Genomic DNA, 224,504 nt, shown 5'->3' on the forward strand with positions numbered 1-224,504 from the left:
GGCGAACTTCATATTGACATCTCCCTCCCCGCGCACAGGCGCGGGCTGAAAAGCCTATTAATCTGCCGTTCAGCAACAAGATAGGCTGCAGACGAAACAATTTGCAATCGTGCCATATCGGCGCGTTAACCGCCGCTACTTCGCGCAAGCGTCTGCCGCGCCCCAACGGATAATTCGCGGCATACCGACCGCTGCTTGCCCGGCCTAATCTCGCGGGAGCGGACCTTCCAGCCGCTCAATGTGAATGGTCAATAGGTTCTTGGTGCGGCGCTCGAATATCGCCTCATCATAATTGCTCGTGCAGAGACGTTATGGAGCCTCAGCGCCTCACCAGATCGGGACATGGATGCGGCTCGTCGACACCCCAGACGCCATGTCTGGGCGAAAGCGGCGAGCCGCACATGCTCGGCCGCAGGATGACCGTCTCGCTCTCGGGCGAGCCCATGATCCGCCGCACCAGGTCATCCACGATCTCCTCGCGCACGTGCTCGATGTTGATGCCCGTCGCGCGCTGCTTGTACGGCGTAGTGACCGACAGCGCGACGGAGATCGTCATGCGCAGATCGTCCCGCGTGACCAGTCTCACGATGCGCGAGCCCAAAGATTGCGTACGCCAAGCGCGCGCTCGTCCAACCCGAAGAAGTCAGCAAGGCGCCGATGCTCGTCAGGCTGGATCGCGCGCGGGACGCCGTCGACCACGAAACGGCGCAGATACCCGCCTGGCCGGCCCAGCATACGCGAGAGAGCCGAATAGCTCTCGCCGCTCCTGCCGATCGCCGCGGCGAGCGCTGCACGCGGGTCGGCCTCCCGCTTGTCGATGCGGGGCCGCGTTGCGGGGCGCGGGCGCCCCCTCGCCTCGATCCGGGCGCGCTCCTCGAGATACCATCGATCGTAGACGACCGTCCTGGCTGATCCGGCCGTCATCAGTAGCAGAGCCAGTCGAGCTCGGCGTCGTCCACCGCCTCGAACATCTCGCCTGCTGCCTGCATCTCGTTGAGGTGCTTGCGGACGTCCCGCGGCGTGCCGGCGCGCGGAAATCGCCGGTCGGCCTTCGCGGCCTTCACCAGCTCGCCTACCGGGCCTTCCCGATCAACCTGTTGCAGCACCCATGCGCCAAACGCTGGGCGCGCTTCTCCGTAGCGATCCAGACCAAGCTGCACCGTTCATCCTCCGACTCAATGTGATGACGGAGGTTATTACGTTCCCTTTATGTTCTCAACCCTGCCGCGCTTCGTAAGCTGGATCGGCCCACATGCCGGTAGCGTCGAGGGATCTCTGCTCAGCTGAAATACTCACCACCTGCAGGCTGCGATGACATGAGAACGATGCGGAAGACGATCACGGCCACCCAGAAAAAGACGAACAGTGCGAACGCCCATTTGAGGGCGATCCTCTCACGGCGATGTAGCTTGCGCATGGACATTCCCTCGTGACTGCAACCGGATACACGCATTGATCGAGGTCAATGGAACCGCATCGGCTCAATAACGAGGGTCTCACGCGTTGTTTCCCGCAATGGCGGTGCGCCTTCCCACCTTTCTTCGTGAGCCGGTCACCAGTGACTGCTCACTCGTCTTCCGCGAAGATTGCGCTCATGTCCTGCAGCGTGGTCGGGCTTAGGCGAAGGAAAGACGAGCGGCGATCCTGCCCCTTGGTACGAGCCAGTCGTCCCGATCTTTCTAGCTGAGAGATGAATCGTAGGGCGGTGGTCCGCGGCGCGGCGGCGGCCGCACAAGCTTGGCCGACGGTAACGTCAGCACCATGGCTGACGAAAAGATGCAGGAGGATTTCCCACGCCGGATCCGCAAATCCTGCGTCAGGGATAACTTGATCGCGGAGCCGACGAAGCCGAACGGCCCGCCGCGCTCGATCGAGCACCTCCGGGGGAGGCATTTGTGAGTCATCAGGTCCCATACGGACCAATTAAAATAATTACATCCGATCCGGTCAAGTCTGATTGGTGGTTAACCCGACCCGCCACGAACGGCGAGTCGGGCGTTAGATCACATGGGTTTGGCGCCAGCGGTCCCGCACTTGGCGAACTGCCCTTTCGCGTTCTTGCAGCGCACGACCTTCGGCGGAGCCTTGGCCGCGCACTTGATGAACTTGCCGGTCTTCGGATCCTTGCACGGTGCGGCGATCGCGGGCGCGCTGGCGACCAGGCCGATCGCAGCCGCGGCGAGAATAAGCGTACGCATGTCAGATATCCTCCTGCCCAAGAGTCGGGCTGACTTGGGTGCGCCGAGAGGCATCTCACGTCAATACCCTAGGCCCGCTACCCACATGTTACCAAAACATTAAAGTACCATAATGAAGCTATTTTAGCAGTAACTTTGCTGACGCTATTATTGCAGACTGCTGCTTGACAGTTAAAACCGCCCATGTCAGCGTACGAGAACCTTAAGCCACGGTCCGAAGGAGCTCTTTATGAAGCTTTTCACTTTTGTTGCATCGGTCGCCGTATTTCTGGTGCCTTCCGCTGCTCTTGCCCAGCGCGAGGTTACCTGTAGCGACAATTGTTACAACCGTTACGTTGATGCAATGAATAACTGCGAAGCCATTTTTCAGCAGGAAAGCTTTGGTGGTTACAACACAGCGGCAGGCTTTGATCGAGACAACTGCCAAGCTGCCGCTCAGGCCGATTACAATCAATGCCAGGATTACTGCGCGTACAACGGGTAATTTAGCAGCGGATTGACATATTGAAAACTGGCGCAACATGAAATTGCTGCGCCAGTTTTCTAGGCTGAAAGAAATAGACTCATCGCATCTGATCGAACCTTTGCACAACTTCCCAAACCTTGTCGTGAGGGCACGCTGACAGCCCGTTGGGACGCTTTAACCGCGTTCTGGCTGTTCGGCGGCCGTGACCAGAGATTGTCACGTACATGCTGCGGAAGGCGCCTTAAGCACCGGCAGTCCGACGCCGAACGCGGCGCCAAAGGACGCCCCCTTCGCCTTCATTGAGAAGGCTCTTTCTGATTTTCGATGTGCTTCACCCGCTCCAGCGCCTGAAGGATCACGTTCAGGTCGATCGCGGAGAGCTTGCTCTCCTCGTCCACCAGATCCTCCGGATTGAAGGTCGCTGCGAAGGCGTGAAGGTGGTTCAGCGCGACCGTGAGTCGCGTCGACTTTTCGTCGTCAGTCATGACGGTAGCTTACGATGAGAATGCGCCCCGCACCAAACGGTCAGATATCGAGATTGCGAGGCTCAGTCTCGGCAAGCAACGGTCCGACTTCCCGGATCGCCGAACCGTCCTGATGAACGCTGATACACGGCGATCAACTCATTGTCCGTCCCCGTTGATGAGGTTGGCAGGATCGGTTGCAGGCCAGCTGATCATCCGAACCTTCGAGGTGGCGCGGCGTCATTCGCGAGCCCCTCAGATTTTGCCGAGCAGCCGCGGCTCTCATTGCTCCCTGCCTCAATTACTCCTTATATCGGCGCAATCTCTCGGTGTAGAGCAGCAAGCGGCCATGTTCCGCTGGCCCCCCATTCAATGCAGCCATCGCCGTGGCAGGAACCCCTTCGCACAACAATCGGCTGGTGCGGCTCTAAGTCTGAATTCGGCAGCAAATTAGGTGTGCTATCGAGCTTTACCAACCAAGCCTCGAATGGCGCAAAATCTTCCATGGCTGTATCAACCGGGGCAGCGATATTGACGCCGCGATATCCAGCTTGAACTGTAGGATAATAGAAACCTCGAACCTCATCTAACTGCAGAAGTGCCTCCGCCAGTATATTGGATAGATTATAATGCCCGGTCACACCGGCGGGAGCCATCCTCAGTGCAATTTCAGAAAGGCCAAAATCTTGGGCACGCCATTGTTCATACGTCCCACGCTTCTGCAGAAATTTTCGGATTGTAGACTCAGCCGGCAATCCGCCGCGCGCATTCGTCATGCGATCGGCAATCGTCCCAAATTGAGGTAAGCGCTGAAGGCCGACCTGCGCGTACACGCAACTTTCTCGCTTTCGATATTTTAACACAAGCACCACAGCGTGGCTGTCGGGTCTCGCTCGTATCTCTGCCAGCGAAATGAACGGCGAGCTCGACACATACAACATTGATTGACCAGCCCTATTAAAACGCCCTATCGAGCAATATTGTGCAGGCTTCGCAAGTAATTGTGATACATGCGACCATGGTGCCGCGGGATCAAGACTTTCATCAGATCGAGCCCTAAAGCTCGTCATCGGGACACCGCTAAGCCGTCGCGTCACATATCCGACGGCAAACCGGTCGAATAAATCTTTCAGCTCACTATCTGGCACATTAGATTTATCAGCCTTTATTAAATCACGCCATTGTTCGTGCAATTTTTTATAGTCGGCAATCGATCTTAGGCGGTCGATTACGTAAAGGTGACGATCGACAATTTTAAGTTCCGACATATTTTTGGCTTACTTCCGTCACAATATTAGATGACTACCCCATACGCATTCAGAACGATGATGACCCGCCCCACCTTGGCCTAGACAGCTTTACTTCTCGTAACTCACCCGCCCTCAGCGCCACAGCTAAGGCACCTCGGTTGCAAATGATCGATTAGCGATCCCACGACTCACACCTGAGGTCAGCAGGTGAACGTAACCTCACTGCCAAAAATTCACAAAGCCACTACCGCTCATACATATAGCTAAAGGGAGAGTCGTTTTGATGGCTGGCGCCCAAAGGGCGGCGATACCGAAGCACCTGCCGCTGGCGCCACCGCGATTCGTCCGCGTAAGCTTCGCGCTCGATCTGCTCTAGGTCAGCCGCGGACATCTCCCGGCCCGCCGAGCAGCAACATGCGGGTACCCCCGGTCTCGTATTCCTGGGCGACAGGAGCGGCGATCCGATCATAGACAGTGGCGCCGTCGGCCATCACGACGTTGGCAAGGAACGCCTGTTCGAACGTCTCAACCTCGCTGGCCACGCTCTCCAGCTTCGCCTTGATGACGAGCAGCAGCGCCCGCGCCCGCTGGCGTGCCGCTTGGGCCGCGCGATCCAGCCGCTGTTGGCGGGTCAGCGCGCGCCCGCGGCCGTCCTGTTTCGGCATCGCCTCCATGGCGGGGATCGCCACCCTGAACCGGACCATGCGGCCAGCCATGGTGAACTGGACCGTGAAGCGCTCCGGCTCGTCGTACTGCGCGATGCGCTCTGCGCCGGCGCGCTTTACCAGCGCGACGATCTCGGCGATCGACTTCTCGACCGGCACGGTGGTGCTGTCAGCGTAGGCCACGAGCGTCTCCCACGAGACGAACGCGTCCGGTGCAACTCCGGTGCAAGTTGGCGATGTTCTCTCGATGTTCTACGCCTGTTCCGCTTTTCCTGCCTCGCTTACGAGCCAAAAACCACGCAAATCTCAGCAATCGCCTGCCTTCGGGAGGCAGGGGCCGGAGGTTCGAATCCTCTCTTCCCGACCACTTTCCTTGCGACGCGATAGCGAACTCCCCTTCCGGGGAGCATGATCCCCGAAGCGGGACCGAAGCGACCATGGACTCGCGTCCAGGCGGCCGCCGCTGCCCTTCGGCGGCCGGCGCGCGGATCACCGCCATGGTCCCGGCCGCTTGCCCAAACCTTTTGCATATGGCCTCGCCGACGCGGAGCGCGGGCATTCCCGCGCGACGCCCCCGACCCCCTCAATAGGGCTGGCCGCTTGCGGCACGGCGGTTTGACCGCGCCGTCGTGATCGCCGGTTCAGTGCGCCGGCGGCGTAAGCTTCAGGACGCAGTCGACGGCGATCTTTTCCACGGCCGGCGGCACCTGAGTGTCCGCCGGACCAACGACGATCGTCTGAACCTTGTCGCGCGTGACCGTCAGGCGGGTGGAACCGGCCTGGCCCGGAACGTCGACGGCGAATGCGCCATCCCCGCCCGCCGTCGCCGTCGTCCCCGCCGTCTGCGCGATGCATTCCGCGACCTGCTGCGGGCCCACCTGCGTCATGACGAAGGCGCCGTCGACGGCCCGGCTGTGCGACGCTTCCAGGGCGCAGCCGCCCGTGAAGAAGAGCGGGGTGAGAACCAGCGCCGAAATCCGTTTCATGGGTGTCAGCCGTCTTTCCGTTATAGGCACGAAGGGGCGCCACGCCCCACGGTCGAGATGCCAAACTCGCATGCATCGCCTTGGCTCCGGCTATCGCCAGCCGATTTGCGCGTCGTCAGGCCTTAAGGATTGGGCTCGTCGATATCCTTCGGTGCTTTGGTATCGCCAGCCTTTGACCAACCCGCCCATCCGCAATCGATCCTACCTCGCCGATCAGCGCTGCCCCAAAACGGATTACCGCGGCCGATGATCACAGTCACTTGGATAGCATTTTCACGACCGGCTCCAGGGGTAGGGCCGGCGGGGCGAGACCACTCGAAGCGGCAGCCTGTTCTACCATCGATTTAAGGTGGCGGCGCCAAAGTGCCGCTCGCTGCGCCTTAGGCACAGCGGCGATGTCTTGCGGCCAAAGCGAATAAATGATCGAGCCACAGGCCTGTCCTGCCTTACATACCTCGACCTGCATCAGCAGAGAGAAGGTGCGATCACTTGCGTCGTCGAACCTCTCGACCTGAATATGGAAGGGCTCCGCGTTGAACGTGATCCCATGATGTCGCGAGTCGGGCCACGCGGGCATTTCTAGCCAACGCCCTTTCGGCGTATTGGCAATTGAGAGGTTTACGGGCGGCGGCGGTTCTACTCGTCTGCCCGGGGGATCCCCCGCTTGAGCAGCGGCAACGGTCATGAGCATAAGCGCCAGATTGATCGTCATGCAAAGAAGCTGATCCGCCCCCTTCTCATTGTCAACGCGACGTCAACCGACCGCGTTTGCAATATCAGGCTCAGACCGGTTCTCCAGGATGGGAACCCGGCGTCCGGCCCGCTGTCTCGTTCCCCATTGCCGCGCCGCCGGCGGCGGCACAGTCCGCCGATCACGCTCGCAGTAGGGTCGTCGAGCCATGACGCCACATAGCACCCTACCCTTCATCTCGCCCGAATAAGGACCAGCGTCCATTCAGCACCAGCATTGTTTTTTTACTGTACCATGCTAACTGGGAGCCAATCCGATGCCACGGCGGTCGGTATCTAGATGGTACATCAACCCATCGGGCGGCGCGCAAGCGCCGCCTTTTGTGTTTCAGGCTGGCAGATGCTTGAAGCCATAGCCCATTATGCGACCGTTCCAAGGGGACCGATCATATTTGGTGTCCCTTAGGATATTACAAACTTGCGTTGCAAAAGGCCCCAGCGTCACGTCGTGTCCCATCCTCTCTCGCACAAATATGTGGCTAGGATGTGCCAATAGGTCGCATAGCTGCAATCCGGCAATATTGTCTTTCTTAGTACGAAATTTTAATGTTTTACCGCGCAACGAAGATTCTATTGCTGCGGGGTTGCGATAACGGGTGCCTTCGACTCTGATCTTATTGTACTCGGCTTGAAGTACGCCATCTTTTCCCTGCCTACTCTCAGGCATGATGTCGCCTATCGTGCCGGCACGCTCGAGGAACTGCACATATTTCTCTACGATAATCTGTAGAAGATAATGATACGGATGAGTCTGCTGCCAATGCTATTGATCAGCCATCCACGACTTGTCGATCAAGGCCGTGATGACGACATACGGCGTCGTCTGGAATATGTCCAGGATTGCAGCATTGTAGGCCACGCGTGTGAGCGCATTTGTTCGCAGCGCTTGATACGGCCCCTTTCCACCCATGATCTCTTTCCTGTGCAGGATAAGGGGCGCATCTGGGTCATGATCAAAGATCGTCGCCTTTAAGGCATTCAGCGCTGGCTCGAGGACATCCCGAGCGTCGGTGATCTTCATCGCAACACCGGTGAGGCTGAGATATCGGTGATTGTCTTCGTCCAGCCGAGACATCGTGTCTGTGCCGACTTCATCCACGTATAGCCTGTACATCGAATCCCCTTAACTGCGATTGAGCGCAGAAGGGAAGGCATCATGTATTCGACCATCCAAGGTGCGCCCCGCCGAACGCTTGCCCACTCGAGCTGCATAATGAACGCGATGACCATGGAAGCCCATTCCGCCGGCGAAGTTTTCGGTGGCTTCTTCTCTTTCCGACAAATTCCCCCTCGCTCAGGGGGGCTACGGGAAACAGAGGGAGGATTTGTCAGAAAATCACGAGAGCAGGCCGCTGTTTCTTAATCAGCAGAAGCCCTCGCCTACTGCCGTCCCATCCCCCGGCCCGAAACGGCCGCAGGCAATCAACGCGTCGCGACCTCGAGGACGCCGCGGCGGTGCTCGATGAAGACGCCCTCCTGCGCCCAGGCCGACTTCCCGCGACAGGTCATGCCGCGGACGTTCGGTCGCGGGTCGGCGGCCTGTCCGTCGCTGTAGAGGCGCAGGCAGTAGACGTCGCGCCCCGGCTTGTACGACGCATCGTAGAAGCGCGGCGGCGCGGTCTGCGCTGCGGCCGGCGCGGCGGCGCTCGTCATCGCGAGCACAACGGCGGTGCACATGGTAAGGCGCATGATCGTTCTCCCTTGTCGCCACCGCCCCATCCGGGCGGCACGTCAGAGCCCATGCGAGAAGTGTGCCATTCGCATAATACACCTGCGGGGCCGGGCATGCCGGCCTTGGCGGCGACGCTATCCGGCGAAAGGCACCGGATATTGGCGCGATGCGCCGATGCGATGGGATGGGTTAGGATGGGATGGGATGGGTTGGGATGCGATCGGATCGCCCGCGCGCGCTCAGTCGCCGCGCGCCAGCCACTCGGCGAGCGTCAGCTCGCTGGTCGGCCGCGTCTCCGCGCCCATGCTGTTGCGCATGATCTCCAGCGCCCAGCGCGTGCGTTCGCCATGCTCGCCGGCCACGGCATCGGCTGGCACCCACAGGTCGTACTGGCGCATGTGCGCGTCCGCCGCCGTGAACAGCACGCAGATATCCGCGGCGATGCCCGCGAGCACGAGGCGGCTGACCCCCAGCTGCGGCAGGAGCACCGGCAGGTTCGTCGCGTAGAAGCCGGAGAATTGGGGCTTGATGATGAAATAATCGTCCTGGCGGGGGCACAGCGCCCGCGTCAGCCGATGCCCCGGCGCATCCTCCTGCGCGAGGGCCGATTCAATCAGGCGGCTGCGTTCGGAATGCCACGCGCCGTTGTTGTCGTTGACGTAGATGACGGGCACGCCCGCCGCATCCGCGCCGTCGCGCAGCGCCAACAGGGGGGCGATCGCCGCCTCCGCAGACGCGCGCAGCTGCTCGCCGCCGTCGAACGCCAGCGCGTTGACCATGTCGATGAGCACGAGTGCGGTGCCGCCGCTTTTGTCCACCATTCCAGAATCCTAGCAGGGTGGCGCCGTGGCGCCTTGATCTGCGCTGCATTTGGAACGAAACGAGATCGCATGGCCGATGACGCCGCCCCGCCCGTTCCAACGCCCGCGCAGCGCAAGATCATCCATGTCGACATGGACGCCTTCTACGCCAGCGTCGAGCAGCGCGACGATCCGGCGCTGCGCGGCAGGCCGGTCGCGGTCGGCGGCTCGCGCGCGCGCGGCGTGGTGGCGGCGGCGAGCTACGAGGCGCGCGTCTTCGGCGTCCGCAGCGCGATGCCCTCGGCGACCGCGGTGCGTCGCTGTCCCGATCTCGTCTTCGTCCGGCCGCGGTTCGAGGTCTACAAGGCGATCTCTCTGCAGATCCGCGCGATCTTCGCCGATTATACCGACCTGATCGAACCGCTGTCGCTCGACGAGGCCTATCTCGACGTCACCGAGGACCGCCATGGCCTGGGCAGCGCGAAGGCGATCGCGGAGCAGATCCGCGCGCGCATCCGGGCGGAGACCGGGCTGACCGCGTCGGCGGGGGTCAGCTACAACAAGTTCATCGCCAAGCTCGCCTCCGACCAGAACAAGCCCGACGGCCTGTGCGTGATCCCGCCGCACAAGGGCGCCGCGTTCGTCGCGAGCCTGCCGGTGAAGCGCTTCCACGGCGTCGGGCCGGTCACCGCGCAGAAGATGGAGCGGCTGGGCATACAGACGGGCGCGGACCTGCGCGATCGCCCGCTCGCCTTCCTGCAGGCGCATTTCGGATCCTATGCCGACTATCTGCATCGCGCGGCGCGCGGCGTGGACGATCGGCCGGTGCGGTCGAACCGCCCGAGCAAGTCGATCGGGGCGGAGCGGACGTTCGAGACCAACCTGTCGGAGCCGGCGGCGCTGCACGCGGCGATGGAGACGATCGCCGACGCCGCCTGGACGCGCGTCGATCGCTCCGGCGCGCGCGGGCGAACCGTCACGCTGAAGCTGCGCCATGCCGATTTCCACACGATCACGCGCGCGCGTTCGCTGTCGCACGCGGTGCCGGACAAGGCGGCGTTCCTGGCGATCGGGCTGGACCTGCTGCAGGCCCAGCTGCCCGTGCCCGGCGGCGTGCGGCTGCTCGGGCTGACCCTGTCGGGCATCCTCCGCGATGAAGCTCCCGACGCGGACGTGACGGCACAGCCGAGCCTCCCGCTGTAGGCGGCTGCGGTCCCGCCGCCCGGGCGATGGCGGCAAACGTCGCGCGGCACGTCGCTGCCCCCTCGACGGAGTCGCCGACCTCGTTTACGATTCGATAACCAGATCCGGGCGGGGGAATGTCGGTCGAACCGTGGTTCATCGTGGCGATGGTGCTGAGCCTGTCGGGCTATGGCATCTATCTGGCCGGGCTGCGGCGGCACCTGGTCGAGCCCAGCCGTGCGTCCTGGCTGATCTGGGCCGTCGCCACCGGGATCGAGGCGGCGACCTACCTCGCGGTCAATCCGGGCCGGCCGCAGGGGCTGGTGTTCGTGGTGTCCGCGCTGTCGTGCATCGTCGTGACGCTCGCGATGTGGCGCCGGTCGCGCTGGTCGCGTCCGTCGACCACCGAAACGGTGTGCATGGCGGCGAGCCTGGCCGCGATCATCCTGTGGCTGCCGCTGCAGGAGACCTTCTGGGCGCACATGCTCGTCGTGGGTGCGGTACCGCTGGGCTTCTGGCCGACCTGGGCGAGCGTCTGGGAGGATCGCGCGCGCGAGCGGTCGCCGGCCTGGGGGCTGTGGACGCTCGGCGACCTCGCCACGCTGTTCGTCGCGGTGCGCAGCCACGGCTTCGGCGTCGGCGAATATGCCTATATCCTGGTCGAGCTGCTCTGCCATGCCAGCGTCTGGCTGATGGTCGGCCTGTCGACGATCAGCCCCTTGCGCGCCTTCGGCGTCCGCAAGGAGGGGCTGCGCATCCTCGACGCCTATGTCCCCGCCAACCCCTTCGCGGTGCGCGAGACGCATCTGGGCAAGGCGGTGTTTGCCGCGCGCGGGTTCGCGCGGGGCGAGACGCTGCTGCGCTTCTCCGGCCCGACGGTGCCCGCCACGCGCGTGCCGGGGCGTCTGAGCGGCGCGGCGGACCGGTTCCTGCGCATCGCGCGCGACCGCTACATGGGACCGTCGGGCCGGATCGACGATCTGATCAACCACAGCTGCGCGCCCAATGCCGGCCTTCGCTTCACCGACGACGGCGTCTTCCTGGTCGCACTGGCGACGATCGAATCCGGCGAGGAAGTCGCCTGGGACTATTCCACCACGCTGGCCGACGGCGACGGGACCATGGCCTGCGCCTGCGGGGCGGCGGCGTGCCGGGGGCGCATCGGCCCCTTCGCCGAGTTGCCGGCCGACACGCAGCGGCGCTATCGCGCGCTCGGCGTGGTCGCCCCCTATCTCGACGACCAGCCCGAGCCCGTCGTGCGGGAGCGCGCGGCCTGATCGATCGCCGGGGCACGGCACGACGACCGATCGCGAGCCCGAGCCCACGCTCCGACGCGGGCTCGATCCCGGCCGCGTCGTACACCGGCGCAGCCGGAGCGGCGGTCAGGCAGCGCGGGCGATGATCGCGGGGTCGGCCGGCTGCAGCGTCAGCACGGCGACGGCGCCGCGTCCCTTGCCCTCGCTCTCCAGCCGCAGCGCGCCGTCCATCGCCGTCATCGAATTCGCGCACCAGTGGAGACCCAGGCCGCCAGACTTGTGCGCGCGCGTCGAGAATCCCCGCTGGAACAAGGTGGCGCCCGTCTCCGCGTCGAACCCCTCGCCATCGTCGCGGATGCGGATAGTGACGTCCCCCTCGCCTTCCGTGACGGTGACGATGATCGTGCCGCTGTCGCGACCGCTGGCGGCGATCGCTTCCGCGGCATTCCCCAACAGATTGCCGATCACCTGGCTCAGGATCACGCGGCTCGCCATGGCGTAATGGGGGTCGGCGGGGAAACTGAAGGCGATCGAGGCATCCTGCGAATAACGGGCGATCGTCGCATTGCGCGCGATGATCTCCGTCAGGTCGCACAGCTCGAGCGTTGGTCGCTCGTGCGCCTGCTTCTGTTGCTGGCCGATGATTTCCAGGACGTGCGCCATCGCCTCGCGGCCGACCTGAAGCTCGCGCCGCATCGTTTCGCGCGCCGCGCCCTCCGCCGCCAGCGCGGCGGCGACGAAGGCGGACAGCTTGGCGCGACGCCCGGCGGGCAATTCATCCGTGGCCAGTTCCGACAGCGCGCGCTCGACCATCGCCCGGTCCACAGGCGGCGTCTGGGCGATGCCCTGGCTGAGAATGGTACTGATCGGATTGAGCGCATTGCGCACGTTGTGCATCACGGCGACCGCGCTTTCGGAGCGGCCGAGCGCGAAGCTCTGTACCTCGATCTGCTCGCGCAGGTCCTTGAGCTGCGACAGCATCGCGTTGAGGCTGCGCCCCAGCGAGCCGAATTCGTCGCGGCGGCCGTCGTCGTCGAGCAGCGCCATCGCGCCCGACGCACGCACGCGCTGCATATGCCGTTCGACGCGCTGCAGCGGCCCCAGCACGAGCCGGGCGATCGCCCGCCGCAGCACCATCAGCACGATCAGCAGCAGCAGCGTCGATCCGGCGACCGCCAGCAGCAGCATGCGCCGTCCGAGCAGCGACACGTCGCGCACGATGCGGAAGCGGGTGGTCGCAACGGCATGGCCATCCGCCCCGCGGATCGGCAGCGCGATCTGTGCCGTCGCGCTGCCCGGGGTAACGATCGGTGCGTCGCCCGCCGTCGCGAGATCGATGCGTGCGTCGAGCTGCAGCAATTTCGACATCTGGCGCGACGTGATCTCCCGCGCCATCAGCACGTAACCGCGCGGGGCGCCGGTGCCGTCCGACCGCCGCACCTGAGCGACGCCGACCGCCGCCACCGCGGACCCGAGCCGGGCATAGAAGTGGCCCGAGTTGTTGCGCCCGACCGCGCGGCGCAGATCGGTGTGCGCTATCGCGCGGATCAATGCCTGGCGCAGGTCGTCGCGCTCCGTGCCCCTGACCGGATCGAGCCAGCGCGCGATCTGGATGCTGCCGTCGGGCCGGACATAGGCCATGCCCTGCACGCCGAGGTTGCTCATCGCGAGCGGCGAGAAACTGTCGCGCTCGAACGCCGCCGTCGGGCGGGCCATATAGTCGTAGCTCTGCGTCCAGTCGCCATAGTCGCGGACGGCATTCTCGACCTTGCTCGCGTAATCCGCCAGCGCGGCGCGCGTACGGTCGACGTGGCCCTCGATCGCCTTCGCCTCGAGCGCGTTGAAATTGGGCGTGATGACGCTCGCGAGAAGCAGCGTGATGCCGAGCGCACCGGCGAGACCGACGACGGTCAGGATCAGGACGAGCTTGGCACCGAGCGAGGCGGGACCGATCGCCCGCCGCCGTCCGGCGAGGCCGGGTCGGTGCCGCCGAACGGCGGCGCGCCTCATCCGTGCGTTCCGCCCGCGATATGCAGGGGCGACGGCGCGCCGGCCGCCTCTTCACCGAGGAAGCGCTGCACGGCCAGCGCCATGGCCTGTTCGGCGGGCACGGGACGCGAGAAGAAATAGCCTTGCAGATGGCTTGCGCCGGCGATGCGGAGCGCCTGCACCTGCGCCTCCGTCTCGACGCCCTCCGCGATCACTTCCAGGCCCAGCGCGCGGCCGAGGTGGATGATCGAATGGACGATCGCCGCGCTTTCGCGCTCACGGCCCATGCCGTCGATGAAGCTGCGATCGATCTTCAGGCTGTCGAGCGCGAACTTGCGGATATTGTAGAGCGAGGAATAGCCCGTGCCGAAGTCGTCCAGCGCGATGCGGAAGCCCATCTGGCGCAGGCGGTACAGCGTCTCCGCGGCCCTTTCCGCATCGTCGAAGATCGCCGTCTCCGTGATCTCGATCTGCACGCGTCCCGGCACCACGCCGGCGCGCTCGACGCTTTCCATGATGTGGCCGACGAAATTGTGGCGGCGGAACTGGCGCGGGCTGAAATTCACCGAAACATACTGGCCCGGAAACACCTTCAGCATCTCCAGCGCCTGATCGAGGATCCAGTCGCCCAGTTCGTGGATGACGTTCGATTCCTCGGCGATCGGGATGAACGTCGCCGGGCTGATCGGCCCGTATTCGGCCGTGTTCCAGCGCACCAGGGCTTCGAAGCCGAGCACCTCCAGCGCGTCCCGGCTGACGATCGGCTGATAGACGAGGCTGAGCTCGCCCTTCTCGATCGCCTGTCCCAGGCCCGCCTCGACGCGGCGGCGGAAGCGTATGCCCTCGTCCATGCTTTCGTCGAACAGCCGGCTGACGCCGCGGCCCTGCCGCTTGGCGTCGTTGAGCGCGAGGTCGGCGCGGCGCAGGGCATCGATCGGATCGCAGCCGTCACCCTCCACCACCACGACGCCCGCCGAGGCGCCGCTCTGGACGGAATTGCCGAATACCTGATGCGTGCCGGTGCATGCCGCGACGATGCGGTCGCAGGCCATCACCGCGGCGTCCTCGCCGGGCGTGTCGAACAGCACGCCGAACTCGTCGCCGCCGAGGCGCGCGACGACGGCGCCCTCCGGCGCGGTGGCGTGCAGGATCGCGCAAATCTCTCTGATCAGGGCATCGCCGGCGAGATGACCCAGCGTGTCGTTCACCAGCTTGAACCGGTCCAGGTCGAACATCGCGGTGGCGAACAGGCCGGGGCGCTTCGCCCGTTCCCCGAGCGCCCGCAGGAACGCGAGACGGTTCGGGGCGTCGGTGAGCGAGTCGTGCGTCGCCATGTGCAGCGCCCTGCTCTCGTTCGCGGCGAGTTCCGCGCCCTGTTCCTCGAGTTGAACGACCTGTTGCGCCAGCAGCGCGCGCGCCGCGGCGAGCTCGCGATCGACCTCCCAACGCCGCGCCAGCGCGGTTGCGGTCTGCACCACCTCCGCGACCTCGAACGGCTTGGCGATGTAGAAGATCTTGTCGGCCGGCCCTGCCGCCTTGCTGATCTCGAGCGGCGAAAAGTCCGAATAGCCCGTGACGATGACGAGGTTGATCTCGGGATCGAGCGCGCGGATGCGGCGCGCAGTCTCACGGCCGTCGATACCCGGCGGCATGCGCACGTCGATGAACGCGACCGAATAGGGCGTGCCCGCGGCCAGCGCGGCCTCGACCGCGGCGACCGCATCGAGACCCTGGTGGCAATGCGTCAGCGCGAATTGCGGCGCGTCGTCTTCGACCGCGCTGGTCGCCTCGTCGCCGAACAGCTCCGCCGCCATGGCGTCCAGCGCCCCATCGGCGCCGGCGGCGGGGGCAAAGCTGCGTGCGTAGCTGTCGTGCATCGCCGGCTCGTCATCGACGATCAGAAGGCGCTTGGCCTCGGCGGGCACGGTAAGGGCGGTCATCCGGAAATTCCCCTCGATCAGGATGACGAGGGGGTAAGCGGATGCGGTTAAAGCGTCGTAAACGACATCCGCTGTTCGGCGAGCGCCTGCTGGCCGAGGATGATCGCGCCGAGGGGCCCGGCGTTGCCGCCGAGCGCGGGCGCGACGACGAAGCCATCCTCGGCGATTTCGGGCAGCGCGATGTAACCCGCGAGACTCTTGACCATCGCCGCGCGGACGCGAGGGAAAAGATGGTCGTTGCCGACCATGACGCCGCCGCCCATCACGATGCGGCGCGGAACGCCGGTGAGGACGAGCGTGTGGCACAATTGGCCCAGCGCATGGGCGACGGGCTCCCAGACCGGATCGTCCGCGCCGATCTCCTCGCCCTTGACCCCGGCGCGTGCGCCGATCGCGGGACCGGCGGCAAGCCCCTCGAGGCAACTGCCGTGGAACGGGCAGACGCCGACCCAATCGTCGCCGGGCAGGCGCGCAGGGCGGATATGACCGAATTCCGAATGGGTCAGGCCGTCCACCGGCCGACCGCCCGCGATGAGACCGACACCGATACCCGTCCCGACGGTGGCATAGGCGATCTCGCCCAGCCCCTTCGCCGCCCCCCAGCGCGCTTCCGCCAAGGCGGCGCCGACGACGTCGGTATGGAACCCGGTCGGCACGGCGTAACGGGTACCCAGCCGCCTCGCGACATCGGTGCCCGCCCAATGCGGCTTGGGCGTCGAGGTGATATGACCGTAATCGGCGGCGGTACGATCGATCGAGATCGGTCCGAAGCTCGCGATGCCCAGCGCGTCGAACCCACCCCAGCCGTCGAGCACCCGCTCGACCGCCGCGAGCGTTTCGTCGGGGTGCAAGGTCGGCAGCTGCACCCGGTCGACGATATCGTCCGGACCGCGCGCGAGCAGGCAGACGATCTTGGTGCCGCCCAATTCGATCCCCGCCACCAGCGGCGTTGCGCTATCCACGGTCCTGCATCCCCCCCAAATCGCAATCGCTTCGAGACCGACCCCGGCGCAGCACCGCGGCGTTGCGAGAGCGCCGTTCGGTTCGCTGAGCCCAGGGAGCCCGTCATACTCCTGCGCCCGCTATCACCTATGCGGCCGATCTCACAACAGCTAGCTGAGTTGCCTCCGTCGAATGCCCGGCCACCCTGGCGGCCCGGCATGTCGTCGGCCGATCAACGGGCCGCGAGGCCAGCCGGCGATGCTCCTGTGCGATCGACCCGGATTGCCGCCGGGGCCGGTGCCTCCGGCGCGCGAAAGGCGACGGTCGCCGCGCGCGCTGTCACGATCTTTCAGGTCCGCACGGCATACAAAGCGTGGTGTGCGAGGATGTACAACGTGCGCCGATCGCTGCCGCCGATCAGCAGTTGGAGCGGGCGTTCGGGTGTGTCGATGCGGCGGATTAGCGTGCCGTCGGGAGCGTAGACGAACACCTGCCCGTTCGCGACGTACAGATTGCCCGAAGAGTCGCGCACGACGCTTTCGCCGCCACGATCCGCGACGACCCGGAGGTCGGTGACACGGCCGCCCTCTCCGACCAGCCCGCTATAGGTGCGGTTCTCCGATTCATTGGTCAGTATCGCCCGCTCGCCTGGCCGTGCCGCGACGAAGCCATACGCGTCGAGCGTATCGGACCAGCGCCAGCCGCGCGCATCGTCCGGACCCTGGTTCCAGACGCGGAACGCGGGCAGCGCCAGCGACCCGTCGGGCGAGAGATAGCGCTGCGGCTTCGCCTCGCCCATCTTGGCCGCGAAATAGTCGGCCATCGTCGGAAAGTCGTAGGTCCTCGGATCGATCCGGTCGGCGAACTCGCCGTTCGCCCAGACGTTGACCGGCAACAGCGTCGCGGCATCGTCGCGCACCGGGGTCGTGACCGGCGTCGGCGCGATCGCGCGCACGTCGGCGGGATGCGCGGGATCGATGCTGTAGACGCTGCCGTCGCGCCCCGCGGACGACAGCACGAGCAACCGGCCCGAGCGATCGACCGCGAGGTTTACCGGGTCGAGCGGTGCGTCGGCGATCGTCGACAGGCCCTCGTCCTCCGACCAGCCATGGATGCGATGGAAGAACCGGTCGATGAAGTAGAGCTTGCCACGCCGATCGACCGCGCCGCCGGCGATCGAGTAGAAGCCGTCCGCCAACTTGCGTAGGCCCGGCGCCACCGGCACCTGCGATACCGACGATGCGGCGGCGGGGGCCGCAGGCACGTCTAAGCGTGCGAATTCGCGCTCGCGGACCTCGCTTCGGCGGGTCATGTCCTTGATCGCGTTCTCGAACGGATATTTGCTTGCGCGCAGAAATGTGCCGCAGCCCTTGGCGTCGCAGCTCGCAAAGCCGCTCTCCGCATTGACGTGGACGTTGCGGAACCGGATGTCGCCCGCGTTGTACAGCCTGACCGCCGCGTCCATGGGCTTGGCGGTGCGCGTCACGCGATAGCCGTGGTAGTTGGCGAACAGGATGTTGCGGCTGTCGCGCATCTCCGTCGACACCGCGTTGACGCCGTCGCGCACCTCCTGTTCGGTCTGCGGCGCGAGGAACTCCCAGTTCGCGACATGGTCGAGGACGATCTCGTGCCGATAATGGTGCTCGGCGGACAATTGATAGACATGGCCGGGCGTCGTGGTGTTCGAGACGTAAAAGCCCGCGGAGGCCAGGGTATTGGGCGACCAGAGCGCGGCGAAGGTGCCGCCGCCGCCGTCCGTCACCCAGATGCTGGGCTGCTGCCCGTCGGGGCGCGCGCGCGGGTCGTTCTGGTTGATCGGACTGCCCTTGGTCAGCAGCGTGCCGCCACCGCCCTGGATCTTGACGTCGTTGACCTCGGACCGCTCGCCCGCGCGCCACAGCAACGCAGTCGCGCGTGGGTTGATCGCACCGGTCCACAGGCCGAGGCCGTGGACGATCGCCGCGCCGCCCTTCGCGCTCTCGACCAGCGCCTTGGGGCCGCCGACGCCGCCAAAGGCCGGCGTCTCGTCGGGCAGGTAGACGTGGGTCAGGCTGGGGTGGAGCGCGATCAGCACGCTGTCCGGACGCAGGCGCAGCGTATCGGTGACGCGGTAGCGGCCCATCGGCAGGTAGAGCACCCGATGCGTGTCGATCGCGCGTTGTAGCGCGACGGTGTCGTCGGTGGTATCGTCGCCCTTCACGCCGAGGTCGCGAACGTTCGCCCAATCCCCGACCGGCGGCAGCGCCGCGATCGCCGGACGGCGGCGGGCCGGCAGGCGGGGGAGCGGCGTCATCGTCACGTCGGTCGCGAAGTCGCCGATGCCGCCCGACGCTGGCAGCTTCAAACCGTGGGAGAAGTCCGCGACGCGATAGCGCGCGCCCTTGCCGGCGATCGTCCGTCCGCTGTCGCGGAAGCGTGCGAAGACGGGTGTCGCGATTCCCACCGCATTGTCGAAGCCGATCTGCGTAAACACGCTCTTTTCCTCGGCGATGAGCACGCCCGCCTGCGCGACATTCTCGAAGCGGACGTCCTTGCCCCACAGCGAATCGGCGTTGCCGCGGTCGATGTCGATGCCCACCGGCGTGTCGCGGATCACGACGTTGACGAGCGTCAGATCGACCTCATGCTCCCGGATCGCCGCATCGCGCTGGCCCTGGAACGCGCTGTCGATCAGCGTGAATTGCCACGCCGGAGAGGTCTTTTCCGAGACGATGCCGTAGCGGCCGCCGAAGAAGCGCAGATCCTCGAATTCGTTGCCCGCCTGATAGACGCCGGCGAAGCCGGACCCGATGTGGAAATCGGCATGGCGGATATAGCCGTGCTGCGCGACGCGGAATCGCACCGCGACCGCGCCCGCATTGCCCGCGCCGATGCGGAAATCGACGTTGGCGATCGCGGAATAGAAGGTGCTCGACGTGGCGTCGAAGATGGTGGGATCGAACGGCACGCTGGTCGGCGGCGGCACCGGCACCTTGCCCGACCGATATTGATCCTCGCCGGTGAAGGCGACCATCGCGCCGATGCCCGATCCGAAACCGGGCGTGGCGTCGCCGAGGATGATCTCCGGCCGGGTCGGCCCGACGCCGAAGACGCGGACCGCCGGGCGGACGAAGATGGTGCGGCTGATCCGGTAGCGGCCCGAGGGCAGGAAGACGATGCCGCCCTGCCCGCCCGCCGCCGCGGCGTCGATCGCCTGCTGGATCGCGGCGCTGTCGTCCGCGCGCCCGTCGCCCGCGCCGCGCACGGTGATCGCGCGCGGGTCCGCCGGCGCGCTGAGATAGACCGAGGTCGTTTCGCCCCATGCCGATGCGGGCAGCAGCGATGCCGCCGCGCCGAGCAGCCAAAATGCCTTCATCGGGCGTCTCCCAGGATGATCGGCCCCGTCTGTGCCGCCGGGCCGGCGCGGTCGTGCGGCGGGATGCGCCGCGATCAGTGAGCGTGGAGGTGCAACGCCTGCGCCGCGATCGCCACCTGCGTGCGGTTGCGCACGTTGAGCTTGCGCATCAGCGCCGTCATATGCGCCTTCACCGTCGCCTCCGCGATGCCGAGGTCATAGGCGATCTGCTTGTTGAGCAGGCCCGAGTGGACACCGCGCAGCACCTTCATCTGCGTCGGCGTCAGGCGATCGAGGCCATGCGCCCCGCCAGCCGCCACGGCGGGCTCCGCATTGGTCTGACGGGCGACAGGGAACGTCCCTTCCATCCTCTTCCTCCTTTGATCGGCATGGCAGCCGAAGGTCGTCCGTCGAGGACGATCGCGCTTGGTCCAGCCGAGTCCATTCTTTGGACTTTGGTCCGACAGGTTCAGTGTATGATCGCGTTACATTCGTCGGATCAAGCGCTTTTTTATTGCTCGACGCCAAAATCTGTCCAACAAGTATCAGTGTGCCAGGCAGATGAAGACATCGCCGCCGCGCAACGGGCACAAGGCAGGAGAGGATGCGATGGGCTGCGGACAGCGGGAGGCCGGGACCGGCGCGATCATGGCGGCACCGCGGTGACCGGCGCCGACATCAGACTTGTCGCCGCGGCGCTCGCCGGCATCCTGCTCGCGGTGCTGATGATCGTCCGGGGACGCCTTCACCCCTTCATCGGCCTGCTGTGCGGCGCGTTCACGGTCGGGCTGCTCGCCGGCCTGCCGCTGCCCGACATCGCGAAGGCCGTGCAGAAAGGCGTCGGCGACATCGTCGGCGGGACCGGCCTCGTCGTCGCGCTCGGCCTGTCGCTCGGGGCGATGCTGCACCTGTCGGGCGGAGCGGCGACTCTCGCCCGCGGCGCGCTGCAGCTGACCGGCGCACGCGCGGCGCGCTGGGCGACGCTGGGCATCGCGATCGTCATCGGTCTGCCGCTGTTCTTCGAGACCGGCCTCGTCCTGCTGCTGCCGATCGTCGTGGCGGCGGCCGAGGCCATGGCGGGGGGCGATCCCGCCGAACGCGACGCGGCGAAGCTCCGCCTCATCATGCCCGCCCTCGCCGGGCTGGGCGTCGTCCACGCGCTGGTGCCGCCCCACCCCGGCCCGCTGCTCGCGGTCGAGGCGCTGGGCGCGAACCTGGGCAAGACGATGCTCTACGGCATCCTGATCGGCATCCCGACCGCCATCCTCGCGGGGCCGGTGCTGGCGCGGTTCGTGACGCCGGGGATTCGGCTCGACGCGCCGGTGCTGCACGATCATCGGCTGGGGATCGCCACGCCGGGTCGCGCCGCCGCGCTGTTCATCGTGCTGCTGCCCGTCGCGCTGATCGCCACCGGCGAACTCGGCCAGATGGTCGCGGGCCTGAAGGGCGCGCCATGGCTGGTCGCGGCGAGCAATCCCGTCGTCGCGTTGCTCGTCGCCAATCTGCTCGCGCTGCCGCTGCTCTTCGGCCGGCGCCTGCGCGAGGCCGCGATCCAGGACGCCGTGTGGCACGAGGTGATGGCGGCAGCGGGCGCGATCCTGCTCGCGATCGGCGCCGGCGGCGCGCTGAAGCAGGTGCTCGTCAGCGCCGGCCTGTCCGACCTCCTGGCGCGGCTCGTGCTGATGTATGCGATCTCACCCCTGCTGCTCGGCTGGCTGGTCGCCGTCGGCATCCGCCTCGCCGCCGGATCGGCGACCGTGGCGACGATCACCGCCGTCGGCATCATGCCCGGCGTCGTCGCGGGATCCGGCGTCGCTCCCGAACTTGTCGTGCTGGCGGTCGGCGCGGGCTCGGTGTTCTTCAGCCACGTCAACGATCCCGGTTTCTGGCTGGTCAAAAGCTATGTCGGCACCAGTACGGCCGACACGTTCAGGACGTGGTCCCTGCTCGAGACCGTGATCTCGGTGGTCGGGCTCGCGCTGGTGGTGGCGCTCAGCTATGTCGTCTGACGCGACGCGGAGGGGGTCGATGAACGAGGGGCGGCTGGCCGATCGTGCCTATAACGCGATCGTGCGGATCATCGCCGATGACGGCCTGACGACCGGCGACCGCCTGCCGTCCGAGGCACGCCTCGCCGAGCTGTTCGGCATGTCGCGGACGATCGTGCGCGAGGCACTGGCGCGGCTCGCTTCGGACGGCATCACCGAGGCGCGACGCGGTGCCGGCTCGTTCGTCAAGCGTCGCCCGTCGGAACGGCTGGGCACGCACGTCGCGATGGATGCGCTCGCCAAGACGCTGGGCACATATGAGGTCCGCTTCGTGCTCGAGGCGGAATCGGCGCGCCTCGCCGCGCTGCGGCGCTCGCAGGACCAGCTCGACGCGATCGAGGCGGCGCTGGCAGCGCTGCGCGCGGCCCTGCTGTCGAACGCGCCGGCGCACGAGGAGGACTGGCTGCTCCACCGCGCGATCGTCGAGGCGACGGGCAATTCCGCTTTCCTCCCCGTCTTCGACCTGTTGCAGAACGAGGTCGTGCAGATCCTGCGCGCCGGCGTCGACATCTCGCGCTCGCGCCCGCCGCACGTGATCGGCGCGATGATGGACGAACATGATGCGATCGTCGATGCGATCCGCGCGCGCGACGCCGATGGCGCGGCGCTGGCGATGCGCTGGCACCTGTCCCAGGGGCGCAAGCGGCTGATGCCGTGAGCGCGCCCGGTTCAGCGCGCCCGGTTCAGCGCGACGCGTCAGGCCGCGTCCGTCGACCGCACAGCCATGCGTCGACCTGCGCGACCAGCGCGTCGATCTGCTGGGCGGCATCCAGCGTCACCGCGCATTCGTCCGCCCCGGGTGGCTCCAGAGTCGCCAGCTGGCTGCCGAGCAGGCTCGTCGGCATGTAATGGCCCGAGCGCGTCGTCATCCGGCGGGCAAGTTCCCCCGCGTCCGTTTCGAGCAGGACGAAACACAGCGGCGCCGCGCTTGCCGCGGCCAGCCGCTCGCGATAGCTGCGCTTCAGCGCGGAACAGGCCGCGACCGCCATGCCGTCGCGCTGAGCCGCCGCGCCCAGCGCCGCGCCGAGCCGGTCGAGCCACGGCCAGCGATCCGCATCGGTCAGCGGATGTCCGGCCTGCATCTTGGCGACATTGGCGGGCGAATGGAACGCGTCGCCCTCGAGGACCGGGCAGAGGCATGCGGCGGCGAGCGCCTGCGTCAGCGTCGTCTTGCCGCTGCCGCTTACCCCCATCACCACCAGACCCAAGGGCCGCTCAAGCGCGCGCCCTGCGGGAACCGCCCCGGCCTGCGCCGACCCTGCCTGCGCCGCCCCCTCCTGCGCCGACCCTGCCTGCGCCGGCCCTACCTGCGTCGTCCCTGCCTGCGCCTTTGGCTGCACCTGCGGCCTCGATCCCTTCCGCCGGCGCACGCCGGCTCGTCGCATATCCGGCGTCAACGCGCGAAAGGCCATTACGACCTTTGTCGCAGTCGATCGGGCTCGTCCCCGCACCTATCCCGGTCGCCCCACGATCCGCCGCGCGCCCATCATCAAGGATATCGATGACATGACCGCCACGCCCGTTCGCCTAGCCGCCGCGCTGCTGCTCGCCGGTGCCGCCGCGCCCGCGCTCGCGGATGCGCCCTCGTGGCTGAGCGTCGCGCCCGCGGATCCCCGCGCGGTGACGGTCGCCGCGCCACGCGACGGCGTGGCAGACGCGGGGCCGGCGATCCAGCGTGCGATCGACGCAGTCGCAGGCCAGGGCGGCGGCGGCCTCGTCTTCCTGCCCTCGGGGCGGTACCGCCTGACGCAAACGCTCTACATCCGGCCCGGCGTGCGGCTGTTCGGCGTCGGCAGGACGCGGCCCGTCTTCGTCCTGGGTCCCCGGACCCCCGGCTTCCAGACCGGTGTCGGCACCATGGTCTTCTTCACCGGTACGCTGCCGGTCAGGCCGGGCGAACCGCCCCTCCCGCCCGTCCCCGTCCCGCCGCCGACCAGCGTGCCGTTCAACGCGGACATCGCCGATGCAAATTCCGGCACCTTCTATTCAGCCATGGCGAACGTCGACTTCGAGATCGGCGAGGGCAATCCGGCCGCCACCGCTGTCCGCTTCCACACCGCGCAGCACAGCTATCTCAGCCACATCGACTTCCGGCTGGGGTCGGCGCTCGCCGGCATCTACCAGGTCGGCAATCTGGGACAGGACCTGCGCTTCTTCGGGGGGCGCTACGGCATCCTCGCCGAGAAGACGTCGCCTGCCTGGCAGTTCACACTGATCGACTCGGTGTTCGACGGGCAGCGCGACGCCGCGATCCGCGAACATGAGGCGGGTCTGACCCTGGTCAACACGGTCTTCCGGAACGTGCCCGTCGGCGTCGACATCGACCGCGGCTATGGCGACTGGCTGTGGGGCAGCCGGGTGCGGTTCGAGAACGTCGCCAGGGCGGGCGTCGTCATCAGCAACGAGGGCAATGCCTATACCCAGATCGGCTTCAGCGACGTCGTCGCCAGCGCCACTCCCGTCTTCGCGCACTTCCGCGACAGCGGCCGCGACGTCGCGGGGCCAGGCCAGCGCTACCACGTGCGGGATTTCAGCTACGGCCTGACGCTCGCCTCCCCCGCCGCGGCCGGCACGTACGAGACGCGTATCGATGCCGCCCCGCTTGCCGCATTGCCCGAGGCGCCAGCCCCCGCGATCCGCGCGCTGCCGCCCGTCGGGAAATGGGTCGACGTGCGCACGCTCGGCGTGCGCGGCGACGGTAGGACCGACGATACCGCGGCGCTCCGCCGGGCGATCGCCAGCCGGCGCGTGCTCTACTTCCCCGCCGGCTTCTACCGCGTCACCGACACGGTGACGCTGCGGCCCGACAGCGTGCTGATCGGCCTGCACCCCAGCCTCACGCAGATCGTGCTCGCCGACGACAGCCCTGCCTTTCGCGGCGTCGGGCCTGCCCGCGCGCTGATCGAAAGCGCGAAGGGCGGCGGCGCGATCGTCTCGGGGCTGGGCCTCGCGACGGGCGGCCGCAACCCGCGGGCGACGGCCCTGTTGTGGAAGGCTGGCGAGACGTCGCTGGTCGACGACGTCAAGTTCCAGGGCGGCCACGGCACGTTCGCCGCCGACGGCAGCCGCACCGAACCCTATAATGCCGACCACAGCGGGGATCCCGACCCGCAGCAGCGCTGGGACGGGCAATATCCCAGCCTGTGGGTGACGGACGGCGGCGGCGGCACCTTCAACGGCCTCTGGTCACCCAATACCTATGCCTCGGCGGGCCTGTACGTGTCCGACACGCACACGCCGGGCCATGTCTACCAGCTGTCCGCCGAACATCACCGCCGGACCGAGATCGTGCTGGACGGCGTCCGCAACTGGGAGTTCCTCGCCCCGCAGACGGAGGAGGAGGCCGGCGAAAGTCGCGCCGCGGTCGCCATCGAGGTGCGCAATACGCGCGACGTCCTGTTCGCCAATCTCCACGCCTATCGCGTCACCCGTTCGCTCGATCCCGCGCCCGCGGCCGTCACGCTCTACAATGCGACCGGACTCCGCTTCCGCAACGTCCATGTGAATGCCGAGAGCGGCTTTGCGACCTGCGACGCGGCGGGCTGCGGCACCTATCTGCGGGCCAGCAAATATCCGTTCGAGAATGCGATCCGCGACGTTACGCGCGGGGTGGACGTGCGCGAGCGCGAATTCGCCTCGCTCGACGTCAACGATGCCGCGGTCGCGCCGGTCCGCAGCCTGGCGGCCGTCGAAAGGCTTGCGGGCGGCTTTCACGCGCTGGGCGGCGGGGCGGTGGACGCGGCGGGCAAGCTCTACTTCGTCGATCGTCCGATGCAGCGCATCCACGTCTGGACGAAGGCCGAGGGACTATCGATCGTCGCCGATGCACCGCTCGACCCCGTGAACCTGGCGGTGGATGCATCGGGTAAGCTGATGGTGCTCTCCTCCGCCGGCCCCGCCGCAACGGTGTACAGTCTCGATCCCAAGGCGCCGGCGGATATCCGCGTGCTGACCGCCCGGGCCGCCGGCCGCACGGGGCGGCTCGCGCTGCCCGGCAGCCTGTGGATCAACGGCGAGTTCCGCGACCAATATGACCCCGCGACCGACCGGTTCACGACCCTGGCCGAGATGTTCGCCCGCGACGTGGCGGTCCCGAAGCCCCAAGGCTATGTCGCGCCCGACGGCAGCCTGTCGCTGCTCGCCTATCGCGTATGGCAGCAGGGACCGGCGGATCATCGCGGCTGGCGCTTTTCGGACACGCTCGACACCTATGGCCTTGTGACCGCGAGGGTCGGCGATCGGCTGTACTTGCCCAACGGATCGGAGGATCGCACCTATACCGGCCTCGTCGGTCCGGGCGGTACGATCACCGACCTCAAACCCTTCGCCGCGCGCGGCGGCGAGAGCGTCGTCGCCGGCCCGGACGGGCGCGTCTACGTCGCGAACGGGCAGATCTACGTCTATGGCGCCGACGGACGCGCGCTCGGGCGGATCGACATGCCCGACCGGCCGCTGCAACTCGTCTTCGGCGGGGCGGACGGGACGACGCTCTTCATCCTCACGCACCACGCGCTCTACGCCGCAAGACCTTGATCCACAGCATAAGCCGATGGTCGCACAGACTTTGGTCGTAGATGCCGCCCGCCCTTCGATCGACTAAACCGGGCGGCAACACGGGGACCAGCCGGGATGACACCGGCGGACGGCCGTGAGCGATTAGGGGATGGATGATGAACCGCACGACGGCGCCGCGCACTCTCGTCAAGCGCAGGGTTGATACCGCTACCAGTCTTGTCGTCCTGGCGAGCGCCATGCTTGCCGCCCCGGCGTTCGCGGCGCCCTCGCCGACGCCGCAGACCGTTGCCGATCCGACCCGATCGGCCGATCCCGCGGCGCCCGACCAGTCGGTCAAGCCTTCCTCCACCACCGACGGCACGACCGACGCGCCGCAGGCCGAAAGCGGCGGCGGCGGCAGCGACATCGTCATCACCGGCACGCGCATCACCGCGAACGGCTACAACGCGCCGACGCCGACCACCGTCATCGGCGAGGACCAGATCCTCAAGAACGCGCAGCCCAACATCTTCAACACGATCGCGCAGCTGCCGTCGCTGCAGGGGTCGACCGGCGCGACGACCGGCACGTTCAGCACGTCGAGCGGCCAGCAAGGTCTCAGCTCCTTCTCGCTGCGCGGGCTGGGCACGATCCGGACGCTGACGCTGCTCGACGGGCAACGCGTCGTCGGCGCCAACGTCACCGGCGTGCCCGACATCAGCCAGTTTCCGCAGTTGCTGATCAAGCGCGTCGACGTCGTAACGGGCGGCGCCTCCGCCTCCTATGGCTCGGATGCGGTCGGCGGCGTCATCAACTTCATCACCGACACCCGCTTCACCGGGTTCAAGGGCAACCTGCAGACCGGCGTCACCACCTATGGCGACGACGGGCAGGTGCTGGCCCAGCTCGCGGTCGGCAAGGCGTTCGCGGGCGACAAGCTCCACGTCATCCTCAGCGGCGAATACGCCAAGGACCAGGGAGTCGGCCCCGGCTTCTTCGGCGAAGACCTCGCCGGCAGCCGCGACTGGTATCGCGCCACGACGCTGATCGACACCGGCAACCGCAACGGCGGCACGCCACAGTTCCTGTACCGCGATCACGGCCAGGCGTATCAATATACGCGCTACGGCCTGATCAGCAGCGGCCCGCTCCAGGGGACGGCCTTCGACGTCAACGGAAACCCCTTCCCGTTCCAATACGGCTCGAACGGCGTGCCGTCGAAGACCGCGGGCGGGAACGTCATCGGCTGCTATGTCGGCTTTTGCGTCGGCGGCGATCAATCGGGCCATGTCGGCTCCGGCACGTCCCTGCAATCGGCGCTGGAGCGGATCAATGGCTTCACCCGCGTGGGCTATGACATCGCGCCGGATACCGAGCTCTACGTCACCGCCAACATCGCGCAGGTGAAGACCAGCAACCAGCCGAACCCCGGTGCCGCCAAGACCGGCCTGACCATCCAGTGTTCCAATCCCTACCTGCCCGCGTCGATCCAGCAGCAGTGCGCCGCCAACGGCATAACCAGCTTCGGCTACGGCCTCAGCAACGCGATCCTGCCCAACATCAAGGTCAATACCGATCGCCGCCAATATCGCTTAGTCGGCGGCCTGAAGGGCAAGGCCGACATGTTCGGGTCCGACTGGACCTATGACGTCTATTACGAGCACGGCATCAACGTCACCGACATCAACGTCGACAACATCAGCCTGAACGGCCGCTACAACCAGGCGATCAACGCGACGACCCTCAACGGCCAGATCGTCTGCGCCGATGCGACGGCGCGTGCCAACGGCTGCCAGCCGATCAACATCTTCGGCGGAGCGACGCCGAGCGCGGCGGCGCTCGCCTATATCGTTCCGAAGAACGGGCCGTTCCAACATACGCGCCAGACGCAGGATGCCGCGGCGGCCAGCATCTCGGGGACGCCCATCGACCTGTGGGCAGGCCCGCTCGCGGTGGCCATGGGCGTCGAATACCGACGTGAAGCCTATCGCGTGAACGCCGACCCCTATGGCGCGGGCGTTTCGGCGATCAGCCCCAATTCGGCGGCCTATCCGGCAGATCCGATCCTCAACTCCACCGTCGGCAGCAATTGGTACGCCGGAAATTACAAGAACGGGTCGGGCAAATACAACGTCTTCGAAAGCTTCCTCGAACTGAACCTGCCGATCCTCGATTCGGGCACGCTGGGCAAGGCCAACGTCAACGTCGCCGGCCGCGCGACGAAATATTCGACGTCGGGCGTCATCTACGCCTGGAAGATCGGCGGCAGCTGGGAAACACCGATCGACGGCCTGCGGCTGCGCGCCGTCACGTCGCGCGACGTGCGCGCGCCGAACCTGTCCGAACTGTTCGCGGCGCCGACGACCACGACCGTCCCCAATTTCACCGATCCGCGCAAGACGGCGGCCAATCCCAACGGTCGCCAGTTGCTCATCATCCAGAACACGATCGGCAATCCCAACCTGCGTCCGGAGACCGCCCGGAGCACCGAAGCGGGCATCGTCTACGCGCGACCGTCGTGGCTGCCGGGGCTGAGCCTGTCGTTCGACTATTACAAGATCAAGGTCAGCGACGTCGTCTCCAGCCTGTCGGCGCAGCAGATCGTCAACCTGTGCTTCATCTCCAACCTGCCCGACACGTGCGGCGCCTTCAACCTCGACATACCGGCAGGCACGAACCAGACGCCGTTCGTCAACGTGCAGTCGTTCAATCTCGCCGCGATCAAGACCGAAGGCTTCGACATCGAGGCGAGCTACCAGTGGCGCAACCCGCTGGGTCTGGGCGGCACCTTCACCGCGCGCGGTCTCGGCACCCATGTCATCAACTTCATCACCGACCCCGGCCTGCCCGGCACGGTGCCGGTCGACAGTGCCGGCGCCAATTCCGGCGCGACGCCCAAATGGAAGTGGCTCGCGATCGAAAGCTACGACAACGACGCCTTCAGCCTGACGCTGCAACAGCGCTGGTTCAGTGACGGCGTGATCGGCAACCAGTATGTCGTTTGCTCGACCAACTGCCCCGTCTCGACCGCGAACAACCCGACGATCGACCGGGCGTTCATGAAGGGTGCCTTCTACTTCGACATCGGCGGCTCGCTCAACGTGACCAAGGCGGTCAGCATGTTCTTCAAGGTCGACAATCTGTTCGACCACGATCCCGAGCCGTCGCCGCAGACCAACACCGGCCTCGACGTCAATCCCGCGCTCTACGACACGCTCGGCCGCTTCTACCGCATCGGCTTGCGGGCCCGCTTCTGATCCCTCCCCCCCTCGCGCCACTCCGGACGAACCGTCCCGGGTGGCGCCTTTGTCTCCGCCGCGCCACAGCACAAAATCCGCGTCGACGGACCAATATTTGGCTTTATTCTGCGCTACTTATCGATGAGCACATCGGCATCGGCCCACCGCCGCAACCCTGAGGACACGCCATGGACATGCTGCGACGCGATTTCCTGATCGGGGCCACCGCGCTCGCCGCCGCGTCCCGGGCGGTGGCGCAGGGGCGCTCGCGGCCGCTCGGCTATGCGATCGTGGGACTCGGCAGTTACGGGCTCGACCGGATCATCCCGGAGTTCAGGAACTGCCGGCACAGTCGCCTCGCCGCCGTGGTCAGCGGCGATCCCGCCAAGGCCCGTCGCGTCGCCGCCGAGCATGGCCTCGGCGAACGCGCGATCTATTCCTATGCCGATTTCGACCGCATCCGCGACAATCCCGACGTCGACATCGTCTATGTCTGCCTGCCCAACGCGATGCATGCCGAATACACGATCCGCGCGGCGCGCGCCGGCAAGCATGTCATGTGCGAGAAACCGATGGCGACGTCGGTCGCGGAGGCCGAAGCGATGATCGCGGCCTGCAAGCGCGCAGGCCGCAAGCTGATGATCGGATATCGCGTGCACTTCGAACCCACCAACCTCGAGGCGATGCGACTGGCGCGCAGCGGCGTGGCGGGCCGGATCCGCTACGTCCGTTCGGAGCACGGCTTCGTCCAGCGCGACCCCAGCAAGTGGCGACTGAAGAAAGCGCTGTCGGGCGGCGGGTCGCTGATGGACATGGGGATCTACAGCCTGCAGGCGGCGCGCTACATGACCGGCGAGGAGCCGATCGCGGTGACCGCGCGCGAGTCCACCGATCGCCGCGACCCGCGATTCGCCGAGGTCGAGGACATCATCGACTGGACGCTCGAATTCCCGTCGGGCGCGGTCGCGAGCTGCCAGTCGATGTACAGCGCCAACCAGAACCATGTCCTGCTGATGGGCGACAAGGGCCGGATCGAGCTGGAGCCGGCGACGCGCTATTCCGACAACAGGATGTGGACGGGCGCGGACGGCCGGGAACAGGCGGTCGTCGTGCCGGCGGGCGCCGCCGCGACGCAGTTCGCGGGGCAGCTCGACCATCTGGCGGACTGTATCGCGACGGGGCGCGAGCCGATCGTCTCGGGCGAGGAGGGCTTGCGCGACATGCGGATCATCGAGGCCATCTATCGCTCCGCGCGCGAAGGCCGCACGATCCGCCTGACACCGGGCGGTCGCGCATGATCCGCGGGATAGCCCTGTGCGGGGCGGCGCTCGCCGGCCTGATCGTTGGGCTCCCCGCGCGCGCACAAAGCGCCGATCCGACGAGCGTCGCGAGCAGCGCCGAGGTCGAGGCGGCGATCGTCGGAATAGAGCGCGACATGAAGCCGGGCCAAGGTTTCCTGTGGCGACCGCTGGTACAGGCCGGCGGATCGGTCGCGGCACTGGAATATTGGCGCAAACCGGGTCGCCCGGCCGTCCACCCCACCGAGACGGAATATGCCATCGTCGTCGCGGGCGAGGGTTCGCTGGTGTCAGGCGGGCAGCTCGCCGATCCCAGCGTGACGCGGCCGGGACTTACCGAGGGCAGCGCGATCAAGCACGGCACCACCCGCGCGCTGCGCAAGGGCGATGTCGTGATGATCCCGGCGGGCGTCCCGCACTGGTTCGGCGTGCGGGGCGGCAAGCTCGTCCTCCTGGGAATCAAGCTCGCCGCCCCCGCAGCCGCCGCGCCGACGCCATGATGTCCCAAGCGACCACCGGCACCTTCGCCCCGAGCCGGCGGTTGGTGCTGGGGGCAGCACTGGCCATGGCCGCGGCGCCGGGTGCGAGCGCGGCGGCTTTCGCCCCGCGCATCCGCCGGCTCGCGCCCCACTTCGACCGTTTCGTGTCGCCGGATGCCAGGATCGAGGTCGTCGCGACGGGAATCCGCTGGGCGGAGGGACCCGTCTGGGTCGATGCCGGCAGTTACCTGCTGTTCTCCGACCCACCGGCGAACGTGGTGCGGCGCTGGCGGCCAGGCGGTCGGGCGACGCCCTTCCTCACTCCGTCGGGCCTCGCGAACCCCGACCCCACCATTACCCGCGAGCCCGGCGCCAACGGCCTGGCGATCGATCGCCGCGGCAGGCTCCTGATCGCGAACAGCGGCGGCCGCTCGATCGACCGGCTCGATCTCGGGACGATGACGCGCGAAGTGCTGGTCGACCGGTTCGAGGGCAAGCGCTTCAACAGCCCGAACGACCTCCACGTCGCCCGGGACGGCACGATCTACTTCACCGACCCGCCTTACGGATTGCAGGATCCTGACAGGTCGGCGGCGAGGGAGATGTCTGTCAACGGCGTCTACCGGCGCGGCGCCGACGGCACGGTGACGCTGATCGACGACAGCCTGACGCGGCCCAACGGTATCGCGCTGTCGCCGGACGAACACCGGCTCTACGTCTCGGTGTCGGACGAAACGGCGCCGCGAATCCTCGTCTACGATCTCGACGAACGGGGGCGCCCGTCCCGGTCGCGCGTGCTGCTCGATGCCAGACCGATGCAGGGCCCGGAGGCACCCGGCCTGCCGGACGGCATGAAGGTCGCGCGGGACGGGGCGCTGGTCTGCTCCGTACCGGGCGGAATGATGTTTCTATCGCCCGACGCGGAACCGCTCGGTCTGATTTCAATCGGCGCGCCTATCGCCAATTGCGCCTTTGGCGAGCACGGTGGCGCCCTGTACCTCGCCGCTTCCGACCGCATATTGCGGTTACCGCTCAAGCACATGGGCTAGGTCTGCATCTGCGGACTGCCCACGGACCCATGCCTGTCCGTCGAACTGGCGCGACGTCGAGGGGTCGATACCTGATGACTGCGCGATTAAAGCTGCACGAATGGTCCGCACCGCGCGCGGGCACGCCAGCTCCGCCGACCCGTCGCCTGAACGCGCATCCGCTTCCTGGCCATCGCCACCGGAGAGAGGACAGGCAAATTCCCTGAAGGGTTTCGGATACCGGCAGGCGTGCGAAATGTTCTGGCATTTCCCGCGCGCGGACCACGGCGCCGAAAGCAAGGCGGTCATGGTCGGCGCCGACGCCGCCGGATCATGCTGTCAGATCCGGAAGCGCCGAACGCCCTCCGCCGTCGCCGCGTCAGGCGGTCGCCGACGACTCGGCAAACTGTGCGACGTCGCGGAGGGTCACTCCACCGTCACGGACTTTGCAAGGTTGCGCGGCTGGTCGACGTCCGTCCCCTTGGCGACGGCGACATGATAGGCGAGCAGCTGCACCGGCACCGCATAGACCAGCGGCGCGATCAGCGGATGCACCTTGGGCATGGTGATCGTCGCGACGCAACCTTCGCCGGCGGCCTGGATGCCGTCATAATCGCTGATCAGGATGACCTTGCCCCCGCGCGCCTGGACTTCCTGCATGTTGCTGACGGTCTTTTCGAACAGCGGACCGGAGGGGGCGATGACGATCACCGGCACATTCTCGTCGATCAGCGCGATCGGACCGTGCTTCATTTCGCCCGCCGCATAGCCTTCGGCATGGATGTAGCTGATCTCCTTGAGCTTCAGCGCACCCTCGAGGGCGAGCGGATAATCCGTGCCGCGGCCGAGATACAGGACGTCCCGCGCCGAAGCGACGACGCCGGCCATGTCCTGGATCGATTCGTCATAGGCGAGCGCAGCGTTGAGGGAGGCCGGCGCCTCGCCCAGGTGGCGGACGATCAGCTTCTCCTCGCCCGGCTTCAGCTGCCCCTTAGCCTGCGCCAGATTGGCGGCAAGCGCGGCGAGTACCGCGAGCTGGCAGGTGAACGCCTTGGTGCTGGCGACGCCGATCTCGGGTCCCGCATGCGTCGGAAGGAGCAGGTCGGCCTCGCGCGCCATCGAGCTGGTCGGCACGTTGACGACCGCGGCGATCTTCTGCCCCTCGCTCTTGGCGTGACGCAGCGCGGCGAGCGTATCCGCGGTCTCGCCCGACTGGCTGATGACGATCATCAGCCCTCCCTGCTCCATCACCGGCGCGCGGTAGCGGAACTCGGACGCGACATCGAGGTCGACGGGCACGCGCGCGAACTGCTCGAACCAGTATTTCGCGACCATGCCGGCGTAGAAGCTGGTGCCGCACGCGACGATGGTGACGCGCTTCACCGCCGAAAGGTCGAAATCCGGGATCGGCAGCGTGACCCGCTCCTCCATCCGCTGGAGGTAGGACCGCAGCGTCTGCGCGACGACGATCGGCTGCTCGTAGATCTCCTTGAGCATGTAGTGGCGGTGGTTGCCCTTGGAGATCAGCTCGCCCGTCACGCCGGAGATGGTGATGGGACGCTCGACCGGATTGTTGTCGCGATCGTAGACCTGTGCGCCATCGTTGGTGCAGACCACCCAGTCGCCTTCGTCGAGATAGGCGATCCGCTGCGTCAGGGGCGCGAGGGCGAGGGCGTCGGAGCCGAGATAGGTTTCGCCGTCGCCATAGCCGACGACGAGCGGCGAGCCGAGCCGCGCGCCGATCAGCATGTCGGGATGCTTGCGGAACAGGATGGCCAGCGCGAAGGCGCCATGCAGGCGCGGCAGCACGTCGCGGACCGCGGCGACGGGATCGAGGCCCGACTCGACCTTCTCGCTGACCAGATGCGCGACGACCTCGGTATCCGTCTCGCTGGTGAACACGCGGCCGCGCGCGATCAGCTCGTCGCGGAGCGCCTTGAAATTCTCGATGATGCCGTTGTGGACGACCGCGACCTCCTCGGTCACATGCGGATGCGCGTTGTTGGTGGTCGGGCCGCCATGCGTCGCCCAGCGGGTGTGCGCGATGCCGGTCGTGCCGGCGAGCGGATGCGCGGCGAGTTCCTTGGCGAGATTGACGAGCTTGCCCGACGCGCGCCGCCGTTCGATCGCGCCATCCACGTCCGTGGCGATGCCCGCCGAGTCGTAGCCGCGATATTCGAGCCGCTTCAGCCCGTCGAGCAGGCGATCCGCGACGTCTTCGTTACCGACGATTCCAACGATACCACACATGGAAGAACCTGCTTTCAGATAAGGTAGGACGCACGGGCCCCGGCCCTGCCTGCCGGGAAATCCCTGAAGTTGCAAAGGTAGGACGTAAATTTGGCTGGCAAGGGGCCGCGCGACCCGCCAGGCCGGGCGGCGCCCCCGTCGGAACGACGGCGATCACGCGACCATGCGTCGGCAGTGACGCCCGCCATATCAGCGAGAGATCGCGCGCGGCTTCACTTGCCGGCCTTGCGCGCCGTCATCTGCGCGCGGAAACGGGCGGCCCAGCCGGGCTTGCTGCGCTGTTCGGGCCGGACGAGCGCGAGCGCATCGGCCTCGACGTCGCGGGTCACGACCGCGCCCGCGCCGACGATGGCGCCCGCGCCGATGCTGACCGGAGCGACCAGCGCGGAGTTGGACCCGATGAAGGCGCCCGCCCCGATCTGCGTCTTGTACTTGAAGAAGCCGTCATAGTTGCAGGTGATCGTGCCCGCGCCGATATTGGCACCGGCGCCGATCTCCGCATCGCCGATATAGCTCAGGTGATTGGCCTTCGCGCCTTCTCCCAGCGTCGCCTTCTTGATCTCGACGAAATTGCCGACCTTCGCCTTGCGCCCCACGACCGCGCCCGGACGCAGTCGCGCATAGGGGCCGATCTCCGCCCCCTCGCCGACGGTCGCGCCCTCGACATGGCTGAAGGCATGGATCGTCGCCCCGTCCGCGATCGTCACGCCGGGCGCGAAAACGACATTGGGCCCGACCACGACGTCCCGCCCGATCACCGTGTCGTGGCTGAACCACACCGTTGCCGGCGCGATCAGCGTCGCGCCCTCCGCCATGGCGCGCGCGCGGCGCTGCGCCTGCCAGCCGGCCTCGACATCCGCCAGTTCCGCCCGGCTGTTGATCCCGGCGACCTCGTCCTCTCCCGTCTCGATGCACACGGCCCGCCCGCCCTCGGCGATGGTCAGCGTGACGATGTCGGGCAGATAATATTCCCCCGCCGCATTGTCGTTGCCGACCGCGTCCAGCAGGCGCCAGAGATCGCCGGTGCGCACCGCGGTGACGCCGGAATTGCACAGGTCGACCGCACGCTCCGCCTCGGTTGCGTCCTTGTATTCCACCATCTTGGCGATCGTGCCGTCCGCGTCGGCAATGATCCGTCCATAGGCCTTCGCGTCGGCGGGCCGGAAACCGAGCACCGCCACGGTCGGCGCGTCCGCCGCCTCCAGCCGCGCCGCGAGGCGCGCAACCGTCTCGGTCGCCAGCAGGGGCGTATCGCCGAAGCACACGATCGCGATGCCGTCGAAATCCGCCAGCGCCTGCTTCGCCTGCAGCGCGGCATGCGCGGTGCCGAGCTGCTCATGCTGCCAGGCGATCTCGACACCGGTCGCAGCCACCGCCGCCTCGACCTGTTCACCCGATGCGCCGACCACGACCACGCGGCGCGTGGCGCCCGCCCGATTGAGACTGTCGATCAGGTGCAGCAGCATCGGCCGCCCGGCGACCGGGTGCAGGACCTTGTGCAGATCGGATTTCATCCGGGTCCCCTTGCCCGCGGCAAGGATGATGACGGCTAGTGGCGTGCTCATGGCGCGCGTCTCTGCCATGGCGGGCTTGTCATTTCCAGCCGCGCGCGTCACGCGGCTTAAGCATGACCGATACCCGATTTCCCTTCGCCATCGTCGGCTTCGATCTCGACGGCACGCTGCTCGACACCAGTGGCGACCTCGCCGCGGCGGTGAACCATGCGCTCGGCTCCATCGGACGGGCGCCGCTGACGGTCGAACAGGTGAAGCCGATGATCGGCGGCGGCGCGCGTCACATGCTCGCGCAGGGCATGGCCGCGACGGGCGGATGCGACGACGCGACGCTGGACGTGCTGCATCGGCGGCTGCTCGACTATTACGCCGCCCATATCGCGGTCCACACGCGCCCCTATCCCGATTGCCTGAGCGCACTGGATGCGCTGGCGGCCAGGGGCGTGCGGCTCGCGGTGGTGACCAACAAGCTCGAAGGACTGGCGCGCACCGTGCTGACCGAGCTCGGCCTGATCGACCGATTCGCGACGCTCATCGGCGGCGACACGATGGGGCCGGGCAACGCCAAGCCCTCGCCCGCGCCGATCGACGAGATGCTGCGCCGCTGCGGTGGCGGTCGCGCGGCGTTCGTCGGCGACTCGATCTTCGACGTCCGGGCCGCGCAGGCGGCGGGGCTGCCGGCGATCGCCTGTTCGTTCGGGTTCCTGATGCAGCCGGTCGAGGAGCTCGGCGCGGACGCGGTGATCGATGGCTATGACGCGCTGGTTCCGACGCTGCAGCGACTGGCATCGGAGCGCGGCTAGGGCCGATCCGCTTCCGTGGCAGCGGTGCCCGCCTGTATCCAGCCGCGCTGGTCCGCATGCTGAAAGCCGGCAGACCTACAGCAGATCGGGCGAATTGATGTTGTAACCGTTCAACGCGGGCCGGCCGCCCAGCTCGCCGAAGGTGAAGGTTTCCCGGGCTCTGCCGTGTTCGTACGTCGTCATCTCCTGCAGCACGGTCGTGGCGCCGCCGGTGCCGATATTGACCGACCAGTTCACCGTCTCCGTGCCGATTTCCCGCCCCAGCTTGCGACGCACCTTACCCATCATCGCGCCGAATTTCTCCGGCCCGCTCACGGCGCGGAACATGGGTGTGGTCATGCCGACGAGCATGTCGAACCGCCCCGCGTTATAGGCGGCATGGAACCGCGCGACCTCGGCGGTCGCCTGCTTCGTATCCGGAGGGGAACAGCCGGCGAGCATCAACGGCGCGAGCCCCATGGCGGCGGAAAAACGAGTCGGCATGGCGCATCCTAGATTTCGATGCAGGTGCGTGGAAGCGGGGCCGGTACCGCGCCGATCCGGCTTTGCTGGATCGCACGCGAGGGCGTGCATCGCCGGCACATCCATCAGGAAGATGCGGGCCGCCGGCGCGCCTTGATCCAGAGATGCCGCACCAGCATCGCGGGCGGCATGCGCAGCGCGTGCGAGCGGACGTAGAACGCGAACCGCGTGACCGGGCGGGTCGGCCGTCCCCAGCCGTCGCGTGCCAGCAGGCGCCGCCGGATCAGACGATCGAGCGCATCGTCCTTTCCCCAGCCTTGCGGCATCGCCGTGCCGAAGAGCGCCCGCGCGTGGCGGCAGGCGCGCCGCACCGGGTCGCCGAGGCCATGATGCCGCGCCCGCGCCTCCAGGCCGTCGACGCCGAATTCCTCGACGAGGCAATGGATGTCCCACAGATTGCGCAAGCCTCCGGCCAGATCGCCATCGGCGAACAGATGCGCGGCGGCATGGCAGATCATGTCGGACGGCGACAGCACGGCAAGACCGTTGCCCAGCGGGCGCGCCGCCGCGATCAGCGCGTCCGGATCGGGCCTGCGGCGCGCCGTCAGCGGCAGGATGGTGTGATGCACGTCGATCATCCGGTCGCGCTCGCGGTGGATCAGCGGCGGCAGCTCGTGCATCCAGCGCCGGTAATAGGCGTCGTCATACGGGTCCGGCTTCACCCATTCCCATCCGGCGGCGATCAGCGCCTGCTCGACGGCATCGAGTCCGTCGCGCGGCACGAGCACATCGAGGTCACCGATATGGCGCCCTTGCCCCGCGGCGAGACCCGCCGCGACATAGGCCGTCCCCTTCAGCAGCACGACCGGCAGCCCGAGCGGCGCCAGCGCGCGGCGCGCCATCTCCGCCTCCCACAGCGCAGTCCGCCGCGCCGCCTCGGCGCCGTCGCGCGCTTCGGCGAGCAGGATCGCGACGGGCTCGGGCACCGGCAGGCCGTGCAGTCGCCAGGCGAGCGATCCGACGAGCTGTTCGGCGCGCGCCGCCGTGATCAGCCCCGTCCAGTCGGTGTCCAGCCGCAGCGCGGTCGGATCGCGGAGCGCGCGGGCCAGCGTCACGGCTCCGGCCATAACGCCTCCACCTGCGCGATCGCGGTCTCGCCGTCGGGATAGTCGACCGCATAGGCGGGAACGCCGCGGATCAGCGCGGTCAGCGCGGCGAACCCTGCCTCTCCCAAAGCGACGTAATTGGTCGAGGCCTGCGTCAACCGGACGAACGCCTCGCCAGGGGGCACGGCGCGCACCGCCGCCGCGGCACCGAATCGCGGAAACAGCAGCACCGCGGGCTGCACGGGCTCGTCCATCGCGGCGATCGCGGTCGCGTCGGGGACGAGATGGCGGATCGTGCCTTTCGGCGTGTCGTGGAGCAGCGGCCCGAAGCGCGCCCCCGGCCAGACGCGCGCCGCCGCCGAGACGCCGTCGTTCTTGAGGCTGATGAGACGCGGCAACGGCCAGGCCAGACCCGTCTCGGGCTCGATCAGCGCGAATTCGTCCCCCATGAACCGCCAGCCGCGTGCCGCCAGCAGCGTCGCCAGCGTCGACTTGCCGGCGCCGGACTCGCCGCTCATCAGCAGCGCCCGGCCGTCGCGCTCGACCGCGCTGGCGTGCAGCAGCAGGAAGCGACGGGCACCGAGCGCCAGTTGCAGGTTCATCCCCATTTCGGCAGCTAGCAGCGCCTGCGCCAGCGGCAGCGGCGCGGCATCCGGCAGCATATAGTCGCCGGAAACGGCCATCGCCGGACGGATCCACCGACGCCAGGGACGCAGGGCTTCGAGCCGCACGGTATAGTCCGGAAGCTCGGGCCGCGGATAATCGGCGTACAGGTCCGCCAGGGTCTCGATGGGCGCGCGCCAGTCGGACCCGATCCGAAAGCCGAACGGACCGATACGCAGCGACAGGGCGTGCCTCACAGTATTTCGACCAATCCGGCCTCGACGAGTTCGTCGAGCCGGGCCGCCAGCGCGCCGGGTTCCGCGTCGAGATCGAAGCTTGCCGCCAGCCGGGCGTGCAAGGCGGCGACGGTCAGCGCGTCCTCGCCCATGGCCGCCAGGATTTCATGAGCTGGGCTGACGAGCAGGTGGGTGATGCCGGACGGCCGATGGAAGACGGCGGTGAACGCGTCGAGCGGCTCGGACACCAGCGCCGCCGGTGACGCCGCGCGAAAGCGCAAGCGCGTCAGCCGCGCGGCATCTGCAGCGAGGCGAAGCAGGTGAAGCCCCCCTGCCCGCGCTGCAGCCGGCGGATATAGGCGACATAGGCACGATTGCTGTCAGGCGTCGTGCCGGGAAGCTGGGCGCCGGCGAGCGCGCGCTTGACGTCTTCTCCCTTGAACGGCCGGCCCGGCGGCGGGAAGGCCCCCTTCGTCCCCGGCGCGACGACGTTGCCGCTCGCATCGATATATTGCCCCGAGCGGGTGATGTCGGGGACGGGTATCTCGCAGTTCAGGACGGACCCCGCCGTCTGCGCGAGCGCGGGGCGGATCGACACGACGGCACCGGCGGACACCGCGCCCAGCGCCAGCACGCGCCGTCGGGTCGCTGCGCCCTTGTCGGGCGATGACGGCGTTCCGTCTCGAGGGGGCGTCTCGTCGCTCATCATGCTCGTCCTGTCCGCCGTGCCTTTCACATTCGCCGATCACTGGCAAGCTGCCCCCTGCGGTCGGCGTCGCCGCCACCGCCAGCCGCCGTATCGTTCCGGGACGCGCGACGATGCGATTCGCCGTGAAATGGGCTAGCGATGCGTCATGCCGCCCAGATTCGCCCGGCGCCTCAGCGGCGCGCTCGTGATCGCCCTCCTCGCCGCCGCTTCCGTGCGCGCGCTTGGCGGCACGCTGGATGCGGTCGTGGTGACGCTCGTCGGCGCGGTGGCCGCAGGACTGGCGGCCATGGGCATTCGCGGCCCGGCGCCCGCCGCCAGCGGACCTGCCGGTCCAGACGTGGGCCAGATCCTCGACGAGGTGCTGGACGGTATCGCCGAACCCGTCCTGCTCGTGCGCGGGAAACGGGTCACCTGCGCCAATGCGGCGGCGCGCGCGCTGCTCGGCAGGCATATCGTCGGCGAGGACGTGCGCGTGGCGATCCGCCATCCCGCCGCGGCCGACCGTCTCGCGGGCGAGGCGCCGCTTCCCGGGCGTCCCGTCGAGCTGGTCGGTCTGGGAGCGCCCGATCAACGCTGGGAGATGCGGATCGGGGAAACCAGCGACGGCGCGCGCATCGTCCATCTCGTCGACCAGAGCGGGCGGCACGCGGCCGAGAAGATGCGGGTCGACTTCGTCGCCAACGCCAGCCACGAGCTGCGCACGCCGCTCGCGTCGATCCTCGGCTTCGTCGAGACGCTCACCGACGGTGCGGGCGACGACCCCGCCCTGCGCGCACGGTTCCTGAAGGTGATGTTCGACGAGGCGCAGCGGATGCAGCGGCTGATCGAGGATCTGATTTCGCTGTCGCGGATCGAAGGCGAGAAATACCGCCTGCCCGCGGAACGCGTCGACATCGGCGAATTGCTGGAGGACGTCTATGCCGAACTCGCCGCCGGCGGCGGCGACCGCGTGGCGGACGTGACCATCGGGTTCGAGGACGACCTCCCCGCCGTCGTCGGCGACGAGGTGCAGCTGTCGCAGCTGATCCACAATCTCGTCGGCAACGCGATGAAATATGGCCGGCCCGGTTCGCCGGTGACTGCCACGGTCGGCCGCGACGGGTCGGGCATGGTCCGCTTCACCGTCACCGACGAGGGCGAAGGCATTCCGGCCCAGCATATTCCCCGCCTGACCGAACGCTTCTATCGCGTCGACGCCGGACGCAGCCGCAGCGTCGGCGGCACGGGCCTGGGCCTGGCGATCGTCAAGCATGTCGTCGAACGGCATCGCGGCCGGCTTGATATCGCCAGCAAGGTCGGCGTCGGCACGACCGTCTCCGTCGCCTTTCCCCCCGCGGAACAAGACCGGCCGACGGTGACTGCCGAAGCCACTGTCATCAAAGGGTAACGCAACCGTCACACAGGGCTGCCGAGGACGGCACCGAGTCGCCTCGCGGGGCGGGGGAATCATGCGTATCGCGATACTCGCTCTCGGGCTTTGCCTCGCGGGCTGTCAGGACCAGGCGAAGGGCGGCGGCGGCGGCTCGCGCGACCAGATCCGCGTCGTCGGCTCGTCCACCGTCTATCCCTTCACGACCATCGTCGCCGAACAGTTCGTCGCCAACGATCCCGACGCCCGCGCGCCGGTCATCGAATCGACCGGCACCGGCGCGGGGCTCAAGCTGTTCTGCGCGGGGCTGGGCGCCGCGCATCCCGATATCGCCGATGCGTCCCGCCGCATGAAGCGGAGCGAATATGCCGAATGCCGGCGCAACGGCGTCGCCGACATCGTCGAAGTGCCGATCGGCATCGACGGCGTCGCCTTCGCCGAGGCGCTGAGCGGACCGGGCATGGCCCTGACCGAGGCGGACCTGTACCGCGCGCTTGCCGCGACGCCGGAGGGCAGGAGCAACACCGCGCGGACCTGGCGTGACGTGAACCCCGCGCTGCCCGCGATTCCCATCCAGGTCTATGGCCCCCCGGCGACGAGCGGGACGCGCGACGCGCTGGCGGAACTGATCCTGACGCGCGGCTGCGAGGCGGTCGATCCGTCCGCGCGCGCGCTCGCCGTTGCCGCGCCCGACACGCACAAGGCCGTGTGCACGCGCATCCGGGAAGACGGCGCCTACATCGATGCGGGCGAGAACGACAATCTGATCGTCCAGAAGCTCGCCGCCAATCCCGGCTCGATCGGCGTGTTCGGGTATAGCTATCTCGACGAAAACGCCGCGACGGTCCGCGGCGTCGCGATCAACGGCGTGGCGCCGACCTATGCGACGATCGCTGACGGCCGCTATCCCGGGTCGCGCCCGCTCTTCCTCTACGTCAAGAAGGCGCATCTGCGCGCGGTGCCCGGGCTCCGGACATTCCTGGGCCTCTACGCCCGCGCATGGGGCCCGGACGGGCCGCTGGTGCGGCGTGGTCTGATCGCCGCGTCCCCGGCGGTGCGCGCGCGGGCCGCCGCCATCGTCGCGCACGAAACGCCGCTCGACCCGGCGGAGCTCGCGCATTGAGCGCGCTGGGCCTCCTGTTCACCGTCGCCGGCCTCGCGCTGATCGGCTGGCTCGTCGCGCGGATGCGGGCGGCGACGTTCCGGCGGCCGCGCGTCGCCCGCTTCAGCGCGCTCCCCGCGCATCACGGCTGGTTCGTCGGCATCTGTACGCTGGCGCCGCCGCTGATCTTTCTTGCCGTCTGGTCCGCGACCGCGCCGGCGCTCGTCACGGATGCCGTACTCGCGACGCCCGCCGCGGCGATGCTGCCGCCACCGGGGTTCGAACGCGCGTCGATCCTGTCGGAAGCCCGCGAGCTCGGCGCCGGTCGCAGCCAGGGCGCGTTCCACGACCTGGCGGAGAAACTGGCGCCCGCCTATGCCCGCGCCCAGCATCGATACGACACAATCGCGACGGCGGCCGCGCTGTTGCTCGCCTTCGCGGGCGGCGCGCTGGCCTTCACCCGCGTCCGGCCCGATTTCGCCGCGCGGACGCAGGTCGAGCGCGGGGTGATGCTGATGCTGCTCGTCGCGTCGCTGATCGCGATCCTGACGACGGTTGGGATCGTCGCGTCGCTGATCTACGAATCGGTGCGTTTCTTCCGCCTGGTGCCGGCGGGCGAGTTCCTGTTCGGCACGCACTGGAGCCCGCAGGTCGTCGACTCCCGGGACCCGGGCGCCAGCCTCGGTGCCTTGCCGCTGTTCTGGGGCACGTTCTTCATCGGCGCGGTCATCGCGATGGCGGTGGCAGTCCCGCTCGGGCTGATGAGCGCCATCTATCTGACCCAATATGCGCGCCCGGTGACCCGCCGCTGGATGAAGCCGACGCTGGAGATGCTCGCGGGCGTTCCGACCGTCGTCTACGGCTATTTCGCCGCCCTGACCGTCGCCCCTGCCGTACGCGAGCTGGGCGTCGCGATCGGCATCCGCTGGGCGTCGTCCGAAAGCGCGCTGGCCGCCGGACTGGTGATGGGCATCATGATCATCCCGTTCGTCTCGTCGATGGCCGACGATTCGATCGCCGCCGTCCCCGCCGCGATGCGCGACGGCAGCCTGGCGATGGGCGCGACGACGTCCGAAACGATCCGCAAGGTCATGCTGCCGGCCGCCCTGCCCGGTGTCGTCGGCGGTATCCTGCTCGCCGTCAGCCGCGCGATCGGCGAGACGATGATCGTCGTCATGGCCGCAAGCGGCGTGGCGACGCTGACCCTCAATCCCTTCGCGAGCACGACGACGGTCACCAAGCAGATCGTCGACCTGCTGACCGGCGAAGCGGAATTCACCAGCGCCAAGACGCTGGCCGCCTTCGCCCTCGGCCTCACCCTGTTCGCGGTGACGCTGGCGCTCAACGTGGTCGCGCTCGTCGTCGTCAAGCGATACCGGGAATCCTATGAATAACGGGCCCGACACCGATACCGTCGGGCGGCCGCCGTCCGAACGGCGACCGACGGACTGGAAGGCGGCGGCGGTACAGCGCCGCACCCGGCGCCGCTACGCGGCGGAACGCCGTTTCCGCCTCATCGGGCTCGCCGCGGTCTGGCTGTCGGCGGGTTTCCTCGCGCTGCTCCTGGCGTCGATGCTGACGCAGGGGATCGGGGGCTTCCGGCAGACGCGCATCGCCTTGCCGATCGATCTGGCGCGCGAGCACCTGCCCGTCACGGGCGACCAGGTACGCGGCCGCGGCGCCGATCTCGCCCTGGCGGGCGCGGGGCTCGAGAATGCGGTCGATCACGCGGCCACCGCCGCCTATGGCGCGGAAGCACCGGACTGGCTTTCCGATGGCGCCTGGCTGGTAGTGCGCGACGCGGTGAAACGCGATCCAAGCCTGCTGCGCCGGCCCGCGACGATCGACGTCCCGGTCACCAGCGCGATCGATATCGCGGCGCGTCGCGACGGACCGGCCGCCGCGGAGGCGGTCGTCGCACGGCTGCAGGCGCGTGGCGTATTGTCCGTCGGCTGGAACCTCGGCTTCCTGACCTCCTCCGATTCCACCGATCCGACCCGCGTCGGCATCTGGGGAGCACTCAAGGGATCGTTGCTGACGATGATGGTGACGCTGCTGCTCGCCTTCCCGGTGGGGGTCTTCGCCGCGCTCTACCTCGAGGAATATGCGCCGCGAAACCGCTGGACCGACATCATCGAGGTATCGATCAACAACCTGGCGGCGGTGCCCTCGATCATCTTCGGCCTGCTCGGTCTCGCCGTGTTCCTCAACACGATGCACCTGCCCCGGTCCGCACCGATCGTCGGCGGACTGACGCTGGCGCTGATGACCATGCCCGTGATCGTCATCGCGGGGCGCAATGCGATCAAGGCCGTGCCGCCATCGATCCGGGATGCTGCGCTCGCGGTCGGCGCCTCGCCGGTCCAGGTGGTGTTCGACCATGTCCTGCCGCTCGCGCTGCCCGGCATCCTCACCGGCACGATCATCGGCATGGCACGCGCGCTGGGCGAGACCGCGCCGCTGCTCATGATCGGCATGCGCGCCTTCATCGCGGCGCCCCCATCCCGGCTCGCGGACCCCGCCACCGTGCTCCCGGTCCAAATCTTCCTATGGTCCGATCAGGTCGACCGCGGCTTCGTCGAAAAGACCAGCGCGGCGATCATCGTCCTGCTCGTCTTCCTGCTCGCGATGAACGGCCTCGCCATCTACCTCCGCAACCGCTTCGAGACACGCTGGTGACCTTTCCCCCCAAGATTCAGGCGCGCGACGTCAGCGTCTTCTACGGCGACACGCGCGCGATCGACCATGTCTCGATCGACGTCGCGCAGGACAATGTCGTCGCCTTCATCGGCCCGTCGGGCTGCGGCAAGTCGACGTTCCTGCGCACGCTCAACCGGATGAACGACACGGTCGCCAGCGCCCGGGTCGACGGGCAGATCCTGCTCGACGGCGAGGATATCTACGCGCCGGACATGGACGTGGTACAGCTGCGCGCCCGCGTCGGCATGGTGTTCCAGAAGCCCAATCCCTTTCCCAAGTCGATCTACGAGAATGTCGCCTATGGACCGCGGATCCACGGGCTCGCCGCGGCGCGCGCCGATCTTGACGAGATGGTCGAACGGTCGCTGCGGCGCGCCGGCCTGTGGGACGAGGTCAAGGACCGGCTGGACGACAGCGGCACCGCGCTGTCGGGCGGCCAGCAGCAGCGCCTGTGCATCGCCCGCGCGATCGCGGTCGATCCGGAGGTGATCCTGATGGACGAGCCGTGCAGCGCGCTCGATCCCATCGCGACCGCGAAGATCGAGGAGCTGATCCACGAGCTCAAGGGCCGCTACGCGATCGTCATCGTCACGCACAACATGCAGCAGGCGGCACGCGTCTCGCAACAGACGGCCTTCTTCCACCTGGGCCAGCTGGTCGAGTTCGCGCCAACCAGCGACATCTTCACCAACCCGCGGGAGGAACGCACCCGCGACTATATCACGGGGCGTTATGGTTGATCACACCGTCAAGGCGTTCGACGCCGATATCGGGCAGCTGCGCGGCCTGATCTCGCAGATGGGCGGACTGGCCGAGGACGCGATCGCGCAGGCGATCCTCGCCCTGCAGCGCCCGGATCCCGTCCTGGCGCGGAAGGTCGACGCCGACGACAAGGCGATCGACGCGATCGAGCGCGAGGTGGAGCGGCTGGCGGTGCGGATCATCGCGCTGCGCGCCCCCATGGCGGTGGACCTGCGCGAGGTGGTCGCGGCGATGAAGATCGCGTCCGTCGTCGAGCGGATCGGCGATTATGCGAAGAACATCGCGCGTCGCGTCCCGATGATCGAGGGCGCAGAAGGTGGCGGCCATCGCATCGAGCCGATCTCGATCCTGCCGTCGATGGCGGCGATGGCGAGCGGCATGGTCCGGCAGGCGCTCGACGCCTTCGCGGCGCGCGACCCCGATGCGGCGGTGCGCGTCGTCGAAAGCGACAAGGCGCTCGACGATTTCTACGACAGCATCTTCCGCACGCTGGTCACCTACATGGTCGAGAATCCGCGCACGATCAGCCAGGTCGCGCACCTGCTCTTCGTCGCCAAGAACCTGGAACGGATCGGCGACCATGCGACCAACGTCGCAGAGATGGTCTATTTCGCCGCTTCCGGCTCGCAGATGGCCGACCATCACCGGGGCGGCACCCTTTCCCAATCCGCAGAGGAGCAACGCTGATGGCCCGCGCACGCATGCTGCTGGTGGAGGACGACGCCGCCCTCGCCGAACTGTTGGTGTTTCACTTCCGGCGCGAGGATTTCGACGTCGCGCACACACCCGACGGCGAGGAGGCGCTGCTGCTCGCCAAGGAAAAGGCACCCGACATCGTGCTGCTCGACTGGATGGTCGAAGGGCTGTCGGGCATCGAGGTGTGCCGTCGTCTGCGCCGCATGCCGGATACGGCGAACGTGCCGATCATCATGCTCACCGCGCGTGGCGAGGAGGAGGATCGCATCCGCGGCCTGGAAACCGGCGCCGACGATTACGTGACCAAGCCCTTTTCGCCGCGCGAGCTCGTCGCGCGCGTCAGCGCGGTGCTGCGCCGCGTCCGACCCGCGCTGGCGGGCGAGCAGCTGACGTATGACGACATCGAGATGGACACGGTCGGGCACAAGGTACGCCGCGGCGGAGAGGTCGTCCCGCTCGGCCCGACCGAATTCCGCCTGCTCAAGCACTTCCTCGAACATCCTGGCTGGGTGTTCAGTCGCGAGCGGCTGCTCGATGCCGTCTGGGGTCATGACAGCGACATCGAAAGCCGCACCGTCGACGTGCATATCCGCCGGCTGCGCAAGGCGATCAACATCGGCAATCGCCCCGACCTGATCCGCACCGTCCGCTCGGCGGGCTATTCGCTCGACTCGGGCGCATGAGATCGCATCGGTAGAACCGGGAGCGAAACAAAGGACCCAAGTGGCACATCGGGCGTTGGGCGGGGGCGCTTACGCAATCTTGCGCAACAGATTAGGGAGATTCGCAATGAAGCTCATTCTGCTGGCCGCAACGGCCCTCGTTGCCGCCCCCGTCATGGCCCAGACCTCGGGCTCGATGGGCACCAATTCGCCGATGACGACCACCGGGACGCAGACCGCCCCGGCCGGAACCGCCGACCAGACGATGACCCCGCCGGCGGCCGACCAGTCGACAATGCCCGCGGGCCAGACGGCGCCGGCTCCCGCCAGCGACATGTCGGCTCCCGCCGGCCAGACGGACGCCCAGGCGCCGATGACGACCGGTTCGACCCCGACCCCGGCGGGCGGCTATCAGCCGACCGGCCCCGCGCTGAGCGGCGGCACGCCCGGATCGAACGTTCCCCCCGTCTTCCGCCCGGCACCGACCCCGGACCAGGCCTATCCGGCCCCGGCGCCGCAGGCCGAATATCCGATCTGCAAGAAGGGGCAGTATGACAGCTGCCGCCAGGTCGAGGGTGGCCACAAGACGATGCACAAGGCCAAGCGTCACGCCCGCCGCTAAGCAAGGCTGAGGCGGGTCAAACGGGCATTGCGCCCGTTCGAACCTTCGGTATGAAAAGGCGCTTCATCCAGTCTGGAAGGAGCGCCTTTTTCATGCCCAGTCCGATCCGCTTCGACGGCCGCGTCGCCATCGTCACCGGAGCCGGGGGCGGCCTGGGCCGCGGCTATGCGCTCGAACTGGCGCGGCGCGGCGCCAAGGTCGTCGTCAACGACCTCGGCGGGACGCGCGACGGCACCGGCCATTCCGACGCGGCGCTTGCGGTGGTCGACGAGATCCGGTCGGCGGGCGGCGAAGCCATGGCCAATGGCGGCAACGTCGCGGACTACGACCAGATGGTCGACATGGTCGCCCGCGCGAAGGACGCCTGGGGCGGCGTTCACATCCTGATCAACAACGCGGGCGTGTTGCGCGACAAGACCTTCGCGAAGATGGATCCCGCCGATTTCGAATTCGTGGTCCGGGTTCACCTGATCGGCTCGGCCTTCGCGACCAAGGCTTGCTGGGACACGTTCCGGGAACAGAATTACGGCCGCGTGCTGATGACGTCGTCGTCGACCGGGCTGTTCGGCAATTTCGGCCAGGCCAATTACGGCGCCGCCAAGCTGGGGCTCGCCGGCCTGACCAAGACGCTCAGCCTCGAAGGCGCCAAGAACGACATCCGCGTCAATACGATCGCGCCGACTGCCGGGACCCGGATGACCGAGGACCTGTTTCCGAAGGAGGCCTTCGATGCCTTCGCGCCCGAAAAGGTCGCGCCGGGCGCATTGTTCCTGGTCAGCGAGGACGCCCCCACCAACGTCATCCTGGGCGCCGGTGCCGGGGCGTTCCAGGCGAGCTACGTCACGCTGACGCCGGGCGCGCTGCTGACGGGCGACGATCTGTCGCCGGAGGGCGTCGCCGCGCACTGGGATCGGATCACCGACCGGGCGGGCGAGATCGTGCCGAAGACCGGCGCGGAACAGGCGATGACGATCGGCCGGTTGCTGCAGCAACCGTGACTCGCGGCGTCCGCAGGGCGCGCCGCTCCGTCACCTTCGCGAGCCTGCGCGACGTGTATTGACAATGTAACACACATGGGTGACCCTTGCGCGTTCCTCAACGAAGGAGAACGGCCATGTACAGCGAGAGCGACATCGACGGCGCGGTGGCGGCGGGGGCGATCTCGCCCGATGCCGCCGCGGCGCTGCGGCGCCACGTCGCCTCGGCGCATGCCGCGCCGGCGGTCGACGAAGAGCATTTCCGACTGCTCACCGGTTTTAACGACATCTTCGTCTCGATCGCGATCGCGCTGCTGCTGGCCGCGCTTGGCCAGATCGGCTTCCGGGTCACCCACGCGCTCGGTGGCGGGCTGGTCGCTGCTGCGGCGTGGATGCTGGCGCTGTATTTCACGGCACGGCGGCGGATGGCGCTCCCGAGCATCCTGCTGCTGCTCGCCTTCGTCGGCGGCGTCGCCGGGGCGCTGATCGGGGGGATCGAGACGATCTTCCCCCATATCGACGGGCGCGCGGGCGGGTTCGCGGCCGCCGGCGTCGGCCTGATCAGCGCCGCCGCGGCCTATCTGCACTGGCGCCGCTTCATGGTGCCGATCACGGTGGCGGCGGGCGCGGCGGCACTGGTCGCCGTCGCAGCCGGTCTGTTGATGGCTGCCGTTCCTGACATCAAGCAGGGCATCTGGCCGCTGGTGCTGCTTTGCGGGATCGCCGTCTTCGCCCTCGCGATGCGCTGGGACATGTCGGATACGCGCCGCGAGACGCGGCGCGCGGACGTCGCCTTCTGGCTGCACCTCGCCGCCGCCCCGATGATCGCGCATCCGGTCTTCCACATGCTCGGCGTGTTCAACGGCGAGGCCAACGGAGAGATCGGCGCCGGCGTCGCGGCGATCGTGCTCGTGCTCTATCTGCTGTTTGCTGGCATCGCGCTGGCGATCGACCGGCGCGCGCTGCTCGTTTCGAGCCTCGTCTACGTGCTGTACGCGCTCTATGCGCTGTTCCGCAGTGCCGGTGCGGTCGAGCTGGGGGCCGCGTTCACCGCCTTCGTGATCGGCTCGGCGCTGCTGACGCTGTCCGCCTTCTGGCAGCCGATGCGATCGATGATCGTCGGATGGCTGTCGCAGCCGCTTCGCCTCAAGCTGCCGCCGGTCCACCAGCCGGCCTGACGCGGATCGCCATCACCTGCCCCCTCCCCCGCACGGGAGGGGGCGTTCAATCGACCAGCTTCATCAGCCGCCGTTCGACGGGGGCCAGCACCGGTCCCAGCTCCTGGCCACGCTTCAGGACGGTGCCATGTTCGCCGATCAGCGCCCACATCCCCTGGCGGTGCCGCAGCGCCGGACGCTTCTCGATGCGGAACTCGGGCCGCTCCGCCGTCCGGCGAAAGGCCGCGAAGACCGCCGCATCCTGCCCCAGTTCGATCGCATAGTCGCGCCAGTGGCCGGCCGCGACCATGCGACCGTACAGGTCGAGGATGCGCGTCAGTTCAAGCCGCTCGAAGCCGATCTGGTTCGGCTTTTGCGCATTGGGGAATGGCGTGACGATGCCCATCAGGCGCGATCGCGTTCCGCCGCCGGATGCTCCTCGAGCAGCGCATCGAGCCGCTTGCGCATCGATTCGAGCTCGCAGCGCATGATCTCCAATCGCTGGGTGGCGGGATCGAACATGTCGCTGCACGGCGTCCCATAAGGGACGAAGCGCGAGGGTGCCTCCGCGACGCCGCCCTCGACCATGGTGGGACGCGCCGGGATACCGACCATCACCGCCCCCGCCGGAACGTCGCGCGTCACCACGGCATTGGCACCGACGCGCGCCCGCGGTCCGACGAGGATCGGGCCGAGCACCTGCGCGCCCGACCCGATGATCACGCCATCGGCCAGCGTCGGATGCCGCTTGCCCGCGACGCCATTGTCCGGGCTGGTCCCGCCAAGCGTCACGCACTGGTAGATGGTCACGTCGTCCCCGATCTCCGCGGTCTCGCCGATCACGACGAATCCGTGGTCGATGAAGAAATTGCGCCCGATCGTCGCGCCGGGATGGATGTCGATCGCGGTCCAGGCGCGGGAGACATGGTTGACCAGCCGTGCCAGCAGGAAAAGCCGGCGGCGGTAGAGCGCATGGGCGACGCGATGCCAGCCCAGCGCCCAGACGCCGGGATAGGTCAGGATCTCGAGGCGCGAATGCGGCGCGGGATCGCGTGCCCTGATCGAATCGAGATAGGCCGCCAAGCGCCCGAACATCCGCGTCCCCTTCATCACCGTTGCCCATCATCTAGGCACGCGCGTCCAGGATTTCCACCGCCAGTCGGGAGGGCGCTTTGCCGGGCAAAACCGGAGCTTTGTTGTCGCCAGGGCCGTTCGCGGCCACGGTGCGTTTCCACCCCCTCAGCCCATCGGCTGCCGGAGAACCCCAAATGCCCGATTTTCTCGCCGCCCTCGACTGGTCGACGATCCTGCCGTTCGTCGCGATCGGCTTCGCGGCGCAGATCGTCGACGGCGCGCTGGGGATGGCGTTCGGTCTGATCACCTCGACGCTGATGGTGACGGTGATGGGTACGCCGCCCGCCCTCGCGTCCGCGAGCGTGCATGCGGTCGAGACGTTCACGACCGCCGCCTCCGGCGTCAGCCACGTCGTCAATCGCAACGTCGATTGGCGCCTGTTCAGACGGCTTGTCATTCCCGGTATGATCGGTGCCGTGCTCGGCGCAACGGTGTTGAGTTCGATCGACGGATCCGTCGCGCGGCCGTTCGTCATGGCCTATCTGGCGCTTATCGGCGGATACCTGATCTTCCGCGCCATTCGCGGCGACGTGGAGCCGCGCAAGGCCCGGGTCGTCGCGCCGCTCGGCCTCGTCGGCGGGTTTCTCGATGCCGCGGGCGGCGGCGGCTGGGGCCCGGTGGTCACCTCCAACCTCCTCGTGCAGGGGACGACGCCGCGCCACACGATCGGCACGGTCAACACCGCCGAATTCTTCCTGACGCTGACTGCCTCGGCAGCCTTCTTCGTGTCGCTGGGCTGGGCAGCCTTCACGCTGCAGACCGTCGGCCTGCTGATCGGCGGACTGGTCGCCGCACCGCTCGGTGGCATCCTCGCCAAGCGGGTCGCCCCGCGCCGTCTCATGGCCTTTGTCGGGGTCCTGCTGGCGGCCACCAGCCTCTGGTCGATCTATACCGCGCTCGCGAAGTGATCCGTTCGCTCTTGCGGTACAGTCGGCTGCTGGATCGTGCGATGGCGACCGCGAAACGACGCGATTGATCGATTGGTTCGATCGCGTATCGAATTCCTCTCCATTTTGCACTGCGGCATGAAATGGCTACATCCGTCGCATCCATTCCAACGCGGAGACCATTCATGTCGCTCATCGGCAGCCAGCTGAAGCCGTTCACCACCCAGGCCTACAAGCAGGGCAAGTTCGTCACCGTCTCCGACAGCGACGTGCTGGGCCAGTGGGCGGTGTTCTTCTTCTATCCGGCCGATTTCACCTTCGTCTGCCCGACGGAACTCGAGGACCTGGCCGACATCTACCCGACGCTGCGCAAGATGGGCGTCGAGGTGTACAGCGTGTCGACCGACACGCACTTCAGCCACAAGGCGTGGCACGACACCTCGCCGGCGATCGGCAAGATCGACTATTTCATGCTGGGCGACCAGAACCACACGATCTCGAACAACTTCGAGATCCTGCGCGCCGGCCAGGGCCTGGCCGATCGCGGCACCTTCGTCGTCGATCCGCAGGGCGTAATCCAGCTGGTCGAGATCACGTCGGAAGGCGTCGGCCGCAATGCCGCCGAGCTGCTGCGCAAGATCAAGGCGGCGCAATATATCGCGGCGCATCCGGGTGAAGTCTGCCCGGCCAAGTGGGAAGAGGGCGAGGAGACGCTCGCGCCCAGCCTCGACCTCGTCGGCAAGATCTGACGCGACGCGCGTGTCGCCGCCTGGGCGGGGACACGATGACGCGGCGCCGGGACGCGGCGCCGCGTCCCGGCGCCGGAGAGTGCGACCGCGGGCCCTCGCGCGCAGGCGCCCGTCAAGGCCCGGGTCGCGGCGCGATCCGGGCCTTTTCTTCCAATACCATGACGGGGATTTCCCATGCTCGACGCCAATCTGACACAGCAGCTCAAGGGCTATCTGGTCAACATCCGCCAGCCGATCGAGCTGGTCGCGAGCCTGGGCGACGATGCCAAGTCGCGCCAGATGGATTCGCTGCTCGATGAGATCGCGGCTCTGTCCGACATGATCACGCGGGCCGACGGCGCCGACGCGCGGCGGCCCAGCTTTCTCATCCGCCGAGCCGGCACCGACATCGGCGTGCGCTTCGCCGGCCTGCCGATGGGTCACGAGTTCACGAGCCTGGTGCTCGCGCTGCTGCAGGTCGGCGGCCACCCGTCCAAGGCCGCGCAGGACCTGATCGCACAGGTACAGGCGCTCGACGGAGACTATGCGTTCGAGACCTATTTCTCCCTCTCCTGCCAAAATTGCCCGGACGTCGTGCAGGCGCTCAACCTGATGGCGGTGCTCAATCCGCGGATCAGCCACGTCGCGATCGACGGCGGCCTGTTCCAGGACGAGGTGACCGCGCGAAAGGTGATGGCGGTGCCCACCGTCTTCCTCAACGGCGAACCCTTCGGCCAGGGCCGCATGGAGCTGGAGCAGATCGTCGCCCGGCTCGACACCGGCAGCAGCGCGCGCGCCGCAGAAAAGCTCGCCGGCAAGGAGGCGTTCGACGTTCTGGTCGTCGGCGGCGGTCCCGCCGGCGCGGCCGCGGCGATCTATGCGGCGCGCAAGGGCATCCGCACCGGCCTGCTTGCCGAACGCTTCGGCGGACAGGTGCTCGACACGATGGGGATCGAGAATTTCCCGTCGGTCCCCTATACCGAAGGTCCGAAGCTCGTCGCGCAGATGGAAAGCCACGTGCGCGACTATGACGTCGACCTGATGACGCTGCAGCGTGCGGCGAAACTGGTCCCGGCGGCCGATGCCGGCGGCCTGCACGAACTGGTGCTGGAGAACGGGTCGTCGCTGCGGGCTCGCGCGGTGATCCTCTCGACCGGCGCGCGCTGGCGGACGATGAACGTGCCGGGCGAGGCGGAATATCGCAACAAGGGCGTGGCCTATTGCCCGCACTGCGATGGCCCGTTGTTCAAAGGGAAGCGCGTTGCGGTGATCGGCGGCGGCAATTCCGGCGTCGAGGCGGCGATCGATCTCGCCGGCATCGTCGCCCATGTGACGCTGATCGAGTATGACGGCGCGCTCAGGGCCGATGCGGTGCTGCAGCGCAAGCTCGCCAGCCTCGGCAACGTCCGCGTCGTCACCAACGCGCTGACCACCGAAGTCCATGGCGACGGTGAGCGGGTGAACGGGCTGACCTACGAGGATCGCGCCGAAGGGTCGCTGCATCGGATCGATCTGGAGGGCGTCTTCGTCCAGATCGGGCTGGTGCCCAATACCGAGTGGCTGAGCGACGCGGTGACCTTGTCCGCCCGGGGCGAGATCGAGGTCGATCATCGCGGCGCGACGTCGCGCAGCGGCCTCTTCGCGGCGGGCGACGCCACGACGACGCCGTTCAAGCAGATCGTGGTGGCCAGCGGCGAAGGCTCCCGCGCCGCCCTCGCGGCCTTCGACTATCTGATCAGGCTCGCCCCTGTGGACGCCGGCGTGCTGGAAGCGGCCTAGTCGAACTGGCGCCCTAAGCGTGCCGCCGCAACGTCACCCCCGCCGATCCGGCGGCGTGACGGTGCGGCCCGCTCACCGCCCCCGCCAGATCTTCAACGCGGCGTCGGGCGACAGCCCGCCCTGATGCGCGGGGCAACGCTGGTATTTGAAGGCCTTGTCCAGGCAGATCCACACCTCGTCCAGCCAACCCTGGCGGCTGGCGGTCACGCGCATCATGTCGGCCGTCATGCCCGGATTGGCCTTTGCCATCGCCTCCGCAAAGCCGCCCGCCGTCAGCGTCTGACGCGAGAGCGCATCCATGTCGGGATATCGCAGCTTGCCGTACAGCCCGGTCGACTTCGCGAAATAGGTCGCAGGCGTGTAGCCGGCCATGCAGGTGCCGTGCTTCGACCATTCGTGCTGCAGCAGTTGCGCCGACGGCGTCGAACAGATGTTGCGCCGGATCACGGCGGGGGGCAGCAGCGCCGTCGCCTTGCAATATTGCGGCCAATCCTTGCCGATTCCGTCCGGCCACAGGCCATGCAGCGTGAAGCCGAAGCGGTTCTGGCGGCCGCACTGGAACGCCGCGCTCGCGTCACGATCGTGGGCGCGGCAATAGCCGGGTGCCCATGTGATCGCGAGCGTGTAACCGCCGATCGGCAGCAACCGCTGCGGCTGCTCCGCATTCGCCACGTCGGGATGCGGCCGCTGCACCTTCGCAGGCACGGTACATTGATAGGCCTGTGCCCCCGCGACGGTAGGCGCGACGAGGGCTGCGGCGGCGGCGAGCAAGCGCAGGATCATACGAGCGGCGCGTCCTCTTCGATATCGCGCCCCTCGCCGAACCATTCCTTCGCATCGGGGCGGAACAGCATGGTGGCGGCGGCGATGTACAGAATGTTCGCAGCCACGCCGATCACGACCGCGAGGACCGAGGGCGCCTTGCCCGTGGCGATCAGATAGACGGCGGAAAGGATACCGAACGCGCCGAAGGCGGCGAAGACGACCTGTATCCACTTGGCGACCACGCTGGCTTTGCGCGCGATGAAGAACCAGAGCGCGACCGCGATCAGAACGCCGACCAGCGTCATGGCAGGGAGGAACCAGCGTGCGTTCGCCAGGAGTGGATTGGCGTCCAGCGCCGCCTGCGACGTCTTCCAGTTGAGCGCGCTGTTGATCCATCCGATCACCAGGCTGCCCCAATAGAATTGCTCAAAACGGGCGATCGACGGCGGCTTGATCATGTTAGCTCCCCCCTCAGAGATGGTACGCCGAGCCTAGCTTTCCCGGCGCCGCGCGCAAGCCGGATCGCGCGTCAGAGCAACGCGAAATCCAGCCCGATGTCCGCCGCCGGCGCGGACTGCGTAAGGCGCCCGACCGAGACATAGGTGACCCCGGTCTCGGCGATGGCGCGGATCGTGTCGAGGCGGACGCCGCCGGAAGCCTCCGTCGGCACGCGTCCCGCCACCAGCGCCACGGCCTCGCGCAGCACCGCGGGCACCATGTTGTCGAGCAGCAGATGCGTCGCCCCCGCCTCCAGCGCCGGCGCGATCTGGTCGATGCGATCGACCTCGACGATCACCTGTTCGATGCCCGCCGCGACCGCGCGCGTCACGGCGGTGCCGATGTCGCCCGCCACCGCCACGTGATTGTCCTTGATCATCGCCGCATCCCACAGGCCCATGCGATGGTTGCGCGCGCCGCCGGTGCGGGTCGCATATTTCTCCAGCCGGCGCAGCCCGGGGATCGTCTTGCGCGTGTCGAGCAGCGTCGCGCCCGTCCCGGCCATCGCGTCGACATAACGCGCGGTCAGCGTGGCGATGCCCGACAGGTGCTGGACCGTATTCAGCGCGGATCGTTCGGCCGTGAGCAGGGCGCGCGCCTGCCCCTCGACACGCATCAGCATGGCGCCCGCCGCGGCGCGCGCACCCTCTTCCGCCAGGATCTCGACGGAGACGGCAGGATCGAGCGCGCGGAAGAAGGCCTGCGCGATAGGCAGGCCGGCGACGACGATGTCCTCGCGCGTCGCCATCGCTCCGGCGAAACGGGCATCCGCCGGGATCACGGCTTCGGCGGTGACATCGCCGCCTTCGCCCAGATCCTCCGCCAGCGTCGCCGCGACGAAGGCGGCGAGGTCGAACCCGTCGATCGCGAAGGCCATCAGTCGCCGGTCACCTTGGCGGGGCCGAGGTCGCCCTGCCCCACCGTGCCGGATGCCATGGCAAGCATCGCGTCGAGGCTCTTTTTCGCCTTGAGGCGAAGGTCGTCGCCGATTTCGATCCGCGGCTCGAGGTCGCGCAGCGCGACGTAGAGCTTTTCCATCGTATTGAGCGCCATATACGGACAGATGTTGCAATTGCAGTTACCATCCGCACCGGGCGCACCGATGAAACGCTTGCCGGGCAACGCCTTTTCCATCTGGTGGATGATGTGCGGCTCGGTCGCCACGATCAGCGTGTCGCCGGGCATCGCCATCGCGAATTCGAGGATGCCCCGCGTCGAGCCGACATAATCGGCATGATCGAGGATCACTGCGGGGCACTCCGGATGCGCCGCGATCGGCGCCGACGGATGCTGGGCGCGGAGCTTCAGCAGTTCGGTCTCGCTGAACGCCTCGTGCACGATGCACACCCCCGGCCACAGCAGCAGGTCGCGCCCCGTCTTGCGGGCGAGATAGCCGCCAAGGTTGCGGTCGGGCCCGAAGATGATCTTCTGGTCGCGCGGCAGCTGCGCGAGGATGGTTTCGGCCGACGACGAGGTGACGATGATGTCGCTGAGCGCCTTCACCTCGGTCGAGCAGTTGATGTAGGTGAGCGCGATGTGATCGGGATGCGCGGCGCGGAACGCGGCGAATTGTTCGGGCGGACAGCTGTCCTCCAGGCTGCATCCGGCGTCCATGTCGGGCAGTACCACGACCTTGTCTGGCGACAGGATCTTCGCCGTCTCCGCCATGAAGCGAACGCCGCAGAAGGCGATCACCTCCGCGTCCGTCGCCTGCGCCTTGCGGCTGAGGTCGAGGCTGTCGCCGACGAAATCGGCGAGATCCTGGAGCTCCGGCTTCTGGTAATAATGCGCCAGGATGACGGCATTGCGCTCGCGGCGCAGGCGTTCGATCTCGGCGCGCAGGTCGACGCCGGAGAGGGGCTTGGACTGGTCCATCGTATCCGCGCCATGGCCCGCGGCGGGATCGGAATCAAGGCTGGTGCGACAGGCATCGACGCGACGGGGCGGGAGCATCCCCGCCCTGCCTATCCCGGGGAAACGATGACGGCAAATTCCCGTCCCCGGCAGTCCCGACGATCAACGGGCGTTCGCCGTCACCTCCTCGAGCGAGCGCGAGACGTCCCAGCGCTCGTCGTTGCTGACGGGTTCGTCCGCGAAGCTGACCCGCACGCTGGCGTCGATACCGGCCGCGCGCAGCGGCATGGCGAAGCTTCGCTCGATCGCGTGCCGCGTCGCGTCGTGCGCAAGCTTCATCGGCATCGCATCACGCGCCTGACGAAGCAGCTCCGCCTGCCCCGCCTTGCGGTTCGCGGTCTCGAGGCGCTGGTCGGCGTCGGTGATGTGCGACAGCAGGCCTCCGGAGCCATATTCCCGGATCGCCGCCAGATCGACCTGCGGTCCGTCGATCTCCAGCCCCGGCAGCTTCACCAGCAGCAGGCGGTGGGCGGCATCCCAGCGAACGTCGCGCTGCGTCAGCTTGCCGAGGTCGACCTCGTAGCGGACCATGCCCGGCATGATCAGCGTCTTTTCGGTTGCCAGGCCCATCTGCGTCTGGCGCGAGGTGACGACGGCGACGTAGCGCGCGGCGAAGGCGGAGAGACGGTTCTGCTCGCGCAGACCCTCCAGGCTGGCGCTCGCGATCGTGGTCGGATCAGGCGACAGGCGCGCGGCGACATAACGCTGCACGACCCACAGGATGAGCAGCGCGGCCAGCGCGAGCAGGACGAGGATCCCGGCCGCCTTGGCCAGGAACCCGCCCAGCGTCCCGCCCCGGTGCGGCGGGATCGTCGTCACTTCGTCCGCCATCCGCCGTCCTCCTGTACGATGATGTCGCGGCGGTGGAGATCGAGCAGATGCGCGAGCGTCGAGCGCTCCGCCGCGCGGACCAGGCGGGGGTCCAGCCCGACGTACATGCTCGCCACCATCGCCGGCAGCGACACGATGGCGCCGTCGCGCAGGAGCCGCAGGATCTGCCCCTCCCGCTGCTTGCGATGGCCGAGCATGCCGCGCACCAGGCGCTGCGGCCGTTCGACCGCCTCGCCGTGACCCGGATAATAGACGCGATCGTCGCGGCCGAGGAGCAGCTCCAGGCTCGCCATGTAATCGCCCATGTCGCCGTCGGGCGGCGACACGACGCTGGTCGCCCAGCCCATGACATGGTCACCGGAAAACAAGGCACCGCTTTCCGGCAGCGCGAAGGCGAGATGGTTCGACGTGTGACCCGGCGTCGCCAGGGCGGTGAGCGTCCAGTCGTGTCCCGATACCGTATCGCCGTCGGCCATCACGCGGTCGGGCGCATAGGCGGCATCGAACGCCTCGTCGTGGCGAGGATCGCCGCCGCTGACGTGCGTCGGCGCCGCGCCGACGATCGGCGCGCCCGTCGCGGCGGCGAGCGGCCTGCTGCCCGGGCTATGATCGCGATGGTGATGCGTGACCAGGATCGCACGGACCGGACGGTCGCCGATGACGCGCAGCAACGCGGCGATATGGGCGGGGTCGTCGGGCCCGGGATCGATGACGGCGACGTCCTCGGTCCCGACCAGATGGGACTGCGTGCCCGTGAAGGTATAGGCCGACCCATTGGGTGCGAGCAGGCGCGTGACCCGCGGCTCGAGCGGGATCGGGATTCCGGTCGGGTGCTCGGCCATTGCAGTCGATGTGGCCCGCGCGGGCCGGGAAGGCAAGGGGCGGGACAAGAGACGCCCCGCCCGCGAGGGAAACGGGCGGGCGGGGCGGCATGCCGACGGGAAGCCGATCGGCATGGCTAAGCCTTGGCGAACGCTCAATCGTCCTTGTCGGGCGACGCCATTTCCTGGCGCAGTTCGGCGATGGCGGAGTCCATTTCGGCCAGGGCCTCTGCGCGATCGCTCTCGGGCATGTCGCGATTGTCGCGGATCGTCGCGCGCGACGCCTCGACGCTCGCGAGCGCGCTGCTCAGCGCCGACCGCCGAATTTCACCGGAGCGCGCGGCCGTTTCGGCACCGGACCGCGACGCCGCCTGGATGCGGTTGGCGCAGACGATCATGACGCGCTTGCCCGCCTTCTGCGTGTTGATGACGAACTGGCGCGGACCGCCGTCGGCGCCGTCGACGCAGGTACGCTGCGTGACCTGCGGCGCATTGGCCATCGCACGGGCGACCATCGCGTCGATCTGCGCCTGGCTGAAGCCCGATCCGCCGACGCCGTCACCGACCACATGGACCTGTCCGTCGCGCGCCACGCGCTGGACGATGACATGGCGGGGCGCGGCGGGCGGCGTCGGCGCGGCGGGCGCTTCCGGCGGGACAGCGGCCGCAGGAGGCGCGGGCGGCGCCGGCGGCGCGGGCGGCGCCGGCGGGACAGCCTGCAGATCGACGCCCACGGCCGCGCCGACCTTGCCGGTGATTGCGGCGGCGGCGCTGGTCCCCGACGCGGTCAGGCCCAGGCCGACGAGCGCGACGATGGAGACGATCGTACCGCCCGCGGCGATGCGGCGGCGAGAGCGTGGCGAGGTGGACAGCATCCGGATTCTCCCTTTCAGATCGTCGATGGTGTGAAGATGACAGGCGGCCGATACGGCACCGCCGTGTGCGGCCTTGACGATGGCGCAGGCATAGGTGTGGCGATCGATCGCGGACCGGCCGGCGAGGACGCGTGCGTCGTTGGCGAGCTCCTGATCGGCGCGAAAGGCGCGAAAGGCCCGCCATGCCACCGGATTGAACCAGTGCAGCGCGAGCACGGCCAGCGCGATCCAGTTGGCGGCGAGGTCGCCGCGCTGGTGGTGGCCGATCTCGTGCTCCAGCGCGAGCGCACGCTCGTCGCTGTCGTAGCGATCCGCAAAATCGAGCGGAAAGGCGACGTAGCGGCGCACGATCCCGAAGGCGAGCGGACCAGGCGCAGCCGCGCTGGCAATGACGCGGACGCCGCGCATATGCTCCACCGCCGCCGCGGTGGCGACCATGCGGCGACAGAAGCGCGCGTGGCGCGTCAGATGCCAGACGAGGAAGGCCCCTGCCCCGACCGCCCAGATCAAGCCTAGGATCAGACCCAGCGACGGCCAGTCGACTCCCCGCGCCGCGGCGACCGGTGCGGCGGCGGCATCGGGGTCGACGATCAGCACGCTGATCGTTTCGCCGGCATGGCTGATGGGGGTCGTCACCGCGCGGTGGAAGGCGGTCGGCAACGGCGGCAGGACCAGTCGCAGCACGGGCAGCGCCCAGAGTGCATAAGCGACCTGCGGCCCGAAGGTGCGTCGCACCTGCCGGCGCAGCGCGAAAACCAACAGCATCAGCAGGGTCGAGGCGATCAAGGCCTCCACCGCCCAGGCGGCGATCGCCGGCGCGGTCACTGCTTCAGGTCCTTCAGCAGCGCCTCGATCTCGGCGATATCCTGCGCGGTGAGCTCGTCGCGCTCGGCAAGATGCGCCACCAGCGGCGTCAGCCTGCCGCCGAACAGCCGGTTGATCAGCCGCCGCGACTCGCCCGACACATAGTCGTCGCGCGCCACCAGTGGCCGGTACAGGTAACGCCGGCCGTCCGCCTCGTGCGAGATGGCGTTCTTGGCCAACAGCCGGCCGAGCAGCGTCTTGACGGTGTTGGCGCTCCAGCCACGGCCCGGATCAACGCGTTCGGCGACGTCCTGCGCCGTCAGCGGGGCATCGTCCCAAAGGACCTCCATCACCGCATGCTCCGCATCGCTGATCCGATCCGCCACAATCACGCTCCCTCATCTGACTACAGCTGTGGTCGCACTGTTTACGGCCGTAGTCAATAGCGATTGGTTCGGCGTCGATCGGTGTCGGAATTTCTTACAAGTCCGGATCAGGCAAACGGCGTGTTAAGCACTGCAGCCCGCCATTTGCGCGCCTTTGCGCAAACGGCACGGCGTCTGCATGGGAAAGTGCAGCCGAGCGTCAAACGCTTCAGCAGGGTGGGAGGCCGTCGACCGGTTTCGATGGCCCCCACCCGCACCCGGCGCTTCACGCCCTCGCGAACACCGGCGCCGCAGCCGGCCGACCGACCCGCATCGAGGCGCGGGCGAGCGCCTGGGGGTAGATCGACCCGAACAGGCGCGCAAAGGTCTGGTTCCAGCTGAAATGCCGTTCGACATGCGCGCGCGCGGCCCGCCCGATCGCGCCATGGTCGCCGTTCCACAGCGCCCGGACGTTGGCGGCCATCGCCGCGACATCGTCGACCGGCCCCAGCAGGCCGAGGCCGGGCGGCACCCGCGCAGGCATCGCGCCGCTCGCCACGCCGACGACGGGAAGGCCGGCCGCCTGCGCCTCGATCACCGAAATCCCGAACGTCTCGTCCGCCATCGCCGACACGTACAGGTCGGCCGAGGCCAGCGCACCTGCCAGGGCGACGCGATCCGTCTCGAACCCGGGGAAGGCGATCGGCAGGTCGGCCGCGTCCCGCATCAGCTGGGGCCGCAGCTTGCCGTCGCCGATCATCACCAACGCGGCGCCAAAGTCCCGTGGCAGGTGACGCATCATCGCAACGAGGCGGTCCGCGCGCTTTTCGTTGTCGATCCGGCCCGCATAGACGAGCAACGGCCCGTTACCAGCGAGGCCGAGGCGCCGGCGATAGTCCGGATCCCGCGCCCGGGGATGGAACAGGTCGGTATCGACCCCGAGCGGCAGCACGGCGGTGCGGCCGATCCCGCGACGGCGGAGCGTCTCGCGCGCCTCCTCGCCGAGCGTGTAGACGGCGTCGAATTCCCGATAGGTGATCTCGGTGTAGCCGAGGCTGAGCCAGTAGAAGAGCTTGCCCGCCGGGCCGAACAGCTTACGCGCGACGCGGTCGACGTGCGCATTGGGAAAATCCGTCCGATAGCCGGCGACCAGAGCCGTATCGGGATAGGCGCGTCGATGCTGGATCGCCGTCCAGGGCAATACCCAGGGGCACAAGGATTCGATGACGTCCGGCCGATATTCGGCGAGCAGGTCGCGGACCGCACGCGTCCTCAGGATGAACCGGTAATTGGGGCTGCCGCGCACCGGATCGGCGGCAATCTCCGCGAAGACATGGCGACCGTTCACGGTCACGCGATCCTCGGCACCCGGCACGATCTGCAGGAGATGGTGGGGCGTGCGCGTGAGGACATAGTCCCGCTTTTCGCGCAGATAGGTGCTGATGCCGCCACCGCCCTTGGGCGAGTAGCTCTGTGTCAGGTCACAGACCAGGAGCGGCCGCGCACCCGGTGCGCGGCGCAATCCTTCGTCCTGAAAGAGCATGATGCAATCTCCCGTTGGCCGGGAGACGCGTCACGCCTTCAACAGTTCCGCCAGCTCGCCGCTCTCGTACATCTCCATCATGATGTCCGAGCCGCCGACGAATTCGCCGTGTACGTAGAGCTGGGGGATGGTCGGCCAGTCGGAATAGCTCTTGATGCCCTGCCGGATCGCCTGGTCCTGCAGCACGTCGACGCTCTCGTACGTGGCGCCCAGATGATCCAGGATCGCCACCGCACGGCTCGAAAAGCCGCATTGCGGGAACAGGGGCGTTCCCTTCATGAACAGGACGACCGGGTTGGCCTTCACCACCGCGTCGATGCGGGCATTCGTATCTTCGGTCATATCTCTCGTCCTCAAGCCGCCGCGGTCTTCAGCTGCAGCGCATGGAGTTCGCCGCCCATGCGATGCCCGAGCGCCGCATAGACAGCCTGATGCTGGCGGCGCAGCGGCAGGCCGGCAAAGCTCGCCGATACCACCCGCGCCGCATAATGGTCGCCATCCCCGGCAAGATCGGTGATCTCCACCTCCGCATCGGGGATCGCCGCCTTGATGAGTGCGGCAATGTCGTCGGCCGCCATGGGCATGATCGTCTTACTCCGGTTGCATCAACTGGCGCCGCGCCTCGACCGTCCGGTCGTCGAGCGCGCGACGGACCGCCGCCTCGTCGACATCGACGCCGGCGGCGGTGAGATCGCCGAGCAGCTTGCGGATCACGTCCTCGTCGCCCGCTTCCTCGAAATCCGCCTGGACCACCGCCTTGGCATAGGCATCGGTCTCGGCGGGGGTCAGCTCCATTTGCGCTGCCGCCCACTGGCCGAGCAGCCGGTTGCGGCGCGCCGTGATGCGAAAGGCCATTTCCTGCTCGCGCGCGAAACCAGCCTCTGCGGCGCGCTCCCGATCATCGAACATGGACATGGCGACCCCCTGTGGCGTGTGAAGCGTCACATAGGAGCGCGGGAGCCGCCACGCAACGGATCGAGTTTTCCGATCACCGTGAACAATTATTACGCAGAAACGAAGGCGGAACCATATAGCATTTCACGCGATCATCGTAATAGACGTGTAGAAAAGCACGCGAGGAGAGAAGACATGGAACGCATAGCCCTGCCACGCGGCCAGGGACGATCCGTGGCAAATCGGATGCCTCCCATGGCCGGCATAGCGATCGGCGCTGGCCTATCCCTCATCCTGTGGGCGGTGATCGCCATTTTGGTCCTGCTGGTCGCCTGATCGCGGTCAGGACTCTATTTCGACGACCAACTTTCCGATGGCGCCGCGCGCGGCCATCGTCGCGATGGCCTCGCCGCCCCGCTCGAACGAAAACCGCTGCGTCACCCGCGGGGCGATCCTGCCGTCTTCCCAGAGACGGAACAGGGTCTCGACGTGGCGCTGGTTGGCATCGGAATCCCGAGCCGCGAACGCCCCCCAGAACACCCCGCACACGTCGCAGCTTTTCAGCAGCGTCAGGTTGAGCGGCAGCTTCGGAATACCGGCCGGGAATCCGACGACGAGATACCGTCCCTCCCAGGCGATCGAGCGCAGCGCAGGTTCGGCATAGTCGCCACCGACCGGATCGTAGATGACGTCGAAGCCACCCCGGCCACCCGCGGCCTTGAATTGTTCGGCCAGAGCCCTGGACTGATCCTTGTCGAAGGGCGCGCGGGCATAGACGATCGTCGCGTCCGCGCCAGCGGCGGTGGCGGCCGCCGCCTTCTCCTCGGACGACACCGCCGCGACGACGCGGGCGCCATAGGCCTTGCCCAGCTCGATCGCCGCCAACCCGACTCCGCCGGCCGCACCGAGCACCAGCAGCGATTGCCCGGCCGACAGGCGGCCGCGATCGAGCAACGCGTGGATCGTCGTCGCATAGGTCAGGATCAGCGCGGCGCCCTCCGCGAAGCTACGCGCGTCGGGCAGACGATACAGGCGATGCGCGTCGACCGCGATCCGGGTCGCAAGCCCGCCATGGCCGATCACGCCCATGACGCGATCGCCGACCTGCCAGCCCTCGACACCTTCGCCGATGCTCTCGATCGTACCGGCGATCTCTCCCCCCGGAGCAAAGGGCCGCTCGGGGCGGAACTGGTATTTGTCCTCGATGATCAGGACGTCGGGATAGTTGATCGCACAGGCCCTGACGGCGACGACGACCTGCCCCTTGCCGGCTGCGGGATCGGGCAGGTCGGCAAGTTCCAGAGTTTCAGGTCCGCCCGGCGCCCTCGACAGCAATGCTCGCATATCCGCTCCTGTTCTCGATCCAGGGGCGATGATCGCGCACCGCCGCTTCGAAATTCGAAATCGCGGTATCTTCTGCCAGCGTCATGCCGATCTCGTCCAGCCCCTCCATGAGGCATCGGCGACGAAAGGGGTCCAGTTCGAAGGCGAAGCGATCCTGGAAGGGCGTGGTGACCGTCATCGTCTCCAGGTCGACGACGATCGGCTGCGCCTCCGCCACCGCGAGCAGGCGATCGACGGCGTCCTGCGGCAGGACGACGGGCACGATGCCGTTCTTGAACGCATTGCCAGAGAAGATATCGGAGAAGCTGGGCGCGATGACCGCCCTTATCCCCATATCGGCAAGCGCCCAGGCCGCATGCTCGCGACTGGAGCCGCACCCGAAATTGTCACCCGCGATCAGGATGGGCGATCCGGCATAGCGCGGATCGTCGAAGACGTTGCCCGGTTGCGCCCGCACCGTCTCGAACGCCCCGCGGCCGAGCCCGGCACGCGTGATCGTCTTCAGCCAATGCGCCGGGATGATGACGTCGGTGTCGATATTCTTGGCACCCCAGGGATAGGCGGTGCCGCTCACGCGGGTGACGGGTTGCAAGGCCTTGTCCGATCAGCGTTGCGTCTTGACGGGGACGACGGGGGTTCGGGCGCCGGCATAATAGGCGGCCGCGCCGCTGAACACCGCGCCGAGTACCAGCATTACCAGAACCTTCTTCACTGTCTGTCTCCCATCAGATCGCGGACGTCGGCCAGTCGACCGGTGACGGCCGCGGCGGCCGCCATCGCTGGCGACAACAGATGGGTACGAGCGCCAGGTCCCTGACGTCCAACGAAATTCCTGTTGGACGTGGAAGCGCAGCGTTCCCCCGCCGGCACCTTGTCCGGATTCATCGCCAGGCACATCGAACACCCCGGCTCGCGCCAGTCGAAACCGGCGGCGGCGAAGATCCGGTCCAGCCCCTCCGCCTCCGCCTGGCGTTTTACCAATCCGGAACCGGGGACGACCATCGCGTGCACGCCGTCCGCGACGCGGCGGCCATTGGCGACCGCCGCAGCCGCGCGCAGATCCTCGATGCGGCTGTTGGTGCAACTGCCGATGAAGACGTGCTGGATCGGAACGTCCTGCATCGCCGTGCCAGGTGCCAGGCCCATATACGTAAGGCTCGCACGCGCCGCCGCCCGCTTCGCCGGATCCGCGAAGCTGTCCGGCTCGGGCACCGTACCGGTGATCGGCACGACATCCTCGGGACTGGTGCCCCAGGTGAGGGCGGGCGCGATCTCGGACGCGTCCAGCCGCACCGACTTGTCGTAGCGCGCGCCCGGATCGGTCGCGAGCGTCCGCCACCACGCCACGGCGCGGTCCCACGCCTCGCCCGCGGGGGCCATCGGCCGCCCCTTGAGATAGGCGAAGGTCGTGTCGTCCGGCGCCACCAGGCCCGCGCGCGCGCCACCCTCGATCGACATGTTGGCGAGCGTCATCCGTCCCTCGACCGACATCGCGCGCACGACCTCGCCGGTATATTCGAAGACGTGGCCGGTCCCGCCAGCCGCGCCGACGCGGCCCATGATCGCGAGGATCACGTCCTTCGGGCTGACGCCAAAGCCCAATGTGCCGTCGACCCGCACCTCCATCGTCCGCGACGGACTGAGCAGGAGCGTCTGCGTCGCGAGCACATGCTCGACCTCGCTGGTGCCGATGCCGAAGGCGAGCGCGCCCAGGGCTCCGTGCGTCGACGTATGGCTGTCGCCGCAGACCAGCGTCGTGCCGGGCAGCGTGAAGCCGAGTTCCGGCCCGACGACATGGACGATCCCCTGCTCCGCCGCCGTGGCATCGATATAGTCGATGCCGAATTCGGCCGTGTTGCGCCGGAGGGCGTCGAGCTGTTGCGCACTTTCCGGATCGGCGATCGGGATCGGTCGCCCCTGCGCGTCCAGTCGCGGCGTCGTCGGCAGGTTGTGGTCGGGCACGGCCAGCGTCAGCTCGGGTCGCCGCACGCGGCGGCCGTTCGCGCGCAGGCCCTCGAATGCCTGGGGACTGGTCACTTCGTGTACCAGATGCCGATCGATATAGATCAGGCACGTGCCGTCGTCGCGCCGCTCCACGACGTGGGCGGCCCAAATCTTCTCGTACAGGGTTTGCGGTCTGAAAGCCATGATGCCGGCGCGTTAACCCAAAAGATGCGCGAACGAAACCCTGGACGACAGATTATTGCGACACGGGCGGCGTGCGGTGATCCTCGACGACCCGCCCGCAGGCGGAGAGTTCCTCCTCATGGCCCGGCTCGCGCCACGGCTCCGCCAGTGCTTCCGCCTCCCAGCGACGGACCGCGGGATGGGCGAGCAACGTGTCGACCCACCGCGAGCCGGCAGGGCCGACGTCGATGCCATAGGTCCGCACCCGAAAGGCAACGGGCGCATAGAACGCATCGACCGCCGAGAAGCGCTCCCCGGCGAGCCAGGGGCCCGCGAAACGGTCCAATCCCTCCGCCCAGAGTTCCGACAGGCGCGCCACGTCGCGCGACAGCGACGGGGAGGACGGTGCGGCGGCGACACGGACGCCGACGTTCATCGTCCGCTCGCGGCGCAGCGCCGAAAAGCCGCCGTGCATCTCCGCCACCGCGCACATCGCCCAGGCGCGCGCCGCTGCGTCCTCCGGCCAGATGCGGTCGTGCCGGTCGGCCAGGTAGAGCGTGATGCCGAGCGAATCCCAGATTACACGGTCGCCATCCAGCAGGACCGGCACCTGCCCGGTGGGCGAAAAGGCGCGAAACGCATCGTAATTGTCGCGCTCGGCGAACGGCTCGATCCGGTCTTCGAACGGAATCCCCAAGGCGGTCATCAGCACCCAGGGGCGCAGCGACCAGCTGGAGTAATTCCGGTTCGCCGTGACGAGCGTATAGCTCATGCTTCGTAGGCCGCGGTCGTCTTCGCCGCCACCTCGTCGGCGGTGACGCCTGGGGCGAGCTCGACCAGCCTGAAGCGGGACTGGTGATCCGGACGCTGGAACACCGCGAGATCGGTGACAATCATGTCGACGACGTTCCTGCCGGTCAGCGGCAGCGTGCAGGACGGGATGAACTTGGGGCTGCCGTCCTTGGCGTTGTGATCCATCACGACGATGATCTTCTTGACCCCGGCGACCAGGTCCATCGCGCCGCCCATGCCCTTGATCATCTTGCCCGGGATCATCCAGTTGGCGATGTCGCCGCCCTCGGACACCTCCATGGCGCCGAGAACGGTCAGGTCGATATGCCCGCCGCGGATCATCGCGAAGCTCTGCTCGCTGCCGAAATAAGCGCTCTGCGGCAGCTCGCTGATCGTCTGCTTGCCCGCGTTGATCAGGTCGGGATCGACCTCGTCGTCATAGGGAAACGGCCCGATGCCGAGCATGCCGTTCTCGCTCTGCAGCGTCACCGTCATGCCGGCGGGGATGTTGTTGGCGACCAGGGTCGGGATGCCGATGCCGAGGTTGACGTAATAGCCGTCGCGCAGTTCCTGTGCCGCGCGCGCCGCCATCTGGTTCCGATCCCAGCTCATCTCATTTCGCTCCTTGGCCGGGATCGACCCAGCGCTTGTCGACGGGAAATACCTCATCATACCCGCCCTTCAGCCCGCTGCCGTAGACGGGATTGGGCAGCACGAACCAGCCGTTGCCCCACATGTCGCCGACCGCGCCCGTGTCGGCGGCATGGCGGCGATCCGCGGACGAAGCGAACGCCCCGAACAGGTCGCTGAAATCGCCGAGCTGATCGCCCGCCATGGCAACGACGCAATAGCGGGCCGCGATCGCTTGCCGGCGCGCGTCCTTGCCGCTGGGGCCATCCCGCAGGAAAAGGTCGGTGCCGACCGTGAAGTCGCCCAGCCCCGCCGCCTTCAGCGTCGCGATGGTGCCCGCTGCCGTCGCGCTCGCGCGATTGGTGTTGACGATCACCGCGATGCCGGCCGCGCGCAACGCGGCGAAGGCCTCGACCGCGCCGGGCACGGGTGCGACCGCGCGGGCGCCGCCGCGCTCCCAGCGCGTCCATTGCGCCGCGTCGAAGGGCGCGTCCGGGCTGTTCGACGCCAGCGCCTCGACACCGACGTTGAGCAGCACCGTCTCGTCTGCGTCGAACACCGCCGCGCGCGGCTTGCCGGCGCAGGGTTCCCACTGCGGGGCGGCCAGCGTCGCGCCCGGCTTCAGGATCACGCTGTCGCCCGCCGCACGGCGATAGCTGGCATAGGCCACGAGCGCGTGGAACGCCTGACGGCTGAGCGCAACCGCCTCGCCCGAGCCGTAGAGGTACTGGAATTGTGGCGGTACGCGCGCGCCCGATGCCGCGATCGGCGCGGCGGCCCGCTGCCCGTCGGGCGGCGGCAGCGCCTTCAGCGCGGTGATCTGCACCGCCTGTCCGTCCGCCGCCCAGGCCTGCCCGGGGCCCTGTCCGGGCGCGGGCAGGCGCGCGACGCGCTGTCCACGCCCGCCGCAGCCGCCGAGCAGCGACGTCGCCAGCAGCGCCAGCGCCAGCGCGCGCCTCATGCCGTCTCGCGCTGGCGGACGGTGCGGAACTCGATCTTCTTGTCGTAGGGCGCGCCGACGATCATCCGCTTCACGTAGATGCCGGGCAGATGGATGTGATCCGGATCCAGGCTGCCCACCGGCACGACCTCCTCCACCTCCGCGACGCAGACGCGCCCCGCCGTCGCCATCGGCTGGTTGAAGTTGCGCGCGGTCTTGCGGAAGATGAGGTTGCCGCTCTCGTCCGCCTTCCAGCCCTTGATGATGCTGAGGTCGGCGCGGATGCCGCGTTCGAGGATATACTCCTCGCCGTCGAAGGTCTTCACCTCCTTGCCCTCCGCCACCAGCGTGCCGACCCCCGTCTTCGTGTAGAAGCCGGGTATGCCTGCACCGCCCGCGCGGCAGCGCTCGGCAAGCGTGCCCTGCGGGCAGAATTCGACCTCGAGCTCGCCCGACAGATACTGGCGCTCGAACTCCTTGTTCTCGCCCACGTAGCTGGAGATCATCTTGCGGACCTGGCGGCTGCGCAGCAGCTTGCCGAGCCCCTCGCCGTCGATGCCGGCGTTGTTGCTGGCGATGGTCAGATCCTTGACGCCCGACGCCTGGATCGCATCGATCAGCCGCTCCGGAATGCCGCACAGACCGAACCCGCCCGCGCAGATCGTCATTCCGTCGTGGAGCAGCCCGTCGAGCGCGGCCGCGGCATCCGGATAGAGCTTCTTCATCGCCCTCGTCTCTCCTGTGATCGGCCCTGCGATTAGCGGGGCGGCGCCGGCCCGGTCAAGCAACCTGAATGGAGATTCAACTTGGCGGCGGGGACCGGTCCTGCAGGACCGCGACCACATCATTGCTTTTGCCGCCGCTTCCCGCTATGCGCGCCGGCTTCCGAGCCATGGTCATCCCTGGAGGCGTGGCGCCGGGAAGAACTGAACTTTTAGCACGTTTCGGAGAATTTGCATGAGCGAGACCATTACGCTCGCAGCCGAGACGCGCGACCGGGTTGGCAAGGGAGCCTCCCGGGCGCTGCGTCGTGACGGCCGCGTCCCCGCCGTGATCTACGGCCTGAACAAGGAACCGACCTCGATCCACCTCGAGGAGAAGGCGCTGACCAAGGCGCTGATGACCGGCCACTTCTTCACCTCCGTCATCATGATCAACGGCGAGCGTACGCTGCCGAAGGACGTAGCGTTCCATCCGGTCACCGACCGTCCGACGCACGCCGACTTCCTGCGCATCAGCGAGCATGCGACCGTCACGGTCGCCGTGCCCGTCGTGTTCACGGACGAGGACGAGAGCCGTGGCCTGAAGCAGGGCGGCGTGCTCAACATCACCCGTCACGAGGTCGAGCTGGTCGTCGACGCCGCCGACATCCCGACCGAGCTGACCATCTCGCTCAAGGGTCGCGAGATCGGCGATTCGATCCACATCAGCGACGTGCAGCTGCCCAAGGGCGCGACGCCGGCGATCGACGACCGCGATTTCGCGATCGCGACGATCGTGCCGCCGACCGTCCCGACCGCCGCTGACGAGGCGCTCGAGGCCGAAGTGGCCGAGGCCCAGTCGGCTGAGGCCGCCGAGGCTGCCGCCGAGGGCGACGAGGAGTCGGCCGAGGGCTGATCGCCCCGTCGACCTCGACTATGATTGCGGGGCAGGGTAGCGGCGACGCTCCCCTGCCCTTCGTCTTTTTGGAGCGTTCGCGATGCAGATCTGGGCCGGGCTCGGCAATCCGGGGCCGCAATATGCGCTGCACCGGCACAACGTCGGCTTCATGGCGCTCGATACGATCGCGGAGATGCACGGCTTCTCCCCGGTCAAGAAGCAGTTCCAGGGCTGGACGCAGGAAGGGCGGATCGGCAGCGACAAGATCGTGCTGCTCAAGCCGGCGACATTCATGAACGAGAGCGGTCGCGCGATCGGCGAGGCGCTGCGCTTCTACAAACTGGGGCCCGATGCATTGACCGTGTTCCACGACGAGCTCGACCTCGCACCGTTCAAGGTCAAGGTGAAGCGCGGCGGCGGGACCGCGGGCCATAACGGACTTCGCTCGACCGACCAGCATCTGGGACCGGATTTTCGCCGCGTGCGGCTGGGCATCGGCCACCCGGGGCACAAGGATCGCGTCACCGGCCATGTGCTGGGCAATTACGCCAAGGCGGAGATGGACGCGCTCGCCGACATGCTGGGCGCGGTCGGGGCGGAGGCGCCCTGGCTCGCCGCGGGCGACGACGTGCGCTTCATGAACGACGTGGCGCTGAGGATGGGACAATGACGATACGGTCTCTGTTCGCGACTCGCTTCTACGACGCCCCGCTCGGCGATGCCGACCTGCTCGCCGAACTCGAAGAGGCGGCACGCGACCTCGCGCGCGAAGATCGCGCCGGTATCGGCTGGTGCAAGGCGCACGGCTATCGCGGCTACACGTCCTATGCCTCGCTGAACGACCTACCGGCCCGCGATCCGCGCTTCGCCGACCTTGTCAGGCTGCTCAACCGGCACGTCGCGACCTTCGCCCAGGCCTGCGCGTTCGACCTCGGCCGCAAGCTCAAGCTCGACAGCCTGTGGGTGAACGTCCTGAAGCCGGGTGGCAGCCATTCCGGGCACATCCATCCGCACAGCGTCGTCTCCGGCACGCTCTACGTCGCGGTGCCACCGGGAGCCGGTGCGCTCAAGCTCGAGGACCCTCGGCTACCGATGATGATGGCGGCGCCGACGCGAACCGACGACGCGCCGGAGGATCTCAGGACGTTCGTCTATGCGGTGCCCGAGCCGGGCAGCGTGTTCCTGTGGGAAAGCTGGCTGCGGCACGAGGTGGTGCCCAACGGCGCCAAGGGCGAACGAATCAGCATCAGCTTCAACTATCGCTGATCCGCCGCGCCGCGCCCGCGATGGCGGGCGGCCTCGACCGCTTGCCCGAAACGCCGGTCCGGTCACGACCGCAAGGCGTCGTTCACCTGTCGGCGCTATGATCGGGGGCCATGGACAAGACGTGGAACAAGGTCGGCCTGGCCGCCGTGGTGTTGCTGGCCCCCGGCGGGTTCCTGCTCGGGGCGACGTTGCTCGCCAACCATTACCGCAAGAAGGTCGCGGCCAAGGACGATGCGGGCGGCGAACCCGCCTCGCGCCCCGACGAGACCGACCTCTGACCGGGCGACCGGATCGGCCCGGTGCGCCTGTCGGCGATGGCACGGGCGGCACTTCGCCCCCCGCTCAGCGTCCGCGCCGCGTGGGCGCATGGAAGTCGGGCGGCTTGTCGGCGATCCATCGGATGAAGCGCGCCATCCCGGGGTGATCGCGCAGCACGGCGGGTTCGGCAAAGTCCTTCGCGAGCGCCGCATTGGGGATCAGCGCATGGACGGTGCGGTGGCAGATCGGATGGACCGCCGCGGTGACGCGGCCGCCCTGTGACTTGGGCACGAGATGATGCCATTCGACCTTGCTGCCGAGCGGCCGTCCGCAGATCGGACAAGGATCGGCAGGCGCGTCGCGCCCCGCGCGCGCCGCAGCTTCGACCAGACCCGCCTTGCGTTTGACCCTACCGCGCATTGCGGCCGATATGGGGGCGCGGATCGATTTGGCGAGGCCCGCCCGCCCCCGCCCCTTGCAGCGACCCAAAACGACAAGGGCGGGCCCGGCTGTCGCCGGACCCGCCCCGCCTGTCGTCCCTGCGTGGGATCAGAAGTGCGCGATCACGCCCGCCATCGGGCGGAAGCTGTGCGCCTTGTCGAAGGTCGTCGCCTCGATGCGGAAGCGCAGACCCGAATTGCCGGTGATGCCGCCCAGACCGATGTCCTTCGGACCGATCTCCGCACCGACGCCATAGACGACGCCGTGATAGTCATACTTGGTGTCGCCCACCACGCCCGGCGCGAAATGGTCGAAGTTGTTCCAGCGATAGCCGACCTTGCCGTAGAACAGGCCGCTGTCGCCGGCGCGGAAGCCCGCGCGGCCATAGGCGCCATACTGCCAGTCGATGTTGCCCGAAACGCCCTTGGCGACACTGCCCTCGGCACCGACGAAGACCGGACCCAGCGGCACGTTGACGCCGACCACGCCCTCGACCAGCGCGCCGTCGAGCTTGTAGCCGCGCGGCTGCGCCGGAATGCCCGCGCCCTGACGCGAGAACTGCTCCCAGCCGCCCATCACGCCGAAATACGGCTCGATGCCGAACGCCCGCGTACCGTCCGGTGCGCGCGGCGCGTCGCTGGGGGCCGTGGCGCTGGTATCGGTCGTCGCGGTGGTCGACATGTCCTGCGCGAAGGCCGGGACAGCGAAGGACACGGCCGCAACGGCGGCCGCGAGGGCGAGCTTACGCATAATGAATTACCTTGTGTTGCCTCAACTCGGGCGGCCGCGACCAGGTCGCTGGCCAGCCCAGGCCCCACCAAACCGATCTACCGGGGCTTTGTTGCAGCGCACGCGTCAAAAACGGGCAATCACCTCGGACATGTGGTATTACGGCAACACTTCCTGTCGCTACCATGAACAAAATACCACACCGACTGGTAGGTCGATGTGGTATTTCTGTCTCGGACGGTGAAATGGGTCAGGGACGCAGCGCAGCATCGTCCCGGTCGTTCAGGTCTTCCTCGTCGACGGCATCGTCGTCGAAATCGTCCTGCGCATCGTCCTCTTCGACGTCTGCCTCGTCCCGGTCTGCGTCGCCGTCGGTCTCGCCAATTTCCTCCGCATCCATATCGATGTCGTCGAGCGGCTCGTCCTCGTCGTCCTCGTTACCCAGATCGGGATCGAGATCGGTCAGCACGACGCCATCGGTCGGCCCGTCCCGCGTCGCCTCGAGGATTTCGGCGCGCTGGCTCTCGTCATATCCTTCTTCGTCGTATCCGTCGTCGCCCGAGCCCATGCCCGGCACCTGATGTCCGCCCATCGCGCCCTCCAGAATCTATGGTGATGGAGCGAACGGCGGGACGCGGCCGGCGGTTCCCGATCCGGCGATCAGAGCGGGCGGTAGAGACGCCCCTTTTCGGTCACCGCGACGCAGACGATGGCGACGAGCCCGGCAAGCAGGAATCCCGCCGCAAGGGGAGCGGTCGTGCCGTCGAACGCCTGTCCGATCACCACGCCGAGCAACGCGCCCATCGTGACGGAGGTGAAGCCCTGGACGCTCGACGCGGTGCCGGCGATCCCCCCCATGTTCTCCATCGCCATCGCCGAGAAGTTCGACGTGGCAAGGCCGAAGCAGCCCATGGTGAACGCCTGCAACAGCACGAAGCTGATCAGGGTATCCCGCCCGCTCCACGCCAGGGCCAGGTGCACCGCGCTGAGCGCGATCAGCACGGTCAGCGCGCTGTGGCTGATCAGCCGCGTGCCCAGCTTGAGGACGAGGCGCGCGTTGGTCAGGTTGGCCACCGCCATCAGCATCGATGTCGCCGCGAACATCACCGCCAGCAGATGGGGGCGGTGGAACGTGTCGAACATGATCTGCTGGATCGAATTGAGATAGCCGTAAAGCGCACCCATCAGCGCCGTCGAGGCGAGCGTATAGCCGAGCGACCAGCGGTCGCCGAGCGTCTGCCGCCAGCCCGCGACGATCCGGAACGGCGACAGCGGCTGCACCGCATCCGGTCGCAGCGTCTCCGGCATGCGCGTGTAGAACCACGTGAACAGCACCATGGTGATGACCGCGATGGTCCAGAAGATACCGCGCCAATTGGCGAACAACAGCACCGTCTGGCCAAAGGTCGGCGCGAGCACGGGCACGATCATGAACACCATGAAGGCGATCGACATGACGCGCGCCATCGGGCGGCCATGGTAGCAGTCGCGCACCAGCGCGACGGTCGCGACGCGGGTGGCGGCGATCATCGCGCCGCCCGCCACACGCGCGCAGAGGAGCAGCACGAAGCTCGCGGATATCGCGCACAGGATGTTGGCGACGGCATAGCCGGCGAGCGCCCAGAGCAGCACCGCGCGTCGACCGAACCGGTCGGCGAGCGGCCCGTGGACGATCTGTGCGACGCCGAAGCCGAGCACGAACGCGGTGATGATGAACTGGCGTTGATTCTCGCCGACGACGTGCAGCGACGCCCCCATGGCGGGCAGTGCGGGCAGCATCGAATCGATACCGAGCGCGGCGAGCGACATCAGCGCCGCGATCAGCGCGACGAATTCGACGAAGCCGATCGGCGCGCCGGGCGGTTCCGCGAGGCTTGCGGCGGCGGTGGCTGGGGAGGATGACGTGGACACGCGAACCCCCTATAGTGGCGACGCCGGGTTCGGAACCCCTCGCCGATCCCAAGCCGCTGCAACGACATGGCGAGAGACAGATGACGAACCGGGCATGGATGGTATCGATGTCGCTCGCGGCGGCGATGCTGGTGACGGCCTGCGACCGATCGGGCGACGGTTCGTCGATCACGATCAACGCCGATGACGGCAATACCGTCGGTGCGATCGACGGTCGGTCGGGCGAGGTGAAGATCGCGCTGCCCGGCTTCAGCGGCCAGTTCAAGATGCCCAAGCTGGATATGGACGCGGGCAACTTTCAGCTTAACGGCGTCCACCTCTATCCCGGCTCGAAGATCGAGGCGGTGGACATGAACGATGGCGGCATGCGCATCCGCTTCAGCAGCCCCGCCCCCGCCGCGGCCGTCCGCGACTATTTCCGGGAACGGCTGGCGAAGGCGGGCTATGCGCTCAAGGCCGAGCCCGAGGGGCTTAGCGGCCGGACGAACGACAATACGTCATTCCGCCTGAACCTGGAGGGCGGTGCGGAAAGGACCAAGGGGACGATCCTGCTGGGCGGGTGAGCTCCCCCCCGACCGGGCGGATGCCGCCCGGCAAAAATCAAAGCGCGTGGACCGCGTCGAGTACCGCCTGGGCGTGGCCGGGCACCTTCACCTTCCGCCACGCCCGGACGAGCCGACCGTCCCGGCCGAACAGGAAGGTGGCGCGCTCGATCCCCATATACGTGCGACCATACATCTGCTTTTCGCCCCAGACGCCGAACGCCTCGCAGGCGGCACCATCCTCATCGGACGCGAGCGTGACCGTCAGCGCATGCTTTGTGGCGAACTTGGCATGGGCGGCCGGCGGATCCTTGCTGATCCCGACCACGGTGGCGCCGGCAGCGGCGAAATCTGCCGACAGCGCGGAGAAATCTTGCGCTTCCCGCGTGCAACCGGCGGTATCGTCCTTGGGGTAGAAATAGATCACGGCAGGCAGCGGCAGGTCGGTCAACCGGATCGGCGAGCCGTCCATGCCCGTCACCGAAACGGCCGGAATAGTCGCGCCGTCATCCATCGTCATCCTCCGTCGTTGCGGCCCAAGCGGCCGCAACGTCCTGCCGCGTCGCAGCCAGCGTCGCAAGCACCTCGGGCCAGTCCGCCATGCCGAGCGCGCGCGCGATCAGCGCGCAGGTGGCGGGCGGCGGCTCCGCCGCATCGGGGGCGACGAGCCGCACGACCACGAGCAGGCGGGCCAGCACGGCATAGGCGGGGCCGAGGCTTGCCGGCAGTCGGCCGAGCGCGATCAGCGTGTCGATCGCGCCGAGCAGCTGAGGGTCGAAGCCGGCACGATACCGCAGTTGCGCGACGTGGACGGTGAATTCCAGGTCGACGAGACCGCCGGGCAACAATTTGACGTCGAGCGGACCTGCCGGCGGCTTGTGCCGTGCCATCTCGCCGCGCATCGCCTCCGCGTCGGCGGCGATGTCGCGCGCGGCACGCGCTCCCCCCAGAACCGCGTCGATCTCCTGCTGGACCGCGGCGCGCGCCGCCGGCGATCCGAAAACGGGCCGCGCCCGCGTCAGTGCCATATGTTCCCAGGTCCAGGCGCCTTCGCGCTGGTAGCGGGCGAAACTGTCGAGGCTGACGACGAGCGGCCCCTGCGTCCCCGACGGCCGCAACCGGGTGTCGACCGGATAGAGGGGTCCCGCAGCGGTCGGCACCGACAGCGCCGCGCCGATCCGCTGCGCGAGACGATTGTAGTAGAGCGTGGCGCCGAGTGGCTTCGCGCCGTCCGACTCGGCGGCATAGTCGCCGGTGAAGAGGTAGACGAGATCGAGATCCGAGGCGTGGGTGAGCGCGCGGCCGCCGAGCCGCCCATAGCCCAGGATGACGAGTTCGCTGTCCGGCACGCGGCCGTGGGTGCGCGCGAAGTCGGCGATCGTCGCGGCGGCAAGAGTCTCCACCGCCGCCTCCGCCAGCCGCGCATAGCCGCCCGCCACGACGAGCGGATCGGCGGCGCCCGCAACGATCTGGCACCCCAGCGCGAACCGCCGTTCCCCGACGATGCGGCGGACCTGATCCAGCAAGGACTGGTAATCCGCGGCATCGCCGCGTCGCATCGCGGCGACCAGCGTATCCACCTCGCCGAGCGGCTCGAAGGCGCTGGCGTCGATCAGGCCGTCGATCAGTTCGGGACGCATCGCCAGCGCGTCCGCGAGCGGCGGCGCATGGCTGAGGATGGCGGCCAGCATCGCGGCAAGTCCGGGACGCGCCTCGAGCAGGCGGAAGATGTTGATCGCGCTCGACAGGCGCTCGAGCATCCGGTCGAGACGCCGCAGCGCTGCGGCGGGATCGGGCGCTTCCGCCAGCGCGGGCATCAGCACCGGCAGCACCGCCTCTAGTGCCTCTCGCGCGGCCGGGCTGCGCAGTGCGGGATACCGGCCGCCGCGCCAGCCCGCGACCGCAGCGGCCGCGGCGGCGCCGTCGGCGAAGCCGGCCTGGTCCAATGTCGCGGCCAGCGCCTCGGCCGTGTGCGGCAGCTGCGCCGGACGGCTGTCGTCGAGCGTGTCGTAAAGCCGCCCGACCGCGGTGATCGACGGGTGCAATCCCGCAAGGAGCGCGTCCGCACCGGGAAGGCCGTCGAGCGCCGCGACGCCCTCCAGCGCGTTGCCCGCGGGCAGGCTGTGCGTCTGCCGATCGTCCACCATCTGCAGGCGGTGCTCGACGGTGCGCAGGCGGACATAGGCATCGGTGAGCATCGCCGCGTCCTCGCGGGTAACGTGGCCCGCCACGGCCAGCGCCGCCAGTGCATCCCGCGTCGCCGGCACACGCAGCGCGGGATCGCGGCCGCCGTGGATCAGCTGATGGATCTGGGCGAAGAACTCGATCTCGCGGATGCCGCCGCGACCGCGCTTCAGATCATATCCCGGTCCGAACGCCTGGCCGCTGGCATAGTGATCGCGGATGCGGCGCGACAGCTCGCGGATCTCGCGCACCGCGCCGAAGTCGAGCCCCCGCCGCCAGACGAAGGGCCGTATCGCCTCGAGGAACTGGCGTCCCAGCGCCAGGTCGCCGGCGGCGGCGCGCGCGCGAATGAAGGCGGCCCGTTCCCACGTCAGCGCCTGCGACTCGTAATGGCTGATCGCACCCAGCAGCGGGATGGCGATCGGCGTCACCTCCGCCGCCGGCCGCAGGCGCAGGTCGACGCGCAGCACATAGCCGTCGCCGTCGCGTGTCTGCAGCAGGTCGACGACGCGGCGCGCGATCCGCACCGCCGCCTCCTCGGGTTCGTCGCGGGCCCGCCGCGGGATGGCGGTAGGATCGAACAGCAAGATGGGGTCGACGTCGGAGGAGTAATTGAGCTCGCGGCTGCCGTGCTTGCCGAGCGCGATGGCGACGAAACCGTGCGGCGGTGCATCCGGCACCCGCTCCGCGATCGCCGCGGCGATCGCTGTATCGAGCGCATGGTCGGCGAACTCGCTCAGCCGGTGCGTGACCTCATTCAGGTCCGCGAGACCGGCGAGATCGTCGACCGCGACCGCGAGCGCGAGCGCGTTGCGCTGCCAGCGCAACCGGCGCGCGACGGGCATGTCGGGCGCAACGACCTGCGGATCGCGCCAATCGAGTGCGCCCTGGCGCACCGCGTCGTGCCAACCGGGGTGACGATCGAGAATGGATGACAGGAAGGGCGAATGCGCGCGAATACGCCCGACGGCATCGGCCCGCACGCTCTCACGGTCCCGGTTTCCCGGCTCGTCCATGAATTTCCCTTTCGTTTCCGTCTGTTCGTCGCAAAACCGCAACGATTCGCACGAACGGTCGTTCAGGATGGCATGTCGATCGCCGGGCATCATTCGGAAAAGCCGCGTCGCGGCGATTATGTCGTGCGGCGTCCGCGTTCGACCGATGCGCTCGGCCATACGCTGCGTGGCGCCTTCAGCGATACCGGTGTGCCGGACGACATGCTCGACTTGCTCGGCAAACTGGACCGGTTGCCAAGCTGAACGGCCCGGGCCTTGTCACCGACCGGCGGTGCGGGTCCGCTTTCCCGAAACACGGATGAACGCCTCGGGCGGCGGCAGATACGGCGGTGCGGCCCGAAGGTCGTTGCCGCCCGCACTATCCCATCAGCGTCCGCGGCTCAGGTGGTCGACTTCGCCCATGATGGTGTCCAGCGCCGTCTTGCTGGTGTCGGTCTCATGCTCCCGGCGCGAGGGCAGCGCGCCCTCCGACAGGATGGTTTCGAGCGCGACCCGGCCGCGCGCCACGCGGCTCTTGATCGTGCCGACCGCCACCTGGCAGATTTCCGCCGCTTCCTCGTAGGCGAAACCGCCGGCACCGACCAGGATCAGCGCCTCCCGCTGCGGCTGGGGCAGGTGCATCAACGCACGCTGCATGTCGCCGAGCTCGACGTGGCGATCCTGGCTGGCGGGCGCGGCAAGAATGCGATCCGCCACCAGATCGTCCCACTCGCCCTTGAAGCGCGCACGGCGCATCTGGGAGAGGTAGAGGTTGCGCAGGATGATGAAGGTCCAGGCGCGCATGTTCGTGCCGGCCTGGAAGCGCTTGCGCGCCGCCCAGGCCTTGAGCAGGGTCTCCTGGACGAGATCGTCCGCGAGGTCGCGACTGCCCGACAGCGAACGGCCGAACGCGCGCAGATGCGGGATGACCTGCGCGAGCTGGGTCTTGAATTCCGGGTCCGACAGCGAGACGTGCTCGACGGGCGCCATCGGCGCCTCGTCGTCTTCATAGTCGTCGCGCGGGGCAGGCTGGGTCATGCAATTCCGTTCAATGCCGGGGACGTGGTTGCCGCCTTCGCGACAGAGATAGGTGCCACGGTCTTCAATTACCAAGATAAATGAGACCGGCTCTAACGCAGGATCAGAAAGGCGAAGATCGCGATCACCAACACCAGCGATATGCCGAGGACGTATCGTGTCACCCCCGGGGTAGCGCCAGCGCGCGCTTCCGTGGTTGTCACATGCACAGGTTCGTTTTGATCCGCCATGATGTCTCAACCCTCGAAAGACGTTTTGGGTCCGTAACCTTCGCCTGCGGACTCAGACCCCGGCCGGTACCGTACTTTGATCGAAGAACAGCGCCTGGCTGATTGCGGCCTTCACGGTCGACCGCTGGAACGGCTTGGTGATGAGGAAGGTCGGCTCCGGCCGTTCGCCGGTCAGCAGACGCTCCGGGAAGGCAGTGATGAAGATCACGGGGACCTCGAATTCGGCGAGGATGTCCTTGACCGCATCGATGCCGGAGCTGTCGTCGGCGAGCTGGATGTCGGCAAGCACGAGGCCGGGACGGTCCTCCATCGCCAAAGCGACCGCCTCGTCGCGCGTGACGGCGACGCCGGTCACCTCGTGGCCCAGGTCACGCACGATCGTCTCGATATCCATCGCGATGATCGGCTCGTCCTCGATGATCAGCACGCGCGCACGCGTCTGCTTCTCGATCTCCTCGAGCGCCTCGGCGACAAGGCTCTCGACCTCGCTCGTGTCGACCTCGATTAGATAGGCGGCGTCCTCCGGCGAAAAGCCCTCCATCGCCGTCAGCAGCAGCGCCTGCCGCGACAGCGGCGTCATCCGCGCGAGGCGCGCGCGCGCCACCGCCTCGCTGCCTTCGATGTCGCTCACCGACGTCTCCTCGGCGCCGTCGGCGTTCGCGGAAGCCCAAATCCCCTGGAACATGCGGTACAGCCCGAGACGCGGATCGACGTCGCGCGGAAACTGGTCTGGCGCGGCGACGATCGCCTCCAGCGTTGCGCGGACATATTTGTCGCCCTGGTTCTGACTCCCGGTCAAGGCCCGGCCGTAGCGCCGCAGGAAAGGAAGATGCGGTGCGAGTTGCTGTCCAAGCGACATGGGTCGGTTTCACTCCCTGAGATGTACTGGCGGCCCCGATAGGTGAGCGGGGGCCCGCGTCTTTGCAACGGTGTTTGTCGAGAAACCCAGCCGCCCCCGTGGACCTGCGGAATTTTCGCGCGGCAATGGAACCATCGAGCATCGATTTGGTTTCCTTGCCCGAACCAAGACCATACAGTCGCCGTCAGCGCGACTGATATGGTCGTGGCATTTCATCGCGTCGATCGCCTGGACTTCCACCGGGCCACCAGGGGGAATTGTTGGACTTGGCCAGCGAGAAGGACCGGAAAACCTCGTCGAAGAAAACGTCTGAGAAAGGCCAGGGCAAGGACCGCGACATGGGTGCGGCGCTACGGTCCGCATATCAGAAGACGGTCGACGAGCACGTGCCGGACGAAATGCTAGACCTGCTGAACAAGCTCGCCTAGCCGAGGGGCATGGCCTCCTCCCTAGATGCTGCTGCCGCCGCCCGTGGTGTCGCTATGACGCCGGTGTCAGCCCTTTCGCGCCTCCCGACCGGTGCGAAGCTTTTCATCACGCTGTCCATTGCCTTGCTGCTGCTGGCATTGATCGCCATCGCCGCGACCCTGCAGACTGGCCGGGTCGCGGACGCGGAGGTGCGCGCGCGACTGAGAATCGCGGCGACCGAAAGCGCCCGCAGTATCGCGATCGAGCTGATCGGCGATACCACCGCACTGAAGGTCGCGGTCGAGGCGCTGCGCGACGATCCTGCCGACGCGCCCAGCTGCGCCCGCGCCCAGGGCGTCTTCGCGCAGCAGGCGGCGATCGGCACACGCTTCTCGATCGTCGATCGCCAGGGTCGCCTGCTGTGCGGTCAGCCGATCGACGCCTCGCTGCCCGCCGCGGACAAGCCGCTGGACATCGCGATCGTTGCGAATCGCGGACTCGTCTTGTCGGTCGCGGCGCCGGGCGGATCGCTGATCGCGCGCGTCCTCTTCCCCACCGCGTTCCTGTCGCGGCTCGCCGGTTCGGGCAGCCGCGCCATGCCGCTCAGCACCGCGCTGATCGATGGGAACGCGTCGCTCGACCTTACCGACATACCGGGCCTCGGGCCGCTGGACCGGACGGAAACGGTGCAGACGCCGCTTGGGCTCGACGGGCTCGTGTTGCGCACCCGCATGCGCAGCGCGCCGATCACCTCGTCGTTCCTGGTTGCGCTGATGCTGCCGCTGCTGATGTGGGCCGCGGCCGCGGGGCTTTCCTGGTTCGTCGTCGATCGCCTGCTGATCCGGCCGCTGCGCCTGCTGCGGGCGAGCGTCGCGGCCTATACCCCCGGCGAAGTGATCGATCCGGGCAAGTTGGGGCCCCTGCCCGCGCAGGAAATCCGCGAGCTCGGCGATACCTTTCGCGCGATCAGCCGCACGGTGGCGCTGCACGAGGCTGGCCTGGCGGATGCGGTCGTACGCCAGACCAAGCTGACCCGAGAGGTGCACCATCGGGTGAAGAACAACCTGCAGGTGATCTCCAGCCTGATCAACTTCCATGCGCGCGGCGCTCCCAGCGCCGATGCGACGGCAGCCTATGCCTCGATCCAGCGGCGGGTCGACGCGCTGGCGGTGGTGCATCGCAACCATTTCGCCGAAATGGAAGAAAACCGTGGCCTCAACCTGCGCTCGGTGATCGGCGAACTGGCCTCCAACATCCGCGCCACCGCGCCGGAGGGCGCGGGCAGCCTGATCATCACGCTCGATGTCGATCCCTTCCTGGTGACCCAGGATGTCGCCGTGGCCGTCGCGTTCCTGGTCACTGAGACGATCGAACTGGCGATGACCAGCGACTCCGCCGCCCAGATCCGCGTGGCTATCAAGTCGGGCGACGCGGAAAAACGCGCCGTGCTGCGGGTCGTGTCGCGCGCCTTCGTCGAAAGCGAGAAGCTGACGCATCTGCTTTCTACCCGCTACGGTCGCGTCATGGAGGGTCTGTCGCGCCAGTTGCGCGCCCCGCTGCATCACGATCCGATGACCGGCGCCTACGAAATCGCCTTCCCCGTCCTCGGTCGCGACTGATCCGAAAAAAAGATTCAAAAAAAGCGATAGGGGGCGGAACCTCCTCGATTGCGCGCCGTTATGCACCTCGGATCGCGACCTTATGCCCCCCCGCTCTCGCGATCCACGACATAGGCCCGGAAGCAGCAACCCTCCCCCCCCGGTGCTGCTTCCGGGCCTTCACCCTTTCAGCCGAACCGACCTCGCCGTATCCCGCCCCGGGACCAGCGCATTCGAGCACCGGCAAGATTAGCGGAAATGGCGTTCCGGGTGCGGAACGAAGCGCCCCCCCGAACATTGGCGACGCACCTATTCCATTCATCGAGGAGATATTCCGATGCGTAAGATTCTCGGCCTCGCCGTCGTCGCCGGTGCACTGATGGTCAGCGCCTGCAACACGGTCGAAGGCGTCGGCAAGGACGTCAGCTCGGCCGGCAAGACCGTCGCGAAGACCGCTGACGACGCGAAGTAATCGGGCCGCCACACGGCCAGGCAAGGCCTCCTGCCCGACGCCGGGCGGGAGGCCTTTTGTCATCTGCGCTGGTCTGGGATCCAGCAAGACTGGATCGGCGCGGTACCTGCACCGCTTCCACGCACGTGGATCACGCTCCGATCATCCGCATCCGGACGGCCGGGACCGGTCCCGCCATGCTGCACGCGGGTCGCCGCGGCGTCAGGCCGCCTGTGCCGCCTCTTCCGCCGCCAGCTTGGCCCGCTTGCGCTCGGTGAACCAGATGCCGACGAGGGCGAGTTCGTAGAGGAGGCAGAGCGGGATCGCGAGCAGCAGCTGCGACCCCACGTCCGGCGGCGTCAGCACCGCCGCGATGGCAAATGCGCCGACGACGGCGTATCGGCGCGCGGACTTGAGCTGCTGCCGGGTCACGATGCCGGCGCGCTCCAGCAGCATCAGCAGCACCGGCAGCAGAAAGGCGATGCCGAATCCGAACAGGAACTGCATGATGAAGGACAGATATTCAGCGATGTCGGGGAGCGCCTGGCGCTTCACGTCGCCGACCATGCCGGAATATCCGAGCAGGAAGTGCAGCGCCATCGGCACCGCGATGAAATAGGCCATGGCGGCGCCGGCGGTGAACAGCACCGGCGTCGCGAGCAGGAACGGCAGCAGCGCCCGCTTTTCCTTGCGGTACAGGCCGGGGGCGATGAACCGCCACGCCTGGTTGGAAATCACCGGGAAGCTGAGCATCATCGCGGTGAAGAAGGCGAGCTTCACCTCCGTGAAGAAGCCGCCGTAGACGGTGGTGAAGATCACCTCCGTCTGCCCTGCCGCACGCAAGGGTTTGAGCAGGAAGGCGAAGATCGTGTTGGCGAAATACATTGCCACGCCAAAACAGACCGCGACGGCTGCGATGCAATAGAGCAGGCGGCGGCGCAGCTCGACGAGATGGTCCAGCAGGGGCGCGCGGCTCGCGTCGATCTCGTCGCGGCCTTCGATCAGCGCTTCGTCGCTCACGAGGCCGCTCCTTCGCGCGGCGCGTCCGGATGATCGGGCGCGGCCGGCTCGACATGCGGATGGTCGACGCTGATCGGCGGCGCCGGTGGTGCGGGTCGATCATGGATCACGGGCGGTTCGACCAGGGCGGGCGCATCATGGTCGACGGTCGTGGCGCCGGACTCGACCGGCGACGGCAGGGCCGCATCCGCAGCGGGCGTCGCGGGATGTTCGGCCATGATCCGCGCGTTCTCCGCCGCCCAGCGCTTCTCCATTTCCTCCAACTCCGCCTCGCGGACCATGTTGTCGAAGCCTTGGCGGAACTGGCGCGCGACACCGCGCGCCTTGCCGACCCAATAGCCGACGATCCGCATCGCCTTGGGAAGATCCTTTGGCCCGATCACCACCAGCGCGACGAAGGCGACCAGCAGGAACTCGGACGGGGCGATATCGAACATGGACTAGAGTACGCTAGCGGACGGTCGTCGGTCAGCGATCGTCGCGGACGCGCTCGCCGTCGCGATCGAACGCGGGCTCGGCAGACTTCTGCGCCTCGATGCGCGGCGCAGGCTTGGCGTGGCTCTCGTCCTCCTCGGCCATGCCCTTCTTGAAATTCTTCACGCCCTTGGCGACGTCGCCCATCAGGTTGGAGAAGCGGCCGCCGCCGAGCAGCAGAATGGCGACGACGGCGAGGACGAGCAGATGGATCGGGCTGAAGCTGCCCATGGCATGTCTCCTGAAACTTCATCGACATCTAGTCACTGTCGTCGTCCTTTTCCACTGCGAAAGCCCCGACGTGCGCGCCTTCCGGCATAAGGTCGACGGGATCGAGCAGACCGGCGGCGCGCAGATCGTCCAAGCCGGGCAGGTCGCGACGGCTCGCGAGGCCGAAATGCGCAAGGAACGCGGGCGTCGTCGCGTACAGGAGCGGTCTCCCCGGCACCTCGCGTCGCCCCGCCGGGCGGACCCAGCCCGCCTCCATCAGCACGTCCAGCGTGCCCTTGGATATCTGAACGCCGCGGATCGCCTCGATCTCCGCGCGCGTCACGGGCTCGTGATAGGCGATGATCGCCAGCGTCTCGACGCCGGCACGCGACAGGCGCCGCGGCTCCTCGCGATCGCGGCGCAGCAGGTGGGCAAGATCGGGCGCGGTCTGGAAATGCCAGCGGTCGCCTCGGCGCACCAGCGCGACGCCGCGTCCGGCATAATCGGCTTCCAGCCGCTCCAGCGCGGCGCGCACGTCGCCGCCACCGACATATGCGCGGAGCGAATCGACCGACAATGGCTCGGCGGACGCGAACAGCAGCGCCTCGACCGCGCGGACGATGTCGTCGGGGGGCGTCACGAGGCGGCGCGCAGGTAGAGCGGGGCGAAGGGCGCCGCCTGGCGCAGTTCCGCCCTGCCCTGCTTTGCCAGTTCCAGCGCGGCGAGAAAGGACGAGGCGAGCGCCGACTTGCGCAGCCGGTCGCTGCCGTCGGGAAGGAAGCTTTCCAGCGTCGTCCAGTCGAGCCGGGTGCCGAGCAACGCGCCGATCCGCGCCAGCGCCGTCTCCAGCGTCATCACCTCGCGATCGGCGACGACGTGCATCACCGGGCGGTTGCGCGCGCTGATCCGGCCATAGGCGGCAATGACGTCGTACAACTCCGCCTGCCAGCGCGCGCGCCGGATCGTCCGCAACCCTTCCGCCCTGCCGCGCGGAAACACGTCGCGGCCGAGCCGATCCCGCGCCATCAGCCGCGCCCCCGCCTCGCGCATCGCGTTGAGCCGCTCGAGCCGCAATTGCAGGCGCAGCGCCAGTTCCTCGGGGTCCGGCTCGACCTCCGGGTCGCGCGGCAGCAGCAGCGCGGATTTGAGATAGGCCAGCCAGGCCGCCATGACGAGATAATCGGCGGCGAGTTCCAGCCGCAGCACCTTCGCCCGGTCGACGAAGCGGAGATATTGCTCGACCAGCGCCAGGATCGATATGGCACGCAGATCGACCTTCTGCGCCCGCGCGAGCGACAACAGCAGGTCGAGCGGCCCCTCCCAGCCGTCAAGGTCGAGTGTCAGCTGTTCGGGTTCGGCCATCAGGCGAGCGCGAGGAAGGCGTCGCGGCGGCCGACGAGCTCGGCGAAGTCTCCCTCCGGCGGCCGGCGCGTCGCCATCGCCCGATCGAGGCGCGCGCGGGCGGCAGGCGCGATATCGCCGAGCCGCCCCGCGATGTCGACCATCTCGTCCATCCGCGCCCAGCAATCGAGCACCAGGTCGCAGCCCGCGGCGATCGCGCCCGCGGCCTTGTCGCCGGCGCTCCCCGACAGCGCCTTCATATCGATGTCGTCGGTCATCAACAGGCCGTCGAAGCCGATCGCACCGCGGATCACCTGCTCGATCACCACCGGCGACAGCGTGGCGGGCCGCTCGGCGTCCCAGGCCTGGAACACGATATGCGAGGTCATCCCCATCGGCGCATGCGCGAGCGTGCGGAACGGCTCCAGGTCCGTCTCCAGCGCCGCCGCATCGGCGGTGACGGTCGGCAGGTCGTAATGCGAATCGACGATGGCGCGGCCATGGCCGGGCATATGCTTGACGACCCCGACGATCCCGCCGGCCGCCAACCCTTCCAGCATCGCCCGGCCGAGCGCGGCGACCTGCATCGGGTCGCCGCCATAGGCGCGGCTGGCGATCGCCGGCGTGGTATCCGGTTGCGCGACGTCGAGTAGCGGCGCGCAATCGACGGTGATGCCCATGTCGCGCAACATCAGGCCGAGCGCCTGGCCGTTGGCCCGCATCGCCTGGATCGCGGACATCGGCGCCCTGTCGTACAACGCGGCGAAGGCCGGGCCGGCGGGAAAGGCGGGCCATTCCGGCGGCCCCATGCGCGCGACGCGGCCGCCCTCCTGGTCGATCAGGATGGCAAGGTCGTCGCGTCCGGCGAGCGCGCGCAGCGAGTCGGTCAGCGCCCGCAATTGACCCCGCGTCTCGACGTTGCGCTTGAACAGGATGTAACCGGCGGGTTCGACATCGGCGAAGAAGGCGCGCTCCTCGACGGTGAGCGCGGGGCCGGACAGGCCGAATATGACGGGCTTCATGCTCACCGGTGTAGCGTGGCGCGCGCGCCCGCGCCATGCCGGCCAGCCACGCGGGCGCCGATCCATCGTACGGGCAGCGCGGTGCGACCGCCTGCGGGTCAGCTTCGCCGGCCGCGCCGCCGGCTACCGCACCGCCGCGATGAGCGTGTCCGCCAGACCCTGGTAAAAGGCGCCGACGCAGGCGAGGTTGCTGGTCGACGGATGCAGACGGTCGCCCATCGCGTAGCGACGCAGAGTCGGCGCGTGCGAATCGGTCCATCCCGCGGTCATCCACTGCGCCGCCGCATCGTCGGGACGGCAGACGCGGCCGCGGCAATAAGAGAGGCAGGCCCGCGTCCGGCCCAGAGCACGCAGGCGGCGCTGGTCCGCGGCCAGGTCGATGCGGTCGGGCGCGACGAGGCCGATCTTGCGGGCGGTATTCCGCTGTCGCTGCAGGGACGGCGAGACATCCCCGACCGCATCGAGCAGAAGGCTGAGGAAGCGATCGATCTCGCCCAGGCAATTGCCCAGATAGCGGGCCCGCGCATAATCCGCACGGTGCGATGCGGAAGAGCCCGGATCGATCTCCGCCAGGAAGCGCGTCGCGCGACTCAGCGTATCATAACGGCCGCCGATCATCGGCGCCGCCGCCAGTATATCCAGCGCAAGGCGTGCGGAACGGCCCGGCAGGCGGGAAAGGCGGCTGCCGCGACGATCGCGGCCCCGGCGGCCAGCGCCGTCGTCGCCGTCGTCATAGCGCCGGCCGAGCGCCCCGTTCGACACGGCGCCGTTCCGTCGCCTCGGAGCGTGTCGCCATCGCCTCCCAGGACACAGCGGCCCGCTCGCATCGTTCACGCACGTTGTCGAGCGTCGCCGCGGATGCCGCCGCGCGCTGGAGTTCGGCCTGCTCACGGAAGAACTGCGCGTCCCTGGACATGGCTCAGGCCTGCCTTTCGCTGGAAGATGAGGGGGGCAGCGGAACGCCTGCCAGCCGGTCGAGCACTGCCGACAACCCGGCCTCGCCGTCGACGGCGAGGTCGAGCGGCCGTCCGCCGAGCACGTCGTCCGCTTCGTTCAGAAAGGCCATCGTCCGATCGCGATCGCCGAACGCCCGCCATGCCGCCGCCATCACGGTGGCCTGCCGCCGCTTCTGGTCGTCGGAAAGGCGCGTCTGCGACGCTGGCCGGAAGCGGCGCGTAGGCCGATCGGGGCGCGGCGGCGCCGTCTCGATCACGCGAGCGAAACCAGCGGGGCCGCCTCGCCGCGAAGGGGCGCGGTCCAATCGGCGATCCGCCGGGCATAGGCCCGCGCTAGCGCCAGATGGCTATGCCGCGCCTCGCGACTCGCGGCGGCGTCGGCCATCATCAGCGAAACCTGATGACGATAGAGGAGGTCGTTCAGGCCCATGTGCCGTACTCCTTGCGTAAGCGGGAGCACACTGGGTCTCTCAGCCGCTGCCGCCTACAGGGGAACTGGCAACGATGCACCGCATATAGGAACGCCATGGGCAAAAGGCCAGCCCGGCGGCCGCGCTCGGACCGCGATCGTGCGGCACAAGCAGGTCACCGACAGTGCCTTACCGCTCGCGATCGCCGCACCGTCAGGCGCGTTGGGCGGCACGTCGCGGGGCCGGTTCCGCCCCCTCCCCGCGAACGACGCCCTCAGCTCGCGACGAAGCAGCTCTCGCCGGCGACGCGCAGGCGACCGCAGATGTCGGCTGCCTGGTTGGCGGAGCCCGCGTTGACGCGCAGACGGTACAGCGTGCGGCCGCCGATCGCGACCGGCTGCACCGCCTTGCCCAGCGGGGCAAGATACGAGAAGCGCTTCGAGAAACCGCTCCAGGCGGCATTGGCCGTAGCCTCGCTCGGATAAGCGCCGAGCTGGACGAGCGAACCGCCGCCGTTACCGCCGCCGCTTGCCGGACGCTGCGCCGTGACCGGCGGGGTGGCGACCAGCTTGCCGCCCGAGGCCGGTACCTGCGCGACGGCGTTGCGACCGCCCTCGCTTTTGGTCTTCGCAGGCAGGCTGCCGGCGCGATGACCCTCGACCGGCTTTTCGGGCACCGCGTTGAGGTCGATCGAGGCGCTGCCGGCCTTGCCCGCGCTGGTGGCGACGGCGGCATCGCCTTCGCCCTTCACCTTCAGCCCGCCGGGGTCGTCGGGACGGACCTTATAGTCGCCCTCCTGCGCCTCGATCAGTTCGCCGTTGCCGCCGCCGTGGCGCGTCTGCAGCTTGTAGATGCCGAAGACGATCGCGGACAGGAATGCCAGGCCGACCACGACCAGCGCGATCATCTTGCCGATGGGCGCGCCGCGGTCCTCATCCGGCTCGACGGTTTCGAGCCACGGCAGGCGGTCTTCCTCCCGCAGGTCCCTCTCGTCAGCCATCACTTCATCTCCGAAACCGCGACCACGCCCATGATGCTGAGCCCGTTACGAATAATCTGCGCGATCGCGTCCGCCAAGAACAGACGCGCCCGCGTCGCATCCTGGTCCTCGGGAACCAGGAAACGCCGGTCGGGCCGGTCATTGCCGACATTCCACGCAGCATGAAAAGCAGCAGCTAAGTCGTACAGATAGAACGCAATTCTGTGAGGTTCGCGCGCTGCCGCGGCCGTTTCGACGACGCGCGGGAATTGCGCCGCCAGCTTCACCAGCGCCAGGTCCTCCGTATCAAGGCGGGACAGGTCGGCCGCACCCTGCGTCACCCCCGCCTCCGCGGCCCTGCGATGGAGCGAGGCGACCCGGGCATGGGCATATTGCACGTAGAACACCGGATTGTCCTTCGACGCCTCGACCACCTTGGCGAAGTCGAAGTCCATCTGCGCATCGGCGCGCCGCGTCAGCATCGTGAAGCGGACGACGTCCTTGCCGACTTCGCGCACCACGTCGGCAAGCGTGACGAAGTTGCCGGCGCGCTTCGACATCTTGACCGGCTCACCCGCCCGCAGCAGGCGCACCATCTGCACCAGCTTGACGTCGAAGCGGGTCTTGCCGCCGGTCAGCGCGGCGACGGCGGCGACGATGCGCTTGACCGTCCCGGCATGATCGGCGCCCCAGATGTCGATCAACTGGTCGGCGGACTGGCTCTTCTGGAAGTGATAGGCGAGATCGGCACCGAAATAGGTCCAGCTGCCGTTCGACTTCTTGATCGGCCGGTCCTGGTCGTCCCCGAAGGCAGTCGAGCGGAACAGCGGAAGCTCGACGGGTTCCCAGTCCTCGGGGGTCTCGCCCTTCGGCGCCTCCAGGAAGCCATCGTAGACGAAGCCATGCTCCCGCAACCACGCCTCCGCCGCCTCCGGCTTGCCGGCGGCCTGCAGTTCGGCCTCGGACGAGAAGACGTCGTGATGGATCCCGAGCAGCGCGAGGTCGTCCTTGATCATGACGAGCATGGCCGCGACCGCGCGGGCGCGGAACAGCGCGAGCCACGCATCCTCCGGCGCGGTCGCATAACGGTCGCCGAATTCCTCTGCGAGCGCCTTGCCGACCGGCACCAGATAGTCGCCGGGATACAGACCTTCGGGGATCGCGCCGACGTCCTCGCCCAGCGCCTCGCGATAGCGCAGATGCGCGGAGCGGGCGAGCACGTCCACCTGACCGCCCGCGTCATTGACGTAATATTCGCGGATCACGTCATGCCCGGCGAATTCGAGCAGGCTGGCGAGCGCGTCGCCGACCACCGCGCCGCGGCAATGGCCCATGTGCATCGGTCCGGTCGGGTTCGCCGAGACATATTCGATGTTGACGCGCGCGCCCCGCCCCATCGTCGAGCGACCGTAGTCGGCACCCGCCGCGGGAATCACGGCCAGCTCGTCGCGCCATGCCGCATCAGTCAGCGTCAGGTTGATGAAGCCAGGCCCCGCGACGCTCGCGCCCGCAACATCGGGCAGCTTGCCCAGTTCGCCGACGATCGCCTCGGCCAGGGCGCGGGGATTGGTCCCCGCGGATTTCGCAAGCACCATCGCCGCGTTGGTCGCGAGATCGCCGTGGCTCGGGTCGCGCGGCGGCTCGACCGTGACGTTGCGGCGGTCGAGCCCCTCGGGCAGCGTGCCGGCGGCGGTGAGGGTGTCGAGGGCCGCGGCGACATGCGCGGCGAAGCGGGTATAGAGCGTCATGATGCGCCGCGATGTACGGGCGCACAGCCTCTGCCGCAATGGCGATCGCCTCCCCGGCGGCGGGGAGGCGATCGCGATTACGCCCGCAGCAATCCCTCGAGCGCCGCGGTGCGGGCACTCGACGGGAACAGCGCCGGCATCGTTCGGGAAGGATCGACCGAGAAATGGCTCGCCACCGCGCCGCCGATGAATGCGTCGAGCGGCGTCGTCGGCTTGAGATCGCGATTCTCGAACAGGCTTGCCTGCGCGAGCCCCGGCCAGTCGGCGAGCACGCGCCCGCCCTTGACCGCCCCGCCCATTAGCATCGCCGCCGTGCCGGTGCCGTGATCGGTCCCGCCCGTCCCGTTCGCCGCGACGGTGCGGCCGAATTCGGTCGCGACGAGGACCAGCGTATCGTTCCAGACCGGGCCCAGCCCCGCGTGCAGTGCGCCGATCATCGCGTCGAGCGCCTTGAGCTGCTGCGTCAGTCGGCCGCGCTGGCCCGCATGCGTGTCCCACCCGCCCGTCTCGATCGTCGCGATGCGCGCGCCGTTGGCGGGCGCCAGCAATCGTGCGGCGAGCGCACCGGTGTTGCGCGCGTCCTTGGCGTTGAGGTCGCCCGTCAACTGGCGCGTCGACAGCGCCTCGTCCCACAGGGCGTGGAGCTGTGCGTCGCCCTGGTACAGCTGCGTCACGCGGGCGAGCATGTCGTCGGACGCGTGCGGCAACGACGAGGGCGCGTAGCTCGCGACCTCGCGCTTGCCGCGCAGCGCCATCGGTACGGTCGCCGCGACCGCGATCGCATGCGCATCCTCCGCCGGGACGAGGCCGAGCAGGCGGTTCATCCAGCCGTCGCGCAGCTGGTAGGCGCTGGCCCCCCCGGTCTCCAGGACGTTCTGGCCATCGAAATGCGACCGGTCGCGATAGGGCGAGGCGATCGCATGCGCGAACAGCGCCTGCCCCTGCGCATACAGGCTAGCCGTCGCGGTCATCGCCGGATGCAGCGCGAACATCGCGTCCAGCTTGGTGCCCTGCGCCACGTCCGCGGCGAGATCGCCGCGCGCGCCGATGAAGGCGGGGTCGCCGACGGGACCGACGATGCCCATGCCATCGGCGGCGCCGCGCTGGATGATGAAGACGAAACGCTTGGCCGTGGCCGCCTTGGCGAAGGCGAGCCGCGGCGCGAAGCCGCCGAGTACGCCCAGCGTACCGGCGCCGCGCAGGAAGGAACGACGATCCATGGCTGTTACCTCCGCATCATTTCGGGCGAGACGAGCAACAGCGCGATCGCCTGATTGGGACTTTCCGCCCGTTGCAGCGCCTGCGCGGTCGCCGGGCTCAGCATGCCGGGAAACATCTGCGCGGCCAGCGCGCGCGCGTCGGTGCCGGCGGGCGCGGCCGCGGCGAAACGCTGCGCCGCCTCGACCCTACGCAGGATGGCGTCGGGGCCGGCCCAGCTCGGCGCGGTGTCGTCATAGCCGATCGGCTGGCCGGGCTTCCACATCGGCTGGCCGAGCTGGTCGAGCAGCCCCTGCACCGCCCCCGGCTGCACCGTGCGCGTTCCGAGCGCGCGCCATGCGGAAACGGACCATTCCCACGGCGTCTTGAACTTGGCCGGCTGCGTCGCCCACGCCTCCGGCGACGCGATCAATGCCCGGTAGACGGTCGGCAGGTCGCCGCCGGACCGAAGGAAGGCGGTCTCCAGCCGGGCGACGGCGGACGGCGGCGGCGCATCCGCGATGAAGTGGCGTGCGAGCTTGGTCGCGAGGTGCCGCGCCGTCGCCGGATGGACCGACAGGTCGCTCAGCACGGCCTCCGCCTGCGCCCGTCCGCCGGCTGCATAGGTCTTGCCCAGGATATGGCGCGGACCGGGCTCGTGGACCTGGTCTACGAACATGAATCCGCCCGGCGTCAGCGGATCGGAGAACCGTCCGCCGGGACCGCCGCCGATGCCGCTGACGGTCCAGCCCGTCATCGCGCGGGCGAATTCGGTGACGTCCGCCTGCGTGTAGCCGGTGCGCACGCCCAGCGTGTGCAATTCCATGATCTCGCGCGCCAGGTTCTCGTTGAGCCCGGCCTTCGCCTTGCCCCGCGCGGCGAGTCGCTGCCCCAGTGGGCTGCCCGGCCCGATCGACACCGACTGGTCGAGATAGAGCAGCATCGCCGGATGCCGCTCGACCGCGAACAGCATGTCGGAAAAGCGGCCCATCACATTTGGCCGGATCGCCTCCATCTCCAGCGTTCCGGCCAGTCCGACCAGTTCGAGCTTGTCGGCCGAAACCGCGAAATGGTTGGACCAGAAATGCACCAGCCGCTCGGCGAACGGCGTATCGCTCGCCAGCGCCAGGTTGGCGCGGGCCGCAGCCAGCGTCGCGTAATCGTCCTTCGCCAGCCGGCGGGCGGCCTGTCGCGCTTCCTGCATCTCCGGTCTGACGGTGGTCGCCGCCGTCGTCGGCGGCTGCATTGCCGGCGGTCCGGCCATAGTCGCCGCAGCAGGCGGGGCGGGATTCGCGGCGGCCATGGTTGCAGCGGGCATCGGCGTCGGCTTCGCCATGCCCTGCATCCGCATCAGGCGCTGCTCCTCGCGATAGTCGCGTATGTCGGCGGCGACGGCGACGCTCGTCGGAACGGATGCGAGAAGCGGAGAGCCAGACTGGTATTGCACGATCTGTTCTTCGAGCCAGCCGCGCGGATCATCCGGAGCGGCGTCGCCCGGACGCGTGCCAAGGCCGAAGCGATTCAGCGCGATTGCGATTTGTGACACGGACACGGACACGCTCCCTTCCCTCTCCCGGAAAAAACAGCGTCTCCGCTTTAGCACGCGATTGTCGCGCAATTATCTCAGCCGGGACATGTGCGCGACGATTGCGCTATTTGCACGCTTAGGTCCGCAATGCGCATTTGTGCCTTATGCTGCACTGCAATATTTCCGAGGCGACATTTCAACGCACTGCGAAACGGGAGTATGACCATGCGCAAGACGATCGCCATCCTGGCCGCCGTGACGGCCGCACTCACCTCCACCATCGGCATGGCTGCCGAGGGTCGCCGTACCTTCACGCAGAACGGCGAGACCTATGTCTACACCAGCCACGACGAGCAGGGCCGCCAGGTGATCACGGGGCGGCAATATCCTTCGGGCACGCCGTTCCGCCTCGTCGTCCGCGGCGATCGCGTGTCCGGCGTCGCGGGTGGCTATCCCGTCTCGTTCCGCACGCAGCAGGCCGTCGGCGCGGCCAGCGACGCGCGCGGCATCGAGACCGCGACCCGCTGAACGCGGCCGTCATCTTCCAGTAAAGCGTATCCGAAGGGGCCGCTCCCGCGAGGGACGGCCCCTTTCGCCTGCACCATTTCCGCCGCCGTCGAGCGGCCGCGATCAGAAGCCTTCGGGCAGGTCGATCGGCCCGACCAGCTCGCGGTAGCGGGCGATCGCATAGCGATCGGTCATGCCCGCGATGAAATCCGCGATATGGCGGCTGCGCCCCGGCTCCGCAGCGGGTACGTCGTCCGACCAGTCTGCGCTCATCGCGCCGGGATCGTCGCGATAGGCGGCGAACAAGCCCGCGACGATGCCATGCGCCGCCTCGGCTGCGGCGAGCTGGCGCGGATGATGGTAGAGATTGGCGTACATGAACCGCTTCAGGTCGCGCTCCGCCTCCCGCATCGCCGGCGAGAAGCCGCATAGCGCGCGACCCACGGTCCGCACCTCGTCGACGGTGACGACGCCCGACGCGGCGATGCGCGCGCGCGTTTCCTCGATCAAGTCGTTGACCATCAGCCCGATCTGGCTGCGGACGAGCTCGTGCGCCAGTCGCTTTTCCGGCACGTCCGGGAAGCGACGGCGGGCCGCATCCCATCCCGAAGCGACCATCGGCACCGCGAGCAGCTGGTCGAGCGTCAGCAGCCCGGCGCGCAGGCCGTCGTCGATATCGTGGTTGTCATAGGCGATGTCGTCCGCGATGGCCGCGACCTGCGCCTCGAGGCTGGCGTGGCTCGACAGGTCGAGCGGGAATTGCGCGTCCGCCGTTTCGAGCGCCCAGCCGGGGTGACGGACCGGCCCATTGTGCTTGGCAAGGCCCTCCAGCGTTTCCCACGTCAGGTTCAGTCCGTTCCACATCGGATACGGCCGTTCGATCTCGGTCAGCGTGCGCAGCGTATGCCCGTTGTGATCGAAGCCGCCGGCATCGCGCAGCGCCGCCTTGAGCGCATCCTCGCCGGCATGGCCGAAGGGCGGATGCCCGATATCGTGCGCCAGGCACAGCGCTTCGGTCAGATCCTCGTTGAGGCCGAGGACGCGGGCGATCGTGCGGCCGATCTGCGCGACCTCCAGGCTGTGCGTCAGCCTGACCCGGAAATGGTCGCCGTCCGGCGCCATGAACACCTGCGTCTTGTGACGGAGCCGACGGAAGCTGATCGAATGGATGATCCGGTCGCGGTCGCGCTGAAAATCGTCGCGCGGGCCGCGCGCCGTCCCCTGCCCCTCGGCATGCAGACGGCCGCGGCTTGCGGCGGGATCGGAAGCCCAGGAGGCGCGAATGCTCATCCGGGGCGCCTTACTTGCTTGAGAGCTTCTCCACCACCTGTCCCGCGTCGCTGGTGAAGGTAAAGGCGCCGACCCCCTCCTTCGTCAGCTTGTTGACGAAGGCGCGCGCCTCCGCGTCGGTCTTGAACGGACCGGTGAGCACGCGGTTGGTCGCGCGCAGCGGTGTCTTCCAGCCGCTCTTGCCCGCCAGCGTCGGTGCTTTCGCCTTTGCCGCTGCCCAGGCCTTGGGCAGATCGTCCTCGTTCGCGCCGCCGGCAACCTGCACCCAGATCCGCGACGGATTGGCGCGGGCCTTGCGCTTCTCCTCCGCCGCTTCCTTCGCCTCGGCCAGCTTCTCGGCCTCGGCCGCCTTCTTGGCGGCAAGCGCCTTCTTGTCGGCAGCGGCCTTCCTGTCCGCGGCACGCTTGTCGGCGAGCGCCTTGGCGGCAAGCGCCTTCTGCGCCTCCGCGTCGCGTTGCTCCTTGGCCTTGGCCTCGGCGAGCACGCGCGCCGCCGTTTCCGCCGGCACCGCCGCAGGAGCGGCAGGCGCGGCGACGACCGCCAACGGCCGCGCCGGCTCGGTCACGCCCAGTTCGGAACCGGGGATGGAAAGGCCCGCGACGATTCGCGCGAGCACCGCGTCGGTCTCGTCCCTGCGCCGTTGCGCGGCGAAGGCCCGCGTCGCCGGTCGGGGCGCCGCGGACGCGGGCGCCGGAGTGGCCGCCGCCGGCGCCGCAGCGACCGTCGCCGGGGTGACGACCGCCGTGGTGGCGACGGGCGCGGGCGCGGCCGGCGACACCGTGCTGCCGGCATTAGCTGCCGATCCCATGCTGCCGGCATAGGCCGGTGAGGCAGGACGCGGGATCGGCTGGACCGTCGCCGTTGCGGGCAACGGTTGCGTGACGCTGGCCGCCGCGAACTGCGTCGGCTGCTGCGGCGCGGACACGACCGGTTGCGCCTGGCGCGGCGACGGCGTCGCGACCACCGTAGACGGCTGCGATACGACCGCGCGGGCCACGCTCGGCTGAACGCTGGCGACGCGGGCCGGGGCCGGCTGCACGACCGGCGCTGGCTGGACCGTGACGGGCTGCGTCGGCGTCGGCGCGCCGCTCGATGATAGCGTGGCGGCGGGAACCGCCGAAACTGGCGCGACCGGAACCGCCGCCGCCGCCAGCGTCACCGCACCTGCCGAAGCCGGGACGGGCTGTACCGATGCCAGCGCGCGCGTCGCCTCGGTGTAGGACGGTGCGACCGGAGCGGGCGTCGCCGCCGCCATCTGAACGCGGCCGGGCCGCTGCCGCTCGCGGCGATTGCCACGCTGCACCGGCGTGCCGACGACGGGCGTCTTCGCGGCAGCCAGCGCGATCGGTGCCGCCGAAGGCTCGGGCGCCAGGTACGGCATGGCTGGCGCCAGGCGCGCGTCGGCGATGCGCTCCGGGGTAGCGCGCACCTCGCCGAAATGGACGGCGAAGGCGCGATCCGCCGCCGGCAGTGTCGGCAGCCGCTGAAAGAACGGCTGCAGACCCTGCGCCATGCCGCCGGGCAGCATCGTTGCGGCGATCTTTTCGGCGCCCGCCTGATCCCCGCCCATCGCGAGCACGAAGGCGCGCGTTCGCCATGCGCTGCGATCCTGCTTGCGCAACAGCGGATCGAGCGTGTCCAGCGCCTCCTGGCGCTTGCCTGAAATGCCGAGCGACAGCGCGTAGCGCCGGACGATCTCGTCGCTGGGCGCGGTCTTCAGCGCGAGCCTGTAGTCGCGCTGCGCACGCTCCTGCTGCCCGACGAGATCATAGGCAAGGCCTCGGTCCGCCGCGAAGGTGCGCGCGTCGAGCCCACCCGCCTCGGCCTGCGCGAAATAGCGCAATGCTTCGCCGGGCCGCTCCGAGCGCACCAGGATCGCGCCCTCCCCGGCCTTGATGCGCGGATCGGCCGGCGCGACCTTCTCCGCCCGCGCGAACAGCGATGCCGCGCCGCTGAGATCGTCGAGCTTGAGCGACAGATCGCCAGCCGCGACCAGGGCGTTCACGTCACGTGGATTGGACGCCAGCGCGCGCATCTGCTCGGCCAGGCGATCGGCATCGGTGGTGCCCGGCAGGGGCTGGACCACCTCTTGCGCGGGGAGCGCGGCCGGCGCGAACGCCAGCGCGAGTATAGCGGGGAGGAAAACGCGCATGAGACGCGACCGACTAGAGCCGAGGCCGGCTGAACCGGCAATGTCCCGCCCGACCGTGCTGCGGCGAAGCGAGCCTTGGCGGCGACGAAGGTAAAGAAGCCGTCAACGGCGGGGTACGGGAGACGAAGAGGATGGGCCCGGCAAACGGAAAGGCACCCCGCCGTGCGAGGCGGAGTGCCCAAGCCCGATCACGTCGCCGGGCGCCGTCAACGAAAACCGCGTTCGGCCGAACGCGCGCGACCGCCTTACTGGTTGTTCTGGCGATGCAGAAAGCGCGGGATGTCGAGCGGCTCCTTGTCGTCGCCGGCCTCTTCGCGCTGTGCGCCCCGTGCCGCGTTGGACATGCGCTCGAACAGCGTGCCGCCCAGCTTGACACGCGGCTGCGGCGCGGCCTCGGGCGTCGCCTCGCTCCCCGGCGCAATCCAGCGACGACGGCCACCGTCGTCCGCCGGCGCGGCGGCGGGTGCGCGCGGCGTCGCATAGGCGTCGTCGCCGTAAGCGCGCGGTGCGGCGGGGGCAGCCGGCGGCACGATCGTCTCCGCACCCAGGACCAGTTCATCGTCCGGCGCGGCGGCCTGCGGCGAGCCAACGGCCTCGTTCTGGGTCAGGTCGAGCGGCTCCGCATCGGCAGCGGGTGCGAAGGACACGCTGGGTGCGGGCGCGGCGACCGGCTGCGCCGGATCGGCCTGCGCGGGCGCCGGCGCGGCGGGCGCCTGCTGCGTCGCGGCGGTCGGGCGGAACGAGGTGGAATCGTCGGTCTTGCGACCCATGCCGAAGCTGAACGACTTGGTCGGCTCCGCCTGCTGCGCCGCGGCCTGCGGCTTGGCGTCGGAATCGATGCCGGTCGCGACGACGGAGACGCGGATCTTGCCCTCGAGGTCGGGGTTGAACGCCGAGCCCCAGATGATGTTGGCATCGGGATCGACCAGGTCGCGGATATGGTTCGCCGCCTCGTCGACCTCGAGCAGGCGCATGTCGTCGCCGCCCGTGATCGAGATGATGACGCCCTTCGCGCCCTGCATCGACACGCCGTCGAGCAGCGGGTTTGCGATCGCCTTCTGCGCCGCCTCCAGCGCGCGGTTGTCGCCGCTCGCCTCGCCGGTGCCCATCATCGCCTTGCCCATCTCCTGCATCACGGAGCGGACGTCGGCGAAGTCGAGGTTGATGAGGCCGGGCATGACCATGAGGTCGGTGATGCCGCGCACGCCCTGCTGCAGCACCTCGTCCGCCATTTCGAACGCTTCCTTGAAGGTCGTGTTCGCATTGGCGATCAGGAACAGGTTCTGGTTCGGGATGACGATCAGCGTATCGACGTACTTCTGCAGTTCCTCGATACCGCCGTCGGCCGCCTTGGCGCGGCGATTACCCTCGAAGCTGAACGGCTTGGTGACGACGCCGACGGTCAGGATGCCCATGTCGCGCGCCGCCTTGGCGATGACCGGCGCCGCGCCCGTGCCCGTGCCGCCGCCCATGCCGGCCGCGATGAAGCACATGTGCGCGCCTTCGAGCCGCTTGGCGAGCTCGTCGATCGTCTCCTCCGCGGCGGCGCGGCCGATCTCCGGCCGGGCGCCCGCGCCCAGGCCCTGCGTGATCTTGGAACCGAGCTGGATGCGATGCGGCGCGACCGACGACTTGAGCGCCTGCGCGTCGGTGTTCGCCACCAGGAAATCGACGCCCTGCACGTCGGCGCGCATCATGTTGGCGATCGCATTGCCGCCCGCGCCGCCGACGCCGATCACGGCGATGCGGGGGGTCAGTTCGTCGACCTCGGGAGTGATGAATTCGATGCTCATGGCCTGTTCTCTCCGCCCCCTACCGGTAAATACTGACCGGGGCACTGATTAACCCTTTTGCCCCAAGGTTACGCACGGTGCCACCGAAAATCGTCACGTAAAATCAATAATTGGCACGCGCCGCCTGAATGAGCTTGCGCACCATGCCCAACCCCTTCTGCCGATGCACCGTCTGCGGCTGCGGCGCCGCGCCGCGCAGGTCGATGGGATCGGAGGCGGCGTAGAAGGCAAGGCCCGCCAGCGTCGCGAAGGCGGGCCCGCCATGCGCATCGGGAAGCGCCGTCAGCCCGCGCGGGCGACCGATGCGCACCGACCGTCCCAACGCCTGCTGCGCATAATCGGCGACGCCCTTCAGCTCCGCACCGCCGCCGGTCAGCACCACCTGGCGCCCGACCGGTCCTTCGAACTTGAGCTGCTGCAGCGCCTTGCGGATCTCGCCCATCTGGTGCTCCAGCCGCTGGCGGACGATCCCGATCAGCTGCGCCTTGGTGATCTGCATCCCGCCATGGACGTCGTCCTCCGCGGCGATCGGCATCACCGGGATCATCTCGTGATTGTCGCGCGGAGAGGCATTGGCGGAGCCGTGGAAGCATTTCATCCGCTCCGCCTGCGCGCGCCGCGTGCCAAAGGCGGAGGCGATATCGTCGGTGATGTCCTGCCCGCCCATCGCCAGCGAACACAGGCCGACCAGCATGCCGCCGGCGAACAGCGAGACGTTGGTGATCCCCGCCCCCATCTCCACCAGCGCGACGCCGAGCTCGCGCTCCTCCTCGCTCAGGCAGGCGAGGCCCGTCGCGACCGGCGCCGCGATGATCGACTTCACCTCCAGATGCGCGGAGCGGACGCACAGGTCGAGGTTGCGGACAGGCGAACCGTCCGCCGCGACGACGTGAATGTGGACGCCCAGCCTGTCGGCATGCAGCCCGAGCGGCTTCTTGACGCCGGTCAGCCCGTCCAGCGTGTACAGTGCCGGCTGCGCGTGCAGCACCATGCGCCCCTGCGGATCGATCGAGTTGCGCCCCGCCGCGAGCAGCGCGTCGATGTCCTGCTGTTCGACGCGATGGCCGCCCAGCTCGAATTCGACCTCGGCCACGTCGCTGACCAGCCCGCCCGCGGAAAAGCCGACCCAGACGTTCTCGATGTTGATGCCGGCGATCCGTTCCGCCTGCTCGACCGCCTCGCGCACCGCCGCCTCGGTCGCGCCCATGTCGGCGATATAGCCGCGCTTGACGCCGCGGCTTTCGCGCTGCCCCGTGCCGAGCACGATCAGCTCGCCGCCGTCGCCCTTCTGCGCGATCATCGCCGACACCTTGGACGAGCCGATGTCGAGCGCGGTGATGAGCCCTTCCGGTGTGACCTTCGCCATTGTCCCTCAGCCCCCCTCAGCCATCGGAAGACGCCGTCGATGCGATCGTACGCGTTTCCGGCGTCTTTGTCTCCGGTGCCGCCTCCGCGCCCTTCGCCGGCAACTCGGCGGGATCGGGCATGGCGTGGACGACGCTCGCATCCGGGCGGCGCACGACCAGCTTGGCCGGATCGCGCATGTCGAACCGGACCCAGCCCTTGCCCAGCAGCGGCCGCGCGCCGTCCATTTCCGCGAACTTGAGCAGCGCGGCGGGCGCACCGTCCTCGGGCAGCGCCAGCGTCTCGCCCGTGTCGAACGTCAGGTCCCAGCGGCGGTTGCCGATCCAGGTCGCCGCCTTGACCCGCGGCTTGAGCGCGGGGGCCGCGGCCATCAGCGCCTGATATTGCGGTTCCTGCCGGTCCGCGCCGGGACCGATCACCAGCGGCAGGTCGGGCATCGCCTCGCTGCGCACGGGCTCCAGCAGCACGCCGTCCTTGTCGATCAGGGTCAGCTGGCCATTGTCCTGCCACACGGCGGCGGGGGCGCGTTCGACGATGTCGATCAGCAACGTATCGGGCAGTCGGCGCGAGACGTGCGCGTCGGCGATCCAGCCGTAGCGCAGCAGTTTCTCGCGTACCGCCTCCAGGTCGACGAGCGGCATCGCCCGGCTCTGCTGGTCGAGCGCGACGGCATAAACGCTCATCCGGTCCATGCGCTTGAGGCCGGTGACCTCGATCTGCTCGACGCGAAAGCCCGCGCGGCCTGCGCCTTCGGCGATCGCGCCGCCGATCATGCCCGGGATGCCGATCCAAGTCAGGATCGCCAGCGCGCCCGCCACGCCGGCGCCGGTGATCGTCCAGGTCGCCGCCCTGCGGATCGTCGTCTCGCTGACCGGCAGCGCGTTGACGGCGCGCTCGAACCGCCCGACCTTGCGGACGGGCTGCTTGCGGCGCGGGGCGGGTCGGCGCGGCGGCGTGCCGCGCTTGATGGTGCGGCTCATCCGTCGCGCACCCGCGCGTCGGCCAGCGCCTCTTCGACGATCGCCTGGACCAATTGTTCGTAGCTCATGCCGATGTGCCGCGCCTGTTCGGGCACCAGGCTGAGCGGGGTCATGCCGGGCTGCGTATTCACTTCCAGCAGGAACAGGCCGTCGACGCCGCGCTCGTCGTCCCAGCGGAAGTCCGATCGGCTTGCGCCCCTGCAGCCGAGCAGGCGGTGCGCCTCAAGCGCCAGCCGCTTGCACGCGTCCGCGATCTCGTCGGGGATGTCGGCGGGGCAGACATGCTCGGTCAGCCCGTCGGTATACTTGGCGTCGAAATCGTACCAGCCGGTCTTGGGCTTCAGCTCCGTCACGCCGAGTGCGCGGTTGTCGAGCACGGCCGTGGTCAGTTCCCGACCGCGGACATAGGGTTCGGCGAGCAGCTCGTCGAATTCCTGCCATGGTCCCTGTACGTCGCGACCGATCGGATTGCCGTAATTGCCGTCGTCGGTGACGATCGCGACCCCGACCGAAGACCCCTCGTTGACCGGCTTCAGCACATAGGGCCGCGCGATCGGATCGCCTTCGAACACGTCGGCGGACCGCACGACGCGTCCGCCCGGCATCGGGATGCCCGCGGGGACGAGCGCCTGCTTGGTCAGCACCTTGTCGATCGCGATCACCGAGGTGGCGAGACCCGAGTGGGTATAGGGAATGCCCATCAGGTCGAGCATGCCCTGCACCGTGCCGTCCTCGCCCGGCGAACCGTGGAGCGCGTTGAAGACGAGATCGGGCTTGGCCTCCGCCAGCCGGGCGGCGACGTCGCGGTTCATGTCGATCCGGGTGACGCGGTGGCCGTTCGCCTCGAGCGCATCGGCGACGCCGGCGCCGGACATCAGCGACACGGGCCGTTCCGCCGACCAGCCGCCCATGAGGACCGCGATGTGGAGGGGCGAAGGCGTAACCAGCTCAGCCACAATATCCTCCGTCATTCCCCCGGAGGCGGGAATCCAGACTTGCTGGCGTCTCGAACACGCGGTGACCACAGAGGTTCTGGATCCCCGCCTTCGCGGGGATGACGAAAGAGTGGTTCATACCGCCACCCCCACCCGCTGGATTTCCCACTCCAATGTCACCCCGGAATACGCCTTTACCCTGTTGCGTACCTCCTCACCCAGCGCCTCGATGTCGGCGCTCGTCGCCGTGCCAAGGTTGAGCAGAAAGTTCGTATGTTTCTCAGATACCTGTGCATCGCCGCGACGCAAGCCGCGACAGCCCGCCGCGTCGACGAGCGCCCAGGCCTTGTGCCCGTCGGGATTCTTGAAGGTCGAGCCGCCGGTCTTCGAACGCAGCGGCTGCGACGCCTCGCGCGCCGCGGCGATCCGGTCCATCTCCGCCTGCACGGCGGCGGGTTCGGCCGGATGGCCGCGGAAGGTGGCGGCGACGACCACCGCGCCCTCGGGCAGCGCGCTGTGGCGATAGGTGTAGTCGAGATCGCCTGGCGACAGGGTCCGCCGCTCGCCTGATCGCAGCACCACCTCTGCCTCGGTCAACACGTCCTTGACCTCGCGGCCATAGGCGCCGCCGTTCATCCGCACGAAGCCGCCGACGGTACCCGGGATCGAGCGCAGGAACTCGACGCCGCCGATGCCCGCGTCGCGCGCGGTCGAGGACACGAGGATGCCGCTCGCGCCGCCACCGCAGCGCAATGTCGTCGCGTCCACCGACTCGACCCGTGCGAATGCCTTACCCAGTCGCACGACCACGCCGGGGACGCCGCCATCGCGGACGATGAGGTTCGAGCCGAGGCCGAGCGCCATCACCGGCACCGAAGGATCGAGGCCGCGCAGGAAGTCGGCGAGGTCGTCGACGTCTGCCGGCTCGAACAGCCATTCCGCCGCCCCGCCGGCCTTGAACCAGACGAGCGGCGCCAGCGGGGCGCCGTGCGTCAGGCGACCACGGACGGCGGGAAGGTCGATCACCACGGCCCCGCCCCCCACAGGCGCATCCACGCCTGGATGGCGGCGAGGTTCGCCTCGGCCGCCTTGCGCGTTGCCTCCTGCACCTGCACCAGCGCCTCGCCGGCACCCACGGCGTGGTTGCCCGCCTCCAGCGTGCGGCGCTGCGCATCGAGCATCTGCTTCTGGAAGCGCAGTCCGGCGTCGAACCAGTCGGTCATCGCCGTGCCTCGATCGCCGCAGCCAGCCCGGCCGCCCATTTGGTGATGTCGCCGGCGCCGAGGCATACGACCATGTCGTCCGCCTGGACCGTGGCCGCAAGTTCCGCGGCGAGCGCATCGGCATCCGCGATGACGGCGGCGGAGCGATGACCGCGCCGCTTCAGCCCCTCGACCAGCGCCTCGGCGTCGACACCGGGCACGGGCGCCTCGCCCGCCGCATAGACGGGCGTCACCAGCACGCGGTCGGCGTCGTTGAACGCGGTCTGGAAGTCCTCCATCAGGTTGCCGAGCCGCGAGTAGCGGTGCGGCTGCACCACCGCGATCACGCGGCCGCGCGCACCCTCGCGCGCCGCGGCCAGCACGGCGCGGATCTCGACCGGATGGTGGCCATAGTCATCGATCACGGTCACCGCGCCGCCGTCCACCGCGACCTCGCCAACCTTGGTGAAGCGGCGTTTGACCCCGCCGAACGCCTCGAAACCCCGGGCGATCGTCGCATCGTCGATGCCAAGCTCCAGCGCCACGCCGATCGCGGCGAGCGCGTTCTGCACATTGTGGCGGCCGGGCATCGGCAGCTCGATATCGGCGATGGTGCGCGCCGAGCCGTCGCGCTGGCGCACGACGCAGGCGAAGCGGTTGCCGCCCGGCACCGGCGTCACGTCGACGCCGCGGATGTCCGCCTGCGCGGAGAAGCCATAGGTCACGACGCGCCGGTCGCGTACGCGCGGCAGCACGTTCTGCACCTCCGGATGGTCGAGGCAGAGCAGCGCCGCACCATAGAAGGGCACGTTCTCGACGAACTCGACGAATGCGTCCTTGACCGCGTCGAAGCTGCCGTAATGGTCGAGATGCTCGGGATCGATGTTGGTGACCACCGCGATCGTGCCGTCGAGGCGCAGGAAGCTGCCGTCGCTCTCGTCCGCCTCCACCACCATCCAGTCGCTCGCGCCGAGGCGCGCATTGGACCCGTAGCTGTTGATGATGCCGCCGTTGATCACGGTCGGGTCGATCCCGCCCGCGTCGAGCAGCGCCGCGACCATCGAGGTCGTCGTCGTCTTGCCATGCGTGCCCGCGACGGCGACCGTCTGCTTCAGGCGCATCAGCTCCGCGAGCATCTCGGCGCGGCGGACGACGGGGATGCGGCGCTCCAGCGCGGCCTCGACCTCGGGGTTGGACCGCGTGATCGCGGTGGAGGTGACGACCACCGCCGCGTCCGCGACGTTTTCGGCGGCATGGCCGATCGTGACCGCGATCCCCTTGTCGCGCAGCCCCTGCACCACATAGCCTTCGGCGACGTCGGAACCCTGTACCGTATAGCCGAGGTTCTTCATGACCTCGGCGATGCCGGACATGCCGATGCCGCCGATGCCGACGAAGTGGATCGGCCCGATGTCGGTATGGACGCCGCGGATCATGCGCCCATCCCCGCCAGCGCCGGCTTGGGCTTTACCGGCTTCCCGACCGGCAAGCGCGCGAGCGGGGCGTCGAGGCTTTCGACCAGGTCGGCGAGGTCGCTGACCGCATGGGGGCGGCCGACGCTCTTCGCGCGGGCGGCGGCGTTTTCGAGCGCCGCGGGGTCGAGGCCCAGCTTCTGCATCTGTTTGGCGAGTTCCTTGGCGGTGAAGTCGGATTGCGGAATGGTGCGCGCGCCCCCCGCTTTCGTCATCTCCCGCGCATTGGCGGTCTGGTGGTCGTCGGTCGCCGACGGCAGCGGCACGAGGATCGCCGGTCGGCCCGCCGCGGTCAGCTCCGCGATGGTCGATGCGCCGGCACGGCCGATCACCAGATGCGCCCAGGCGAGCTGTTCCGGCATGTCGGGCAGGTAGGTGGCGAGTTCCGCCGGGATCTGATGCTCGGCATATTTGGCGCGCACCGCGTCGATATCCTCGATCCGCGCCTGATGCGTCACCTGCAGCCGGCGGCGGAAGGTGACGGGCAGCATTGCCAGGCCGTCGGGCACGACCTGGCTGAGCACGCTCGCGCCCTGGCTGCCGCCGGTGACGAGGACGCGGAAGATCCCGTCCTCCTCCAGCAGCGGATAGGGCCTGGCGCGCAGGGCCAGCACCGCCTCGCGCACCGGATTGCCGACCAGGTGGACCTTGTCCGCAAGCTTGGCGGGCAGGCGCGCGGTCTCGGCATAGGAGGTGGCGATCGCCCCAACGCGCCCCGCGACGACGCGGTTGACCCGGCCGAGCACGGCATTCTGCTCGTGCACCGCCGTCGGGATTTTTTCCGCGAAGGCGGCGAGCAACGCCGGGAAGGCGGGATAGCCGCCGAAGCCGATCACGGCCGCCGGCTTGAAGGTGCGGTACAGTTCGCGCGCCATCGCCCGGCCGCGCAGCATCTCGCGCACCGCACTCGCCCAGCCCTGCGGCTTCTTCAGCTGGAACCTGCCCGCGGGCAGGACGTGAGTCTGGATGCCGTCAAACAGGCCCGGGAAACGCACGCCGCGCGCGTCGCTGACCAGGGCGACGCGATGCCCGCGCTTCGTCAGTTCCGCGGCCAGCGCCGCCGCCGGTACCATGTGCCCCCCCGTGCCGCCGGCGGCGAGGACGTAATGCTTGCTCAATTCGAACCCCATCTCACCACATAGGGACTGCGCGTCAGGAACGGGTTGCGCCGCGTGAAGGCAAGCAGCAGCCCCATGCCGATCGACAGCGCGATCATCGACGACCCGCCATAGCTGATGAACGGCAACGTCATCCCCTTCGACGGCGCCAGCCCCGTGTTCACCGCCATCGACACCAATGCCTGCGCGCCGAATTGCACCGCCAGGCCGCTCGCCGCAAGCAGCTTGAACTCGTCCTGCTCGTCGAGCAGCCGGACGAAGACGCGCACGACGATCGCCAGGAACACGACCGCGATGATCGAACAGGCGATCAGGCCAAACTCCTCGCCGATCACCGAATAGATGTAATCGGTATGCGCCTCCGGCAGCCCGAACTTGGCGGTGCCGCCGCCCGGCCCGGTGCCGGTCCAGCCGCCCGCGGTGATCGTCGCATGCGCGGCGTTGGTCTGGAAATGGTCGCCGGCCCCCTCGCCCTCCACGCCGGGGAAGAGGAAGGCGTCGATGCGCGTGCGCGCCGTGCTGTAGAACATATAGGCGGCGGCGAGACCGACGGGCACCATGCCGATGATCGCGGCGAGGACGCGCATCGGCGTGCCCGCGATCATCAGCAGCGCCAGCCAGACGGTGCAGAAGATCACGGTCTGGCCGAAATCGGGCTGCAGCATCAGCAGCACCGCGACCACCGCCGTCATCGCGCCGGTGATCAGCACCGTCGGCAGGTCCTGGTCCTTGACCTTGAGCGACAGGACCCAGGCGACGGCGACGATGAACACCGGCTTCAGGAATTCCGACGGCTGGAATTCGGCGATGCCGACGCCGATCCAGCGCCGCGCGCCATTATGGACCGCGCCGATGAACGGCGTCACCGCGAGCAGGAACGCGAACAGCGCCGCGCCGATCAGCGCCGCGCGCCGCGCGGTGGCGACGGGCAGCATCGACACGCCGAACAGCACGGGCAGCGACACGCCGACCCACATCAGCTGGCGCCAGAAATAATAGAGCGGCGCGAACTTGTGATGCTCGCCCGAATAGCGGACCGCCGTCGCCGGGCTCGCCGCCGCCACCGCGACCAGCCCGATCGCGATCAGGAACAGCGTCAGCAGCAGCAACATCCGGTCGATGTCCCAGAACCAGGTGCCCAGCGGCGACCGGTCGCCGCGCCCGCCGCGCCGCTTGACCTTGGCGATCAGCGTATCGCGGCCCTGCGCCGGAGCGCCGGTGTTCATCCGTGTCGCCATCAGTCCAATGCCTCCACCGCCGCCCGGAACGCCCGCCCACGATCCTCGTAATCGCGGAACTGGTCGAAGCTAGCACAGGCCGGCGACAACAGCACGGTTTCTCCCGGCCGCGCCGCGGCGGCGGCGTGGCGGACGGCCGTGGCAAGGTCGCCGCTGCGTTCGACGTGCGGGACCTTGGGGGTCAGGATGTCGGCGAACAGTTCGGCCGCCTCGCCGATCGTATAAGCCGCGACGACCCGGTCGAGATAGGGCGCGCAGGCGTCGAGGTCGTCGCCCTTGCGCTTGCCGCCGACGATCCAGTGGATGCGCTCGAACGCGCCGAGCGCGGGCGCGGCGCTTTCGGGGTTGGTCGCCTTGCTGTCGTCGACGAAGGCAACGCCATTGCGCTCGGCGACGCGCTCCATGCGGTGGGGGAGGCCGCTGAAAGTTCGGAGGGCCGCGCTGATATTGGTCTCGTCGACGCCCAGCACACGAGTTACGGCGACCGATACAAGCGCGTTCTGGGCGTTGTGGGGACCTTGCAGCGCTGGCCAATCGGCTTGAGTGCCGAGTTCGGTGGCATCCCGACCGATGCCGTCGGCACCCCATGGGCTCCATATGTCGAATGGGTCCGTCGGCGACAGCCGGTCATCCGGCTCAACCCTTACAGATGTTTCCGACTGCATCGCGAACAGCCGCATCTTGCTCGCCACGTAACCCTCGAACCCGTCATACCGATCGAGATGATCCGGGGTGATATTCAGGAGCACCGCAACGTCGCAGTCGAGCGTCTGCGTCAGGTCGATCTGGTAACTCGACAGTTCGAGTACATAGACCCCATTCTCCGGCAGCGGATCCTGCTCCAGGATCGGCAGGCCGATGTTGCCGCCCATCAGCGTCGGCACGCCCGCGGTCTTCAGGATGTGGTGGACCAGTGCGGTGGTGGTCGACTTGCCGTTGGTACCGGTGATGCCGACCACCTTGTGCGGCGGCAGCTCGGCACGCGCCTGCGCGAACAGCTCTATGTCGCCGATCACCGGAACGCCCGCCGCCCGCGCCTGCGCCACCAGCGGATGCGTGTTGAGCGGCACGCCGGGCGAGACGATCAGCCCCGCCGCGCCCGTCAGGTCGAGCAGCGCCGGATCGTGGACGATCACGCCGTCGACCGCTTCGGCCCGCTCGCGCGCCGCGGGATCGCTGTCCCACGCCACGACATGCGCGCCCGCCGCGGCGAGCGCGCGCACCGTTGCCATGCCCGAACGCGCCAGCCCGAGTACCGCGTAGCGCTGCCCCGCCCAGTGCGCGGCGGTGATCACCGCAGCTTCAACGTCGACAGGCCGGCCAGCGCCAGCACCAGGCTGATGATCCAGAAACGGATCACCACGGTCGGCTCGCTCCAGCCGAGTTGCTCGAAATGATGGTGGATCGGTGCCATCCGGAACACGCGCTTGCCGGTCCGCTTGTAGAAGAAGACCTGGATGATGACGGAGAGCGCCTCGACCACGAACAGGCCGCCGACGATACCCAGCACGATCTCGTGATGCGCCACCACCGCGATCGTGCCCAGCGCGCCGCCCAGCGCGAGGCTGCCGGTGTCGCCCATGAACACCGCCGCCGGGGGCGCGTTGAACCACAGGAAGGCGAGCCCTGCGCCGATCACCGCGCCGCAGAAGATCGCGAGTTCGCCCGCCCCCGGCACGTGCGCGATGCCTAGATATTCGGCGAACTTCACGTTGCCCGCGAGGTAGGTGATGATCGCGAAGGTGACGCTGGCGATGATCACCGGCATCGTCGCCAGCCCGTCCAGCCCGTCGGTCAGGTTCACCGCATTGCCGAAGGCGACGATCGTGAACGCCGCGAACAGCGGATAGGCATAGCCGAGGTCGAGATACAGCCGGTTGGTGAACGGCAGATAGAGGTGCGGCCCGTTCTGCCCCATGATGATCCATGCGGCGATGCCGGCGATGGCGAATTCCAGCAGCAGCCGCGTGCGCCCCGACACGCCCGCGGTGCTCGCCTTGCGCACCTTGTCGTAATCGTCCAGGAATCCGATCGCGCCGAAGCCGAGCGTCACGAACAGGCACGCCCAGACGAAGGGGTTGGCCATATCCATCCAGATCAGGATCGACAGCGACATGGCCGTCAGGATCATCAGCCCGCCCATCGTGGGGGTGCCGCGCTTGGCAAGATGCGTCTGCGGGCCGTCGGCGCGGATCGGCTGCCCCTTGCCCTGGCGGACGCGCAGCCAGCCGATGAAGCGCGGCCCGATGATCAGACCGATGAACAGCGCGGTGGCGATCGCCGCCCCGGTTCGGAAGGACTGGTAGCGGATGAGGTTCAGCAGCCCCGTGAACTTCAGGTGCTCGGCGATCCAGTAAAGCATTTCAGGTAGTTCCGCCCCCCAGGCCCGCGACCAGCCGCGACAGCCCCACGCCGTTCGATCCTTTGACGAGTACCGCGTCGCCGGCGCGGGCCAGATCCCGAAGGCGGCCCAGCGCGGTCGCGGCATCGGCCACATGGACGACATCGACGCGCCCCTCAAGGGCCTTCGCGAGCGGCGTCATCGCTTCACCGACGAGCAGCGCCGTCTCGACGCGCGCCGCGACGACCGGGTCGGCGAGACCGGCGTGGTAATCGGCCGAATCGTCGCCCAGCTCGCGCATCTCGCCCAGCACCGCGAGGTGCCGGCCCGGCTCCTGCGCCAGCACCGCCAGCGTCGCGCGCATCGAGGCGGGATTGGCGTTGTAGCTTTCGTCGATCACCAGCATCTCGCCGCCCGCCGCCGGCGCCATGAAGCGCGCGCCGCGTCCGGCGAGCCCGCCCATCTCCCCGAGCGCGAGGCCCGCCAGGCCGAGGTCCGCGCCCGCCGCATCGACCGCGGCGAGCACCGCCAGCGCGTTCGACACCCAGTGCATGCCGGGCTGCGACAGGGTGAAGGACAGCTCGCGCTGGCCGAGCCGCGCGGACACGAACGTGCCACCGGTCGGCAGGCGCATCGCCTCCGTCGCATGGACATCCGCCGCCTTGTCGAGGCCGAAGGTGACGATCCGCGCAGCATGGGGGCGGGCCGCGGCGATCAGGCGGTCGCGATGCGGGCTGTCGTAGGGGACGATGGCGGTGCCGCCGGGCTCCAACCCCTGGAAGATCTCGCCCTTCGCATCCGCGATCGCGCTCTCGTCTGCGAAGAAGGCGGTGTGCGCGGGCGCGATGGCGGTGATGATCGCGATATGCGGTCGCACCAGCCGGGTCAGCTGCGCGAGCTCGCCCGCGTGGTTCATCCCCATCTCGAACACGCCGACGCGCGTCTCGCGCGGCATGCGCGCGAGGCTGAGCGGCACGCCGGTGTGGTTGTTGTAGCTCTTGACCGACCGATGGACCTCGCCCGGCATCGACCGGTCGAGCGCGGCGAACAGCGCTTCCTTCGCGCTGGTCTTGCCGACCGAGCCCGTCACGCCGATCACCGTGCCGGCCATCCGCGCCCGCGCGGCGCGGCCGAGGTCGTTGAGCGCGGCGAAGGTGTCGGCGACGCGGACGTGCGGATGCGGTGTCTCCTGCGCGACGATCGCCCCGCCCGCCCCTTGCCCGAAGGCCTGCGGCAGGAAACGATGGCCGTCCGTGCTCTCGCCGATCAGCGCGATGAACAGGTCGTCCGTGCTGACCTCGCGGCTGTCGAAGGCGACGCCGTCGACGGCGAAATCGGCCGAGGCGATGCCGGATACGGCGGCGGCGATCTCCGCGGCGGTCCAGAGCCGCGTTCCGCCCGCCCCCGTCATGCCGCGCACTCCCGCGCCACCGTGACGTCGTCGAACGGCAGCACCAGATCGCCGACCACCTGGCCCTGCTCGTGCCCCTTGCCCGCGACGAGCACGATGTCCTCCGGCCCCGCCTCGCGGATCGCGGCGCCGATCGCCTCGCGCCGGTCGCCGATCTCGCGCAGTCCGGGTGCGCCGCGCAGCACCGCGGCGCGGATCGCCGCGGGATCCTCCGTCCGGGGATTGTCGTCGGTGACGATCGCGACATCGGCCTGCGTTCCCGCGACCTGCCCCATCGTCTCGCGCTTGCCCGCATCGCGGTCGCCGCCCGCGCCGAAGACGACGAACAGCCGCCCGCGCGCGTGCGGCTTGAGCGCGGCGATCGCTGCCTCGAGCGCATCGGGCGTGTGCGCGTAATCGACGTAGACGGGCGCGCCGCTCTTCGCGATCGCCGCACGCTCCAGCCGGCCGCGCACCGGCTGCAGCCGCGCCAGGTCGGCGATGGTCCGCGCGACATCGCCGCCCGTTGCGATCACCAGGCCGGCGGCGACCAGCGCATTGGCTGCCTGATAGCCGCCGATCAGCGGCAGCGCGACGCGATGTTCCGCGCCGTCCGCCTCGATCGTCAGCCCCTGGCCGAGCAGGGTCGGGTCGCGCCGCACGAGCCGCAGCGTCGTGCCGCGCTCGCCGACCGTGATCAGCTTGTTGCCCCGCGCCCGCGCCAGGTCCACGACGCGGTCCGCGTGAATGTCGTCCGACCATACGACGGCGGTGCCGGCGGGATCGAGCACCTCGGAGAACAGCCGCAGCTTCGCGGTCAGATAGGCGCCCATGTCGCCATGATAGTCGAGGTGGTCGCGGCTGAGATTGGTGAAGGCGGCCGCCGCGACGCGCAGCCCCTCGGTCCGGTACTGTGTCAGCCCGTGGCTCGACGCCTCGAAGGCGACATGGGTCACGCCTTCGCGGGCCAGGCCGGCGACGTTGGACAGGAAGGTGACGACGTCGGGCGTGGTCAGGCCGGTGGTGACGCGCTCGTCCGCCGTCGTCACGCCGAGCGTGCCGATCGACGCCGCATGATGGCCGGCCATCCGCCACAACTGGCGCGTCATCTCGACCGTCGATGTCTTGCCGTTCGTGCCCGTCACCGCGACCGCGACGTCGGGAAAGGGCGCGAAGAAGGCGGCGGCGAGACGCGCGAAACGCTCGCGCGGGTTCTCGTCGTGGATCGCGACCGCACCCTCGACCGCGACGCCCGGCCGCACCACGACCGCCACCGCGCCGCTGCGCACCGCGTCGGCGATGAAGTCCTCGCCGTTGACGCGGGCGCCCTGGAAGGCGCCGAAGACGGTGCCCGGCGCGACCTTGCGGTGGTCGATGGCGAACCCGGTGACGAGCGCCGCGTCGTCGTTCCCGGTAAGCTGGCCCAGCCTCATGCCGCCCGCCTCAACGGCCGTCGACCGGCGGCGCGCTCGGATCCTGCCACAGCGTCGGCGTGATGTCCGACACGTCGATATCGCGCCGCTCGTCCGGCACGACGCCCAGCATCGCGCCCACCCGTGCGATCGTGCGGCCCACCACGGGCGCCGCGTTCCAGGCTGCGGTCTTCCACCCGCCAGTCTCCTTCGTCCCCTGCGGCGAATCGAGCATCGCCAGCACGACGTAGCGCGGCGCATCCATCGGGAAGGCCGCCGCGAACGTCGCGACGTTGCGCGAGCGGTCGTAGCCGCCCGCCACCGCGGCCTCCGCCGTACCCGTCTTGCCGCCGACGCGATAGCCCGGTGCGTCGCCTTTACGTCCGGTACCGCGCAGAACGATCAGGCGCAGCATCTGTCGCATGCGCGCGCTGGTCGCCTCGCTGATCACCCGGCGCCCGCGCGGCGCCTGTCCGGGCGCGATCTTCATCAGCGTCGCCGGGCGCCAGATGCCACCGTTGACCAGCGCCGCATAGGCGGAGGCGAGATGCAGCGGCGTCACCGCGATGCCATGGCCATATGCGGTGGTCATCGTCGTGGTGCGGGCCCAGAAGCCGGGCCACAGCGGACGCCCCTTCTCGCGCAGTTCGATATCGGGCTTGGTATCGAAACCGAGCTTGCGGAACATCGCCTGCATCCGCTGCGGTCCGACCTCGTCGGCGACGCGCGCGGTCGCGACGTTCGAGGAATAGATCAGCGTCTCCGCCATGTTGAGCCAGCGCTTCGGATCGCCACGCTCGTCATGGATGGTGAAGCGACCGACCTGCAGCGGGTGCGTCGCATCGAAACGCCGGTTCATGCTGGTGACGACGCCATTGTCGATCGCCGCCGCCATGGTGATAGGCTTGAAGGTCGAACCGAGTTCGAACACGCTCTGCGTCGTGATGTTGCGCAGTTCGTCGCTGCCGGACGTACCGACGCGATTGGGATTGAACGTCGGCAGCGACACCATCGAGATGACCTCGCCGGTATGGACGTCGAGGACGATGCCGCCCGCCGCGCGCGCGGAGAAGGTCGTCATGGCACGACCGAGCTCGCTTTCCAGCGCCGCCTGCACACGCGTGTCGATCGACAGCTGGGCCGGCTGTCCCGCCTTGGCGGGATCGAGCAACCGCTCGTCCAGCACGCGCTCCATGCCGCTCATGCCGTGCCCGTCGGTCGACAGGAAGCCCAGCGCATGCGCCGCGAGCGTCGACTGCGGATAAAGACGCTGAGTCTCGCGCGCGAAGACGATCGCCGGCTCGCCGATCGCATTGACCTGCTCGACCAGCGCCGGGCTGGCGCGGCGCTGCAGATAGGTGAAGCTGACGGACTTGGTCAGCTGTGCGTAGAACCACGCCTGGTCGCCGCGATCGGGCATCAGCGCGGCGAGCTTCGCCGCGATCTCCATCTTGTCGCCCAGCACCTTGTTCGGGTGGACCGCGATCGTCCAGGCATCGATCGTCCGCGCCAGCGGCGCGCCGTTGCGATCGACGATGTCGCCCCGCGCGGCGAGCGCCGCCGTGCGCGCCTGCGCCTCCGCGCCCGAGAAGACGCCGAGCATCGCAAGCCGGCCGATCACCACGGTCAGCGCCGCCGCGAAGAGCAGCATCAGCATCATCAGCCGGGTATGGCTGGTCGCGACCAGCGCCTGGCGCTGGCCGGCGCTGCGCCGCGGGGCGGCCGGGCGGGCGACGATGACGGTCACCGTTTGCGGGCTTCCGAGCGGGCGTTCGACAGGATCTCGCCCAGCGTCGTGTCAGACAGCAGCTTCTTGTCGAGCATCGCGACGGCCTGCGGGCGCACCTTCGCGACCGCGGCCGCGCCGCGCGCCGCGTCGTTGAGCTTGGCTATCATCCGCGCGCTCTTCTCGACCGCCGCCGCCTTGATGACGGTGGCGCCGGCGGCGAGCTTGGCGGTCGGGATCACCGCGCGTGCGGCCTTGGGCATGGCTGCCGCGACCTGCACCACCGCCGGCGCCGGAGTCGCGGCCGCCGTCGCGGGCGCGTTGAGCACCGGCATCGACAGCGACGGCACGACGAGCGCGGCGGTGCGGATCGCGCCCTCGCCCTGCCCCGGCGCGGCGGGGCCGCCACCGGCGTCGAGACTGGCGAGCGCCTGCTCGTCGGAGACGAACTGCCCCGCCACGGGGGCGGCGAGCGCCAGCGTCTCGCCGTTCCACTTTTCCAGCTGGGCGAGATTGGCGCGCGTGTCGAATTCGGTCTCCAGCGCGCGGATGTCGCGCTGCGCGGCATCGATCTTGCGATCCATGCCCTCCAGCTTCTTGCGCTCGGCGGCGACCTGCAGCGAGACGAGATAGAAGCCGAGCACGATGGCGACACAGCCACCGAACCAGCCTATTCCCTTCAACCGGTACGCCGCGGTCATATACTCACCTCCTGATTGCTGCCCGCCCCCGGACGCATGCCCTGATCGAAGGACCCGTGCTCCCACGCGGGCGCATCGGTCCGTGTGGCGACCCGGAGCGTCGCGGAACGCGCGCGCGGATTGCGCGCCAGCTCCGCCTCTCCGGCGCGGATCGCCTTGCCGACGTTTGCGAACGTCGGCGCCTTGCCTGACGCGGCCTGCGGCAGGTGACGCGAGCCGCCGGGCACGTTGCCCGAGCGTTCGCGCAGGAACCTCTTCACCAGCCGATCCTCCAGGCTGTGGAAGGTGACGATCGCCAGGCGACCGCCCGGCTTCAGCACGCGCTCCGCGGCGGCGAGCCCGTCGGCAAGCTCGCCCAGCTCGCGGTTCACATGGATGCGGATCGCCTGGAAGGTCCGCGTCGCCGGATCCTTCTTGTCGTGCGGCCGGTGGCCCAGCGCCTTGCGCACCGCCAGCGCGAGTTCGCCGGTACGCGTGAGCGGCCGCGCCGCGACGATCGCGCGCGCGACGCGGCGCGACTTGGGCTCCTCGCCATAATGGTAGAGGACGTCGGCGATCGCCTCCTCGTCGGCGGTGTTGAGGAAGTCGGCCGCGCTCGGCCCCTCCTGGCTCATCCGCATGTCGAGGGGGCCGTCCGACTGGAAGGAGAAGCCGCGCGCCGCCTGGTCGAGCTGCATCGACGATACGCCGATATCCATCGTCAGCCCGTCGACCGGCGACTCGATCGCGGCCTCCAGCGCGGAAAAGTCGCTGTGCACGAGCGTCAGTCCATCGAGCCCCGCGGCGCGGCCCGCGGCGATCGCGTCGGGATCGCGGTCGAACGCGATCACGCGCGCGCCCCGCGCCAGGATCGCGCGCGTGTAGCCGCCCGCGCCGAAGGTCGCGTCGACGATCGTCTCGCCGGGCGCGGGCGCGAGACCGGCGACCACTTCGTCGAGCAGCACGGGGATGTGGGGCGCGTCAGTCAAGCGCGACCCCCTTGTCCTGGCAGTAATAGCGGCAGGCGGCGACCATCTGCGGCGCGATGCCGGGTGTCGACAGCAGCGTCTTGGGGTCCCAGATCTCGATATAGTCGAGCGTGCCCCAGAAGAAGGCATGCGCACCGATATTGGCGTAGAAGCGCGGAAAGCCGGGCATGATGAAACGCCCCGAACCGTCGAAGGGCACCGCCTCGCCGTTCGCGCCGCCGCGCTTGATATTGTGGTCGACCTTGCCGTCGAGTCCGCGCGACAAAGCGACGCGCTCGTTCAGCTCGCGCTTGAGCTCGGCGATATAGGCAGGGTCGTAGGCGATCAGACAGGGCTGATCCTCGTGCGCGGCGATGATGACGGTGCCGCCGTCCTTGCCGTCGGCGCGGGGCGCATTCTCCGCCAGCGTCGAGCGGAGCGCGTTGGGGATGGCAACCCGGCCCTTGTCGTCGACAAGAGCAAGTCCGCTTCCCTGATAATTGCCCCTTTCTGTCACGCCCGTCTCGCACCCTGGCGCGCACGGCATCACCCTCGAAATCCGACCCTCGTCGGACTCCGACCGTCTTTGCGGCCAGCAAAGGTGATACCTGCCCCGTTGTTGGCAATGGATACCAACAGGCAGGCGGGGACGCAACGGGATTTTCGGGGAAAGAGGGGGAAAGCGCCCCCTTTCGTCGCTTATCCTCTGGGTGGACGCTCCATTCGGCGCTGCAGCGAAATCCCTGGCATGTCACGAGAATCGGCCAGCCAGACGCACGCGTGGCGCGCCGTCCCCGATTTTCCCCGGCGGATCACCGGTTGGCTTGGCTGTTGCTGGTCGAGGGGGCGACGCCGAGTTCGGCGAGCGGTTCGCCGGAGGCGTCGGCAGCGGCCTGCGCGCTGCCCGCGTTGGTCAGTGCCATGTTGGCGACGACATCGGCCTGCGCCGATCCGGCCGTGGCGATCGGACGCTCCCGCGTCGCCGACCCCAGGATCGCGCTGGCGATGGCGATGAGCAGGACGACCGCGACCAGGCCGATCAGTCCGACCTTGACCCGCTGCACCGTCTGGGAATGTTCGCGCGCTGGCTTCATCGTGTCGCGCTGTTGTAACGACTTGCCGCGCGATTGTCGATCAGGCGATCAGGCGAGCCCTTTCGCCTGTCGCCATGCCGGGTCGTACAGGGTGGACAGATAGCGGAAGCCGGTGTCGCACAGGATGGTCGCGATCCGCTTGCCCGGGCCAAGATGCCGCGCCAGCCGCACCGCCCCGGCGACGTTGATACCCGACGACAGCCCGAGGCACAGGCCCTCCGCGCCGAGCAGGCGGCGCACCCAGTCCCAGCCTTCCTGGTCGGAGATGCGGAACTGCGTATCGACCGGCGCGCCTTCCAAGTTGGCGGTGATCCGCCCCTGCCCGATCCCCTCAGCGACCGACGACCCCTCGCTACGCAATTCGCCGCAGGCGTAGTAATCGTACAGCGCCGCGCCGTGCGGGTCGCTGAGCGCGATGCACACCGCCTCGTCCTTGGCCTTCAGCCCCAGGCCGACACCGGCGAACGTGCCGCCCGTGCCGACGGCGCAGGTGAAACCGTCGATGCGACCGTCCATCTGCGACCAGATCTCCTCGGCGGTGCCGGTGATGTGCGCGCGACGGTTGGCCACGTTGTCGAACTGGTTGGCCCAGAGCGCATTGTCGCGCTCCTCCGCGATGCGGCGGCTGGTGTGCACGAAGTGACAGGGCGAGGAGTAGGGCGCGGCGGGTACCAGAACGAGTTCGGCACCGAGCGCGCGCAACGTGTCCATCTTCTCGCGGCTCTGCGTCTCGGGCATGACGATGATCGTCCGGTAGCCCTTGGCGTTGGCGACCAGCGCCAGGCCGATCCCGGTATTGCCGGCGGTGCCCTCGACGATCGTGCCGCCCGGCCTCAGCAGGCCCCGCGCTTCCGCGTCCTCGACGATGCCGAGCGCGGCGCGATCCTTGATGCTGGCGCCGGGGTTGGCGAATTCGCATTTGCCGAAGATGTCGCACCCCGTCTCTTCGCTCGGCCCCTTCAGGCGGACGAGCGGCGTGTTGCCGATCAGGGCGAGCGTATCGGGCAGGCTGGACATGGCTCGCTAGATGGCGCGGGTGCAACGCGGGGGCAAGCGGCGCGTGACGACGCGCACCGCCAGTTCCGCTTGGCGGCCATAAAGCTGCGCTTGGCCGATTTTGCAGCGCGACAAAAGCGTGCTTGACGCTGACCCGTCGTATACGCAAAGCACCGCGCCATCATGAAGAGCGCCCTCCTCCCCGCCGCCGCCGCGCTGCTCGCGCTGGCCGCCTGCAACAACAAGCCGGCCCAGCCCGAGGTCGTCGACACCAATCCCGATCCGATGGCGACGCAGCTCGCCAATCGCCCGCCCGTCGAGCTGCCGCCGGCGATCAAGGCGGACAAGACGTTCCGCTGCAAGGACAACAGCCTGCTCTACGTCACCTTCTTCGACGGCGACAAGCTGGCCTTCGTGCGGACCGAGAAGACGGGCGCCCCCAACCGCCTGACCGCCGCCAAGTCCGGCGATCCGCTCACCGCGGACGGCGGCTGGAAGCTGACGGGCACGCCGTCGAACATCACGATCACGCGGCCGGGCAAGGGCACGCTGACCTGCAAGTCGTAACCCGACTGGCTCCCCCGATATAGTCAGAGGCCGGCGGCGCGATCCGCCGGCCTTTTCTTTTGTCCCGAGGCCTGCCGATGCGCGGGCCGCTCGACGGCTGTCGAACGGACCGATACGGTCGCGCCATGGCAACGATCGCGGTCTATAGTGCGAAGGGTGGCGTCGGAAAGACCAGCCTCGCGGTCAACCTCGCCTGGTGCGCGGCGACCGCGTCCCGGCGCCGCACCCTGCTGTGGGACCTCGATCCGCAGGGGGCGGCGACCTGGATCCTCGGCGACGGCCCTTCCGCCCCCGCCGCCGATCGCGCGCAGGCGATCTTCACCCGCGACGTGGGCGCGGCGGCGCAGGTCCGCGCGACCGCCACCGACGGGCTCGACCTGATCGCGGCGGATGCCTCGCTGCGCGATCTGGACGTCGTGCTGCACCGCATCGGCAAGCGCCGCCGCCTCGGCAAGCTGATCGACGACGTGGGCGATTACGATCACGTGCTGCTCGACTGTCCGCCGGGATTGACGGAGACCAGCGAGCAGGTGATCCGCGCCGCCGACCTCATCGTCATGCCCGTCGCGCCCTCGCCGCTTTCGCACCGCACGCATGACGAGGTGGTGCGGCATCTTGGTGGCAAGGTCGCCGTGATGCCCGTCCACGCGATGGTCGATCGGCGTCGCCGGCTGCATGCCGAGGCGCTGGCCGCGCATCCCGATTGGCCGGTCATTCCCATGGCGAGCGCGGTCGAGGCCATGGCGGGACACCGACTCCCGCTCGGCGCCTATGCCCCCCGATCCGCCGCGACGCGCGCCTTCGCCGACGTGTGGATCGCGATCGAGCGCCGGTTGGCCGGCTAGAATCCGGTCCATTCTGGCGGGAGCGGCGCCGCCCCTCACCCCGTGCCTTGCCATCGGCAGCGTGCACCGCCACCTTGGCGGCGATGCAGTGGCTGGACCCAAAGATGGTGCTGGGCGCCTATTCGGTCGGCGTCTTCCCTATGGCCGACCATCGCGACGCCGACAGCGTCTATTGGGTGGAGCCCCGCACGCGCGCGATCCTGCCGCTCGACGGGTTCCGCCTGTCGCGCTCGCTGCGCAAGACCATCGCCCGCGACAGGTTCCGCGTCACCGCCGACACCGCCTTCGAACGCGTCCTCCGCCTGTGCGCCGAAAGCGTCGAGGATCGCCCCGAGACCTGGATCAACGCCGGCATCGAGCGCGTCTTCGTGACGCTGCACGCGCTCGGCTTCGCGCATTCGGTCGAATGCTGGGAGGGCGACGAACTGGTCGGCGGCCTCTACGGCCTGGCCCTCGGCCGCGCCTTCTTCGGCGAATCGATGGTCAGCCGCCGCACCGACGCATCGAAGGTCGCGCTCGCCTGGCTCGTGGCGCGACTGAAGGTCGGCGGCTTCAGCCTGCTCGACTGCCAGTTCCAGACGTCCCACCTCGCCTCGCTGGGCGCGGTGGAAATCGACCGCGACGCTTATTGCGCGTTGCTCGCCGCGGCGCTGGACGGCGGCGCCTGCGTCTCGCCGTCGGCCGCGTCTTCGGGGGCGGCCGGCGATTTCGCCGCGCTGGACCGGCTGGCCCCGCCGCCCGCGCCGGCACCCGCCGACACCGTATCGGGCCCGGTCGCCGGCCATTCCATCGTGCAGCTCTTGGCCCAGACGTCGTAGACCGGATGCTGGACGGCGTTCATCGCCGGACGTTCCTTGTACAGCCAGCCCGAAAAGACGCGGCGCCAATGCGTGTCGCTGCCGCGCACGTCCAGCTGGACGAAGGCGCCGGTCAGCGTGTCCTGTTCCCAGGGCGCGGTCCGCTCGCACGCCCGCAACCGGACGATCGCGTCGCCGACGCGCACGGCTTGGCCTGGCTTCAGCGTCAGGTCGCGCGCGACGCCGTTGCGCTTGTTCAGCAGGCCGACGATCGCGACGCGCTGCGCCATCGGCGTGCCGCCGGTCGGCGCGGCATCGTCCGCGCCCGCGACGGTCTCAATCGCGGCGTCGTCTCCCTTGTCGCGCGGGCTCGGATCGAAATCCTGCGCGGCGACCACCGGCGAGGCCGCCCGGCGCGCGTCATAGGCGCGCCAGCCGATCAGGCCCGCCACCGCCAGCACCACCGCCAGGACGCCGGCGGCGAGCCAGCGCCGGGTCACCCTTCGGGGGTCCAGGCTTCGTAGTCGCCGGTCGCGGCCTGGCGGTGACCGCCCTTTTCCAGCGCGCCGCTCGGCCGATAGGCAAGCGGCGTCCCGGTCATGTTCGGAATCGCCGGCTTCTGCCAGGGGCGCGGCGGCGGCAGCGCGCGATCCGGCGTCTCGTCGATATGGTGATGCAGCCAGCTGAACCATTCGGGCGGCACGCGGCTGGCATCGTTCGCACCCTGATAGATCACCCAGCGGCGAGCGCGGCCGGATGTATCCTTGCCGCCTTCCCAATAGGCGTTGCCGAGGTCGTCGGTGCCGACCTGCTTCATGCCGCGCAGGCCATAGAGGACGGTGCCCCAGGTCGCGCCGTTCCACCACGTGAAGGGATTGAGGTTGATGCCCATGCCACGCGCTTACCCGCCCGCACGCGCCGCTTCAACCGGCATCATGGATATCAGGCGAGCGAGGCGAAGATGTCCCTGTAGTGAGGGAGGGCCAGATTCGGGATCGATGCCGCTATCGCCGGATTGAACCAGCGAAGCTCGCTATGCTCCCTGTCGCGGATGGCCGGCGTGCCCGTCCACATGGTCACAAGGAAAATTTCGAGGTGAAAAGCCGTCCCGGACGAATCCTCGAAATGAATGGAAGCCAAGGGTACGGCATCGTCGGCGGACACGCCGATCTCCTCCTGCAACTCCCGATCAAGCGCATCTCGCGGCGCCTCTCCGGACTCCAAATGCCCGCCGATGATGTCCCAGCAGTGCGGAAAAGACCTGCGATCCGGATGCCGCAGGCCAAGCAGGATCCTACCTCCGGACGACAAGATTGCGCCGACCAGCGCCGTCGCCATGGGTTAACCCCGCATCACTTCGGCCAGGTCACCTTGTCGCCCGCCGCTATGCCCAGTTCGGCGGTGCGGCCGCCGACGAGTTCCAGCACCGCGCCGACCGGCTCGCCGGACGGGATCGGCGTTTCCGAATAGGGCACGGCGTTTTCCGCGATCGTCGCGATCGTGCCGTCGGGGCGGATGAACACGATGTCGAGCGGCGTCGGCGTGTTCTTCATCCAGAAGCTCGCCTCCCGCGGCGCGCCGCCGCCGGCGGGATAGGGCCAGAACAGCATGCCGCCATCGGGGGTCAGGTCGGTGCGGAACATCAGGCCGCGTTCCTGCTGCTGCGCGGTCACGGCGCGTTCGATCACGAACCGGTGCTGGCCGTTCGACGAGGCGATCGTCACGGGAAGACGCGTCTGCTGGTCGCCGGCGGCGGCATCGGACGTCCCGGAAAACACGCCCTGCTGCACCGCGATGCCGGTACCGCCGATCGCGAGCACCGCCACGATCGCGACGATCGCCTTGCTGCCGATCATGCCCCTTCCCCGTCCCCTTCGACCACCACCGCCAGCGGTCCCTTGCGCCCGTCGACGATCCGGGCACGCAGCGGCTGGTCGGGCTCGATCGCAAAGATGCCCGCGCGGCGCAACGTCTCCATATGCACGAAGACGTCCGCGCCATCGCGCAGCCGGATGAGGAAGCCATAGCCTTTCAAGCGATTGAACCACTTCACCTGCGTCGGCTCGAAGGCGCCCGCGACGTCGATCAGCGCCACCGGGTCGACGCGGTCCGCCGGCCGCGCGGGCCGTGGCGGTTCCTCCACCGCCTGGCTGAGGTCGATCGTGACGATCTCGCGCGCCTGCCAGCCGCGGCCGCGCTGTACGGCAAGCGCGGTGACGCGCGCGCCCTCCGGCAAGCTGCGCCGCCCATGCGGCTGCAGCACGGAGAAATGCACGAGCACATCGCCGATAGCCGGATCGCCGGACACCGCGAAGCCGAAGCCACGGGTCACGTCGAACCACTTGATAACACCCTCGACGGCGACCGGTGCAGGCATCGGCGCGGACGCGGCGGGCATATCGCCGCCGCTCCGCACTTCGCCGTGCTCGTCGCCCTCCCGTTGCGGCTCGCTACGCATCACTGCACCCCTGTTGCCGCTACGCTAGCACGCTTCGTCGCGGCCGCAATTCAGGAAAAGGGCGTTTCAGGACATTCCTTCCAATTCTCGGACGATATCGTCGGCATTTTCCGCGGAAAGGATGCGCCGCGCGATCGTCATGGGGTGCCCCGCCCGCAACATCGCGGCCAGCTGCTTCTCGCGGACCGCGCGATCGACCGCGGGCGGCCCGAACGGTCCGAGCCGCCGCCGGCGTGCGAAGCGCAGCGCCGAGTCCGCCTCGCGCGCCGCGATGTCGGGCGCGACCGCCGCCGCGTCGGCCTCCTCGACATGCGCCTCGCGCAGCGCCGCCGACACGCGCCGGGCGCCCAGCCCCCGCCGTGCCAGCGCCGCCGCCTTGCTCTGCGCATACAGGCGATCGTCGATATAGCCTTGCGCGGCCATGCGATCCGCGAGCGCCGCCGGGTCCGCCGCCTCCCCCGTCCACCCGCGTTCGCGGATCTTGCGTGTCAGATAGGCGGTGAGCTTGCCCCGCGTCGTCGCGAAGCGTTCGACGTAGCGCAACGCCAGCCGCTCCAGCGCGGCGGCGTCCAACGGCTTGGGAGAGGCGCGCGATCGGGGCATGGCCTTGTTGTTGCCACAGTGGCGCGAGAAAAAGAACGCTTGTGCTGTCGCATCGGCAGCGTTTCGAGACGATGCGCGCGGTGCGCGACAATACGGGACCCCACGAATGACCGAGCAGATTCAGCCCCAGCCAGCGCCGACGTCGACGCCGACGCCGACGCTGGACGAACTGCCGCGCCGCTTCGCCGATTTCACCACGCTCGGCGAGGCGCTGGACTACGCGGCGCAGGGCCGCCGCGGGCTGAACTTCCACGACGCGCGCGGCACGCTGGCGCGGGCCTATCCCTTCGCCGAACTGCGCGACGACGCCATCGCCATGGCGCATCGCCTGATCGCGGCGGGCGTGCGTCCGGAGGACCGTATCGCGCTGGTCGCGGAAACCGGGCCGGAATTCGCCGCCTTGTTCTTCGGCGCGGTCTATGCCGGGGCCTGGCCCGTGCCGTTGCCGCTGCCGACCAGCTTCGGCGGTCGCGACTCGTATATCGAGCAATTGCGTGTCCAGCTCGCCAGCTGCGAACCGCTCATGCTCGTCTATCCGCCCGAACTCGCCGCCTTCGCGGCCGAGGCGGCGCGACTTGCCGGCACGCAGGGGATCGACTGGGCGGAATTCGCCGGGCGCGAGGCGCCGGCCGTCGACCTTCCGCAGGCCGATGGGCAGGCGATCGCCTATCTGCAATATTCCAGCGGATCGACGCGCTTCCCGCACGGCGTCGCGATCACGCACCACGCCCTCCTGAACAATCTCGCCGCGCACAGCCACGGGATGGAGATCGGCGGGACGGACCGCTGCATCAGCTGGCTGCCCTGGTATCACGACATGGGCCTGGTCGGCTGCTTCCTGTCGCCGATCGCCAATCAGGTGTCGACCGACTATTTGAAGACGGAAGATTTTGCGCGGCGGCCGCTCGCCTGGCTGGACCTCATCAGTCGGCACGATGGCACCGCCCTCTCCTATTCGCCGACCTTCGGCTATGACATCTGCGCGCGCCGCATGTCGTCGCAGACCAAGGCGTCGGACCGGTTCGACCTGTCGCGCTGGCGCGTCGCGGGCAACGGCGCCGACATGATCCGCCCCGACGTCATGCAGGCGTTCGTCGACGCCTTCGCGGACGCCGGGTTCAAGGCCTCGGCCTTCCTGCCCAGCTATGGCCTCGCCGAGGCGACGCTGGCTGTCTCGCTCATGCCGCCCGGCGAGGGGATCCGCGTCGAGCTGGTCGAGGAAACGCAATTGTCCGGCGGCGACTCGCTCGCGGCGAACGACGGGCCGCGCCCGCAGCGGTTCCGCGCCATCGTCAACTGCGGCAAGCCCGTGCGCGACATGGCGGTGGAGATCCGCGAGGAGGACGGCACGCCGCTGCCCGACGGTGCGATCGGCAAATTGTGGTGCAAGGGCCCCAGCGTCATGGTCGGCTATTTCCGCGACGACGCGGCGACGCAGGCGTGCATGGTCGACGGTTGGCTGGATACCGGCGACATGGCCTATATGTCCGACGGCTACATCTACATCGTCGGCCGCGCCAAGGACATGATCATCGTCAACGGCAAGAACCACTGGCCGCAGGACATCGAATGGGCGGTGGAGCAACTGCCCGGATTCAAGGCGGGCGATATCGCCGCCTTCGCGATCACCACGCCCGGTGGCGAGGAGACGCCGGCGGTGCTCGTCCAGTGCCGCAGCAGCGACGAGACCGAGCGCCAGCGCCTGCGCGAGGAGATCCGGGAGCGCGTCCGTTCGGTGACGGGGATGAACTGCGTCATCGAGCTGATCCCGCCGCGCACCCTGCCGCGCACCAGCTCGGGCAAGCTCAGCCGCGCCAAGGCGCGCAACCTGTACCTGTCGGGCGACATCAAGCCCTACGACATCGCCGCCTGATCGCTCGCGCCGGCACGCCCGCGCGACCGGGATGTGCCGGCTGCCGACCATGGGGTTTGGGTTGTGATCCGGCACTGCTGGATCGGCGCGGTACCTGCCCTCGCCGCCACCCGCCCCCCCCCGCTCGGCGTAGCCCGGATGGGCGGCCGGGTTGCGCCTAGGGCCAGTGCCGCTTTCACGCGCGTGGATCGGGGGTCAGCGGCAAAATAATGCCGCGCGCGGCGCCGGCCTCAACCTTGCGTCAACCAACCACCCTATACAGCCGGGATCGTGAGCAACGATCCCGCCCCCGCAGCCAATCCCAAAGCGATCCGCTTTTCCCAGCTGCTCGGGCTCCGCGACGGCGCGGACGCGACCCAATGGGCGCAGATCCGCGCGTCGCAGCTCCATGCCGGGCGGCAATTGTCCCTGTTCCTGCTCGCCGCCAACCTGCTCGGTGCGGCCGCCGCGATCTGGGTGTTCGCGCATGCCGTCGACCATCTCAGGCTGATCGGCTGGGCGGTGTTCGTCGGCGTCGTCGCGGTGACGATCACCGTCCGCCGGCTCGCGACGCATCATCGCGAGGACGGCTATGCGACCACCGCCGACCTGCGCAACACCGTCTACGAAGGCGGCGCGCTCGCGATCGCATGGTCCGTGCCGCCGGTCCTGTTTCTGTCCGGCGGGGCGCCCGGCGCCGCTTATGCGCTCTGGATGATCCTGTCGGTGCTGATGACCGCCGGCGCGGTCGCGATGGCGCCGCTCGCGCTCGCCACGATCGCCTTCGTCGGCGGCCTGGGGTTCATCGTCTTCGTGCAGCTGGCGATCGTCGGCGCCTATGCGCAGGCGGGCGCGACCGCGGCGTTCACGGGGCTGCTGGTGCTCGCCTGTCTCAACCGCGCGCGCTCGCTGGTCATCATCCGCGCCAGCCAGATCGCGCTGGCGGAGCGTGACGAGACGGTCAGCCTGCTGCTGCGGGAATTCGAGGAGGCCGACGCGGACTGGCTGTGGGAGACCGACGCGATGCGCCACATCGTCAAGGCCTCGCCGCGGTTCGCCTTCGCCTGCGGCCTCGACCCGCTGACGATCAACGGCAAACCCTTTCTCCAGGTGCTCGCCGGGCCGAGCTGGGAAACCGGGGCCTTCGCACCGGGCCTGCGCACGCTCGCGGAGAAGCTCAAGGGCCGCGAAAGCTTCCGCGACCTGCGCCTGCCCGTCTATGTCGGCGGCGAGGAGCGCTGGTGGGAACTCGCCGCCTCGCCCCGCTTCGATCCGTCGGGCGCGTTCTGCGGCTTCCGCGGGGTCGGTTCCGACGTCACCGAACAGCGCGCCTCGGCTGACCGCATCGATCGCATGGCGCGGTTCGACACGCTGACCGGCCTGCCCAACCGGCTGCAGGTCAACGAGACGCTGCAGCGCGCGATGAGCGACGCTGAACAATGGGGCGGGCGCTGCGCGTTCATGATGATCGACCTCGACCGGTTCAAGGCGGTCAACGACACTTTGGGCCATCCGATCGGCGACCGCCTGCTCGGCCGCGTGTCGGAACGACTCGCGCACCTGATGGGCAGCGGCGAGATGTGCGGCCGCCTCGGCGGCGACGAATTCGCCGTCGTCGTCCGCGACGGTTCGGACATCACCCGTATCGAGGCACTGGCGCGCCGCATCATCGAGACGCTGTCGCAGCCCTATGAGGTCGACCAGCATACGCTCTACATCGGCGCGTCGGTCGGGCTCGCGGTCGGGCCGCGCGACGGGCGGACGGCGGAGATGCTGATCCGCTCCGCCGACCTCGCGCTGTACCGCGCCAAGGACGCGGGACGCGGCGTCTACCACGCCTATGAGCCCGAGCTGCACGTCCAGGCGGAGGAACGCCGCGTCCTCGAAATGGCGCTCCGCCAGGCGATCGAGAAGGGCGAGATGCACCTGAATTATCAGCCGGTCGTCGACGCTGAATCGGCGCGGCTGAAGGGGTTCGAGGCACTGGTGCGCTGGCAGAGCGCGCAGTTCGGCAATGTCTCGCCCGCCAAGTTCATTCCGCTGGCGGAGGAGGCGCGCCTGATCCAGCCGATCGGCGAATGGGTGTTGCGCACCGCCTGCCACGAGGCGGCGCAATGGCCGTCGGACATCCGCATCGCGGTCAACGTCTCGCCCGACCAGCTGCAGAACCCGAATTTCGTGCAGGTGGTGACCAGCGCGCTCGCCAGCTCCGGCCTTTCGCCCGAGCGGCTCGAGCTCGAGGTCACCGAAAGCGTGTTCATGCACGAAGGCCTGGGCGCGACGAAGGTGCTGGAGAGCATCCTCGACCTGGGCGTGCGGCTCAGCCTCGACGACTTCGGCACCGGCTATTCGTCGCTCGGCTATCTGTCGCGCACGCGATTCTCGTCGATCAAGATCGACCGCAGCTTCGTGCAGGGCGCGTCGCAGGGCGTGAAGGAGGCGATCGCCATCATCCGCGCCGTCGTGGCGCTCGCGCAGAGCCTCGGCATGGCGACCACCGCCGAGGGCGTCGAGACCGAGACGGAGCATCGCATGGTGCAGGACCTCGGCTGCACCAAGGTCCAGGGCTATTATTTCGGCCGGCCGCTTCCGGTCGAGGAAGCACGCGCGCTCGCCTGCCGCGGCTGGGGGGCCGGTTCCGTCGCCGCCTGATCCCCGGCGATCGGCCTCGTCCGCGACCGATCAGGCGCTGCCGACCACCAGGCAGGCAAGGACCATCAACAGGCCCGCGAACCGGTTGCTGCGAAACCGCTGCAACGCGCCGGCACCGTCGTCGGGGCGAAGCGTCGCCACCTGCCACGCCAGATGCCCCGCGACCGGCAGCAACGCGGCGAGCGCCAGCGGATCGGGGCGGACGCTCCACAGCGCCGCGCCCCACAATGCCACCGCGGCGGCATAGAAGGCGGCCGTGCCGCCGCGCACGTGCGTGCCCATCCGCAACGCCGACGAGCGCACGCCGATCAGCGCATCGTCCTCGCGATCCTGCAGCGCATAGATCGTGTCATACCCGATCACCCACGCGATCGAACCGGCATAGAGCAGCCACATCGGCGCCGACAGGTCGCCCGCCACCTCGCTCCACCCGACCAGCGCGGCCCAGGAGAAGACGAGCCCCAGCCACGCCTGCGGCCACCAGGTGATGCGCTTCATGAACGGATAGGCCGCCACGGGGGCGAGGCTGGCGAGCGCGACGCCGATGGCGAGACCGTGCAGCTGCATCAGCACCACCAGCCCGACGAGACACAGCGCGACCAGCCAGCCCCAGGCGAGGCCGATCGACACCTGCCCGCTGGGGATCGGCCGGCTGCGCGTCCGCGCCACCTGCGCATCCAGGTCGCGGTCGACGATGTCGTTGTAGACGCAGCCCGCGCCGCGCATCGCGATGCTGCCGGCGAGGATCCAGAGGATCAGGTCCCAGCGCGCTATCGCCCCGCCCGCCAGCGCCACCGCCCAAGCGCCGGGCCAGAACAACAGCCACCAGCCGATCGGCCGGTCGAACCGCGCAAGCAGCGCGAGCCCGCGCAGCGGCTGCGGCAGCCGACCCACGAGCCCTTTGTGCTCGCTGTCGGGTACGATCTCTTGGCTGGTCGTGGTCATGCCGACCCCTTTCCCCGCCGCCGCGACGACCGCAACCCCTCACCTTCCCGCCGACGGCGCCTCGCACGCGACGACGATCCCGGCCGGCCGGCGAATCCCGCCTCGCGCTTGCCGCAAATGTCGGGCAAGCGGGAAACATGATCGGATTGTCGGTGGCGGTTGGCCGCTTCGTGGAGGCGCTGTTCTGGGCGATCCTGCGCGTTGCGGGCGTGGTGAGCGTGGCGGTGGTCGCCGTCGCGGCCGCGGCGCTGCTTGCCTTCTTCCTCGCCCGCAAGCTCTGGGCCCGACAGGCCCGCCGGAGACGCCTGTGACCGCCACCCCCGCCTGGCCGCCGCAATCGACGCCGCGGCTGTTCGTCGAGACCCCCTTGGCCGCGGGCATGCTGCGCATCGATGGCGCCCCCGCCCATTACCTGGTCTCCGTGATGCGCTTCGCCCCCGGCGATCCGGTCAAGCTGTTCGATGACGCCACCGGCGAATGGCTGGCGGTCGCGCGCGACGTCGGACGGCGCGACCTGACCGTCGAGGTCGTGGAATGCCTGCGCCCACGCGAGCCGGTGCCCGATCTGTGGCTCGTCGCCGCCCCGCTGAAGAAGGGGCGGGTCGACTGGCTGGCGGAAAAGGCGTGCGAGCTCGGCGTCGATCGCCTCGTTCCCGTCCTCACCAGCCGCACCGTTGTCGACAAGCTGAAGCTCGACCGCCTGCGCGCGCACATGATCGAGGCGGCGGAGCAATGCGCGCGCACGGCGCTTCCCTCGCTCGTCGAGCCGGTCAAGCTTGCCGCTTTGCTGCGCGACTGGCCGCAAGAGCGCGCCTTGTTCTTCGCGGACGAGACGGGCGGCGAGCCCGCCTTCGAAGCCATGCGCGCGCGGCGTGGCCCGGCGGCGATCCTGATCGGCCCGGAAGGCGGCTTCACCGAAGAGGAGCGTGCCGCGATCCGCGCGCATCCCGCCGCGGTCGGCGTCGGGCTGGGGCCGCGGATCCTGCGCGCCGACACGGCCGCCGCCGCGGCCATATCGGTGTGGATGGCGGCCGCCGGGGACTGGTCCGAAGCGGGCTAACTTGATCACTGGCGCCCCTGTTCATCCCCGCGTAAGGCGCGGATCATGACGACCAAGACCGCCACGATGAAGGACTCGCCGATCATCGAGTCGCGCGACCAGTTGATCGCCAGCTTCGCGCGCGGCGAAAAGCCCGCGGAGCGCTGGCGGATCGGCACCGAGCACGAGAAGTTCGTCTACCGCACCGCGGATCATCGCGCGCCCGCCTGGGACGAGGCCGGCGGCATCCGCGACCTGCTGGTCGACCTGCAGCGCCACGGCTGGCAACCGGTCGAGGAGAACGGCAACCTCATCGCACTGACCGGGACCGACGGCAGCGTCAGCCTGGAGCCGGCGGGACAGTTCGAGCTGTCGGGCGCCCCGCTCGAAAATCTGCACCAGACCTGTGCGGAGACGGGCCGTCACCTGCGCCAGGTGAAGGAGGCGGGCGAACGGCTGGGCCTCGGCTTCCTCGGCCTCGGCATGTGGCCGGACAAGGCGCGCGCGGAACTGCCGATCATGCCCAAGGGTCGCTATGCGATCATGCTGCGTCACATGCCGCGGGTCGGCACCATGGGGCTCGACATGATGCTGCGCACCTGCACGATCCAGGTGAACCTGGACTATGCCTCGGAAGCGGACATGGCGAAGAAGTTTCGCGTCGGACTCGCGCTGCAGCCGCTCGCGACCGCGCTGTTCGCCAATTCGCCGTTCACGGAGGGCAAGCCCAATGGCTTCCTCTCCTACCGCAGCCACATCTGGTCTGATACCGATCCGGCGCGCACGGGCATGCTGCCCTTCGTGTTCGAGGACGGCTTCGGCTACGAGCGCTATGCCGATTACATGCTCGATGTGCCGATGTACTTCGTCTATCGCGACGGCCGGTACATCGACGCGGCGGGCCTCTCGTTCCGCGACTTCCTGAAGGGCGAACTCAGCGTGCTGCCCGGCGAGAAGCCGACGCTGGACGACTGGAACGACCATCTGTCCACCGCCTTCCCGGAAGTGCGGCTCAAGACCTTCCTGGAGATGCGCGGCGCCGACGGCGGTCCGTGGAACAGGATCTGCGCCCTGCCCGCCTTCTGGGTCGGCCTGCTCTATGACGGTGGCGCGCTCGATGCGGCGTGGGACCTCGTCAAGGACTGGGACATCGTCGATCGCCAGGCGCTTCGCGACGCCGTTCCGAAGCTCGGCCTCGACGCGCCGCTGCCGGGCGGTGGCCGCCTCGCCGATATCGCGGGCCAGGTGCTGGACATCGCCCACGCGGGCCTTTCGGCGCGCGCGCGGACCAATGCCGCCGGCGACGACGAGACCGGCTTCCTCGATCCGCTTCGTGAAGTGGTTCGCAGCGGCAAGGTCCCGGCGCAGCGGCTGCTCGACGCCTATAGTGGCGACTGGCAGGGCGACATCAGCCGCGTCTATGCAGAGGCGAGCTTCTAAACTGGCTTTTGGGCCGGGATTATGCTATAAGAGTTCACGCTCTTTGTAATCGTTGGGAATTCTTCGAAGCGGCGTTGCGAACGCTTTCTGATTACCCTGCTAACCTGTGCGACTTTTGTGACCTTTCGCGCGGAACGATGGCGGCTGCCCGCAAAACCTTGGCGATGCCTGGGCCCGACGCCCACCGGGCGCCTCGTTTCTACCGGCCCGTCAGCCAGCGGAAGAACCGGGGCACGACGCCGTACCGCGTCATCCAGGCGCTATAGGCCTGATACTCTGGGTCCATGCCCAGATGCCGCTCCTCGGTCTTCGCGCGCCAGTAGTAGATGCCGCTGACCACGGCCATCAGCAGCGTGGCGCGGACGGCATCGACGATCCCGCCGGTCGACAGGATCGGCAGGGTCGAGGCCCACCAGAACAGATTCTTCGACAGATAGGCCGGATGGCGTGACAGGGCATAGGGGCCGTGCGTCAGGATGCCGCGGTTGGTCAGGTTGGAAAAGCGCAGGCCGAACGCCACCGTCGCCCAGGCGTAGATGGCGGTGAGCAGCACCAGCAGCCCGCCCCAGCCGGCGAGCAGCCACGGATGCCACTGGAACCAGACGGTCCATTCCTGCGTGCCGGGATGATAGTCGAACGGGCCGCCCGTCTCCATCAGGATGAAGGGCGGGTAGCACATCAGGGCGGCGGTCCAGCCGGCGGCGAACGGATTGGCGCTGCGGATATGCGAATCGAGCGGACGCAGCGTCAGGACATAGCCGACCGTCGCGGTCATCACGTCGACCACGAACATCAGCGCGATCAGCCACTGCCCGAGCGCGGCGGGATCGTGGAGCGCGGCTCTCAGGTCGGTACGGATCAGCGCGCCATAGCCGCCCGGCACGATGGCGAGCATGAACGCCAGGAAGAAGCCCTTGACCGCCCAGGCGCGCAGATGGCCCTGGATGGCGGCTGCCTCCCACCCGGCCTGACCGGTCAGCCAGGCACCGAAATGCCATGCACCGTCCCGTGGCTCGACGAGGCGGCGGTCCAGCCAGAAGACGTAGGGCAGCGCGAGCAGCGCCACGACCGGCACGCTCCACGTCAGGCACCACATGGCAAAGGCGAAATTGCCCTGCCAGTAGAACCGCCCGGTGAAGTAGATGAGCGCGATCGCGCCCCAGGTCGCGAACAGCCCGGCGATCTTGGTCAGGCTGACGTCGACGGCTTCGCGACCGCGGCGGCGCAGGGTCCAGTCGATGCCGGTGCTCGCCCGTCGATGCACTTTGTCGACGGCGAGCGACCAGCCGATCATCGGCACGGCGGTCCAGGCGAGCGCGACGAGCGCGGCATAGGGTCCGTCCATCCCGACATGCCCGGCGATCACGAGCCAGGCGATCAGCCCGATCACCCCCGCGACCCCGACGCCGGTGCTGACGGCCGACGGGGGGCGCGCAGGTGCGGATGGCTGCATGGCTTCGGACATGCGGCCATCTAACCGCGCAGTGGTAAGCAAGCGGTGAACCATGGCTGGACGCTTGCATCGTGCGGCTCAGCCGCTAGAACGGCGCTCCACCGACGGTGGTCGATGCCGCGGGCGGGTATAGCACAATGGTAGTGCAGCAGCCTTCCAAGCTGAATACACGGGTTCGATTCCCGTTACCCGCTCCACGTCCGCTCCACTGACGATCGCCGAAGGGTCGGTCAGTTGGCGACAGCCGCCACGCCTGGAACCCTGCCAACGCCGACGCGCCCGGTCGCGAAAAAAGGCCCGCTCCCGGCGGTGGAGCGCCGGTCGCGGGCCTTGCTGCGCCTTTGCGCGTAGCTGGTGCCTACATCGACTGAAGCGCGGTCAGATGCGTCTGCACGACCGGCGCGATCTCGCCGGCGACCGCCTTCAGTGCCGGTACGCTGCCGTGCGCGGCATAACCCTGGTGCAGCGCCAGCGCCTGCTGGTGCGCCGCCTTTTGCTGCGTAACGTAGAGCCGATCGCGCGCCTCGCCCTTGGCGCCGCGCAACGCCGCGACGTTGCGTGTCCCCACCGCATCCAGATGGGGCGGTGGCACGGTGATACCGGCCCGCTGCGTCGCCGCCTTCACCTTCGCGGTGCTGTTGGTGTGGTCGCGGATCATCATGTTGGCGAAGTCGCGCAGCTTCGCGTTGTGCGTTGTCTGCAGCAGCAGGCGGCTCGACTGGAGCTCATATTGATCCCCCGCGCCCGCCTTGGCGACATAGGCGGGTCCGCTCGTCGGCGCCTGTGCGACGGCGGCGGCGGCGGGCGCGGCGATGACGGCCGCGGCGATGAACATGCGTCTCATGCGTCTTCCTCCTGTGGATACGTCAGTTCTTGGCGGTGCCGGGCTCGGCCATGTTGCGATGCTGTTCCGCCAGCACCGCATTGGGTGTGACGTTGGCGATCGCCGACTGGATCTTGTTCTTCAGGCCTGACGCGACGGCCGCCTTGCCGGCCATCAGCGCGTCCCAGCCGTCCTGCGCGACCTTCGCCGGATCCGCCTTCTTGGGGTCGGTGCCGACATCGGTATCCAGCATGTCCGCCCGCGCGAAGAACTCGGTGTCGGTGGGGCCGGGCATCAGGTTGGTCAGCGTGACGCCGTCCGCGTCCTTGATCTCGTTCTGGATCGCCGCGACGAAACTGTCGATGAACGCCTTGGTCCCGTTGTAGACTGCCTGGAACGCACCGGGGATGTAGCCCGCGATCGACCCCGTCACCAGCACCTTGCCCTCGTTGCGCGCGACCATGTCGCGCAGGACTTTCTGCAACAGATAGGCGGTGCCCGTGATGTTCGTGTCGACGACGAGGCGCCAGTCGCGCACGTCCTGGTCGAGGAAGGCGCGCCCGAGGCCGTGGCCGGCATTGGCGCAGAGCAGGTCGACCTGCCGCCCCTCGGTCGCCGCGAGCAGGGTGTCGACGCCGTCGATCGTCGAAAGGTCCGCCTGCACCGACCGAACCTCGGTGCCGAACTGCTTGAAGTCCTCGGCCGCCGCATCGATCAGCGGTTCGTCCGCGACGACGAGGATGTCGTAACCGTTCTTGGCGGCCAGCGTGGCCAGTTCGAAGCCGATGCCTGTCGAGGCCCCGGTGATGATCGCGAATCCATTGGCCATTGCTGTATTCCTCTCCGCTTTCCTTCTCGTCGTTCCGGTCCCGGCGTGCCGGTTCAGGCCGCTGCCATGCCCGGCTTCAGCACGATCTTGGTCACCTCGTTCTGCTGGTCGTGGAACATCTTGTAGCCCTGGGGCGCGTCCTCGAGCGGTAAGCGGTGCGAGATCAGGAATTCGGTGTCGATCTTGCCTTCCATGATCGCGTTGAGCAGCCCGGGCATGTAATGCTGCACATGGGTCTGACCGGTCTTGAGCGTCAGTCCCTTCTCCATGAACGCGCCGAGCGGAAATTTATCGACGAAGCCGCCATAGACAGCCGGCATCGACACGCGTCCGCCCTTGCGACAGGCGATGATCGCCTGGCGGATGGAATGCGGGCGGTCGGTGCCGAGAAAGGTAGACGCCTTGATCTGGTCGATGACGTTGTCGACGAACAAGCCGTGCGCCTCCAGCCCCACCGCGTCGATGACGGCGTCGGGACCGATGCCGCCGGTCATCTCCATCAGCGCCTCGTAGGTCGCGCTTTCCTCGAAATTGACGACCTCGGCGCCGAACCGCTTGGCCAGCTCGAGCCGGTGGGGGAAATGATCGATCGCGATCACGCGCTCCGCCCCCATCAGGAAGGCGGACTGGACGGCGAACAGGCCGACGGGTCCGCAGCCCCACACGGCGACCGTATCGCCGGGCTCGATCTGCGCATATTCCGCCGCCTGCCATCCGGTGGGCAGGATGTCGGACAGGAACAGCACCTTGTCGTCGTCGACCCCATCGGGAATGACGATGGGGCCGACGTCGCTGAACGGCACGCGGACATATTCCGCCTGTCCGCCCGCATAGCCACCGGTCATGTGGCTGTAGCCGAACAGTCCCGACATCTCCTGCCCGTACAGCGACATCGCGATGTCCTGATTGTCGGCGGGCAGGCCGTTCGGGCACGCCGAATATTGGTGCTTGTTGCAATGATAGCAGCTGCCGCACGAGATCGTGAACGGCACGACGACGCGCTGCCCCTTCTTCAGGGTCGACTTCGCACCGACCTCGACCACCTCGCCCATGAATTCGTGACCGAGAACGTCGCCAGCCTGCATCGTCGGGATGTAGCCGTCGTAGAGATGGAGGTCCGACCCGCAGATTGCCGTCGACGTGACCTTGATGATGCAATCGCGCGGGTTGACGATTTCCGGGTCGTCGACCGTATCCATGCGCACGTCATGCTTGCCGTGCCAGGCCAGAGCTCTCACAGACCCATCTCCTCGAACTGCTTGGGATTCATCGCCGGCGTGGCGATCTCGCCCGTCTCCAGCAGCTGCTTGAACCGCCTGAGATCGCGCCGCGCCTGGATCGCGGGTTCCCGCTGGAACATCTTGGCGATCACCTTGCCGATCAGGCCGCCCGGCGGATCATAGGCGATGGTCGCGGTGACCACCGTGCCGCGAGCACCGGCATCGCGGAACGTGACGCGGCCGCTATTGGCGACATCGGCGCCCGGCTCCGACGTCCAGGCGATGAGGCGGTTCTCCTCTTCGTCGGTGATCCGCGCGTCCCATTCGACCGTCGCACCGCCGGGAGCCTTGACGACCCAATGCGACCGCTGCCGGTCGGCCACGGTGATGGAGACGACGTTCTCCATGAAGTGCGGCAGGTTCGCGAAGTCGCGAAAATAGGCGAAGACCTCCTCGACCGGCCGGTTGATCGTCACCGGACGTCCGGCAACCGAACTGCCCTTGCCCTCCGCCAGCCCCTCCGTGACGGCAGCGGCGGCATCGTGTTTCGAGGAGGCTGCGGGCGCGTCGTCCTGCGCGACGTCTGCGGGGGTCGTCATCGGCATCTCCCATCGGCGATGCGCTCCCAACCCCCGCTATCCTGGCCCGTTCCTGTCGTTTCACCCCTGACTTTATCTAGATAAATGAGAAAGTTGCTTTGGATGAAGGCCGCCTCGCCTCCCCCATCCCGTTAACGCGTGCTTTACCACATCCCGCTAGACCTCGTTCAGGGATCGATCGCCAGACGGTCGCGCACAGGACGAAAGGGGCGCAGATGACGATACAGGGTTCGATCGCGGGCACACTCGCCGCGCTGGACGCGGACCTGCTCGCGACGTTCAAGTTCCAGGGCGCGACGCGCTGGCCGGACGAACAGATCGAGCTCTACGTCGCTCCTGCATTTCTGGACCCCGCGGAGTGCGGCGCCCTCGTATCGCTCATCGATCGCAATCGCGTGCCGTCGACGGTCGTCGAGGGCGACGCTGCGTGGCGGACGAGCGAGACCTGCTCCTTCGATCCCAGCGAGCCCGTCGTCCAGCTGCTCGACCTGCGCCTGTCGATGTTCCTGGGCATCAACCCGGTGAATGGGGAGCCCAATCAGGGCCAGCGCTATGGCGTTGGCCAGGAGTTCAAGCTGCACGCCGATTATTTCGCGGCGCATCACGACGACGCGATCACGCACGTCAGCCGCTGCGGCCAGAGGACGTGGACCGCGATGATCTATCTGAACGAGCCCGAGGAGGGCGGCGAGACGTTCTTCCACCACCTCGACCACGGCTTCACGCCCGAGCTCGGGACGATGCTGTGCTGGAACAATCTCACCCCGGAGGGTCGCCCAAACCCCCGCACGCTGCACCAGGGCAAGCCGGTGCTGCGCGGCGCCAAATATGTCATTACCAAGTGGTTCCGCCAGGGGCCCTGGAACCCGGCCTGAGGAGCCTCGTCGGCTTTACGAATGCCACCTCCCCCGAAGGAGAGGTGGCCGATCGTTGCACCTACTTGCCCGCCTTGGCCGAAGTCCCGACCGTTCCGTCCGCGGGCGCGGTCACGCCGTCGCCAGCGATCCGGGACCCATCGGCGTTGAGGCCCAGATCCTTGAGCAGCGGGCCGACCTGCGGATCGGCGCCGTTGAACGCGCGGAACATCGGCGCATAGTCTTCCGTATGGCCTTTCGACAGGATCATGTCGCGGAAACGCTGTCCGTTCGCGCGGGTCATGCCGCCATGCTGCTCGAACCAGTTGAATGCGTTCGCGCTGAGCATCTTGGTCCAGCTATAGGCGTAATAGCCCGCTGAATAGCCGTTGCCCCAGATGTGCAGGAAATAGCTCGACCGATAGCGCGGCGGAACGTCGGCGACGTCCAGACCGGTCGCGGCGAGCGCCTTGGCTTCGAACGCATCCGCATCCTGCTTGCCGTCGGCCGCCGTCAGCGAATGCCAGCTCATATCCATTTCCGCCGCCGCGAGTGCCTCGCCGAACGAATAGCCCGAGTTGAAGGTGCCGGCGCGCTTGATCTTGTCGACGAGCGCTGCCGGAATCACTGCGCCCGTCCGGTAGTTGACGGCATAATGCGGCAGCACCTTCGGATCGAGCGCCCAATGTTCGTTGAACTGCGACGGAAATTCGACGAAGTCGCGCGCCGTGTTGGTACCCGATACCGACGGATAGACCTGGTTCGCGAACAGCCCGTGCAGCGCATGGCCGAATTCGTGGAACATCGTCGTCACGTCGTCGAAGCTGACCAGCGCGGGCTGGCCGGCTGCCGGCTTGGTGAAGTTGGCGACATTGTAGATCACCGGCTTGGTGCCGAGCAGCTTCGACTGGGTGACGAAGTTCGACATCCAGGCGCCGCCATTCTTGTTGTCGCGCTTCCAATAGTCGAAATACATCAGGCCGACGGACGTGCCATCCGCCTCCGACACTTCGAACACCATCACGTCCGGTTGATAGACCGGGATGTCGGTACGACGCTTGAAGGTCAGCCCGTAAAGTTGGTTGGCGGCGTAGAACACGCCATCGGTGAGGACCTTGTCGATCTCGAAATACGGCTTCAGCTCGTCCTGGTTGAGGTCGTATTTCGCCTTGCGCACCTGTTCCGAATAATGGTCCCAGTCCCAAGGCTTGAGCTGGAAAGTCCCGCCGGTCGCACGGATCTGCGCCTGCAGTTCCGCAGCCTCCCGGCGCTGTTCCGCCGCCACCGGCGTGCCGAGTTGCTGCATGAACCCAAGCGCGGTCTGCGGCGTCTTCGCCATCTGGTCCTGGAGCACGTAATCCGCCCAGGTCCTGAAGCCGAGAAGCTTCGCCTTCTGCGCGCGCAAGAGCGCGATCTGCGCGATCGTGTCGCGCGTGTCGTTGGCGTCCCCCTTCACCGCGCGCGTCCAGCTGGCGTTGAACAGCGCCTCACGCGTCGCGCGATCCGTCATCGTCGCGAGCTCGGGCTGCTGCGTCGTGTTCTGCAGCGTCAGCACGTACTTGCCCGGCAGCCCCCGCGCCTTCGCGGCATCCGCGGCGGCCGCGATTTCGGCATCGGAAAGTCCTGCGAGCTTGGCCCTGTCGTCGATGATCAGCGCACCAGCCTTTGCCGCGGCAAGCAGCTTTTGCTGGAAGGCCGTTTCCAGCGTCGACAGCTGTGCATTGTATTTGCTGAGCGTCACCTTGTCGGCGGGGGACAGTTTCGCGCCCGCGCGCACCATATTCTGGTAGGTGAGCGTCAGCACCTGAAGCTGCTCGGGCGTCAGGCCAAGCGACTGCCGCGTATCGTACAGCGTCTTGACCCGGGCAAAGAGCGCCGGGTCGAGGTTGATGGCGTCCTGATGCGCGGCGAACGCCGGCGCAAGATCGGCCTGGGTCTTTTGCAACGTGTCGTCCGTATTGGCGCCCACCACCCCGTAGAAAGCGAGACTGGCGCGCTCCAGCAGGCGCCCCGATCGTTCCAGTGCGGCGATCGTGTTGTCGAACGTCGGAGCGCTGCGCGCGCGCGTGATCGCCTGTACCTCCGCGCGCTGCTGCGCCATGCCGGCGATCAGCGCCGGTCCATAGTCGCTGCTCCTGATACGGTCGAAGGGCGGCGCCTCGAAGGGCAACGCGCTGGGCCGCGCAAAGGGATTGGACGCGGGCAGCGCGGCCGCCCCGCCCTGTCCGACGGACTTGGCTGTCGGTGCGATACCTTGCGCAAATGCGGAGGAGGACATCATCAGGATCGTGGCGGTCGCGGCGAACAGGCGCATGAATGCTCCATCATCAGGTCGATGACAGTCGCGATGCACCTGCGCGGGGCCGAGATCAATGCCGGCGTGGCCTGATCGACCGACGGCGGGACCAGCCATCGCCATCATGATTCCGGGGGGATCGATCCCGACAATATATACCGGTCCGGCCCATTTCTCGCCGCATACCAGTCAGCTCTATTAATGATTCAAGCACAGCAACTTTCGTGTGCCTTGAAGCTTTGTGACAAGTCGTTCAGGTAAAGTCCGGAACGGGGACACTGCGAATGGCTAGCGTTTGGCACGAGGACGGGCGGCAGCCGCCCTTCGAAGAGGTCGAGTTGCGACGCGTCGCGACGTCGATGCTGATCGCGCGGCGTGCGCTGCACGGTGCCCTGCCCGCCGCGTTGATCCATGATGCCGCGCTGGAATGCCTTCTGGTTCTGTATCTGTCGCCGAATTTCGAGGCGCCATTCGCCAAGCTGGAAATGGAAGTCGCCAGTGCGCCCATCCTGGTGAGACGATGGCTTGCCGCCGTGGCCGCGGAGGGGCTTGTCGAGATCGGAAACGGGCGCGCAGCCCTGAGTCCGGAAGGTCAGGATCGCATGCGCGCGGTCATCACCAACGTCATCAGGTCCCAGCGAGAGTTGAACGGCTGGGGCGATCAGTAGGTCAGTTCAGCAGATACGAGGGGAAAGCCGTCTCGAGCGGCGCTCGCGCCGGCTGCCGCGGGATCGACAGGATCGCCGTTTCCAGATGCGCCGCGACGACCGCAAGGCCCGCCGCATCCGCGTCACCGACGCATTCGGTTATGCGGGCGATCAGGTGGTCGATATCGATCGCGTTGAGCGTCTTCGTCACACGGCATATCCCTGAACAACGCGCTACGATATTCCGAGCGACACCTCGGCGCTACAGCGACTTGGTAAACAGCGTCTAAACAATGGTTCACAAATGCGATCGGTCGCGAGGCACCTCCGGCGCTCGATCGCGGGACGGCGACGCGGGCCGGCGTGGCGTCCATGGCGCGCCGCCGGGGCATTGCCCTCGCGCATCCGGATCAGAAGCCGGTCCGCAGCACGCGAAGCCATCGCTTCAGGCGCTGCCACCAGGTCTGCCGCTGCGGCGGCGCAGGCCGTCGTACGCCGCGGGGCCGCGATCTGGTCGATCTTCTCGCCATGCGCCGCCCTATAGTTCGCAAGGGTGGACGGAAGCTGAATTACATGGCCCCGGCACGGCAGAACGCCTTCGCTATGCGCCGGGCGGAAAACGACGTTTGCAGCTTTATCGGGAACCGCCGGAGCGGAAATTGGTGGAAGGGGCTGGATTCGAACCAGCGTACACTTGCGTGGGCAGATTTACAGTCTGCTGCCTTTAACCACTCGGCCACCCTTCCGGGGTGTCCGCTTCCTCGAAGCGGAGGCGGCCTATTGGCGAAGCGAAACGCGCCTGTCAACGGCCATGCTTGCATCCCCCGCCCCCCGACCGTAGCAACCGCAGATCACGCCGTTCTGGGGAAATTCATGCGTCGCCTTCTGCTCGCCGTCTCCGTCGTTGCTCTTGCCGGGCCGGTCACCGCGCAGGATCGTGGGGCCACCGCCGCGATCATCGACCAGGGGACGAACCACAGCGAGGTCATGCCCATCGCCCAGCATCTGTCGGACGTCATCGGGCCGCGCCTGACCAATTCGCCCGGCATGCGCCGCGCGGAGGAATGGACGCAGGGCAAGTTCCGCGAATGGGGGCTCAGGAACGTCCACAAGGAGGGCTTCGCCTTCGGCCGCGGCTGGTCGATCGAGCGTGCGAGCGTCCGGATGCTGACGCCGCGCGTCGTCCAGCTTACCGCTATTCCCGTGGCATGGACGCCGGGTACCAACGGCACGATCACCGCGCCGGTCGTCGTCGCGCCGATCGCGCGAGAGTCCGACTTCGCGAAATTCCGCGGAAAGCTGGCCGGCAAGATCGTCATGGTCACCCTGCCCCGTGCGGCCGGCGACGCCACCGAGCCGCCGTTCAGACGTCTGTCGGGCGAGGATATCGGCAAGCTCGACCAGTTCCAGCAGCCGAGCTACGATCCCGCCGCGACCGACCGGCGGCTGAAGCGCCTCGACTTCACCAAGAAGCTCGACGCCTTCCTGAAGGGCGAAGGCGCGGTCGCCATCGCCACCATGTCGTATCGCGACGGAAAGCTCGTGTCGGGTGAGGGCTATCTGTTCGGCACGGGGGAAACCGCGTCGCTGCCGAGCGTACAGCTCGCGCAGGAGGATTATCTGCGCCTCGCTCGCCTCGCCCGGACTGGCCCGGCTCCGACGCTGGAGATCGCCAGCGACGTGCGTTTCGACGACTCCGATCCCCAGGCGTACAACGTCTTCGCCGAGATTCCCGGCACCGATCCCAAGGCGGGCTATGTCATGGCCGGCGCGCATCTCGACAGCTGGGTGGCCGGCGACGGATCCGCGGACAATGGCGCGGGCACTGCCGAGGTGATGGAGGCGGCGCGCATCCTCGCGGCGAGCGGCGTCCGACCGAAGCGCACGATCCGCTTCGCGCTCTGGGCGGGCGAGGAGCAGGGCCTGCTGGGTTCGATGGCCTATGTGCAGGCGCATCTGGCCCGCCGTGGCGCGCCCGGCGAAGCGATGCCGGGCGGTATGAAGGGCTTCTACGGCTTTTCCGATCGCTGGCCGATCACACCGCTGCCCGGCTACAACGACCTCGCGGCCTATTTCAACATCGACAACGGGTCGGGCAAGCTGCGCGGCCTGTATGCGGAGAACAATCCGGCGGTGGTTCCAATCTTCCGCGAATGGCTCGCCCCCTTTGCCTCGATGGGCGCGGGCAACGTCGTCGCACGGCAGACGGGCGGGACCGACCACGTGTTCATGCAGCAGGTCGGCGTCCCCGGTTTCCAGTTCATCCAGGACCCGCTCGATTACGGCAGCCGGGTCCACCACAGCTCGATCGATACGTTCGACCACCTGAAGGCGGAGGACATGCGCCAGGGATCGATCGTGCTCGCTGGCGTCTTGCTCTCCGCCGCCAATGCGGACAAGGCGCTGCCACGCCCGCCGCTGCCGACCAGGCCGGTGGCGACCGATCCCTTTGCCTATAGTGACGATGATGACTGATCCGTTTGCTCAAATCTCTCGCCGGAGCGCCCGCTGATGGCGCGCCGGGGCCATCGCCCGTCGACGGGCACCGCCAACCGCCCCCGTTTCTGGGGCCGGCATGCGGTGACCGCCGCGCTCGCCAACCCCAACCGTGTCGTCCGCAAGGTCTGGGGCACGCGCGAGGCGCTCGCCGCGCTCGACCTGCCGCCGGTGTTGCCGGTGACCTTCGCGGACGTCGCCGATCTCGGCAGGCTCGTTCCCGCCGACGCGCCGCACCAGGGGCTCGTCGCAGAGGTCGAGCCGCTCGAGGACATGTGGCTCGGCGACCTGCTGATCGAGGGACAGGACGACCGGCGCCCGCTCGTCGTGCTCGATCAGGTCACCGACCCGCACAACGTCGGCGCGATCCTGCGTTCGGCGGCGGCGTTCGACGCGCTCGGCATCGTCACGCAGGACCGCCACGCGCCGCCGGAAAGCGGCACCGTCGCCCGATCGGCATCGGGTGCGCTCGAGACGGTGCCCTGGGTGCGCGTCGTCAATTTGGCCCGCGCGCTGGAGGAGATCGCGGAGGCCGGCTTCTGGCGGATCGGCCTGACCGGCCATGCCAGTCAGACGCTGGCGCAGGCGATGGGTGACCAGCGCATCTGCATCGTGCTGGGTGCCGAGGGCGAAGGCATGCGCCAGAACACCGAGGCGCATTGCGACGAGCTCGCCAAGCTGCCGATCAGCCACAAGGTCGAGAGCCTGAACGTCTCCAACGCCGCGGCGATCGCGCTCTACGCGGTGGCGGCGCGGTAAGGCACGCCCCCGTCCCGCATACGGGAGGGGGCGCGCCGGGCTTATTCGTCCGCGCCGATCGTGACGCGCATCCCGTCCAGTGCCTCGCCGAAGGGCAATTGGCAGGACAGCCGGCTGGTCTCGTCGCGGTCGTCGACCGAGTCGAGCAGGTCGTTCTCGTCCTCGCTCATCGGCGGCAGCTTGTCTGCAAACGCAGGGTCGACATGGACGTGGCAGGTCGCGCACGAACAGCAACCACCGCACAGGGCCAGAATCTCGTCGATGCCGCCGTCGCGGATCACCTCCATGACCGACAGACCGTCTTCGCCATTGATTGCGCGTTCTTCCCCCGATCGCGTGACGACGATAAGCTTGGCCATGATCTTCTCCAGAAACCGTGCCCGCGCCCTAGCCGTGGCCGACGCCCCGGATCAAGCATGGGGCTGAGCGAGGCACAATTGCGCGCCGGCCTCGACGCGCTCGCCGGCGTCGAACCCGCCTTCGCCGCCGGTCTCGCGCGTGTCGGCTATCCGGCGCCGCGGATCCGCGCACGTGGTTACGACACGCTGCTCCGTACCATCATCGGCCAGCAGGTGAGCGTGCAGTCCGCCAATGCGGTCTATCGCAAGCTGGCGGCGCTGGTCGGCAATCCCAGCGACCCGCACACGATCCTCGCGGCGAGCGACGAGACGCTGCGGGCCGCCGGCCTGTCGCGGCAGAAGGCATCCTATGCCCGCAGCCTCGCGGAGGAGGTCACGAGCGGGCGGCTCGATCTCGACAACCTTCCCGCCGACGACGAGGAGGCGATCGCGCAACTGGTGCGCGTCAAGGGTATCGGACGCTGGTCGGCGGAAATCTATCTGCTGTTCGCGGAGGGTCGACCGGATATCTGGCCCGCCGGCGACCTGGCGGTTCAGATCGAGGTCGGCCGCCTGCTCGGGCACGAAGCGCGCCCGTCGGAGAAGCGGGTCCGCGAGCTGGCGGAGGCATGGCGCCCGCACCGCGGCGCCTTGGCGATCTTCACCTGGCACCATTATGGCGCGGGACCGGACGACAAGGCGCCGGTCTGAGGCGTGGCCCCGCGCGGCATGGCCGCAACGACGAAGGCATCCGCGGCACGGCGTCGACCCGGCCAGGTCCGATCACACGCCGCTCCTGCCTTTTGGTTCCGCGTGCCGCGAAAAAACATTCCCTTTGCCCGTGAGCGGCGCATCGGCCACATCTCCGGGCCGATGCCCCCCGCTTCCACTCCCTCGCTGATCGGCAGCCATCGCAGCGTCGCGCTGCCCGTCGGCGGGACGAAGGGGCGCAGGCTGGCGGCATTCCTGGGGCCGGGATTCCTCGTCGCGGTCGGCTACATGGACCCGGGCAACTGGGCGACGGACATCGCCGGCGGTTCGGCGTTCGGTTACACGTTGCTGTCGGTCATCCTGCTGTCGAACCTGATGGCGATGGTGCTGCAGGCGCTGTCGGCGCGGTTGGGCATTGCGGCGGGACTGGACCTCGCCCAGGCGTGCCGCGCGCATTACAGTCGCCCCGTGGCCATCGCGCTCTGGGCGCTGGCCGAGGTGGCGATCGTCGCCTGCGACCTGGCGGAGGTGCTGGGCACGGCGATCGCGCTCAAACTGCTGTTCGGCGTGCCTCTGGTCTGGGGCGTGCTGGTCACCGCGCTCGACGTGTTCCTGATCCTGGCGCTGCAACGGTACGGCTTCCGTAAGATAGAAGCGTTCATCGTCGCGCTGCTGCTGATCATCGCGGGCTGCTTCGCCTTCGAACTGTTCCACGCGCGGCCGGACGTCAGGGGTTTGCTGGCCGGACTGGTACCGACGCCGGGTATCGTCACCGACCCGTCCAAACTGTATCTGGCGATCGGCATCCTCGGCGCGACGGTGATGCCGCACAATCTGTACCTCCACTCCTCCATCGTCCAGACACGGGCCTTCGCGCACGACGACGCGGGCAAGACGGAGGCGGTGCGGCTGGCGACGATCGACAGCACGCTGGCGCTCGGGCTCGCCTTCTTCATCAACGCCGCGATCCTGATCCTCGCGGCCGCGGTGTTCCACGCCTCGGGCCGCACGGGTGTCGCCGATATCGACGAGGCCTATCGCCTGCTCGCGCCGACCATGGGGGTTGGCGCGGCGAGCATCGTCTTCGGCGTCGCCCTGCTCGCCTCGGGGCAGAATTCGACCGTTACCGGGACGCTCGCCGGCCAGATCGTCATGGAGGGGTTCCTCGACATTCGCCTGCCGGTCTGGCTGCGGCGACTGGTGACGCGGCTTCTCGCCATCGTGCCTGCCGTGCTCGTGGTGGGCGCGATGGGCGATGGCGGCGCGACGCGGCTGCTCGTCCTCAGCCAGGTTATCCTCAGCCTGCAACTGCCGTTCGCGGTGATCCCGCTTGTCGCCTTCACGGGCCGGGCCTCGCTCATGGGACGCTTCGCCAGCCCGGCGTGGCTCCGGGCGCTCGCCTGGATCATCGCAACGGTCATCGTCGTCCTCAATCTTACTTTATTGTGGGGCATGTTTTGATCCGCACCGACGCTTTTGCGGTGACAGACGGGCCGTTCACCCCTCTAGTATACGGCCTGGCATTCAGCAGCATGGGTTTGTCGTGAACGATTCCTCCACGCCCCCCTCCCTCCCCACTTCGCCCAGCGGGCTCGCGGCGACCATTGTCGACACGTTGGTCCACCGCATCGGCAAGGACGCGCAGGCGGCGCGCCCGCATGACTGGCTGGCCGCAACGATCCTGACCTTGCGCAACGAGATCATCGAGCGATGGATGGCGTCCACCAAGGCCGCACATGCCGCCGGGGCCAAACGCGTCTATTACCTCAGCCTCGAATTCTTGATCGGGCGATTGCTGCGCGACGCGCTGTCCAACCTGCGTCACACACAGGACGTGGCGGACGCGCTCGCCTCGCTCGGCGTCGACCTTGCCGAGATCGAAGAGATCGAGCCCGATGCCGCGCTGGGCAACGGCGGCCTCGGACGCCTGGCGGCGTGCTTCATGGAGAGCCTCGCCAGCCTCGATCTGCCCGCATACGGCTATGGCATTCGCTACGTGAACGGCATGTTCCGCCAGCGGATCGACGACGGCTGGCAGGTCGAATTGCCCGAAACCTGGCTGGCGCACGGCAATCCGTGGGAATTCGAACGGCGCGAGAGCGCCTATTTCGTCGGCTTCGGCGGCGAGGTCACGACCAAGGCAAGCGGTCTCGTCCATTGGAGCCCGGCGGAAGCGGTACAGGCCGTCGCCTATGACACGCCGATGGTCGGCTGGCGCGGCAAGCGCGTCAACACGCTGCGGCTGTGGCGCGCACGCGCGTTCGACCCGATCCGCCTCGACCAGTTCAACGCCGGCGATTTCCAGGGTGCGCTCGCTGGCCAGCTGCGCGCGGAGACGCTGACGCGCGTCCTCTATCCCAACGATTCGACGCCGGCCGGCCAGGAGCTGCGCCTACGCCAGGAATATTTCTTCAGCTCCGCCTCGATCCAGGACATCGTCCGCCGCCACGTCCAATATTTCGGCGACGTGCGCACCTTGCCGGACAAGGCGGCGATCCAGCTGAACGACACGCATCCCGCGGTGTCCGTCGCCGAACTGATGCGGCTGCTGGTCGATTTCCACGACATCGGCTTCGACGAGGCGTGGGACATCACCCGCGCGACCTTCGGCTACACCAATCACACCCTGCTGCCGGAGGCGCTCGAAAGCTGGCCGTTGCCGCTGTTCGAGCGGCTGCTGCCGCGGCACATGCAGCTGGTCTACCAGATCAACGCGAAGCTGCTGCGCGACGCGCGCAAGGTGGCCGGCGTCGACGACCGCGCGATCGCCGCGATCAGCCTGATCGACGAGGGTGGCGAACGCCGCGTGCGCATGGCGAACCTGGCATTTGCGGGCAGTCATTCGGTCAACGGCGTCGCGGCGCTGCACACCGAATTGATGAAGCGCACGGTGTTCGCCGACCTGCATCGCCTGTTTCCAGACCGGATCAACAACAAGACCAACGGCATCACCCCGCGCCGCTGGCTGCTGGAATGCAATCCCGGCCTGACGACCCTGATTGCCGAAGCGATCGGCGACGGCTTCCACGACGATGCGCAGGCGCTGACCGCGCTCGTGCCGCATGCCGATGACGCAACCTTCCGGGAGCGCTTCGCCGCGACGAAGCGTTCGAACAAGGTGATGCTGTCCAATTACCTGAAGGAAACAATGGGCTTGAGGGCCGATCCGGACGCAATCTTCGACGTTCAGATCAAGCGCATTCACGAATACAAGCGGCAGCTGCTCAACATCATCGAGACGGTAGCGCTCTATGACCAGATCCGCAGCCATCCGGAGCGTGACTGGACGCCACGCGTGAAGCTGTTCGCGGGCAAGGCGGCATCGAGTTATCACAATGCCAAGCTGGTCATAAAGCTGGCGAATGACGTTGCGAAGCGGATCAACGCCGATCCGGCCGTCGGCGACCTGCTGAAGGTTGCCTTCGTGCCCAACTACAACGTCAGCCTCGCGGAACGAATGATCCCGGCCGCCGATCTGTCGGAACAGATCAGCACTGCCGGCATGGAAGCGTCGGGAACCGGCAACATGAAGTTCGCGCTCAACGGCGCGCTGACCATCGGCACGCTCGACGGCGCCAACATCGAGATCAAGGACCATGTCGGCGACAACAACATCTTCATCTTCGGCCTGACCGCCGACGAAGTCGCGGAGCGGCGCGCGGCCGGCTATGATCCGCGCGCCGCGATCGAAGGGTCGCGCGAATTGGCGCAGGCGGTGAGCGCCATCGCCTCGGGTGTCTTCTCCCCCGACGACCCGGATCGGTACAAGGGGCTGATGGGTGGCCTGTACGACCATGACTGGTTCATGGTCGCCGCTGATTTCGACGCCTATACGGCCGCCCAGCGTGCGGTCGACGCGCGCTGGAGCGATCCGGCCGCATGGGGACGATCCGCGATCCTCAACGTCGCGAACATGGGCTGGTTCTCGTCGGACCGGACGATCGGGGAATATGCGCGTGACATCTGGGGCGTGAGGTGAAGCCGCCGCGCGCCGCGATCGACGCTCTGGTCGAGGGTCGCCACGACGACCCCTTCTCGCTGCTCGGTGTATTCGCCGGACCGCAGGGGAGCTTCGCGCGCGCGCTGGTACCCGGGGCAGAGACTCTCGAGGCGCATGATCTCGCCGGCCACGCGCTCGGCATGCTCGAGCGGGTCGACGATCGCGGGCTTTTCGAAGGCTCCCTACCCGGCGATCCGCAGCCTTTGCGCTACAAGGCGCAGGGCTATGGCGCCGAATGGTGGCTGACCGACCCCTATAGCTTCGGCCCCGTGCTCGGCCCCACCGACGATTATCTGATGGCGGAGGGCACGCACCTGCGCCTGTGGGACAAGGTCGGCGCCCACTGGATCGAGCATGAGGGCGCGCGCGGCACGCACTTCGCGGTCTGGGCGCCCAACGCACGACGTGTATCGGTGGTCGGCGACTTCAACGACTGGAACGGCGCGCGCCACGTCATGCGGCGGCGCGGCGCGGTCGGGGTTTGGGAAATCTTCCTGCCCGACATCGGCCCTGGACGCGCCTACAAGTTCGAGATCGTCGCCGCGGACGGATCGCCGCAGCCATTGAAGGCCGACCCCTTTGCCTTTGCCGCGGAACTGCGGCCGAAGACGGCATCGATCACCACCGCGCCGCCGACGCATGTCTGGCACGATGCGGCGCACCGCGAAGCCTGGACAAAAGTCGACCCGCGTCGCGCGCCCATCAGCATCTACGAGGTCCATGCCGGCTCATGGGATCGGGACAACAACGGCTGGTATCTTAGCTGGGACGCGCTCGCCGATCGCCTGATCCCTTATGTCGTCGACCTGGGCTTCACGCACATCGAGTTCCTGCCGGTCAGCGAACATCCCTACGACCCGTCCTGGGGCTATCAGACGACCGGTCTCTACGCCCCCTCTGCCCGCTTCGGCGATCATGAGGGCTTCGCCCGCTTCGTCGACGGTGCGCACCAGGCCGGCGTCGGCGTGATCCTGGACTGGGTGCCGGCGCATTTTCCGACCGATGCCCACGGGCTCGATCACTTCGACGGAACCGCGCTCTACGAGCACGAGGATCCGCGGCTGGGCTTCCACCCCGACTGGAACACCGCAATCTACAATTTCGGGCGGCGCGAGGTCGAGGCGTTCCTCGTCAACAATGCGCTGTTCTGGGCGGAGCGTTATCATATCGACGGGCTTCGCGTCGACGCGGTCGCCTCGATGCTGTACCGCGACTACAGCCGCAAGCAGGGCGAGTGGATTCCCAATGCCGAGGGTGGTCGCGAGAACTGGGAGGCGGTCGACTTCCTGCGCGCGATGAACCGCGCGATCTACCGCGAGCATCCCGGCATCTTCACCGTCGCCGAGGAGTCCACGAGTTGGCCAGGCGTCTCCGCGCCCGCGCTCGACGAGGCCAGCCGCAGCAACCTAGGCTTCGGGTTCAAGTGGAACATGGGCTGGATGCACGACACGCTCCAGTATTTCGCGCGCGAGCCGATCCATCGGCGCCATCACCATGGCGAGATCAACTTCGGGCTCGTCTACGCCTTCAGCGAGAATTTCGTTCTCCCCCTCAGTCATGACGAGGTCGTGCACGGCAAGGGCACGCTGCTGGAAAAGATGCCCGGCGACGACTGGCAGAAGTTCGCCAACCTGCGCAGCCTCTATGCCTTCATGTGGGGCTATCCGGGCAAGAAGCTGCTGTTCATGGGGCAGGAGTTCGCGCAGAGGCGCGAATGGAGCGAAGATCGCGCGCTCGACTGGGGGCTGCGCTGCGCCCATTCGCACGAAGGCGTGCGCAAGCTGGTCCGCGACTTGAATCGCGTCTACCGCAACACGCCTGCGCTTCACGCGCGCGACTGCGAACAGGACGGCTTTGCATGGCTGATCGCCGACGATGCCGCGAATTCCGTCTTCGCCTGGCTGCGCAAGGCACCGGATGCGAAGCCGGTCGCGGTGATCGCCAACCTGACCCCCGTCGCGCGCGCGCCCTATCGCGTCCCGCTGCCGCACGACGGGCGCTGGCGCGAGATCATCAATTCCGACGCACAGGATTATTGGGGCTCGGGCCTGGGCAACCTAGGCGGGGTCGAGGCGAAGGACGGCGCCGCCTGGGTGACGCTCCCGCCGCTCGCCACGGTGATGCTGGAATTCGAAGGCTGATACAATGACAAGGATGATGGAGAGGGGCCGATGGTAGACCGCATAGGACGCCACCCGCTGTCGCGCGACGCGATGGCTTATGTGCTTGCCGGCGGACGCGGCAGCCGGCTGATGGAACTGACCGACACGCGTGCCAAGCCTGCCGTCTACTTCGGCGGCAAGAGCCGGATCATCGACTTCGCGCTGTCGAACGCGATCAATTCGGGCATTCGCCGGATCGGCGTCGCGACGCAGTACAAGGCACATTCCCTGATCCGCCATCTTCAGCGCGGCTGGAACTTCCTGCGCGACGAACGCAACGAAAGCTTCGACATCCTGCCCGCCAGCCAGCGCGTGTCGGAATTCCAATGGTATGAGGGCACGGCCGACGCCGTCTTCCAGAACATCGACATCATCGAGAGTTACGGTCCCGAGTTCATGGTGATCCTGGCCGGGGATCATATCTACAAGATGGACTATGAAATCATGCTTCAGCAGCATTGCGACAGTGGCGCCGACGTCACCGTCGCCTGCATGGAGGTGCCGCGGATGGAGGCGCGGGCGTTCGGCGTGATGCACGTCGACGAGACCGACCGGATCATCGATTTCGTCGAGAAGCCCGCCGACCCGCCGTCGATCCCCGGCCAGCCCGACGTCGCGCTCGCCAGCCTGGGCATCTACGTCTTCGCGACCAAGTTCCTGTTCGAGGAACTGCGCCGCGACGCGGACACGCCTGGGTCCAGCCGCGATTTCGGCAAGGACATCATCCCCTACCTCGTCCAGCACGGCAAGGCACAGGCGCACCGCTTTTCCGCCAGCTGCGTGCGGTCGAGCGAGGAACCGGCAGCCTATTGGCGCGATGTCGGTACGGTCGATGCCTATTGGGAGGCGAATATCGACCTGACCGACGTCATCCCGCAGCTCGACCTGTATGACAAGGAATGGCCCCTGTGGACCTATTCCGAGATCACCCCGCCGGCGAAGTTTGTCCATGATCTCGACGGGCGGCGCGGGTCTGCGGTGTCCAGCCTCGTATCGGGCAATTGCATCGTTTCGGGATCGACGATCCATCGCAGCCTGCTGTCGACCGGCGTGCGGGCACACAGCTTCTCGATGCTCGATGAGGCCGTCGTACTCCCCTATTGCCATATCGGCCGCGGCGCGCGGCTCAAGAAGGTGGTGCTCGATCGCGGCGTCATCATCCCCGACAATCTCGTCGTCGGCGAGGATCCGGTGAGCGACGGGCACCGCTTCCGCCGCACCGACAAGGGGGTATGTCTGATCACCCAGCCGATGATCGACCGGTTGAAATCGTGATCGATCCGGCTTGCAGCGCGTCCGCGGCGGAGGCTTTCCTGCCCGTTTCCTGGCCTGGGCCTGGGAACGGCGGCTTTTCGCGGGCAATCTGATGCGCGTCCTTTCCCTCGCATCGGAGGCGTTTCCGCTGGTCAAGACGGGTGGGCTCGCCGATGTGGTCGGCGCGCTGCCCGACGCGCTTGCGCCCCACGGGGTCCAGACGACGACGATGATCCCCGGCTACCCCGTCGTCGGAAAGGCGATGAAGGGGGCTAAGGTCGTCCGCCGCTGGACCGATCTGATGGACACCGAGGCGCGGCTCCTGGCGGGGCGGATCGGCGACCACGATCTGATCGTCCTCGATGCGCCGGCCTTGTTCAATCGCGCGGGCGGCCTGTACGGCCATGCCGACGACTGGCGGCGGTTCGCGGCGCTCGCGCGCGCGGCGGCGGACGTCGCGGCGGGCGGCGGCTACGACCTGCTGCATGCCCATGACTGGCAGGCCGCGCTTGCCCCCGCCTATCTGCGCTATGCCGGCACGGCCGTGCGCAGCGTGATGACGGTGCACAACATCGCCTTCCAGGGTCAGTTCGGGGCCGACATCTTCCCGGCGCTGGGCCTGCCGGACGCCGCCTGGGGAATCGACGGCGTCGAATATTACGGGGGCGTAGGCTTCCTGAAGGCGGGACTGGAGGCGGCAGAGGCCATCACGACGGTCAGCCCGACCTATGCCTCGGAAATCCGCGAGAACCGCTTCGGCATGGGGCTCGAGGGGCTGATCGAGGCACGGGGCGCGCGCGTCCACGGCATCGTCAACGGTATCGATCCGGCGGTGTGGAACCCGGAGATCGATACCGCTCTGCCGCAGCGTTACACCGTGCGCGCGCTGGGCCGGCGGCGGGCGAACAAGCGCGCCGTGGAAAAGATGTTCGGCCTGGCGTCCGGCGACGGCCCGCTGTTCACCGTGATCAGCCGGCTGACGTGGCAAAAGGGCATGGATGTGCTGGCGCACTGCCTCGACATGCTGGTCGCGGCGGGCGGACGGCTGGCGCTCCTGGGGTCGGGCGACGCACCGCTGGAACAGGCGTTCCTCGCCGCCGCCGCGCGTCACCCGGGCAAGATCGGCGTCCGCATCGGCTATGACGAACCGCTGTCGCACCTGCTCCAGGGCGGCGCGGACGCGATCCTCATCCCGTCCCGGTTCGAACCATGCGGGCTGACCCAGCTTTACGGTCTCGCCTATGGCTGCGTTCCCGTCGTCGCCCGGACCGGCGGCCTCGCCGACACGGTGATCGACGCCAACGAGGCGGCGCTCGCGGCCGGCGTCGCGACCGGCTTCCAGCATGGCGAGGTCAGCGATCACAGCCTCTCGCACGCGATCATGCGGACGATCCGGGCCTATGCACGACCCGATCTGTGGTGCACCATCCAGCGCAACGGCATGCGCGCGGACTTTTCCTGGACCGAGAGCGGCCGCCGCTATGCCGACCTCTACAAGAGCCTGATCGCATGATCCGTACCGTCACCTCCACCCCCTATGCCGACCAGAAGCCTGGCACGTCCGGCCTGCGCAAGAAGGTCACGGTCTTCCAGCAGCCGAACTATGCCGAAAATTTCGTGCAGGCGGTGTTCGACGCCATCGAGGGGAAGGACGGCGCGACGCTGGTGATCGGCGGCGACGGCCGCTTCCTGAATCGCGAGGTGATCCAGAAGGCGATCCGCATCGCCGCGGCGAACGGCTTCGGTCGCGTCGTCGTCGGCCGGGGCGGTCTTCTGTCGACGCCGGCGGCCAGCAACATGATCCGCATCCGCAAGGCGCTGGGTGGCCTCGTCCTGTCCGCGAGCCATAATCCCGGCGGCCCGACCGAGGATTTTGGGATCAAGTACAATATCGCCAACGGCGGTCCCGCACCCGAGGGCATCACCGACGCGATCTTCGCCCGTACGAAGACGATCGACAGATGGCGGACGATCGACGCCGACGACATCGACCTCGATGCGCTGGGGGAGGTGTCGGTCGGCGACATGACGGTCGAGGTGGTCGATCCCGTCGCCGATTACGCCGCCCTGATGGAAAGTCTGTTCGATTTCCCCGCGATCCGCGGCGCGGGGCTGACGATGGCGTTCGACGCGATGAGCGCGGTGACGGGTCCCTATGCTACCGTGATCCTGGAACGACGACTGGGCTTCGCGCCGGGCACCGTGCGCAACGGCACGCCACTGGAGGATTTCGGTGGCCATCACCCCGATCCCAATCTGGTCCACGCGAAGGATCTGTACGACCTGATGATGGGAGCCGACGCCCCGGATTTCGGCGCGGCGTCGGACGGCGACGGCGACCGCAACCTGATCATCGGTCGGGGCCGGTTCGTGACCCCGTCGGACAGCCTGGCGATGCTCGCCGCCAATGCGCATCTGGCGCCCGGCTATGCCGCCGGGCTGAAGGGCATCGCGCGATCGATGCCCACCAGCGCCGCGGCGGACCGGGTGGCGGACAGGCTGGGCATCCCCGCCTTCGAAACGCCGACCGGATGGAAGTTCTTCGGCAACCTGCTCGATGCCGGCATGGCGACGATCTGCGGCGAGGAAAGCGCCGGCACCGGCAGCGACCATGTCCGCGAGAAGGACGGGCTGTGGGCCGTATTGTTGTGGCTCAACATCCTCGCCGCCAGCGGCAAGTCGGTCGATGCGCTGGCACGCGAACACTGGGCGACCTATGGCCGCAATTACTATGCGCGCCACGATTACGAGGGCGTGGACAGCGCGCGGGCGGATGCGCTGATGGCGGAATTGCGCGCCGGCCTGGCCGATCTGCCGGGCCGCGTCGTGGGGCCGCTGACGATCGCGGGCGCGGACGACTTCGCCTATGAGGACCCGACCGACGGCTCGGTCAGCCGCAACCAGGGCGTGCGCATCCTGTTCGAGGGCGGCAGCCGCGTCGTCTTCCGCCTGTCGGGCACCGGCACCAGCGGCGCGACGCTGCGCGTCTACCTGGAACGCTACGAGCCGGCGGACGGCCGCCTCGACGCCGATACGGGTGCGATGCTGGCGGACATCGTCGCGGCGGCGGACGCCATCGCCGGGATCGCGCGGCACACCGGACGCCATGCGCCCGACGTGGTAACGTGAGCCGCGCCGCTCCTGCCTGCTGACGGTCGCCCATGGCCTTGCACGAACCCGACGGCTCGCGCATCCCGCGTCGACGAGGGTCGGCTCCAGCGCGGTTCCGAAGCCGCCCGCTCGTGATGGGGCGCTCGACAACCGGGCGCGGCAGCTGGACCTGTTGGTGACGGACATGGCGGTCAGTGCCGCATCGCTCGGTGCGGTCGTCGCGGGCGATTGCACCCGTTTTGCCGTGCGCGCCGCCGCGCCGGTGACGCTGTGCCTGTTCGATGGCACGGGCGAACGCCAGGTCCCGATGGTGCCGGACGGCGACGGCATCTGGCGTGCGCGCGTGCCCGGCGTCGGCGCGGGGCAGCGGTACGGCTATCGCTGCGCGTCCGATCCGGCAAAGCTGCTCGTCGATCCTTATGCGATCATCCTCGACCGGCCATTCGTCCATGACCCGCGTCTGGGCCTCCCCGGCGTCGAGACGGGCGCGCTCGTCCCGCGCGCGATCGTGCCGAGTCCCCTGCCACTCCCCGACGAACTAAGTCCGCCGCTCTTCGCCCCCGGCGGATTGATCTACGAACTCAACGTCCGCGGCTTCACCATGCTGCACCCCGACATAGCCGAGGCGCAGCGCGGAACGATCGCCGCGCTGGCGCATCCGGCGATCATCGCGCATCTTCGATCGCTGCGCGTCGACGCCATCGAGTTGATGCCGATCGTCGCTTGGATCGATGAGCGGCATTTGCCCCCGCTCGGCCTTAGCAACGCTTGGGGCTACAATCCCGTCGTCCCGATGGCGCTTGATCCCCGGCTGGCGCCGGGCGGCGTCGCCGAGCTGCGCGAGACGGTCGCGGCGCTGCGAGCGGCGGGGATCGGCGTCATCCTCGACCTCGTCTTCAATCATAATGGCGAGAGCGACGTACACGGTCCGACGCTGGCGCTGCGCGGGCTCGAACCCTCGCTCTATTTCGCGCATGCGCCAGACGGCACGCTGATCAACGACACGGGCACTGGCAACACGCTTGATTGCGCGCGTCCCGAGGTACGGCAGATGATCCTCGACGCGCTGCGACACTTCACCGCGCTCGGCGTCGACGGCTTCCGCTTCGACCTCGCCACCGTCCTCGCGCGCGGTCCGGGCTTTTCGCCGACCGCGCCGATATTCCACGAGATCGCGGCCGACCCTTTGCTGGCGACGCGGGTGATGATCGCGGAGCCGTGGGACATCGGTCCCGGCGGCTATCAGCTCGGCAATTTTCCTCACGGCTGGCTCGAATGGAACGACCGGTTCCGCGACGACGTCCGCCGCTTCTGGCGGGGCGATGTCGGCGCGGGCGTGCTGGCGACGCGGCTCGCCGGGTCGGACGACATCTTCGGCCGGGAGGGCACACGGACCGTCAACTTCGTCGCGGCTCACGACGGTTTCACCCTCGCCGATACCGTCGCCTATGCCGAGCGTCACAACCAGGCGAATGGCGAGGAGAATCGCGACGGCCATGGCGACAATCACAGCTGGAACAACGGCGTCGAGGGACCGAGCGACGATCCGGCGGTGCGCGCCGCGCGCGACGCCGACCGACGCGCGCTGCTCGGCACCCTGTTCGCCTCGCGCGGCACGATCCTGCTGACCGCGGGCGACGAAATCGGGCGGACGCAGCAAGGCAACAACAATGCCTATGCGCAGGATAATCCGATCGGCTGGGTCGACTGGGCCGGGCGCGACCAGGCGCTGGAGGCCCATGTCGCCGCCCTCGCGCAGGCCCGGGCGACAGCCGGCCTGGGCGACCCCGCACCTTATCCCGATCCGCGCTGGTACGACCTGGCGGGCATGCCCATGACGGACGCGGCCTGGGCGGATGCGGACGGCTTCGTGTTGCAGACGCGCGGCGCGGCGGTGCGGGTCGATCGGCGAACCCGCATGGTCCGCATCGATAACACTGGCGGAACATCGGTTTAGCGTCTGATCCACGTGCGTGGAAGCGGCGGCGCCCGTACGATCCGGCCTCGCTGGTTCCTACGAGGGCGCCGCTTATCCAGTATTATTTGAGATGAAAATGCAACAGTCGGTGTTATTGGCCGAACTGTTCTTAATTCCGCCGTCTTTCATGCGCAGGATGAAGCATCTTCCGGCGATGGCATCTGCGTCGGTCGATACGCACGCCCCCGCCCTTTATCGGACCGCTCATTCATGACGCGCACGACTTGCTACCTGCTCGCATGGTCCGCGCTATTGGGCAGTGCGCCCGCGCTTGCGCAACAGGACGGAGGAGCGTCGCCGCCGGCCGAGGGGACTAGCGAAATCGTCGTCCGTGCGCGCCGCGTATCCGGCTCCGCCATCGGCGACGCGGAGCCGATAGCGGTACTCGACGCCGCAGCCATCCGGACGCTCGGCGCGACCACCATCAAGGATCTGATGCAGCGGCTGCAGGGGCTGACGACCGGCGCCAATGGCGGCCCCCCGGTCTTCCTCCTCAACGGTCGCCGCGTCGCCAGCATGGACGATGTCTACGGCTTGCCTCCCGAAGCGATGGAGCGGACCGAAATCCTTACCGAGCAGGATGCTGCCCGTTTCGGCTATCCACCGACCCAGCGGGTCGTGAATTTCATCACCAAGAAGAACTTCCGGTCCATCGTCGCGGAAAATACCGTCAGCGGCGCGACCGATGGCGGCAACGGCACCGACTATCTGTTCCTCAATACCACCCGCCTTTCGGGGTCCCGCCGCCTGACGATCAACACCAGCTACCAGCATCAGGATGCGATACGGCAGAGCCAGCGGAACTTCCTGCCCGATACGACGGCGCTCTACGCGCTAGCTGGCAATGTTGCCGCCATCGGCGGCGGCAGCATCGATGCCGCGCTCGACCGGCTCGCGGGCAGGCCCGTGGCCGTCGCCGCCATTCCCGCGGATGGCGCGGCGCGGCAGCAGCTCGGCAGCTACGTCGCCACCGCCGATCGCCCCGCGGTGACGGATATCGGTCGTTTCCGCACCCTGCTGCCGACCAGCGACACGCTGGCCGCCAATACCACGCTGGCCGGCCCGCTCGGCCGCACGCTCAGCGGTTCGGTGACCCTGTCGATGGAAGCGACGCGCAGCGCGGGCAGCAACGGACTCGCGACCACGGTGCTACGCGTGCCCGGCGGCGGCATTCTACCCTTCGCCGGCGACACGCTCGTCTACCGCTATCTGCCCGACGTCGTTCTCGCCCAACGCAACGCCAGTCTCAAACTGTCCGGCAGCGGCGCGGTGCAGGGCGTGATCGGGCGTTGGGCCTGGACGGTGACAGGTGGCTACAACCGCCTGCGGGCGACGGGGCTGGCCGAACAGGGCGTACCGACCGCCGCGTTGCAGGCCGCGGTCTTGGCCGGTGCCGACCCGCTGACACCAATCGACGCATCATCAGCGTCGCGGCGGATCGCACAACGCCAGAAGAGCGTGACGGACGAGACCAACGGCAAGGCGACGCTGAACGGTCCGCTCGCCCATCTGCCCGCGGGCGATGTCCTCATCACCGCCGCGGCCGATTATACGCGGTCCGCCAACCGCAACGATCGGATCGACGGGTCGGCCGCCGCACTGGCGCGCACGGTGAAATCCGGTAGCATCAACGCGACCGTTCCCGTTGCCGCCGCCAAGCAGGGCGTGCTCCCCTTCCTCGGCGACCTGTCGCTCAACGGTACGCTCGGAGTCTCAGACGTGTCGCGCTACGGCCGCCTGCTCCAGTCGGCTTATGGCGTATCCTGGTCCCTGAAACCGCGTTTCCAGCTGCACGCGTCGGTCAACGAGACGCAGACCGCGCCAGCGATCGCGCTGCTCACCAACCCGGTGCTGACGACACCCAATGTGCCGTTCTTCGACTTCGCGACCGGAACATCCGGACTCGTCACCGCGGTCACCGGCGGCAATCCCGCGCTCACGCCGGAGCGGCGGCGCGTGTCGGAGCTTGGCCTCGCCTATCATCCGATGCGCGACGATCGCGGCTCGATCCGGCTCGCGGTCGACTATATCGAGACGCGCATCGCCGACCAGACGACGAACCTCGCCGGCGCGACGCCCACGATCCAGGCGGCTTTCCCCGACCTGTTCCTGCGCGACGGAACGGGCAGACTGACCCGGGTCGACCTGCGCGGTGTGAACGTCGCGCGGGAGACCGAGCGCAAGCTGCAATTCGTCACCGCCATCTGGACGCAGATCGGCAAGAAGCCCGCGCCGGCGGCGGCACAGCCGGGAGTGCCCGCCAAGGACGCTCCGCCCCCTCCCCCGCCCAAGGAGCCGATCCACGTCTTCTCCTATGTCACCACCACGCTGCGCCTCTCCGATCGGGCCGTGCTGCGGGATGGGCTGGCCAGTCTGGACCTGCTTGACGGGGCGACGCTCAACGGGTCGGGCGGCCGGCCCAGGTGGGAGATCAACGCCAATGCCGGCCTGTCCGTCGGGGCGCTCAACATCGGCACCTTCATCCAGGCGCAGGGCGCGACGCGGGTTCGCAGCCTGCTCGCGACATCGGACCTCACCTTCTCCGGCAAGACGATCATCGGCAGCTGGACGCAGCTCGACCTCGACAAGATGCTGCACAAGCCATGGTCGAAGAGCCTGTCGCTCAACCTGCTCGTTCAGAACTGGCTGAACGACCGCATCGACGTTCGCGATCGCAACGGCGCGACGCCGAACGGCTTCCAGGCCGGCTATCTCGACCCCATCGGGCGTACCGTGCAGCTCGGCGTGCGCAAGCTGTTCTGACCGCGCCGCACCGCCGCGCGGCGATGCATTCCCTGCCGCCTATCCCCGCTTGCCGCGCCAGCGCAGCGACTGCCGGTTGAGCGCCGCGAGATCGACGGTGCCGGCGATCGCCGCCTCGCCGAGCGCGATGGCCTCGACCAGCGACGCCGCCGCGATGTGGCGATAGGCCGGCCGCCGCGCCACCACGTCATACCATCGGCCGCCGACGGCATTGTCGAGCAGGATCCGCTGGAAACAATGGTCCGCCCGCACGGGCCAGCCGCGCTCTCGGGCAAGGCCGGGCAGCGTGACGCGCGTCAGGCGCAGCCACGCCGCCTCCAGCGCGGCGCGGTCCGGTTCGGGACCCTGCGCCGCGCCGCCGGACATCAGATGTGGATCGGCTTGCCGGTCACCGCCATGGCGGCTTCCTTGATCGCTTCCGAATGCGTCGGATGGGCGTGGCAGGTGTAGGCGATATCCTCGCTGGTCGCGCCGAATTCCATCGCCTGCGCCGCCTGCGCGATCATCGTGCCGGCGACCGAGGCGATCGCCCAGACTCCGAGCACGCGATCGGTCTTGGCGTCGGCGATGATCTTCACGAAGCCGTCGGGCTCGTGATTGGTCTTTGCCCGGCTATTGGCGAGCATCGGGAACTTGCCGACCTCCACCTCGCCCTTCGCCTTGGCCGCTTCCTCGGTCAGGCCGACTCCGGCGATCTCGGGCCAGGTGTAGACGACGCTCGGAATGACGTCGTGGTTCACGATGCCGTGCTGGCCCGCGATGTTCTCCGCGACGGCGATGCCTTCGTCCTCCGCCTTGTGCGCTAGCATCAGGCCCGGTGCTACGTCGCCGATCGCCCAGACACCCGAAACGTTGGTACGGAAGTCGTGGTCGATCTCCACCTGCCCGCGCCCATTGAGCGCAACGCCGGCCGCCTCCAGGTTGAGACCGTCGGTATTGGGCTTGCGGCCGATCGAGACGAGCACCGCATCCGCGTCGATCGTCTGCGCCTCGCCACCCGCGGCGGGCTCCAGCGTCAGCGTCGCGACATCGCCGTTCACGGCAACGCCCGTGACCTTCGTCGACAGCTTGAACTCGAGGCCCTGCTTCTTGAAGATCTTGTTGGATTCCTTGCGCACGTCGCCGTCGAAGCCGGGCAGGATCTGGTCGAGGAATTCGACGACCGTGACCTTCGCACCCAGGCGACGCCACACGCTGCCGAGCTCGAGCCCGATCACGCCGCCGCCGATCACGACCATGTGCTCGGGCACTTTGGGCAGCTCCAGCGCGCCGGTCGAGTCGACCACGACCTTCTGGTCGATGGTGACACCGGGCAGCGGCGTGACGCTGGAGCCGGTCGCGATGACGATATTCTTCGCGCGGACGGTGCGGCCCGCGACGTCGACGCTGTCCTTGCCCGTGAAGCTGGCGCGACCCTTCAGCCACTCCACCTTGTTCTTCTTGAACAGGAATTCGATACCGCCGGTCAGTTGCTTGACGGCGTCGCGACGCTGGCCGTGCATTGCCTCCAGGTCGAGCTCGGGCGTGACCTTGATGCCCATCTTCGCCATCGCGCCGTTGGCCGCGGCGTCGAAATATTCTGAGGCGTGCAGCATCGCCTTGGACGGGATGCAGCCGACGTTGAGGCACGTGCCGCCCAGCGTCTCGCGGCTCTCGGCGCACGCCGTCTTCAGCCCCAGCTGCGCCGCGCGGATCGCGGCGACATAGCCGCCGGGGCCGGCGCCGATCACGAGGACGTCATAGTCGTACTGCTGTTCGTCAGCCATTTTATCATCTCCACCCCGGCGAACGCCGGGGTCCAGTTACGGGGCGGATGTGGGAGTGCGCAGCCCCGATTACATCTGGCATCCCCACGTGCCGCCCCGACCCTCGCCGGACTGGCACGCGGGACACGCGCTTACAGGTCGATCAGGATCCGGGTCGGGTCTTCGATCGCGTTCTTGAGCGCGACGAGGAAGGTCACCGCCTCGCGGCCGTCGATCAGGCGATGGTCGTAGCTGAGCGCGAGGTACATCATCGGGCGAACGACGACCTGGCCGTCGCGGACCACCGGGCGCTCCTCGATCCGGTGGAGGCCCAGCACCGCCGACTGCGGCGGATTGATGATCGGGGTCGACATCAGCGAGCCGAACACGCCGCCGTTGGAGATGGTGAAGGTGCCGCCCTTCATCTCGTCCATCTTCAGCGTGCCGTCCTTGGCGCGCTTGCCGAAGTCGCCGATCGTCTTCTCGATTCCCGCGACCGACAGGTCCTGCGCGTCGCGGATCACCGGCACGACCAGGCCGTTCGGCGCGGACACCGCGACGGAGATGTCGGCATAATCGTGGTAGACGATCTCGTCGCCCTCGATGCTGGCGTTGACGGAAGGAATGTCCTTCAGCGCCATCGTCGCGGCCTTCACGAAGAAGCCCATGAAGCCGAGCCGGACGCCGTGCTTCTTCTCGAACAGGTCCTTGTACTTGGCGCGCGCCTCGATCACCGCGGTCATGTCGACGTCGTTGAACGTCGTCAGCATCGCGGCGGTGTTCTGCGCTTCCTTGAGGCGCTTGGCGATCGTCTGGCGCAGGCGCGTCATCTTGACGCGCTCTTCCTTGCGGCCACTAGTCGTCGACGGCGCAGGTGCGGACTGCGCTGCGGGCGCACTCGCGGCGGCGGGCTTGGCGGAGGCGGCGGCGGCGACATCCTCCTTGGTCAGGCGGCCGTCCTTGCCCGTGCCCTGGATCGTCGACGGATCGACGCCATGCTCGAGCACCGCGCGGCGCACGGACGGCGAAAGGGCAGCCGCCGCATCCTCTGCCGGCTGTGGCGCGGCGGCGGCAGGCGCGGGCGCCGCAGGGGTCGCGGTCGCGGCGGGTTCGGCAGCCGGGGTCTTGGCCGGCGCGCCGTCCCCCGCCTCGATCGTCGCGAGCAGCGCGCCGACCTCGACCGTGTCGCCGACCTGGACCGCATGCTGCCCCATCACGCCCGCGACGGGGCTCGGCACCTCGACGGAAACCTTGTCGGTCTCCAGGCTCGCGATCGGCTCGTCCACCGCGACCGCGTCGCCGGGCTGCTTGAGCCATTCGCCGAGCGTGGCCTCGGTGATCGATTCGCCGAGCGTCGGCACCGTAACTTCAGTCGCCATTGTCTCTATCCTTCTACCCCGGCGATGGCCGGGGCCCAGTTGCGCAACGGTCCGGGTCAGGCGCTGCGCGGTTTACATCTGCTTTCCCAACTGGGCCCCGGCACGGCCGGGGTGCTACGTACCTACCCTATCAGCTCGTCGGCGCCTGCGCGGGCCGCGCGGTCGTCGTGCTGCCCTCGGCACGCGTCCGGCGGATTTCCTCGCGCACGTTATGGCCGAGCGCATCCGCGACCAGCGCACCCTGTTCGGCGGTATGCCGCTTCATCAAGCCCGTTGCCGGCGAAGCGGCCGCCGCGCGGCCGGCATAGCGGGCGCGCGCCACACGTGCCTTGGCCATAGCCAGCGCCTCTTCGATCAGCGGTTCGACGAAGAACCAGTAACCGTTGTTCTTCGGTTCTTCCTGCGCCCAGACGACGTCCTCGAGGTTCGGCAGCTTGGCGATCCGCTCCGCGAGCGCGTCGGTCGGGAAGGGATAGAGCTGCTCGACGCGCACGATCTGCGTGTTGGCATCGCCCGCCGCATCGCGCGCCTCGATCAGGTCGTACGCGACCTTGCCCGTGCACAGCACCAGACGCTTCGTGTCCGCATCTGCCGCACCATTGGTGTCGGACAACAGGCGCCGGAAGTGACTGTCGCCCAGGAAGTCCTCCGCCTTCGAGACCGCCAGCTTGTGACGGAGCAGCGACTTGGGCGTGAACACGACCAGCGGCTTGCGGAAGTTGCGGTGCATCTGCCGGCGCAGCAGGTGGAAATAGTTCGCCGGCGTGGTGCAATTCGCGACCTGAATGTTGTCGCCGGCGCACGATTGCAAGAAGCGTTCGGGACGCGCCGAGCTATGCTCCGGCCCCTGCCCTTCGTAGCCGTGCGGCAGCAGCATCACCAGACCGTTGGCGCGCAGCCACTTGGACTCGCCGCTGGTGATGAACTGGTCGATCATGATCTGCGCGCCGTTGACGAAGTCGCCGAACTGCGCCTCCCACATCACCAGCGTCTTCGGATCGGCGAGCGCATAGCCATATTCGAAGCCGAGCACGCCATATTCGCTCAAGGGGCTGTCCAGCACCTCGAACCGGCCGTGCTCGACCGTCTGCAACGGCACGTACTTGTGCTCGTCGGTCTGGTCGACCCAGACCGCATGACGCTGACTGAACGTGCCCCGGCCCGAATCCTGGCCCGACAGACGCACGCCATAGCCCTCCGACAGGAGCGAGCCGAAGGCGAGCGCCTCGCCGGTCGCCCAGTCGAAATTCTCGCCGCTGGCGAACATCTGCCGCTTCGCGTCGAGGACGCGTGCCAGCGTCTTGTGGATCTGGACGCTGTCCGGCACCGTCGTCAGCTTCCGGCCCATCGCGTCGAACAGCTTGCGGTCCAGGCCCGTCTCGACGTTGCGACGACCCTGATCGGTCTCCTTCGGCGCCGACAGGCCAGACCAGCGGCCGGCGAACCAATCCGCCTTGTTGGGCTTGTAGCCCTGGCCGGCCTCGAACTCGCCCTCGCAGCGCGTGACATACTGCTTGATGTTCTGGTCGACCCAGGCCTGGTCGACGACGCCCTCCGCGATCAGCCGCTTGGCGTAGATCTCGCTGACGCCGGGGTGCTTGCGGATGATGTTGTACATCAGCGGCTGGGTAAAGCCCGGCTCGTCGCCCTCGTTATGGCCGAAGCGGCGATAGCACCACATGTCGATGACGATGTCGCGGTGGAACTTCTGCCGGAACTCCATCGCCATCTTGGTCGCGAAGGTCACCGCTTCGGGATCGTCGCCGTTGACGTGGAAGACCGGCGCCTGCACGCCCTTGGCGACGTCCGACGGATAGGGCGACGAACGCGCGAACTGCGGGCTGGTGGTGAAACCGACCTGGTTGTTGATGATGAAGTGGACGCAGCCGCCGGTGTTATACCCGCGGATGCCCGAGAAGCCGAGGCATTCCCAGACAATGCCCTGCCCAGCGAAGGCTGCGTCGCCATGGATCAGCACGGGCAGCGAGGCGCTGTGGTCCTTCAGGTCGCCCGCGATCGTCTGGATCGCGCGCGTCTTGCCGAGCACGACCGGGTTCACCGCCTCGAGGTGCGAGGGGTTGGCGACTAGGCTCATGTGCACCGTATGGCCGTCGAACTCGCGGTCCGACGAGGTGCCGAGATGGTATTTCACGTCGCCGGACCCGCCGATGTCCTCGGGGTTGGCTGAACCGCCGGCGAATTCGTGGAAGATGACGCGCAGCGGCTTGCCCATGACGTTGGCAAGCACGTTCAGCCGACCGCGATGCGCCATGCCGAACACGATCTCGCGCACGCCATATTGGCCGCCGTATTTGATCACCGACTCGAGGGCCGGGATCATCGACTCACCGCCGTCGAGGCCGAAGCGCTTCGTCCCGACATACTTCTTGCCGAGGAACTTCTCCCACTGCTCGCCCTCGATCACCTTGGTGAGAATGGCCTTCTTGCCGTCGGTGGTGAACTCGATCGCCTTGTCCTGGCCTTCCATTCGCTCCTGCAGGAAGCGCCGCTCCTCGACGTCGACGATGTGCATGTATTCGAGGCCGACATTGCCGCAGTAATTCTTGCGCAGCGTGTCGACGAGCTGGCGGATGGTCGCCCATTCGAAGCCCATCGTGCCGCCCAGATAGACCGGCCGGTCGATGTCGGCATCGGTGAAGCCGTGATAGTCGGTGCGCAGGTCCTCCGGCATCTCGCGCTTGGCGAGGCCGAGCGGGTCGAGGTTGGCGGCTAGGTGGCCGCGGACGCGATAGGTACGGATCAGCAGCTGCGCGCGGATCGCATCGCCCGCCGCCTTGATGATGTCCTCCTTGGACGGCGCGGGCGCCGCCGCGGCGGCCGGGGCAGGCTTGCCGCCGCCCTTGGCCGGCTTGGGCGCGGGCTCCATCTGCGTCGGGTCGAGGCCGGCGGTCAGGTCATCGGTCGTGGTCAGCGGCCAGCGCTTGTTCGTCCAGCTCGGACCGCCCGCGCCGCGCTCCAGCCCTTCGAAGAAGGTCTGCCAGCCGCTCTCTACCGACGTCGGGTCGGCCTGGAACCTGGCGTAGAGCGCCTCGATGAACGCCGGGCTGACGCCCTGTGCGATGTCACTGAAATCCTGGCCTTCGTAGCCCATCGTCTTCGTCCTTTTTTCCCTCTCCTGTCGGGAGAGAGTTTTGGGGTCGGCCATGCCCCCGGCATGGCCTGAACATTGCGGAGCAATGTTCACCCCAGAACTGGGCCCGCCCGCATCAGCGGGTGGGAGGGTGAGGGGGAAACGGAAGCCCTGCGGCATCCCCCTCATCCAAGCTTCGCGAGCCGGCGAGCCGGCAAGCTACGCTATCCTTCTCCCACAGGGGGAGAAGGCTTGTTCGTCTCAACCCTTCAGCACCTCGAGCAGGGTCGAGCCCAGCTCCGACGGCGACGCCGCGACCTTGATGCCGGCGGCCTCCATCGCCGCGATCTTGTCCTCGGCGCCGCCCTGGCCACCCGAGACGATCGCGCCGGCATGGCCCATGCGGCGGCCCGGAGGCGCCGTGCGGCCGGCAATGAAGCCGGCCATCGGCTTGCTGCGGCCGCGCTTCGCCTCGTCGCGGAGGAACTGCGCGGCTTCCTCTTCGGCCGAGCCGCCGATCTCGCCGATCATGATGATCGATTCGGTCGCGTCGTCCGCCAGGAACAGCTCGAGCACGTCGATGAAGTTGGTGCCGTTGACCGGATCGCCGCCGATACCGACCGCCGTCGTCTGGCCGAGGCCGGCATTCGACGTCTGGAACACCGCCTCATAGGTCAGCGTGCCCGAGCGCGACACGACGCCAACCGAACCCTTCTTGAAGATCGAGCCCGGCATGATGCCGATCTTGCACTCGCCCGGCGTTAGCACGCCCGGGCAGTTCGGGCCGATCAGCCGCGACTTCGACGCCGACAGCGCGCGCTTGACGCGCACCATGTCGAGCACCGGAATCCCTTCCGTGATGCACACGATCAGCGGCACTTCGGCGTCGATCGCCTCCAGGATCGAGTCCGCGGCGAAGGGCGGCGGCACGTAGATGACCGACGCGTCGGCGCCGGTCTTCGTCACCGCCTCGGCGACGGTGTCGAACACCGGCAGGCCGAGATGCTCGGTGCCACCCTTGCCCGGCGTCACGCCGCCGACCATCTGCGTGCCGTAATCCAGCGCCGCCTTGGTGTGGAAGCTGCCGGTCTCACCGGTCATGCCCTGGGTGATGACCTTGGTGTTCTTGTTGACGAGGATGCTCATTTTGTCTCCTTGTTCCCCGGCGAAGGCCGGGGCCCAGTTGGGGAGGCGGTCATGGTAGAGCGACCCGATCGTAAAGGTCGTCCCATTCGGGATTGAGACCCTCGATCTCTCGCAGCTTCCACGCTCGCTTCCACTCCTTCATCTGCAGCTCGCGCTGCCGCGCTGACTCGATGCTGTCATGTACCTTGTACCAGACCAGGAACTTACAGCGGTACTTCTCGGTGAAACCCTTGATGATGCCGTTCCGATGTTCCCAGGCGCGCTTCGCAAGATCGCTGGTCACGCCTAGATACACCGCACCGTTCCGTCCGCTCGCCATGATGTAGACGTAGCCGGACCTTTCCATCTCGAGCGCCTTCCAGCTGGACCCCGGCCTTCGCCGGGGAACGTCTTACCCCAGGCTCTCGTCAATGCCCTTGCAGGCGACGAGCAGTTCCTTGACCGCGTCGACCGAGACCTGAAGGTTCGCCTCAGCCTCGTCCGACAGCTTGACCTCGACGATCTTCTCGACGCCGCCGGCACCGATCACGACAGGCACGCCTACATAGAGATCGTCGATGCCATATTCACCCGACAGGTGCGCCGCGGCCGGCAGGATGCGCTTCTGGTCGTACAGATAGGCTTCAGCCATCGCGATGCCGCTGGTGGCGGGTGCGTAATAGGCCGAGCCGGTCTTGAGCAGGGCGACGATCTCGCCGCCGCCGCCGCGCGTGCGCTTGACGATTTCGTCGACCTTCTCCTTCGTGGAGAAACCCATCTCGATGAGGTCGCTGACCGGAATGCCGCTGACCGTCGAATATTCGAGCACCGGCACCATCGTGTCGCCGTGGCCGCCGAGCACGAAGGTGTTCACGTCCTTCACCGACACGCCGAACTCCTCGGCGAGGAAGTGGCTGAAGCGCGCCGAATCAAGCACGCCGGCCATGCCGACAACCTTGTTCGCCGGCAGGCCGGAGAATTCGCGCAACGCCCAGACCATCGCGTCGAGCGGGTTGGTGATGCAGATCACGAACGCGTCGGGCGCATTCGCCTTGATACCCTCGCCCACCGCCTTCATGACCTTGAGGTTGATCCCCAGAAGGTCGTCGCGGCTCATACCGGGCTTGCGTGCGACACCGGCCGTGACGATGATCACGTCTGCGCCGGCGATGTCGGCATAGTCGTTCGAGCCCTTGATGCTCGCGTCGAAGCCTTCGACCGGGCCGCACTGCGACAGGTCAAGCGCCTTGCCCTGCGGTACGCCCTCGACCACGTCGAACAGGACGATGTCGCCCAGCCCCTTAAGGGCGGCGAGGTGCGCGAGCGTGCCGCCGATATTGCCGGCGCCGATCAGCGCGATCTTCTTGCGAGCCATCCAATCCTTCTCCGTGATGAGGGCATGAATTGGTCACGCCGCATAGGCCTATTGCGGCAATGGCACAACCGCATAACGGCGGATCATCAAGATAATTGATGATAATCGTTCGCAGTAGCGTTAAGCTGTGCGGAGCCGCGCTTCTGGTGGTGTGACAGCCGTCGTCGCGCCGGGTCGCAGGCGCATGAACGGCCGTTCGACGAGCCGGACGATCAGCGTGGCGCCGGCCAGGACGATGGCGTAGCGCCAGGCCGTGACCGCGGGCGCGGCGGCGAAGGGCGCGGTCGCATCCGCCAGCCGGCCGAGGCTGACGTGCCAGACATAGGCGGAATACGATATCCCGCCCAGCCAGGTGAGCAGCCGGAGCGGCCCCGCACGGCGCGGCAGCGGCATGCGGCGCAGGGCGACGATCACCAGCGCGGCCGCCATCCATGCGACGGTCAGACCGAATCCATAGCGGATGCGGGGATCGTCGATCGCGGCAAGGCCTGCAAAGGCGGACGCCGCGATGGCGAGGCATCCGCGGCGACGCGCCTGTAGCCAGACGAGGACCCGCGAGCCGTGACGTTCGCCCCAGGCTACAAGCATCCCCGCGGCGAGCGCGTCGATGCGATAGGGCGTCTGCCACTGAACGGCCACCGGCGCTGCGCCCGCCGCGAGCGCGCCCAACCGCAGCAGGAGGCAGCCGCCGAGCGGCACGAACAAAGCAATCGCCAGTCCGCCGGGCCCGCCGCGCCGCCACAACCAGGGGATCAGCAACGCAACGGCCAGATAGAAATGCTCCTCGACCGCCAGCGACCAGAGATGGTTCGGGACGCCGGTCGCGAAATTCTGCACGTGGAGGACGACGGGCAGCACCATCGTCCAGGCCGGCGTTCCGCCGACAAGAAGCAATATCGCGAGATACAGATAGAGCACCGGCCAGAGCCGCAGCACGCGGCGCGCGAAGAACCGGCGGCGCGAAAAGCCGGCGGGCGATGCGAGCTGGTCGAACACCAGCCCCCCGACGAGGAAACCGCTCAGCACGAAGAACAGGTCGACGCCCACCCACCCGACATCGATGAGCGGCTGAAGCAATCGATCCAGCGTCGCCGAGCCGGTCGCGACGCGCAGGTGGAAGAGCAGCACCCAAAGGATCGCGATGCCACGGATCACGTCGAGCATGCTGTCGCGGCGCGGATACATGGTCACGCGGATAGCGCGCGGGCGTTAACATTTCGGGGCGACGCGGTGGCACCCCGGGGGGCGGAGGCCGCGACCGCCGGCTAAGCCGCCTCGCCCGCCGCGCCATGCCCCTGGGCGAGATAGGCCTCGGAGCGCATCTCTTCCAGCCGGCTGACCGTGCGCTGGAATTCGAACCGTCCATCGCCCTCCGGATAAAGCGCGTCCGGCGCGGCGTCGGCGGCGGCGAGCAGCTTCACCTTGTGCTCGTAGAGCGCGTCGATCAGCTGGACGAACCGCGCGGCCTCGTTGCGGTTCTCCGGGCCGAGTTCGGGGATGCCGACCAGGATGACCGTGTGATAGCGGCGCGCGACGGCGAGATAATCCGCCGCGCCCCGCGCCTCGCCGCACAATTTCTTGAACGAGAAGACCGCGACGCCCTTCAGTGTCTTGGGCACGTGCAGCACGCGGCCCTGGACCGCGACATCCTCCGACGGGATCGGCTCGGTGACCTCATGGTCGGTGAGGCGGAAGAAGGCGGCCGACAGCTCCGCGGTCGCCTTGGGCCCATTCGGCACCAGCCACGTGTCCTGCTGGCCGAGGCGGTCGCGGCGATAGTCGACCGGGCCGTTTAGGGGGACGATGGTGAGATGGGTTTCGATCAGGGAGATGAAGGGCAGGAAATGCTCGCGATTGAGGCCGTTCTTGTAGAGATCGGCGGGTGCGCGGTTGGACGTGGTGACGATCGTCACCCCGGCCGCGATAAGCGCGGTGAACAGCCGGGACAAGATCATCGCGTCCGGACTGTTCGTCACCATCATCTCGTCGAACGCGAGCAGCCTGGTCTCGGCGGAAAGCGCCGCCGCGACCGGCGCGATGGGGTCGCCGGCTTCCTTGCGCCGCTCGATCGCGATGCGGCCATGCACCTCCAGCATGAACTCGGCAAAGTGGACCCGCCGTTTCGCCGCAACGTCGACGTGCGCGAAGAACAGGTCCATCAGCATCGACTTCCCGCGTCCGACGTCGCCCCACATGTACACCCCGCGCGGCGCGGTCCGGCGTCCGGTCAGCCGGGCTAAGATGCCGCCGCGGCGAGGCCGCTCCAGCGTCGCGGCGAGCGCGTCGAGACATTCGGCCGCCTCGCGTTGTTCGGCATCGGGGCGCAATTCGCCCGCGGCGATGAGCGCGTCATAGGCGGCAAGGACTCTGGTCAAGCGAACACTCGGGGGTCAGGCAGCGGACGGCGGCGTCGACTTGCGCAGCGTGGCGGAAAAGCTCGCGATCGTCGGCGTTTCGTCCTGCGCGATCAGCCCACGCAGGAACAAGAGGCGTCCGGTCTCCCGCAGCAGCTCGACCCGCGCCTCGACGGGACGGTCGAGCGCGGCCCCTCCGATGAATTGTGTCGCAAGGTCGAGCGTCACCGCACCGCCGGCCTGCAACACGCCGAGCCCTCGCGCGGCGGCGAACAGCGCGCAGTCGATGAAGCCGAGCAGGGCGCCGCCATGCATCTGGTCGCGCAGATTGCTGTGCTGGCGCCGGGGCGTCATGCGGACATGCGCCATGCCGTCGTCGACGCGCACATGGATCGCGCCGAAGACGGCATTGAAACGACTCTCGTCCCCGAGCTTCCAACGCTTCCAGCCGGGCAGCGCGGGATCGTCACCATAGGAAAAGAGCGCGTCCGACCCGTCGCTCACGCCCCCATGCGCCTTCCCCCACGCAGGCAAGGGGCCGGCATCGCGACGTTGCTGCGGGCAGGCGCGGCCTTACCGGCCGAGACCCGGCCTTCGCCCGACGGAAGACCGACCGTAATCAGAGGATGCGCTCGGCTTCCATCTTCTTGATCTCCGCGATCGCCTTCGCCGGGTTGAGACCCTTGGGGCAGGTGTTCGCGCAGTTCATGATGGTGTGGCACCGATACAGCCGGAACGGATCCTCGAGCGTGTCGAGCCGCTCTCCCGTCATCTCGTCGCGGCTGTCCGCCAGCCAGCGATAGGCCTGGAGCAGGATCGCCGGACCCAGGAACTTGTCGGCATTCCACCAATAGCTCGGGCACGACGTGGAGCAGCAGGCGCACAGGATGCACTCGTACAGGCCGTCCAGCTTGGCGCGGTCCTCCGGCGACTGCAGCCGCTCCTTGCCGGAGGGCGGCGGGCTGACCGTCTGCATCCACGGCTTGATCGAGCTGTACTGCGCATAGAAATGCGTAAAGTCGGGTACCAGGTCCTTGATGACGTCCATCGAGGGAAGCGGCGTGATCTTCACCTCCCCCTTGATGTCCTCGATCGCGGTGGTGCACGCCAGGCCGTTACGCCCGTCGATGTTCATCGAGCAGGATCCGCAGATGCCCTCGCGGCACGACCGACGGAAGGTGAGCGAGGAATCCTGCTCGCCCTTCATCTTGATCAGCGCGTCGAGCACCATCGGACCGCAGGTGTCCAGATCGATCTCGAACGTGTCGTAACGCGGGTTCTCGCCGGTATCGGGATCGTAGCGATAGACCTTGAAGCTTTTGACCCGCTTCGCGTCCGCTTTCGCTTTATGGACCTTGCCCTTGGCGCGAACCTTGCTGTTCTTGGGCAGGGTGAAGTCGGCCATTGCCGCAGCGCTCCTTCGAAATGCTGCAGTTGCGGCTATGCCTTTCGTCGCCCGCGCGCAACCCCCTTGCATGTCGATCGGGCCGGAACCCTCACCCCACCTGGGGCGATTGAGCGGACCAACGTCCGGGACCGTCCGCATGCGCCTATCGCTCAAGCCGATCGAAGAACAGGTGATGGTGATCACCGGCGCAAGCTCCGGTATCGGCCTTGCCACCGCGGAAGCCGCCGCGCGCGCCGGCGCGCGCGTGCTGCTGGTCGCGCGCGAGGAGAACGATCTGCGTCCGATCGTCGCACGGATCACGGCGGAGGGCGGCACGGCCGACGCCTATGCCGCGGATGTCGGCGATGCCGACGCCTTGCGGGCAGCCGCAGCGCATGCCGCCCAGCGATTCGGCCGGATCGACACCTGGATCAATTGCGCGGGCGTCGCGATCTACGGCGCCCTGCGCGACACGCCGGACGACGAGCACACGCAGCTGTTCCGCACCAATTATTTCGGGACCGTCCATGGTTGTCTCGCCGCCATCCCGCATTTGCAGGGCGGCGGCGCGCTGATCACCGTCGGCTCGATCGCGGGCGACATGCCCAGCCCGCTGATGGGCGCCTATGCGGCTTCGAAACATGCGGTCCATGCCTATGTCGATACGCTGCGCATGGAAGTTGCCGACGCGGGCCTGCCGATATCGGTGACACTGGTGAAGCCATCGGGAATCGATACGCCGATCGCCCAGCATGCCGCGAACCATGCGGGCGGCGAAGCGCAGGTGCCGCCGCCGGTCTACGATCCCGCACTCGTGGCGAAGACGATCCTTGCCTGCGCCGTCCGCCCCCGGCGCGCCATCACCGTAGGCGGCGTAGGCCGCGCCGAAACGCTGTTCGCCGCACACTTCCCCGGCCTCTTCGGCAAGATCGCGCCAAAGGCCGCGGCCGCCGGCTTCGTCGATCCCGACAAACCACAGCCGCAACCGAGCAACCTGTTCGGCAGCGTCCGTACCGGGCACGTCCGGTCGGGCGAGCATCATGCGCGTGCGGTGAGCCTCTATACCGCGGCGGCACGCCGTCCCGCCATCACCGCGGTCGGGCTCGGCATCGCCGCGAGCGTCGGCGCGTTGATCGCCGTACGGCGCCGCGCCTGACCCTAGAAAGAAGGAATGACCATGGCCGAATCGCAGATCACGATCGACCCGACTACCCCGTTCGACAACGTCGACGACCGCCAGATCGAATTCAGCGGGGAGGCGAGCGGCGAGACGTATGATTTCGCCCTGCAATATGACGTTCTGGAAGCACTGGCCGGTACGATCCCGACCGACCCCGTTCCGCTATTCCAGCGCCACGGCGATGCGATCGCCGCCGCCGCGACCCGGGCATTGGCCCGCGATCCCGATCAGGAACGGGTCGTGATCAGCGAGAACGACCTTGGCTGAGATCGACTGGAGGATGAGCGCGAGCCTCGCCAACGTCGCGCGCGGCGACAGCGACCTGCCGGAAGTCACCAGCCTGGAAGGCGCCGCGCGGACATGGCTGGCGCTCGACACCGCGTCGCAGGATGCAGCGGTGCTGACGCCCGAGCGGGCCGTCCCGCTCGACAGCGGAATGGTGGTCGAACTGAAGGGCCAGGCGATCCGGTCTCTGGCCGAGCAACTGCCCGACCTTCCCTGATACGCTTTTCGTCGCCCCCCCCCCCCCCCCCGCGGTGTTGCCGAGGGGGGGGCCGCGACGCGATCAGTAGACGCGCTTCTTCGGCTTGATGTACTCGACCTCGTCCGTGAGCGTGTAATCGTGAACGGGGCGATAGTCGATCGCGGTGGTACCGCCCTTGCCGCCCCAGCCGTCGAACGTCGTGATCGTGTGCTTCATCCAGTTCGCGTCATCGCGGTCGGGATGATCCTCGTTCACATGGGCCCCCCGCGACTCCTTGCGGTTCGCGGCCGATTCCATCGTAACCACCGCCTGCGCGATCAGGTTGTCGAGCTCCAGCGTCTCGACCAGGTCGGTGTTCCAGATAAGGCTGCGATCCTGGATACCGACGTCGGCGACCTTGTCGTAGATGCCGTGGATCAGCGTCTGTCCCTCGCTCAGCAGCGCATTGTCGCGGAACACCGCGCAATGCTTCTGCATCGTCCGCTGCATCTCCAGCCGGATCTCCGCGGTCGGCGTGCCGCCGGAGGCGTGGCGGAACGTGTCGAGACGCGACAGCGCCAGTTCCTCGGACCCCTTGGGCAGCGGATTGTGGCTGGTGTTCGGCTTGGTGATGTCGGCGATCCGCTTGCCGGTCGCGCGGCCGAACACGACGAGATCGATCAGCGAGTTCGAGCCCAGACGGTTCGCGCCATGGACCGACACGCACGCCGCTTCGCCCACCGCGAACAGGCCGGGCACGACCGTGTCCGGATTGCCGTCCTTGAGCTGGACGACCTCGCCGTGGAAGTTCGTCGGGATGCCGCCCATGTTGTAATGGACCGTCGGCGTGACGGGCAGCGGCTGACGCGTAAGGTCGACGCCCGCGAAGATCTTGCCCGTCTCGGTGATGCCCGGCAACCGCTCGTGCAGCACCTTGGGATCGATGTGATCGAGGTGGAGGAAGATGTGGTCCTTGTGCGGGCCGACGCCGCGACCTTCGCGCATCTCCATCGCCATCGAGCGCGACACGACGTCGCGCGACGCCAGGTCCTTCGCCGAGGGGGCGTAGCGCTCCATGAAGCGCTCACCCTCGGAATTGGTCAGATAGCCGCCCTCGCCGCGCGCGCCCTCGGTGATCAACACACCCGCGCCGTAGATGCCGGTTGGATGGAACTGGACGAACTCCATGTCCTGCAGCGGCAGGCCGGCGCGCAGCACCATGCCGCCGCCGTCGCCGGTGCAGGTATGCGCCGACGTCGCCGAGAAATAGCAGCGGCCGTAGCCACCCGTCGCCAACACGGTGTTATGGCTGCGGAAGCGATGGATGCTGCCGTCTTCCATGCACAGCGCGATCACGCCGCGGCACGCGCCATCCTCCATGATCAGGTCGAGCGCGAAATATTCGACGTAGAAATCCGCGTCGTAGCGTAGCGACTGCTGATACAGCGTATGCAGCATGGCATGGCCGGTACGGTCCGCCGCGGCGCAGGTGCGCTGCGCCGGCGGGCCCTCGCCCATGTTCTGCATCATGCCGCCGAACGGGCGCTGGTAGATGCGGCCCTCGTCCGTGCGGCTGAACGGCATGCCGGCATGCTCCAGCTCGTAGACCGCGGCCGGCGCCTCGCGCACCATATATTCGATCGCGTCCTGGTCGCCGAGCCAGTCGGACCCCTTGACGGTATCGTACATGTGCCAGGTCCAGTGATCCGGCCCCATGTTGCCCAGCGATGCCGCGATGCCGCCCTGCGCCGCCACCGTATGGCTACGCGTCGGGAACACCTTGGTGATGCAGGCGGTCTTCAGACCGTTCTGCGCGCATTCCATGACGGCGCGCAGGCCCGATCCGCCCGCGCCGACGACCACCGCGTCGTACGTGTGGTCGATGATCTTGTACGCATCAGCCATTATGCGGCAGCTCCGAAAGCGACCTTGAGAATCGCGAAGATGGCGACGGCGGCGGTGCCCACCGTGAAGAAGTTGAGCGCGAGCAGCGCGGCGACGCGGCGCTCGTCATGCTCATAATCCTCGATGACGACCTGCAGGCCCAGACGGAAATGCCAGAAGACCGAGGCGACCAGCAGGATCATCGGCACCGCGACCCAAGCGGACGACAGCCACATCCGCACGCTGGCGTAGTCGAACGCCGGCTGGCGCGCCATCGAGATGACGAACCACAGCATCAGGAACAGGTTGGACCCCGCGGTGACCCGTTGACGCCACCAGTGATGCGCGCCTTCCTTGGCGCTGCCAAGGCCGCGGACGCGGCCGATGCTGGTGCCCGAACCCATCACTTGATCCCCTGATAGAGCCAGAACAACACGGTCAGCAGCACGCCGCCGACCAGCACCGCCAGGCTGAACATCTTGTTGCGCTTCAGCTCGAACGCGGCGCCCGCATCCATCACCAGGTGGCGGATGCCGTTGAGCATGTGCGTGAAGAAGGCCCAGCTCAGACCGACGCCGACGATCCAGCCGACGACGTTGAGATGCCCGGCCGACGTGGTGAACGCGTCGAGGAACGTCGCATAGGCGTCCGCGCCGGCGGCGAGCGCGCCCAGCCACCAGACCAGCATGACCGTGCCGACCGTCGCCATCACCGTGCCCGTGGCGCGGTGCAGGATGGAGACCAGCATGTGCGGCCCCCAGGCATAATGGAGCTTCATGAAGCCGGCGAAGAGATGCGGGCTCTTCGGGCGGGCCGGTGTACGGGATGCCATAAACGGTCCTCGGGTAACGATTGCCGTTGCCTATTAGGCAGCAAAGCGCGGGATGCAAGCCGCTCGAATGCGCCGCCACCGGTGAAGGCATACGCCGCGAAGGCCCGGGACCGGCCCGCGCGCCGAGGCCATCTTTTCGAAAAGCCTCTAACCGAGCCTTAACCAATCGGCGGTAGCGGTGCGGGTCATTGCCCAGTTTTCTCTGGCCTTCCGGAGTTCGCCTTGCCCGACATCGCCCTTCCCCAGCCCACGACGATCTCAGCGAGCATCGATCTCTCCAGCCGCATCAAGGCGTTCGACGGCGGCGAGAACACTTTGGTGTCGCACGCGGCCGAATTGTGGTCGATCATCGAGCCGGATGCGGCAGAGGTCGTCGAGGCCTATTGGGACCATTGGCGCCGGCAAAACCCCGGCGCCCCCGAATGGTCGATCCACGAGAAGGAACGCCGGGTCACGATCGGCATCACCTATCTGCGCAACCGGTTCTGCAACCTGAACGGCCGCGAATGGGTCGAGTCGCTCGAACGCGCGGTCGCGTCCGCCTATGCCGCGGGCGTGTCGACGATGGAGGTGCTGGCCATGTCCTGCGCGTCCGATCGCGCCGCGCTCAAGGCGTTGATGAACCGCATGTCGCCGGAGGATCCGCGCCGACCGATGCTCGTCGACGTGCTGATGCGCATGTTTGGCATGGAGACGGAACTGACGGTGGAGCTGTTCGCGGGGTTCAACGCCTATAGCGAGCGCCAGGCCCGCGACCGGCTGGCGATCGAGTTCCGCGAGGGTATCGCGAGCGCGGTGGAGACCGCGACGATCGAAGGGCAGTCGCTGCGCGCCCAGGCGGAGCGCAGTTCCGGTTCGGCACGCGGCATGCTCGGCAAGGCGAGCGAAGTCGCCGCGGCGGCGGAGCAATCCGCGGTCGCGATGCGCGAGGCCGCCCAGACCGCGGCCGGCCTGATCCGGGCCATCGAGGATGCGCGCACCGAGGTGGAGGCCGCCGCGGAAATCGCCCAGCGCGCCAGCGTGCAGGCGACGAATGCCGTCGGCATGTCCGAGGCGCTGTCCGATCACGCCAAGTCGATCGAGTCGATCCTCGGCCTGATCCGCGACATCGCGGGCCAGACCAACCTGCTCGCGCTCAACGCGACGATCGAGGCGGCCCGTGCGGGCGACGCCGGCCGCGGCTTTGCCGTCGTCGCGCAGGAGGTGAAGAGCCTCGCCAACCAGACGGCCCGCGCAACGGACGACATCGCCGCGAAGATCGCGTCGATCCAGGCCGCGACCCGCTCGACGGTGGACACCAACGCGTCGATCAAGACGACGGTCACCGAGGTGCAGGAATCCGCCGATCGCATCCGCTATGCGATGGAGGCCCAGGCGCAGACCGTCACGGCGATCACCGCCGCGGTCGACGAGACCGCGCTGGCTGCCGATTCGATGTCGACGACGATCGCGGCGATCCGCGAGGACACCGAAACCGTCGCCACCGAGATCGACGGCGTCGGCCGCGGGTTCGACCGCCTCGACGGCCGACTCGCGAGCCTGAAGACGAGTGCCGGCGATTTCGTCGCGAAGGTGGCCGCCTAGGCCCCCTCGCGGACCTCCCGCAAGCGGGAGGGGACGTCCGGTCCGGTTGCCCTGTCCCTGCCCCGCCCGTAAGGCGGGGACATGACCATCCTTCTCACCGGATCGAGCCGCGGCATCGGCGCTGCGATCCATGGCGCCCTTGCCGGCACCGGCGCCGCCGTCATCGGGCACGGCACGCGCAGCGGCATCGCGGCCGATTTCGCCGACCCCGCCGCACCGCGCGCCCTCTGGGACGCCGCGCTCGACCAGGCTGGCGGCACGATCGACGTCCTCGTCAACAACGCCGGCGTCTTCGAGGCCAACGCTCTGTCGCGCGCGCATGACGACTGGGTCGCCGACTGGGAGCGGACGCTGCGCATCAACCTGACCGCCGCGGCCGAACTGTGCCGGCTGGCGGTGCGGCACTGGCAGGAGCGCGGCACCGGCGGCCGGATCGTCAACGTCGCGAGCCGCGCCGCCTATCGCGGCGACAGCCCGGCGCACTGGCATTATGCCGCCGCCAAGGCGGGCATGGTCGCGATGACCAAGACGATCGCGCGGGGCTATGCCAGCGAAGGCATACTCGCCTTCGCCATCTGCCCCGGTTTCACGATGACCGGCATGGCGGAAGACTATCTGGCCAGCCGCGGCGGCGACAGGCTGCTCGCCGACATTCCGCTCGGCCGCGTCGCGTCGCCGGACGAGGTGGCCAGCGTCGCGCGCTATTGCGCGCTGGACGCGCCCGCATCGATGACCGGCGCGGTGATCGACGTCAACGGAGCGAGCTATGTCCGCTGATCCCACCAGCTGGAAGATCACCCTGCCCTGCACCCGTGCGGAGGCGGAGGCGATCGACGCGGCGTCGGACCTGGCGATCGACGCGGTGCTGATGACCACCGAGGAAGTCGAGGACGACGTCGAGCGCTGGCGCCTGGACGCCTATACCGACCACGAACCCGATGCCGCGACGATCGCGGCGATCCACGCGCTGGTGCCGAGCGCGAGCGGCCGGGAACCGGTCGTCGAGGCGCTGTCGGACGAGGATTGGGTCGCGTTGAGCCAGCAGGGGCTGGAGCCGATCCGCGAGGGGCGCTTCATCGTCCATACCAGCGCGCACCCCGTCGAGGTCGCCACTGCCGCCGGCGAGCGTGCCTTCCTGATCGATGCCGGACAGGCGTTCGGCACCGGTCATCACGGCACGACCAGCGGCTGCCTCGCGATGCTCGATGGTCTGGCCCTGGCCGGACGCTCCTACGACCGGATCATAGACCTGGGCACAGGCACCGGGCTGCTCGCCTTCGCCGCGCGCCATCTGTGGCCCGGCGCCGCTGTGACGGGCACCGACATCGATCCGATCGCGATCGACGTGACGCGCGAGAACATGGCGCTAAACCAGGTCGAGGCGGTGCGCCTGATCGTCGCCGACGGCACGCGCGATCCCGCCATTGCGGAGGCAGGGCCCTATGACCTCGTCATCGCCAACATTCTTGCCGGTCCGCTGATCGCAATGGCGCCGGAGGTTGCGGGCATCGCCGCGCCAGGCGCGACGATCGTGCTCGCAGGACTGCTTTCGAACCAGGCGCAGAAGGTCGTGGACGCCTATGTCGCTCAGGGTGCGCGGGAACAGGCGCGCGACGTGCGCGGCGACTGGACCATCCTGCATCTCCAGGCCGCGGCGACCCGTGTCGCCCCCAGCGACACCGATTCCAGCCGTCGCGGCGACTGGGCGACCGACGGACGCTGAACGCCGGGTAGACGCCGATGGGCGGAGGCGGGACAGGCCAGCGCCTGCCCCGTCACTGAAAGTCCGATCCGCGTACGTGAAAGCGGCGCCGGTCCGATCCAGCCTCGCTGGATCGCAAGCTATTCCCCGTTGCCGGCGGGCGCGTTTTCGGCGGGCGGCGCATCGGCCGGCGGCGCGTCGCGCTGGGCGCGCGCCGTCATCCCGGTGGCGGAAGCATCGTCCAGCATCTGCTGGTCGACGCTGCGCGCAGGCGGCGGTGGCGGGGCATCGTCGATCGCGGCGGCATTCGCGGCCGGCACCGGCTCCGCCATGTTGGCGGCGGCAGGCATCGTGTCGGCGGGCGCGACCTCGGTAACGCTCGCGTCGTTCTGCACGGTTTCGGCGGCTGGTTCCTCCGACGGTGAGCGCGAACAGCCCGCCAGTGCGGGCAGAGCCATCACGACAGCGCCAAGCACCAGCGCGCGCGTGCGATACGTCTTCATCATCGTCGTTCCCCGTTGGCGGATCATTGCTGGTTGGCGGCACGCTCAGCGGAGCGCGCCTCGATCTTGCTCGCGAGCTGCGCGTCCCAGCCATAGGGATCCTCGCGAAAGCCCACCTGCCCGTCCGAACCGGCGAATGCCGTCCAATAGAGCAGATAGACCGCCACAGGCTCCGCCATCGTGGCGCGCACCGTCTTGCCGGACGCCAGCACGGCATCCACGGCTTCGGGCTGCCATTGCGGCGTCGTCTTCAGCATCAGCGCGGCCAAATCGGCGGGCTTTTCCAGGCGGACGCAGCCGTGGCTCGCCAGCCGGTCGAACTTGGAGAAGCCCGACTGGGCGGGGGTATCGTGCAGATAGACGGCGAAATCGTTCGGGAAATCAAACTTGAAACGGCCGAGCGCGCTCTTCTCCGACGCCTGCTGCAGCCGCTTCTCGCCATTGCCCGCGTCGATCACGCGAAAGCCGTTGCGCTTCAGATAACCCGGATTGGCGCGCTCCTTGGGCCAAAGTTCCTTGGTTGCGATCGAGCTCGGCACGTTCCACGGCGGGTTGAGGACGATGCTGTTGATCTGCGACACCAGCATCGGCGTCTCGTTGCCGGGCCGCCCCGTCACCGCCTTCATCGACATGACCGGCTCGTCGCCGTCGAATACCGTCAGCACCGCCGCCGCGATATTCACCTGCACGCGCTTCGCGGCGAGCTGCTGCGGCAGCCACCGCCAGCGTTCCAGGTTCGCCATGATCTGGCGCACACGCTGCGCGACGGGCACGTTGAACGCGGCGATGGTCTGAGCGCCCACGGTGCCGACCGGATTGAGGCCGTAGCGCCGCTGCGCGCGACGAACGCCGGCAAGCAACCCCTCGTCGAACGTCGCACCCGTCGCCGCGACCGCCGGATCTTCCATGGCCAGTCGCCGACGCAACTGCGCGACGAGCGGCCCGCTCGATCCGAACGGGATCGATGCATTGGCGGGTAAGCTACCCCAGCCGCCGGCGGCGGCGATATCGCGATACCGCGCCAGCCCCTTCACCAGCGTGTCATAGCCGGCATAGGGCGGCGGCAGCGATGCCGCCCACGCCGCCAGCCGGTCCTGCCGCACCGCTTCGGCGAAGCCCGGCAGCGGGTCGTACGGCTGCGGCCTGATGCCCCAGTCCTTGCCGAAGTCGGCGGTATCCAGCCGGCCGGCATGCACCGCATGGGCGTAATCCAGCGCGACGCGGACCAGGGCCGCGGGGGCGAGCGCGGACAGATCTCGCGCGGGGCCCTGCCGCAGGCCTTGCGCCACTTCCCCTTTCGCGACGAGCCCGGCGAGCTGGCGGGCCTGTTCCGGCGTCAGCGTCGGCAGCGGCGCGACGGCTGGCGTGACGGTCTGCACCACCGCCGGCGGCGTCACCGCGGGCGCTGTGCGCGCGGTATCGGGCTGCGTCGCCGGTGCGACCTGCGCGGCAAGCGGGGCGGTAACAAGCCCGCCGATCGCCAGCGACGCGAGCAGCCGCGCGGCAGGACGGCCGGAAACGGGGAAGTACGAAACGGTCATATCGGTATGAAGGCCCTCTTGCGCTGGCAGATGACGAATGCCCCCTTTCGCATCCCTAGCCTACGCCACGCTGAACCGACAGAGTCGACGCGCGATTTTTCTCCTCGTTCAGACCTGTCCGCGTTCAGGCAAGCCCGTAGAAGGCACGCGCCGCGCCCTGCATCAGCCGCGTGCGATCGAGCCCGTCGGCCAGCCGCATCGCGGCGTCGTACCAGTCCCGGTAGCGCTCGCCCGCCATGCCGATGACGGGCCAGTCGCTGCCCCACATCAACCGGTCGCCGAAACAAGCGGCGAGATGCGCGACATAGGGCCGAAGCGCATCGGCCGGCTGGCCGGCTGCCTGCTCGGTGCGCAGGCCAGACAGCTTGCACCACAATCCGCGCGCTGCCAGCGCCGCGATCTCGCCCCGCCAGGGGTCCAGCATCCCCGTCGCCGCATAGGGCTTGGCGCCGTGATCGATGACGATCGCCAGATCCGGCCAGGCCGCCGCGAAGCGCGCGAGCATGGGCAGATGCCGCGGCTGGACCAGCGCATCGAGCCGCAGTCCGTGGTCGCGCATCGCCGCGATCGCAGGCTTCAGCGCCGGCGCGAGGAGCCAGTCGGTATCCTCTATTCCCTGCAGCATCGGGCGCAGACCGCGAAGCTTGGCGTTCCGCGCCAGGTCGCCGATACGCGCCACCGCGTCGGGCGCGGCAAGGTCGACCCAGCCGACGACGCCCTGTACCAGCGTGTCGCGCGCCGCCAGGTCGAGCAGCCGATCGGTCTCGCCGTCGTTCGGCTGCGACTGCACCAGCACGACCCCCTCGACGGGGAGATCGCCGATGACGGCGCGAAGGTCATCGAGGTCGAAGTCGCGGTGGATCGCGGCTTCCGCGGCGGTCGGCCATTCGTGTCCCGCTGCGCGAAGCGACCAGACATGCACATGTGCGTCGATCATCCGGGCCACTCCCCGCCACCGTCCGTCGTTGCGACGGGACGTCGCTGCGCGTCGAGGTACAGCGTCAGCGCGCGGCCCGGCATCTCCGCCAGGATCCAGCGCGTCAAACGCTCGAAATGGGCCGTGAACCGCGCGATCTCCGCATCGGCCATGATCCCCGCCCCCGCGCCGGCACGCCGGCGGAGGTCTTCTTCCTGCTGCATCCGCCAGCGTGGCACCGTCGCCCAATCGGGTGCGGCGAGCAGGGCAAGACGATCGAGCCGACCGAACAGCGACGCATAATCCCCCTTCAGTGCCGAATTGACATGGACCCGCCACTTCCCGTCAGCGTCTTCCTCCGCCTCCAGTGCGTTCACGGGCACCGCGAGCGCTGCCGCCGGCTGCGCCCGCGCTCCGACGCACCATCCCTCGAACAGCACGAGCTCGCAGTCCGCGCGCGCCTGCGGCCAGTCTTCCTCTGGCAGACGGTCGTCACGGGCCTTGTCGAAGCGCGGCAATCGTACCGGTTCGCCGGCGCCGAGGCGCGCCAGCACCTCCTGTCCGAGGGCGACGTCATGCGTGCCCGGCACCCCCCGCGTCGCGAACAGCGGATGGATGTCCCGGGCCAGCGCCCGTCGGGCCTCCCGTGAAAGATAGAGGTCGTCCAGGGACAGCGTCGCGGAGCGGGGAAACCGCTGCGCCAGGCGGGCGACGAGCGTCGTCTTGCCGCTACCCTGCGCGCCGCACACGCCGACGACGAGCGGGCGTGTGCCGACGCGCGCGGCGAGCGCGGCCGCGATCCGGTCGCCGAGGATGGTTTCAGGCGACACGATTCGGCGGCGCGCGGCCGGCGAAAAAGGCGTCGAGATTGTCCGCGGCCTGCATGCCCATGGCGGTGCGCGTCTCGATCGTCGCGCTGCCGAGGTGCGGCAGCAATACGGCATTTGGCTGGTCGAGCAGTCGCGCGTCCAGGCTCGGCTCGCGCTCATAGACGTCGAGCCCGGCTCCCCCGATGATCCCTTCCGCCAAGGCCTCCGCCAGCGCGGCCTCGTCGACCACCGTGCCCCGCGCGGTGTTGATCAGCACCGCATGCGGCCGCATCGCGCGTAGCGCGGCCCGGTCGATCAGATGGCGCGTCGCGTCGCCGCCCGGCACGTGGAGCGACACGACATCGGCAGCGCCGAGGAGGTCGTGCAGCATCGGGACATAGCGCGCGCCCATCGCCGTTTCCGTCGCCGCGTCGGCCCGGCGGCGGCTGTGATAGCAGATGTGCATGCCCATTGCGCTTGCCTGCCTGGCGAGTCTGCGCGCTATCCGGCCGAAGCCGACAAGGCCCAGCGTCTTGCCCGCAAGTCCGGAGCCGATCAGATGCGTCGGCCGCCAGCCGGTCCATGCGCCGGCCCGCAGCTCGCGTTCCCCCTCGCCCGCCCGCCGCATCGCCATCAGCATCAACAACAGCGCGAGTTCCGCGGTACAGTCGGTCAGCGCGTCGGGCGTGTTGGTGACGGGCAGGCCCAGGCGCACGGCGGCGGGGAGATCGAGGTGGTCGGTGCCCGCGCCATAATTCGCGACGATCCGCGTCCGTCGTCCCGGCACCGCCATCAGGCCGGCGTCGATCCGGTCGGTTATCGTCACGAGCAAGGCGTCCTGCTCGACCAGGGCACGGACGAGTTCGTCACGGCCGAGCGCGCGATCGTCCGGGTTCAACGTCACCCGATATGACGCCGCGAGCCGCCGCTCGACCGCCTCCGGCAGGCGGCGTGTGACGAGCAGGCGCGGCGGCATGCCCATGCGCGGACTCAGTCCCGCGCCTCTGCCGCCACGACGTCCTGACGTTGCGCGCCGAGGCCGCCGATCCCCAGCGTCACGACGTCGCCCGCCTTCAGATACCGCGGCTCGGGCTTTTGCCCCATGCCGACGCCCGGCGGCGTCCCCGTCGTGATGATGTCGCCCGGCTCCAACTGCATCAGACGCGAGCAATAGCTGACGATCTCCTCGACGCCGAAGATCATCGTCGCGGTCGAGCCGTCCTGCATCCGCTCGCCGTCGACGTCCAGCCACATCGACAGCGCGCGCGGATTGGGGACCTCGTCGCGCGTCACCAGCCACGGGCCGACGGGACCGAAGGTGGGGAAACCCTTGCCCTTGTCCCAGGTCGGTCCCCGTTCGAGCTGCCAGTGACGCTCGGACACATCGTTGACGCAGACGTAGCCCGCGACATGCTCGATCGCGTCGCCTTGCGCGATGTCGTGCCCGCCGCGGCCGATGACGATGCCCAATTCGACCTCCCAGTCGGTCTTGGTCGATCCGCGCGGTATGACGACGGGGTCGTTCGGCCCCTGCAGGCAGCTGACCCATTTGTTGAAGACGACCGGCTCGTCGGGGATCGGCAGGTTGGATTCGGCGGCGTGGTCGGCGTAATTGAGGCCGATCGCGATGAACTTGCGCGTCCCTGCGACCGGCACGCCGTAGCGCGGCGTGCCGTCGACCAGCGGCAGGTTCTCCGGGTCGAGCGCGGCCACCGCCGCCAGCCGCGCGGGATCGGCGAGCAGCGCGCCGTCGATCGACGCGACGTGACCCGACAGATCGCGCACGCGCCCTTCGGCGTCGACCAGGCCGGGCTGTTCGGCGCCGGCGGCGCCATAGCGACACAATTTCATCGATCCGTCACTCCCTGATCTTGCTGTTCGTCGAGCGCGAAGAGCCGCGTCATCGGCACCCATTTCTGATCCGGCGGCGCGAAGGCCAGCCGTTTCTGGAACCCATCCATCGCCGCTTCCCAGCGCGCATCGGCGGCCGCCAGGCGCGCGGGCTTCGGCCGCGGCCAGTCGTCGGCGACCTCCGCCACCATCACCATGCGATCGCCGGCACGCCAGATTTCCATCGCCTCGAACCCGGTCGCGCGGATGCCTTCGACCACCTCCGGCCACACCGCCCCCGCGGCGTGCGCGGATTCATAGGCGGCGATCAGCGCGGCGTCATCGACCAGATCGAGCGCGAAGCAGACGCGGCGCCCCATCGGCTCAGGCCGCCAGGCACGAGGGCCCGGCCGGGCCTGTCGCCTTGTAGGTCAGCACGAACTCGCGATGGCCCAGCGCCTCGGACTTCGTCTCGGCGCCGCCCGCGACGGCTTCGATCAGCGACACGATCTCCGCACCGACCGCATCCAGCGTCGCGGCCCCGTCGAGGATCCGCCCGGCGTCGACATCCATATCCTCGTGCATGCGCGCATAGGTCTCCGGATTGGCGCATATCTTGATCACCGGCGCGATCGCCGACCCGACGACCGACCCCCGCCCCGTCGTGAACAGGGTGACATGCGCGCCGCACGCCATGAGCTCGCCGATCTCCGCATTGTCGACGATGTTGGGGAACCCGAACTTGGGGTCGCCCGGCGGGACCACGTCGAGCAGGTAGAGGCCGGCGCCCGGCGGCTGCTGCGCCGGCACGATGACGCCGTTGATCGGGCGCGCGCCCGACTTGGCATAGGCGCCGGCGGACTTCTCCTCCTGGCTGGAAAGGCCGCCCTCGGCATTGCCCGGCGCGAAGCTGCCGTATCCCATCGCGCGATAGTAACGCTCCGCCTGCTCCACGGATGCGACGATCGCGGCGCCGACCTCCGCGCTCGCCGCGCGCGAGCGCATGTGCCCTTCGCAGCCGATCAGCTCGCTCGTCTCCTCGAAGATGCAGGTTGCGCCCGCATCGACCAGCGCGTCGAACGCACGCCCGACCGCAGGGTTCGCGGTGATGCCGCTCGTCCCGTCCGACCCGCCGCAGATCGTGCCGACCACCAGCTCCTCCACGCCCATCGGCACGCGCACCGCCTGCGCGTCCGCGGCTGCGCGCACCCGTTCGACCGCCGCCTGCCCCGCGGCGATGCCCGCCCGCGTGCCGCCGGCGCGCTGGATCACGACCGTGTCGTGCGGCCGCCCCGCCGCGGACAGGGTCTCGGCCAGCGCCTCGCGGTTGAAGCTTTCGCAGCCCAGCGACACCAGCACGACGCCGCCGACATTGGGATGCGTGGTCAACGCCTTCATCATGCCGAGCGCATAATCGTTGGGATAGCAGCCGGGGAATCCGATCAGCTGGACGCGCGGATCGTTCGCCCCCTCGACGATCCGCCGCGCGACATGGTGCGCGCACTCGACGAGATAGACGACCAGGATCACGTCGCGGATGCCCTTGCGGCCGTCGCGCCGCTGCCACCCCAGCCAGCTCATGCATGATCTCCGTGCGCATCGCGCAGATGCGCGGGAATGTAGTCGCTTTTCATATTGTGCACATGCACCCAGCCGCCCCGCCTGACGCCGCAGGTCACCGACCCGATCGGCATGCCGTATTTGAGCACCTTGTCCCCGGTTTCGAGCGGCACCAGCGCCAGCTTGTGGCCCAGCGCCACATCGTCCTCGGCGATCAGGGCGATCCCGTCGACCGCGATCCGTTCGCCCTTCGTCACGGGGCGCCGACAGACGGCGACATTGTCCTCCGGCGAAAGACGGATCGCCGCATCTATGCTCATGATCTGGTCTCCGGAACCGGCGCGTCGTCGCGGATCAGGCCCGCCTCGCGCAGATCGCCCCACAAGGCCGGGGGAATGGCGTGGCGGTACAGCGCCAGCGTCTCGGCGGCGCGCGCGGCACTATCGATGCCAGGGATGACGCTGGCCACCTGCGGATGCGCGAGCACGAAGGCGAGCGCGGCGGCAGCCAACGGCACGCCATGGCGCGCGCACACCGACTCGATCGCCGCGACGCGGTGCACCACGTCCGAAGGCGCCTCGCCATAATCGAAGTGCAAGGGGCCGCCGCCGCGCGTGCCCGTCGCCAGGATACCGCTGTTATAGGGACCGCCGATGACGATCGACGTTCCCGCTGCCGCGCACGCCGGCATCAGGTCGTCGAGCGGCGCCTGTTCCAGCAGCGTATAGCGCCCCGCCAGCAGGATCACGTCCAGCTGCGTCTCGCGCATCGCGGCGAGGCACGCGGCGACCTCGTTCACGCCGACGCCGAAGCCCGCGATCGCGCCCTCGTCCCGCAGGCGCTCCAGCGCCCGAAAGCCGCCGCCGGTGGTCAGCTGGCGCCAGTAGGCCTCGCTGGCGTCCCCGTGCGCATAGCCTCCGATGTCATGGACGTAGAGCAGGTCGACGCGGGCCAGTCCCAGCCGCTGCAGACTGTCCGCATGACTGCGCAGGATGCCGTCGTGGCTATAGTCGTAGCGCGCCGCGAACGGCATGGCCGATCGAAAGCCGTCGCGCATCCGATCGTCGACCACGGAGTCATCCGGCGCCAGCAACCGACCGACCTTGGTCGACAGCACCACGCCATCGACCTGGCGCAACGCATCCCCGACCCGCCGTTCGCTCAGCCCGCGCCCGTAATGCGGCGCCGTATCGACGTGGCGGATGCCGGCATCGAGCGCGGCTTGCAGCGTCGCCTGCGCGTCGGCGTCGGACATCGCACGATAGAGGTTGCCGAGCGACGCCCCGCCGAAGCCGAGCTCGGTGACCGACAAGCCGGTCCGCCCGATCGGCCGGCGCGCGATTGGTCCGCTCTCCTGCCCCGCCGTCGCGGCCTGCATGCCGGTCATTCGCCTCTCACCTGTAAACGCTTATTTCATTAGAAGAACGCCCCCATGCGGTCAATCGGGGGCATCGCGCTGCGCCATTGTCTTCGCGCCGACGGCTGCCTAGCATCGCGCCATGGCTCGGCGCCCCTCTCCCTCCTCGCAACATCCGCCATCGGCGCCGCAGGACGGCGACGGCGACCCGCCGCGCTACCGCGCGCCGGCGCTGGAGAAGGGGCTCGACATCCTCGAGCTGCTCGCCCGCGAAAGCCGCCCGCTCACCGCGGTCGCGATCGGCGAAAGGCTTGGCCGGTCCACCAGCGAATTGTTTCGCATGATCCAGGTGCTCGAATATCGCGGCTTCATCCGGCAGGCGCGCGAGGGCGGCGGCTATGTTCCGACCGAGCGGCTGTTCGCGCTCGGCATGGAGCAGCCTCCCGTCAAGTCGCTGCTCGAAACCGCCTTGCCGGTCATGCGCGACCTGTCGCGGCGTATCGGCCAATCCTGCCATCTGACGATGCGATCGGGCGGGGATATCGTCGTCGTCGCGCGCATCGAATCGTCGGAACAGATCGGTTTCTCCGTCCGGATCGGCCATCGTCGGCCGATGCTCGAGTCCAATTCGGCGGTCGTCCACTTCGCCTTCCTCGACGATTTCGACCGGCAACACTGGCTTGCACAGGCGGAGGCGAGCGAGGACGCGCGGCTGCAGGAATTCCGCGCACGCGCCGAACGGGTCCGCCTCCGCGGCTTCGAGAAAGCGAAGAGCAGCTTCACCCCCGGCATCACGGACCTTGCCGCACCGATCCTGCGCGGCACGTCGGCGGCGGCCGTGCTGACCGTGCCCTTCGTGCAGACGTACGGGGAACAGATGCCGATCGACACGGTGGTGCGCCACCTGCGCGCCGCGACCGCCGAGATATCGGCCGCGCTGCTGCTCGCCGATCACCGCGTCTGAGCGGGATCAGGCCATCGTCCATCCCCCGTCGATCGCGTGCAGCTGGCCGGTCGTGTAGGCGCTTTCGTCGGATGCCAGATACAGCGCGAGCAGCGCGACCTCCCCAGTGTCGCCGATCCGGCCCATCGGCTGGCGGGCGACGAAGGCGGCCCGCGCCGCAGCCGCATCGCCCGTCGCCGCCAAGCGCTCATCGAGGCTCGGCGATTGGACCGTCCCCGGGCAGATCGCGTTGCAGCGGATCCCTGCGCCCACGTAATCGACGGCCACGGAGCGGGTGATGCCCGCCACCGCCGCCTTGGTCACGCAATAGGCATAGCGATTGGCGACCCCGATCATCGGGCCGGCAACCGACGCCATGTTGACGATCGATCCCCCGCCTTTGGCGGCCATCGCGGGCAGGAACGCGCGCAGCATATGGGTGATGGCATGGACGTTGAGGTCGAACGACAGGTCGTAGCCGGCGTCCTCCGTCCGCTCAAGCGTGCCCGCATCGACGTAGCCCGCGCAGTTGAACAGGACATCGACGCCGCCCGTCGCCTCGCCGAACGCCGCAATGGCCGCACGGTCGGTCAGATCGAGCACATGGGTGGTGCAGCCGACCAGCGTCGCCAGCGCCCCCGCGTTGCGATCGACCGCGATCACCGCCGCCCCTTCCCGCGCGAACAGTTCCGCCGCGGCCCGGCCGATGCCTTGCGCCGCGCCGGTCACGATCGCCGTCTTGCCGTTCAACCGCCCCATCTTGCCTATCCGTCGCCGTCAGAAAACCCCCGCTCCTGTAGCGACCACACGCCGCCCGCGGCAAGGGGAAGTAAATTCATTCGTAAAATCGCGTTTCACATGATGATTGCTTCTGCTACTTCGCCCTGCGACGCCGAATGCGGCGCGCGCCAGCATGCCTTGGGGAGGATCGATGAAAACCCGTGCCGCCGCGACGCCGCTCGCTCCCCTCGTCCTGATCGTCGCGCTGTTCTTCCTGTGGGGAGTCGCGAACAACCTGAACGACGTGCTGATCGCGCACTTCAAACGCCTGTTCACGCTCAGCGACTTCCAGGCAGGACTCGTGCAGTCGGCCTTCTACCTGGGCTATTTCACGCTAGCGATCCCTGCGGCATTGTTCATGCGCCGCTTCGGCTATCGCGCGGCAGTGCTGCTCGGCCTGTGCCTTTACGGCGCCGGCGCCCTGTTGTTCTGGCCAGCGGCGGGGGCGGCGAGCTACCCGGCCTTCCTCGTCGCATTGTTCGTCATCGCCAGCGGCCTGGGTTTCCTGGAGACCTCCGCCAATCCCCTGATCGCCCGGCTGGGCGACGAGGAGGGCGCCGCGCGGCGCCTCAATCTCGCGCAGGCGTTCAATCCGCTGGGCTCGATCGCGGGCGTGCTGATCGGCCGGACCTTCATCCTTTCGAACGGTGACGAGCATAGCGCGACCGCGGTTCAGATCCCCTATCTGACCATCGGTCTGGGCGTGCTGTTCTGGGCATTGCTCATCCGCCTCACGCCCTTTCCGGCGGTCGCCACCGATCATGACGACGCCGAGGGCCCCGGCGCGGCGGGCGACCTGCTTGCCGTGCTCCGGCGAGGCCGCGTCCAGCTCGGCATCGTCGCGCAATTCTTCTATGTCGGCGCGCAGGTCGGCATCTGGAGCTTCCTGATCCGCTACGCCGAAGTCGCGATGCCCGGCACGTCGCAGCGCGCGGCGTCGGACTATCTGACCGCGTCGCTCGTCGCCTTCATGGTCGGTCGCTTCGGCGGCACCGCGCTGATGGGGAGGATCAGGCCACTGCCGCTGCTGGCGATCTTCGCCGCCGCAGCCGCGGCATGCTGTCTTGTCGCCACGGCGGTCGGCGGTTTCGCCGGTGTCGTCGCGCTGGTGGCCAGCAGCATCTTCATGTCGATTATGTACCCGACGATTTTCGCCGAGAGCGTACGCGGTCTGGGCGGGTTGACGAAATCGGCATCGGCGCTGCTCGTGATGGCGATCATCGGCGGCGCGGTCTTTCCCGCGCTGATGGGGCTTGTCTCGGATGCGAGCGGCACGATCCTCGACGCGATGCTGGTACCCGCCGCCTGCTTCGGCGTCGTCCTGCTGTTCGCGCTGACCGCGCGCCGCAGTGCATGACCATATGCGCGTCACCGGATAAGAAGACGCCATGACGATCATCGCCTCCACGCTGGACTTCCGCACCGCGGCAAAGCGGCGCCTGCCGCGCTTCCTGTTCGATTATGCGGACGGCGGCGCCTATGCCGAGGCGACTCTCACGGCCAATGTCGCCGACCTGCAGGCGATCTCCTTGCGCCAGCGCGTGTTGCGCGACGTATCGCAGATCGACGTATCGACCGACCTCTTCGGCCGCCGCCAGCCCTTGCCGATCGCGCTCGGCCCGGTGGGAATCGGTGGCATGTACCGGCGTCGCGGCGAAATCCAGGCGGCGCGCGGCGCGCATGCACGCGGGCTGCCATTCACCCTGTCCACGGTGGCCTTGTGCTCGATGAGCGAGGTGCGAGGCGCCAGCGACGGACCGTTGTGGTTCCAGCTCTACGTGCTGCGCGATCGCGGGTTCATGCGCGAATTGCTCGCGCGTGCGAAGGCGCAGGGCGCCGAAACTTTGGTCTTCACGGTCGACATGCCCGTCCCCGGCGCGCGCTATCGCGATGCACATTCCGGCATGTCGGGCCGGCACGCACCTTTGCGCCGCGCGATGCAAGCCATGGGGAAGCCGGCCTGGGCATGGGATGTCGGCCTGCGCGGGCGACCTCACCGGCTCGGCAACCTGGAACCGGTGCTCGGCAATGCCAGCGGCATGAACGACTATATGGGCTGGCTCGGCGCCAACTTCGATCCGTCGATCCGCTGGGCCGATCTCGAATGGATCCGCGCCGCCTGGGACGGCCCGCTCGTCATCAAGGGCGTGCTCGATCCCGATGATGCCCGCGCCGCCGCCGACCTCGGCGCGGACGGCATCGTCGTGTCCAACCACGGCGGACGGCAACTCGACGGCGTGCCCTCCACCGCGCGGGCGCTTCCCGCGATCGCCGCGGCAGTGGGGGACCGGCTGACCGTGCTCGCCGATTCGGGCGTGCGCTCCGGCCTCGACGTGGTGCGCATGCTCGCGCTCGGGGCGAAGGGCGTGCTGCTCGGGCGGGCCTGGCTCTACGCACTGGCGGCGGGTGGCGAAGCCGGCGTCGTGCAGTTGCTCGATCTGATGGAAAAGGAGATGCGCGTCGCCATGGCCCTGACCGGCGTGCGGCGGATCGCGGAGATCGATCGCGACATCCTGGTCGATCCATGATGCCTCGCGGGGCGAGCGAAGGCCCTGCCGCCCGGTTCCGGGCGGCGCCCGACAAGCTCATCTTGTCCGAGCCATAGCGGTGGCCGGTTCCCATTCGCCGGGCAGTTCGGCATGGAGGCTGCCATGACGATCGATTTCGCGATTCTTTACGAGCATCCGCAATGGTTTGTGCCGCTGTTCGCGGCGCTGGACCGGCGCGGCGTCCGCTACCGGGCGCTGACGACCCGCGGCGCTTTCGACCCGGCCGACTCCCAGCCGCCCGCGCCGCTGATCCTCAGCCGGCTCGCCATGTCGGCGTTCCTGCGTGACACCGAGCATCCGATCTTCTGGGCGCAATCCCTGCTGTCGCGCTGGGAACTGTCGGGCGCGCGCGTGCTCAACGGCACGCCGGCATTGGCGGTCGACACGTCGAAGGCGCGCCAGCTCGCACTGATCGCGTCGCTGGGCCTGGCGATCCCCGCTACGCGCGTTGTGCACAGGGCCGCCGACGTACCCGCCGCCGCAACCGAGATCGGCTTTCCGCTCGTCGTGAAGGCCAATATCGGCGGCGCCGGCGCGGGCATCGTGCGTTTCGACGACGCGGAGGCGCTGCACGCCGCCGTCGCTGACAATACGCTGCCGACGAGTATCGACGGCGTGCTGCTGGTGCAGGATTACGTTCCGGCGCGCGGTGGCACGATCACGCGCATCGAGACGCTGGATCGCACCTACCTCTATGCGATCGACGTGGCGGGAGCGGGCGCGTTCGACCTGTGTCCCGCCGATGCCTGCCAGGTGCCGGGCAGCGCGATCACCATGACCGCGGCGGAGCCTGCCGCGCCGCTGCGTGCGGCGGCCGAGGCGATCGCCCGCGCCGCGTCGCTCGATCTGGGCGGTGTCGAGGTGATGATCGACGACCGCGACGGCACGCCGCGCTTCTACGACGTCAACGCGCTGTCGAACTTCGTCGCGAAGCCGCTGGACGTGCTCGGCTGGGACCCGCACGACCGGCTGGTCGACCGGATCGTTGCCTGGATCGAGGAGGCCCGCTGATGCGCTACGGTTTCTGGATGCCGGTGTTCGGCGGCTGGCTGCGCAACGTCCCCGACGAGGGGATGGAAGCGAGCTGGGCCTATGCCAAGGCGTTGACGCAGGACGCGGAGCGATGGGGATACGACCTGACGCTGATCGCGGAACTCAACCTCAACGACATCAAGGGGATCGACCAGCCCGCGCTCGATGCCTGGTCGACCGCCGCCGCGCTTGCCGCGGTGACCGAGCGGCTCGAGCTGATGGTCGCGGTACGCCCCAACTTTCATCACCCCGCCCTGTTCGCCAAGGCGGCGGCCAATATCGATCGTATCGCCGGCGGCCGCCTGTCGCTGAACGTCGTGTCGAGCTGGTGGGCGGACGAGGCCCGCCAATACGGACTGCAGTTCGACCAGCACGACGACCGCTACGCGCGCACCGCCGAATGGCTGGAGGTGGTCGACGGGCTGTGGACGCAGGAGCGGTTCAGCTACGCCGGCAAATTCTATGCGACGGATGCGGCGATCTGCGCGCCCAAGCCGGTGCGCCGCCCGATCGTCTATGCCGGCGGCGAGAGCGAGGCGGCCAAGACGATGATCGCCGCGCAATGCGACGCCTATGTCATGCATGGCGATCCCGTGGCGGCGATCGCCCCCAAGATCGCCGACATGGCGGCGCGCCGCCGGGCGGCGGGCGGCGCCCCGATGCGATACGGCATGGCGGCCTATGCGATCGTGCGGGACAGCGAGGCGGAGGCGAAGCGCGAGCTCGAGCGCATCACCAATGTTGCCACCCTGCCCGCCGGCTATGCCAATTTCGACCAGTGGCTGTCGGGCACCCAGCTCGAGCGCGAGCTGAAGATCCAGGAATATTCGGTGTCGAACCGAGGCCTTCGCCCCAATCTGGTCGGCACGCCCGAACAGCTGAAGGAACGTATCGCGGAATATGAGGCGGCCGGCCTCGACCTCCTGCTGCTGCAGATGAGCCCGCAGGCGGAGGAAATGGAGCGCTTCGCCGCGCAGGTGATGGGCACGCACGCCGCGAGGACCCCGGCAACGGCCTGAGCGCCCGACGGCCGCCCGCGTGGTCCCACGACGGATCACGGCAGCGGGCGGAACGCGCAGCGACCGGGACGCCGCCTCGCGGGAGGCGGCGGCCGCTTCTGCCGCACGCACGACAGGGCCGTCGCACCGACTGGGATCGTCATCGAAAGGTCTGGCGCACCCGACAGGATTCGAACCTGTGGCCTCTGCCTTCGGAGGGATTATCGCTGGCTCCGCCAATAAACGCCAGGAGCCGCCGATGACCGCCTATCTCCCTGTAATCGCTAAAGAATTTGATTTCGGCTTCCGCCGGAAGTACGCTCTGTCTCGCCACAGTTTTCGCCCGCTTGCTTACGTGATGCTTACGCGAGAGAGCGCTGTCGGCTCGGAGAAAGCCCATGTCTAAGCTCACCAAAAGGGTCGTTGACGCCGCTGAAAGCCGCTCCAAAGATTACGTCATCTGGGACGACGAACTTCCCGGCTTCGGCCTCCGTGTCTTCACGTCGGGAAAGCGCAGCTACGTCATCCAGTATCGCCTCGGCAAGCGTTCGCGTCGGTTCACCATCGGTTTGCATGGCATCTGGACGCCCGAGCGCGCGCGCCAGGAAGCGAAGGTCCAACTAGGCCGCATCGCTCAGGGTGAAGATCCCGCCGAGGAGAAGCAGCTCGACAACAAGGCGATCACCGTCAAGGAGCTGTGCGACCTCTACGTCGCTGATCTCAAGGCTGGCCTCATCTTGGGTAAGGGTGGCCGGCCAAAGAAGGCGAGCACGATCCTCTCGGATACAGGACGCATCGAGCGCCACATCGTGCCCTTGCTCGGCACTCGGAGGGTCAAGGACCTTGTGAAGGCCGACATCACGAAGGCCCTGAAAGACATCATGGCCGGCAAGACCCGCTGCAGCGTCAAGACGAAGAAGCTGCGCGGCCGCGCCATCGTACGCGGCGGTGCCGGAACGGCTACCCGGACGATCGGACTGTTCGGCGGCATCCTCACCTACGCGGTTGAAGCAGGCATCATCGACCTCAATCCCGTCCACGGCGTCCGGCGGCCGAAGGACAATGTGCGCGGACGGCGCCTGACCGAGGCCGAATATCGCCTGCTCGGCGACATCCTGACCAAGGCTGCAGAGAACGGGAAGTATGAGTTGTCGGTCGACATCATCCGGCAGCTCGCGCTCACCGGATGCCGTCGGACCGAGATGATCACCTTGGCTTGGAGCGAGGCTGACACCGATTCAAGCTGTCTCCGGCTGATCGACAGTAAGGAAGGAAGCTCGATCCGTCCGATCGGCTTGCCTGTCGTGGAGTATCTCGAAAACCGCCGGAAGGAGCAGACCGGCACCTACGTCTTTCCCGGCCAGGGTGATGACAATGCGTTCGGGAGCTTCCCCAACCATTGGGAGCAGATATTCGCGGACACCGCGCTCGCCGACATCACGCCACACGTCCTGCGGCACAGCTTCGCCAGTATCGCCAACGATCTCGGCTTCACCGAAGTCACGATCGCCGCGCTGGTCGGGCATGCGAAGGGATCGGTCACGAGCAACTACATCCATACGCTCGATACCGCGCTCATCATGGCCGCCGACACTATCTCGGGCTACATTCAGGGGCTTCTGGATGGGATCGAGTTCAAACAGACGGCCTACGCCCTGGACCGGGACTCCCGGAAAGCCGCCCTCGCGCGGTTCCTGCAGAAGGCCGCCGCTACCGAACAGGACACGGCCGAGGACTCGGAGCAGTTGCTTGCAGCTTGATCGCGCGATGGGGGTTTCAGTTATTGCAGTTAAGCCCCGCAACCCTTATATTGGCTGGTCAGGAGACACGATCATGGCCAGCCAAGTGGTGCAGTTCGCCGGTCTGTCCGACCGCGACCGCAAGACTGTGACGCCTCTGCCAACCTTGGCAGAGGGCGATCACGTGGAGCTGCATGTGCGGCGTCGCGATGGACGGGAGCAGACCCTGTCCCTTCCGCCGGCCGCCATCAGCGCCGTCGAGACGCTGCTGTCTCGCCTGCTGAACGGCGAGAGGGTCGCCGTGCTCACGGAAGATCAGGAGCTGAGCCCGACCGACGCATCGGTGATCCTGGGCATCTCGCGTCCGCTCGTCGTCCATCGCATGGACATCGGCGATCTGCCGTTCCGCTACGTCGGAAAGCACCGCCGGGCATCGCTGAAGGACGTGCTGGCCTTGAAGGAGACGCTGGACGCTCGCCAGAAGGCGATGGACGTCCTGGCCGAGGACACAGAGGATCTTGTCGTCAACCATGGCCTCTAGACCGCCCATCGCGGTCTACGACGCCTGCGTCCTCTATCCCTTCCATCTGCGCAATGTGCTGATCCAGTGCGCCTTCGATGGCTTAGTCGCCGCGCGCTGGACCAACGACATTCACGCGGAATGGATACGCAATCTCGCCGCCAATTCTCCCAGCACACCGGTCGCGCGCTTCGAGACCACCCGCGACATGATGAAAGCCGTCCTGCCTGACGCCAATGTCGCCAACCATCGGAGCCTGATTCCGAGCCTTTCCTTGCCCGATCCGGATGACCGGCATGTGCTGGCGGCCGCGATCGCTGGCGGTGCCGAGACGATCGTCACTTGGAACCTGAAGGATTTTCCCGCTTCGCAGATCACCCCTCACGGAATCGCCGCTATGTCGCCCGACGCCTTCCTTTCGGCCTTGCACCGAGCCTATCCGAAAGCCCTTCTAAGCAGTATCGCGCGGGCGCGCGAAAACCTCAGACGCACGACGCCATCCGTTGCGGAATTCATAGACATTCTCGAAGCGCAGGGGCTGGCCGAGTTCGCTCCCGTCCTGCGGCGCCGCAAAGCGCACCTGGCCTGATCCCCCCGCAGGGCTCGGAAATTCCGCTTCGAGTTATCGCCGCAGCGGCAAGGCCGCAGAATCATTCTTGACTCTATGACCCGAAAATCAGAACAAATCGCGAACATGACTACGCCGCCTTCGGAGGTCAAGAACGCACTTGCGGCCCGAGCCCGCCATAGAGTCCCTGCGCGCGCAGATCGAGAAGATCGAAGGCCGAAGCCGGCGCGCCAAATCGGTCCTTCCTTTCGGAATCACCGAGGTGGATTCGCGACTCCCCGGCGGCGGCCTTGCCCTCGGCGCGCTGCATGAAATAGCCGGCGGCGGCAACGGAGCGGTCGACGGAGCCGCAGCGGCTTCCTTCAGCGCGGGCCTCGCCGCCCGCACCAAAGGCAAAATCCTCTGGTGCATCACGCGCGCCGACCTATTCGCGCCCGCCATTGCCCAGGCAGGCCTCGCGAGCGACCGCGTGATCTACCTCGAAGCCGGCGACGACAAGACCGTCCTCGCCTGCATGGAAGAAGGATTGCGCCACGGCGGCCTCGGGGCCGTCATCGGCGAGGTCGCCCGCCTTTCGATGACAGCATCAAGACGCCTGCAACTGGCGGCCGAAGGCGCCGGCTCGCTCGGGATCGCCTTGCGGCGCTGGCGGCGACAGACAGAGGCGACGGATTTCGGCCAACCGACATCTGCGATGACGCGCTGGCGCGTCTCCGTAATGCCCTCAACGCCGCTACCCGTTCCCGGCGTGGGCCGCGCACGCTGGTTGGTTGAACTCATCCGCGCCCGAGCGGGCGAAAGTGCAGATTTCGAGTTGGAGGCGTGCGATGACACGGGTCGTCTCGCTCTTCCTGCCGAACTGGTCCACAGACCGGCTTCGGCGGAAGGCTGGCGACGCGGCGCCTCCGGCTGAGGCGCCGCTCGTCCTGATTGGCCGCGACGGGAACAGGCGGGTGGTGCTGGCGGCGGATGCTGCGGCCCAGGCCGCCGGACTGCGCGCCGGCATGCCCGTCACTAAGGCACAGGTCCTGGTGCCGGCTCTTATCGTGCAGGATGCCCAGCCAGTAGCCGACGACGAGGCCCTTGAGCGCCTCGCGGTGTGGCTCCTCCGCTATGCGCCTATCGTGGCTCCAGACCCGCCTGACGGCCTCATCATCGACTCGACAGGCGCTGATCACCTCCACGGCGGCGAAGCCGTCATGCTGGAGGGCTTGATCGGGCGCCTCGCCATGTCCGGGATCACCGCTAGAGGCGCGATCGCCGACACATGGGGAGCAGCCCATGCGCTGGCCCGGTTCGTGGCGCAGCCTGCCGTCATCGCGCCGGAGGGTCACGGCCCATCCGTCTTGGAGCGGTTACCGCTTGAGGCGTTGCGCATTCCAGCCGCGACCACTGCGGCGTTGCGCGCACTCGGCTTCAGAACGGTCGGCGATCTTCTGGCGCAGCCGCGCGCACCGCTCACCTTGCGCTTCGGCCCGGAACTCGGCCGACGCTTAGACCAGGCCTTGGGCACTGCGGCCGAACTCATCGAGCCGGTCCGGCCTGCCGATCTCATCGAGGTGCGCCGCGCCTTCGCTGAACCGATCGGCGCGGCCGAGACCATCGCCCGCTACATCGGCAAGCTCGTCAACCAGCTTTGCGAGCGACTGGAGGAAGGCGGCCTCGGCGCACGCAGGCTCGATCTCATCTGCCACCGCGTCGACAGCCGGGCCCAGGCCGTGCGGGTCGGCATGGCCACACCGGTCCGCGACGCGAAGCGGCTGACGCGCCTCCTGTGCGACAAGATCGAGACCATCTCGCCCGGCTTCGGCATCGAGGTGATGACCCTCGCCGCCAGCGTCGCCGAACCGCTTGAGCGCAGACAGATCGTCAGTTCTTTGGTTGAGGAGAGCGCCCCCGACGTCTCCGATCTCATTGACACCCTGATGAACCGCGTTGGCGAACGTGCCCTCTATCGGCTTGCCCCTGTCGCCAGCGACGTTCCGGAGCGGTCTGTCTGTCGTATCCCGGCGATGGCGGCCGATACGGGAGTGGGCTGGCCCGGCCATTGGCCGAGGCCCTCGCGCCTACTGCCGACGCCCGAGCCGGTCGAGACCGTCGCGTTGCTCCCTGATCATCCGCCGGTCTCGTTCACCTGGCGCGGAATCCGCCGCCGCCTTCGACGCGGCGACGGCCCGGAGCGCGTGTTCGGCGAATGGTGGAAGCGTGACGCCGAGCTGGCCGCCGTCCGCGACTACTTCCGGGTTGAGGACGACGCCGGCGAACGCTACTGGCTGTTCCGCGCCGGCGACGGCGAGGACACCGCCACAGGCTCGCACCGCTGGTTCATCCACGGAGTCTTCGGATGAGCGAGCCCCGCTACGCCGAGCTTCAGGTCACCTCGCATTTCAGCTTTCTGCGGGGGGCGTCGTCCTGTGAGGAGCTGTTCGCCCAGGCGGCGTTCGCCGGGATCGAAGCGCTGGCCGTGGTGGACCGGAATTCGCTCGCCGGCATCGTCCGGGCCCACGAGGCGGCGAAGACCACAGGCGTCCGCCTGATTGTCGGCTGCCGCCTCGACCTCGCCGACGGTATGTCTGTGCTGGTCTATCCGACCGACCGACCTGCCTATTCCCGTCTCTGCCGCCTACTGTCGCTCGGCAAGCGGCGCGGCGGAAAGGCAAGGTGCGTGCTCGAATGGCAGGACCTCGTCGCTTACGGCGAAGGATTTATCGCCGTCTTCGTGCCGGATCTCGCGGATGACCAATGCGGCCTTCGTCTGCGCCGACTGCGCGATGCGTTCGGCGATCGGGCGTATCTGGCTCTGACACTGCGTCGCCGGCCCAACGACCAGCTTCGCCTTCACGAGCTGTCGAACCTCGCCACCAAGATGCGGGTCGCGACCGTGGTGACGAACGACGTCCTCTTCCACGAACCCGCCCGCCGCATCCTTCAGGACGTCGTCTCATGCATCCGGCACAACGTCACGATCGATACGATCGGCGACCGCCGGGAGCGTCACGCCGATCGATACATAAAGCCGCCCGAGGAGATGCACCGCCTCTTCAGCCGCTACCCCGAGGCGCTTGCCCGAGGCCTGCAAATCGCCGACCGCTGCCGCTTCAATCTCGACGAGCTGGCCTACCAATATCCGGAAGAACGCGACGATCCGGCCCTTACGCCGCAGGAGACGCTGGCGAAGCTCACCTGGGAAGGCGCAGCCGAGCGTTACCCGGAAGGCGTGCCCGATAGCGTGACCACCGCGCTTCAACATGAGCTGCGGCTCATCGAGAAGCTCGACTATGCGCCATATTTCCTGACCGTGAATTCGATCGTTCGCTTCGCCCGCTCGAAGGACATCCTTTGCCAAGGGCGCGGATCGGCTGCCAACTCCGCCGTCTGCTATGTCCTTGGCATCACGTCGATCGATCCCGGTCGCAACGATCTTCTCTTCGAGCGGTTCGTGTCCGAGGAACGCCGAGAGCCGCCCGATATCGATGTCGATTTCGAGCATGAGCGGCGAGAAATCGTCATGCAGTGGGTGTTCGACGCCTACGGCCGCGACCATGCCGCTCTCTGCTCGACCGTCATTCGCTACCGCACCAAGGGCGCGCTGCGCGATGTCGGCAAGGCGCTCGGCCTCCCTGAAGACCTGATCGGGACTTTGTCGTCACAGGTCTGGGCCTGGTCGGAGGAAGGCGTCGAACAGAAGCACGTCGAGGAACTGAATCTCAATCTCGCCGATCGCAGGCTTCGCCTGACGCTCGATCTCGCCCGGCAGCTCATGGGCGCGCCGCGCCATCTGAGCCAGCATCCCGGCGGTTTCGTCCTGACCCATGACAGGCTCGACGACCTCGTGCCGATCGAGCCCGCCGCTATGAAGGACCGGCAGGTCATCGAGTGGGACAAGGACGATATCGACGCCCTGAAATTCATGAAGGTCGACGTCCTGGCGCTCGGGATGCTGACCTGCATGAAGAAGGGACTGGACCTTCTGGCCGAGCATAAGGGCGTCAACCTCGACCTTGCCTCCATCCCGGCTGAAGACCCGCGCACCTACGCGATGATCCGCAAGGCGGACACGCTCGGCACGTTCCAGATCGAGAGCCGGGCGCAGATGTCGATGTTGCCGCGTCTGAAGCCTCGCACCTATTACGACCTCGTCGTACAGGTCGCGATCGTCAGGCCCGGTCCGATCCAGGGTGACATGGTACATCCCTATCTTCATCGCCGGGAGGGCCTTGAACCCGTCCACTACCCAAAGCCCGAGCTGGAGAAAGTGCTCGGCAAGACGCTCGGCGTGCCGCTCTTCCAGGAGCAGGCGATGCGGGTTGCGATCGAATGCGCCGGCTTTACTCCCGGCGAAGCCGACATGCTCCGCAAGTCGATGGCCACTTTCAAGTTCACCGGCGGCGTCTCGCATTTCCGCGATAAGCTGATCGCCGGCATGGTGGCCAACGGCTACGAGCAGGCGTTCGCCGAGCAGACCTTCAAACAATTGGAGGGCTTCGGCAGCTACGGGTTTCCGGAAAGCCACGCAGCCTCTTTTGCGCTAATCGCCTACGCCTCGGCCTGGCTCAAATGCTGGCATCCCGAAGTGTTCTGCGCCGCGCTGCTGAACAGTCAGCCCATGGGCTTCTACGCGCCGGCGCAGATCGTGCGTGACGCGCGTGATCATGGCGTCGAAATCCGTCCGGTCTGCGCCAACGCATCCCGATGGGACTGCACGCTCGAGCCCGCCGGTAGCGAAGAGCGATTCGCCATTCGCCTGGGTCTGCGCATGGTCAAAGGCCTCGCCAATGCCCACGCCGCGGCGATCGTCACGGCCAGGGCGGATCAGCCCTTCGGCTCCGTAGACGATCTATGGCGCCGTGCCGGCATCCCCGTCGCGGCGCTCACGCAAATCGCCGAAGCGGACGGATTTCGACCGCCCTTCGGCCTGGCACGCCGCGAGGCGCTATGGGCGATCAAGGCTCTGCGCGATGAACCGCTCCCGCTCTTCGCCGCCGCGTCGGCCCGAGAGACGGAGATCGTGCCAGAGGTCGCCGAGCCGGCCGTCATCCTGCGCCCCATGACGGCGGGCGGTGAAGTCGTAGAGGACTACCGACATGTCAGCCTGTCGCTGCGGGACCATCCGGTCTCGTTCCTGCGCCGGGAGCTGCGCCGTCGCCGCATGGTCACTTTCCAAGAGGCGATGGACGCCAAAGACGGCCGATGGCTAGAGGCAGCCGGCATCGTGTTAGTGAGACAGCGGCCTGGCAGCGCCAAGGGCGTCATGTTCATCACGCTCGAAGACGAGAGCGGAATTGCCAACCTCGTGGTCTGGCCCAAGGTCTTCGAGCAGAACCGCCGCACCATCCTGTCGGTCGGCATGATCGCCGTGCGCGGGCGCGTTCAACGCGAAGGCGAAGTGGTTCATCTCGTTGCGCAGCGTCTGACAGATCTTTCCGCTGAGCTGGCAAGCGTCGGCGAGCGCGACACGGCCTTTCCACTACCACATGGGCGCGGCGACGAATTCCATCACGGCTCGGCAAGCCCAGACCCGCGCGGCCTACCGCCAAACGGGCTTCGAACCCGCGATATTTATATCCCCGACCTTCACATCGACACTATCGAAGTCAAAACGCGCGATTTCCACTAGGGTGCCACCGCGCTCAAGCGCTGCGCACTCTTCGGACACGACTGGTCGAACCCTCCATCGGACTTTGGGCGAAGATCGGCGTCGCACCTTCACGGCCGCTCGCATGGCGACGTAGCAAGGCCGACGTCGTGTCGCGGTCTGCCGCACGGGCGAACGCAAAGCCTTGCCCGACTTTGCAGCCCATCGACCAAAGCTGGCTCGCCTGAACTTCTGTTTCGATCCCCTCAGCCACAATCTCAATGCCGAGCTGCCGCGCGATATCGATGAGCCCCTCGACGATCACCATGCTTGGATCGTCCGGCCATAAACGGCCAATGAAAGCCTGATCGATCTTGATGATGTCGACCGGGACGTTCAGCAGATGCGTCAGCGACGCATGTCCGGTCCCAAAGTCATCGAGCGCGACGCGGACGCCGGCGGCGCGCAATGCCTCTATCTCCCGTGCTACGACGCGATCACTTCGGCCGATACATGCGTCCTCGCTCACTTCGACGATCAAACCACCGAGCGGGACGCCAGCGCGACCGAAGGCATCTTCGAGTTTTTGAGCCAGGCTGCCCGTATAGAAATCGGCGGTCGAAACATTGAGGCCGACCTGCTGGACGAGCAGACCCCGATCCCGCCAGAAGGCGATGTCCCGCGCAACCGTCACCGCAACACGTTGCGTAAGCTCCGCAGCGATGTGGGCGTCGCTGGTCGCTTCCCGAAAAGCTAGGGCACTGACGAGTTCACCCGTCACGGTGCGCATGCGGCAGAGCGCCTCGAGCCCGACAATCTCGCCCGTATCGAGACCGACGATCGGTTGGTAATGCGTTTCCATGCGATCATCGGCGAGCGCATCGGCCACATCGCGTATCGCGTCCCGGCGCCGCGTGATCCGCGTGCCGATTCCCGGCCAGTAGCGCACGAAGCCGCCGCGCCCGGTCTCCTTGGCGTGATAGAGCGCGAAATCCGCGGCCTCGTTGACCGCCATGGCACTCCGTTCGGAGACACCCAGAACGGCGCCGCCGATCGTCGCACGAGGCGCCACGGCATGCCCCTCGCAATCGGCGCTGCGCTCCAATTCTGTCAGCACGCGTTCCGCCGCCGCATTCAGATCGGCGAGCGAGACGGGGTTCTGAATGATGACGGCGAATTCATCGCCGCCCAGCCGGAAGCTGACGTCGGGCGCCATCGCCCGCGCGATCCGGGTCCCCGCCGCCTTGATGAGAGCATCACCGGCCAGATGGCCGAACGTGTCGTTCACGATCTTCAGATTATCGAGGTCGATGATGAAGAGGGCCCAGGCCCCCGGGACGTCACACGGAATCTGCGCCATCGCGACGTTGTAGGCCGAGCGGTTGGGAAGTCCGGTCAGCGCGTCTATGTTCGCGCGGCGCTCGCGGTCGACGGCTCGCTCATGCCGCTGAAGCGCGAGACCGCAGAGATCGACACAGGCTTCCGCCAGCGCGCGCTCAGAAGCGCTCGGCGAGCGCGCTTGCTCGCTGTAGAAGCCGATGACGGCAATGGCGTCACCGCCCGCGTTGACGACAGGGAAGGACCAGCATCCGCTCACGCCAAGGCCTTCTATGAGTCCCATGGAGCGGGCGCAGCGCAGATCACGTCGGATATCCTCGATGATAACGGGTTCGCGCAGATAAGCCGCAGCGCCGCAGGACCCGACCTCCGGGCCGACCATCATCCCATCCAATGCAGAAGAATAGTCCGCAGGCAGACTCGGCGCTGCGAGCGGATGCAGAAGTCCGGCCTGATCGACGGTCAGGATCGAGCAGATCACGCCAGACATCAGTGTCTCAATGTCGGCACAGAGTTCGCGCGCCGTGTCAGCCACAGGTTCGCTGTTGGCGATCATCCGCAATATCTTGTTCTGGATATGCAACAACACGGTCGTCGCCCAACTCAACTGACACTTAGGGATGCGACTATAATAGTCGTAAGATGTGAAGTTCGGCTTACCTAACAAGATAAACATGGAGGTAATCATCGCTGGAGGGGAAAGCCTTCCCCTGCGGCCGAGCCTTTCGTCTCGACCGACCCCTTCTGCGGGGACACCCCGCAACACCCCTAGAGTGAGAGTGCGGACCGGCTTTGCCGTGACGGGTTGAGGACTGGGAGAAAGGCTCCCGGCGCCCGTCGCGGAGATCCGCGATGTCCAGAAAAACCACATCCGCTCGCGCCGGCCAGGATCGGACGAGCCTTTATGACGAAATCACCGGCAAGATCATCTCCGAGCTGGAGGTCGGCCGCGTCCCGTGGGTCCAGCCATGGGGGACGGCGGCGGCGAAGGCGCCGCTCGCCATGCCGCGGAACGGCTCTACAGGCCGGCACTATTCCGGCATCAACGTGCTGATCCTGTGGGGCGCCGTCATCGAACACGGCTTTCCCGGGCAGAGCTGGCTCACCTTCCGCCAAGCACTCGCGCTCGGCGGCAACGTCCGCAAGGGCGAGCGCGGCACGACCGTGGTCTACGCCGACCGCTTCATACCTGACGACGAGAAACGACGCGCGCGAGACACGGGCGAAGACGCCCAGGCGATCCCGTTCCTGAAGCGCTTCACGGTCTTCAACAGCGCGCAATGCGAGAACCTGCCTGAGGATGTCGCAATCGTCACTCCTCCCCCGCCGCCGGGCCTGATCGAACCCCGGGTCGAGGCGCTGATCCAGGCCACCGGCATCGATTTCCGCATCGGCGGCAACCGCGCCTTCTACGCCCCAGCGCTCGACTATGTGCAGGTTCCGCCGCCGCAAGCTTACTACGACCCGATCAACTGGCACCGCACGGCGCTGCACGAGATGGGTCACGCCAGCGGCCACGCCTCGCGGCTGGGCCGCGACCTGTCAGGCGGCTTTGGCACCAAGAAGTACGCGTTCGAAGAATTGATAGCAGAGATGAACGCCGCCTTCTGTTGCGCCTCCATCGGCATCGTACCCACCGTCAGACATGCCGATTATATCGGCTCGTGGCTGGAGGTGTTGCGCGAGGACAATCGCGCCATCGTCCGCGCCGCATCGCAGGCGAGCAAGGCAGCGGACTGGCTGCTCGGCTTCCTGCCGGCCGACGACCAAGCCGGCCCTTCGATCGACAGGAGGGCGGCATGATCCTTCTCACCACCGAGCTGCGCGAGCAGCTCCTCGCCAACGGCCGCGATCGCGACGTTGATCCCATCCCCGTGGTGAAGTTCTTCAACCCCTTGGGCGAGGGGGTATGGCTGGCGACCGAACTCGATGCCGACGGCGACACACTGTTCGGTCTAGCCGATCTCGGCGAACCTGAGTTGGGATCGTTCAGCCTGTCGGAAATGGCCGAGGTGAGCCTACCGCTCGGCCTTGGCATCGAGCGCGACATCCTGTTCGAGGGCCTTTTCCCGATCTCCGCCTGGGCCGAGGCGGCGCGAAGGACCGGAAGCATCCGGGCCGCCGAGCGCGTGCTCTACGCAGCCCATCGCGCCAGTCGCAGGGATGGCTAATGCGGCCTCTGCCGCCGGCCACATTCCACGTCCTATCGAGAGACGCCGCGCAAACGCGCGGCGTCTCTTCGCGTGGCCGGTTGCCCATTCTCTACGCTAAAGACTCTCCTTCATCATCCCCGCCCACGCGGCGAGCAGCATCCCTTCAAGGTCATCATCCTCCCCAACCACTACGCTGAACACAGCCAGCGTGTCGGCGAACTCTTCGACCTTGAGATGTCCGCGAGCCTGCAGCGCCGTGACCAACATCGTCAGCGCCTTGCCATTTGCGCCGATCATGGCGCGCTCCACCCGCGATAACCTCAGGTTCGCGCCTCGTTGCACTAAATTCGCAAACCAACGGCGCAATCCGCTTGGCGTCCTCAACAGCCGTCGTGCTCATTATCGTTCTCCGATCAACTCCAGCGTCGGCATCCCGCCCGACGAAGGAAAGTGACGTCGAACAGTATCTATGACGACTATTATAGTCAGGCTCGACATTCTCCGAAAGCGATGGTGTCAAGACGAGCGTGAAGTCGTCCGATCGGTCGCTGGCCGACAGTGGAAGATGAGAGAGTTAGAGGAGGGCGGGGATTTCGTGACGGGTTGGAGGTCGAGAGAGAGGCTCTCGGCCGCCCGTCGCGGAGTAAATCCCGATGGCTAGTGCAGCTCAAAAGATCGTCCTGTCGTCTTCGCGCGACATCCCTTTCAACAAACTGGTCCTGAGCCAGTCGAACGTTCGGCGCGTGAAGGCCGGCGTCTCAATCGAGGACCTGGCGGCCTCGATCATCCGGCGCGGGCTTATCCAGGGCCTTAACGTCCGGCCCGTGGTCGATGGCGACGGCAACGAGACCGGGATGTTCGAGGTGCCCGCCGGCGGCCGCCGCTTCAGGGCGCTCGACCTGCTGGTAAAGCAGAAGCGCCTCGCCAAGACCGCCCTCGTGCCTTGCGTGGTCCGTCCGGTCGACGATCCGATCCTCGCCGAAGAGGTGTCCTACGCAGAAAATGCCGAGCGCGCCGCGCTGCATCCTCTCGACGAGTTCCGCGCCTTTCAGGATATGCGCCTCAAGGGCACGCCCGAAGAAGATATCGCTGCCGCCCACCGCGTCAGCGTTCAGGTGGTGAAGCAGCGGCTGCGCCTTGCAGCGGTCTCACCGACGCTGCTGGACATCTATGCCGACGATGGCATGACGCTGGAGCAGCTCATGGCCTTCACCGTCTCGAACGACCATGTCCGCCAGGAGCAGGTCTGGGAGGCGATCAAGGACTCCTGGTCGAAAGAGCCGTACCAGATCCGGCGCATGCTCACCGAGACAACGGTGCGCGCTTCGGACAAGCGGGCCGTGTTTGTCGGGCTCGACGCCTACGAGGCGGCTGGCGGCGTCATCATGCGCGATCTCTTCCAGTCCGACGATGGCGGCTGGCTACAGGACCCCGCGCTGCTCGACCGGCTGGTCGCCGAGAAGCTGAAGGCGACGGCAGGGACGATCGCCGCCGAAGGCTGGAAGTGGATCGAAGTGGCGGTCAGCTTCCCCTATGACGCCGCGCGGGGCCTGCGCGAGTTGCAAGGCGAACCGCTCGACATCTCGGCCGAGGAACAGGCCACCATCGACGCGCTCAACGCCGAATATCAGAAGCTTGAGGGCGAATATGAGGGCGCCGACGAGCTGCCGGACGAGGTCGACCAGCGCCTCGGCGAGATCGAGACGGCTCTCGCCGCGTTCGAGACCCGGCCGGTGCGTTTCGAGCCGGACGACATCGCGCGCGCGGGCGTGTTCATCAGCATCGCCCATGACGGCAGCCTCGACATCGATCGCGGTTACGTGCGGGCCGAGGACGAAGCGCCGATCAAGCCCGAGGGCGAGGCCGGCGTGGAAGCTGGCGGCGATCCGGGCGAACCCGCGGTTCAGCGCGCGATCATCACCATCGGCGGCCAGCCAGCCGAACCCGAGGAGGACGAGGAGGACGACGTCATCAAGCCGCTACCGGAGCGTCTCGTGATCGAGCTGACGGCCTATCGCACACTCGCGCTGCGGAACGCCGTCGCGGAGAACCCCCACGTCGCCATGACCGCGCTGCTGCACAAGCTCGTCTCGGACAGCTTCATGACCCGCATGTATACGGGCGCCATGGAAGCCGGGGTAAAGCACATCTTCTTCCCCGCCCAGGACGATGGGCTGAAGGACAGCCCGTCCGCGCGCGCCGTGCAGGACCGCCATACCGCATGGGCGGGCGACATCCCGAAGGACGACGACGCGCTGTGGGACTGGCTCGCGGGCCTGGACGATGCCAGCCGGATGGCGCTCCTGGCGCATTGCGTCAGCTTCGGCATCAACGCGCTCTATGAGCGGCCGAACCCGCACAGCGCCGGTGGCGTGTCCCAGCACACTCTCGATATGCGGCTCACCCAAGCCGACCGCCTGACCAAGGCGACCGGGCTCGATCTCGTCGAGGCCGGCTGGCGTCCGACCTTCGGCAACTATCTCAACCGGGTCACCAAGCCCCGCATCCTCCAGGCGGTTCGTGAGGGCGCCGGCGAGCAGGCCGCGCAGCTCATCGACCATCTGAAGAAGGGCGACATGGCCAAGGAGGCCGAGCGCCTGCTGGTCGACACCGGATGGCTCCCGGAGCCCCTCCGCCTGCTCGCCGAGGCCGATGCGTCCGCGCCGGAAATCCAGACCGGCGCCGAGGATGAGGGTACTGCGCTGCCCGACTTCCTCGCAGGCGATGACGACGAGCCCGCCGGCGAAGACGACGAACGCCAGCTCGTCGCGGCCGAGTGATCGCTAGGCGGAGCGGCTCCGGTCGCTCCGCCTATCCTTCCAACCAGGGAGCTGCGCCATGTCGCAATCCAGCCCGGCGCTCCGACGCGTCGTCTTCCAGTATCTCGTGCCCGTGCATGTCGAGGTCGAGGACGGGCTCGTTGCCCGCGTCGTCGTCATCGACGAGACGCCCGTCCGCGATCCCATCGTCGTAGAGGGCGACCCCGCCTATCTCGACGATGCCGTGCGAGCCGCCGACGACGGCCAATCCTGGCCATCCTGGCAGTTCGGCTACTAGCCCGACCACAATCCGAACCCTCCCGAGCCCGGCCCAGCGCCGGGCTTTTTCGTTTCTGGAGCCCGCCATGACCGACTTTCTCACCCGCTTTTCCTGCCTCCTCGACGTCGGCACCCCCGCGAACGCTGTGCGCGCCTTCGACATCTACACCGCGTTGATGGCCGAGAATGCCCGCGAGGACCCGCCGGCTGAGCCGTTTCTGCTCTCGCTGACACCCGAATATGGGCCCGCTCGGCTCTGGCTGCGCGACCCAGGCAGCGCCGACCAGCAACTCGCGATCACCTTCGTGACGCGCTGCGCCAAGGCATTCGGGCTGACCGGGCGCTGGGGGTTTCAGTGGGCCACCATCGCCTCCAACCCTGTCGTCGACGGGTTCTACGGGGGCGCCCATGTCCTTGAACTTTCGACCGGCGCGACGGTCGAGTGGCTGAGCACCGGACGTTGGCTCGCGAACCGCCTTGCCGACGGGGATGCCCGATGAGCATCCCCGATCATGCCCGCACCAACTTCGAAACGTTGCTAAGCGCCGCGACCAGCGGTGACCTCGCGCTCATGGAATGCACCGAGATCGCAACCGGCGAAACGCGCTACGTCATCTGCGCCGTCGGGCGCGAGGGCGACAATTATGTGCTTACGCCCTTCGGTCACTTGGCTGAGGGCAATCCCTTCGAGCTTTATCGCCCGCCGGAAGCCTGACCTGAGCGCGGATTCGCCGCCCCTACCAGACCGCGACCTCCCACTGGCCGTTGACCCTGGCGAAGCCGATCGGACGGTTCTGCGGAGCCGCACCTGACTTAGCCGGGTCCATGACTAGCTGCGTCATACAGGTCACACCGGGCCCGACACCGCCCGGCGAGCAGTCGCCGAGCTTCAGCGTCGCCCGCTCCAGCGATGTGCCGGTGAACAGGCGATGGCGCCTTACCGCGGCCGTCGCTTCTTCCTCGGTCGGCTGCGCCACGCCGGCAGCGATGGCCGGAGATGCCGAGACTGGCGAAATCACCGGTCTGAGAACGAAGCCTGCGCCGAACCCGACCGCCAGGCATCCGGCCGCAATGATGCCGATCGCGCTTCCCTTCATGCCGTCTGCCTTCCTCGCCCGGTGCGGCGATCCCTCGAAGGCGACGCCGCGGCTAATTTTCCCAACCGAGATTAGCGCCCCATCGCTCCCGCCGAAAGCGGGAGCGATGGGGCGGGCGCCGACCGCGCCAGAGTGAAAGGTCGGCCGGGACGGGTTCGAGCCCGTCCGGTCGAGAGAGAGCGCCGGGCCGGCTCGCCCGTCTTTCGCTCTTTCGAGGTATCTTCCATGCTTCACGCTCCGATCCAGGAACCCGCTTCGGCGGCCTCGCTCCCGCTCGCGTCCCACGCGCCGCCGGCCGCCGCCATTCTCGCCGCCGCCGAATATCTCCTTCCGCATCTCGAACAGGGCCGGCCGATCGACGCCGCCACCCTGCGCTCCGTCATGGAACAGGCCTTTGGTGCGTCCGACACCAGCGGCGCCTGGGATTGGAAGACGGCCTACGAGGCTTGCGAGGCGGCGACCGTTCTGTTCCTGCGCAAATACGGGAAGCCGCTTTTCCGCAAAGCTGCGTCTCCGACTGCACGGCTCGCCGCGCTGGCCAAGATCGCCGGCCTGTTGCCGACCCACACGCGCCGGTCCGAGGAAACCCAGGCCTTTCAGCAATTCTCGACGCCGACGCCCCTCGGTTTGGCGGCGTTGACCGCCGCATCGCTCACACCCGCCGACCGGGTGCTGGAGCCCTCGGCCGGCACGGGCCTGCTCGCGGTCCTCGCTGAGATTGCCGGTGCTAATCTCATCCTCAACGAGCTGGCCGAGACCCGCGCCGATTTGCTCGCATCTCTCTTTCCGGCAACGACCGTCACGCGTTTCGACGCAGCCCAGATCGACGATCATCTCGATCGCAGCGGCATCCCCAGTGTTGTCATCATGAACCCGCCGTTTTCGGTCATGGCGAACGTCTCGGGGCGCGTAGCCGACGCCGCCTACCGCCATATGACGTCGGCGCTGGCGCGGCTCGCGCCGGGCGGCCGGCTGGTCGCGATCACCGGCGCCAATTTCTCGCCCGAGCTTCCAGTCTGGCGGGACAGCTTCGTCCGCCTTCAGGAACGCGGTCGCGTTGTGTTCACCGCAGCGATAGCGGGCTCGGTCTATGCCAAGCACGGCACGACCATCGAGACGCGCCTGACCGTCATCGATAAGGCACCCGCCGAAATTGCGGCCCGCTTTCCCGAAACCGCCGGTATCGCGCCTGATGTGGCGACCCTGCTCGCCTGGATCGAGCGGCATGTCCCGCCACGGCTCGCAGTCACACTGCCGAAAGAAGCGCCCGAGTCCGCGCCGCGCACCGTGCGCGGCTATCTCGCCCGGGCCGCGTCGGGCGCGCCCGCCCGACGCACTCCGCAGATCGAGGGTGCGCCGCTCGACTATGAGACCGTGGAGTGGACGCCACCCGAGGGTGGCCGCCTGTCGGACTCGATCTACGAATCCTATGCGCTGCAGTCGATCCGCATCCCGGACGCTCAGCCCCATCCAACCAATTTGGTGCAATCGGCCGCAATGGCGTCTGTCGCGCCACCGAAGCCAAGCTATCGCCCGACGCTTCCGACCGCGATCGTCACCGACGGCGTGTTGTCCGACGCCCAGCTCGAGACGGTCATCTATGCCGGCGAAGCCCATGGCGAATTCCTCGCCGGTGCCTGGACCGTGGATGAGACCGGCGATCTTGTTAGCGCCGCGCCGGATGACGCGCCGAATGCCATCCGCTTCCGCCGGGGCTTCATGCTCGGCGACGGGACCGGCGCCGGCAAGGGCCGCCAGTCGGCCGGCATCATCCTCGACAACTGGCTTCAGGGACGCCGCAAGGCGGTCTGGATTTCGAAGTCCGACAAGTTGCTCGAAGACGCTCAGCGCGACTGGTCAGCCCTCGGCATGGAGCGCCTGCTGGTCACGCCGCTCTCGCGTTTCCCGCAGGGGACCTCCATCCGGCTTGGCGAAGGCGTCCTATTTGCCACCTATGCCACGCTACGGTCCGACGACCGCGGCGAAAGGCTTTCGCGCGTCAAGCAGATCGTCGAATGGTTGGGCTCCGACTTCGACGGAGTGATCATTTTCGACGAGAGCCACGCGATGCAGAACGCCGGCGGCGGCAAGGGTGAACGGGGCGACGTCGCCCCATCGCAGCAAGGACGTGCGGGGCTGCGGCTCCAGCACGCGCTTCCGAACGCCCGGATCGTCTACGTCTCGGCGACGGGTGCGACCACCGTCCACAATCTCGCCTATGCCCAGCGGCTCGGCCTGTGGGGCGGCGAGGATTTCCCCTTCGCCAATCGCGCCGAATTCATCGAGGCAGTGGACAATGGCGGCGTCGCGGCGATGGAAGTGCTCGCGCGCGATCTGCGGGCGCTTGGCCTCTACACGGCCCGCTCGCTCTCCTATGACGGCGTCGAATACGAGCTGGTCGAACATCAGCTCACGCCCGAGCAGACGCGCATCTACGACGCCTATGCCGGGGCGTTCGCCATCATCCACAACCATCTGGACGCGGCGATGCAAGCCGCCAATATCACCGGCGACGGCGGCACGCTGAATCGGCAGGCGAAGTCGGCCGCGCGCTCGGCCTTCGAGAGCGCCAAGCAGCGCTTCTTCGGCCATCTTCTGACCAGCATGAAGACGCCGACGCTGGTGCGCTCGATCGAGCAGGATTTGGCCGACGGCCACTCCGCCGTCATCCAGATCGTCTCGACCGGCGAAGCGCTGATGGAGCGGCGCCTTGCCGAGATCCCGACCGACGAATGGAACGACGTGCGGGTCGACATCACGCCGCGCGAATACGTCCTCGACTATCTCGCCCACTCCTTCCCGGTGCAGCTCTACGAGCCCTTCTCCGACAGCGAGGGAAATCTGTCGTCGCGTCCGGTCTATCGGGATGGCCAGCCCGTCGAGAGCCGCGAGGCCGTCGCCCGCCGCGACGAGTTGATCGAGCGGCTCGCATCGCTGCCCCCGGTCCCGGGGGCGCTCGACCAGATCGTCCAGCGCTTCGGGACGGACGTCGTCGCCGAAGTGACGGGACGCTCGCGGCGCGTGGTGCGCAAGGCCGAGCGCCTCGCGGTCGAGAACCGGGCCGGATCGGCCAATCTCGCCGAGGCGGCCGCCTTCATGGACGACCAGAAGCGCGTTCTCATCTTCTCGGATGCCGGCGGCACGGGTCGCAGCTATCACGCCGATCTCGCCGCCCGAAACCAGCGCCTGCGCATCCATTATCTCTTGGAACCGGGCTGGAAGGCCGACGCAGCGATCCAGGGTCTTGGCCGCACCAATCGGACCAATCAGGCGCAGCCACCGCTCTTCCGACCGATCGCCAGCGACGTGAAGGCCGAGAAGCGCTTCCTCTCGACGATCGCGCGCCGGCTCGACACGCTGGGCGCCATCACGCGCGGCCAGCGCCAGACCGGGGGACAGGGCCTGTTCCGGCCCGAGGACAATCTTGAAAGCTCCTACGCGCGTGATGCGCTCCGCCAGCTCTATCTGCTGCTGGTTCGGGGAAAGGTCGACGGCTGCTCGCTCCACCGCTTCGAATCCGCCACCGGGCTCAAGCTGACGGACGACAACGGCATCAAGGACGAGCTGCCTCCCATCACCACCTTTCTCAACCGCCTGCTGGCGCTCACCATCGATCTGCAGGGCGTGCTCTTCACCGCGTTCGAGCAGCTCCTGACGGCGAAGATCGAAGGCGCCATCCGCAGCGGCGTCTACGACGTCGGGCTCGATACGCTGCAGGCCGAGAGCTTCGTCATCACCGGCAGCGAGGTGATCCATACCCATCCGGGCACCGGGGCGGAAACGCGGCTGCTCACCATCACCCGGCGCGAGCGCAATCGGCCGACGAGCCTGGCGGACGCACTCGATCACCTCTCAGATCCCCGGGCGCGGCTCCTCGTCAACGGCCGTTCCGGACGCGCCGCCGTGCAGATCCCCGCACCGTCAATGATGCTCGACGATGGCGAAATCGAACGACGCGTGTGCCTGCTCCGCCCAATGGAGCAGCATTACGCGCCGCTGCGCATGATGGACGAGAGCCATTGGGAGGAAGCCGATCGCGCCGTCTTCGCCGCAGCGTGGTGGGCGGAGGTGAACGACCTGCCGGAATTTGCCGACAGCACGATCCACATCGTCGCCGGCCTGTTGCTGCCGATCTGGAAGCGCCTGCCGAACGAATCGACACGCGTCTACCGGCTCCAGACCGATGCCGGCGAGCGCATCATCGGTCGCCGCGTCTCGCCCGCCTGGGCGGCGAACGCCGTGACGACGGGCGCCGCGTCGCTGACTACGGAGCAGGCCTTCGCCGCGCTGATGGACGGCACGACGATTCTCGATCTTGCCGATGGCCTTCAGCTTCGCCGCGCGCGCGTCATGAGCGCCTATCGGCTAGAACTGACCGGCTTCACCGAGGCCATGCGGGATCGCCTGCGCGCCTACGGCCTGTTCAGTGAGATCATCTCGTGGAAGCTCCGCTTCTTCGTGCCTGCGGACGCCACCGGCCCGGGCGTCCTCGCCAAGCTGCTCGACACCTTCCCCGTGGCGCGCATCTCCGAGCGGGAGGCTGCGTGATGGCACGTCAGGATGCTTCCGATCTTTCGCATCGTCTCGGCCGGCAAGCCGAGGCGGTGTGCCGCCACTATCTCGGCAGTGGCCGGCGCGAGGGCGGCTATTGGCTGGTGGGCGATGTGCGCAACACGCCCGGCCGCTCAATGTATGTCCGGCTCAAGGACTCGCCCAAGGGTCTCGCCGGAAAATGGACTGACGCAGCCACCGGCGAGCATGGCGATCTTCTCGACGTCATCCGCGCAAGCTGCGGCCTGATCGATTTCAAGGACGTTGTCGACGAAGCGCGGACCTTCCTCAGCATGCCGCCCCCGGAGCCGAAAGAACGTGAACACCAGCGGTATAGTCCGGCGCCGCATGGTTCGCCCGAGGCGGCGCGCCGGCTCGTTCACATGTCACAGCCAATCTACGGCACGCTCGTACAAGCGTATTTACGTGAACGCGCCATTACGGATTTACGCGGAACCGGAAGCCTGCATTTCCACCCGCGTTGCTATTACCGCCCTGACGAGCATGCAGCGACCGAGACCTGGCCGGCGATGATCGCGTCCGTCACCGACCTCAACGACAAGATCACCGGGGCGCATCGCACCTGGCTCGATCCCCGCCGCTGCGACAAGGCGCCGATCGACACGCCGAGGCGGGCGATGGGCGATCTTCTCGGCAACGCTGTGCGCTTCGGCATCGGTGGCGAGGTGATGGCGGCTGGCGAAGGCATCGAGACCGTCCTGTCGCTCCGGCAAGTCATACCCGACATGCCGATGTTGGCAGCGCTCTCGGCGGCACACCTCGCCGCCATCCTGTTCCCCGACACGCTGCGGCGGCTCTACATCGTCCGCGACAACGATCCGGCCGGTGACGGCGCGCGCGACACCCTGATCGAACGAGCAAACGCAGCCGGAATCGAAGCGATCGTCATCTCGCCGGAGCTGGGCGACTTCAACGAGGATCTGCGTACGCTCGGCCTGAACGCACTGCGCATGGAAGCCCGTTTGCAGGTCGCGCCGCAGGACGTCGTCCGCTTCATGGCATTGGCGGCATAGCCGGCAGGAGAACGGGCCTGCGGTTAGCCGTCGTGCTCAGCGGATGCGGCAATCCATCGGAGGGGGACCGCGCCTCGGCCTTCGAGAGGGCGATCGGCCCACAAGCCGGCCAACCGGGCAATGGCGGCGGCCGACTATTTTCCGGCGCGGCCTGAAGGCCGCTTTCCATCGCGAGGCAAAATAGCCGGCCTTAGCCATCAAGCCCTGCGCTTGCGCTCCGGGTGCCCGGCCGTCCGGCCCGTGGGCTTCGTCGCCATGAAGGCCGCGACGGTCGCGGTCCAACCGACGGAGCATCCCATGCGTGATCACGACGATTACGAACCACACCACGAATCCTCACCCACCGACCATGTCCTCAACGAACTCCAGCTCCACGGCTACCGACCCTTCGCCGACGAGCCCGATCAACGGCTTCTGCCCGACGGCAACCAAGTCGCGGGCGCCGTCGCCGACATCTTTGACGCCCTGATTAGCACCTTGGAGGACACGCGCCTCGAACCCGACCTCGACGATCTCCTCTGGTCGACCACCAACGTATTTCACCGCGCCACCGACCGGATCGGTCGGGAACTGGACGACAACGAGCAGGCCCAGAAGCGGGCCCAGCGAGAACAGGACGGCAGCGAAGTGAAGTCGGTCGAACTTGAGCGCCTGATCGCCGAAGGCATGACGCTGATCGAGCGCCAGAACGCCTTCGAGCTGATGCGCGACCAGGCTGCCGAACATTACGAACGCCACGTCGGCAAGTCATGGCTCCCGCGCAGCGGATCGAAGGTCAACCATCGCAATCTGACCTCGGCGATGATCGACAGCCGCGACTTCCTGATGGCGAAGAAGCGCGCCGACCAGCAAGTGCTCCTCCCTCCCGGTCCGAAGATCGCCGTCACCGGCGGGCTGGACTTCAACGATCACCAGCTCATCTGGGCCAAGCTCGATCAGGTTCACGCGAAGCATCCCGACATGGTGCTGATCCACGGCAAATCCCCCAAAGGGGCCGAGAAGATCGCCTCCCTCTGGGCAAAGACCCGCAACGTTCCACAGATCGGCTTTGCACCCGACTGGACGAAACATGGCCGGGCCGCACCGTTCAAACGCAACGACGAGATGCTGCAGATCGTGCCTAAAGGCGTGATCCACTTCCCGGGCACCGGCATCAACGACAACCTCGCCGACAAGGCCAAGAAGCTCGGCATCCCGGTCTGGAGGTTCGGCGGCGCGTAAGCGCCGCCCCGACCTCTTCCAAGAGCCGACCTCTTTCGATATCATGCACGGTGACGGGGATGGAGTTCCCCGATAACCGCCGTTCCGGCTGATGACTCCTACCAACACAGGCAACCCGCCTGTCGATGGTAGGTGTTCGCCTTCGACTTGCTGGTTGCCGCATGCACAGGGCAACCATGAACTATCTGATTGTTTTCATCGGCGCCGGACTCGGCGGCATGGCCCGACACGCGATCAACGTCACGGCCCTTCGCACGCTCGGCTCAAGCAGTTTTCCGTTCGGAACGCTGACCATCAACGTCCTCGGCTCGTTCCTGATGGGGGTCGTCGTCGAGTATTTCGCACTCCGCAGCGGACTATCCCAGCATGCGCGCCTGTTTCTCACGACAGGCATCATCGGCGGGTTCACCACCTTCTCGGCGTTCTCGCTTGAGGCAGCACTTCTGATCGAACGCGGACAGCACCTTGAGGCGTTCGCCTATGTCTCAGGATCGGTAGTGCTTTCCATTGGCGCTCTGTTTCTCGCGATAGCAATTCTTCGGAACGCATTCGCGTGAACATCGACCACGACCTCGCTCTGATCGGAGCGGACCACCCCGCTTCTATGCGCTAATCCTTGGCCGGACTGGTCGCTTGGCGCCATCAACCCGTAAAGGGTCGGCTATGCGCGCATGCCGCCGCTCCGGCTGCGCCTGCGCGGTGATTGCAGCGACCAGTCCGACACTTCGGGCGCCTGTCAGCGGGGGAGGGTCCTCCGCCCGAAGACAGGAGCCGATCCGATGTCCCCCAACGAAGCCCAAGCCTTCGCCTTCAGCCTCGCCACCACCCTCATGGCAGCCATCGTCATCTTCCAGGCCGGTGACGGCACTCTTTCGGTTACGCCCGCCAGCGAATACGACGGCAGCGCTTCGGAGATTGTCCATGAAATTGATCCGTTTGCCCTCTGACCCCACAAAACCGGCTGCGCCAGGCGGAAGTCGCTCGCGATTTCCGCTCCCGGCGTCCTTTATCTTTCGCTATAGTGCGATCGCGCCGTGGTGGTGGTGGCAGGCGCAACCGTCGAACCTACTCGAACGGAGGCCACCGTTATGATCATCCTCGGAATACTCGGATCGCTCGCAGCCATCGGCGTGCTCTGCTGGCTGCTATTCACACTGGCTATTTTCGCCCTGCCGACCTTCGTAGGTGCAACCGTGGGCATGTGGGCCCACGGCAGCGGCGCAGGCGCTCTCGGCGGGATCGCCGTCGGCCTCGTCGCCGCGGCCGCGACCTTCGCCGCTGGTCAGCTCCTGATCACCTTCGTCAAACCAATGTGGCTGAAGCTTACCGTAGCGATCGTCTTCGTCGCCCCTGCCGCTGTTGCCGGCTTCCACGCCACCCACGGCATCGTGAAACACCTCATGCCATCTGAGGCATGGCAGATCACGTTCTCGGTCATCGGCGCTGTCGCTGTCGGCATCACCGCGCTTGTACGAGTTGCGGGAATGGCGGCGGCCCCGGGTCCTTCCGGCCGAGGCCTTGCACGGGCTTGATCTCCCATATTCCCGTCAAGGGGCCAGAGCTACGGGGGTCGGCCTCTTCGTCATCTCCTGTTGCGACGATAGGTCGATGAAGCTCGGATTGGCGCTGCCCTGAAGAAACGGCCCTTATTGAAGCGCTGCCTGCGTTCGACCCGTGTCTTAGCGGCCGAGAGAATACCCGGTGAGGCACTCCCCTGCGAACGGCGGCTGAAGGTCAGGATTGAGCAGTACTGGACCCTGTCGTGAGATGGACGAAGCCGGTGACATGGCGACGCGCCGGTTTGTCGATGCAGGACGGCCGCCATCTCTTCCGTTATCTGACCGTGTCTCGACCGCTCCAAACGGCCTCTTCAATGGCCTGATCTGGCCGAAGGCCGGCTAAAGCCTCGATCGCCTATGACGCAACAGCCGCGTCAAACTTTCTTCCCCTGCCGGCTGCGCCGCCATTCCTCGCGAGACAAGAAAGCCCTCCTTAGCTGTCAGGCCCCTGCGGGGTGCGCCGTCGATCGCCTCCGGCCAACCGATCGCCATCGAGGCCGCAATGGTGCGGGCTCGGAACGGAAAACGGAGACTTACAATGGCGACCATCGGCACCTTCAAGAAGACCGGCTCGAACGAGTTCACCGGCGAAATCGTCACCCTCAGCGTCCAAGCCAAGAACGTGCGCATCGTTCCCGACCAGCGCGCTACCGGCGACAACGCCCCCAGCCACCGGGTCTTGGTCGGCCGCGCCGAAATCGGCGCCGCCTGGTCCAAGCGCTCGAACGAGGGCCGCGACTATCTGGGCCTCAAGCTCGACGATCCGAGCTTCAACGCCCCGATCTACGCCAACCTCTTCGACGACGAGGACAGCGACACCTTCTCGCTGATCTGGTCCCGCCCCAACGGGCGCCGGGGCGACTGACGCCCGGCGCAAGGCCCCGGCCGAAAGGCCGGGGCCTTCGGCGTCCAAAGGCGACCGAATCAGTCACCGTGAAAGCGCCTCGCGGGCAGGCCCGAGAGCACGATTCGGATGGAAATATCATTACGAGGCGACTATTATAGTCGTAGTTCTGGCGTGCGCGTAGGTCCAAGTGGGAGGTGATCATGCATGATCACCGCCCGACAATCGCGGGCCGCACGCGCTTTGCTGGGTTGGACACAGGAGACGCTCGCGGACAAGGCCCGTGTATCCCTCACTGCACTCAAGCGATTGGAATCCGAGAGCAATCTCGGGATCTACGAAAGCACGCGCGACGAGGTGAGACGGGCCTTGGAACGAGATGGGATCGTCTTCTTGAGCTCCGACCAAGGCGTAGGGGTCATGCTTGTCGATCACAAGGTTCGTCGCTGATTATCGGCATATCGCCGCCGTGACGCGATTGTCCGGCGACACGCCTTGCATTCGTAACGGCGTCAGATCATCGTTAACAAATCCCTCCACAGTGGATATTTCGGACATCAGGGGGATGCGGTGACGACGCACGACTTCAAGGATGAAGCACCAACGGGATCGGCTCTCACGCCGTACGACCGGGCGCATATGGCCTTGTACCTGCGCCTGATCGATTCATGGCGCGACGGAGCCGACTGGAGAGAAGCCACACGCACGTTGTTCGGCCTCGATCCTGACGCTGATCCGGAGCGTTGCCGTCGCGTTCATGCGACACACCTCGCACGGGCGCGCTGGATGTCCGAGCACGGCTACCGCGAAGTCGCGAGAGAGAGCCTTGCCCGTTAGCGCCCGCGATGCCTCGGGAGCAACACCTGTTGCTTCAACCTGGACTTCCGCGCAACGCAACTCACGGTAATCATTGTCAGTCCGAACTCGATCGGAAGACGATGAGGAGCAAAGCTGTGACGCCGGATTCCTCTCAGTGGCGAGCCTCGGCAAATTATGATCACGTCGATAGACTGAGCGCGTCTGACCTTGCTTGGGAGTGGCTTCGGCGCAATGACGCCTACGACCGTGACTTCACGGCGCTCCTGCATCGCGACATCTCTCCCGAACAAGATCTTGAAGACTTCCGACTCCGTTGGGGGTTGCGATTTCCCTGTCGATCCGCTGGATCCGCCGCCGGCCGCTCCCGTGCTTTGGTCGCCTACGGACGATACCAGCACTGTTATTCTCGACACGGCGCCAGACCTTCTCTCGACGACAACAACAGCGCCGATCTTACCGCCGCCGCTTGCATCTGATTCAATCGGCGCAGATTTCAGACTGTATGACGCTGGCGTCCCATCGCTGCAGCTTATCCAGATCGGCGAGTCGGCGACGATCACCCCGTTGGTCGCGGTCATCCCGCTCGACATCAGCGGCTTCGACCGTCTGGAGTCGGTTGAACGCCTGCTCGCGACGCTTCATCACCGCGCCGTGCCACCAGACACGCGGTTGACAGCCCAGCAACGTGCCAGAGCTCGCAGAATGCTCCAAGCATTCGACGGTTTCCGCGACGGCGCCACGCAGCAGTCGATTGCGCAGGTGATCTTCGATATCGGCGATGTCAGTCGCGACGAATGGCAAGCCTCGTCGCGCCGACATGCAATCATGTCTCTGCTACGCGAAGCTAGACGCATGATCGAGGGTGGTTACCGTAAACTCCTTCGGCATCGCCGCCGCCGCGGCTAACCGGCTCAGCCCGCCATGCGATGCGCCGCAGACCGCCGGCCTCGGACGACGATCCGATCACGGTGTGGGAATTAGGCTCCCCCCAAATCTCCACGACAACTGACCGGCCTTCTTTCGCCACCGTACCCGCAGGCCGCCGCTCATCCGTAGCGGCCGCCGCGAGAGCACGGAGGTTCGATCATGGGCGAGGAAGCCGCCAATCTACCGCCACGATACCTGCGCACCGAGGAAGCAGCGCGCTTCTTGGGCCTATCGGAGCGCACCCTTGAAAAGCACCGTACGTATGGCACTGGTCCAACCTATCGCAAGCTGGGCGGCCGCGTCGTTTATTCCATAAACGACCTTCAAGCCTGGGCTGATCGCGGTCTCGTCACCTCGACCTCCGATCCGAGCGGAAACGTTCCACCCGCCAAGCCCCAGAAGGCCGCGTCGCTCGCCGTAGGCCGCACACTGCGCTGAGACGGTCGCATGTCGTCCCGTCATCAGCATCACAGCGGCGAGCGCGCGCAACTCGATCTGTTCCGGGCGCTGCCCGGCGATCTCGCGCCCCGCGACGCGCAGGATCTCATGGCCTATCCGTTTTTTTCGCTCGCCAAGTCGAAGCGCCTGGCGCCGATCGACTTCAAGGCCGGCGCGGTGAAGATTCGTGTCGAAGCCGTCGCCGAGCATGGCATGGCGACGATCTGGGACGCCGACGTCCTGATCTGGGCTGCCTCGCAGATCGTCGAGGCGCGCGACCTTGGGCTCCGCCCGTCGCGCCTGATGGCGACCACCCCCTACGAAATCCTCAACTTCATCGGCCGCGGCGTGTCGCTGCGCGACTACGACCGCCTCAAGGCAGCGCTCGACCGGCTCCAGTCGACCACCGTCGCGACCTCGATCCGCCAACCGACCGAGCGGCGAATGCATCGCTTCTCCTGGATCAACGAATGGAAGGAGCGCGCCGATCATCGCGGCCGCCCGCTCGGTCTCGAATTGATCGTGCCCGATTGGTTCTATGGCGCGGTGCTCGACGACGCCCTCGTGCTGACGATCGACCGCAATTACTTCGGCCTGACCGGCGGCCTCGAACGCTGGCTGTACCGCCTGGTGCGCAAACATGGCGGCAAGCAGGAGTTCGGCTGGAGCTTCGACTTCCCCCATCTGCACGCCAAGTCGGGCAGCCTCTCGCCGCTCAAGCATTTTGCCTACGACCTGC

At 67.9% G+C, this 224,504-nt stretch carries 224 protein-coding genes, 2 tRNA genes, 2 pseudogenes and 1 riboswitch (2 of these 229 only partly in view); of the genes and pseudogenes, 93 read left to right on the forward strand and 135 right to left on the reverse strand.

Features of this window, described 5'->3' with window-relative positions; translation table 11 throughout:
* The 6 genes from IQ292_RS17675 to IQ292_RS11775 all read right to left on the reverse strand — a co-directional run.
* On the reverse strand, positions 1–12 hold the 5' portion of the coding sequence (locus tag IQ292_RS17675) for a PEPxxWA-CTERM sorting domain-containing protein (protein WP_238941036.1). 645 nt of this gene lie to the left of the window's left edge; the window shows 12 of its 657 coding nt (coding positions 1–12); the start codon lies at positions 10–12; its stop codon lies off the left edge, out of view.
* A 307-nt stretch (positions 13–319) separates the two neighbouring features.
* On the reverse strand, positions 320–556 hold the full coding sequence (locus IQ292_RS11755) for a hypothetical protein (RefSeq protein WP_203310515.1): 237 nt from the start codon (positions 554–556) through the stop codon (positions 320–322).
* A gap of 26 nt (positions 557–582) precedes the next feature.
* Positions 583–924: a hypothetical protein gene (locus IQ292_RS11760; RefSeq protein ID WP_238941037.1), complete on the reverse strand. Its 342-nt coding sequence runs from the start codon at positions 922–924 to the stop codon at positions 583–585.
* Positions 924–1,160, reverse strand: coding sequence for a hypothetical protein (locus IQ292_RS11765; RefSeq protein ID WP_203310516.1), 237 nt, complete (start codon positions 1,158–1,160; stop codon positions 924–926). Before IQ292_RS11765 ends, IQ292_RS11760 begins: the two co-directional genes overlap by 1 nt.
* 119 nt (positions 1,161–1,279) lie before the next feature.
* Entirely contained in the window at positions 1,280–1,417 is a 138-nt protein-coding gene (locus IQ292_RS11770) for a hypothetical protein (protein ID WP_203310517.1), read from the reverse strand.
* Between the two features lie 586 nt (positions 1,418–2,003).
* Complete coding sequence (locus IQ292_RS11775; protein ID WP_203310518.1) at positions 2,004–2,198, reverse strand: hypothetical protein; 195 nt, start codon at positions 2,196–2,198, stop codon at positions 2,004–2,006.
* Positions 2,199–2,427: 229 nt separating this feature from the next.
* Between IQ292_RS11775 and IQ292_RS11780 the strand changes: the two genes are divergently transcribed.
* On the forward strand, positions 2,428–2,682 hold the full coding sequence (locus tag IQ292_RS11780; RefSeq protein WP_203310519.1) for a Tim10/DDP family zinc finger protein: 255 nt from the start codon (positions 2,428–2,430) through the stop codon (positions 2,680–2,682).
* Positions 2,683–2,960: 278 nt separating this feature from the next.
* Here the strand turns inward: IQ292_RS11780 and IQ292_RS11785 are convergent, their stop codons facing one another.
* The 9 genes from IQ292_RS11785 to IQ292_RS11825 form a co-directional block, all read right to left on the reverse strand.
* Positions 2,961–3,149, reverse strand: coding sequence for a hypothetical protein (locus IQ292_RS11785; protein ID WP_203310520.1), 189 nt, complete (start codon positions 3,147–3,149; stop codon positions 2,961–2,963).
* A gap of 287 nt (positions 3,150–3,436) precedes the next feature.
* Positions 3,437–4,396: an RES domain-containing protein gene (locus IQ292_RS11790; protein ID WP_203310521.1), complete on the reverse strand. Its 960-nt coding sequence runs from the start codon at positions 4,394–4,396 to the stop codon at positions 3,437–3,439.
* A 359-nt stretch (positions 4,397–4,755) separates the two neighbouring features.
* The gene (locus IQ292_RS11795) at positions 4,756–5,226 is read right to left on the reverse strand and encodes a hypothetical protein (RefSeq protein ID WP_203310522.1); all 471 of its coding nucleotides are present in this window, start codon (positions 5,224–5,226) and stop codon (positions 4,756–4,758) included.
* Positions 5,227–5,684: 458 nt separating this feature from the next.
* Positions 5,685–6,029, reverse strand: a complete 345-nt coding sequence (locus tag IQ292_RS11800; RefSeq protein ID WP_203310523.1) for a hypothetical protein — start codon at positions 6,027–6,029, stop codon at positions 5,685–5,687.
* Positions 6,030–6,285: 256 nt separating this feature from the next.
* Positions 6,286–6,741, reverse strand: coding sequence for a hypothetical protein (locus IQ292_RS11805; protein WP_203310524.1), 456 nt, complete (start codon positions 6,739–6,741; stop codon positions 6,286–6,288).
* Positions 6,742–7,107: 366 nt separating this feature from the next.
* Positions 7,108–7,485: a hypothetical protein gene (locus tag IQ292_RS11810; protein ID WP_203310525.1), complete on the reverse strand. Its 378-nt coding sequence runs from the start codon at positions 7,483–7,485 to the stop codon at positions 7,108–7,110.
* A 57-nt stretch (positions 7,486–7,542) separates the two neighbouring features.
* The gene (locus IQ292_RS11815) at positions 7,543–7,893 is read right to left on the reverse strand and encodes a hypothetical protein (protein WP_203310526.1); all 351 of its coding nucleotides are present in this window, start codon (positions 7,891–7,893) and stop codon (positions 7,543–7,545) included.
* A gap of 308 nt (positions 7,894–8,201) precedes the next feature.
* Positions 8,202–8,468: a hypothetical protein gene (locus IQ292_RS11820; protein WP_203310527.1), complete on the reverse strand. Its 267-nt coding sequence runs from the start codon at positions 8,466–8,468 to the stop codon at positions 8,202–8,204.
* 222 nt (positions 8,469–8,690) lie between these two features.
* Positions 8,691–9,272: a cysteine hydrolase family protein gene (locus IQ292_RS11825; protein WP_203310528.1), complete on the reverse strand. Its 582-nt coding sequence runs from the start codon at positions 9,270–9,272 to the stop codon at positions 8,691–8,693.
* A gap of 69 nt (positions 9,273–9,341) precedes the next feature.
* Between IQ292_RS11825 and dinB the strand changes: the two genes are divergently transcribed.
* Together dinB and IQ292_RS11835 are read left to right on the forward strand one after the other, a co-directional pair.
* The gene (dinB, locus tag IQ292_RS11830) at positions 9,342–10,454 is read left to right on the forward strand and encodes a DNA polymerase IV (RefSeq protein ID WP_203310529.1); all 1,113 of its coding nucleotides are present in this window, start codon (positions 9,342–9,344) and stop codon (positions 10,452–10,454) included.
* A 116-nt stretch (positions 10,455–10,570) separates the two neighbouring features.
* The gene (locus tag IQ292_RS11835; protein WP_203310530.1) at positions 10,571–11,710 is read left to right on the forward strand and encodes an SET domain-containing protein-lysine N-methyltransferase; all 1,140 of its coding nucleotides are present in this window, start codon (positions 10,571–10,573) and stop codon (positions 11,708–11,710) included.
* A gap of 105 nt (positions 11,711–11,815) precedes the next feature.
* On the opposite strand, the gene IQ292_RS11840 is transcribed toward IQ292_RS11835, so the two are convergent.
* From IQ292_RS11840 to IQ292_RS11860, 5 genes are all read right to left on the reverse strand, one after another.
* Positions 11,816–13,699 (reverse strand): CHASE4 domain-containing protein, encoded by a 1,884-nt coding sequence (locus IQ292_RS11840; protein WP_203310531.1) that lies wholly within the window; start codon positions 13,697–13,699, stop codon positions 11,816–11,818.
* Positions 13,696–15,618 carry a two-component system response regulator gene (locus IQ292_RS11845; protein WP_203310532.1) on the reverse strand — a complete coding sequence of 641 codons (1,923 nt, stop codon included), beginning with the start codon at positions 15,616–15,618 and terminating at the stop codon, positions 13,696–13,698. Before IQ292_RS11845 ends, IQ292_RS11840 begins: the two co-directional genes overlap by 4 nt.
* Positions 15,619–15,665: 47 nt before the next feature.
* Complete coding sequence (locus tag IQ292_RS11850; protein WP_203310533.1) at positions 15,666–16,580, reverse strand: ROK family protein; 915 nt, start codon at positions 16,578–16,580, stop codon at positions 15,666–15,668.
* Between the two features lie 329 nt (positions 16,581–16,909).
* Positions 16,910–19,915, reverse strand: coding sequence for a glycosyl hydrolase family 28-related protein (locus IQ292_RS11855; protein ID WP_203310534.1), 3,006 nt, complete (start codon positions 19,913–19,915; stop codon positions 16,910–16,912).
* Between the two features lie 74 nt (positions 19,916–19,989).
* Complete coding sequence (locus IQ292_RS11860; RefSeq protein ID WP_238941038.1) at positions 19,990–20,262, reverse strand: helix-turn-helix domain-containing protein; 273 nt, start codon at positions 20,260–20,262, stop codon at positions 19,990–19,992.
* 294 nt (positions 20,263–20,556) lie between these two features.
* Between IQ292_RS11860 and IQ292_RS11865 the strand changes: the two genes are divergently transcribed.
* Both IQ292_RS11865 and IQ292_RS11870 read left to right on the forward strand, forming a co-directional pair.
* The gene (locus IQ292_RS11865) at positions 20,557–21,903 is read left to right on the forward strand and encodes a GntT/GntP/DsdX family permease (protein ID WP_203310535.1); all 1,347 of its coding nucleotides are present in this window, start codon (positions 20,557–20,559) and stop codon (positions 21,901–21,903) included.
* Between the two features lie 19 nt (positions 21,904–21,922).
* Positions 21,923–22,600, forward strand: a complete 678-nt coding sequence (locus IQ292_RS11870; RefSeq protein WP_203310536.1) for a FadR/GntR family transcriptional regulator — start codon at positions 21,923–21,925, stop codon at positions 22,598–22,600.
* A gap of 25 nt (positions 22,601–22,625) precedes the next feature.
* Here IQ292_RS11870 and IQ292_RS11875 read toward each other — a convergent pair whose 3' ends face one another.
* Positions 22,626–23,312: a gluconokinase gene (locus IQ292_RS11875; RefSeq protein WP_338057626.1), complete on the reverse strand. Its 687-nt coding sequence runs from the start codon at positions 23,310–23,312 to the stop codon at positions 22,626–22,628.
* A gap of 136 nt (positions 23,313–23,448) precedes the next feature.
* Between IQ292_RS11875 and IQ292_RS11880 the strand changes: the two genes are divergently transcribed.
* From IQ292_RS11880 to IQ292_RS11900, 5 genes are all read left to right on the forward strand, one after another.
* On the forward strand, positions 23,449–26,475 hold the full coding sequence (locus IQ292_RS11880) for a glycosyl hydrolase family 28-related protein (RefSeq protein ID WP_203310537.1): 3,027 nt from the start codon (positions 23,449–23,451) through the stop codon (positions 26,473–26,475).
* A gap of 134 nt (positions 26,476–26,609) precedes the next feature.
* Positions 26,610–29,693: a TonB-dependent receptor plug domain-containing protein gene (locus IQ292_RS11885; RefSeq protein WP_420853689.1), complete on the forward strand. Its 3,084-nt coding sequence runs from the start codon at positions 26,610–26,612 to the stop codon at positions 29,691–29,693.
* Positions 29,694–29,863: 170 nt separating this feature from the next.
* Complete coding sequence (locus IQ292_RS11890; RefSeq protein ID WP_203310538.1) at positions 29,864–30,973, forward strand: Gfo/Idh/MocA family protein; 1,110 nt, start codon at positions 29,864–29,866, stop codon at positions 30,971–30,973.
* Complete coding sequence (locus IQ292_RS11895) at positions 30,970–31,473, forward strand: cupin domain-containing protein (protein WP_203310539.1); 504 nt, start codon at positions 30,970–30,972, stop codon at positions 31,471–31,473. Before IQ292_RS11890 ends, IQ292_RS11895 begins: the two co-directional genes overlap by 4 nt.
* Positions 31,470–32,501, forward strand: coding sequence for an SMP-30/gluconolactonase/LRE family protein (locus tag IQ292_RS11900; RefSeq protein WP_238941040.1), 1,032 nt, complete (start codon positions 31,470–31,472; stop codon positions 32,499–32,501). The genes IQ292_RS11895 and IQ292_RS11900 overlap by 4 nt, the downstream gene beginning before the upstream one ends.
* A 405-nt stretch (positions 32,502–32,906) precedes the next feature.
* On the opposite strand, the gene glmS is transcribed toward IQ292_RS11900, so the two are convergent.
* Positions 32,907–34,730, reverse strand: coding sequence for a glutamine--fructose-6-phosphate transaminase (isomerizing) (glmS, locus tag IQ292_RS11905; RefSeq protein ID WP_203310540.1), 1,824 nt, complete (start codon positions 34,728–34,730; stop codon positions 32,907–32,909).
* Positions 34,731–34,942: 212 nt separating this feature from the next.
* Positions 34,943–36,295 (reverse strand): bifunctional UDP-N-acetylglucosamine diphosphorylase/glucosamine-1-phosphate N-acetyltransferase GlmU, encoded by a 1,353-nt coding sequence (gene glmU / locus IQ292_RS11910; RefSeq protein WP_203310541.1) that lies wholly within the window; start codon positions 36,293–36,295, stop codon positions 34,943–34,945.
* A gap of 62 nt (positions 36,296–36,357) precedes the next feature.
* Here glmU and IQ292_RS11915 point away from each other — a divergent pair, with 62 nt between their 5' ends.
* Complete coding sequence (locus tag IQ292_RS11915) at positions 36,358–37,047, forward strand: HAD-IA family hydrolase (RefSeq protein ID WP_203310542.1); 690 nt, start codon at positions 36,358–36,360, stop codon at positions 37,045–37,047.
* Positions 37,048–37,122: 75 nt separating this feature from the next.
* On the opposite strand, the gene IQ292_RS11920 is transcribed toward IQ292_RS11915, so the two are convergent.
* Genes IQ292_RS11920 through IQ292_RS11940 form a run of 5 tightly spaced genes read right to left on the reverse strand, consistent with a single transcriptional unit; the run spans position 37,123 to position 40,160 of the window.
* Positions 37,123–37,620: a hypothetical protein gene (locus tag IQ292_RS11920; protein WP_203310543.1), complete on the reverse strand. Its 498-nt coding sequence runs from the start codon at positions 37,618–37,620 to the stop codon at positions 37,123–37,125.
* Between the two features lie 14 nt (positions 37,621–37,634).
* Entirely contained in the window at positions 37,635–38,636 is a 1,002-nt protein-coding gene (locus IQ292_RS11925) for a nucleotidyltransferase domain-containing protein (protein ID WP_203310544.1), read from the reverse strand.
* Positions 38,621–39,475 carry an HprK-related kinase A gene (locus tag IQ292_RS11930; protein WP_203310545.1) on the reverse strand — a complete coding sequence of 285 codons (855 nt, stop codon included), beginning with the start codon at positions 39,473–39,475 and terminating at the stop codon, positions 38,621–38,623. Before IQ292_RS11930 ends, IQ292_RS11925 begins: the two co-directional genes overlap by 16 nt.
* Complete coding sequence (locus tag IQ292_RS11935; RefSeq protein ID WP_288935350.1) at positions 39,472–39,702, reverse strand: HPr-rel-A system PqqD family peptide chaperone; 231 nt, start codon at positions 39,700–39,702, stop codon at positions 39,472–39,474. The genes IQ292_RS11930 and IQ292_RS11935 overlap by 4 nt, the downstream gene beginning before the upstream one ends.
* Positions 39,703–39,740: 38 nt before the next feature.
* Entirely contained in the window at positions 39,741–40,160 is a 420-nt protein-coding gene (locus tag IQ292_RS11940) for a hypothetical protein (protein WP_203310547.1), read from the reverse strand.
* Between the two features lie 148 nt (positions 40,161–40,308).
* Here IQ292_RS11940 and IQ292_RS11945 point away from each other — a divergent pair, with 148 nt between their 5' ends.
* From IQ292_RS11945 to IQ292_RS11990, 10 genes are all read left to right on the forward strand, one after another.
* Positions 40,309–41,550 carry an ATP-binding protein gene (locus tag IQ292_RS11945; protein WP_203310548.1) on the forward strand — a complete coding sequence of 414 codons (1,242 nt, stop codon included), beginning with the start codon at positions 40,309–40,311 and terminating at the stop codon, positions 41,548–41,550.
* A gap of 61 nt (positions 41,551–41,611) precedes the next feature.
* Complete coding sequence (locus IQ292_RS11950; protein WP_203310549.1) at positions 41,612–42,655, forward strand: substrate-binding domain-containing protein; 1,044 nt, start codon at positions 41,612–41,614, stop codon at positions 42,653–42,655.
* Positions 42,652–44,028, forward strand: a complete 1,377-nt coding sequence (gene pstC, locus IQ292_RS11955) for a phosphate ABC transporter permease subunit PstC (RefSeq protein WP_203310774.1) — start codon at positions 42,652–42,654, stop codon at positions 44,026–44,028. Before IQ292_RS11950 ends, pstC begins: the two co-directional genes overlap by 4 nt.
* Positions 44,021–45,313: a phosphate ABC transporter permease PstA gene (gene pstA / locus IQ292_RS11960; protein ID WP_203310550.1), complete on the forward strand. Its 1,293-nt coding sequence runs from the start codon at positions 44,021–44,023 to the stop codon at positions 45,311–45,313. Before pstC ends, pstA begins: the two co-directional genes overlap by 8 nt.
* Positions 45,310–46,074: a phosphate ABC transporter ATP-binding protein PstB gene (gene pstB, locus IQ292_RS11965; RefSeq protein ID WP_287980228.1), complete on the forward strand. Its 765-nt coding sequence runs from the start codon at positions 45,310–45,312 to the stop codon at positions 46,072–46,074. The genes pstA and pstB overlap by 4 nt, the downstream gene beginning before the upstream one ends.
* Positions 46,067–46,783 (forward strand): phosphate signaling complex protein PhoU, encoded by a 717-nt coding sequence (gene phoU / locus IQ292_RS11970; RefSeq protein ID WP_203310551.1) that lies wholly within the window; start codon positions 46,067–46,069, stop codon positions 46,781–46,783. The genes pstB and phoU overlap by 8 nt, the downstream gene beginning before the upstream one ends.
* Positions 46,783–47,475: a phosphate regulon transcriptional regulator PhoB gene (gene phoB / locus IQ292_RS11975; RefSeq protein WP_203310552.1), complete on the forward strand. Its 693-nt coding sequence runs from the start codon at positions 46,783–46,785 to the stop codon at positions 47,473–47,475. Before phoU ends, phoB begins: the two co-directional genes overlap by 1 nt.
* Positions 47,476–47,581: 106 nt before the next feature.
* Positions 47,582–48,076 carry a hypothetical protein gene (locus IQ292_RS11980; RefSeq protein WP_203310553.1) on the forward strand — a complete coding sequence of 165 codons (495 nt, stop codon included), beginning with the start codon at positions 47,582–47,584 and terminating at the stop codon, positions 48,074–48,076.
* Positions 48,077–48,168: 92 nt separating this feature from the next.
* Complete coding sequence (locus IQ292_RS11985; RefSeq protein WP_203310554.1) at positions 48,169–49,074, forward strand: SDR family NAD(P)-dependent oxidoreductase; 906 nt, start codon at positions 48,169–48,171, stop codon at positions 49,072–49,074.
* 116 nt (positions 49,075–49,190) lie between these two features.
* Complete coding sequence (locus IQ292_RS11990) at positions 49,191–50,231, forward strand: hypothetical protein (RefSeq protein WP_203310555.1); 1,041 nt, start codon at positions 49,191–49,193, stop codon at positions 50,229–50,231.
* A gap of 46 nt (positions 50,232–50,277) precedes the next feature.
* Here the strand turns inward: IQ292_RS11990 and IQ292_RS11995 are convergent, their stop codons facing one another.
* Complete coding sequence (locus tag IQ292_RS11995; protein WP_203310556.1) at positions 50,278–50,616, reverse strand: DUF2794 domain-containing protein; 339 nt, start codon at positions 50,614–50,616, stop codon at positions 50,278–50,280.
* Positions 50,616–51,305, reverse strand: a complete 690-nt coding sequence (gene epsC / locus IQ292_RS12000) for a serine O-acetyltransferase EpsC (RefSeq protein WP_203310557.1) — start codon at positions 51,303–51,305, stop codon at positions 50,616–50,618. The genes IQ292_RS11995 and epsC overlap by 1 nt, the downstream gene beginning before the upstream one ends.
* A gap of 173 nt (positions 51,306–51,478) precedes the next feature.
* On the opposite strand from epsC, the gene IQ292_RS12005 reads away from it, so the two are divergent.
* The 3 genes from IQ292_RS12005 to ahpF all read left to right on the forward strand — a co-directional run bounded on the left by IQ292_RS12005 (position 51,479) and on the right by ahpF (position 54,738).
* Entirely contained in the window at positions 51,479–52,252 is a 774-nt protein-coding gene (locus IQ292_RS12005; protein WP_203310558.1) for a sulfite exporter TauE/SafE family protein, read from the forward strand.
* Between the two features lie 164 nt (positions 52,253–52,416).
* Positions 52,417–52,980, forward strand: coding sequence for an alkyl hydroperoxide reductase subunit C (gene ahpC, locus IQ292_RS12010; RefSeq protein ID WP_203310559.1), 564 nt, complete (start codon positions 52,417–52,419; stop codon positions 52,978–52,980).
* A gap of 174 nt (positions 52,981–53,154) precedes the next feature.
* Complete coding sequence (ahpF, locus tag IQ292_RS12015; protein ID WP_203310560.1) at positions 53,155–54,738, forward strand: alkyl hydroperoxide reductase subunit F; 1,584 nt, start codon at positions 53,155–53,157, stop codon at positions 54,736–54,738.
* Between the two features lie 72 nt (positions 54,739–54,810).
* On the opposite strand, the gene IQ292_RS12020 is transcribed toward ahpF, so the two are convergent.
* The 19 genes from IQ292_RS12020 to IQ292_RS12110 all read right to left on the reverse strand — a co-directional run bounded on the left by IQ292_RS12020 (position 54,811) and on the right by IQ292_RS12110 (position 70,606).
* Complete coding sequence (locus IQ292_RS12020; RefSeq protein ID WP_203310561.1) at positions 54,811–55,521, reverse strand: ribonuclease T2 family protein; 711 nt, start codon at positions 55,519–55,521, stop codon at positions 54,811–54,813.
* A complete protein-coding gene (locus tag IQ292_RS12025; protein WP_203310562.1) occupies positions 55,518–55,961 on the reverse strand; it encodes a hypothetical protein in 444 nt (147 codons plus the stop codon). Before IQ292_RS12025 ends, IQ292_RS12020 begins: the two co-directional genes overlap by 4 nt.
* Before the next feature lie 71 nt (positions 55,962–56,032).
* The gene (gene nadC, locus IQ292_RS12030) at positions 56,033–56,878 is read right to left on the reverse strand and encodes a carboxylating nicotinate-nucleotide diphosphorylase (RefSeq protein WP_203310563.1); all 846 of its coding nucleotides are present in this window, start codon (positions 56,876–56,878) and stop codon (positions 56,033–56,035) included.
* Positions 56,878–57,876, reverse strand: a complete 999-nt coding sequence (nadA, locus tag IQ292_RS12035; protein WP_203310754.1) for a quinolinate synthase NadA — start codon at positions 57,874–57,876, stop codon at positions 56,878–56,880. Before nadA ends, nadC begins: the two co-directional genes overlap by 1 nt.
* Before the next feature lie 141 nt (positions 57,877–58,017).
* On the reverse strand, positions 58,018–58,746 hold the full coding sequence (locus tag IQ292_RS12040; RefSeq protein ID WP_203310564.1) for a DUF4230 domain-containing protein: 729 nt from the start codon (positions 58,744–58,746) through the stop codon (positions 58,018–58,020).
* Complete coding sequence (locus IQ292_RS12045) at positions 58,731–59,588, reverse strand: MBL fold metallo-hydrolase (protein WP_203310565.1); 858 nt, start codon at positions 59,586–59,588, stop codon at positions 58,731–58,733. Before IQ292_RS12045 ends, IQ292_RS12040 begins: the two co-directional genes overlap by 16 nt.
* A gap of 134 nt (positions 59,589–59,722) precedes the next feature.
* A complete protein-coding gene (locus tag IQ292_RS12050) occupies positions 59,723–61,267 on the reverse strand; it encodes a M56 family metallopeptidase (protein ID WP_338057627.1) in 1,545 nt (514 codons plus the stop codon).
* Positions 61,264–61,632, reverse strand: coding sequence for a BlaI/MecI/CopY family transcriptional regulator (locus tag IQ292_RS12055; RefSeq protein ID WP_203310566.1), 369 nt, complete (start codon positions 61,630–61,632; stop codon positions 61,264–61,266). Before IQ292_RS12055 ends, IQ292_RS12050 begins: the two co-directional genes overlap by 4 nt.
* Positions 61,633–61,897: 265 nt before the next feature.
* Positions 61,898–63,154, reverse strand: coding sequence for a glycosyltransferase (locus IQ292_RS12060; protein WP_203310567.1), 1,257 nt, complete (start codon positions 63,152–63,154; stop codon positions 61,898–61,900).
* A gap of 30 nt (positions 63,155–63,184) precedes the next feature.
* A complete protein-coding gene (gene grxD, locus IQ292_RS12065) occupies positions 63,185–63,496 on the reverse strand; it encodes a Grx4 family monothiol glutaredoxin (RefSeq protein WP_203310568.1) in 312 nt (103 codons plus the stop codon).
* Between the two features lie 11 nt (positions 63,497–63,507).
* A complete protein-coding gene (locus IQ292_RS12070; RefSeq protein WP_115379230.1) occupies positions 63,508–63,738 on the reverse strand; it encodes a BolA/IbaG family iron-sulfur metabolism protein in 231 nt (76 codons plus the stop codon).
* A 7-nt stretch (positions 63,739–63,745) separates the two neighbouring features.
* On the reverse strand, positions 63,746–64,069 hold the full coding sequence (locus tag IQ292_RS12075; RefSeq protein ID WP_203310569.1) for a DUF1476 domain-containing protein: 324 nt from the start codon (positions 64,067–64,069) through the stop codon (positions 63,746–63,748).
* 321 nt (positions 64,070–64,390) lie between these two features.
* On the reverse strand, positions 64,391–65,392 hold the full coding sequence (locus IQ292_RS12080; RefSeq protein ID WP_203310570.1) for an NADPH:quinone oxidoreductase family protein: 1,002 nt from the start codon (positions 65,390–65,392) through the stop codon (positions 64,391–64,393).
* Complete coding sequence (gene leuD / locus IQ292_RS12085; protein WP_203310571.1) at positions 65,355–65,984, reverse strand: 3-isopropylmalate dehydratase small subunit; 630 nt, start codon at positions 65,982–65,984, stop codon at positions 65,355–65,357. The genes IQ292_RS12080 and leuD overlap by 38 nt, the downstream gene beginning before the upstream one ends.
* A 116-nt stretch (positions 65,985–66,100) precedes the next feature.
* Entirely contained in the window at positions 66,101–67,540 is a 1,440-nt protein-coding gene (gene leuC / locus IQ292_RS12090; RefSeq protein WP_203310572.1) for a 3-isopropylmalate dehydratase large subunit, read from the reverse strand.
* Positions 67,541–67,592: 52 nt separating this feature from the next.
* On the reverse strand, positions 67,593–68,291 hold the full coding sequence (locus IQ292_RS12095) for a glutathione S-transferase family protein (protein ID WP_203310573.1): 699 nt from the start codon (positions 68,289–68,291) through the stop codon (positions 67,593–67,595).
* Positions 68,288–68,923, reverse strand: a complete 636-nt coding sequence (locus tag IQ292_RS12100) for a CoA transferase subunit B (protein ID WP_203310574.1) — start codon at positions 68,921–68,923, stop codon at positions 68,288–68,290. The genes IQ292_RS12095 and IQ292_RS12100 overlap by 4 nt, the downstream gene beginning before the upstream one ends.
* A gap of 1 nt (position 68,924) precedes the next feature.
* A complete protein-coding gene (locus IQ292_RS12105; RefSeq protein ID WP_203310575.1) occupies positions 68,925–69,902 on the reverse strand; it encodes an HAD family acid phosphatase in 978 nt (325 codons plus the stop codon).
* Positions 69,899–70,606, reverse strand: a complete 708-nt coding sequence (locus tag IQ292_RS12110; protein WP_203310576.1) for a CoA transferase subunit A — start codon at positions 70,604–70,606, stop codon at positions 69,899–69,901. Before IQ292_RS12110 ends, IQ292_RS12105 begins: the two co-directional genes overlap by 4 nt.
* A 232-nt stretch (positions 70,607–70,838) precedes the next feature.
* On the opposite strand from IQ292_RS12110, the gene IQ292_RS12115 reads away from it, so the two are divergent.
* From IQ292_RS12115 to IQ292_RS12130, 4 genes are all read left to right on the forward strand, one after another.
* Positions 70,839–71,498 carry a 50S ribosomal protein L25/general stress protein Ctc gene (locus IQ292_RS12115; RefSeq protein ID WP_203310577.1) on the forward strand — a complete coding sequence of 220 codons (660 nt, stop codon included), beginning with the start codon at positions 70,839–70,841 and terminating at the stop codon, positions 71,496–71,498.
* A gap of 82 nt (positions 71,499–71,580) precedes the next feature.
* On the forward strand, positions 71,581–72,150 hold the full coding sequence (pth, locus tag IQ292_RS12120) for an aminoacyl-tRNA hydrolase (RefSeq protein ID WP_203310578.1): 570 nt from the start codon (positions 71,581–71,583) through the stop codon (positions 72,148–72,150).
* Entirely contained in the window at positions 72,147–72,746 is a 600-nt protein-coding gene (locus IQ292_RS12125; RefSeq protein WP_203310579.1) for a TIGR02466 family protein, read from the forward strand. Before pth ends, IQ292_RS12125 begins: the two co-directional genes overlap by 4 nt.
* Before the next feature lie 110 nt (positions 72,747–72,856).
* A complete protein-coding gene (locus tag IQ292_RS12130; RefSeq protein WP_203310580.1) occupies positions 72,857–73,024 on the forward strand; it encodes a hypothetical protein in 168 nt (55 codons plus the stop codon).
* A 64-nt stretch (positions 73,025–73,088) separates the two neighbouring features.
* On the opposite strand, the gene IQ292_RS12135 is transcribed toward IQ292_RS12130, so the two are convergent.
* From IQ292_RS12135 to IQ292_RS12150, 4 genes are all read right to left on the reverse strand, one after another.
* Positions 73,089–73,424 (reverse strand): HNH endonuclease, encoded by a 336-nt coding sequence (locus tag IQ292_RS12135; protein ID WP_203310581.1) that lies wholly within the window; start codon positions 73,422–73,424, stop codon positions 73,089–73,091.
* A 129-nt stretch (positions 73,425–73,553) separates the two neighbouring features.
* The gene (locus tag IQ292_RS12140) at positions 73,554–74,195 is read right to left on the reverse strand and encodes an outer membrane protein (RefSeq protein ID WP_203310582.1); all 642 of its coding nucleotides are present in this window, start codon (positions 74,193–74,195) and stop codon (positions 73,554–73,556) included.
* Between the two features lie 229 nt (positions 74,196–74,424).
* The gene (locus IQ292_RS12145; RefSeq protein WP_203310583.1) at positions 74,425–74,766 is read right to left on the reverse strand and encodes a DNA primase; all 342 of its coding nucleotides are present in this window, start codon (positions 74,764–74,766) and stop codon (positions 74,425–74,427) included.
* Between the two features lie 68 nt (positions 74,767–74,834).
* Positions 74,835–76,085, reverse strand: coding sequence for a multidrug effflux MFS transporter (locus tag IQ292_RS12150; protein ID WP_338057628.1), 1,251 nt, complete (start codon positions 76,083–76,085; stop codon positions 74,835–74,837).
* An 80-nt stretch (positions 76,086–76,165) separates the two neighbouring features.
* On the opposite strand from IQ292_RS12150, the gene IQ292_RS12155 reads away from it, so the two are divergent.
* The gene (locus tag IQ292_RS12155) at positions 76,166–76,648 is read left to right on the forward strand and encodes a hypothetical protein (protein WP_203310584.1); all 483 of its coding nucleotides are present in this window, start codon (positions 76,166–76,168) and stop codon (positions 76,646–76,648) included.
* A gap of 37 nt (positions 76,649–76,685) precedes the next feature.
* Here the strand turns inward: IQ292_RS12155 and IQ292_RS12160 are convergent, their stop codons facing one another.
* Together IQ292_RS12160 and IQ292_RS12165 are read right to left on the reverse strand one after the other, a co-directional pair.
* Complete coding sequence (locus tag IQ292_RS12160; protein WP_203310757.1) at positions 76,686–77,141, reverse strand: peroxiredoxin; 456 nt, start codon at positions 77,139–77,141, stop codon at positions 76,686–76,688.
* Positions 77,134–79,827, reverse strand: coding sequence for a bifunctional [glutamine synthetase] adenylyltransferase/[glutamine synthetase]-adenylyl-L-tyrosine phosphorylase (locus IQ292_RS12165; RefSeq protein WP_203310585.1), 2,694 nt, complete (start codon positions 79,825–79,827; stop codon positions 77,134–77,136). Before IQ292_RS12165 ends, IQ292_RS12160 begins: the two co-directional genes overlap by 8 nt.
* Between IQ292_RS12165 and IQ292_RS12170 the strand changes: the two genes are divergently transcribed.
* Entirely contained in the window at positions 79,759–80,070 is a 312-nt protein-coding gene (locus tag IQ292_RS12170; protein WP_203310775.1) for a hypothetical protein, read from the forward strand. The genes IQ292_RS12165 and IQ292_RS12170 overlap by 69 nt on opposite strands.
* A gap of 123 nt (positions 80,071–80,193) precedes the next feature.
* Here IQ292_RS12170 and IQ292_RS12175 read toward each other — a convergent pair whose 3' ends face one another.
* Entirely contained in the window at positions 80,194–80,844 is a 651-nt protein-coding gene (locus tag IQ292_RS12175) for a sigma-70 family RNA polymerase sigma factor (RefSeq protein WP_203310586.1), read from the reverse strand.
* A 282-nt stretch (positions 80,845–81,126) separates the two neighbouring features.
* A complete protein-coding gene (locus IQ292_RS12180) occupies positions 81,127–81,933 on the reverse strand; it encodes a response regulator (RefSeq protein ID WP_203310587.1) in 807 nt (268 codons plus the stop codon).
* 266 nt (positions 81,934–82,199) lie between these two features.
* Between IQ292_RS12180 and IQ292_RS12185 the strand changes: the two genes are divergently transcribed.
* From IQ292_RS12185 to IQ292_RS12195, 3 genes are all read left to right on the forward strand, one after another.
* Positions 82,200–82,361 (forward strand): NepR family anti-sigma factor, encoded by a 162-nt coding sequence (locus tag IQ292_RS12185; RefSeq protein ID WP_238941041.1) that lies wholly within the window; start codon positions 82,200–82,202, stop codon positions 82,359–82,361.
* Between the two features lie 54 nt (positions 82,362–82,415).
* Positions 82,416–83,960: a sensor histidine kinase gene (locus tag IQ292_RS12190; protein ID WP_203310758.1), complete on the forward strand. Its 1,545-nt coding sequence runs from the start codon at positions 82,416–82,418 to the stop codon at positions 83,958–83,960.
* 316 nt (positions 83,961–84,276) lie between these two features.
* A complete protein-coding gene (locus tag IQ292_RS12195; protein ID WP_203310589.1) occupies positions 84,277–84,411 on the forward strand; it encodes an entericidin A/B family lipoprotein in 135 nt (44 codons plus the stop codon).
* Between the two features lie 201 nt (positions 84,412–84,612).
* Here IQ292_RS12195 and tatC read toward each other — a convergent pair whose 3' ends face one another.
* The 13 genes from tatC to IQ292_RS12260 all read right to left on the reverse strand — a co-directional run bounded on the left by tatC (position 84,613) and on the right by IQ292_RS12260 (position 95,299).
* Positions 84,613–85,410 carry a twin-arginine translocase subunit TatC gene (tatC, locus tag IQ292_RS12200; RefSeq protein WP_338057629.1) on the reverse strand — a complete coding sequence of 266 codons (798 nt, stop codon included), beginning with the start codon at positions 85,408–85,410 and terminating at the stop codon, positions 84,613–84,615.
* Complete coding sequence (gene tatB, locus IQ292_RS12205) at positions 85,407–85,847, reverse strand: Sec-independent protein translocase protein TatB (protein WP_203310590.1); 441 nt, start codon at positions 85,845–85,847, stop codon at positions 85,407–85,409. Before tatB ends, tatC begins: the two co-directional genes overlap by 4 nt.
* Positions 85,848–85,878: 31 nt before the next feature.
* Positions 85,879–86,115: a Sec-independent protein translocase subunit TatA gene (locus IQ292_RS12210; RefSeq protein WP_203310591.1), complete on the reverse strand. Its 237-nt coding sequence runs from the start codon at positions 86,113–86,115 to the stop codon at positions 85,879–85,881.
* A 28-nt stretch (positions 86,116–86,143) separates the two neighbouring features.
* Positions 86,144–86,734, reverse strand: coding sequence for an SMC-Scp complex subunit ScpB (gene scpB / locus IQ292_RS12215; protein WP_203310592.1), 591 nt, complete (start codon positions 86,732–86,734; stop codon positions 86,144–86,146).
* The gene (locus IQ292_RS12220) at positions 86,731–87,456 is read right to left on the reverse strand and encodes a segregation and condensation protein A (protein WP_203310593.1); all 726 of its coding nucleotides are present in this window, start codon (positions 87,454–87,456) and stop codon (positions 86,731–86,733) included. The genes scpB and IQ292_RS12220 overlap by 4 nt, the downstream gene beginning before the upstream one ends.
* On the reverse strand, positions 87,456–88,457 hold the full coding sequence (nagZ, locus tag IQ292_RS12225) for a beta-N-acetylhexosaminidase (RefSeq protein WP_203310594.1): 1,002 nt from the start codon (positions 88,455–88,457) through the stop codon (positions 87,456–87,458). Before nagZ ends, IQ292_RS12220 begins: the two co-directional genes overlap by 1 nt.
* Before the next feature lie 123 nt (positions 88,458–88,580).
* The gene (locus IQ292_RS12230; protein WP_203310595.1) at positions 88,581–89,219 is read right to left on the reverse strand and encodes a hypothetical protein; all 639 of its coding nucleotides are present in this window, start codon (positions 89,217–89,219) and stop codon (positions 88,581–88,583) included.
* A gap of 157 nt (positions 89,220–89,376) precedes the next feature.
* A complete protein-coding gene (locus IQ292_RS17880; protein WP_287980264.1) occupies positions 89,377–89,670 on the reverse strand; it encodes an antitoxin Xre/MbcA/ParS toxin-binding domain-containing protein in 294 nt (97 codons plus the stop codon).
* Positions 89,667–89,843, reverse strand: a complete 177-nt coding sequence (locus tag IQ292_RS12240) for a hypothetical protein (RefSeq protein ID WP_203310596.1) — start codon at positions 89,841–89,843, stop codon at positions 89,667–89,669. Before IQ292_RS12240 ends, IQ292_RS17880 begins: the two co-directional genes overlap by 4 nt.
* 254 nt (positions 89,844–90,097) lie before the next feature.
* Positions 90,098–90,823: an SPOR domain-containing protein gene (locus IQ292_RS12245; protein WP_203310597.1), complete on the reverse strand. Its 726-nt coding sequence runs from the start codon at positions 90,821–90,823 to the stop codon at positions 90,098–90,100.
* A complete protein-coding gene (gene argS / locus IQ292_RS12250; RefSeq protein ID WP_203310598.1) occupies positions 90,823–92,550 on the reverse strand; it encodes an arginine--tRNA ligase in 1,728 nt (575 codons plus the stop codon). Before argS ends, IQ292_RS12245 begins: the two co-directional genes overlap by 1 nt.
* 77 nt (positions 92,551–92,627) lie before the next feature.
* Complete coding sequence (locus tag IQ292_RS12255; protein ID WP_203310599.1) at positions 92,628–93,770, reverse strand: DUF1501 domain-containing protein; 1,143 nt, start codon at positions 93,768–93,770, stop codon at positions 92,628–92,630.
* 5 nt (positions 93,771–93,775) lie between these two features.
* Positions 93,776–95,299 (reverse strand): DUF1800 domain-containing protein, encoded by a 1,524-nt coding sequence (locus IQ292_RS12260; protein WP_338057630.1) that lies wholly within the window; start codon positions 95,297–95,299, stop codon positions 93,776–93,778.
* Between the two features lie 201 nt (positions 95,300–95,500).
* Here IQ292_RS12260 and IQ292_RS12265 point away from each other — a divergent pair, with 201 nt between their 5' ends.
* A complete protein-coding gene (locus IQ292_RS12265) occupies positions 95,501–95,803 on the forward strand; it encodes a hypothetical protein (RefSeq protein ID WP_203310600.1) in 303 nt (100 codons plus the stop codon).
* A 102-nt stretch (positions 95,804–95,905) separates the two neighbouring features.
* Here the strand turns inward: IQ292_RS12265 and IQ292_RS12270 are convergent, their stop codons facing one another.
* From IQ292_RS12270 to IQ292_RS12365, 21 genes are all read right to left on the reverse strand, one after another.
* Positions 95,906–97,072: a deoxyguanosinetriphosphate triphosphohydrolase gene (locus IQ292_RS12270; RefSeq protein WP_203310601.1), complete on the reverse strand. Its 1,167-nt coding sequence runs from the start codon at positions 97,070–97,072 to the stop codon at positions 95,906–95,908.
* A 10-nt stretch (positions 97,073–97,082) separates the two neighbouring features.
* Positions 97,083–99,224, reverse strand: a complete 2,142-nt coding sequence (locus IQ292_RS12275) for a tetratricopeptide repeat protein (protein ID WP_203310602.1) — start codon at positions 99,222–99,224, stop codon at positions 97,083–97,085.
* Positions 99,225–99,469: 245 nt separating this feature from the next.
* On the reverse strand, positions 99,470–101,017 hold the full coding sequence (ftsZ, locus tag IQ292_RS12280) for a cell division protein FtsZ (protein ID WP_203310603.1): 1,548 nt from the start codon (positions 101,015–101,017) through the stop codon (positions 99,470–99,472).
* Between the two features lie 103 nt (positions 101,018–101,120).
* Positions 101,121–102,383, reverse strand: a complete 1,263-nt coding sequence (gene ftsA / locus IQ292_RS12285; protein WP_203310604.1) for a cell division protein FtsA — start codon at positions 102,381–102,383, stop codon at positions 101,121–101,123.
* 16 nt (positions 102,384–102,399) lie between these two features.
* Positions 102,400–103,362: a cell division protein FtsQ/DivIB gene (locus IQ292_RS12290; protein WP_203310605.1), complete on the reverse strand. Its 963-nt coding sequence runs from the start codon at positions 103,360–103,362 to the stop codon at positions 102,400–102,402.
* Positions 103,359–104,273 carry a D-alanine--D-alanine ligase gene (locus IQ292_RS12295; protein ID WP_238941072.1) on the reverse strand — a complete coding sequence of 305 codons (915 nt, stop codon included), beginning with the start codon at positions 104,271–104,273 and terminating at the stop codon, positions 103,359–103,361. The genes IQ292_RS12290 and IQ292_RS12295 overlap by 4 nt, the downstream gene beginning before the upstream one ends.
* A gap of 159 nt (positions 104,274–104,432) precedes the next feature.
* Positions 104,433–105,323: a UDP-N-acetylmuramate dehydrogenase gene (gene murB, locus IQ292_RS12300; RefSeq protein ID WP_203310607.1), complete on the reverse strand. Its 891-nt coding sequence runs from the start codon at positions 105,321–105,323 to the stop codon at positions 104,433–104,435.
* Complete coding sequence (locus IQ292_RS12305) at positions 105,320–105,520, reverse strand: hypothetical protein (RefSeq protein ID WP_203310608.1); 201 nt, start codon at positions 105,518–105,520, stop codon at positions 105,320–105,322. Before IQ292_RS12305 ends, murB begins: the two co-directional genes overlap by 4 nt.
* Positions 105,517–106,932, reverse strand: a complete 1,416-nt coding sequence (murC, locus tag IQ292_RS12310) for a UDP-N-acetylmuramate--L-alanine ligase (RefSeq protein ID WP_203310762.1) — start codon at positions 106,930–106,932, stop codon at positions 105,517–105,519. Before murC ends, IQ292_RS12305 begins: the two co-directional genes overlap by 4 nt.
* Positions 106,932–108,101, reverse strand: coding sequence for an undecaprenyldiphospho-muramoylpentapeptide beta-N-acetylglucosaminyltransferase (gene murG, locus IQ292_RS12315; RefSeq protein WP_203310609.1), 1,170 nt, complete (start codon positions 108,099–108,101; stop codon positions 106,932–106,934). Before murG ends, murC begins: the two co-directional genes overlap by 1 nt.
* Positions 108,086–109,315: an FtsW/RodA/SpoVE family cell cycle protein gene (locus IQ292_RS12320; protein WP_203310610.1), complete on the reverse strand. Its 1,230-nt coding sequence runs from the start codon at positions 109,313–109,315 to the stop codon at positions 108,086–108,088. The genes murG and IQ292_RS12320 overlap by 16 nt, the downstream gene beginning before the upstream one ends.
* 11 nt (positions 109,316–109,326) lie before the next feature.
* Positions 109,327–110,622 carry a UDP-N-acetylmuramoyl-L-alanine--D-glutamate ligase gene (murD, locus tag IQ292_RS12325; protein ID WP_203310611.1) on the reverse strand — a complete coding sequence of 432 codons (1,296 nt, stop codon included), beginning with the start codon at positions 110,620–110,622 and terminating at the stop codon, positions 109,327–109,329.
* Complete coding sequence (gene mraY / locus IQ292_RS12330) at positions 110,619–111,689, reverse strand: phospho-N-acetylmuramoyl-pentapeptide-transferase (protein WP_203310612.1); 1,071 nt, start codon at positions 111,687–111,689, stop codon at positions 110,619–110,621. Before mraY ends, murD begins: the two co-directional genes overlap by 4 nt.
* 1 nt (position 111,690) lies before the next feature.
* Positions 111,691–113,079 (reverse strand): UDP-N-acetylmuramoyl-tripeptide--D-alanyl-D-alanine ligase, encoded by a 1,389-nt coding sequence (locus IQ292_RS12335; protein ID WP_203310613.1) that lies wholly within the window; start codon positions 113,077–113,079, stop codon positions 111,691–111,693.
* Positions 113,076–114,491: a UDP-N-acetylmuramoyl-L-alanyl-D-glutamate--2,6-diaminopimelate ligase gene (locus IQ292_RS12340; protein WP_203310614.1), complete on the reverse strand. Its 1,416-nt coding sequence runs from the start codon at positions 114,489–114,491 to the stop codon at positions 113,076–113,078. The genes IQ292_RS12335 and IQ292_RS12340 overlap by 4 nt, the downstream gene beginning before the upstream one ends.
* A 10-nt stretch (positions 114,492–114,501) precedes the next feature.
* Positions 114,502–116,217 (reverse strand): penicillin-binding transpeptidase domain-containing protein, encoded by a 1,716-nt coding sequence (locus tag IQ292_RS12345; protein WP_203310615.1) that lies wholly within the window; start codon positions 116,215–116,217, stop codon positions 114,502–114,504.
* Positions 116,214–116,897 carry a hypothetical protein gene (locus IQ292_RS12350; RefSeq protein ID WP_203310616.1) on the reverse strand — a complete coding sequence of 228 codons (684 nt, stop codon included), beginning with the start codon at positions 116,895–116,897 and terminating at the stop codon, positions 116,214–116,216. The genes IQ292_RS12345 and IQ292_RS12350 overlap by 4 nt, the downstream gene beginning before the upstream one ends.
* Positions 116,894–117,865, reverse strand: coding sequence for a 16S rRNA (cytosine(1402)-N(4))-methyltransferase RsmH (gene rsmH, locus IQ292_RS12355; protein ID WP_238941043.1), 972 nt, complete (start codon positions 117,863–117,865; stop codon positions 116,894–116,896). Before rsmH ends, IQ292_RS12350 begins: the two co-directional genes overlap by 4 nt.
* Positions 117,858–118,361 (reverse strand): division/cell wall cluster transcriptional repressor MraZ, encoded by a 504-nt coding sequence (locus IQ292_RS17680; RefSeq protein WP_338057631.1) that lies wholly within the window; start codon positions 118,359–118,361, stop codon positions 117,858–117,860. The genes rsmH and IQ292_RS17680 overlap by 8 nt, the downstream gene beginning before the upstream one ends.
* 295 nt (positions 118,362–118,656) lie before the next feature.
* Positions 118,657–118,938 (reverse strand): hypothetical protein, encoded by a 282-nt coding sequence (locus tag IQ292_RS12360; protein WP_238941044.1) that lies wholly within the window; start codon positions 118,936–118,938, stop codon positions 118,657–118,659.
* A 48-nt stretch (positions 118,939–118,986) separates the two neighbouring features.
* Complete coding sequence (locus IQ292_RS12365) at positions 118,987–119,955, reverse strand: cysteine synthase A (protein WP_203310618.1); 969 nt, start codon at positions 119,953–119,955, stop codon at positions 118,987–118,989.
* A 162-nt stretch (positions 119,956–120,117) separates the two neighbouring features.
* On the opposite strand from IQ292_RS12365, the gene IQ292_RS12370 reads away from it, so the two are divergent.
* The 3 genes from IQ292_RS12370 (at position 120,118) to aat (ending at position 122,164) form a co-directional block, all read left to right on the forward strand.
* Positions 120,118–120,501: a hypothetical protein gene (locus IQ292_RS12370; RefSeq protein WP_203310619.1), complete on the forward strand. Its 384-nt coding sequence runs from the start codon at positions 120,118–120,120 to the stop codon at positions 120,499–120,501.
* 125 nt (positions 120,502–120,626) lie between these two features.
* Entirely contained in the window at positions 120,627–121,346 is a 720-nt protein-coding gene (locus IQ292_RS12375; RefSeq protein WP_203310620.1) for a ParA family protein, read from the forward strand.
* Positions 121,347–121,429: 83 nt separating this feature from the next.
* Entirely contained in the window at positions 121,430–122,164 is a 735-nt protein-coding gene (aat, locus tag IQ292_RS12380) for a leucyl/phenylalanyl-tRNA--protein transferase (RefSeq protein WP_203310621.1), read from the forward strand.
* Positions 122,165–122,199: 35 nt separating this feature from the next.
* On the opposite strand, the pseudogene IQ292_RS12385 reads toward aat, so the two are convergent.
* The 6 genes and pseudogenes from IQ292_RS12385 to IQ292_RS12410 form a co-directional block, all read right to left on the reverse strand.
* Positions 122,200–122,433 (reverse strand): annotated as a pseudogene (locus tag IQ292_RS12385) (DUF2155 domain-containing protein); the annotation flags it as partial.
* 206 nt (positions 122,434–122,639) lie between these two features.
* Positions 122,640–123,035 (reverse strand): NADH:ubiquinone oxidoreductase subunit NDUFA12, encoded by a 396-nt coding sequence (locus IQ292_RS12390; RefSeq protein WP_203310622.1) that lies wholly within the window; start codon positions 123,033–123,035, stop codon positions 122,640–122,642.
* Positions 123,036–123,085: 50 nt separating this feature from the next.
* Positions 123,086–123,481 carry an NUDIX domain-containing protein gene (locus IQ292_RS12395; protein ID WP_203310623.1) on the reverse strand — a complete coding sequence of 132 codons (396 nt, stop codon included), beginning with the start codon at positions 123,479–123,481 and terminating at the stop codon, positions 123,086–123,088.
* A 14-nt stretch (positions 123,482–123,495) separates the two neighbouring features.
* Positions 123,496–123,999, reverse strand: a complete 504-nt coding sequence (locus IQ292_RS12400; RefSeq protein WP_203310624.1) for a DUF192 domain-containing protein — start codon at positions 123,997–123,999, stop codon at positions 123,496–123,498.
* Positions 123,996–124,601 carry a cold-shock protein gene (locus tag IQ292_RS12405; protein WP_203310625.1) on the reverse strand — a complete coding sequence of 202 codons (606 nt, stop codon included), beginning with the start codon at positions 124,599–124,601 and terminating at the stop codon, positions 123,996–123,998. Before IQ292_RS12405 ends, IQ292_RS12400 begins: the two co-directional genes overlap by 4 nt.
* A gap of 66 nt (positions 124,602–124,667) precedes the next feature.
* Positions 124,668–125,204 (reverse strand): regulatory protein RecX, encoded by a 537-nt coding sequence (locus IQ292_RS12410; RefSeq protein ID WP_203310626.1) that lies wholly within the window; start codon positions 125,202–125,204, stop codon positions 124,668–124,670.
* Between the two features lie 106 nt (positions 125,205–125,310).
* Here IQ292_RS12410 and IQ292_RS12415 point away from each other — a divergent pair, with 106 nt between their 5' ends.
* Positions 125,311–127,077 (forward strand): fatty acyl-AMP ligase, encoded by a 1,767-nt coding sequence (locus tag IQ292_RS12415; protein ID WP_203310627.1) that lies wholly within the window; start codon positions 125,311–125,313, stop codon positions 127,075–127,077.
* Between the two features lie 270 nt (positions 127,078–127,347).
* Positions 127,348–129,708 carry a putative bifunctional diguanylate cyclase/phosphodiesterase gene (locus IQ292_RS12420; RefSeq protein ID WP_203310628.1) on the forward strand — a complete coding sequence of 787 codons (2,361 nt, stop codon included), beginning with the start codon at positions 127,348–127,350 and terminating at the stop codon, positions 129,706–129,708.
* A 30-nt stretch (positions 129,709–129,738) separates the two neighbouring features.
* Here IQ292_RS12420 and ubiA read toward each other — a convergent pair whose 3' ends face one another.
* Positions 129,739–130,653, reverse strand: coding sequence for a 4-hydroxybenzoate octaprenyltransferase (ubiA, locus tag IQ292_RS12425; protein ID WP_203310629.1), 915 nt, complete (start codon positions 130,651–130,653; stop codon positions 129,739–129,741).
* A 137-nt stretch (positions 130,654–130,790) separates the two neighbouring features.
* On the opposite strand from ubiA, the gene IQ292_RS12430 reads away from it, so the two are divergent.
* From IQ292_RS12430 to IQ292_RS12440, 3 genes are read left to right on the forward strand one after another with little or no spacing between them, the layout of a single operon-like run.
* Positions 130,791–130,964 carry a hypothetical protein gene (locus tag IQ292_RS12430; RefSeq protein WP_203310630.1) on the forward strand — a complete coding sequence of 58 codons (174 nt, stop codon included), beginning with the start codon at positions 130,791–130,793 and terminating at the stop codon, positions 130,962–130,964.
* Entirely contained in the window at positions 130,961–131,713 is a 753-nt protein-coding gene (locus IQ292_RS12435; RefSeq protein WP_203310631.1) for a 16S rRNA (uracil(1498)-N(3))-methyltransferase, read from the forward strand. Before IQ292_RS12430 ends, IQ292_RS12435 begins: the two co-directional genes overlap by 4 nt.
* 45 nt (positions 131,714–131,758) lie before the next feature.
* Positions 131,759–133,132 (forward strand): glutamate--cysteine ligase, encoded by a 1,374-nt coding sequence (locus IQ292_RS12440; protein WP_203310632.1) that lies wholly within the window; start codon positions 131,759–131,761, stop codon positions 133,130–133,132.
* A gap of 199 nt (positions 133,133–133,331) precedes the next feature.
* Here the strand turns inward: IQ292_RS12440 and IQ292_RS12445 are convergent, their stop codons facing one another.
* Positions 133,332–134,585 (reverse strand): methyltransferase family protein, encoded by a 1,254-nt coding sequence (locus IQ292_RS12445; RefSeq protein ID WP_203310764.1) that lies wholly within the window; start codon positions 134,583–134,585, stop codon positions 133,332–133,334.
* Positions 134,586–134,708: 123 nt separating this feature from the next.
* On the opposite strand from IQ292_RS12445, the gene IQ292_RS12450 reads away from it, so the two are divergent.
* Positions 134,709–134,782 (forward strand) — tRNA-Gly (locus IQ292_RS12450).
* Positions 134,783–134,943: 161 nt separating this feature from the next.
* Here IQ292_RS12450 and IQ292_RS12455 read toward each other — a convergent pair.
* From IQ292_RS12455 to IQ292_RS12470, 4 genes are read right to left on the reverse strand one after another with little or no spacing between them, the layout of a single operon-like run.
* Complete coding sequence (locus IQ292_RS12455) at positions 134,944–135,429, reverse strand: DUF4142 domain-containing protein (protein WP_238941046.1); 486 nt, start codon at positions 135,427–135,429, stop codon at positions 134,944–134,946.
* A gap of 22 nt (positions 135,430–135,451) precedes the next feature.
* The gene (locus IQ292_RS12460; protein ID WP_203310633.1) at positions 135,452–136,237 is read right to left on the reverse strand and encodes an SDR family NAD(P)-dependent oxidoreductase; all 786 of its coding nucleotides are present in this window, start codon (positions 136,235–136,237) and stop codon (positions 135,452–135,454) included.
* Between the two features lie 53 nt (positions 136,238–136,290).
* Entirely contained in the window at positions 136,291–137,475 is a 1,185-nt protein-coding gene (locus IQ292_RS12465; RefSeq protein WP_203310634.1) for a zinc-dependent alcohol dehydrogenase, read from the reverse strand.
* Complete coding sequence (locus tag IQ292_RS12470; RefSeq protein WP_203310635.1) at positions 137,472–138,056, reverse strand: SRPBCC family protein; 585 nt, start codon at positions 138,054–138,056, stop codon at positions 137,472–137,474. The genes IQ292_RS12465 and IQ292_RS12470 overlap by 4 nt, the downstream gene beginning before the upstream one ends.
* A gap of 215 nt (positions 138,057–138,271) precedes the next feature.
* Here IQ292_RS12470 and IQ292_RS12475 point away from each other — a divergent pair, with 215 nt between their 5' ends.
* Complete coding sequence (locus IQ292_RS12475) at positions 138,272–138,931, forward strand: prolyl hydroxylase family protein (RefSeq protein WP_203310636.1); 660 nt, start codon at positions 138,272–138,274, stop codon at positions 138,929–138,931.
* Positions 138,932–138,992: 61 nt separating this feature from the next.
* Here the strand turns inward: IQ292_RS12475 and IQ292_RS12480 are convergent, their stop codons facing one another.
* Complete coding sequence (locus IQ292_RS12480) at positions 138,993–141,224, reverse strand: M3 family metallopeptidase (RefSeq protein ID WP_203310637.1); 2,232 nt, start codon at positions 141,222–141,224, stop codon at positions 138,993–138,995.
* 266 nt (positions 141,225–141,490) lie between these two features.
* Between IQ292_RS12480 and IQ292_RS12485 the strand changes: the two genes are divergently transcribed.
* The gene (locus IQ292_RS12485) at positions 141,491–141,874 is read left to right on the forward strand and encodes a hypothetical protein (RefSeq protein WP_203310638.1); all 384 of its coding nucleotides are present in this window, start codon (positions 141,491–141,493) and stop codon (positions 141,872–141,874) included.
* 1 nt (position 141,875) lies between these two features.
* Here IQ292_RS12485 and IQ292_RS12490 read toward each other — a convergent pair whose 3' ends face one another.
* Positions 141,876–142,064 (reverse strand): hypothetical protein, encoded by a 189-nt coding sequence (locus tag IQ292_RS12490; protein ID WP_203310639.1) that lies wholly within the window; start codon positions 142,062–142,064, stop codon positions 141,876–141,878.
* 449 nt (positions 142,065–142,513) lie between these two features.
* Positions 142,514–142,599, reverse strand: a tRNA-Tyr gene (locus tag IQ292_RS12495).
* Between the two features lie 127 nt (positions 142,600–142,726).
* Here IQ292_RS12495 and IQ292_RS12500 point away from each other — a divergent pair.
* Both IQ292_RS12500 and rlmB read left to right on the forward strand, forming a co-directional pair.
* Positions 142,727–144,328, forward strand: coding sequence for a M20/M25/M40 family metallo-hydrolase (locus IQ292_RS12500; protein ID WP_203310640.1), 1,602 nt, complete (start codon positions 142,727–142,729; stop codon positions 144,326–144,328).
* Positions 144,329–144,364: 36 nt separating this feature from the next.
* Positions 144,365–145,108 (forward strand): 23S rRNA (guanosine(2251)-2'-O)-methyltransferase RlmB, encoded by a 744-nt coding sequence (rlmB, locus tag IQ292_RS12505; RefSeq protein ID WP_203310641.1) that lies wholly within the window; start codon positions 144,365–144,367, stop codon positions 145,106–145,108.
* A gap of 41 nt (positions 145,109–145,149) precedes the next feature.
* Here rlmB and IQ292_RS12510 read toward each other — a convergent pair whose 3' ends face one another.
* Entirely contained in the window at positions 145,150–145,467 is a 318-nt protein-coding gene (locus tag IQ292_RS12510; RefSeq protein WP_203310642.1) for a 2Fe-2S iron-sulfur cluster-binding protein, read from the reverse strand.
* Positions 145,468–145,524: 57 nt separating this feature from the next.
* Between IQ292_RS12510 and IQ292_RS12515 the strand changes: the two genes are divergently transcribed.
* The 9 genes from IQ292_RS12515 to IQ292_RS12555 all read left to right on the forward strand — a co-directional run bounded on the left by IQ292_RS12515 (position 145,525) and on the right by IQ292_RS12555 (position 161,425).
* Complete coding sequence (locus IQ292_RS12515) at positions 145,525–146,157, forward strand: DNA-3-methyladenine glycosylase family protein (protein ID WP_203310643.1); 633 nt, start codon at positions 145,525–145,527, stop codon at positions 146,155–146,157.
* A 162-nt stretch (positions 146,158–146,319) separates the two neighbouring features.
* Positions 146,320–147,618, forward strand: coding sequence for an Nramp family divalent metal transporter (locus IQ292_RS12520; RefSeq protein ID WP_203310644.1), 1,299 nt, complete (start codon positions 146,320–146,322; stop codon positions 147,616–147,618).
* Positions 147,619–147,700: 82 nt separating this feature from the next.
* Complete coding sequence (locus IQ292_RS12525) at positions 147,701–150,136, forward strand: glycogen/starch/alpha-glucan phosphorylase (protein ID WP_203310645.1); 2,436 nt, start codon at positions 147,701–147,703, stop codon at positions 150,134–150,136.
* Entirely contained in the window at positions 150,133–152,298 is a 2,166-nt protein-coding gene (glgB, locus tag IQ292_RS12530; RefSeq protein WP_203310646.1) for a 1,4-alpha-glucan branching protein GlgB, read from the forward strand. The genes IQ292_RS12525 and glgB overlap by 4 nt, the downstream gene beginning before the upstream one ends.
* A gap of 30 nt (positions 152,299–152,328) precedes the next feature.
* Positions 152,329–153,594 carry a glucose-1-phosphate adenylyltransferase gene (gene glgC, locus IQ292_RS12535; RefSeq protein WP_203310647.1) on the forward strand — a complete coding sequence of 422 codons (1,266 nt, stop codon included), beginning with the start codon at positions 152,329–152,331 and terminating at the stop codon, positions 153,592–153,594.
* A gap of 91 nt (positions 153,595–153,685) precedes the next feature.
* Entirely contained in the window at positions 153,686–155,086 is a 1,401-nt protein-coding gene (gene glgA, locus IQ292_RS12540; RefSeq protein WP_203310648.1) for a glycogen synthase GlgA, read from the forward strand.
* A complete protein-coding gene (locus IQ292_RS12545; RefSeq protein WP_203310649.1) occupies positions 155,083–156,702 on the forward strand; it encodes an alpha-D-glucose phosphate-specific phosphoglucomutase in 1,620 nt (539 codons plus the stop codon). Before glgA ends, IQ292_RS12545 begins: the two co-directional genes overlap by 4 nt.
* A 166-nt stretch (positions 156,703–156,868) precedes the next feature.
* Positions 156,869–158,641, forward strand: coding sequence for a glycogen debranching protein GlgX (gene glgX, locus IQ292_RS12550; protein ID WP_203310650.1), 1,773 nt, complete (start codon positions 156,869–156,871; stop codon positions 158,639–158,641).
* 231 nt (positions 158,642–158,872) lie between these two features.
* Positions 158,873–161,425, forward strand: coding sequence for a TonB-dependent receptor domain-containing protein (locus tag IQ292_RS12555; protein ID WP_203310651.1), 2,553 nt, complete (start codon positions 158,873–158,875; stop codon positions 161,423–161,425).
* A 39-nt stretch (positions 161,426–161,464) separates the two neighbouring features.
* Here the strand turns inward: IQ292_RS12555 and IQ292_RS12560 are convergent, their stop codons facing one another.
* The 11 genes from IQ292_RS12560 to IQ292_RS12610 form a co-directional block, all read right to left on the reverse strand.
* Positions 161,465–161,791 (reverse strand): GCN5-related N-acetyltransferase, encoded by a 327-nt coding sequence (locus IQ292_RS12560; RefSeq protein WP_238941047.1) that lies wholly within the window; start codon positions 161,789–161,791, stop codon positions 161,465–161,467.
* On the reverse strand, positions 161,791–163,191 hold the full coding sequence (lpdA, locus tag IQ292_RS12565; RefSeq protein ID WP_203310652.1) for a dihydrolipoyl dehydrogenase: 1,401 nt from the start codon (positions 163,189–163,191) through the stop codon (positions 161,791–161,793). Before lpdA ends, IQ292_RS12560 begins: the two co-directional genes overlap by 1 nt.
* A 131-nt stretch (positions 163,192–163,322) precedes the next feature.
* Positions 163,323–164,549, reverse strand: a complete 1,227-nt coding sequence (gene odhB / locus IQ292_RS12570; RefSeq protein ID WP_203310653.1) for a 2-oxoglutarate dehydrogenase complex dihydrolipoyllysine-residue succinyltransferase — start codon at positions 164,547–164,549, stop codon at positions 163,323–163,325.
* Positions 164,550–164,679: 130 nt separating this feature from the next.
* A complete protein-coding gene (locus IQ292_RS12575; RefSeq protein ID WP_203310654.1) occupies positions 164,680–167,661 on the reverse strand; it encodes a 2-oxoglutarate dehydrogenase E1 component in 2,982 nt (993 codons plus the stop codon).
* Between the two features lie 240 nt (positions 167,662–167,901).
* Complete coding sequence (gene sucD, locus IQ292_RS12580) at positions 167,902–168,786, reverse strand: succinate--CoA ligase subunit alpha (protein WP_115379064.1); 885 nt, start codon at positions 168,784–168,786, stop codon at positions 167,902–167,904.
* Positions 168,787–168,835: 49 nt separating this feature from the next.
* Positions 168,836–169,132 carry a GIY-YIG nuclease family protein gene (locus IQ292_RS12585; RefSeq protein WP_203310655.1) on the reverse strand — a complete coding sequence of 99 codons (297 nt, stop codon included), beginning with the start codon at positions 169,130–169,132 and terminating at the stop codon, positions 168,836–168,838.
* A 45-nt stretch (positions 169,133–169,177) separates the two neighbouring features.
* Positions 169,178–170,140 (reverse strand): malate dehydrogenase, encoded by a 963-nt coding sequence (gene mdh / locus IQ292_RS12590; protein ID WP_203310656.1) that lies wholly within the window; start codon positions 170,138–170,140, stop codon positions 169,178–169,180.
* A 120-nt stretch (positions 170,141–170,260) separates the two neighbouring features.
* Positions 170,261–171,325 (reverse strand): acyltransferase family protein, encoded by a 1,065-nt coding sequence (locus IQ292_RS12595; RefSeq protein WP_238941082.1) that lies wholly within the window; start codon positions 171,323–171,325, stop codon positions 170,261–170,263.
* A gap of 80 nt (positions 171,326–171,405) precedes the next feature.
* Positions 171,406–172,515, reverse strand: coding sequence for a cell division protein ZapE (zapE, locus tag IQ292_RS12600; protein ID WP_203310658.1), 1,110 nt, complete (start codon positions 172,513–172,515; stop codon positions 171,406–171,408).
* 15 nt (positions 172,516–172,530) lie between these two features.
* Positions 172,531–172,998, reverse strand: a complete 468-nt coding sequence (locus IQ292_RS12605) for a PaaI family thioesterase (RefSeq protein WP_203310659.1) — start codon at positions 172,996–172,998, stop codon at positions 172,531–172,533.
* A 115-nt stretch (positions 172,999–173,113) separates the two neighbouring features.
* On the reverse strand, positions 173,114–173,899 hold the full coding sequence (locus IQ292_RS12610; protein WP_203310660.1) for a succinate dehydrogenase iron-sulfur subunit: 786 nt from the start codon (positions 173,897–173,899) through the stop codon (positions 173,114–173,116).
* A gap of 139 nt (positions 173,900–174,038) precedes the next feature.
* Between IQ292_RS12610 and IQ292_RS12615 the strand changes: the two genes are divergently transcribed.
* Genes IQ292_RS12615 through IQ292_RS12625 form a run of 3 tightly spaced genes read left to right on the forward strand, consistent with a single transcriptional unit; the run spans position 174,039 to position 175,563 of the window.
* On the forward strand, positions 174,039–175,037 hold the full coding sequence (locus IQ292_RS12615) for an SDR family oxidoreductase (protein WP_203310661.1): 999 nt from the start codon (positions 174,039–174,041) through the stop codon (positions 175,035–175,037).
* 21 nt (positions 175,038–175,058) lie between these two features.
* The gene (locus IQ292_RS12620; protein ID WP_203310662.1) at positions 175,059–175,328 is read left to right on the forward strand and encodes a DUF1488 family protein; all 270 of its coding nucleotides are present in this window, start codon (positions 175,059–175,061) and stop codon (positions 175,326–175,328) included.
* Positions 175,321–175,563, forward strand: a complete 243-nt coding sequence (locus IQ292_RS12625; protein ID WP_203310663.1) for a hypothetical protein — start codon at positions 175,321–175,323, stop codon at positions 175,561–175,563. Before IQ292_RS12620 ends, IQ292_RS12625 begins: the two co-directional genes overlap by 8 nt.
* 63 nt (positions 175,564–175,626) lie before the next feature.
* On the opposite strand, the gene sdhA is transcribed toward IQ292_RS12625, so the two are convergent.
* From sdhA to sdhC, 3 genes are read right to left on the reverse strand one after another with little or no spacing between them, the layout of a single operon-like run.
* Positions 175,627–177,429: a succinate dehydrogenase flavoprotein subunit gene (gene sdhA / locus IQ292_RS12630; RefSeq protein WP_203310664.1), complete on the reverse strand. Its 1,803-nt coding sequence runs from the start codon at positions 177,427–177,429 to the stop codon at positions 175,627–175,629.
* The gene (gene sdhD / locus IQ292_RS12635; RefSeq protein ID WP_203310665.1) at positions 177,429–177,812 is read right to left on the reverse strand and encodes a succinate dehydrogenase, hydrophobic membrane anchor protein; all 384 of its coding nucleotides are present in this window, start codon (positions 177,810–177,812) and stop codon (positions 177,429–177,431) included. Before sdhD ends, sdhA begins: the two co-directional genes overlap by 1 nt.
* A complete protein-coding gene (gene sdhC / locus IQ292_RS12640) occupies positions 177,812–178,240 on the reverse strand; it encodes a succinate dehydrogenase, cytochrome b556 subunit (protein ID WP_203310666.1) in 429 nt (142 codons plus the stop codon). Before sdhC ends, sdhD begins: the two co-directional genes overlap by 1 nt.
* Positions 178,241–178,462: 222 nt before the next feature.
* Between sdhC and IQ292_RS12645 the strand changes: the two genes are divergently transcribed.
* The 3 genes from IQ292_RS12645 (at position 178,463) to IQ292_RS12655 (ending at position 181,547) form a co-directional block, all read left to right on the forward strand.
* Complete coding sequence (locus IQ292_RS12645; protein ID WP_203310667.1) at positions 178,463–179,824, forward strand: methyl-accepting chemotaxis protein; 1,362 nt, start codon at positions 178,463–178,465, stop codon at positions 179,822–179,824.
* 81 nt (positions 179,825–179,905) lie between these two features.
* Positions 179,906–180,601, forward strand: a complete 696-nt coding sequence (locus IQ292_RS12650; RefSeq protein ID WP_203310668.1) for an SDR family NAD(P)-dependent oxidoreductase — start codon at positions 179,906–179,908, stop codon at positions 180,599–180,601.
* Positions 180,591–181,547, forward strand: coding sequence for a 50S ribosomal protein L11 methyltransferase (locus IQ292_RS12655; protein WP_203310669.1), 957 nt, complete (start codon positions 180,591–180,593; stop codon positions 181,545–181,547). The genes IQ292_RS12650 and IQ292_RS12655 overlap by 11 nt, the downstream gene beginning before the upstream one ends.
* Before the next feature lie 119 nt (positions 181,548–181,666).
* Here IQ292_RS12655 and IQ292_RS12660 read toward each other — a convergent pair whose 3' ends face one another.
* From IQ292_RS12660 to IQ292_RS12705, 10 genes are all read right to left on the reverse strand, one after another.
* On the reverse strand, positions 181,667–182,032 hold the full coding sequence (locus tag IQ292_RS12660; RefSeq protein ID WP_238941048.1) for a hypothetical protein: 366 nt from the start codon (positions 182,030–182,032) through the stop codon (positions 181,667–181,669).
* Between the two features lie 20 nt (positions 182,033–182,052).
* On the reverse strand, positions 182,053–183,570 hold the full coding sequence (locus tag IQ292_RS12665; RefSeq protein WP_203310670.1) for a L,D-transpeptidase family protein: 1,518 nt from the start codon (positions 183,568–183,570) through the stop codon (positions 182,053–182,055).
* 124 nt (positions 183,571–183,694) lie between these two features.
* The gene (locus IQ292_RS12670) at positions 183,695–184,507 is read right to left on the reverse strand and encodes an amidohydrolase family protein (RefSeq protein ID WP_203310671.1); all 813 of its coding nucleotides are present in this window, start codon (positions 184,505–184,507) and stop codon (positions 183,695–183,697) included.
* Positions 184,504–185,316 carry a kinase gene (locus IQ292_RS12675; RefSeq protein WP_203310672.1) on the reverse strand — a complete coding sequence of 271 codons (813 nt, stop codon included), beginning with the start codon at positions 185,314–185,316 and terminating at the stop codon, positions 184,504–184,506. The genes IQ292_RS12670 and IQ292_RS12675 overlap by 4 nt, the downstream gene beginning before the upstream one ends.
* Positions 185,306–186,277 (reverse strand): 2-hydroxyacid dehydrogenase, encoded by a 972-nt coding sequence (locus IQ292_RS12680; protein WP_203310673.1) that lies wholly within the window; start codon positions 186,275–186,277, stop codon positions 185,306–185,308. The genes IQ292_RS12675 and IQ292_RS12680 overlap by 11 nt, the downstream gene beginning before the upstream one ends.
* A gap of 8 nt (positions 186,278–186,285) precedes the next feature.
* Positions 186,286–187,146: a fumarylacetoacetate hydrolase family protein gene (locus tag IQ292_RS12685; protein ID WP_203310674.1), complete on the reverse strand. Its 861-nt coding sequence runs from the start codon at positions 187,144–187,146 to the stop codon at positions 186,286–186,288.
* Complete coding sequence (locus IQ292_RS12690; protein WP_203310675.1) at positions 187,143–187,505, reverse strand: L-rhamnose mutarotase; 363 nt, start codon at positions 187,503–187,505, stop codon at positions 187,143–187,145. Before IQ292_RS12690 ends, IQ292_RS12685 begins: the two co-directional genes overlap by 4 nt.
* 4 nt (positions 187,506–187,509) lie before the next feature.
* The gene (locus tag IQ292_RS12695; protein WP_203310676.1) at positions 187,510–188,706 is read right to left on the reverse strand and encodes a UxaA family hydrolase; all 1,197 of its coding nucleotides are present in this window, start codon (positions 188,704–188,706) and stop codon (positions 187,510–187,512) included.
* Positions 188,703–189,005 (reverse strand): UxaA family hydrolase, encoded by a 303-nt coding sequence (locus IQ292_RS12700; protein WP_238941049.1) that lies wholly within the window; start codon positions 189,003–189,005, stop codon positions 188,703–188,705. Before IQ292_RS12700 ends, IQ292_RS12695 begins: the two co-directional genes overlap by 4 nt.
* A complete protein-coding gene (locus IQ292_RS12705; protein WP_238941050.1) occupies positions 189,002–190,072 on the reverse strand; it encodes an aldo/keto reductase in 1,071 nt (356 codons plus the stop codon). Before IQ292_RS12705 ends, IQ292_RS12700 begins: the two co-directional genes overlap by 4 nt.
* A 112-nt stretch (positions 190,073–190,184) precedes the next feature.
* Between IQ292_RS12705 and IQ292_RS12710 the strand changes: the two genes are divergently transcribed.
* Positions 190,185–191,006 carry an IclR family transcriptional regulator gene (locus IQ292_RS12710; protein WP_203310677.1) on the forward strand — a complete coding sequence of 274 codons (822 nt, stop codon included), beginning with the start codon at positions 190,185–190,187 and terminating at the stop codon, positions 191,004–191,006.
* 6 nt (positions 191,007–191,012) lie between these two features.
* On the opposite strand, the gene IQ292_RS12715 is transcribed toward IQ292_RS12710, so the two are convergent.
* Complete coding sequence (locus IQ292_RS12715) at positions 191,013–191,744, reverse strand: SDR family oxidoreductase (protein ID WP_203310678.1); 732 nt, start codon at positions 191,742–191,744, stop codon at positions 191,013–191,015.
* A 172-nt stretch (positions 191,745–191,916) separates the two neighbouring features.
* Between IQ292_RS12715 and fucP the strand changes: the two genes are divergently transcribed.
* From fucP to IQ292_RS12770, 11 genes are all read left to right on the forward strand, one after another.
* Entirely contained in the window at positions 191,917–193,122 is a 1,206-nt protein-coding gene (gene fucP, locus IQ292_RS12720) for an L-fucose:H+ symporter permease (RefSeq protein ID WP_203310679.1), read from the forward strand.
* 31 nt (positions 193,123–193,153) lie between these two features.
* Positions 193,154–194,293, forward strand: coding sequence for an FMN-dependent L-lactate dehydrogenase LldD (lldD, locus tag IQ292_RS12725; RefSeq protein ID WP_203310680.1), 1,140 nt, complete (start codon positions 193,154–193,156; stop codon positions 194,291–194,293).
* A gap of 123 nt (positions 194,294–194,416) precedes the next feature.
* Positions 194,417–195,325 (forward strand): ATP-grasp domain-containing protein, encoded by a 909-nt coding sequence (locus tag IQ292_RS12730; protein WP_203310681.1) that lies wholly within the window; start codon positions 194,417–194,419, stop codon positions 195,323–195,325.
* Positions 195,325–196,365, forward strand: coding sequence for an LLM class flavin-dependent oxidoreductase (locus IQ292_RS12735; RefSeq protein WP_203310682.1), 1,041 nt, complete (start codon positions 195,325–195,327; stop codon positions 196,363–196,365). Before IQ292_RS12730 ends, IQ292_RS12735 begins: the two co-directional genes overlap by 1 nt.
* Before the next feature lie 238 nt (positions 196,366–196,603).
* Positions 196,604–196,750 (forward strand): hypothetical protein, encoded by a 147-nt coding sequence (locus tag IQ292_RS12740; protein ID WP_157080368.1) that lies wholly within the window; start codon positions 196,604–196,606, stop codon positions 196,748–196,750.
* Positions 196,743–198,104 carry a tyrosine-type recombinase/integrase gene (locus tag IQ292_RS12745; RefSeq protein WP_203310683.1) on the forward strand — a complete coding sequence of 454 codons (1,362 nt, stop codon included), beginning with the start codon at positions 196,743–196,745 and terminating at the stop codon, positions 198,102–198,104. The genes IQ292_RS12740 and IQ292_RS12745 overlap by 8 nt, the downstream gene beginning before the upstream one ends.
* Before the next feature lie 73 nt (positions 198,105–198,177).
* Positions 198,178–198,624, forward strand: coding sequence for a MerR family transcriptional regulator (locus IQ292_RS12750; protein ID WP_203310684.1), 447 nt, complete (start codon positions 198,178–198,180; stop codon positions 198,622–198,624).
* Positions 198,614–199,192 carry a PIN domain-containing protein gene (locus IQ292_RS12755; RefSeq protein WP_203310685.1) on the forward strand — a complete coding sequence of 193 codons (579 nt, stop codon included), beginning with the start codon at positions 198,614–198,616 and terminating at the stop codon, positions 199,190–199,192. Before IQ292_RS12750 ends, IQ292_RS12755 begins: the two co-directional genes overlap by 11 nt.
* 139 nt (positions 199,193–199,331) lie before the next feature.
* The gene (locus tag IQ292_RS12760) at positions 199,332–200,084 is read left to right on the forward strand and encodes an ImuA family protein (RefSeq protein ID WP_168073947.1); all 753 of its coding nucleotides are present in this window, start codon (positions 199,332–199,334) and stop codon (positions 200,082–200,084) included.
* Entirely contained in the window at positions 199,999–201,519 is a 1,521-nt protein-coding gene (locus IQ292_RS12765) for a Y-family DNA polymerase (RefSeq protein ID WP_203310686.1), read from the forward strand. Before IQ292_RS12760 ends, IQ292_RS12765 begins: the two co-directional genes overlap by 86 nt.
* Positions 201,516–204,788, forward strand: coding sequence for an error-prone DNA polymerase (locus tag IQ292_RS12770; protein ID WP_203310687.1), 3,273 nt, complete (start codon positions 201,516–201,518; stop codon positions 204,786–204,788). The genes IQ292_RS12765 and IQ292_RS12770 overlap by 4 nt, the downstream gene beginning before the upstream one ends.
* Positions 204,789–204,801: 13 nt before the next feature.
* Here IQ292_RS12770 and IQ292_RS12775 read toward each other — a convergent pair whose 3' ends face one another.
* The gene (locus IQ292_RS12775; RefSeq protein ID WP_338057632.1) at positions 204,802–206,673 is read right to left on the reverse strand and encodes a bifunctional diguanylate cyclase/phosphodiesterase; all 1,872 of its coding nucleotides are present in this window, start codon (positions 206,671–206,673) and stop codon (positions 204,802–204,804) included.
* Positions 206,674–206,936: 263 nt separating this feature from the next.
* On the opposite strand from IQ292_RS12775, the gene IQ292_RS12780 reads away from it, so the two are divergent.
* Together IQ292_RS12780 and IQ292_RS12785 are read left to right on the forward strand one after the other, a co-directional pair.
* Entirely contained in the window at positions 206,937–207,887 is a 951-nt protein-coding gene (locus IQ292_RS12780; protein ID WP_203310689.1) for an ArdC family protein, read from the forward strand.
* Entirely contained in the window at positions 207,884–208,255 is a 372-nt protein-coding gene (locus IQ292_RS12785; RefSeq protein ID WP_168073959.1) for a DUF2958 domain-containing protein, read from the forward strand. Before IQ292_RS12780 ends, IQ292_RS12785 begins: the two co-directional genes overlap by 4 nt.
* Before the next feature lie 96 nt (positions 208,256–208,351).
* Here the strand turns inward: IQ292_RS12785 and IQ292_RS12790 are convergent, their stop codons facing one another.
* Entirely contained in the window at positions 208,352–208,534 is a 183-nt protein-coding gene (locus IQ292_RS12790; protein WP_203310690.1) for a hypothetical protein, read from the reverse strand.
* A gap of 356 nt (positions 208,535–208,890) precedes the next feature.
* Here IQ292_RS12790 and IQ292_RS12795 point away from each other — a divergent pair, with 356 nt between their 5' ends.
* The 4 genes from IQ292_RS12795 (at position 208,891) to IQ292_RS12810 (ending at position 211,990) form a co-directional block, all read left to right on the forward strand.
* Positions 208,891–211,017, forward strand: a complete 2,127-nt coding sequence (locus IQ292_RS12795; RefSeq protein WP_203310691.1) for a ParB/RepB/Spo0J family partition protein — start codon at positions 208,891–208,893, stop codon at positions 211,015–211,017.
* Positions 211,018–211,075: 58 nt separating this feature from the next.
* Entirely contained in the window at positions 211,076–211,294 is a 219-nt protein-coding gene (locus IQ292_RS12800; protein WP_203310692.1) for a hypothetical protein, read from the forward strand.
* Between the two features lie 67 nt (positions 211,295–211,361).
* A complete protein-coding gene (locus IQ292_RS12805) occupies positions 211,362–211,775 on the forward strand; it encodes a hypothetical protein (protein ID WP_203310693.1) in 414 nt (137 codons plus the stop codon).
* The gene (locus IQ292_RS12810; protein WP_203310694.1) at positions 211,772–211,990 is read left to right on the forward strand and encodes a DUF6117 family protein; all 219 of its coding nucleotides are present in this window, start codon (positions 211,772–211,774) and stop codon (positions 211,988–211,990) included. The genes IQ292_RS12805 and IQ292_RS12810 overlap by 4 nt, the downstream gene beginning before the upstream one ends.
* A gap of 22 nt (positions 211,991–212,012) precedes the next feature.
* On the opposite strand, the gene IQ292_RS12815 is transcribed toward IQ292_RS12810, so the two are convergent.
* Entirely contained in the window at positions 212,013–212,372 is a 360-nt protein-coding gene (locus IQ292_RS12815) for a hypothetical protein (RefSeq protein WP_203310695.1), read from the reverse strand.
* A gap of 225 nt (positions 212,373–212,597) precedes the next feature.
* Between IQ292_RS12815 and IQ292_RS12820 the strand changes: the two genes are divergently transcribed.
* The 13 genes and pseudogenes from IQ292_RS12820 to IQ292_RS12875 all read left to right on the forward strand — a co-directional run.
* Positions 212,598–216,920 (forward strand): strawberry notch family protein, encoded by a 4,323-nt coding sequence (locus IQ292_RS12820; RefSeq protein WP_203310696.1) that lies wholly within the window; start codon positions 212,598–212,600, stop codon positions 216,918–216,920.
* Positions 216,920–217,957, forward strand: coding sequence for a DUF7146 domain-containing protein (locus IQ292_RS12825; protein ID WP_203310697.1), 1,038 nt, complete (start codon positions 216,920–216,922; stop codon positions 217,955–217,957). The genes IQ292_RS12820 and IQ292_RS12825 overlap by 1 nt, the downstream gene beginning before the upstream one ends.
* Before the next feature lie 297 nt (positions 217,958–218,254).
* The gene (locus IQ292_RS12830) at positions 218,255–219,178 is read left to right on the forward strand and encodes a DUF2493 domain-containing protein (RefSeq protein ID WP_203310770.1); all 924 of its coding nucleotides are present in this window, start codon (positions 218,255–218,257) and stop codon (positions 219,176–219,178) included.
* 46 nt (positions 219,179–219,224) lie between these two features.
* A riboswitch (Fluoride riboswitch) is annotated at positions 219,225–219,286 on the forward strand.
* A gap of 68 nt (positions 219,287–219,354) precedes the next feature.
* Positions 219,355–219,735 carry a fluoride efflux transporter CrcB gene (gene crcB / locus IQ292_RS12835; protein WP_203310698.1) on the forward strand — a complete coding sequence of 127 codons (381 nt, stop codon included), beginning with the start codon at positions 219,355–219,357 and terminating at the stop codon, positions 219,733–219,735.
* A 222-nt stretch (positions 219,736–219,957) separates the two neighbouring features.
* The gene (locus IQ292_RS12840; protein WP_203310699.1) at positions 219,958–220,125 is read left to right on the forward strand and encodes a hypothetical protein; all 168 of its coding nucleotides are present in this window, start codon (positions 219,958–219,960) and stop codon (positions 220,123–220,125) included.
* Positions 220,126–220,266: 141 nt separating this feature from the next.
* Complete coding sequence (locus IQ292_RS12845; protein WP_203310700.1) at positions 220,267–220,710, forward strand: hypothetical protein; 444 nt, start codon at positions 220,267–220,269, stop codon at positions 220,708–220,710.
* 565 nt (positions 220,711–221,275) lie between these two features.
* Positions 221,276–221,602 carry a DUF736 domain-containing protein gene (locus tag IQ292_RS12850; RefSeq protein ID WP_203310701.1) on the forward strand — a complete coding sequence of 109 codons (327 nt, stop codon included), beginning with the start codon at positions 221,276–221,278 and terminating at the stop codon, positions 221,600–221,602.
* A 186-nt stretch (positions 221,603–221,788) separates the two neighbouring features.
* A complete protein-coding gene (locus IQ292_RS12855) occupies positions 221,789–222,031 on the forward strand; it encodes a helix-turn-helix domain-containing protein (protein WP_168073986.1) in 243 nt (80 codons plus the stop codon).
* A 120-nt stretch (positions 222,032–222,151) separates the two neighbouring features.
* Positions 222,152–222,418, forward strand: a complete 267-nt coding sequence (locus IQ292_RS12860; protein ID WP_099957446.1) for a DNA -binding domain-containing protein — start codon at positions 222,152–222,154, stop codon at positions 222,416–222,418.
* Between the two features lie 101 nt (positions 222,419–222,519).
* Positions 222,520–222,672 (forward strand): annotated as a pseudogene (locus IQ292_RS17685) (transcriptional regulator domain-containing protein); the annotation flags it as partial.
* Between the two features lie 22 nt (positions 222,673–222,694).
* On the forward strand, positions 222,695–223,306 hold the full coding sequence (locus IQ292_RS12865; RefSeq protein WP_238941051.1) for a DUF2285 domain-containing protein: 612 nt from the start codon (positions 222,695–222,697) through the stop codon (positions 223,304–223,306).
* 180 nt (positions 223,307–223,486) lie between these two features.
* A complete protein-coding gene (locus tag IQ292_RS12870; RefSeq protein WP_099957444.1) occupies positions 223,487–223,765 on the forward strand; it encodes a helix-turn-helix transcriptional regulator in 279 nt (92 codons plus the stop codon).
* Between the two features lie 9 nt (positions 223,766–223,774).
* Positions 223,775–224,504: the 5' portion of a replication initiator protein A gene (locus IQ292_RS12875; RefSeq protein WP_203310702.1), read on the forward strand. 161 nt of this gene lie beyond the right edge of the window; 730 of the gene's 891 nt are visible here — the first part of the coding sequence; the start codon lies at positions 223,775–223,777; its stop codon lies beyond the right edge, outside the window.

The sequence above is a fragment of the Sphingomonas beigongshangi genome (genome assembly GCF_016820445.1).
In the GTDB taxonomy this organism is placed as follows: Bacteria; Pseudomonadota; Alphaproteobacteria; order Sphingomonadales; family Sphingomonadaceae; genus Sphingomonas; species Sphingomonas beigongshangi.

Excerpts from the sequence above, each read along its gene's own strand:
- IQ292_RS11915 (WP_203310542.1), top strand. The coding sequence starts at position 36,358 with ATGACCGATACCCGATTTCCCTTCGCCATCGTCGGCTTCGATCTCGAC.
- IQ292_RS11900 (WP_238941040.1), top strand. The coding sequence starts at position 31,470 with ATGATGTCCCAAGCGACCACCGGCACCTTCGCCCCGAGCCGGCGGTTG.
- IQ292_RS11770 (WP_203310517.1), bottom strand. The coding sequence starts at position 1,417 with ATGCGCAAGCTACATCGCCGTGAGAGGATCGCCCTCAAATGGGCGTTC.
- IQ292_RS12135 (WP_203310581.1), bottom strand. The coding sequence starts at position 73,424 with ATGCGCGGTAGGGTCAAACGCAAGGCGGGTCTGGTCGAAGCTGCGGCG.
- IQ292_RS11890 (WP_203310538.1), top strand. The coding sequence starts at position 29,864 with ATGGACATGCTGCGACGCGATTTCCTGATCGGGGCCACCGCGCTCGCC.
- IQ292_RS12445 (WP_203310764.1), bottom strand. The coding sequence starts at position 134,585 with ATGCAGCCATCCGCACCTGCGCGCCCCCCGTCGGCCGTCAGCACCGGC.
- IQ292_RS12400 (WP_203310624.1), bottom strand. The coding sequence starts at position 123,999 with ATGATCGGCAGCAAGGCGATCGTCGCGATCGTGGCGGTGCTCGCGATC.
- IQ292_RS11755 (WP_203310515.1), bottom strand. The coding sequence starts at position 556 with ATGACGATCTCCGTCGCGCTGTCGGTCACTACGCCGTACAAGCAGCGC.
- IQ292_RS12220 (WP_203310593.1), bottom strand. The coding sequence starts at position 87,456 with ATGGCCGAACCCGAACAGCTGACACTCGACCTTGACGGCTGGGAGGGG.
- ahpF (WP_203310560.1), top strand. The coding sequence starts at position 53,155 with ATGCTCGACGCCAATCTGACACAGCAGCTCAAGGGCTATCTGGTCAAC.
- nadC (WP_203310563.1), bottom strand. The coding sequence starts at position 56,878 with ATGGCCTTCGCGATCGACGGGTTCGACCTCGCCGCCTTCGTCGCGGCG.
- IQ292_RS12080 (WP_203310570.1), bottom strand. The coding sequence starts at position 65,392 with ATGCGAGCATTGCTGTCGAGGGCGCCGGGCGGACCTGAAACTCTGGAA.
- IQ292_RS11885 (WP_420853689.1), top strand. The coding sequence starts at position 26,610 with ATGATGAACCGCACGACGGCGCCGCGCACTCTCGTCAAGCGCAGGGTT.
- mraY (WP_203310612.1), bottom strand. The coding sequence starts at position 111,689 with ATGCTTTACTGGATCGCCGAGCACCTGAAGTTCACGGGGCTGCTGAAC.
- IQ292_RS11800 (WP_203310523.1), bottom strand. The coding sequence starts at position 6,029 with ATGAAACGGATTTCGGCGCTGGTTCTCACCCCGCTCTTCTTCACGGGC.
- IQ292_RS11920 (WP_203310543.1), bottom strand. The coding sequence starts at position 37,620 with ATGCACGCCCTCGCGTGCGATCCAGCAAAGCCGGATCGGCGCGGTACC.
- IQ292_RS12255 (WP_203310599.1), bottom strand. The coding sequence starts at position 93,770 with ATGGATCGTCGTTCCTTCCTGCGCGGCGCCGGTACGCTGGGCGTACTC.
- IQ292_RS11985 (WP_203310554.1), top strand. The coding sequence starts at position 48,169 with ATGCCCAGTCCGATCCGCTTCGACGGCCGCGTCGCCATCGTCACCGGA.
- nadA (WP_203310754.1), bottom strand. The coding sequence starts at position 57,876 with ATGGACCAGTCCAAGCCCCTCTCCGGCGTCGACCTGCGCGCCGAGATC.
- IQ292_RS12855 (WP_168073986.1), top strand. The coding sequence starts at position 221,789 with ATGATCACCGCCCGACAATCGCGGGCCGCACGCGCTTTGCTGGGTTGG.
- IQ292_RS12660 (WP_238941048.1), bottom strand. The coding sequence starts at position 182,032 with ATGATGAAGACGTATCGCACGCGCGCGCTGGTGCTTGGCGCTGTCGTG.
- IQ292_RS11870 (WP_203310536.1), top strand. The coding sequence starts at position 21,923 with ATGAACGAGGGGCGGCTGGCCGATCGTGCCTATAACGCGATCGTGCGG.
- IQ292_RS12800 (WP_203310692.1), top strand. The coding sequence starts at position 211,076 with ATGTCGCAATCCAGCCCGGCGCTCCGACGCGTCGTCTTCCAGTATCTC.
- IQ292_RS11940 (WP_203310547.1), bottom strand. The coding sequence starts at position 40,160 with ATGAGCGACGAGACGCCCCCTCGAGACGGAACGCCGTCATCGCCCGAC.
- IQ292_RS12110 (WP_203310576.1), bottom strand. The coding sequence starts at position 70,606 with ATGAAGAAGCTCTATCCGGATGCCGCGGCCGCGCTCGACGGGCTGCTC.
- IQ292_RS11980 (WP_203310553.1), top strand. The coding sequence starts at position 47,582 with ATGAAGCTCATTCTGCTGGCCGCAACGGCCCTCGTTGCCGCCCCCGTC.
- IQ292_RS12750 (WP_203310684.1), top strand. The coding sequence starts at position 198,178 with ATGGCCAGCCAAGTGGTGCAGTTCGCCGGTCTGTCCGACCGCGACCGC.
- mdh (WP_203310656.1), bottom strand. The coding sequence starts at position 170,140 with ATGGCTCGCAAGAAGATCGCGCTGATCGGCGCCGGCAATATCGGCGGC.
- IQ292_RS12370 (WP_203310619.1), top strand. The coding sequence starts at position 120,118 with ATGAAGAGCGCCCTCCTCCCCGCCGCCGCCGCGCTGCTCGCGCTGGCC.
- ubiA (WP_203310629.1), bottom strand. The coding sequence starts at position 130,653 with ATGACCACGACCAGCCAAGAGATCGTACCCGACAGCGAGCACAAAGGG.
- IQ292_RS12850 (WP_203310701.1), top strand. The coding sequence starts at position 221,276 with ATGGCGACCATCGGCACCTTCAAGAAGACCGGCTCGAACGAGTTCACC.
- IQ292_RS12210 (WP_203310591.1), bottom strand. The coding sequence starts at position 86,115 with ATGGGCAGCTTCAGCCCGATCCATCTGCTCGTCCTCGCCGTCGTCGCC.
- IQ292_RS12555 (WP_203310651.1), top strand. The coding sequence starts at position 158,873 with ATGACGCGCACGACTTGCTACCTGCTCGCATGGTCCGCGCTATTGGGC.
- IQ292_RS12595 (WP_238941082.1), bottom strand. The coding sequence starts at position 171,325 with ATGTATCCGCGCCGCGACAGCATGCTCGACGTGATCCGTGGCATCGCG.
- argS (WP_203310598.1), bottom strand. The coding sequence starts at position 92,550 with ATGACGCTCTATACCCGCTTCGCCGCGCATGTCGCCGCGGCCCTCGAC.
- IQ292_RS11840 (WP_203310531.1), bottom strand. The coding sequence starts at position 13,699 with ATGAGGCGCGCCGCCGTTCGGCGGCACCGACCCGGCCTCGCCGGACGG.
- IQ292_RS12585 (WP_203310655.1), bottom strand. The coding sequence starts at position 169,132 with ATGGAAAGGTCCGGCTACGTCTACATCATGGCGAGCGGACGGAACGGT.
- IQ292_RS12320 (WP_203310610.1), bottom strand. The coding sequence starts at position 109,315 with ATGAACACCGGCGCTCCGGCGCAGGGCCGCGATACGCTGATCGCCAAG.
- IQ292_RS12845 (WP_203310700.1), top strand. The coding sequence starts at position 220,267 with ATGATCATCCTCGGAATACTCGGATCGCTCGCAGCCATCGGCGTGCTC.
- IQ292_RS11860 (WP_238941038.1), bottom strand. The coding sequence starts at position 20,262 with ATGGAAGGGACGTTCCCTGTCGCCCGTCAGACCAATGCGGAGCCCGCC.
- IQ292_RS12475 (WP_203310636.1), top strand. The coding sequence starts at position 138,272 with ATGACGATACAGGGTTCGATCGCGGGCACACTCGCCGCGCTGGACGCG.
- IQ292_RS12095 (WP_203310573.1), bottom strand. The coding sequence starts at position 68,291 with ATGAGCTATACGCTCGTCACGGCGAACCGGAATTACTCCAGCTGGTCG.
- glmS (WP_203310540.1), bottom strand. The coding sequence starts at position 34,730 with ATGTGTGGTATCGTTGGAATCGTCGGTAACGAAGACGTCGCGGATCGC.
- IQ292_RS12100 (WP_203310574.1), bottom strand. The coding sequence starts at position 68,923 with ATGAGCTGGGATCGGAACCAGATGGCGGCGCGCGCGGCACAGGAACTG.
- phoB (WP_203310552.1), top strand. The coding sequence starts at position 46,783 with ATGGCCCGCGCACGCATGCTGCTGGTGGAGGACGACGCCGCCCTCGCC.
- IQ292_RS12240 (WP_203310596.1), bottom strand. The coding sequence starts at position 89,843 with ATGGGCCTGAACGACCTCCTCTATCGTCATCAGGTTTCGCTGATGATG.
- glgX (WP_203310650.1), top strand. The coding sequence starts at position 156,869 with ATGGCGGTCAGTGCCGCATCGCTCGGTGCGGTCGTCGCGGGCGATTGC.
- IQ292_RS11855 (WP_203310534.1), bottom strand. The coding sequence starts at position 19,915 with ATGAAGGCATTTTGGCTGCTCGGCGCGGCGGCATCGCTGCTGCCCGCA.
- leuC (WP_203310572.1), bottom strand. The coding sequence starts at position 67,540 with ATGGCTTTCAGACCGCAAACCCTGTACGAGAAGATTTGGGCCGCCCAC.
- aat (WP_203310621.1), top strand. The coding sequence starts at position 121,430 with ATGCAGTGGCTGGACCCAAAGATGGTGCTGGGCGCCTATTCGGTCGGC.
- IQ292_RS12820 (WP_203310696.1), top strand. The coding sequence starts at position 212,598 with ATGCTTCACGCTCCGATCCAGGAACCCGCTTCGGCGGCCTCGCTCCCG.
- IQ292_RS12470 (WP_203310635.1), bottom strand. The coding sequence starts at position 138,056 with ATGACGACCCCCGCAGACGTCGCGCAGGACGACGCGCCCGCAGCCTCC.
- IQ292_RS12175 (WP_203310586.1), bottom strand. The coding sequence starts at position 80,844 with ATGACCCAGCCTGCCCCGCGCGACGACTATGAAGACGACGAGGCGCCG.
- odhB (WP_203310653.1), bottom strand. The coding sequence starts at position 164,549 with ATGGCGACTGAAGTTACGGTGCCGACGCTCGGCGAATCGATCACCGAG.
- sdhA (WP_203310664.1), bottom strand. The coding sequence starts at position 177,429 with ATGGCTGATGCGTACAAGATCATCGACCACACGTACGACGCGGTGGTC.
- glgC (WP_203310647.1), top strand. The coding sequence starts at position 152,329 with ATGGTAGACCGCATAGGACGCCACCCGCTGTCGCGCGACGCGATGGCT.
- IQ292_RS12115 (WP_203310577.1), top strand. The coding sequence starts at position 70,839 with ATGAGCGAGACCATTACGCTCGCAGCCGAGACGCGCGACCGGGTTGGC.
- IQ292_RS12140 (WP_203310582.1), bottom strand. The coding sequence starts at position 74,195 with ATGCGTAAGCTCGCCCTCGCGGCCGCCGTTGCGGCCGTGTCCTTCGCT.
- IQ292_RS12395 (WP_203310623.1), bottom strand. The coding sequence starts at position 123,481 with ATGGCGACGGCGCTGGTCGGCGCAATCTTGTCGTCCGGAGGTAGGATC.
- IQ292_RS12710 (WP_203310677.1), top strand. The coding sequence starts at position 190,185 with ATGGCTCGGCGCCCCTCTCCCTCCTCGCAACATCCGCCATCGGCGCCG.
- phoU (WP_203310551.1), top strand. The coding sequence starts at position 46,067 with ATGGTTGATCACACCGTCAAGGCGTTCGACGCCGATATCGGGCAGCTG.
- IQ292_RS12165 (WP_203310585.1), bottom strand. The coding sequence starts at position 79,827 with ATGGACGAGCCGGGAAACCGGGACCGTGAGAGCGTGCGGGCCGATGCC.
- IQ292_RS12125 (WP_203310579.1), top strand. The coding sequence starts at position 72,147 with ATGACGATACGGTCTCTGTTCGCGACTCGCTTCTACGACGCCCCGCTC.
- crcB (WP_203310698.1), top strand. The coding sequence starts at position 219,355 with ATGAACTATCTGATTGTTTTCATCGGCGCCGGACTCGGCGGCATGGCC.
- IQ292_RS12670 (WP_203310671.1), bottom strand. The coding sequence starts at position 184,507 with ATGATCGACGCACATGTGCATGTCTGGTCGCTTCGCGCAGCGGGACAC.
- IQ292_RS12485 (WP_203310638.1), top strand. The coding sequence starts at position 141,491 with ATGGCTAGCGTTTGGCACGAGGACGGGCGGCAGCCGCCCTTCGAAGAG.
- lldD (WP_203310680.1), top strand. The coding sequence starts at position 193,154 with ATGACGATCATCGCCTCCACGCTGGACTTCCGCACCGCGGCAAAGCGG.
- IQ292_RS12405 (WP_203310625.1), bottom strand. The coding sequence starts at position 124,601 with ATGCGTAGCGAGCCGCAACGGGAGGGCGACGAGCACGGCGAAGTGCGG.
- sucD (WP_115379064.1), bottom strand. The coding sequence starts at position 168,786 with ATGAGCATCCTCGTCAACAAGAACACCAAGGTCATCACCCAGGGCATG.
- IQ292_RS11785 (WP_203310520.1), bottom strand. The coding sequence starts at position 3,149 with ATGACTGACGACGAAAAGTCGACGCGACTCACGGTCGCGCTGAACCAC.
- IQ292_RS12520 (WP_203310644.1), top strand. The coding sequence starts at position 146,320 with ATGCCCCCCGCTTCCACTCCCTCGCTGATCGGCAGCCATCGCAGCGTC.
- IQ292_RS11995 (WP_203310556.1), bottom strand. The coding sequence starts at position 50,616 with ATGGGCATCGTCACGCCATTCCCCAATGCGCAAAAGCCGAACCAGATC.
- IQ292_RS12780 (WP_203310689.1), top strand. The coding sequence starts at position 206,937 with ATGTCCAGAAAAACCACATCCGCTCGCGCCGGCCAGGATCGGACGAGC.
- IQ292_RS11925 (WP_203310544.1), bottom strand. The coding sequence starts at position 38,636 with ATGGCCGGAGCCGTGACGCTGGCCCGCGCGCTCCGCGATCCGACCGCG.
- IQ292_RS12770 (WP_203310687.1), top strand. The coding sequence starts at position 201,516 with ATGAGCGAGCCCCGCTACGCCGAGCTTCAGGTCACCTCGCATTTCAGC.
- IQ292_RS12755 (WP_203310685.1), top strand. The coding sequence starts at position 198,614 with ATGGCCTCTAGACCGCCCATCGCGGTCTACGACGCCTGCGTCCTCTAT.
- dinB (WP_203310529.1), top strand. The coding sequence starts at position 9,342 with ATGGCCGATGACGCCGCCCCGCCCGTTCCAACGCCCGCGCAGCGCAAG.
- IQ292_RS12430 (WP_203310630.1), top strand. The coding sequence starts at position 130,791 with ATGATCGGATTGTCGGTGGCGGTTGGCCGCTTCGTGGAGGCGCTGTTC.
- IQ292_RS12350 (WP_203310616.1), bottom strand. The coding sequence starts at position 116,897 with ATGACCGCGGCGTACCGGTTGAAGGGAATAGGCTGGTTCGGTGGCTGT.
- IQ292_RS12500 (WP_203310640.1), top strand. The coding sequence starts at position 142,727 with ATGCGTCGCCTTCTGCTCGCCGTCTCCGTCGTTGCTCTTGCCGGGCCG.
- IQ292_RS12145 (WP_203310583.1), bottom strand. The coding sequence starts at position 74,766 with ATGGGCGGACATCAGGTGCCGGGCATGGGCTCGGGCGACGACGGATAC.
- IQ292_RS12680 (WP_203310673.1), bottom strand. The coding sequence starts at position 186,277 with ATGGGCATGCCGCCGCGCCTGCTCGTCACACGCCGCCTGCCGGAGGCG.
- IQ292_RS12480 (WP_203310637.1), bottom strand. The coding sequence starts at position 141,224 with ATGCGCCTGTTCGCCGCGACCGCCACGATCCTGATGATGTCCTCCTCC.
- IQ292_RS12455 (WP_238941046.1), bottom strand. The coding sequence starts at position 135,429 with ATGAGACGCATGTTCATCGCCGCGGCCGTCATCGCCGCGCCCGCCGCC.
- IQ292_RS12005 (WP_203310558.1), top strand. The coding sequence starts at position 51,479 with ATGCCCGATTTTCTCGCCGCCCTCGACTGGTCGACGATCCTGCCGTTC.
- glgA (WP_203310648.1), top strand. The coding sequence starts at position 153,686 with ATGCGCGTCCTTTCCCTCGCATCGGAGGCGTTTCCGCTGGTCAAGACG.
- grxD (WP_203310568.1), bottom strand. The coding sequence starts at position 63,496 with ATGACCGAAGATACGAATGCCCGCATCGACGCGGTGGTGAAGGCCAAC.
- IQ292_RS12410 (WP_203310626.1), bottom strand. The coding sequence starts at position 125,204 with ATGCCCCGATCGCGCGCCTCTCCCAAGCCGTTGGACGCCGCCGCGCTG.
- IQ292_RS12735 (WP_203310682.1), top strand. The coding sequence starts at position 195,325 with ATGCGCTACGGTTTCTGGATGCCGGTGTTCGGCGGCTGGCTGCGCAAC.
- IQ292_RS12245 (WP_203310597.1), bottom strand. The coding sequence starts at position 90,823 with ATGGCTGACGAGAGGGACCTGCGGGAGGAAGACCGCCTGCCGTGGCTC.
- IQ292_RS12705 (WP_238941050.1), bottom strand. The coding sequence starts at position 190,072 with ATGACCGGCATGCAGGCCGCGACGGCGGGGCAGGAGAGCGGACCAATC.
- IQ292_RS12180 (WP_203310587.1), bottom strand. The coding sequence starts at position 81,933 with ATGTCGCTTGGACAGCAACTCGCACCGCATCTTCCTTTCCTGCGGCGC.
- IQ292_RS12685 (WP_203310674.1), bottom strand. The coding sequence starts at position 187,146 with ATGAAATTGTGTCGCTATGGCGCCGCCGGCGCCGAACAGCCCGGCCTG.
- IQ292_RS12305 (WP_203310608.1), bottom strand. The coding sequence starts at position 105,520 with ATGACCGACTGGTTCGACGCCGGACTGCGCTTCCAGAAGCAGATGCTC.
- IQ292_RS12575 (WP_203310654.1), bottom strand. The coding sequence starts at position 167,661 with ATGGGCTACGAAGGCCAGGATTTCAGTGACATCGCACAGGGCGTCAGC.
- fucP (WP_203310679.1), top strand. The coding sequence starts at position 191,917 with ATGAAAACCCGTGCCGCCGCGACGCCGCTCGCTCCCCTCGTCCTGATC.
- IQ292_RS12170 (WP_203310775.1), top strand. The coding sequence starts at position 79,759 with ATGCGCGCGAATACGCCCGACGGCATCGGCCCGCACGCTCTCACGGTC.
- sdhD (WP_203310665.1), bottom strand. The coding sequence starts at position 177,812 with ATGGGTTCGGGCACCAGCATCGGCCGCGTCCGCGGCCTTGGCAGCGCC.
- IQ292_RS12460 (WP_203310633.1), bottom strand. The coding sequence starts at position 136,237 with ATGGCCAATGGATTCGCGATCATCACCGGGGCCTCGACAGGCATCGGC.
- IQ292_RS12695 (WP_203310676.1), bottom strand. The coding sequence starts at position 188,706 with ATGAGCTGGCTGGGGTGGCAGCGGCGCGACGGCCGCAAGGGCATCCGC.
- IQ292_RS12130 (WP_203310580.1), top strand. The coding sequence starts at position 72,857 with ATGGACAAGACGTGGAACAAGGTCGGCCTGGCCGCCGTGGTGTTGCTG.
- IQ292_RS12825 (WP_203310697.1), top strand. The coding sequence starts at position 216,920 with ATGGCACGTCAGGATGCTTCCGATCTTTCGCATCGTCTCGGCCGGCAA.
- IQ292_RS12785 (WP_168073959.1), top strand. The coding sequence starts at position 207,884 with ATGATCCTTCTCACCACCGAGCTGCGCGAGCAGCTCCTCGCCAACGGC.
- IQ292_RS12715 (WP_203310678.1), bottom strand. The coding sequence starts at position 191,744 with ATGGGGCGGTTGAACGGCAAGACGGCGATCGTGACCGGCGCGGCGCAA.
- lpdA (WP_203310652.1), bottom strand. The coding sequence starts at position 163,191 with ATGGCTGACGAACAGCAGTACGACTATGACGTCCTCGTGATCGGCGCC.
- IQ292_RS12265 (WP_203310600.1), top strand. The coding sequence starts at position 95,501 with ATGCGCAAGACGATCGCCATCCTGGCCGCCGTGACGGCCGCACTCACC.
- IQ292_RS11825 (WP_203310528.1), bottom strand. The coding sequence starts at position 9,272 with ATGGTGGACAAAAGCGGCGGCACCGCACTCGTGCTCATCGACATGGTC.
- IQ292_RS12155 (WP_203310584.1), top strand. The coding sequence starts at position 76,166 with ATGACGAACCGGGCATGGATGGTATCGATGTCGCTCGCGGCGGCGATG.
- ftsZ (WP_203310603.1), bottom strand. The coding sequence starts at position 101,017 with ATGAGCATCGAATTCATCACTCCCGAGGTCGACGAACTGACCCCCCGC.
- IQ292_RS11950 (WP_203310549.1), top strand. The coding sequence starts at position 41,612 with ATGCGTATCGCGATACTCGCTCTCGGGCTTTGCCTCGCGGGCTGTCAG.
- nagZ (WP_203310594.1), bottom strand. The coding sequence starts at position 88,457 with ATGAAGCCCGTCATATTCGGCCTGTCCGGCCCCGCGCTCACCGTCGAG.
- IQ292_RS12805 (WP_203310693.1), top strand. The coding sequence starts at position 211,362 with ATGACCGACTTTCTCACCCGCTTTTCCTGCCTCCTCGACGTCGGCACC.
- sdhC (WP_203310666.1), bottom strand. The coding sequence starts at position 178,240 with ATGGCATCCCGTACACCGGCCCGCCCGAAGAGCCCGCATCTCTTCGCC.
- IQ292_RS12655 (WP_203310669.1), top strand. The coding sequence starts at position 180,591 with ATGTCCGCTGATCCCACCAGCTGGAAGATCACCCTGCCCTGCACCCGT.
- IQ292_RS12340 (WP_203310614.1), bottom strand. The coding sequence starts at position 114,491 with ATGAGGCTGGGCCAGCTTACCGGGAACGACGACGCGGCGCTCGTCACC.
- IQ292_RS12195 (WP_203310589.1), top strand. The coding sequence starts at position 84,277 with ATGCGTAAGATTCTCGGCCTCGCCGTCGTCGCCGGTGCACTGATGGTC.
- IQ292_RS11815 (WP_203310526.1), bottom strand. The coding sequence starts at position 7,893 with ATGTACAGGCTATACGTGGATGAAGTCGGCACAGACACGATGTCTCGG.
- IQ292_RS11790 (WP_203310521.1), bottom strand. The coding sequence starts at position 4,396 with ATGTCGGAACTTAAAATTGTCGATCGTCACCTTTACGTAATCGACCGC.
- murG (WP_203310609.1), bottom strand. The coding sequence starts at position 108,101 with ATGGGGTTCGAATTGAGCAAGCATTACGTCCTCGCCGCCGGCGGCACG.
- IQ292_RS12815 (WP_203310695.1), bottom strand. The coding sequence starts at position 212,372 with ATGAAGGGAAGCGCGATCGGCATCATTGCGGCCGGATGCCTGGCGGTC.
- IQ292_RS12620 (WP_203310662.1), top strand. The coding sequence starts at position 175,059 with ATGGCCGAATCGCAGATCACGATCGACCCGACTACCCCGTTCGACAAC.
- IQ292_RS11820 (WP_203310527.1), bottom strand. The coding sequence starts at position 8,468 with ATGCGCCTTACCATGTGCACCGCCGTTGTGCTCGCGATGACGAGCGCC.
- IQ292_RS11805 (WP_203310524.1), bottom strand. The coding sequence starts at position 6,741 with ATGACGATCAATCTGGCGCTTATGCTCATGACCGTTGCCGCTGCTCAA.
- IQ292_RS12390 (WP_203310622.1), bottom strand. The coding sequence starts at position 123,035 with ATGGGCATCAACCTCAATCCCTTCACGTGGTGGAACGGCGCGACCTGG.
- IQ292_RS12335 (WP_203310613.1), bottom strand. The coding sequence starts at position 113,079 with ATGACGGGGGCGGGCGGAACGCGGCTCTGGACCGCCGCGGAGATCGCC.
- IQ292_RS12765 (WP_203310686.1), top strand. The coding sequence starts at position 199,999 with ATGACACGGGTCGTCTCGCTCTTCCTGCCGAACTGGTCCACAGACCGG.
- IQ292_RS12690 (WP_203310675.1), bottom strand. The coding sequence starts at position 187,505 with ATGGGGCGCCGCGTCTGCTTCGCGCTCGATCTGGTCGATGACGCCGCG.
- IQ292_RS12440 (WP_203310632.1), top strand. The coding sequence starts at position 131,759 with ATGACGACCAAGACCGCCACGATGAAGGACTCGCCGATCATCGAGTCG.
- IQ292_RS12060 (WP_203310567.1), bottom strand. The coding sequence starts at position 63,154 with ATGCTCTTTCAGGACGAAGGATTGCGCCGCGCACCGGGTGCGCGGCCG.
- IQ292_RS11990 (WP_203310555.1), top strand. The coding sequence starts at position 49,191 with ATGTACAGCGAGAGCGACATCGACGGCGCGGTGGCGGCGGGGGCGATC.
- IQ292_RS12270 (WP_203310601.1), bottom strand. The coding sequence starts at position 97,072 with ATGAGCATTCGCGCCTCCTGGGCTTCCGATCCCGCCGCAAGCCGCGGC.
- IQ292_RS12415 (WP_203310627.1), top strand. The coding sequence starts at position 125,311 with ATGACCGAGCAGATTCAGCCCCAGCCAGCGCCGACGTCGACGCCGACG.
- IQ292_RS12795 (WP_203310691.1), top strand. The coding sequence starts at position 208,891 with ATGGCTAGTGCAGCTCAAAAGATCGTCCTGTCGTCTTCGCGCGACATC.
- IQ292_RS12070 (WP_115379230.1), bottom strand. The coding sequence starts at position 63,738 with ATGCCCATGGCGGCCGACGACATTGCCGCACTCATCAAGGCGGCGATC.
- IQ292_RS12375 (WP_203310620.1), top strand. The coding sequence starts at position 120,627 with ATGGCAACGATCGCGGTCTATAGTGCGAAGGGTGGCGTCGGAAAGACC.
- ftsA (WP_203310604.1), bottom strand. The coding sequence starts at position 102,383 with ATGGCGAAGGTCACACCGGAAGGGCTCATCACCGCGCTCGACATCGGC.
- IQ292_RS12045 (WP_203310565.1), bottom strand. The coding sequence starts at position 59,588 with ATGGCCGAGCACCCGACCGGAATCCCGATCCCGCTCGAGCCGCGGGTC.
- IQ292_RS12830 (WP_203310770.1), top strand. The coding sequence starts at position 218,255 with ATGCGTGATCACGACGATTACGAACCACACCACGAATCCTCACCCACC.
- IQ292_RS12365 (WP_203310618.1), bottom strand. The coding sequence starts at position 119,955 with ATGTCCAGCCTGCCCGATACGCTCGCCCTGATCGGCAACACGCCGCTC.
- IQ292_RS12290 (WP_203310605.1), bottom strand. The coding sequence starts at position 103,362 with ATGAGCCGCACCATCAAGCGCGGCACGCCGCCGCGCCGACCCGCCCCG.
- IQ292_RS12545 (WP_203310649.1), top strand. The coding sequence starts at position 155,083 with ATGATCCGTACCGTCACCTCCACCCCCTATGCCGACCAGAAGCCTGGC.
- IQ292_RS12295 (WP_238941072.1), bottom strand. The coding sequence starts at position 104,273 with ATGGGCGGCTGGTCGGCGGAACGGCCCGTGTCGCTGATGTCCGGCGCC.
- IQ292_RS12610 (WP_203310660.1), bottom strand. The coding sequence starts at position 173,899 with ATGGCCGACTTCACCCTGCCCAAGAACAGCAAGGTTCGCGCCAAGGGC.
- IQ292_RS11760 (WP_238941037.1), bottom strand. The coding sequence starts at position 924 with ATGACGGCCGGATCAGCCAGGACGGTCGTCTACGATCGATGGTATCTC.
- IQ292_RS12040 (WP_203310564.1), bottom strand. The coding sequence starts at position 58,746 with ATGGCGGACGAAGTGACGACGATCCCGCCGCACCGGGGCGGGACGCTG.
- rlmB (WP_203310641.1), top strand. The coding sequence starts at position 144,365 with ATGGCGCGCCGGGGCCATCGCCCGTCGACGGGCACCGCCAACCGCCCC.
- glmU (WP_203310541.1), bottom strand. The coding sequence starts at position 36,295 with ATGAGCACGCCACTAGCCGTCATCATCCTTGCCGCGGGCAAGGGGACC.
- IQ292_RS12510 (WP_203310642.1), bottom strand. The coding sequence starts at position 145,467 with ATGGCCAAGCTTATCGTCGTCACGCGATCGGGGGAAGAACGCGCAATC.
- IQ292_RS12360 (WP_238941044.1), bottom strand. The coding sequence starts at position 118,938 with ATGAAGCCAGCGCGCGAACATTCCCAGACGGTGCAGCGGGTCAAGGTC.
- IQ292_RS12615 (WP_203310661.1), top strand. The coding sequence starts at position 174,039 with ATGCGCCTATCGCTCAAGCCGATCGAAGAACAGGTGATGGTGATCACC.
- IQ292_RS11775 (WP_203310518.1), bottom strand. The coding sequence starts at position 2,198 with ATGCGTACGCTTATTCTCGCCGCGGCTGCGATCGGCCTGGTCGCCAGC.
- IQ292_RS12790 (WP_203310690.1), bottom strand. The coding sequence starts at position 208,534 with ATGATCGGCGCAAATGGCAAGGCGCTGACGATGTTGGTCACGGCGCTG.
- pth (WP_203310578.1), top strand. The coding sequence starts at position 71,581 with ATGCAGATCTGGGCCGGGCTCGGCAATCCGGGGCCGCAATATGCGCTG.
- IQ292_RS11880 (WP_203310537.1), top strand. The coding sequence starts at position 23,449 with ATGACCGCCACGCCCGTTCGCCTAGCCGCCGCGCTGCTGCTCGCCGGT.
- IQ292_RS12650 (WP_203310668.1), top strand. The coding sequence starts at position 179,906 with ATGACCATCCTTCTCACCGGATCGAGCCGCGGCATCGGCGCTGCGATC.
- tatB (WP_203310590.1), bottom strand. The coding sequence starts at position 85,847 with ATGTTCGATATCGCCCCGTCCGAGTTCCTGCTGGTCGCCTTCGTCGCG.
- IQ292_RS11845 (WP_203310532.1), bottom strand. The coding sequence starts at position 15,618 with ATGACCGCCCTTACCGTGCCCGCCGAGGCCAAGCGCCTTCTGATCGTC.
- IQ292_RS12190 (WP_203310758.1), top strand. The coding sequence starts at position 82,416 with ATGACGCCGGTGTCAGCCCTTTCGCGCCTCCCGACCGGTGCGAAGCTT.
- IQ292_RS11895 (WP_203310539.1), top strand. The coding sequence starts at position 30,970 with ATGATCCGCGGGATAGCCCTGTGCGGGGCGGCGCTCGCCGGCCTGATC.
- IQ292_RS12275 (WP_203310602.1), bottom strand. The coding sequence starts at position 99,224 with ATGCGCGTTTTCCTCCCCGCTATACTCGCGCTGGCGTTCGCGCCGGCC.
- IQ292_RS12810 (WP_203310694.1), top strand. The coding sequence starts at position 211,772 with ATGAGCATCCCCGATCATGCCCGCACCAACTTCGAAACGTTGCTAAGC.
- IQ292_RS12730 (WP_203310681.1), top strand. The coding sequence starts at position 194,417 with ATGACGATCGATTTCGCGATTCTTTACGAGCATCCGCAATGGTTTGTG.
- IQ292_RS12560 (WP_238941047.1), bottom strand. The coding sequence starts at position 161,791 with ATGTCCGGCGGCGCGGCGCAGGGTCCCGAACCGGACCGCGCCGCGCTG.
- IQ292_RS12870 (WP_099957444.1), top strand. The coding sequence starts at position 223,487 with ATGGGCGAGGAAGCCGCCAATCTACCGCCACGATACCTGCGCACCGAG.
- IQ292_RS11835 (WP_203310530.1), top strand. The coding sequence starts at position 10,571 with ATGTCGGTCGAACCGTGGTTCATCGTGGCGATGGTGCTGAGCCTGTCG.
- IQ292_RS12665 (WP_203310670.1), bottom strand. The coding sequence starts at position 183,570 with ATGACCGTTTCGTACTTCCCCGTTTCCGGCCGTCCTGCCGCGCGGCTG.
- IQ292_RS11945 (WP_203310548.1), top strand. The coding sequence starts at position 40,309 with ATGCCGCCCAGATTCGCCCGGCGCCTCAGCGGCGCGCTCGTGATCGCC.
- IQ292_RS12160 (WP_203310757.1), bottom strand. The coding sequence starts at position 77,141 with ATGGATGACGGCGCGACTATTCCGGCCGTTTCGGTGACGGGCATGGAC.
- IQ292_RS11780 (WP_203310519.1), top strand. The coding sequence starts at position 2,428 with ATGAAGCTTTTCACTTTTGTTGCATCGGTCGCCGTATTTCTGGTGCCT.
- IQ292_RS12075 (WP_203310569.1), bottom strand. The coding sequence starts at position 64,069 with ATGTCCATGTTCGATGATCGGGAGCGCGCCGCAGAGGCTGGTTTCGCG.
- IQ292_RS12840 (WP_203310699.1), top strand. The coding sequence starts at position 219,958 with ATGTCCCCCAACGAAGCCCAAGCCTTCGCCTTCAGCCTCGCCACCACC.
- IQ292_RS12020 (WP_203310561.1), bottom strand. The coding sequence starts at position 55,521 with ATGATCCTGCGCTTGCTCGCCGCCGCCGCAGCCCTCGTCGCGCCTACC.
- IQ292_RS12515 (WP_203310643.1), top strand. The coding sequence starts at position 145,525 with ATGGGGCTGAGCGAGGCACAATTGCGCGCCGGCCTCGACGCGCTCGCC.
- pstA (WP_203310550.1), top strand. The coding sequence starts at position 44,021 with ATGAATAACGGGCCCGACACCGATACCGTCGGGCGGCCGCCGTCCGAA.
- ahpC (WP_203310559.1), top strand. The coding sequence starts at position 52,417 with ATGTCGCTCATCGGCAGCCAGCTGAAGCCGTTCACCACCCAGGCCTAC.
- IQ292_RS12105 (WP_203310575.1), bottom strand. The coding sequence starts at position 69,902 with ATGAGGCGCGCGCTGGCGCTGGCGCTGCTGGCGACGTCGCTGCTCGGC.
- IQ292_RS12025 (WP_203310562.1), bottom strand. The coding sequence starts at position 55,961 with ATGATCAAGCCGCCGTCGATCGCCCGTTTTGAGCAATTCTATTGGGGC.
- epsC (WP_203310557.1), bottom strand. The coding sequence starts at position 51,305 with ATGTTCGGGCGCTTGGCGGCCTATCTCGATTCGATCAGGGCACGCGAT.
- IQ292_RS12745 (WP_203310683.1), top strand. The coding sequence starts at position 196,743 with ATGTCTAAGCTCACCAAAAGGGTCGTTGACGCCGCTGAAAGCCGCTCC.
- IQ292_RS12740 (WP_157080368.1), top strand. The coding sequence starts at position 196,604 with ATGACCGCCTATCTCCCTGTAATCGCTAAAGAATTTGATTTCGGCTTC.
- IQ292_RS12700 (WP_238941049.1), bottom strand. The coding sequence starts at position 189,005 with ATGAGCATAGATGCGGCGATCCGTCTTTCGCCGGAGGACAATGTCGCC.